The sequence below is a fragment of the Gramella sp. MT6 genome (genome assembly GCF_019357415.1).
Taxonomy (GTDB): domain Bacteria; phylum Bacteroidota; class Bacteroidia; order Flavobacteriales; family Flavobacteriaceae; genus Christiangramia.
In genome coordinates this window covers 1,702,672-1,933,357 of sequence record NZ_CP048410.1, presented here as the reverse complement: position 1 = coordinate 1,933,357, position 230,686 = coordinate 1,702,672, and the positions used below count along the sequence as shown (strand labels likewise).

Genomic DNA, 230,686 nt, shown 5'->3' with positions numbered 1-230,686 from the left:
TAACTATTGTCGCATTTTCACGAATAACAAGGAATATTTACTGGTTATAACTTTAAAAGAGATGGACAATAAACTTCCGGCAAAACACTTTTTAAGGATCCACAGGTCTTATATCATTAATATTTCCCAGATCAAAGAAATTGCTACAAGCCATATCGTGATCGGCAAAAAAGCTATTCCCATTATTAAACCTGTAAAAAAGGAATTGCTAAAGCGATTACATACCATTTGATCTCCCTGCTAAATAAAATTTCCTTTCCGGACAGTGCAGCAATGCTTTCGTCCCATATCATTTATTTTAATCATTGATTATCAGTTAATTAGATTCTTATTAACGGTTTTTATTATAACTAGATAATTTATGAAAACAATTAGATTAATTATTACGGCCTTCCTAGCCGTATTCAGCCTAAGCATACTTACCGCCCAGAATGGTGAGAGTGAAATATTAACCACTACAGAAATCACGGTGAAGCAGGGGCATCATGCCCAATTTATCGAAGGTGTAAAAAGCTGGAAATCATGTTACCTTGAAAACAATGGAAAGGACAAATGGAACATGTGGCACAGGCAGCAAGGCGTTGGAAACCTTTATGTTATGTCTGGAATGATACCGAACTGGGCAGAAATGGACAGAGAAGATGAGGCCAGTAATGAATGTTATGTAATACTTCTGAATCTAATTATGCCTCACATCGAAAAGGTGAATTCAAGAATTGCACGAAGTATGCCTGATATAAGCAGAACTTTCCCTGAAGAGGCAAAATACATTCGGGTAAACTATTACGAAGTACATAAAGAATACGCTTTTGAAGAGGTAATAAACGCTGTGAACGATGCTATCAAAAAGAAAGAAGGACAGCCCAGGGGTTTATGGTATAATATAGAATATGGAGGCCCCGATACTCCAGACTTTATGATTGCTGAACCCTTTACAAAATATGCCGATATGGATATTGAACGGGACAGCCCTGCAAAGATCTATACCGACCTTGTGGGGGAAGAAAAAGCGGCCGAATTATGGGAAGTTTGGTTTGACACATTACAAAATAGCTGGTCCTACACATTCAAACTAAATACTGAAATGAGTAATTAGCCATTCTAAATGGGTTGTCGGTATTGGCAACCCTTTTTTAAAGATCATTTATAATCATCTTGAGTATGCTTTACTAGTCATCACAAGAATTGCATAACCTCTCTTTTCATATTTAGAGATCTATTAGCAAAAAGAAAAGTTCATTTAGAGGGTCATTAAAACATCAATCAAAATTCTGAATAGTTATTAAAGCCAAAATGTATTTGAATTAAACTCAAGGCAAAAAAAATCATCAGCTGTATAATTAAATCTACTAATCTTAAAATCTGAAAATATGAGGGGGAAATTTAACAGCGCAAAAAATAGATTAGACAGAAATTTATCTGATAATGCCATCACAAGATATGCTACGTTTTCGGCATTATATGCAGCACAGGGAATTCCTGAGGGGATCACTTATATCGCTTTACCTGCCTGGCTGGCAATGAATGGTAAATCACCTATGGAAATCGCTGCTTTGGTTAGTGTTATGCTCATTCCCTGGAGTTTTAAAATCCTAATAGCACCCCTAATGGACCGTTTTACTCTTTTATCGATGGGAAGAAAACGTCCCTGGGTGATCTTTGGTCAGATAGGTTTGATACTTAGTTTTTTAAATCTCGGCCTGGTGCACGATCCCATGAATAATATCACCGGATTGATGATCGCGGGTTTTCTGGTTAATTTCTTTGGAGCATTTCAGGATGTTGCCACAGACGGAATGGCTGTAGAAGTAATACCAAGAAAGGAACAAGCCAGAGCGAACGGCCTTATGTGGGGATCAAAAACCATAGGTCTTTCTCTTTCTTTAATTACTGGGACCTGGCTAATAAATAATTTCGGCTTTTCATTTGCTGTCTCCTCACTTTCCCTGGTAGTAGCAGCAATTATGATCTTTCCGCTATTTTTTAGGGAACGTGCAGGCGAAAAATTACTTCCCTGGACTCCGGGAAAGGCTTCATTAATTTCTAAAAAAACACAATTGAAAAGCTGGATGCATATCTTTAAAAGTCTTTATAAAGTAGTGAAACTAAAATCCAGTTTGATCCTCTGTATCGGGATTTTTATTTTAGGAATAATGTACGGCCTGGTAGACACGCTGCTTCCCATCTTTAGTATACAGGAATTAGGTTGGACAAATTCATATTTTTCGAATGTACTCTCTACCACCAATGTGATTGGCGGCTTTTTAGGGATGTTCATAGGAGGTTATATGGTAGATTATTTTGGTAAAATAAAAATGCTCACCATATACCTTATTTTACTAACCATTCTAATAGGTGCTTTTGCTTTTATAACTAATCTCTGGAGCAGCTTTTTTATAATGATCGCCTTTATATTATCTTATTGCACGCTCTATACTTTTTTATGCATCGCTATCTTCGCATCTGCCATGCACCTATGCTGGAAAACTGTCGCAGCTACACAATTCACACTTTATATGGCATTATCTAATATGGGCCGGGCTACCGGTGCAAGCCTGCTTGGGATCTTAAAGACCAGTTTTACATGGGAAATTGTTTTTTTAACTATTGCTGTAATACCTTTTGTTTTGATAATTATAATTCAATTCATAAATCTTAAAAGGCACAGGATCATAGTGAACAGTTTTGATGTCTTACCGGTTGAAATAACCACCTCCCCCATAATAAAAAATAAGGAATATTCGTAACGATGAAATCTTAGACGGAATTCATTATTTCCTTTAGATCCTGTTTTTGTTGAATTGATTTTAATATGAGATTTAAAGAATTAGTCTTTATAATGATAATAGCATTCCAATCTTCGGGATGTGACAATACCAGTGCCCATTCAGAAATCATAATTCCGAAAATCTCAGAAATAATCGAGTTAGGGGATATGAAAAATCTTCAAGAATTCTCACCTATCACGGGATGCTATATTTCTAAAGATCTTCCTGCCGAAGAACAGATCACAATTTGTTTTAAAAAAAATTTCAGTGAAGATTTTCACTTAAAGGTTAGCTCCGGTAAAAGGAAACAGAGATTAACTTTTGAAATGAATCTTAACAAGAAAAGTGACAATCTTTATACTACCCTAATAAAAGGAAAGAAGATCCTGCTGGGCATCAATGATAAAATGTTATCTATCAAACCTGAAAAACCCGAAGATATTGAAGTTCTCACCTATTGCTGGTCTTGGGGAACCAGCCTTGCAGGTGATTATAAAAAGATCGAGGGTTCTTTAGGTGGTAGATAATTTTGGATTTGGTTGAATGAAAAAAAGTTTGGCCCAACCATGAGATCAGACCAAACTTTTTATTGATGAGATTAAATTCTGTATTTAACCCCAAATAAACCTTATTACTTTTTAACTCTTACCCCACCAATTGGTTGAAGTAATTCTTCCATTTCACCAATATTAAGACCTTCAGTTTTTTCAGAATCGGTTCCACCTACTTCTACACCTTCAGTACCTCTAGGCAGATCGTAACTTTCACCAACCCTTGCAGTACCATATCCAAGATCCTGCACAGAACCTGCGGTAATACGACTTAAAGGATTCTCGCCAAGATTAAGGAAACCAGTCATTAGTTCATTATCCAAAGCTGATTCTCTCCAGTGACTATTTCTGGTTCCTCCACCAAACATATCCTCTATTGGCAATTCATACAATCCACCTTCTGCATTCCAGAAAACATTTGCCTGCTCGCCTACATAATATGGATCAACACCTGTCCCCTCGCGCAGGGTTCTCGCTACTCCTAATGCTGGTATGTTAATATTCCAAAGCGTTCCAATACCTAAAACATGTCCCATTTCATGAATAATAACTTCTTCAAACAGGTCATACTCCTCCAATAAATCTAAATCCTGGACATCAAAAAACATAACACCACTGATGGTTGTTAATTCAGGAATTCTAACAAATCTTGGACCTGCCTGACCAAGTATATTTCCGGGTCCATCTATTTCATCGATCACAACTTCAATCACAAGATCATCAATAACTCCTTCTTCTGCAGTAATAATTGGCGGAACACCCAATGTCGCAAAAGCCGAAGGAATTACTTCTCCAGATATAGAATACAAATCTTTGATGATTATACGTTCCCATCGCTCCCTGGCCAAATCAAATACTTCTCTTTGTCTTTCGGTTGTAGATGTTAAATACCTGAAAGTAATATTGAAACGACCACGATCTGAGCCACCAGCTTCTGTAGCTTTATCTAAATTCCCACTTAGATCTGCTGATTTAGCATCAATGATTTGAAAATCATTCGATTGATCTAAAACAAAAGAATCTGTTTTTATGCCATCCTGCTCAGGAGTTTGCACATTTTCGGTATCTGAGGTACAGGCAGTAAAGAGCGTCACTCCAATTCCAAACATACATAAATTCCTGAAATTTCGACTGCTGAAAAAAGAGGATCCCGATCTATTTTTCCATGTCTTCGGAAAAAGATTGTTTAAGTTTTTCATAAAATTTTATTTGGTTTGTGATTAATTAACTTTTTGACTTTAAAGTCAATTTTCAAAGAACCGAATATAACTTAAAATCAAATATGTTTAACAATTTAGTTAACTGATTACCAATATTTTCTAACTTAAATACAAACTTTAACTATTGTTCAATATTTTAATTGAATTCACGAGTATTTGACAATCAAAATGCAATCAAATCCTTCGAAAGTATATTATTATAAATTTTCAATTCTATAAAATATTAGAAATAGAAAGCCAAGAATTGGACATGAAAAATCGGGTTACTTTTTAAAAACAGAGCTCCAGACTTTCTTACCGAGATTTATGATCAAAAGAACTATAAATCCTACGATCAATCCTATGCAAAATTCTAAAATAATGGAAGGGATATTTTCGAGGATACCATGAAGAAAATGAATATTATGTACAAAAATACCTCCTGAAACCAGCATCAAAGCTATGGTTCCTATCAGGCCAAGACTTTTTATCACCCATGGCAAAGCATTAACCAGGAAATTACCGACCTTGTCTGAAAAACTATCGGTTCTATCATTCAGATTAATCAGTTTAGCACCAAATTCGTCCATTCGAACGATAAGGGCCACAATCCCATACACCCCCACAGTAGCGACCAATGCTATTAATGAAACCACTATAATCTGTGTGGCGATAGGTTCTCCAGAAACCGTTCCCAATGCGATGATCACGATCTCAACCGAAAGGATAAAGTCTGTAATAATAGCCGATTTGATCTTCTCCTGTTCCCGGGCCAGGGCTTCCTCTTTAGTGACTTTTTCAAGTTTTGGCTTTTCAGAAGGATGTGCATGCGGAAAGATATATTCATAGATCTTCTCTGCTCCCTCATAGGCAAGGTACAATCCACCCAGAATTAATATGATCTTTATTGCCAGTGGTACAAATGCACTAAGTAAAAATGCTACTGGTAGAATAATAAGTTTATTTAAGAATGAACCCTTGGTGATAGCCCATAAAACCGGGATCTCTCTGGAAGAGATGAAACCCGAAGCTTTTTCGGCATTTACTGCCAGGTCATCTCCTAGGATTCCCGCTGTTTTTTTACCAGCTACCTTTCCCATTACCGCGACGTCGTCCATCAAAGCCGCTATATCATCTAACAGTGCAAAAAAGCCTGAAGCCATAAACTTGATCTTTTAATTTATTGTGGAGTAAGTTGCATCAATTTTCTCAGAAATTGAAAGATAAAATTATAACAGTTTTACAAATTTTAGATCTGGCTTGAAAATTTGGCTGTCTCTCCTCCATTTTATCCTTAATTGAAAATCAATATCAGAAATTAAAAAATATTGAATATTTATTTTCTTTAGATATTTACCTCTCAACTTTCAATGTTACCCCTTTATCCGTAAAACCAAAATCTACTTGAAAAGAACCACTTACAAAAATTCTATTTAACTGAATATTAACTATTTACGTAAAACCGCGCTCCTTAAATCTCCCGTAAGTATTCATATAACTAAAAACATTTAAATTATGAAGACTTTAAAAATTTATTACCTGGTAATGCTATCATCTATTATGATTCTTTCCGTAGGATGTTCCAAAGAGGAAACGGGAATGGAAGAAATCAATTCTGTAGATGCTCATTATGAAACTAAGGACATTCCTAACAATGGCGCCAAAGCCAAAATGTACACTGTGAATTTTGGAGAATTGAATAGCTCCGGGGTTGCAGGTACCGCAGAATTGACTCTTGATGGCGTTAACCTTACCGTAAAGATCTCTGCCAGCGGATTAGAGCCTGGGGCTCATGCCCAACATATTCATGGATTCACAGCGAATGAAGGCAATGCCAAATGCCCGCCTGCTTCTGCAGATGTGGATGGTGATGGACTGATCACTGTTGGTGAAGGAGCACCTTTTTATGGAGGTATTTTGCTTACTCTGCAACCATTTCCTGAAGCAGATGAAGATGGAAACTTAGAGTTCGAAATGACCTATGAAAATGTAACTAAAGATATTACACCTCTTCAAAATAAGGCGATCGTTCTACACGGAATGGATGGAATGCCATCGTTGCCGGTAGCATGTGGTCAAATTAAAGCAAGTCAGGGTTCTAAATAGATCTTTGATAAAAAAAATTAAGCACCCTAATCAGGGTGCTTTTTTATTTTAGTCAGTTTTAGAATAAATTTATTTCTGAAATCCATTCTGTAAAGCTATCCGAATTCCCTCAAGATTTTCCGAAAACTGCATCATCTGGGATAATACCTGGGCCATTTCATTTTTATCGCCAAATCCTTTCAGCTTGTTATTTTTCTGAAAAGTTTCACGAATATTTTCCCAACGTACTTTTTCTTCAGCACTTAATTGATTCACAAGTTCCTTGTACTTCAATAAATTCGCTTCCGCAGAAGAGGTGAGTGTTTGAGATTCGCTTTCATAATGAGAAAGCACGAGGGTTTTTAATTCCTGATCGTTCATCACCGGCACCACCTTCGCCACAAGTTTATTCATATCCCTGTAAGATCCCTGCAACTTAAATGACGGCTCGGTCCTGTATTCATCTTCCATGGCAGCACTTCTAATGTAGGCCGCGTTCACCTTCAATACTGTATCCCTGATCTTGATGATCTTTTCAAGCACCGATATATATTCCTGAATCTCCTGGTTCGTATAATTTCCGGTTAGCTGAATTTCCTGATTCCCATTTTCAATTCGATCCAGCAACCTGTAAACATCATCGAAATTCTTACTGCTTAACTGGTGCATCACCGGATTAGAGGTAAGGGAGTTTTCAATAAGACTCAATCTGAACAAATGCGCAGTATCCCCAATGATATCTCCCAGATTATAAATATCTGCACGGTTGGCAAGCATATCTGGAATCCTGAATTTTTCTCCGCTTTCGGTATATGGGTTTCCAGCCATGATAACACAGAATTTCTTTCCGCGCATATCATACGTCCTGGATTTACCATTATAGATCCCTTCAATTTTCCTGGTTCCGTCAGAAAGTGATATGAATTTCTGTAAAAACTCCGGATTGCAATGCTGGATATCGTCAAGGTATAACATGACGTTATTTCCCATCTCAAAGGCAAGATTCAGCTTTTTCAATTCTTCTCTGGCTGCCGAATTTTTTGCAGAAGATGGATCTACTGATGTAATATCATGGCCAATCGCGGGTCCGTTTATTTTCATAAAAACAAGACCAAGCCGGTTGGCGATATATTCCATAAGCGTGGTCTTCCCGTAACCCGGTGGAGAAATCAGCAATAAAAGTCCCATCCTGTCGGTTCTTTTTTGATCTCCTACAGTTCCAAGTTGTTTGGCCAGGTTATCTCCAAATAATGGAAAATATACCTGATCTATCAACTTATTTCGAACAAAAGAACTTAAAATACCTGGCTTGAATTCTTCCAGTTTCAAATCCTCTTTCAATTCTACAGTGACCTGATGTTTTGCTTTCCTGAATTGAAGAAATGCCGGAACCTTTATTTTGAAATATCCTTCATGGATTGCTACAAAGTCATGATAATTAAATTCGTAAGTCCCATTTTGGATCAAGTGATGTTCGCCTCTTAAGCCGCTGATCTTTTCTGATGGAGACGTGAATTTTGTATTCAGCACCGCTTCGTCTTCAAACAGGATAAGACATACAACTTCGTTGACGTATTTTAAATTAAGATTTAGATCTTCACCGGCCTGAGTATTCAAGAATGCCTTCACCCATTGGCGGATCAAGGAAACCTGGGCTTCTTTCGATTCCAGGTTATCCAGAGTTTTACGGAATTTAAGATCGGCCTTCTGCTCTTTCAGTTTGCTTAAAAATTCTTCTTTGATCTGAATTGCAATTCCGCTTTTCTGAAAATCGTTATCATTCTGAAGTTCTTCAAAAAGATATTTTGCTGCCTCTTCCGCAAATGCAGCTTCATAAATTCCAGACTGCTCCCCAAAATCAAATATCGCCGTACTCAGTTTTTTCAGGAGAAATTCATATTCCCGGGAATTGGGGAAATATTGCAATACATCACCCGATGCTTTTATAGTTTCATTCAGATATTTCTGATCTTTTGCATCGGTGAAATTCCAGAAATACTGGGCACAAGCTCTAATTTCGGGATGAAATCGCAGAAGATCCAGCGCCTTGTATTTCTGATTAAATACCGAAAGGATATTCGCCGCATCAAGATCGTGCACTCCTTTTACATAACCTTCAGAATAATCCTTACTGCTTTCTTCCTGCACTAGTTTTAGCAACTCCTCCTCCGTTTTACCGGTTATTGCATCCTGATATTTCTGAAAAATCTTATAGGCCAGGTAGGCTCCCCTGTAGATATATTTATTCTCAGAAATATAATCCTGATCCCAGAATTCCTCAGATTCCAGCAAAATTTCATTTTCTATTTTCTGATAGAAATCGGTTCCGGTAAGATGATATTTTAGACCGCCATCAGCATAAACAATGGTAAGATCCAGCTCCTGGTTGTTTACACCGAACTTGTGCTTTCCAAGTTTAATGATATTCTCACCATCCTCATAAAGCTCCTTCTTATCCTTCAGTTTTCTCAAGGAATCTTCACGGGCAGATTTCAGTAAAGACTGAATTTCTTCAGCTTTCCCGCTATCGTCCATTTCCTGAAGCTGTTTGGCGATATCACGGGCCTTGTTCACTAATATATCTGAAGCGAAATAGGCGTTGATATCTGAAATTTCAGAAAATGATTCCGCTTTTTTCCGAACTCCTTTTAAGATCCTTTCCGCAGAATTCTGTAAAGCGATCGCCTTTTTATTTCGTTTTTCAACCAGGCTGTTCTTACGAGCTTCAAAGGCATTATAAACCTCTTCTCTTTTTTCAATGATCAAGCTGATGAATTCCTCAAAATCGGCAAATTTCCCTTCCAGTTCTTCCAGCTGAATGGAAATCCTGGTTTGGAAATCATCACATTTTTCAGGAGTATCTGCGATATCGAGGTAATTGATAATGCTCTGGTCTATCAATTTTAACTGCGCGGCAAAATCGGCCTGCGCCTCTTCACTACCCAGAGATTTTCTTTTTTTCCGGATCTCTGCCTTTAACTGATTGATCGTCGCAAAGATCAGGGAGATATTATTGATAATGCTGGTGGAGTGAGAAGTATCCTCGATCTCAAGATTTGATACGATCTCGATTAAAAGTTCCAGATCCTGGGAAATTTTATTAACCTCTTCTTCCAGTTTTCTCGCATCGATCACTTTCCTGATCTTCCCTAATTCCCTCTCCTTTTCTGCAACTGCCGCTTCATAAGGTTTTAAAGCTTTATCATCAAGGAGAAAAGTGACACAACGCTCAGAAATTTTTGCGGTTTGTTCTGAAATTTGCTCTTCAAGACTATCAATATATTTCTCATCTACATATCGAATATCTTTCAGGCTTATCGCTTCTCCACGCAAGGAACGTAGCTGAGTTAGCGCATTAACAAAGTCATTGATACTTCTAAAACCAGTGCTTTTAATTTTACTGAAAAGCTGATCTGCTTTTTTCGCGATCTCATCGGTTTTCTGGCGCGCATTCTTTTTTAATTGCAACACCTTCTGAAATTCATCCATCGCCGCATTCGCCGCCTGGTTGATCTCTTTTAAAGGTTCATTTAATTGCTGCGTTTCAGCTTCTTTTATCCAGTAGTATGCATCCAGAATATCCTTAGACTGCTTGGCCAGATCTGCATACAAACCGTCATAATTATCTTCTTTATTCAAGAGATTTATAAGGCCGTTAACCTCAGCAATCGCCTTTACGATATCCTTATTCCCGATTTTATATAGCAAACTGTCCTCATGTTTAGAAGGCATAAAGTCACCTTTTAAATACGGTGTTTGCCATATCTGGATCACATGATGGCGAGTTTGTTCATTTTCATTTCTGAAATAGCATAATTCCCCATTTTCAAGAATAGTAAAACCATTACAAATTATGGGAGTTTGAATCTCCTGGGAGATCACATTGTAACTCATCAGGTTGTATAGCCCGGTATTTGGCGAGTAAAAAACATACAGATAATCCTCGCCGTTCGGAGAACTTACCTTTTCCTGGAATTTTACATTTGGGATGCTATTATCAAAAATGTAATATTCACCGGTCTGTAAATAATATCCGGTAGGAAAAATAATCCCGTGATCATCTGGCAACAAAACACAGGAATCCTTGATACTTTCAATCTTCTGAACTTCTTTCAGCTTATGATTATAAACAAAATATCTTGGTTCTTCCTGAAAGGGCTTAATTTCTAAAATGATGAGATTTCCCAGATTGGCAAATCTATACTGACCATCATCCAGGGTTTGATCCCTATGTTCAACCTCTTCAGAATAGATGCCTTTTCCATCATCTGTATTATCTTCGATCTTGATAGTAAGATCTCCACTAATGGTTTCCACAAAAACACGATCCAGAATTGAAACGTGGGCATAAACTCCCTGGCGATGCATGTCGCGGGAAACTTCCTGCCAGTTAAATTCATGTTGTTTTGGAAGCTTGTATTCATGGTCGCTACGATTATCTACATACTGAAGCGTCCCGTCTTTAATAAGCCATTTAAAAGTCTTTATATCGGTTACACTTTCACTTAACTGAAAGACCATATATAGGTAATTCCCGATCACGGCAAACTTCGAAAAGATCGTGTTTCGGTAATACTTGTAAAGATTCTTAAAATCGGTTTCAAAAACCTCATCTTTCAGAAGGTCTGTTGAAACAGCTTCAAAACTATTATCTCTGAATTCGTAGACACTCATCACATCGCTGAGCGTAATTTCAGTTCTTAATCCAAAATGTACATTATAACCAAAAAGACAAATATTTTCCAGAGATACGATATCCCTGGCTATACAGTTATTTTCAGTATTGATGCGGTCATTGGCGATGAGTTTAGTTTCCAGTGAACCAAAGACCTCCTTCCGGCCCTCGTTCAGTTTTTTTAGGCGTTGCTGGAGTTCTGTCTTTTGCTTCTGTAGCCGGTTTTGGATGACCTCATACGTTCCAACATCCAGTTTTTGCGCATTCTCTTCCTTTATAGGTTCCTTTGCCATTATATCCTATCCTGAATTTTAAAATTAATTTGATGAAAAGTGATTGATGAAGCTTAGAAGAGCCGGCGATAAACGCCGGCTTTTGTTTATTTAGTAAGCCTTGGAATAGTACTTTCTGAAATTCCCAATCCTTTGGCCAGGTTCAGAAGATTCCCTAACATGGTCTGTTCTTCCTGGTTATCTGATCTCATTTTAAGGTCTGTGATCAAACTTGCAATACTTATATTCTTAAGATCTTCAGTAGAAATTCCATACTTAGAAGCGAAATCCCTTACTTTTTCAAGAAGATTTCCTTTTACATCTTCACTTCCTAAAATGGCGCTTTTCACTTCCTGAATATTATTGGAGTTCTGCACCAGTCTGTCAAAGCCTTTACCTCTGGTGATCTGTCCTACGATCTGGTCGAAGAACATGGTTTCACCACCAACAATATCGATCTTCGCAGCTCTAAGAGCATCTCCAATCACCTGAGCCTGAGCATCGGCGATCTCCTTCTGAATATTGATATTAGCCAGATCTATCTGCAGGTCTTTATTAAGACGTAATTTGAATTCTTCGTGGTCTTTTCCAACACCATCCAGTTTCTTCATTGCTGCAGCTTTTTCTTCAATTCCTGAAGCATCTGCTATAGCTTTTTCCTTGATCACATCTGCTTCAGCAAGTCCTTCCTTGCGCTTGGCATCTGCTTTCGCTTCGATACCTGCTGCTTCGGCTTTCGCTTTCTTTTCAATGATATTAGCTTCCACTAATCCCTGACGCTCATTCGCATCAGCTTTAGCGTGCATCACCTGAGCTTCAGACATACCAACAGTTGCTTCTTCTTTAGCTTGTGCTTCTGCCAGTATTTTACGAGCTTCTGCCTGTTTCTGGCTGGCTTCTTTATGAGCAAGCGCTTCAATATTGATCTCCTCTGCTTTCTGTTTCGCAGCCTCTTTCTGCGCCTCAGCAGCTTTGATTGTTTTGATTAAATCTTCCTGAGCCAGTGCTTCTGCAGTAGTAATTTTAACCTGCTTATCCCTGTCGGCAGTCTTGAATGCCTGGATATCTTTCATGTTCTCCTGCTCTTCTACCACACCTTTTTCCAACATCACTCTATCGCGGATCACATCCTGGATATTCTTCTTCTCGACTTCAACAACTTTCTCTTTTTCAATTTGAGCAAGGGTTACTACTCTTTCTCTTTCGGTTGCTTCGAGCAATCTGTCTTTTTCAACTCTTTCAGATTCAACAGCATCTGTACGCTCTTTATTTTTAAGCGCGACGATGATCTGGCGTTGCATGTTTTCTTCAGCAACTTTCACTTTTTCCTCCGTAGCAATTCTTGCACTTTCAGATTTTAATCTTTCCTCTTCGTTCACTTTAAGAGTCTCAGCTTCCTCACGTGCCTTGATATTCGAAATTTCACGTTTTTGCTGCTCTTCTTTTTCAGCTAACTGTTTATCAAGTTCCAGGATCGCCTCCCTCGCTTCAACATCCTGCTTTCTGATCGTTTTTTCCTCATCTCTTTTGATAAGGTTGGCTTTCATATTCTGAACCGCCGTAAGCTCGGTGATCTTTTTGATACCTTCAGCATCAAGGATATTATCCGGCTTTAACTCTTTTACAGAAGTTTGCTCCAGAAAGTCGATCGCACAATCTTCAAGCGTATAGCCGTTAAGATCTGTCCCGATAATATTTACGATCTCATCACGAAATTCTCTCCTCGCTTCATAGAGCTCGATAAAATCGAATTTTTTTCCTACTGTTTTCAAAGCTTCCGAAAACTTTGCTTCAAAAAGATCTTCCAGGGTAGCAATTTTGGAGGCACGGTCTACTCCAATAGTTTGAGCAACTTTTTTGATATACTCAATGTCATTATTTACGCGAACAAAAAAGGCAACTTTAATATCGGCTCTCATATTATCCTTGCAAATAAGACCTTCATGAGCAAGCCTTTCTATCTGGATTTTCTTAACCGAAATATCCATGATTTCAGTCTTATGAAAAACGGGGACGGTATAAAGACCTTTGTCTGTAGCTACTTTTGTACCTCCGAAACCAGTCCTGATTAGGGCCTGTCCCTGTGGTATTTTTTTATAGAACATCGCGATGATCGCGAAGTAAACGATGATAAGGAACAGTAATATGCCTATTCCAATTCCGATGATTGGTAAAATTGATTCCATTTTAAAAATATTAGTTATTCGTTATAAGATTGTACTAGGTAATAATTTCGGTCTGCAGATCTTTTAATGATAAGTATGCTGCTGCCGTAGGTTAGAGGTTCGCCGGTAAGAGATTTCACATAGATGGACATAGAATCACCATCTACGCTTACTTCGGCATTTCCCATTCTGTCTTCAGAGATTGAGGATAGTAAAACTGCTTTTCGACCGAGATAATCAATTGGAGCATCCCCATCTTTATTCAAATTTTTAAAAAACCCTTTGAATGGCGTGGTTAGGATTTTAGTGACAAACAGGGATGGAAATATAGCCAGGATCATGATACCGAAACCTATAAAATTGTCATGGGTGTAGGTAATAGCCGTAGTAATCGCCGTGATGAACCACCAGATAAAGATCCAGAAGGTAAACGTAAACATGAAGGGAAGGCCAACAAAGTTGAAATATATAAGGAAGATCTGCCACCATTTTAATGGTTTTCGCCTCTTCCCTACCACATCCTCCTGGTTGATCTCGGTATTGGAAATATCTTCGAAATCCATATTTCCTCCTTCGATTCCCGAGTCCACATCTACGTCTGCATCAACATCGACATCTATATCGAAGTCTGGATCAAAATCCAGACCGCCAATCATGGTTATTATCCAGTAAAGAATAAGGATAATCAACAGGATGCTCAGGATCACGTTAACTTCTGAAAAAAGTATGTTGATTAGATCACTCAAGGTTATTCGTCTTTAGAATCCTTCATTCCTAATTGTTGCTTAAGCTTAGCGAGCTCATCATCAGCTTTGGCTTTAGAAGTATCTGCGGCTTTGTCTATTTCTTCATCAATAGATTTTGAAGCATTTGCAATATCGCCATAGGCCTCAGCCAGAGCTTCTTCCTGGGCTACTTTTTCCTTCATTCTCTCAAGCATGGAAACAGTACCGGTACTGTCCAGTTCTGCCATTTGCTTATTCAGGTTTTTGGTAGCATTGCTCACCTTTACGCGAGCTTTCAGAGTTTTTAATTCATTCTCCCAATTCCCGATGTTGGCTTTGATTGTCTGTATATTCTTTTGTAGCTGCGCCACATTATTATCAAATTTCGCAGATTCCTCCTTTGCCCTCAAAACCTGTTGTTCTGCAGATTCCTTTTGAACAAGAGCTTCTTTTGCCAGACGATCTGCTTCTGCAGCATCCATATCCTTGGAGTGTCCTTTTTTCAAAATAATAATAGCCTTATTCTGATACTCATCAACTTTATTCTGAAATTCTTCCTGATCATTTTTAGCTCTTATGGCTAAAGCCTTAACCTGAGCCAGTGCCTCCAGACTTTTATCAAGATCCTGTTTCATATCTCTAATTCCCTGTTCAGTCATTTTGATGGGATCCTCCATTTTATCAATGGCAGAATTTGTTTCTGCTTCTCCTATTTTAAATAATCTTTTAAAAATGTTCATAACGGTTAATTTTAATATTTAGAAAATTCTATGATATGATCTGAGTATTCACTCATTAAGAGACTTAAGGAGTTTAAACTTCCTTCCAGTTCATTTAGATCCATATTTTCTATTTGAAGAGTGTCCCTATAGATTACTTTCTCACCAGATTCGTCCAGTACAAAAGCTCCATGGACTATGTCCCGGTTCTTTTGCAAAAGACTTTTAAAAATTTTTTCTGACTGATTGTTAATCTTAAATATATATTGCTCCATTATAAGTATGGGCGGAGCTACGCCAACAATAAGATTTCTTATCCCGGAATTTTCTTTCTGAATTACAAGGAGACCATCTTCTGGATTCTCTTTGGTGATATTAAAATTTAATTCCAGCAAAAAATCTCTCGTAATATTGAAATGATTTTTCATAGGTGGTTGTTACGGTTAGTACTAAAATTTTAAAAGTTTAATAATACAAAAAAGTATTAAGACTTTGTTAAAGAATCTTGACAAGCTCTGTCAGGACATAAAAAGCAAGTGCGATCATTAATTCGTTTTTTGATTGATGAATGAATTCGATGTTTAAATAGCAAATCGTTCGAACAGATTTAAACTAAAAATATTAGCGATTGATGAATTTGTTTGCTAATATTGTTAGTCTAAGATACATTAAAATTTTAATTCTGCAAATTTTATTAGCAAATAAATGTCGTTATTCGGAAAAAACATTAAAAAGATCAGAAGTGTCAAGGCTCTTAGCCAACAGGCATTTGCTGAATTATTTGATCTTAAACGTGGTACCCTGGGGGCATATGAAGAAGGTCGTAGTGAACCGAAGATTGAAACAATTATTAAAATTGCTAACTATTTTAGCATACCGATTGGAGATATGCTTACCAAAGAGCTTACGGTAAATCAATTATTAAAATTTAAGGTGGACTTCGAATCTGGCGAGGTTGAAGAACATGAGGATCACCTTAGCAAAATACCTTGTATTACTCCGCATCTTCAGGATGATTACCTTAAATATTCTGATAATTCAAACTTTATTAACGATCTACCCTGCATTACCCTTCCTATAAATAATGGCGATGAATTAAGAGCTTACGTCGTGGATAATCTTGAAATGAGTACAGATAATGATGGCTTATATCCCCGGGATGTAATAATAGGCGAGAAATTACCTCGTAAAAAATTCTCTGAACTGCAGAATTCCTGTATTTATATTGTGGTGACAAAGGATAAAATTTTATTGAGGAGAGTTTACCAGGCCAATAATAAATTAATTCTAAAAGCAGATCATCGAGGGATCGACCAGGAAGAAATCAGTCAGGCAGAAATTAAGGAATTATGGGAAATGAAGTATGTTTTCTACCACAGAATTCCAGAAAAAAGGAACACTGATATCAAAGAAAAGCTTTCATTTTTAGAAGAAGAATTTCAAAAGTTAAGAAAGTCTTTTGACCAGTAATTAGCGATCGGCTATACAGTTGCTCAAATAAAAACTCCCCGCTAAATAGCGAGGAGTTTTTTTAATTAAACCTGATTTTTCAAAGGTTTTAAGCAGGAATCATTTTAGCCTTATCTTCTCTTTTCCAGTTTCTATGCATTCCAATTGCTTTTATAAAATCTGCCGGTTTTTTATTGATACATATCGCTTCGTCATCCTTGAAGTCTTTTCCGAAGGTTTCATTAAGTAAGTCTTCGCCTTCTGAATCTACCGCGATCGCCTTACAGTGTTTTAAACTTTCATTTATAAACTTTTTAGCCTTAGCACTGTCTTTTAAAGCTTTCACACTTTTAGATCCTCCCGGGATGTAGATCGCATCAAAAGCCACACTTTCTGTAGTCAATAATGCAGCATCTACCTTATGCATCTCACCTTCTGTACATTTAACTGAACCTCCATGAGTTGCTACAAGATTTACTACAGCATTCTTCTTTTCCAGCGCCGTTTTCATGGTACTAACATTGCCGGCATCAAAACCATCTCCTACCAAAAATGCAATTTTTCGTGTTGCAATGCTTTCTGCCTTAATATGGGTCTGACTTAATGCTTCAGATTTCTCTATATAATCCTTTCTTTTTTGCGGCTCATTTTTCTTCCCGTCATCATCGGCACCAATAGCCTGGTTCACCGGTTTTTCAATTTTGGAAGGCACCTTCATACCCAGGTTATCAGCAACCTTTTTGGCGAGGCTTTCATCAATCTTATATATAAGATAGAGCATTCTCTCCTTTATATGATCCTGATTACACTTCCCAAGTTCAAAGGAATAAGCTTCAGCTACGTGATTCTTTTCCCAGTCTTCTAAACTTCTGTAGAATATTCCGGGTTGAGAAAAGTGATCACTAAAACTTTCACTTCTTGCTCTTACCTTGTTTGCATCAATTCTTTCTTCATAACTGGTAAATCCACCCTCGGCCATTTTAGCCATATGTGGGCATCCACCGCTCATAGAATTTGGAAAATAGGCAGTGTTCCCTTTATTCACAGTCATTCTCATATGACCATCACGCTGATTATTATGCGTTGGATTTATTGGCCTATTAATTGGAATTTCATGAAAATTCGGACTTCCAAGTCTTGAAAGTTGAGTATCGGTATATGAAAATAGTCTTCCCTGAAGTAATGGATCATTACTGAAATCTATTCCCGGCACTATGTGTCCTGGATGAAAAGCAACCTGCTCGGTTTCAGCAAAGAAATTATCTGGATTTCTGTTCAGGGTCATTTTACCAATTCTCTGAACCGGAACCATTTCCTCCGGAATCAATTTAGTAGGATCCAGAAGATCAAACTCAAATTTATGTTCATCTTCTTCGGGCACCACTTGAATTCCTAATTCCCACTCAGGAAACTGACCTGAATCTATTGCATCCCAAAGATCACGGCGATGAAAATCACTATCTGCACCATGAAGTTTTACAGCTTCATCCCATGTTACTGATTTTACTCCTAATAACGGTTTCCAGTGAAATTTCACAAAATGTGATTTCCCTTCTTTATTGATCAGTCTAAAAGTATGGATTCCGAAACCTTCCATCATTCTTAAACTTCTAGGAATAGCCCGGTCACTCATAGCCCATATGTGATTATGCAGCGTTTCCGGAGTACGCGATACAAAGTCATAAAAAGTATCGTGTGCAGATGCCGCCTGAGGAATTTCGCGGTGCGGTTCAGGTTTCACGGCATGAATTAGATCCGGGAATTTCATGGCATCCTGAATAAAGAAAATCGGCATATTATTCCCAACCAGGTCAAAAACTCCCTCTTCCGTATAAAATTTTACGGCAAATCCGCGTACATCACGCGCCATATCGGCCGAACCTTTAGATCCCGCGACGGTAGAAAACCTTGTAAAAACTGGAGTTCTTCTATTGGTATCCGTAAAAATACCCGCCTTTGTATATTTTTCTTGGCTTTCATATAATTCAAAATAACCATGAGCTCCACTACCCCTTGCGTGTACAATACGCTCCGGAATTCTTTCATGATCAAAATGGGTAATCTTCTCTCTTAAAATGAAATCTTCCAGAAGTGTGGCTCCGCGTTCTCCGGCTTTAAGTGAATTATTAGTGTCATTTACCTTCACTCCCTGGTTTGTGGTCATTGTTTTTCCCTCTGGATCTGATGTGTTCTTTTCCAGATCCTTCTTCTTTGCATTTTCATTATCTTTCTTCATTGTTGATTTTTTGGTTCCCCTAAAGTTATCATTACGAACCTACAGTAATCACCAAAGCCTTGTTAAACATTCACCAATCTTTTCTTAAGATAACTTATGCAAATTGGTTTAAAGCCAAAATCGTTCTCTAATTCACGTAAAACCTGTTTAATAATCAGGGATTTGTGTTAGCCTGAATTCAACGTTATGTCGAAATTTGTATAAAATAAGTATGATGGCAGAAGATATCTTTAAAATTAGATCGATCAGCCAATTCCATGAATTGGTTGGCCTAGAAAAACCAAAGCATCCGTTGATCAGTATTATCGATGTATCCAAGGTGAAACTGGATAATAAATGGCTTGGCAAAAGATTTTCTTCAAGCCTCTACACTATCGCGCTGAAGGATGCTAGCTGTGCCTTTGAATATGGTAGAAATCACTATGATTTTAACGAAGGGGTCATGATCTTTACGGGGCCAGACCAGGTGATGAAATCGAACCAGGAACAACCGGTGACTCCAATAAACGGCTGGATGATCTATTTTCATCCAGATCTTATCAGGAATACTTCCCTTGGTGCTTATATCGAGAACTACTCCTTCTTTTCTTACGATGTGCACGAAGCGCTTCACCTTTCAGATGAAGAACAGACTCTGGTGACAGACATTATGAAAATGATCCGGCAGGAAGTTAAGGAAAGGATCGATAATCATAGTCAGCGGGTGATCGTTTCCAGCCTCGAACTTTTGCTGAATTTGTGTACTCGATTTTATGAAAGGCAGTTTAATACTCGAACCGCAAAGAATAAGGATATAGTTTCACAAATGGAAAGCCTTCTAAAGGACTATTATCAATCTGGAAAACTAGCCGAAATTGGCCAACCGTCTATACAATATTGTGCAGATGAGTTGCACCTTTCTCCTAATTACCTCAGCGATCTTCTAAAAAAAGAGACCGGTAGAAGTGCCAAAGACCACATCAATGATTTTGTGGTAGATAAGGCCAAAACCCTTCTTTTAGGTTCCACAGATTCCATTGGTGAGATAGCCTATAGCCTCGGTTACAATTACCCACATTATTTCAGCCGCTTCTTTAAATCGAAAACAGGTTTTACTCCTCAGGAATACAGGATTCAGAATTAACTTTTTTATTGAAAAGGATATTTTATTTCCTGTATTCTAATATTCAGTAATTTGTGTTTTCCTTTCAGTATTCTGTGTTCAAGTTAAGGCTGAATGATGCGCATCTTTGTATCAGAAATTTGATCAATGAGAAAAAAATTAAAAATGACAGCACAAATCATAATTGCCCTCTTAATTATTGGCGTTTTATACGGAATTGGATATCTGTATCTGAATCCGCAGTTCGGTGGAAAACTTTCCAAAGAAGAAAAACTTGCCTTTGCTGAATCTTCTCAGTGGAATGGTGAGAAATTCAGGAATCTTCAGAAAACTACTTTGGATATGGATTTGAAGAAGATGCCGGGATTAATTCGGGATAATTTTAAAGGCAAGGCTGAACGAGGTCCTGAAAAAGAGCTTCCGGTTAAGGAATTTGATCAGGAACTGTGGGATCAGGATGAAGGCAAAACAAAATTTATCTGGTATGGTCATTCTGTGGGATTATTCAAAATGAATAATTCCAATATTCTGATAGATCCAATGTTTGGACCTGATGCTTCACCTGTGGGGCCAATTCGCACCAGGAGATATTCAGATTCGACGCTTTATATCATTGATAAACTCCCGGAAATTGATGCGGTGCTTATCTCTCATGATCATTATGATCACCTTGATTATGAAAGTTTTCAAAGATTGGGATCTAAGGTGAAACATTTCTATGTTCCGCTTGGCGTTAAAAAACATTTGCTTAGATGGAAAATTGAGGAATCAAAGATCACAGAATTGGACTGGTGGGATTCAGTTGATGTGAATGATGTAAAGATCAATTTCGTGCCTTCGAGACATTTTTCGGGCAGAGGATTGTTTGATCGCGATGAAAGTCTCTGGGGTGGATACACTTTTACTACCGCAACCGAAAATATTTTCTGGAGCGGAGACGGTGGCTACGGAGATCATTTTAAAGAGATCGGCGAAAAACTTGGTCCCTTTGATATGGCCTTTGTAGAATGCGGACAGTACAACGAAAACTGGCACCAGATACATATGTTCCCTGAAGAATCTGTACAGGCAGCGATTGACGTAAAAGCTGAAAAGGCCGTGCCAATTCACTGGGGAGCATTTACCCTTGCTTTACACGATTGGGAAGATCCCATCGAGGGATTTATTAGAACTTCTCTGGAAAAAGGCGTAGATTATGTAATTCCTGAATTAGGAGAACAATTAATCATAAAATAAGAAGTGATGAACATGATAGATAAGACAAAACCGGTACTGGTTACGGGAGCAACAGGATATGTCGCCGGCTGGCTGGTAAAGAGATTGCTTGAAGACGGTTTAACCGTTCATGCGGCCGTTCGTGATCCAGAAAAAGAACATAAGGTGCATCACTTGAATGGAATTGCTGAAAATTCTCCGGGAACTATTAAATTCTTCAAATCAGATCTTATGGATGAAGGCTCCTACGCGGAAGCTATGGAAGGTTGCGAACTGGTATTCCATACTGCTTCTCCTTTTACTTCAGATTTTGATGATGCACAGAAAGAATTGATAGAACCGGCTGTAAAAGGAACCGATAACGTTTTAAGCCAGGCCAATAAAACTCCTGGCGTTAAAAGAGTTGTTTTAACCAGCAGCTGTGCGGCAATATATACCGATGCTAAAGACGTTCATGATGCGCCCAACAATGTTCTTACAGAAGATATCTGGAACACCACGGCTTCTCTGGATTACCAGCCTTACTCCTACTCTAAAACGCTGGCAGAGAAAAAAGCCTGGGAGATCAATAAAGATCAAAATGAATGGGATCTGGTAACCATTAATCCATCTTTAGTAATGGGGCCACCCTTAAATCCGAAGGCTACAACTTCCGAAAGTTTCAGCTTATTGAAACAGCTTGGAGATGGCACCTTTAAAATGGGCGCACCAAAGATTGGAATCGGGCTGGTAGATGTTCGCGATGTTGCAGAAGCACATTTTAAGGCCGGGTTCACCCCTTCGGCGAAAGGAAGATATATTACCTCAGCGCATAACACTAATTTTGTTGAATTGGGTGAAGCCCTGGAGCCAAAATATGGTGATAACTATCCTGTACCAACCAAAGCATTACCAAAATGGTTGTTGCTTTTAATTGGTCCTTATGTAAATAAAAGTCTGTCCAGAAAATTCATTCGGAATAATGTTAATATCGAATGGAAGGCAGATAATTCCAAGATCAAAAATGATCTGGACATAGAATTCAAACCTATGCAAAAGACGATGGAAGATTCTTTTCAGGTGCTTATAGATAATGATATTCTTTAATTTGCTTCTTCAACAGTTTAATTTCAGAAATGAAGCGGTTTAAATTCATCTTGATATTACTGGTCATTTTATCCTGTAGATATTCTTATTCTCAGGAATCTGAGCTCAGTATTTTATTTGTCGGAAACAGTTTGACCTATACCAACGCTCTTCCGAAACTGGTTGAAAAGGCTACCAAAAAACAAGGCTTGAACATTCAGACTGAAATGATCGCTAAGCCAGATTATGCCTTAATAGATCACTGGAATGATGGTATAGTTCAAAAGTTGATTTCCGGGGAAAATTTTGATCTTGTAATAATTCAACAAGGACCTTCCTCACAGGACTTTGGGAAGGAGATTCTCATAGAATATGGTAAAAAATTTAAAAAGCTATGTAAGGAGAATAGTGCTGAGCTGGCATATTTCATGGTCTGGCCATCGCGACAATACTACCATACATTTGATGGAGTGATTGAAAATCACAGGGAAGCAGCGAAAATTAATAATGCTCTTTTATTCCCTGTTGGGGAAGTCTGGAAAAAGCATTTTGAAGCAACTAATAATTTTGATTATTACGGGCCAGATCAATTTCATCCTTCGGAAAAAGGAAGCCAGGCTGCCGCGGAAATTATTGCACAAGAATTGAAAAAATGGAATCCTAATTAGTTAGTTTAATTTCCAGAGATAAAGACCTGAAATTCTACGCTATTCCTTTTTCGGCCTGAAATTTGAGTCTGAAATTACAATACTAACTTTCAGTCGCCCTACCTTCTGATCTCAATTAAACTATTATGAGATTATTTTACTTTTTAATTTTCGCAATTTGCCTCAATGTACAGGCAAAAACTATTACCGGTAAAGTTACCGATACCGACAATCTAGCCCTTCCCGGTGTAAATGTTATAATTAAGGGAACATCGACTGGAACAACTACAGATATGGATGGTAAATATTCCATAGAAGCCGAAGAAGGCGATATTCTTATTTTCAGCTTTATAGGTTTCAAAACAAAAAAAATAAAAGTAGAGAAGAAGACTGAGATAAATGTCGTTATGGAAGCAGATTCCAGCACTTTGGATGAAGTGATAATGGTAAATGAGAGTATCGCAGTCAGCGGTTATTCTCCCGGGCTTAGATTACGAGGAGTTGCGAGTCCTCAGAGCCCAATTACTGCAAATGAATCTTATAAAGAGATCGAAGAGAATACATTTAAACTGGTGAAAGCCTCTCCCCTTTCTACTTTTTCTATTGATGTTGACAAGGCTGGTTATAGCAATATTAGAAGAATGATCAACAATGGTATTGAAATCCCAAAGGATGCTGTCAAGATCGAAGAAATGATCAATTACTTTAATTACGATTATAAACAGCCAAAAGGAGAACATCCTTTTTCAATCCAGACAGAATACGCCCAAACGCCATGGAATAGTGATACAAAACTGGTAAAAATTGGCATTCAGGGAAAGAAGATCCCCATGGCAAATGTACCGGCTTCAAATCTTGTATTTCTGCTGGATGTTTCCGGATCTATGAATCAACAAAATAAATTACCGCTGTTGAAGTCTGCTTTTAAACTTCTTACTCAGCAATTGAGAGAACAGGATAAAGTTTCTATCGTTGTTTATGCAGGTGCTGCCGGTGTAGTGCTGGAACCAACATCGGGTGACCAGAAGATCAAGATCGAAGAGGCACTTGGCCAACTTTCTGCGGGAGGTTCTACTGCCGGTGGTGAGGGAATCGAACTGGCATATAAAATTGCTTCAGAAAATTTCATCAAAGGTGGAAATAACAGGGTGATTCTGGCCACCGATGGTGACTTCAATGTTGGGCTGAATAGCGATAACGCCATGAAAGATCTGATTGAAGAAAAAAGGGAATCTGGAGTGTTCTTAACTGCCCTTGGTTTCGGAATGGGAAATTATAAAGATTCCAAACTGGAAACTCTGGCCCAGGCCGGAAATGGAAATCACGCATATATCGATTCTATGCAGGAAGCACAGAGAATATTGGGAACCGAATTTGGCGGAACCCTATATACTATCGCGAAGGATGTGAAGATCCAGGTGGAATTCAATCCTGAAAATGTGGAAGCCTTTAGATTGATAGGATACGAAAACAGGCTTTTGAATGATGAAGATTTCAATGATGATAAAAAAGATGCTGGAGAATTAGGAAGCGGCCATAATGTAACTGCTGTATACGAAATAATTCCTGCCGGAGTAAAAAGCAAGTTTTTGAAAGATATTGATGATTACAAATATTCCAAACAGGTTCCTACAGCAAAGAATTCGGGAGAATTGCTAACGGTAAAATTCAGGTATAAAGATCCTGAAGGTGAAAAGAGTAAATTAATTGAAGAGGTTGTTACTACTTCTTCTGAAAAAGAACTTTCCGAAGATTTCAATTTCATTTCAGCCCTGGCCCTTTTCGGAATGAACCTAAGACAATCTGAATACTCAAATGGTAAAGAAATTCCTTTGGTACTCAAACTTGCTGAAAAAGGGAGAGGTAATGATAAGGAAGGTTACCGTGCAGAATTCATAAGACTGGTTAAAAGCTATGGTAGTATGGACCATATTACCGAAAAATAATATTACAGTTATTTTAAAAAGGGCTTGAATGCTCAAGCCCTTTTTAATCGCAAGTTTTCGGGAATTATAACGACCATCTAGATGTAATTAAATACTGAAATTGGATTTTTTCCTATCATTTGGATATTTTCCATTTATGCAGTAATTTTCCGCCATGAAAGATGTCAAGTTTGCTATTACTGATATTGAAACGACCGGCAACGGAATTAAAGGGAACAGGATCACCGAGATCTGTGTGATCGTAGTGCAGGACGGAAAAGTCATCGATGAATATTCGTCTTTGGTAAACCCCAGTCAGGCTATTCCACTTTATATAGAGAGCCTAACGGGAATTAATGACGAAATGGTGAGCAGTGCACCTCAATTTTCTGAGATCGCAGAGGAAATTGAAAAGATCACTAAAGACTGTGTCTTCGTGGCCCACAATGTGAATTTTGATTATAACATCGTTAAAGCAGAATTTGCGAATATTGGCAGGGATTTTAAGCGGAAAAGAATCTGCACGGTAAGACTTACCAAAAAACTGATCCCAGGCTTATTTTCCTATAGCCTCGGTAATATTTGCACTTCTATAAACATTCCGCACATAGACAGGCACCGGGCAAAGGGAGATTGCGATGCTACCGTAACGCTTTTTCAAAGATGCATGTCCCTGGATCCTGAATTTGAAACGATCAATCAGTTACTTAATCAAAAAACTGCTGCTTCATATTTACCGCCAAATTTCAAAAGTTCAGATTTTGAAAAACTCCCAACTACCACCGGGGTTTATTTTTTTAAAGATAAAGACGGCCGACCTCTCTACATTGGTAAAGCGAAGAATATCAAGAGCAGGATAAAATCTCATTTTCAGGAAAGGTCTAACCGAAAATATAAATTGATGCAGGAGACTTATAGCATCGATTATGAGCTAACCGGAAATGAATTGCTCGCATTGCTAAGGGAGTCTGAGCTCATCCTGAAATATTACCCAAAATACAATAAGGCTCAAAAAAAAGTAAGCAAACCTTATACACTTACTTCCTACCACAACCAGAAAGGGATCGAGCAATTTGCTTTGCATAAGAATAAGATCGCACCGGTAAGCTGGATAAAATTCTATACCCGCGAGGAAGCGATCAAATTTTTAGAATATCTGTGCGTAGAATTCGAACTTTGTCCCAAATACTGCGGATTACAGGCCGGAGTAAAGGTTTGTGATCATTACAAGATATCTACCTGCAGCGGAGTTTGTTCAAACGAAATCAGTATAGATGAATATAATAGTCGGGTTGAAAAGGCTGTAGAGTTCATTGGACGGTATGAAGATTCCTGTTTACTGGTGGAAAAAGGCCGAAACAAAAATGAAAAATCATTCGTTTACCTTAATAAAGGAAGGTATGCCGGCTTCGGGTATATAGATAGTTCTGAAGAATTGAGGCATCCGGAAGATTTCAGAAATTATTTAATTCCATCCAAAACTTCAAGTTATGCTGACCGAATCGTAAACCGATACCTGAATACAAAAAAGAATCTTACTAAAATTCCACTTAGTACGATGGAGGTCAGCGAAGAGATAGAAACCGAAACCTGGTTTGGATAAAAGCGATGAGGTTTTAAATTTTAAACAACTCATTATCAATTGTTTATTCATTTTAATGGGTTTTTATTCTTAAATTTAGAATATTAACTCAATCAAACATCATGTCTAAAGTCCGCATTTTATCTCTTGATGGCGGAGGGATACGTGGGATAATTCCTGCAACCATTCTATCATATATTGAAGATAAACTAAAAGAGAAAAGTGGAAATTCAAATGCTTCCATTGCGGAGTATTTTGATTTTATTGCCGGTACAAGCTCCGGTGGGATCCTATCCCTGCTGTATTTATGTCCCGATGACAATGGAAAGTCGAAATATTCGGCCAGGGAAGCTTTGGATCTATTTAAGGAGAGAGGTGATGAGATCTTTAAAGTATCAATTCTGGAAAAGATCAGAAACCTAAATGGAATTATTGATGAAAAATATCCCGAAAAACCTCTGGAGAAATTACTTAAAACCTATTTATCTGAAACTCTTTTAAACCAGAGTTTAAAACCCTGCCTTATTCCCAGTTATGATATTCGTAACCGGAAAGCTTTTTTCTTCACCAGTATTGAAGCTAAAGAGGAAGGAAGAAATTATTATATGAGAGAAGTCGCCAGGGCAACCTCTGCGGCACCAACCTACTTCGAACCTACGCAAATTAAATCTATGGACGGCAATTCACACGCCTTGATAGATGGCGGAATTTTCGCTAATAATCCAGCTCTTTGTGCCTATGCTGAAGCAAGGAAAATTGATTTTAAAAAAATGGCTGGGAAATCTTCAAAACCAAACAAACCAACTGCCAAAGACATGATCATTGTAAGCATAGGTTCTGGGGATGTTAAAGAACCTTATTATTACAAGGATTTCAAAGATGCAGGAGTCTTTCAATGGGTAAAGCCATTGATCGATATGATGATGAGTGGAAACTCGGAAACGGTGGACTATCAGCTTAGAAAAATATATGAAACATTAGAGAAGAAAGACCAGCCAGATTATCATCGCATCCAGCCGAACCTGGTTAATGCCGATAATTCTATAGATAATGCGACTTCCAGAAATATAAGTGGATTGCATAGAGACGGACTTTTAACCATTGCGGAAAATAAAAAAGTTCTATCGAGGATAATAGATAAACTGATCGAAAACAAGTAGTATTTTCAATCAAAGGGGAATTAAAAATTAATCGATAAAACCACTGACTATGAAATCACATTTTTTTGTAGACATACATTGTCATCCCTCGATAAAGCCATTTGCCAGGTCATTCAAGAAAAATCCCGGTATTCAATCCAGAAACCCGAGACATGCACATTCTATCTGGTTCCATGATTCTCCCAGTCTTTTTGATAAGATCAAGAACTACATTGCCACCCTTACCAATTTCGTGCAAAGTGATGGGACAAGTTTACGTCGCGGACGTGTTGCGGTGGTTTGTCTTTCATTCTATCCGCAGGAGAAAGGTTTTTTTGATAATAAATTAGGAACTGGACTTCCTTCTGACCTTCTTACCAAATTAGCGACCGAATTCGGTCAATCCAGAATTGATCATCTGCAAAGTTTAAAGAGTTACTGGGAAGATTTCAAACTGGAAGTGAAATTCCTGAAACAGGAAAGCGGAAATCCAATTACAGTAGATGGAAAGAAAACAACCTATTTTCTTACGAATTCTTATGCCGAAATCGAACTCCTGGACAGGCAGGAAAGATTGGCGACTGATGCTATCATTTTTATTCCGACTATTGAAGGAGCTCATATTTTCGATCAGGTGATGGACAGCAATGAGGCGGCAGATAAATTCCCAGATGGAGTTTCCAAACAGAACCTGGATAAAATGCTGAAGAGAATTACCGAGCTTAGGTTAGAGGAAAACAAATTGATTAGACCTGTATTTATTACCCTGGCTCATCATTTTTGGAACGGCCTATGTGGTCATGCACCCAGTCTCGGCGGATTGGTAAAATGTGTAGTAGATCAGGAGAATGGTTTGAATCTAGGAGTTACAAAAGCCGGAGAAAAAGCAATCGATGCGATGTTGAAAGATATGAATGATTCCGAAGGGAATTCAGTTAAACCAATCATTATCGACATCAAACATATGAGCCGAAAGTCAAGGCTCGATTATTTTAAATTACTCGAAAATTACCCGGATAAGAATATTCCAATTATTGCAAGCCATGGATGCGTCACCGGTCTATCTAAACCTGGCGGAACTCATGAGACCAAGATCTCTCAGGAGAACATTTTCAATACGGAGGATATCAATTTCTTTGATGATGAAATTATACGAATTGGAAATTCGAATGGTCTGTTTGGAATACAGTTGGATGAAAGAAGAATAGGTTCTAAATCCATTCTTAGAGACACCAAGGCTATTATGAGCAAACGAAATACTTTGTATTCGTGGTCTAAATTAGTCTGGAATCAGATCAGCCATATCGCCGAAGTTTTAGATTCCGATGGTCAGTTTGCCTGGGGAATTCAATCACTAGGAACCGATTTTGATGGAATTATTGATCCTATCGATGGCTACTGGACTGCAGAACAAATAGATTATCTGGATGATTATTTATTGATGCATGCCTACAATTATGTAAAAGAAATAAAACTGCCCTGTCCTTTGAAACAGGAAAGAAACCGAAAAATAGAACCTGAAAAAATTGTTGAAAGGATCATGACAGGAAATGCCCTGGAAGTTCTTTCCAGGATAATGTGATCTCTTTATACGAGTCTTATTCTGACTTTTTTCTTTTTTAATCGGGAATTATCAAGTGACTGAATAATGCTTTTTGCTTTTGAAGCAGCCACCGAAACAAAACTACAATCCTGTTTTAATTCAATAGTACCCAGTTCGTCCTTGTTGAGATTTCCCTGTTTAAAAAATAAACCGGCAATATCACCTTTAGATATCTTGTCCTTCCTACCTCCGGAAATGAATAGAGTTTTCCATTCGGTTTCTTTTTCAATAGAATTGGATTCCAGTTTTTGAATGGAAGACTCTTCGATGAATTCCGGTAAATCCTCTTTCTCCCATTTCAGAACGTAAGCCGTACCTTTGGCGTCCATTCTCGCTGTCCTTCCATTTCTATGGGTGAATTCAGCTTCCTTGAACGGGAGTTGATAATGAATTATAAAATTGAGTTCCGGAATATCAATGCCTCTTGCAGCCAGATCGGTCGCGATGATGATCCTGTGAGTTCCATTCCTGAATTTTATTAAAGCTCTTTCCCGGTCCTGTTGCTCCATCCCACCGTGAAAAGTTCCATGCGGAATATTATTATCAGCTAAGTATTCGCTTACCCTCTCTATACTGTCTTTATAATTACAAAATATGATGCCGGGCTGATTACCAATATGAGCCAGCAGGTCGATGAGACTTTCAAGTTTATCTCTATCGGGAGAGTTGACCGTTTTCACCTTTAAAAGCGGAGTTTCCTCAGACAGATAATTGATCTTTTTAGCATCTTTCATTCCCACAAAACGCGGAATTTCAACATTCTGGGTTGCGGAGGTTAGAATACGCTTTTCAATATTTGGAAGAAGATCAAAAATCTCTGACATTTCTTCCTTAAAACCAATTTCCAGTGATTTATCAAATTCATCCAGAACAATCGTTTTAATATCTTCCGAAGAAAAAGTTTCCCTTCTTAAATGATCGGCCAGCCTTCCCGGAGTTCCAATTAAAATTGCCGGAGCATGCTTTAATTCGATCTTATCTTTAGCCGAAGATCTACCTCCATAAACAGCATTTGCTTTAAAACCGGTTCCCATTTCCCTAAGAACCTGCTCTATTTGTATGGCTAATTCTCTGGAAGGCACCAGGATCATTGCCTGCACATTTGAAACATCAGCATCCAGTTCATCCAGAAGCGGCAGTAAAACTGCCAGCGTTTTCCCTGTTCCGGTAGGTGATAATAGAATGATATTGCTTGAAGAACTTATCGCTTCACCCGCTTCTTTTTGCATGGAATTCAAGCTGGTTATCTTCAGTTTTTTAAGAATTTCTTCCTCAGATTTAATGTTATTGGCCATGCCGCAAAAGTACAGCTAAATTGTAGAGTTTATTCAGTTTGAAATCTTTTACCTTTGAAGCCATTCTAATTTCAGAAAATGCACCCGAAGAATATTCATAAGGATTCTTACAATTTTGAGGATTTGGTCAGTTCTAATCCTGAACTTTCAAAGTATGTCTTTGTGAATAAATATGGAACTACTACGATCGATTTTGCAACTCCCGAAGCTGTCTTGCAATTGAACAGAGCCTTGCTGAAGCATCATTATCAGATCGAAAACTGGAGTATCCCAAAGAACTATTTATGTCCTCCGATTCCAGGCAGGGCAGATTATATTCATCACCTGGCAGATCTTTTTTCCAAAGGAAAAATTGATGGCCAGATCAAAGGCATTGATATTGGTGTTGGAGCCAATGCGATCTATCCAATTCTGGCAAACCGCATATATGGTTGGAAAATGATTGGAACTGATATTGAAAAAAATTCTGTAGACGCAGCCAAAGCTAATATTCAGGCAAATCCAAATCTTTCAGAAAATATTGAAATCCAACTTCAGGAAGATCGCGGAAGCATTTTTAAAGGAGTGATAGAGGATGGTGAATTTTATCATTTCAGCATGTGCAATCCGCCATTTCATTCTTCTGAAAAAGAAGCCAGTAAAGCTTCCGCCCGAAAATTAAAGAATCTTGGGATAAAAGATTCTTCAGAATTAAATTTTGGGGGACAGGCGAATGAACTTTGGTGCAACGGCGGAGAGGCTTTATTCCTAAAAAGAATGATCAGAGAAAGTGCGTTATTTAAAACGCAGGTAGGTTGGTTTACCAGTCTGGTCTCTAAAAAGGAAAACCTGCCAAACATCTACAAGCAATTGAAAAAATTAAAAGCTAATTTCAGGACCATTGAAATGGGCCAGGGAAATAAAAAAAGTCGTTTGATCGCCTGGAATTTCGATCGAGTATCAGTAAAATAAGCTTTAATCCTGTTTTTTAATAAGCTTTCCTAAACAATTTGCAAAGGAAAACGTTATATTTAATTACTAAATTTTTTCGTTAATTTACTGATAATCTGAAATCTAAAATCCACTTTTTTAGAAATTTCATGAAAAGTTAAAAGGTAAAATTGGACTGAATTGCATTAATTTTCGTAAATAGTATTAATTAAGGGTAGGTCATATTGTGAGACGAAGTGAACTTAACATGGAAAAAACTCAGATTTTTGATAGTCTTTTCACGCGGCTGGAGCAAGGTCTTCCCTATTATTTATATTATCATAGTGCTGATCATACTAAACGTGTAATAGATCGTGCGGTTTTCCTGGCAAAAGATGAAGGACTTTCAGACAAGGAGATTGAGTTGATAAAAGTTGCTGCCTTGTACCATGATGCCGGGTTTCTAATCGGGAGAAAAGATCACGAAACCAAAAGCTGCAATCTGGCCTCCAAAGAATTACCGGAATTCAATTTTTCAAAGGCTGAAATTAAAACTATTTGTGGAATGATCAATGCCACACGAATTCCACAAAAAACTTATAATATCTATGACAAAATAGTAGCAGATGCCGATCTGTTTTATCTGGGGACCGATGATTATGATATTTATTCTAATCAATTATACAAGGAACTACAACATATAAATCCTGATATAGATGAAAAACAATGGTTCAAGATTCAACTTGACTTTTTGTATTCACACAGCTTTCATACTCATTATGGAATTACTGTTCTTGAACCAGTGAAACAAAAAAATATCAAGAAATTGATCAATTCTCAGTTGCAAAAATGAAACACTACCCGTTCATTTAATCGAGATTTCTCTCAAATAATATAATTCAACCCTAGAAACCTTCCATTTTCAGCCTTTTTTCGACCAAATTTTGAAGTTATATAGGAATTTCAAAAAAAATGCTATAGCTTTAATTTTCAAAGTTTTGGTTATTGAGTAAGTAACGCATAGGTGATAAATTCAACCTTATTCATTAACTAACCAACCAGGAAAAGGGACAACAGGCATTGTCCCTTTTTTAATATATGCTGATATAAAAAATGCTCCGCTAACGGAGCACTTTATATTATTCTAAATTAAATTTCTACCTTAGAAATAACAGCCACCTTTTCTTCGTCCAGGATTAGCAGCACTGTCAAATATTTTAAAACTTATACTTAACAAGATTTGGTTCAATCTTGAATCATCAAAATCTGCAGTATTAATACCATAACCTCCTGGATTGTTTTCTTTAATATCCAATCTATAGGATTCAGCTGTTGCTAAACTACGATCGTAACGAAGATCTAATTCAAACCTACCAAAACCGGCTTTTATACCAACTTGTGCTGCTAAGGGACTATTTTGAACAATGACAGACGGATTGGGTTCATTACCTTCTAGAGTTGATTCAAGAATTTTCTGGTAAGCAGGACCTGCATAAATATCTATCGGTCCCCAGACGTTATATCCAAATAGTAAAGGAACACTAATTTTTTCAATCGCAAAAATCGATGGTTGAAGAGGAAAATCAAATTCAGTTTCCATTGCACTATAAATAAGTTCCGGTCTTAGCAAAAATTTATCAAATCTAACTTCAAAAAATGCACCACCGTGATATTTGAATTTGGAATCGGCCTCTACCGTACCACCAAAATCGGTACCGCCGCCTACTCTACCTGTGATCTGACCTCCCATTACATAACTGGGACCTCCTTTAATACCAAAGCTAAATTCCTGAGCGTTAGTCGCTGAAAAGCATAACAAACCAATAACAAGTAGACAAAGTGCTTTATTCATAATCATAGTATAATTCGCGGACTTATGGGGTTAAATATATCAATTTAATAGACTAATCAAATAGTTGAACCTATGTTTTTAACGTAAAAAATTCGGCTTGAGTATCTAACAAACAAAAAAGCACCAACTATTGGTGCTTTAGACTTTTATAATGTTTTAAATTAATCTGTAGTTTTTTCTCCTTCCCATTCAGAAAAACCTCCAAGTAAATTATAGGTCTCACTAAACCCCATTTGATCTAATAGAGTACAAGCCTGGGAACTTCTTTTACCCGAACGACAGTAAATATAATAATGCTTGGATTTGTCTAATTTCTCAACTTCATTAATAAATCCCTGCCCTTTATATATATCTATATTTTTTGAATTAGGTATATATCCTTCTTCTACCTCTTCTTCAGTTCTTACATCAAGAATGACAGCTTCATCATCATTCTTTAATTTATCCTGCCATTCTTCCTGACTTAATTCTTTCATAGTAGTAACATTAAATTTTATGGTATTGTAAATATAAGCCCATTTTTTTTTCTGAAGCAAACCTGGCAATATGAGTAAAAATTTTAACAGAATATTAAAGAACTCATATTTAAAACATAGTATATTTGTACATACAAATGTTGTTTATACAAATGAATATTGAAGAGTTACTAAAAACCAAAGATATTATGTCGCCTTCCAAAAAGCTGGCTTTAAATTTAATAGTTACCGCAAATCACATAAGTGATAAGATACAGGAAGCGATTAAACCTTTCGGAATTAGTTCTCAGCAATTTAATGTTCTTCGAATTTTAAGAGGTCAGAAGGGGAAACCAGCAAACCTCTCTACCATTCAGGAAAGAATGGTGAGTAAGATGAGTAATACAACAAGATTAGTAGACAAACTCGTGGATAAGAAATTATGCGAAAGAATTGTTTGCCCATCTAATCGTAGAAAAGTTGAAATAAGGATAACCGAAACCGGCATGAAACTCCTTGCTGATATTGATCCGGTTATCGATAAAGTTGAAAACGATTTTGCTAAGAATATAAATGAAAAGGAATTATTATCACTAAATACTAAATTAAATGAGCTTAGAAGTTAATACGAAAAGTACCTATAACGAAGATCTTAACTGGCGATATGCTACGAAGAAATTCAATTCAGAAAAAGAAATTAGTGAAACTGATCTAAATACTTTACTAGAAAGTATTCAGTTAACTGCATCTTCTTATGGATTGCAACCTTATGAAGTAATTGTTGTTAAAGATCAAAAAACCAGAGAGCAATTAAAAGCTGTAGCCTGGAATCAAAATCAAGTAACAGATGCTTCTTGCGTATTGGTTTTCGCTAATCTTAAATCTGTAAGCGAAGCATATGTAAACACTTATCTGGATAATATTGCTGAAACCAGAAATATGTCTAGAGACGACCTGAAAGGAATGGAAGATATGATCAAAAATACAACGCTTCAACTTCCAGCCGATAAACAAAATACGTGGGCGGCGAAACAAGCTTACATAGCGCTTGGAAATCTATTATCAGCAGCGGCAAATTTAAAAATTGACACCTGCCCTATGGAAGGTTTTGATGCCGAAAAGTTTGATGAGATCCTTGGACTGGCAGATAAAAATCTTACCACTGCTGTAATTGCTCCAATTGGATACAGAAGCGAAGAAGATCAATATCAACATTTATCGAAAGTAAGAAAATCAAAATCAGATTTAATAGAAGTAATTTAAAAACAAAAATTGAACAATTATGAAAAATAGAATTTTAAAAGGCGGAATTGCCACAGTAATCGTTTTAACAACCGTTGCTTTTACCAACACCAAGAAAGAAGTTAATGTAGAAGCTAGTACAGTAGAATGGACCGGAGAAAAGGTTACCGGATCTCACAATGGAACCATTAAGCTGGAAAGTGGGCATTTAATGCTGGAAGATGAGAAAATAGTTGGTGGTGAATTTGTAATGGATATGAGCACCATCACAGTTACAGATCTTACCGGCGAGAATAAAGGAAAACTTGAAGGACATTTAAAGTCTGAAGATTTCTTCGGAGTTGAAAAACATCCAACTGCGAAACTTATTATTACAAGTGCAGCTTCAAAAGGAAATGGAAAGTATGGTATTGTTGGAGATCTTACCATCAAGAACGAAACACATCCTATTACCTTTGACCTCGTGATGAACGGAGATTCTGCTACAACTAATCTTACCATTGACAGATCGAAATATAATGTAAGATATGGTTCTGGAAGTTTCTTTGATAACCTTGGAGATAAGACTATATATGACAATTTTGAACTTGATGTAAATCTTAAGTTCTAATTATGAGATCCCGGAACCCTACTTCCGGGATTTTTTTATGGAAAAAGGTTTGTTATGAAAAATTTGATCTCTATATTTGAAGTCATGTTTACAATGAAAAGAAATAACTGGTGGTGGAATAACTTACGTCAAACTTCGTGAGCTAAACTGCTATTTCCATAATAGAAATTACAAAGGCTTGTCTCACGACAAGCCTTTTTTTTATTGCTAAAAATCAACATTCAATGTTCGAATTAAATACAACTTATAAAAAGATACTTGCTGATACCATTACACCGGTAAGCATATATCTGAAGTTACGGGACAAATATCCAAACAGTTTATTGCTGGAAAGTAGCGATTATCATGCTAGCGACAACAGCTTTTCTTATATCTGTTGTAATCCTGTCGCTTCATTTAAACTGGAAAATGAGGTGATCACCTCTACGTTTCCAGATGGAGAAATAAAGACTTTAAATGTTGATTCCTCAGTATCTGTCCCACAGGAAATTCAAAAGTTCTCTCAACAGTTCAAAGCCGATTCTTCGGAATTTAAATTTATCAATAATGGCCTTTTTGGATATATAGCCTACGACTCGGTTAGATATTTTGAAAATGTCGAGGTGACCAGAAAAGAAAAAGACCTTAAGATCCCGGATATTTATTACGCGGTATATCAGAATATAATAGCGATCAATCATTTCAAGAATGAAGCATATATTTTTGATCACTCTTACAATTCAGAAAATAAGATCGATGAGATCGAGCAATTATTGAAAGTGAAGAATTTCGCTTCGTATAATTTTAGCAGACACGAAGATGCGGTTTCTAATTTAACCGATGAAGAATATAAATCGGTAGTCCTGGCTGCCAAAGAACATTGCCATAGAGGTGATGTTTTTCAGCTTGTACTTTCAAGAAGGTTCTCTCAGAAATTCAAAGGAGACGAATTCAATGTGTATCGCGCACTTAGAAATGTGAACCCATCCCCTTACCTGTTTTATTTCGACTATGGAAATTTTAAAATTTTTGGAAGTTCGCCAGAAGCTCAGCTGATAGTTGATAAAGGAAGAGCAGAAATTCATCCAATCGCCGGCACCTTCAGAAGAACCGGGAATGACGAAAAAGATGCTGAAATAGCGAAGGAGCTGGCAGCAGACGAAAAAGAAAATTCGGAACATGTTATGCTGGTAGATCTTGCCAGAAATGATCTTAGCCGAAATGGCAGCGATGTTAAAGTAGAGAATTACAAGGAAATACAATTCTTTTCCCATGTGATCCACCTGGTGAGCAAGGTAACTGGTAAGAAAGACCCCAATGTTGCAACTTCCCAAATAGTGGCAGACACATTCCCTGCAGGCACATTGAGTGGAGCACCTAAACCTATGGCGCTAAAACTGATCGAAAAATTCGAGAATGTGAACCGTAGTGCTTATGGTGGAGCAATTGGATTTATGGATTTTGAAGGCAACTTCAATCACGCCATTATCATCAGGTCCTTCGTAAGCAAGAATCACGAATTGCATTATCAGGCCGGCGCGGGAATAGTTTCAGAATCTAAACCTGAAAATGAATTAAAGGAAGTCTATAATAAACTTGGTGCTTTAACGAAAGCCCTTGAAATTGCTGAAGAAATCTAGAATGAAAGAGATGAAAAAAATATTAGTGATAGATAACTACGATTCTTTCGTTTACAACCTGGTACACTACCTGGAAGAACTGGATTGTAAAGTTGTGGTAAGACGAAATGACCAGCTACATATTGATGATGTTGAAGATTACGATAAGATCTTATTATCACCGGGACCTGGAATTCCTGATGAAGCAGGTTTGTTAAAGCCAATTATTGAAAAATATGCCGCTACAAAAAGCATACTCGGCGTTTGTCTGGGGATGCAGGCCATTGGTGAAGTGTTTGGCGGCACCTTGCTGAATCTGGACGATGTATACCATGGTGTAGCTACCAGAATAGATCTTTTTGTAGATGATGAATATATATTTAAAGGACTCAATAAAGAATTGCAAGTTGGACGTTATCATTCATGGGTGGTTGAAAAAAACCTCCCTCCTGTTTTACAGGCGACCAGTTATGATGAAAAAGGTGAGATAATGTCTTTAAGACATAAAGAATATGATGTTCGTGGAGTTCAGTTTCATCCCGAATCTGTTCTTACCCCGGAAGGTAAAAAAATGATCCAGAATTGGGTAGAATATGAACCTAACCGGGAAACAGAAAAATCGGAAGTAAAACCTGAGCACGAAATTTAAAGAATGAAAGAACTACTAAACAGGCTTATCAGCCACGAAACAATAAGCACAGAGGAGGCCAAGCAGGTAATCTTTAATATTTCTGAAGGCAAATACAACGATACCCAGATCGCTGCTTTTCTAACAGTTTATATGATGCGGAGCATTACCATTGAAGAATTGGAAGGTTTCAGGGACGCTTTGCTTGAACTATGTCTCAAAGTTGACCTTTCGGGTTATGATGCTGTAGATCTCTGCGGAACTGGTGGTGACGGAAAAGATACTTTCAATATTTCCACAACCTCATCATTTGTCACGGCCGGCTCTGGAGTAAAAGTTGCCAAGCACGGTAACTATGGTGTTTCCTCGGTTAGCGGAAGTTCTAACGTGATGGAGTCTCTTGGGATTAAATTCAGTAACGATGCCGGATTTCTAGAAAAGTGTATCGCCGAGGCCAATATTTGTATCCTTCACGCTCCTTTATTCCATCCCGCTATGAAAAATGTAGGTCCTGTTAGGAAAAGCCTGGCAGTGAAAACATTCTTCAATATGTTGGGACCTATGGTAAATCCTGCTTTTCCAAAGAATCAACTCGTGGGAGTTTTTAGTCTGGAATTAGCCAGAATGTATGCTTATCTTTATCAGAATACCGATAAGAACTATACAATTTTACATGCCTTAGATGGCTATGATGAGATCTCGCTTACCGGAGAAACTAAAAGCATCAGCAATAATTCTGAAAGAATTTTAAAACCTTCAGATTTCGGAGTTTCACAGTTAACACAATCGGAAATTGCGGGTGGTGGATCTATTGAAAGTTCTGGAGAAATTCTAATGAATATTCTAAAAGGAAAAGGCACCGAGGCTCAAAATAATGTAGTTTGCGCCAATGCCGGAATGGCGATTGCTACCTCCAGAAATCTGAGTCCGCAAGATGGTTTTGCGGCAGCTAAAGAATCATTGGAATCTGGGAAAGCACTGGAAAGTTTTAAAAAATTACAGGAATTAAGTCAAAATTGAATTAAATGAACATTCTCGATAAGATCATTGCAGATAAATTCAAGGAAGTTGAATTAAAAAAATCACTGATCCCGGTTTCACAACTGAAGAATTCAGTTCTATTCGACAGAAAATGTATTTCTCTGGCTGAAAATTTAAGAACCGGCTCGGGTATTATTGCAGAACATAAAAGAAGATCACCTTCAAAATCTGTGATCAACCAGAATCTGAATGTTCAGGATGTCGTTAAAGGCTATGAAGATGCTGATGTTTCAGGAATTTCAGTACTTACCGATGGCAAGTATTTTGGTGGCTCCCTGGAAGATCTTTTGTATGCCAGGGCTTCGGTTAATTTACCCGTTCTCCGGAAAGATTTTATGATAGATGAATATCAGATCCTTGAAGCAAAGGCTTATGGTGCGGATGTGATCCTTTTGATCGCCGCAGTTTTGACCGAAAAACAACTGATTCACCTTGCTAATTCAGCAAAATCCCTTGGTATGGATGTTTTACTGGAAGTTCATAATGAGGAAGAATTGAAGAAATCTTTAAAGGTAAATGCCGATATGATTGGGGTTAATAATAGAAATCTAAAGACCTTTGAAGTAAGTATTGATAATTCTAAAAATCTGGCTAAGTTAATTCCTGATGAATTCGTGAAGGTTTCTGAAAGTGGAATTAGTAATACTGAAGCCATAGCAGATCTTAAGAATTATGGTTATCAGGGCTTTTTGATCGGAGAAAATTTCATGAAAACTGATGATCCAGGTGCGTCAGCCAGAGAATTTATCAGAAACTTAAAATCTATCGGATAAATGAATGAAAATAGCATGAATGATAAAAGTCTTTTCGTATCAGCTTCCGGACAGAGCCTGGGATTGAGCTTCAAAGTTTGTGGTATGCAGCAGCCTGGAAACATGCTTCAGGTTGCGGAAATTCAGCCCGATTATATGGGTTTCATTTTCTATGATAAATCCCCACGTTATTTTGACGATAAGCTTCCTGAAATTTCTTCGGAAATAAAGAAAACTGGAGTTTTCGTGAATGCTACTATTGAAGAGATCACCACTAAAGTTTCGAAATATAATCTAAATGCCGTTCAGCTTCACGGGGAAGAATCTGCAGGTTTCTGTAAGGATCTCAAATCTGAACTGCAACGTTCAGAAAATACACCTGAAATGATCAAGGTATTTTCTGTTGGTGATGATTTCGATTTTCAGGAAATAAAGCCTTACGAAGGTATCGTAGACTATTTCCTGTTTGATACTAAAGGAGCTTTCAGGGGAGGAAACGGAACCGAATTTAACTGGCAGATCCTGAAAGAATATCCATCCAATACTCCATTTTTTCTTAGTGGAGGAATTGGACCGGAACATGGCAAGGCCATTGCAGAGTTAAAGAGTTATTTTTACCAAAAGGGCAAACCGGATCTACTTTACGCTGTAGATGTTAACAGCAAATTTGAGCTGAAACCCGGATTAAAAAAATTAAAGGAATTGAAAGATTTCAAAACACAGATAAATTCATAAGATGAGCTATCAGGTCGATGAAAAAGGATATTACGGAGAATTTGGCGGCGCCTATATTCCGGAAATGTTGTATCCAAATGTTCAGGAATTGCGTTCTCGCTACCTGGAAATTATGAAAGAAGAGTCTTTTCAGAAAGAATTCAAAGAGCTTTTGAGAGAATATGTGGGTCGCCCCACGCCACTCTATTATGCTAAGAGATTCAGTGAAAAATACGGCACAAAAGTGTATTTAAAACGTGAAGATCTTTGCCATACAGGCGCTCACAAGGTAAATAACACTATCGGGCAGATCCTGATGGCACAAAAACTGGGAAAAAAGCGGATCATTGCTGAAACCGGAGCAGGACAGCATGGTGTGGCTACAGCCACCGTTTGTGCGCTTATGGGGATGGAATGCATCGTTTATATGGGCGAGATCGATATAGACAGGCAGGCGCCAAATGTTGCTCGAATGAAAATGTTGGGTGCTAAAGTGATTCCTGCAAAATCTGGAAGCCGAACCTTAAAAGATGCTACGAATGAAGCTATTCGGGATTGGATCAATAACCCTGTGGATACTCATTACATTATAGGTTCAGTGGTTGGACCACATCCTTATCCCGATATGGTGGCGAGATTTCAGGCGGTGATATCTGAAGAAATCAAAGTTCAGCTTAAAGAAAAAGAAGGTAAGGAAGATCCTGATTATGTGGTCGCCTGCGTTGGAGGCGGATCTAATGCGGCCGGTGCATATTATCATTATCTGGATAATCCTGAAGTGGGAATTATCGCGGTGGAAGCTGCCGGAAAAGGAATTGATTCTGGAGAAAGCGCAGCAACCTCAGCACTAGGAAAAATGGGAATTATCCACGGAAGTAAAACCTTACTGATGCAAACAGGAGACGGCCAGATCACTGAGCCTTACTCCATTTCTGCCGGATTGGATTACCCTGGAGTTGGCCCCATGCATGCCAACCTTTTTACCAGCGGAAGAGGTGAATTTATTAGTATTACTGATAAAGCCGCTATGGAAGCTGGTCTCGAACTGGCAAAACTGGAAGGAATTATTCCTGCCATTGAAACCTCTCATGCCCTGGCGATATTCAAGGACCGTAAGTTCAAGGAAGATGATGTGGTGGTGGTAAACCTCTCTGGTCGTGGGGACAAGGACCTTAATACTTATATTGAATATTTTAATTTGTAATAAACGTCACGCTGAACTTGGTTCAGCGCCTCTAAAGATTCTGAAACAAGTTCAGAATGACGAATTTTTAAGTAAGCAGAGAAAATGAACAGAATAAATCAAAAACTGCAGGAAGATCATAAACTGCTATCTATATATTTTACAGCCGGATTTCCCAATATCGATGATACCGAAAAGGTCATCGTGGATCTTGAAAAAAGCGGAGTAGATTTTATTGAAATTGGGCTGCCTTTCAGTGATCCGCTGGCAGATGGACCAACCATTCAGGAAAGTTCAACTAAGGCTTTGAAAAATGGAATGACAACTTCAAAGCTATTTCAGCAATTAGATGGCATCAGGGAGAAAGTAGAAATTCCACTAATAATTATGGGATATTTCAATCCAATCCTACAATACGGAGTTGAAGATTTCTGTAAAAAATGCCAGTCGGTTGGAATTGACGGACTCATCATCCCGGATCTTCCGGTAGATGTATATCATGAAAAATATCAGGAATTGTTTGAGAAATACGGGCTAATCAATGTATTTCTTATCACCCCGCAAACTTCAAATGAGCGAATAAAATTTATCGATTCAATTTCCAATGGATTTATTTATATGGTGAGTAGTGCGAGCGTGACAGGTTCTACAAGCGGATTTAGCGAAGAAACCAGGGACTATTTCAAAAGAATAAATGATCTGCAGCTAAAGAATCCTCAAATCGTTGGTTTCGGGATTAAAGACCGGGAAACTTTTGATCAGGCGACAGAATATGCCAAAGGAGCGATCATTGGCAGTGCATTCATTAAATATGTCGAAAAAATTGGTGTTTCAAATATTCCTGGGTTTATTGAAAATGTTAAAGCTTTAACCTAATTGTAACAGGCTCTTAGCAGCTTTTAAGACTACTTCTGTTTATATTAGAGTAAATCTTAAAAACTATAATTATGGGAGGTCCAATTGAAGATAAACACAGAGGAAAAAAAGACAGAAGAAAAAGTGATAACGATCCACTAACTGGTGATCTAGGCGATAGAAAGAAGCAAACCAACGAAGTGGATTTTGACGAGAAAACCATTAAAGACCAAAAGAATAAAAAATAATTAATGGGAAAAGGTGATAAAAAAACCAAAAGAGGAAAAATTGCAATTGGTACCAGTGGTAAATTAAGGCCTAAACGTAAAAAGTTTAAGATAAAACCAACTACACTGGCAGACCAGGACAAAAAAGAATTGCAATAAATTAGAAAAATTCTTTATACTGAAGAACCCTGAAATCAATCGTATTGAATTCAGGGTTCTTCTTTTTTAATTCTTTATATAAAGGGGAACTTCCTACAGCAATATTTGCCGCTCCAGATGGTGCGATCAGGGAAACTGTTTTTATTAATCTGCCATCCAGCAAAAACTGATGTATTCTCGGAGCTTTATTCGAAATTACTTTCATCCTGATATCATACTCAGACTCCTTCAGATATTTCCTGAAGAAATATTCCGGACCATTCTTCGAATTTCCACCTGTAAAAAGCAGGGTATCGACTTTAGGGTGATTTCTTAAAATTGAAATCATATCCCGTAATTCTACTTTCTGCATTCCAATATCGGAAGCATCGATCTTTTCTCTCCTGCTACTTTCAACAACATCACAAATCCCGATACCTCTATCAATTAGAAAATCCTTTCGCTGCTGAACAGCGTCCTGAGTATTTTCAAATTTCAGATTCAGATCAAATATCCTGTCCAGAATGATCCATAATTGTCCATCGCGACTACCATAACAGAAATCAACATCATCTTCCTTGAACTCCCGCTTGGTAAATCGAGGAGGTGGCAGCGTGCCAACAATTAGTTTGGTCGCTGTTTCCGGAATAAATGGTGGATATGGATGTTTATGGTGGAATAGTTCCAAGAGTACAATTTTTTAAAGAAACGTCAAGCTGTCCCGAAGCCTCGGGAGTTTCAGCTTCTCAGAGATCCTGAAAAAAGTTCAGGATTACTGATCTATTACCTGATAAACGTTGGTTCATTTTCCTTTTCGGTATGTTCTTCACTATAGCGATAGCCGTCATAATCAAAGCCTTTTACATCCTCTAAAGTTTTACAATCTTTATCGATGATGTAGCGTACCATGGATCCACGTGCTTTTTTGGCGAAGAAACTGATAATCTTCAATTTTCCGTTCTTGAAATCCTTGAAGACAGGGGCAATCACCGGAACCTTCAGTTTTTTGGTATCTACTGCTTTGAAGTATTCGTTACTAGCCAGGTTCAGGAATAATTCATCATCTTCTAATTCATTATTCAGATATTCTGTCACCTTCTTTTTCCAGACTTCGTAAAGGTTATCCTTTCGTTCGATCCCAATAGATGTTCCCATCTCCAGGCGATAAGGCTGAATAAGATCTAAAGGCCTCAAAATACCATACATCCCGGAGAGGATCCTTAGGGTATCCTGTACTTTATCTATCTTATCTGTCGGAATGGTATAAGCATCCAGACCGGTGTATACATCTCCATTGAAAGCATACATGGCAGGACGGGAATTCTTTTTATCATGATCTTCCTCAAAATCCTGATAACGGGAATAATTAAGATCTGCCAGCTTATCGCTGATGCTCATTAATTCTGAAATTTCCTTCTTGCTTTGTCTCGCAAGTTTACGATTTAGCTTAGCAGCTGTTTCCAGAAATTCGGGTTGAGTTCCTCTTGTAGTTGGTAATTTTGATTCATAATCCAGCGTTTTCGCTGGCGAAACAACAATTTTCATTTCTTTTCGGTTAATTTTCTATCAAAGATAACCTATCAGTCGAAAAACCGAAAAATACCTGAAATTTGTTTCTTATGAATCTATAGAAGCCTTTTATGCTAAAGGTCTTCCAGCTGATTTTTAGCATATCCCCGCCATTTTTCAATACAATCTACCATATCCTGAGGCAGATCTGTATCAAAGCTCATCCACTCCCCTGTTTTTGGGTGCTCAAAGCCAAGTGTTTTTGCATGTAAGGCTTGCCTTGGAAGTATCTTAAAGCAATTGTCTACAAACTGTTTGTACTTGGTGAAAGTTGTGCCCTTCAAGATCTTATCACCACCATAACGCTCATCGTTAAAAAGGGTGTGCCCAATATGCTTCATATGAACACGAATCTGGTGAGTTCTACCTGTTTCCAGTTTACAGGAAACAAGGGTTACATAACCCAGACGTTCGATTACTTTATAATGCGTAACCGCCGGCTTTCCATTATCGGCATCGTCACCATAATAAACAATATTCTGAAGCCTGTTCTTAGGATTTCTACCAATATTACCTTCTATGGTTCCTTCATCTTCCGCAATATTTCCCCAGGCGATCGCTACATACTCACGCTCACTGGTCTTATCAAAAAATTGCTTGGAAAGATGCGCCATTGCCTCCTCTGTTTTAGCAACCACAAGAAGTCCACTGGTGTCCTTATCTATCCTATGTACAAGTCCGGGACGGTCACTGCTATTATTCGGAAGGTTATCAAAATGATGCACCAGAGCGTTGATTAGGGTACCGCTGTAGTTACCGTGACCGGGATGCACCACCATGCCGGCAGGTTTATTCACCACCAGCAAGGTATCATCCTCATAAACTATATCTAACGGAATATCTTCGGGAACCAGTAAATATTCATATGGAGGATGCTCGAACATCACCTGCACCGTATCACCTCCCTTTACTTTATAATTCTGCTTAACGATTTCTCCATTTACATAGATATTCCCGCTTTTGGCAGCTTTCTGAATTTTATTACGGGTAGCATTTTCGATAAAATTCATCAAATATTTATCGACCCTAAGGGGATTCTGCCCAACTTCAGCTACAAATTTATGGTGCTCGTAAAGACTTTCATCCTCATCCTGATCCTCTATCTCTTCTCTCTGGTCTTTATTAGAATTCATCTACTTCACTTTCGGGTTCGCTCTCTGTATCCAGAGAATCTGCATCACTATTTCTATATCTTCCACTTCCATCTCCAAGAACCAGGTCAATTTTTGAGGTTTTCATCAACTTCTCGCCGGGTTCAACTAATTTACCCTTATGCCTAAGTTCTAGCACAGCATCTTCAGCAATATCCGGCTTATAGGTGATCTCACCAATTTCAAATCCAAGAGACCTTAAAGTTGGTTCTACCTGTCTTCTCGTCTTTCTAATCAGATTATTAGGTACCTCAATTTTTCTATAACCTGAAGGGTTAAGGGTTAGGTATATTTTTCTGTCTTCCTTAACAAATTTGCCTGGAGCAGGTACCTGGTCAATCACAGAATACCTTGGAAAATCAGGATTAAAATTAGCTGAATCCAGGATCTCGTAAGCAAGGTCCAGTTCTTCCAACCTGTCTTCAACTACATCAAGATTCATTTTAGCCAGATCTGGAACTTCTATTCTTTGGTCCTGGTTGGTAGAATAATCCAGCCATTGCATGGTGAAAAAGCCTATAATTACCAATATGATTCCTGCCAATACCAATTGAATTAAAAAGGTCTTGCTAAATATAAATCGAAATAATCCCATAGTTTTTAGATAATGCGCAAAGATATAAAACCCTTTGGTTTTGGTGACTGCCCTTTTAAGTGATATTTTTGTTTAACGACTTCTAACCGGATATATTGAATATGAAGAAAAAAATTGCCATCGCCATGGGCGGATATTCCAGTGAATATCACATTTCTATCAACAGCGGAAATATTGTTTACAAACACCTTGACCGCGAAAAATATGAGCCGTATCGTGTACATATTCTTAAAGGCGAATGGTTTGTAGTGGCAGATGACGACACTCCTTACCCGATTAATAAAAGCAATTTTACGGTTAAGATCAATGACAAGGTAATTCAGTTCGATTGTGTTTTTAATACAATTCACGGGACTCCCGGTGAAAATGGCCTTTTGCAGGCATATTTAGAGTTGATAGGGATTCCACAAACCAGCTGTGATTATTACCAGTCTGCCCTTACTTTTAACAAGAGAGATCTTATTAGCGTTCTTAGACCTTACGGTATAAAGGCTGCCACAAATTATTTTCTGAATAAAGGCGAGGAAATCAATACTAAAGAGATCGTGGATAAGGTTGGACTGCCCTGCTTTATCAAAGCGAATCGAGCAGGAAGCAGTTTTGGGGTAACTAAGGTAAAGACCGAGGAGGAAATTATTCCTGCTGCGAAAACCGCATTTTCTGAAGATGATGAAGCGATCATTGAATCTTTCCTGGACGGGACTGAAGTCTCTGTTGGGGTAATTACCTATAAAGGAGAAGTTATGGCCCTTCCGGTTACCGAGATCATCCCTGACGGTGAATTTTTCGATTACGAAGCTAAATACCTTGGAAAATCCCAGGAGATCACCCCGGCCCGGATTTCTGACGAAGACACTAAAAAAGTTCAGGATATCGCGGTTATGATCTATCAAAAACTTAAAATGAAAGGATTATCCAGGTCTGAGTTTATTTTCCATGAAGGAGAACCTCATTTCATTGAAATGAATACAAATCCCGGAATTAGTGCTGCAAGTATCTTACCTCAGCAGGCAGAAAAAGCCGGAATTAGCCTGAAAGATCTATTTGGAAGTACCATAGAAGCCGCTCTGAAACGATAAATAATATTTTCTGATTATCTTTTACATACATAACCGATCAAAAACCGCCTGATGAAAAAAGCAGTTTTTCCCGGATCTTTCGATCCGCTTACTTTGGGACATACAGATATTATAGACCGTGCCCTTCCTTTATTTGACGAAATCATTCTTGCAATTGGCACTAATTCCAGCAAGAAATATATGTTCTCCCTGGAAGACCGGCTTCATTTTTTGAAAGAAACCTATAAGAATGAACCTAAAGTGAGAGTGGAGACCTATAAAGGACTTACGGTGGATTTTTGCAAATCCCAGGATGCAGGATTTATTCTTCGCGGGCTAAGAAACGGACAGGACCTTGAATTTGAAAAAGCCATTGGCCAAACCAATTATAAGATGTCTGGTATCGAGAGCGTGTTCCTGATCTCAAGTTCAGGAAAAGCACATATTTCTTCCACTGTGGTTAGAGATGTAATGCATCACGGCGGCAATTATGAGTTTATGGTGCCAGATGTGGTAAGAAAAAAGTAATAAATTGTCATTCTAAACACGGGAGAACCTTCAATAGATGCTGAAACAAGTTCAGCATGACGAATTTCAATAAGCGTCACCCCTGAATTTATTTCAGGGTCTCTTGAGATTACAAATTCAAATTAAGCCTTACTCCTCCAAAGAAATTTCTCGGATTTCCCGGATAATAATATCGTGGTGCAGAACCTCCAAACCCCACAGCGTTGGTAACGATACTCGACGCATACTTTTCATCCAAAATATTATTGATCCCAAAATTGAAATGTAGGTCCAGTTTACGACTTAAATTCCAGTAATAATCAAGCTTCAAATTTAAAAGTTGGTAAGGGTCTGTATATCCCGAATTCGCATCATTCAAAGCCATTTCACCGAAAGCCTGATAATTGATATTAGCACTAAGATTTTTATAGCTGACCTCGGTTCCAGGGGAGATCATATATTCAGGCACCCCGGGAATCGTATTTCCGGAATAATTTTCACCGAGATCTACAAACCTCTCGAACTCGAAAAAGTTGAAACTGGAATTCAGAAAAAATCTAAGTACGAGGTCACCTGATAAAACCGTTTCATATGCACTGGTAAATTCTATTCCGTTATGATCTGCTTTTCCTGCATTTACACCCACATATTGATCCTGTCTTACTCTCCTTGCCACCAATAAATTCCTAATTTGGATAGAATAAAGATTCAGTTCTGTATAAAGCCTATTATTCAGCCAGTTTCCTTTGAAACCGATTTCATAATTCCAGCCTGTTTCAGTTTTAAGATCGGTATTAATTAGTCCTTCCGGAGTTAACGTTTCAGCCACCGTTGGTGTGGAAAATCCATGACTGGCCGAAACATAGAAGTTCTTACCTTCAAAAGCCTCATAGCTTAATCCTACTCTTGGAGAAAGCACCGGCTCAAATCTATAATCTCCGGATTGGTTATTCTCTTCGGAATTGAATCTATCTTCCAGATCATATGCTGTTGTATTGAAATTAAGCCCTGCCTCTGCAGTTAGTTTTGAAGAAAGGTCAATATTTAATTGCGCGAAAAGATTGAGATAATTTCTATCCTGCTCATTTAAACTTAAACGATCGCCGGGCACACTTCTTCTCTCTTCAGCTTCTTCATAGAGATTTTCATAGGTTCCAGTTTCATAAAATTCGAACATGGTTTCAGCTCCAAAACTTATTTCTGATGATCTGTTGAAAATGGATGTTTGATAATTAAACTTCGTTCTGGCGCCAAAAGACCTTCTTTCATCATCCAGAATATCAAAAGGTCTCGGCTCATAACCATCCCTCGAATTATAAAAAATAGAGGTCTGATTTTTTAAGCTCGGTGAGAAATTGTGCTCATACGAAATACCCAGTATATTCTTTGTATAAGATTCATAACCCGCAGCTTGATACCAGGTAAATGCTGCTTTTTCAGGATCATTCAGAAAATCATCTTCATTTAACGAACTTGGGATATAGGCCTTCAAATTCGTATAAGAGAAAAAGAAAGACCAGGAGTTGCCTTTTTTATTCAGCAGATTTGCAGAACCCAGCATCGAGATTCTGTCATATTCTCCATTTTCCCGATACCCATCGCTTTTCACCTGATTGTAATTGAAGGAGAGATCAAGACTATCTTTCACGTAATTAATATTGGCCCTGGTCTTCCGCGTATTAAAGCTACCATAGCTAAAGTCTGCCACGACCGATCTTTGATCCCTGGTTTGATCTTTTGTGTAGAGGTTTATAGCGCCGCCCAGACCGGCACCAAAAGCGGAGGAAACGGGACCTTTAATGATCTCTATCCTGTCTAAATATTCAGGATCAAAATCATCCAGAGTAAGTTCTCCTTCAGCAGTAGTCAAAGGAATTCCGTCAATATACGCTTTAATACGATTTGTACTGTATTGTGCCCGGGAACCAATCCCACGAATATTGATCTTGTTGGTGTTCAATGCACCCTGGCTTACAAAAATGCCGGGTACATAATTGAAGTTTTGAACCAGGTTGAAATTATCTGTCCGTTGCAGTTCATTTTCTGAAATAAGACTCACCGAAGCCGGAATTTTCCTGATTTCCTGGGGAATATTTGAACTTCTTACAATGACTTCTGAAAGCTGGGAAATTTCTTTCTGAAGGAAAATCTTAACTGGACTCTCGTTTCCCTGAAAGGTCTGAACCGATCTTAGGTAACCTATTCTTTTAAACTCTAATTCAACTGGAAATTCAATTTCATCGAACTCAAACTCGCCGCGGTTATTTGTGAAGCTGGTTTTCCCGGAATTCAAATCTGTCACTTCAACATTTTCCAGGATTCTTCCCGACTTTGCATCTAAGACATTTCCTTTAAAATCCTGGGCATAGGAAAAGGTTCCAAGAATATTAATAATTAAAAGTAGAACTAATGATTTTTTCAAAACCTGAGCATTTATGCCGCAATTTTAACTAAAAATTAGTGGATTAAATTACAAATTCGGCATTATTAAATGGCTTTAGGCCGGTTTAACTATCGTTTACTGGAGAGATAAGCCAACTGATTTTGGTTGCTTTCAGACTTTTTAATTAAGTTTACGGCTAGATTTTTAGATAAATTTATGAAAAAACTGTGGTTGGTATTGGGGATCATGATCAGCCTTTCCTCTTGTGATTTCTCAAAATACAGGCTTATTAAGGATTACGATTTCGAAACCCGTTTTGAAAAATCTGGCGGCACCGAGACCGGAACCTATGCAGAAGTCATTAAATTTTATCAGGATCTGGCAGATGCCTATCCGAGTATCACTATTCAGGAATTCGGAAAAACAGATAGCGGTCTTCCTCTTCACCTGGTGATCCTGAATAAAAGTGGTGAACAGGACCTGGAAAAAATACGCAAATCACACAGTGTAATGCTAATTAATAATGGCATTCATCCTGGTGAAAGTGATGGAATAGATGCAACGATGATGCTGTTCAGGGACCTGGCCGGCGATTCGATTACCTCCCCAAAAAATACTATTATCGCTACCATTCCCATATATAATGTAGGCGGAGCTTTAAACAGGAACTCAACTACAAGGACCAATCAAAACGGGCCAAAGGAATATGGCTTCCGCGGAAATGCCCGAAACTATGATCTGAACCGTGATTTTATTAAAGCAGATACCAAGAACGCTCAGACCTTCTATGAAATATTTCATTACCTGGATCCTGATGTTTTTATAGACAATCATGTGAGTAACGGCGCAGATTATCAATATACTTTAACCCATTTATTTACTCAGCATGATAAATTAGGTGGTAACCTGGGAAGTTACCTTCAGAAGAAAATGATGCCAGCGCTGGAAGATTCTCTCAAAGCGAAAGATTGGGATATTACGCCTTATGTAAATGTTTTTAATGAAGTTCCAGAAAATGGTTTCGCTCAATTCATGGACACACCAAGATACTCCACGGGTTATACCACGCTTTGGAATACATTGGGAATGATGGTGGAAACACACATGCTAAAGCCTTATGATAAGCGTGTAATGGGAACCTATGAGCTTATGAAATCGATGATAAAAATTACAGATTCTGAGAGCTCGGTTATCAAAGATCTAAGAAACCAGGCCAGGCGAAAATATCTTACAGACAGAAGCTATAATCTGAATTTCGAGGTTGATGAAGAGAATCCGTCAAAAAGAGAATTTAAAGGCTATGAAGCTGAGAATATCAACAGCGAAGTTACTGGGCAGGAACGATTAAAATATGATCGCGATAAGCCTTTCACCAAAGAAGTAGAATATTACGATAATTATACAGTAACCCAGGAAATAGAAATCCCACGTGCATACATCATTCCGCAGGGCTGGTGGCAGGTTTTGGACCGTTTAAAAATGAACGACATCAAAATGGAACCTCTGGAAAGAGATACTCTTATCGATGTCGAGGTCTATAAAATTGAGGATTTTGAAACTTCAGAAACTGCATTTGAAGGACATTATTTGCACAAGAACACCCAGGTTTCCAAAACTTCTGAAAAAGTAAGGTTTAGAAAAGGAGATTATTTAATTACCACATTTCAGGATGGAGCAAGGTATTTAATAGAAACCCTGGAGCCTTCAGCGGTAGATTCGTTCTTTAACTGGAATTTCTTCGACACCGTTCTTCAACAAAAAGAGGGATTTTCTCCTTATGTTTTTGAAGATGAAGCAAAGGAAATGCTAGAAAACGATCCTGACCTTAAGCAGGAATTCGAGAAAAAGAAACGTGAAAATTCCGATTTCAGAAATAGCTCGTACGAGCAGTTAGACTGGCTACATAAAAGATCTGAAAACTACGAGGAAGCACATTTACGCTACCCTGTCTTCAGACTTCCCCGCTAAGTATTTTTCAGGAAATAACATTTTAATATTAGCATAAGATTTTTTGAGGGCTTTCTGGCTTTTCTCAAAATTCTTCCATTTGGCCTTTTTGATACCTTCACTTAATTCAGGTACAAGATCACCGTCATATTCGGTATACATTTCATACCAATAGGTTTCTTTAAGCTTTAATTTCCCTTTTCTTTTAAAAACGTGATAAGTTCTGGTTATAAATCGTTTGATCTCCAGATCCTGAACTCCAGTCTCCTCCTCTACCTCTCTAATAGCTGAATCCTCAATACTTTCATTCTTTTCGGTCTTTCCTTTTGGAAGGTCCCAGCGGTTATTTCTATAAATAAAAAGGATTTCTTTTTTATCATTAACAACCATTCCTCCAGCTGCAGTAACGACTTTCATCTTTTTAAGCAGGAGCTTTAAAAGTTTGGTCTCATCTGCGTGATAGAGATTCACATACATTAATTTTCCTTTAAGAATCTTCCTGATTACTTTTTTTAGACGAACCGTCTTTAATGGGAAGGATGTATAATTTTCCCCAATTTCTTTCTGCGTGGAAACGATTATGGGAATATCATTCACAAAAACTTTATACATTTGCAGCTATGATTTTGAATAAAGAAACAGCAAAAAAGACTGCTGAGCTTTTGTTGCAAATTAAAGCAATAAAATTAGAACCACAACAACCTTTTACTTGGGCAAGCGGTTGGAAGTCTCCGATATACTGTGATAACAGGATCATTTTGTCATATCCTGTGATCAGAAATTACGTAAGGGAGAATTTCGCCAAACAGATCGAAGAAAAATATGGGAAACCAGATGTGATCGCAGCAGTGGCAACAGGTGCCATAGGAATTGGTATGCTGGTAGCCGAATATTTAAGCCTCCCATTTGCCTATGTTAGGCCCGAGCCAAAAGGTCATGGCAGACAGAATCAAATTGAAGGTAATCTGGAGGAAGGACAAACCGTAGTGGTTATTGAAGACCTTATAAGCACTGGAAACAGCAGCCTAAATGCTGTGAAAGCTTTAAAAGAAGCTGGAGCCAATGTTAAAGGTATGTTCGCCATCTTCACTTATGGTTTTGACACCTCAGTAGAGAATTTTAAAGATCTCGAGATAGAACTTCATACGCTTAGCGACTATGAAAACCTTATTGAGACCGCCCAAAATACCAATTATATCAATACAGAAGAAGCAGGGATTCTCCGCAAATGGAGAGAAGATCCTGCCAACTGGAAACCATAAACATGAAATTAGAAAGCCCAAAGGTAACCGCCGAAAAGGACCAACAGGAATTATACACGTTTTTGACCAATGTTGAAAACTACGAAAAGATAATGCCCAGCAGTAAGGAAAAATTTGAAGTGATTTCTGAAGACTCCTTTCTATTTCAGCTTAAAGGAATGCCTGAAATTAGATTGAAAATTGTTGAAACAAAAGAACCGGAATTAGTGGTTCTAGGATCAACATCAGATAAATTCCCATTTAAACTGAGCACACATATTGCTGATGCCGGAGCTGGCAAAAGCGAAGTGGATATGGATTTTGAAGGAAACTTCAACCCGATGATGAGCATGATGATCAAAGGGCCATTGAAGAAATTCATCACTGCCCTTACCGAAAATATTGGTAAACTTTAATTTTTTACCATTCAAAAAAAAGCCGGAAATTTTCCGGCTTTTTTCATTTAATAAAGCAACTGTATCTCTTTGAGGTCATAAGTTTTAAAAACAGCATCCTCTATTTCCAGGTTCAATTTACCTTCAGTGGTAACACCTCGAATAATTCCATTGAATTTTTCCCCTTCATTAGACAGAAACGAAGAAACTATATTCAACCGGAACATTTTTTGGGCATATTCCTCTAATACTTCAGTACTACTTCTGGCCGGAAGCTCTTCAAGTTTTGTTTCGATTTTCAGGATCAGCTTTTCCAGAATTTCATCGATATCATAATCATCGCCAGTAATACTTTTTAGGGAGCCTGCCTGGGGTAATCCTTCGAAATCTGTTTGATTCACATTAATACCAATACCGATTACACTGGCTACTATACCTTCGGTTTTTACTATGTTTTCGATTAGAATGCCACCTATCTTCTTTTTTGCTGACAGAATGTCGTTAGGCCATTTCACCTTCAGGTCCGGTATTTTCAGGGTCTGTAAACCTTCCAGAACCGCCAGGGAAATGGTTGCGCTAAGCAAAAAATGTCTGGAAATATTCAATTTTTTTTGAGGATACAGTACGCTGAAAGTTAGGTTCTCCCCTGCTTTTGTGAGCCAATTGGATCCACGCTGTCCCCTTCCCGCCGTCTGGGTGATCGCTCTTACACAAACGGGTTCAAAATCCTTACTACCCTCGTAAAACTTACGAACAAAGGAATTAGTACTATCAATGGCATTAACTTTGATTATACGCATATAAAAGTATAAGAGATAAGGCGTTAAATCTTCTGCAAACAATCTCTTTAAAAGAGCAAAAAATGATAAATTTGCGTAAATAAATTAATTTAATGTCAAAAAAGGAAAAAAACAGCGATCAACTTATTGCACATATTATAAAAGGGATAGAGGAAGTTAAGGGGAATGATATTGATATCCTGGACCTTAGAGAAATAGAAAACACAGTTTGCGATTATTTTATAATCTGCAATGGTACTTCCAATACACAGGTTAATGCCATAGTCAATTCCATACAAAAAACAGTTAGTAAAAGCCTGAAAGACAAACCCTGGCATATCGAGGGTAGTGAAAATGCAGAATGGGTGCTAATGGACTACGTAAACGTTGTTGTTCACGTATTTCAGAAGCATATCAGGGAATTTTACGATATTGAAAGCCTATGGGGTGATGCAAAAATCACTTCCATAGAAACAAGTTATTAAATCCAAATCATTAGAAAGACAGAATGGCGAATCAAAAACCAAAGAAAAAATTAGATCCCAAAAAACCTAAATTTAGTGCCTACTGGATTTATGCTGCGATCATTATAATATTTTTAGGCCTGAATTTGTTTGGTGACGGAGGTTTTTCTGAACCTGCCAAAACAAATCCTGCCGAATTCAAGGAGTACCTGCGTAGTGGTGATGTAAAAAAGGTTGAGATCATCAATCGTAACCAGGCAAGGGTATATCTTACCGAAGAAGCCAAACAAAAGGATATTCATAAGAAAAATATAGATCAGGAATTTTTACCTACTGGTGAAACACCTACTTATAGCTTTCAGTTCGGTGATCTTCAAAATTTTGAGAACGATATAAACGAGATCAAGAATGAGAATAATCTAAACACCGTAGTAACCTACGATACTTCAAGTGATGTCCTGGGAGATCTTTTCTGGGCCTTACTTCCGTTTATTCTGATTATTGGTGTCTGGATATTCATAATGAGAAAAATGAGCTCTGGTGCCGGCGGTGGCGCAGGAGGTCAGATCTTTAATATTGGAAAGTCCAAAGCAAAATTATTCGACCAGAATACCGATGTAAAAACTTCTTTTAAAGACGTTGCCGGTTTGGAAGGTGCAAAAGAAGAAGTTCAGGAGATCGTAGACTTCCTGAAACAACCAGAAAAATATACCGCACTTGGTGGTAAGATCCCTAAAGGAGCCTTATTAGTAGGACCTCCGGGAACAGGTAAAACCTTATTAGCGAAAGCCGTTGCCGGGGAAGCGAAAGTTCCTTTCTTCTCATTGTCAGGTTCAGATTTCGTGGAAATGTTTGTAGGGGTAGGTGCTTCCAGAGTACGTGACCTTTTTAAACAGGCAAAAGAAAAATCACCATCTATTATTTTTATAGATGAGATCGATGCCATTGGTAGAGCCAGAGGAAAAAGTAATTTTTCAGGATCTAATGATGAACGTGAGAATACACTTAACCAGTTATTGACAGAAATGGATGGTTTTGGAACGAACACGAATGTAATCGTGATCGCCGCAACCAACCGTGCTGATGTTCTGGATAAAGCCTTAATGAGAGCTGGACGTTTTGACAGGCAGATTTATGTAGATCTTCCAGACCTGAACGAAAGAAAAGAGATATTTGAAGTTCATTTATCTCCTTTAAAAAAGGTGGCAGATGAATTAGATACTGAATTCCTTGCTAAACAAACGCCAGGATTCTCTGGAGCAGATATTGCGAATGTTTGTAATGAAGCTGCACTTATCGCTGCCAGGAAAGGGAATAAAGCTGTTGGAAAACAGGATTTCCTTGACGCCGTAGATAGAATTGTGGGCGGACTCGAGAAAAAGAACAAGATCATTACTCCTTCTGAAAAGAAAGCCATCGCATTTCACGAAGCTGGTCACGCAACCGTAAGCTGGATGCTGGAACATGCCGCACCTCTGGTAAAAGTTACCATTGTTCCTCGTGGACAGTCTCTTGGAGCTGCATGGTACCTACCAGAAGAAAGATTAATTGTTAGGCCAGAACAAATGCTGGACGAAATGTGTGCCGCCCTTGGTGGTCGTGCCGCAGAGAAAGTGATTTTCAATAAGATCTCTACAGGAGCTTTAAGCGACCTTGAGAAAGTTACCAAACAGGCAAGAGCCATGGTTACTATCTATGGTCTTAATGATGCTGTAGGAAACCTTACCTATTATGATTCTTCAGGACAGAGTGAATACAATTTCACCAAACCTTATAGTGAGAAAACTTCAGAATTGATCGATAAGGAGATTTCTAATCTTATTGAAGAGCAATACAAAAGAGCTTTAGATCTGCTGGAGCACAATAAGGATAAACTTACCCAATTGGCTGAAATTCTTCTGGACAAGGAAGTTATTTTCAAGGATGACCTTGAAAAGATCTTCGGAAAACGTCCTTTTGAAAAAGAAAAGGTAGAAGGCAAACCTTTTAAGGAAAAGAACAAACTTACCAAAGAGGATGAAAATGGCCAGGAAACCAAGCCTTCCGAAGGAAAAGATACTGATGAAGAAGGAAAATTAACCGAAAACGATTCGGTTAATAAGTAGTGTAGAAGTTGAAGTAAAAAATCTGAAATTAAACATTAGTTAATTTCAGATTTTTTAACTTTGATAAAATGACAGTTAGAATCACACCCAAAACCCTATGAATCTATTCAAAAGGTTTCTTAATCCCAAAGCGAAAGCAGACCAGGATCAGGATGTCCCTGAGAAAGCTGACCGAGGGAAATATATGCCGGAGGTTAAACTACCTACCGATGAGCGTTTTATGCTCAATTTTAAAAATAACGGCGGTAAATTCTTATACTGTGTAGATGAAGCAGAAATTCAGGAAGCTTTCGACAACATTTTGTTGGAAAATGACTGGTATGAGAAGCAATGTTGTTGTTTCGATGAAAAATTAAAAAGTAAATTTAAAGGTTTCAACCTGGAATTTAATAAATCGGCAGATGCTGAATTCTATTTATCTACCTGTGAATTCCTTGTAGCCAATGATGGCTCCATTTTAATTTCCTCAAACCAGATCAAAGAAAGAAAACTTCACGAACTTCCTTCAAATTTCATTATATTATCCTCCACGAGCCAGCTAATAGACAATATTGGTGAAGGTTTGCGAGGTATTAAATTCAAGAACAGACAGCAAATTCCTTCCAATATCACCACTATCAAAAATTTTGAAACTCAAAAAGAGGGTGATTTCATGAGTTATGGAAGTAGTACAAAAAACCTATATTTGCTTCTACTGGAAGATCTGTAATTTATGAGGGAAACCATTATTCGTGCTGTTTCAGGATTGTTGTATACATCCATATTGGTTGCTTCAATTCTGTCTTCCGAGGTTATTTTTATAGTACTTTTCTATCTTTTAAGCCTTGTTTGCCTTATAGAGATGCAAAAGCTCCTGAGGTTAAAAAGTTACGCGCTTTATATTTTACAGGCCCTGCTTTTTTATCTCTTTAGTTTTCTCAAGTTTAATCAGGACGCTACAATCTTACTTCTGTTCATAACGATATTTGTGAACCTGTTTCTGGTAAAAGACCTTATCGTGATCAAGAAGATCCCCGTTTTTGAGAAGAAAAAATACATTATTATCATATTTTACCTTATTTCTTCCACGATCTTTCTAACACTAATACCTACGATAGAAGGAGTATTTATTCCGAAACTGGTAATAGGAATCTTTTTTCTTATATGGACCAATGATACATTTGCGTATTTAATTGGGAAGAACTTTGGTAGAACGAAACTATATGAAAAAATATCACCAAATAAGACTATCGAAGGTTTTGTAGGTGGCCTAGTATTCAGCATTATAATGAGTTACGGAATCTGGTATTATACCCACTTTTTAACCATGTGGTCCTGGCTGGGAATGGCAATTATACTTAGCATTTTCGGCACATTAGGGGACCTTATTCAATCTAAGTTTAAACGACAGGCAGGAGTTAAGGACAGCGGAAAATTGATGCCGGGACATGGCGGATTGTTTGATAGATTAGATAGTATTATCTTTGCAAGCCCGTTCGTTTATGCCTATTTATATATATTAAATTATGTTTCATAAGGAAGGATACAAAATAATGACGATAACTGCGCTCATCTTGATCGCAATAAATATCGTAACCTACAGTTTAATAAATACATACTGGATCAAGTTTGCTATTTTTGCTGTATCTATCGTATTTTTTCTTCTGATCGTTCAGTTTTTCAGAAATCCAAAAAGAGATACGAACCATAATAACAAGCATATTATTGCTCCGGTTGACGGAAAAGTAGTTGCGATCGAAGAAGTTTACGAAAAGGAATATTTTAAAGATAAAAGACTGCAAATTTCAATTTTCATGTCGCCTATAAACGTACATGTAACGCGCCACCCTGTTGGTGGAAAGGTGACATTTAGTAAATACCATCCCGGGAAATTTCTGGTTGCCTGGCATCCAAAGTCAAGCGAAGAGAACGAAAGAACTACCGTTGTGGTAAAAAATGAAATTGCAGGTGAGATCATGTATCGCCAGATTGCTGGTGCCCTTGCCAAAAGAATCGTAAATTATGCTGAAGTAGGTGCTGAAGTTGTTCAGGGAAGCGACAGCGGATTCATCAAATTTGGTAGCCGTGTGGATGTGTTTGTTCCAGTTGGAACAAAAGTGAATGTTGAGATTAACCAAAAAGTAAAAGGAGGCGTTAGTGTGATCGCTGATGTCGCTTCATAATTATTATGATGGCACAAGAAAACTCAAAATTTCTAAAAGCCTACAATATGGCGAGCAGCACCCATAAGCAGTTCCCGCCAGATGTGCTTTTACACTTTTACGCTCTTTATAAGCGAGCTACCGAGAAGAATGGTTTTTATATCCCGCCAACAGACCAGGGAGATCTACGAAATGCTTTCAAGATCAATGCTCTGGTTCAGGTTAAAGACTTAAGTAAGAAAGAGGCTCAAAAACGCTACATAAACCTGGTAGAAGAACATATAGGCGAAATCAAGGATTAATAAAATACTTTAGAATAAAAAAAGAGGACGAAATGTCCTCTTTTTTTATTCGGTAAATCTGAGATTTTAACTCAGACTTTTAAGACTTGCCTTTAAAGCTTCGATCTTAGCTTCAGCATCGGCTTTTTTGGTTTTTTCTATCTCTACAACTTTTTCAGGAGCGTTATTTACAAACCTTTCATTCGAAAGTTTCTTATCTACAGATTTCAGGAAACCTTCAGTATAGCTTAGTTCCTCCTGAATCTTAGCTTTTTCAGCTTCTACATCTATAGCGCCAACAATAGGTATAAAATATTCATTCGATCTTACCCTGAACGCAAGAGCTCCATCAACCGAAGTTTCCACATATTCCATGTTACCTACATTACCCATTTTAGCAATCACAGAATCGAAAGTTTTGGAAGTATTCTCGTTATTAAGGACACTTAGATCTATTTCGTTCTTAAATGAAATGTTCTTATCCTTTCTAATCTTTCTAACCCCCGCAATCACCTCAGCGGCATGGGCAAACTCCCTAATGATCTTCTCATCGAAATCAGTCTCTTCGGGCCAGGACGCAATGATCAAAGCCTGTTCAGGAGTACGATCGGTTATTTCCTGCCAGATCTCTTCCGTCACGAACGGCATGAACGGATGTAAGATCTTCAGGTTATCTTCAAGGATAGCAATGATTTCCTTATAGGTCTTTGCATCCATAGGTTCACCATAAGCCGGCTTCACCATCTCCAGAAACCAGCTACAGTAATCATCCCAAACCAGTTTGTATGTAGACATCAATGCGTCACTTATCCTGTATTTTGAATAGTGATCTTCAATTTCTTTTAATGTTTTCTGGAATTTAGAATGATACCAGTCGATCGCCATTCTGGCGGTTTCCGGTTGTTCGATCTCTTCTGAAATTTCCCATCCTTTGACTAAACGGAAGGCATTCCAAATTTTATTGGTAAAGGCACTACCCTGCTTACAAAGATCCTCATCAAACATTAGGTCATTTCCTGCAGGTGAACTCAACAACATCCCTACTCTCACTCCATCTGCACCATATTGCTCTATCAATCCAAGTGGATCTGGCGAATTCCCAAGGGATTTAGACATTTTTCTTCTTTGCTTATCCCTTACAATTCCTGTTAGATAAACATTTTTAAAAGGTCTCTCGCCTCTATATTCATAACCTGCCATGATCATCCTCGCCACCCAGAAAAATAGGATCTCCGGTGCAGTTACAAGATCATTGGTAGGATAATAATATTGTATTTCTTTATTTTCAGGCTCAAGGATACCGTTAAATACACTCATTGGCCATAACCAGGAAGAAAACCAGGTATCAAGCGCATCTTTATCTTGAGTAAGGTCTGCAGCGCTCAGATCTTGATTAGCGGTAGCTTTTCTAGCCTTTTCCAATGCTTCTTCGGCAGTTTCAGCTACTACAAAGTCATTTTTGCCTGATCCATAATAATATGCTGGAATTTGGTGTCCCCACCATAACTGACGGGAAATATTCCAATCCCGAACATTTTCCATCCAGTGACGGTAGGTATTCAGGAATTTATCTGGCACAAGATTGATCTCATCTCCAACTACAGCATCCAATGCTGGCTGGGCCATTTCTTTCATCTTAAGGAACCACTGGTCACTTAGCTTTGGCTCTATAACCGCACCTGTACGCTCGCTGGTACCAACTTTATTTACATGGTCTTCAACTTTATCGAGGAAACCAGACAATTCCAGTTCTTCAACGATTTCAGCTCTAACCACAAAGCGATCTTTACCTTCATAATGCAAACCATATTCGTTCAAGGTCCCATCATCATTAAAGATATCAATCACATCAAGGTTATGTTTATCGCCCAGGTTTTTATCATTCTCATCATGAGCCGGGGTAACTTTTAAACATCCGGTCCCAAATTCCATATCTACATACTCATCTTCAATAATAGGGATCGTTCTGTTACAAATAGGAACAATTGCCTTCTTACCTTTTAGATGCTCAAATCTCTCGTCATTCGGATTTATACAAATAGCAGTGTCACCAAGTATGGTCTCGGGCCTTGTAGTCGCGATAGTAAGATACTCATCGCTGCCATCTATTTTATATTTTAAATAGTAGAGCTTACCGTTTCTTTCTTCATAATTAACCTCTTCGTCTGAAAGAGTGGTTTTTGCCTGGGGATCCCAGTTTACCATTCGATAACCACGATATACCAGACCTTTTTCATAAAGATCCACGAACACCTTGATCACAGATTCAGACATTTCCTTATCCATGGTGAACTTGGTACGTTCCCAATCACAGGAAGCTCCAAGTTTCTTTAATTGCTGCAGGATGATACCTCCATGTTTATGGGTCCAGTCCCACGCATGCTGTAGAAATTCGTCACGGCTGAGATCATTTTTTTCGATCCCTTCAGCCTTTAGTTTAGCAACTACTTTTGCCTCTGTAGCAATAGAAGCATGGTCTGTTCCAGGCACCCAACAGGCATTGTATCCTTTTAAACGCGCACGCCTTACCAATACATCCTGAATGGTGTTATTGAGCATATGTCCCATGTGCAAAACCCCTGTCACATTAGGTGGAGGGATCACAATGGTATAAGGCTCTCTCTCATCAACTTCAGAATGAAAATAGTTGTTTTTCATCCAGTAGTCATACCACTTATCCTCTACTTTTTTCGCATTGTATTGTGAAGCAATTGCCATTTCTTGGTCTGATTTTTGAAATAATGGCAAAAGTAATTATTAATGAAGGATTATGAAAGCTGCTGAAATGATATAAATTTTGAGAATTGAATTATTTCAGCTTATCTTTACTATTCCGCTAAATTTTAAATTATGAAAAAATTAATCGCAATAGCCATTCTTGTTTTAGCAGGTGTAACTGCAGCTCAGGCTCAGAAAGTCGCTAAAATGGAATTTAAATCAGAAACTATTGATTATGGCGAGATCAAAAAAGGTAGTGACGGCCTTAGAGTCTTTGAAGTTAAAAACATTGGGGACGCCCCATTGGTCATCGAAGATGTAAAGTCCAGCTGCGGTTGTACGGTACCTAAAAAACCAGACGCTCCAATTATGCCGGGCGAAACTGGTGAGATCCAAGTTAAGTACGACACTAAAAGAGTTGGGCCTATTAGAAAGACCGTAACGGTATATTCTAATTCAGACGAACCGGTTAAAGCTTTAAAAATTAAAGGAGCTGTCATAGATACTGACAGTGACAAAACTGATAGTTAATTTTAAATGACCTTAAATATCAAGGCCTTCCATATTGGAAGGCTTTTTTTATGTTTATTATCAAACAGTAATAATATGAATTAATTAAGCTAACCTGCTTAAAAACAAAAAATACCGGATAATTACTACCTATAATTATAGATTCATAGTTTAATTTTGCAATTTTGCAATCCACAAATAAATAGCTATGCCTAAAATCTCAAATAAAGGGCTGGAAATGCCCGAATCTCCTATAAGAAAACTAGTTCCTTTTGCCGAAGCTGCTACTAAAAAAGGACGAAAAATATATCAACTCAATATTGGTCAGCCAGACATTAAAACTCCGGAAGGAGCTTTAGATGCGGTTAGAAATCACGATATTGAAGTACTCTCTTACAGCCATTCGGCAGGGTTTGAGGGTTACAGAGAGAAACTAGCGCAATATTATCAAAAGTCCTCTCTTCCGGTAGAAAAAGACGATATCATTATTACTACCGGTGGTTCTGAAGCTTTGTTATTCGCGATGGGAAGTATTACAGATCCGGGTGACGAGGTAATTATCCCCGAGCCTTTTTATGCTAATTATAATGGATTCGCAACCGCTTCAGGAGTTAAAATCAAGCCTATTCAATCAAGTATTGAGAATAACTTTGCATTGCCTCCAATTTCTGAATTTGAAAAATTAATTTCTGAAAAGACAAAAGCGATCATCCTTTGTAATCCAGGTAATCCAACCGGATACCTTTATACTAAGGAAGAAGTAAAACAACTTGCCGATCTTGCCCTGAAACATGACCTTTTCATAGTTTCAGACGAGGTGTACAGAGAATTTGCTTATGAAGGCGCGGTACACCATTCTATTATGAGCATTCCAGAATTGTCTGAAAATGCTATTATGGTAGATTCAGTATCTAAGCGATACAGCATGTGTGGAGCACGTATTGGTTGCCTGGTATCAAAAAACAAAGAGGTAATGGCCACGGCTATGAAATTTGCACAGGCAAGACTAAGCCCTCCTACCTTCGCGCAAATAGCCAGTGAAGCAGCATTAGATACTCCGCAGTCCTATTTTGATGATGTTATTGAACAATACACTTATAGAAGAAATCTGCTGGTTGATGGTCTTGAGAAAATTGAAGGTGTAAAAGTTGCTAAACCTAAAGGTGCTTTTTATTGTATCGCCGAATTGCCGGTAGAAGATGCTGACGATTTCGCGAAATGGCTATTGGAAAGCTTTGAGGACGATAACGAAACTATCATGGTTGCACCTGCCGCTGGATTCTATTCTACGCCTAATACGGGTATGAACCAGGTAAGGATTGCATATGTATTGAAGAAGGAAGACCTGGAAAGAGCTATTGTAATTTTAGAAAAAGCATTAAAGCAATATAATCAGCAAAATTAATGCAGGTTCTGCGAAATTTTTCTTTGAAGGATTATAATAGTTTCGGCATAGATGTGAATGCCGAAAAGTTTGTTTCCATTGAAAATCTTGAAGATCTAAGAACGGTTCTTCGAAAAAATTACGCATCAGAACTTTTTGTTCTTGGCGGGGGGAGTAATATGCTTTTAACAAAGGATATTAAAAAGACTGTGATCCATATTGCTATTAAAGGCAAAGAAATTATTGCCGAAGAAGAGAACGAAGTGATCGTGCAGGCTGCGGCGGGCGAGAACTGGCATAAGTTTGTTTTATGGACCCTGGAGCAAGATTTTGGAGGCCTTGAAAATCTTTCACTTATTCCTGGAAATGTAGGCACTGCCCCTATTCAGAATATTGGCGCTTACGGTGTGGAGCTTAAAGACAGTTTTTTAAGTTGCAAGGCCATGAATGTGCAAACCCTGGAAGAAAAGGAATTTGATCTAAAAGAGTGTGATTTCGACTATAGAAATTCCGTTTTTAAGAATCGATTAAAAGGTCAGTATATTATAACCTCGGTGAAATTCAGATTAACCAAAAAGGATCATAAGCTACATACTGAATATGGCGCCATAAAATCTGAACTTGAAAAACAGGAAATTTCTTCTCCAACGATACAGGATATATCTAATGCGGTTATTGCGATTAGGAACTCTAAACTACCAGATCCTAAAAAGATAGGGAATAGCGGAAGTTTTTTTAAAAATCCTATTATTGACAAAGAGAAGTTTGAAAAGTTAGAATCAGATTATTCAGGAGTACCCTCCTACCACGTTTCTGACAATGAGATCAAGGTACCTGCAGGCTGGCTAATAGACCAGGCGGGTTTCAAAGGTTATAGAAGTGGTGATGCGGGAGTACATAAGGACCAGGCGCTGGTACTGGTAAATTACGGCGCAGCGACGGGCCAGGAGATTCTGTCACTTTCACAAGAAATCCAGCAATCAATCAAGGCTAAATTTGATATTGACCTTGAAGCTGAAGTAAATATCATATAAAAGAAAAGGGAAATACAATGATTGTATTTCCCTGTTTTCTTTTAGGTGAAAAATTTCTTAAGCTTTTTTCATCACTACAGCATCAATCACATGCACTACTCCGTTAGAAGCGTCTACATCTGCTGTTACTACAGTAGCTTTATTTCCATTTTCATCGGTTAGGATCACATTTTCTCCATCTAATGAAGCTACCAGTGTTCCTCCGCCTACGGTAGAAATTTCATATTTACCATCATTTTCATTGATTGCCTGCACTAATTGCTGGGAAGTAACTTCCCCAGAAACTACATGGTATTTCAATACATCAGCAAGTTTCTCCTTATTTTCAGGTTGCATTAAAGATTCTAAAGTTGCCTTATCTACATTATTAAAAGCACCATTATGTGGGGCGAATACAGTAAACGGACCTTCTTCAGTTTTAAACATTTCAGCTAATTCTGCTGCCGTCAATGCACTTACCAAAGTACTCAAAGTATCGGTCTCCATTGCTTTTGCAGCAATACTATTGGATTCCATTTCCATTTTTTCCTTTTCGGCCTGCATTTCAGCTTCTCTTTCAGCTTCCATTTGTTCCATTCGTTCTTTTTCCGCCTGCTCCTTTTTCTTATTGTCCTCACATGAAGTGAATACGACTGCAGAAAGTGCAAGAACCGTAAATAACATTTTAATTTTCATAATTGTAGTTTTTTTGAGTGTTAACGATGCAAGATATTGTGCAAAAGGCTCTTAGGACTCATTTTTCGATTAAAGTTTAGTTAAATAATGTAAAGATTATATTAATGAAGCCTCCAATTTTCAGTTGCTTTTTTTTATTGTTATTTTTGCATCAGAATCTTAAGGACATGAAACTATTAATAATAAGCATCATTTTATTAGGCTTGGCATTTGCCGGTATAGCCATCAAGATCTGGGGTAAAAAAGAAGGTAAATTTGCCGGAACCTGCGCCAGCCAGAATCCTTACCTGAATAAATCTGGAGAACCTTGCAGCTTTTGTGGTAAGATGCCAGATGAGATAGAAAACTGTTCCGATAAACCTCAGACCACCTAGACTGAATGGGAGCAATTTTACTGGGGTTATTCATTGTTGTTAGCTTAGTTAATCTACTCTACTTTTTCTCATTTTTTTCATTTGCCACCTCTGGCATAAAAAATAAAATACATCCTGAAGTACCGGTTTCGGTGATAATATGTGCAAAAAATGAGGAAGAGAATCTGAAGAATTTTCTACCCGCGATCCTTGAGCAGGATTATCCCCATTTTGAAGTAATCGTAATAAATGATGCCTCTACAGATGCTACCCAGGAGGTCATTGAAGATTTTCAAAAAATCGACCCAAGAATTAAAATTGTGAATGTCCAGAATAATGAGGCTTTCTGGGCGAATAAAAAATATGCCTTAACGCTAGGTATCAAAAAAGCGAAACACACACACCTATTATTTACCGACGCAGATTGCGCTCCTCAGACCAGAAGCTGGATCAGGGAAATGTCGGCTAATTTTCAACCGGGGAACTCTATTGTACTTGGTTATGGGGGTTATTTTCAGAATTCGGGCTCTTTACTGAACAAATTAATACGTTTTGAAACTTTGCTTACGGCGATACAGTATTTTTCTTACGCCAAATTAGGATCTCCTTATATGGGAGTTGGAAGAAATCTCGCCTATACTTCTACGAAGTTTTATGAAATGAAAGGCTTTGCCAATCATCTACATTTAAGGTCTGGCGATGATGATCTTTTCGTGAACGAAGCTTCAACTGCAGAAAATACTGCGATTTGCTTTCATCCTGATGCAATTACGAGAAGTGTACCTAAAAAGACTTTTTCAGACTGGTTTCATCAAAAAAGAAGACATGTTTCCGTTGCCGGACATTATAAGACCAAACATAAATTACTACTAGGAACCTTTTTTACCTTCAGGGTTTTCTTCTGGGTAATGCTAGCTATACTTTTAATTTTACAGATCTATCCGCAGGTAGCGCTTAGCATTTTAGGCTTAAAACTTATTACCGAGGCATTTGTTTACTTCAAGGCAGGAAAGAAATTAAATGAAAGTGACGTGGTCTGGTTGTTTCCGTTTTTCGACCTATTTTTAATTTTCATGCAATTAGCTATCTTTATAGCTAACCTCATCTCAAAACCTAAGCATTGGAAATAAATCCTGACCATCTTCTTGAAAAGATCAGGGAAGCAAAAGACGGAAGTCAGTCGGCTTTCAATTATCTTCTGGACAAATACTGGAACGATGTGTATGGTTTTCAGCTTAAGAAAACCAGGAATGAATACGAATCTGAAGATATTACCATCCAGACATTTTCCAAAGCTTTCAATAAAATAGAGAGTTTTGATGAGAATTACTCCTTCACTACCTGGCTTATCGCTATTTCCAAAAACATCCATATAGATCAGGTAAGAAAGAGAAATGCATCTATCAGGTCACGTACTTCCATGCAAGATGAGGAAAGGGTTTACGAGATCGCCGATGAAACCCCGGGAATCGAAGATAAATTGATCAAGGAACAGAATCTTGAGCAACTTCTTGCAGATATCAAGCAATTAAAACCGCATTATCAACAGGTGATCAATCTCAGGTTTTTTCAGGAGAAGTCTTATAAAGAAATTGCCGCTACTCTCGATGAGCCTATGAATAATATCAAGGTTAAACTGCTAAGAGCCAAGAAGCTTCTGGCAGAAATTATCGAACTTAGAAAGAGCTAAGTAAGGATTTAAATCCTACCGAGTCTAATTTATGCAGTTCATCATATTATTGTATCTTTGAACCTCAGATTTTTGCTATGAATACAGACGTTGCGCCCGTAAAATCCAAAACAGAAAGAAAGCCAAAACCAAAATGGCTTAGAGTTAAACTTCCTACCGGTAAGAAATATACCGAATTAAGGAGCCTGGTAGATAAGTATGATCTTCATACTATCTGCACCTCTGGTAGTTGCCCTAATATGGGTGAGTGCTGGAGTGAAGGTACGGCTACCTTTATGATTCTTGGAAATGTTTGTACCAGGTCATGCGGTTTTTGCGGTGTTAAGACCGGAAGGCCGGAGACTGTAGACTGGGATGAACCGGAAAAAGTTGCAAGATCCATTAAGCTAATGCAGATCAAGCATGCCGTAGTAACCAGTGTAGACCGTGATGATCTTAAAGATATGGGATCTATTATCTGGGCTGAAACTGTAAAGGCAATTAGAAGAATGAACCCGGAAACTACACTGGAAACACTTATTCCAGATTTCCAGGGGAATGAAAGAAATATAGACAGGATCATTGAAGTAAAGCCAGAGGTGGTTTCTCACAATATGGAAACCGTAAAAAGACTAACCAGAGAAGTAAGGATCCAGGCGAAATATGACAGAAGCCTTGCAGTTTTAAAATATCTAAAGGATAATGGTATAAGAAGAACGAAATCTGGGATCATGCTTGGACTTGGAGAAAAGCAAGAAGAAGTTATCCAAACCCTTAAAGATCTAAGGGAAGCCGGGGTAGATGTAGTTACTATTGGCCAGTACTTACAGCCTAGTAAAAAACACTTGCCGGTTAAGCAATTTATCACTCCAGACCAATTCAAAAAATATGAAGAAATAGGGCTGGATCTTGGATTCAGACATGTTGAAAGTAGCGCCCTGGTAAGATCTTCATACAAAGCACAGAAACATATTAACTAGTCACTGAATAATGGCTAAAACAATTAATATTGCCATTAATGGTTTTGGCAGAATAGGACGAAATCTTTTCAGGATCCTAATGGATCACCCAATGATTAATGTTGTTGCCATTAACGACATTCATGATGCTAAAAGCCTGGCGCATCTTTTAAAATACGATAGTATACACAGAACCTTGAAGGCTGAGGTATCTTCTACCGATTCTGAAATCCTTGTAAATGGAAGAAAAATCCCATTACTCAATTATAAAGATCCGGCTGAGATTCCCTGGAATAATTTTAAGGTAGATTATGTTGTAGAATCCTCCGGAAAATTTAAATCGGAAGATGTCCTTAAAGGACATTTAAAGGAAGGAGTTAAAAAAGTTATATTATCGGTTCCTCCCCAGGATGATAACATTAAAATGGTGGTTTTGGGTGTAAATGAAGATATTCTTGATGGTTCAGAAAAGATCATCTCTAATGCCTCCTGCACTACCAACAATGCTGCCCCGATGCTTAAAGTGATCAATGATCACCTGGAAGTAACTCAGGCATATATTACTACCGTTCATTCCTACACATCAGACCAAAGCCTCCACGATAAACCTCACAAAGACCTAAGAAGAAGCCGCGCTGCTGCTCAATCTATTATTCCAACAACCACAGGAGCCGCGAAAGCTTTAACAAGTATTTTCCCAAAGCTTAGCGAAGTTATTGGTGGCTGCGGAATTAGGGTTCCTGTACCAAATGGATCCCTAACCGATATGACCCTGAATGTAAAAAAAGACACTAGTATAGAAGAGGTCAACGCACTATTCAAGAAGGCTGCAGACAGCTATATGAAGGGAATTATTCAGTATACGGAAGATCCAATAGTTTCAGTAGATATTCTGGATAATAGCTATAGTTGCATTTTTGATGCCCAGATGACCTCAGTGATAGGTGGGAAACTTGTGAAACTTATTGGTTGGTATGACAATGAAATTGGCTACTCAAATCGTCTCGTCGATTTAATTTCACTCATTAACGATAAATAGCTATATTTAACGACATTAACAGCTTCTAGCTATTTTCCCGAATGAAGAACTTAAAGCTTATCCTTTTACTAGCATGTTGTTTTGTCCTTTTTGGATTTCAGGATTCACAGATTAGTGAGACCCAACCGGAACCGGAACAAATAAAACAATTACTTAGCCAGGCCGAGAAATCCATTGATATGATGCTTTTTGATAAAGCACAGAATCAGCTCAATAAATCCCTGGAATTAGCTAAACGTATAGATCACAAGCGGTATATCGCCCTTACCAGTAGTATTCTGGCTAGAATGTATAGCGTGCGTCACGAATATGATAAAGGTATCACCCAACTTGAAAGAGCAATTTCCATACAAAGAGAAATCAATGACAAGGCAGGGCTGAATTATTCCTATATCATGTATGGAAAATTACTGAATTCTAAAGACGAAAATGATCGAGCCTTAAAATACCTGGACCTTGCCATGGAATATTATAAGGAGCAGGAGAATTCAGAACAAATGGGAGTTATCGCCCTAAATAGGGCAATTATCTTTCTCTACGGTAAAGACGATCGCGCCAGAGCAATGTCTGAATTGAATAATGCAGAAATCTACCTTCAGGGAAGCACCAATAATTATGAAATTACCCGCTTACATTATTTTCTAGCCAGAGCCTATAGCATGGAAGGTAATTATGAGAAGGCTGAACAGGCTGCCAAAGGAGCCCTGAAAATTGCTGAAAAAGGGAATTTTACCGGGATGACAATGTATACTTATGGAATCCTGAGCGAGATAGAAGAAGAACGCAATAACCCTGCTGCTGCCCTTGCCTACCTTCAAAAAATGAACAAGGAAAGGGATGAGGTATTCAATGCTAATAAAGAGGCCTTAGCAAAAGAAGCTGATGCAAGATACGGGGTCGATGCTTTAAAAAATACTCTGGATGAATTAACAATTCAAAATGCAGAGCAGGAAAGAACTTTGAAAGTAAATAAACTAACCACGATCTTAAGTGTTGCCTTAATCACTATTCTTTCTCTCTTAACTCTTTCTCTTTATAAGAACAACAACCTTAGAGCCAGAGCAAATGAACTTCTACAGAAGAAAAATTCTGAATTAGTACTTGCCAAGGAAAATGCCGAAAAAGCCTCTCTGGCAAAAGCTCAGTTCCTTACCACTATAACTCATGAGCTTAGAACTCCTTTATATGCCGTAACCGGGCTAACCCATCTTTTGTTGGAAGAAAGCCCTACCGAAAGTCAGAAAGAGCATCTTAACTCGTTGAAATTTTCGGGAGAATATTTATTGTCGCTAATAAATAATATCCTTGACCTTAACAAGCTTGAGGCGAATAAGGTTGAGATCGTTAATTCTAATTTCGACCTTAAAAAGAGAATGTCTGATGTTCTTATTGCCTTAAAAAATTCCGCAGACGAAAGGAACACGAAGATCCACTTTGATTTTGATGAATCTATCCCGGAAAGGTTAAGTGGTGATCCCCTTAAGATCTCTCAGATCCTTATCAATCTTATAGGAAATTCTATAAAATTTACTGAGGACGGTGACATCTGGATCGAGGTTAAGAAAACTAAGCAGGTGGATAAAAACATTACCTTATTATTTGAGATTAAGGATAATGGTGAAGGGATCGGGAAAGAAAAACAGAAAGCTATTTTCGACAATTTCACCCAGGGCTCTACACAGATCAACAGAAAATTTGGAGGTACAGGCCTGGGACTATCTATTGTAAAGAATTTACTAAGCCTGCTGGGAAGTGAGATAGATTTAGAAAGCGATCTTGGTAAGGGATCAAAATTCACTTTTGAGCTTGATTTTGAAATTCCTGAAGCTGAACTTAGAAAGGCAGCTGCCACTACTCCTGCGATAGACGAAACTAAACTTACAAACGAGATCATGGAAGATAAGCGTATCCTTGTGGTAGAGGATAACAAGATCAACCAGATGATCACCCGTAAGATCCTTGAGAAAAACAAAGTTATTTGCGATGTTGCAGACAATGGAACCGTCGCGATAGAAAAGGTACAGAACAATGATTTTGACCTTATCCTAATGGATATACATATGCCTGGAATTAGCGGAATTGAAGCTACGATTGAAATAAGGAAATTTGACGAATCTATTCCGATCATTGCCCTTACGGCAGTAACTCTGGATGACAATCTGGATGAATTCTACCTGAATGGATTTAACGATATTATCCCTAAACCATATAAGACTGAAGAGTTCTTCCACAAGATCAATAAATATCTGGCTGCCAGAGAAACTACGGTTTAGACTTTTGGCACATGGTTTGCAAAGATTAGGGCAAATTGAATTATATAGAAAAGACTTTTATATAGTTTGAATTAGCCAAAAGAAAAAGAGGTGTTTTTTACACCTCTTTTTTATTGATGAAATTTTCGATCTCCTTATCGAAATCAGCCTTACTTCCACCTATAAATGCCACTTCTATTGGCAGATAATAAAGTTTGTCTAAAGGGAGCTTATCCTTCAACCTCATATAATCTTTTTCAGTAGTTAGGATCCTGGATTCATTACGCAATTGGTCAATTTCCTTATCTGTAAAATTATGATGATCTGGAAACTGATAATGTTTCAGGTCAATATTTCTGGATCCTAAGTAATCCAGTAATGGTTTAGGATTAGCGATTCCAGTTACCAGGACAAATTCTGAAGATTGTATATTTTCCAAAGGAAGTTTTTCTACTGAAGAAATTATCTGTTCAGAATATTCGATCGCAGTAAAATAAACAGATTGACCCGATTTTGGCTTCAGCTTATTTCTGATCTTCTCCATTTCTGCAGAAGTTAGGTCCTCAGGGCATTTGGTTACCACAATAATATTAGCCCTTATGGCTCCTGCAGCCGATTCTCTTAAATTTCCGGCAGGCAAGATCAAGTCATCTACATAGAGATCGTGGTAAGCAGTAAGAAGTATGTAGAAACCTGCTTCTACCTTTCGATGCTGAAAGGCGTCATCCAGCAGGATTACTTCAGGTGAAAATTGCAAGAGCTCTGAAATTCCTTCCCTCCTGTTTGCATCTACGGCGACTACAGCTTCAGGATATTTGTTTTTGAACTGTAATGGCTCATCACCTGCTTTATCAACTGTATCTTCAGCCTGCACCAGCTGAAAACCTTTACTCTCCCGTTTATATCCACGGCTTAAAGTAGCTACCTTATTTTTTTCGCTCAGGATCTTCAATAAATATTCGATCATTGGAGATTTACCTGTGCCACCCATGTTGAGATTTCCCACAGCGATAACAGGTAAATCAAATGATTCAGAACTAAAAACACCTGCATCATAAAGCTTATTCCGAACCGCCGTTACACCATGATAAATCAGGGAAAAGGGAAAAAGTAATTTTCTTGGATTCGGCATGAAAGGCTTTGTATAATATTTATATTTGAATAGCTGTTGAGAATCACTAAGAAAATGGACATAAATTCCACAATTCTCAGCTCCTACAGGCTCTAAATTGATAGCTAAAATATTAAATTATGATCATACAGGAAGTAATTGACCTGATAGAAGATTTTGCTCCTCTAAATTATGCGGAAGACTTTGATAACGTTGGCCTTTTGGTAGGTGATTCTAAGACTGAAGTTTCGGGAGCTCTTATCACTTTGGATACTCTTGAAGCTACCGTCGACGAAGCAATTGCTAAAGATTGCAACCTAATTATCAGTTTTCATCCTATTATATTTTCCGGTCTAAAGAAATTAACGGGAAAAGATTATGTTCAAAGAACAGTTCTAAAAGCGATAAAACATGATATTGCGATCTACGCCATACATACTGCTCTAGACAATCAGCATAAGGGAGTAAACGACATGATCTCTGAAAAATTAGGACTTATCAACCGGCAGATCCTTATTCCTAGAAAGGATTCCATTAAGAAACTCACCACATTTGTTCCGGTAAAAGATGCCGATAAAGTTAGGGAAGCCCTTTTTTCTGGAGGAGCAGGAAGCATTGGAAATTATGATAATTGCAGCTTTAATATCGCCGGTAAGGGAAGTTTTAAAGGGAATGAGGAATCAAATCCGGTAATTGGTGAAAAAGGCTCGGTTCATTTTGAAGAAGAATCTCAAATTGGTGTGACCTACCCCGCGCATCTGGAATCCCAGATCCTGAAAAATCTTTTTAGTTCACATCCTTATGAAGAGGTTGCCTACGAGATCCACAAGCTGGATAATAAAAATCAGCATCTTGGGATGGGCATGATAGGCGAACTTAAAACTGAAATAAATGAAGAGGAATTCCTTAACCAGGTAAAATCTACATTTAACAGCGGTTGTATAAGACATTCGAAACTATTAAATAAACCAGTTAAAAAGGTTGCTGTGCTTGGCGGAAGTGGCGCTTTTGCGATCAATAATGCGAAAGCAGCTGGGGCTGATATATTTATTACAGCAGATCTGAAATACCATGACTTCTATAAAGCCGAGGAAAAGCTGGTATTGGCTGATATTGGACACTATGAAAGTGAACAGTTTACAAAAAATTTACTATATTCTTTTCTTAGCAAAAAAATTAGTAGTTTTGCACTTATTTTAGCAGATACAAATACCAATCCAATACATTATTTATAATATGGCGAAAAAAAACGATGTTACTGTAGAAGAGAAGTTAAGATCACTGTACGATCTTCAGTTGGTGGATTCGCGAATTGATGAAATTAGAAACGTACGTGGTGAATTACCTCTGGAAGTTGAAGATCTGGAAGATGAAGTAGCAGGTTTAAACAGACGCCTGGAGAAACTGGATGCGGACATAGAAGTCATTGAAAATGACATCAAGAACAAGAAGAACCAGATCGAGGAGTCTAAAACGACGATCAAGAAATATTCTGAGCAACAAAAGAATGTTCGTAACAACAGAGAATTCAACGCTCTAAGTAAAGAAGTTGAGTTCCAGGAGCTTGAAATCGAACTTTCTGAGAAGCATATCAAGGAATATAAAGCGAAGATCGAGCAGAAGAAAGAGATCATTGCTCAAACCAAAGAAAAACTTTCTGAGCGTCAGGCCCATCTTAAGCACAAAAAAGGTGAACTTGATGAGATCCTTAAAGAAACTGAGAAAGAAGAGCAGGCTCTTATTGACAAGTCTAAAGAATATGAAAAGAATATTGAAGAAAGACTTGTTAATGCCTATAAAAGAATCAGAAGCAACGTTAAAAATGGACTTGCAGTAGTACCAGTAGAACGTGGGGCTTCAGGAGGTTCATTCTTTACTATTCCACCACAGGTGATCATGGAAATCGCTGGTCGTAAAAAGATCATCACAGATGAGCACAGTGGAAGGATATTGGTAGATGAGGAACTTGCTAAAGAAGAACAAGAAAAAATGGAAGGTATGTTCAAAAGGTTCTAGACCTTAAGACAACTCTCTAATATTTAAACTGCCTGGAAAATAACAGTAAGATCTCAGGATCTGAAGCAAAAGTTTTTCAGGCAGTTTTTTTATGCCCCAACTTTACCCCAATTATTGGATTAACAAGTATTTCACATTTATCGATCAATTATGGTTTATCTTTAAAAACCCAATTTCGATTAATATGAGAACTTTAATTATCTTATTATGCTTCACCGCATGCCTGGTTTCCTGCAATAATTCCAACAAAGAGAAAGATGATCTTTCTGCTGAAAATGATTCTTTAGAATATAAAAATGACCTCGGCACTTCTGCCCAGGACCAACCCATAAATGTAGAGGAAGAAACTCCGAAAGAAAATGAAAAAACTGAAGTAGACCGAAGCGAGAATTCTAATCCTGTCACAGCAATTTCCGGTACTTATTTAAACACAGAACATCAGGAAGATACTTCCTGCAAATGTTATTGTCTTGAGGTTGCCACCAGCGGATCTACCGAATTATGTCTTAAAGAGAATGAAATGTATATCAATGCCCGTTTTCAGCAAGATGGAAATAACATCAATATTTTCTATACCGGTAAGTCTACAAGAACGACTGCTGAAAATATTCCCTGGGACAGATTTCAAACTGGTACACCAATTGCAATATTAAGCCCAGAGCCTAATGGCGATCTAAAACTCGATTGGAAAGGATTCAGAATTGACGGGGAGATCGCTATAGATTATGCCTTACTCGGAAAAAAAACCCTTGAGGGAACTTATAAAAAGAAATAACTATGAAATTTTTGATTTTAAACTTTATTAGTCTGCTATTGCTAGCCTGTGGTAATCAGGCTGAAAAAAGCAATGCTACCAAACAAGAGATCGCCAATGCTGAACCTGTAGAAGCATCAGTCCAGAATGGAATGAAGAAAGCTTATTTTGCCAGTGGTTGTTTCTGGTGCGTGGAAGCAGTATATGAAAGCGTTGAGGGCGTTCAGGAAAGCATTTCAGGATATTCTGGTGGTCATACTAAAAATCCAACATACGAGCAAAGCAACACTGGGAAAACTGGTCATGCCGAAGCTGTTGAAGTGATCTATGACCCGGAAGTGGTAAGTTTTAAGACCCTGGTCGAAGTATATTTTGGTTCTCAGGACCCGACCCAGGTCAATGGTCAGGGACCAGACCGAGGTTCTCAATACAGGTCTATCATATTTTACCAGAATGAAGAGCAGAAAAATATTATCGAAGAAGTAAAGGCAGAGGTAGCAAAAAATTATGATGAACCTATTGCCGCTGAAATTCTACCATTTCAGAAATTCTGGAAAGCCGAGGATTATCATCAGAATTATGAAAAGAACAATCCCAACAATCCCTATATCAGGAACGTTTCTATTCCAAGACTTAACAGGTTCAAGGAAAAATTTCCTGAGCTATTAAAAGAGAATCAACATTCAAATTCAAGCGAAGAATAAATATTGATTAATTAAAAAATATATTGATCTTCAGAAGGAATAAAAGTATAAGCCTGCTCTTGAGCGGGCTTTATTTTTTGATGAGTTTTATAATCTCCTGCTCCACCTCTTTAGTATCCCATTTTTCTTCTATCTGCGGAATTTCCATTACCTGATCCATGATCCCCCGCTGATAATCCCCAATTTTTAAAGCATCGGCATAGGCTTTATCAGAAAAAGTTACCCGGGAATATAAAGGGATCCATAATTCGGGATGTTCCTGGGCGAATTTCTTTTCGATCTTCTTTCTTAAAAGAAACATAGGATCTGCAGTCTTGCTGCTCATTTCAATAAAATTGCGATAACTCAATTCAGCGATCGCATCGGCATTTGGCTTCCTTTCGGTTTGATATTCTTCAAAGATCTGTTCCCAGTCATCCCCATATTTATTCATCTTTTCATTCAATACTGAAATATCCTCAAAACCTGCGTTCATGCCCTGCCCGTAAAAAGGCACGATCGCATGCGCAGAATCGCCCACTAAGGTAATTTTATCAAAATATGACCAGGGAAAACATTTAATGGTAACCATGGCACTGGTTGGGTTTTTAAAGAAATCTTTTTTAAGATTAGATATCTCGTCCTTTATATCTGGAAAATAGTTCTCGAAAAAAGCATCTGCATCCTGCTCTGTCTTTATACTTTCAAATGAAACCTCCCCCTCAAAAGGCATGAAGAGTGTACAGGTGAAGGTACCGTTAAGATTAGGCATGGCAATAAGCATGAAATTCCCTCTTGGCCAAATATGGAAAGAAGAATTATCCAGTTTATGACTGCCATCTTCATTAGCTAAAATTGTAAGCTCCTTATAGCCAACATCAATAAAGTGCTGGGAGTAATTGAACCTGCTTTGGCGTTGCATCTTATGCCGAACCCTGGAAAATGCTCCATCGGCTCCAAAAATAAGATCGAACTTATATTCTTTCCAGACGCTTTTTTCAGATTCTCCGGTATAAAGCCTGGCTTCCTGCATATCAACATCCCAGATCTTCTCTTCAAATCTAAATGTTGCCCCGGCAGATTCGGCCAAATCTATCATCTTTCGGTTTAAAACACCCCGGGAAATAGAATAGATAGCCTCTCCTTCTTCTCCATATTTTTGGAAATAAACCGGCTGTCCTTCTACATGCATGGCTCTTTTATCCAATGGCAAAGCAAGTCCCCTAATTTCTTCTTCTATTCCGGCTTCACGTAAAGCCTTCCATCCACGATTAGACATGGCCAGGTTAATAGACCTACCCGAAAATTGAACTTTACGCACATCTGGTCTACGATCGAATACAGTTACCTTATGTCCTTGTTTCCGAAGGAAAATAGCTAGCAGTGATCCTACAAGTCCTGATCCTACTATCGCTACATCTTTTTCTTTATGCATGTATAGGTTTGAAAAAAATCCCCGGCAGAGGTTTGAAAATTGCCTAAAGATTGCAGTTATTTCTATTTGCGAAATTACTTAATAATTATGAAACTGACTTCCCTGAGTGAATAAACACAACCCGTTCCCTTAAAAATTCATTTATAATTTAATTAACAGCCAAGCTTGATCTTAACCGGTAATTTTAAAGAAAAATAAGATATGAGTACAGAAAAACAGCCCCTATTAGAACCCTACAAGCTTGGGAATATAACTCTTAAGAACAGGGTGATCATGGCTCCTATGACCAGAAGCAGAGCCGATAACAATGAAAATAAACCTACAGATATGCATGTGGAATACTATACACAGCGTGCAGGAGCAGGTTTAATAATCACTGAAGGTTCCCAGGTTTCAGAAAGAGCCGTTGGTTACGTGAACACCCCTGGAATTCATACTTCTGAACAGGTTGAAGGATGGAAAAAAGTGACCGAAGCTGTCCACGAAAAGGATGGTAAAATCTTCATGCAGTTATGGCATGTGGGACGTATCTCCCACCCTAAATTTCATGACGGTAAAAAACCTCTCGCTCCAAGTGCGGTAAACCCTAATTCCAAAGTTTATACGCCAGAAGGTTTCGAGGAAACAACCGAGCCAAAAGAAATGAGCATGCAGGAGATCCATGAGACCGTACAGGAGTTTAAAAATGCCGCCCAGATGGCCAAAGATGCCGGATTTGACGGCGTGGAAATACATTCTTCCAATGGATATCTTTTCCATCAATTTTTCAATAAAAATGCAAATCACAGAACAGATGATTACGGCGGAAGCATCCAGAACCGAGCCCGTTTTTTCTTTGATGTACTGGAAGCGGTAACCGAAGTTTGGCCGGAAAACCAGATAGGATGTAGATTCAATCCTTCACTACATAAATCATTCGGCATCGTCGCTACTCAAGAAACCATTGAAACCTTCGATTATATTATCGAGAAACTGAACGCTTACGATCTGGCTTATGTTCATCTTTCGGAGCCTTTTACAGACGTGAGCGATGTTCCATATCTGGAAACAGAAATTGCAAAACGTTATCGTAAGATCTATAAAGGCACTTTAATGATCAATAATGGTTTTGACCGCGAATCTGGAAATAAAGTGATCGAAGAAGGAGATGCAGATCTGGTTGCCTACGGTAAACTCTTTATTTCTAATCCCGATCTTCCTGAAAGATTCAAGAATAAATGGCCGTTGGCTGAATTTGACGAGGATACTTTCTATACCACCGGAAAAGAAGGATATACCGACTACCCGGCTTATGAGAAAGAAAAAGTTTCATAATTTTTTTATAAAGCTGTTCTAAAAGCTGTTAAGAGTTTTTGGCCCATCTGAATGTTAAAGTAAATTAGTAGGAACTAAAACATATAAATTATGGATCAGGAGAAACTTGACCACATGAGGTCTACGTTAAACAAACTGGAAGATATCAAGAATACTCAAAGCAGTATTATCGATAAAATCAATCATGTGATCACCGACTTATTTCAACATCCCGATAAAAATCTGGAAAAGGTCATGGAAGATGCCCACCAGAAAGCTTCAGATAATATTGATGCAATTAGGGAGGCAATGGAAGAGTATGAAATGGCCATTAATAAAATGGAAAATCAGTCTTAATTTAAAAATACATTAACAGCTTTTAAAAAAGCATTCTATAAATTGAGGTCAGTCTAAAAACTGGCCTTTTTTTATGAAACATATTGAAGCAAGTGAGATCGAGAAGATGGAAAAGATCTTCCGGTTAAATTTAATAAACAGCTGTACCGGTTATAAATCTGCTAATCTTATAGCGACAAAATCAAAAAGCGGGAATCCCAATGTAGCTGTTTTTAGTTCTATAACCCATATGGGAAGCGATCCGGCCATGCTGGGATTTGTAACCAGGCCATTAAATGTTTCCAGGAATACTTATCAAAACATTAGAGACACCTCATATTTTACTGTGAATCATATTCATGAGAAAATGATAGAACAGGCCCATCATACGGCTGCTAAATATGATGAAGAGATCTCAGAATTTCATAAAACAGGACTTAACGAGGAATACCTTGATGATTTTCATGCTCCGTATGTTAAACAGTCTGAAGTCAAATTAGGCTGCAAATACCTGAATGAATATCACATCAAAGAGAATGACACCCTGCTTGTAGTTGCGGCAATCGAGCATATATATTTTGATGAGGGAATCCAGATGCCAGACGGATGGTTACGCCTTGACGATGCTGGTACTGTGGCGATAAACGGTTTGGACGGATATTCACTTCCCAGCCTATTAGACAGGTTCCATTATGCGAGACCAAACCAGGAAGTGAGATCATTTTTTAGCAAGGAAAAAAATTAATGAAAAAGGAAAATCTTCCCGAAAAGATCTGCCCTGTTTGTGGGAGACCTTTTAAGTGGAGAAAAAAATGGCAAAAGGATTGGGATAATGTAAAATATTGTAGTGAAAAATGCCGAAAAAATAAATAATGAGCACCGGTCTAATTTGGTTTAGAAATGACCTGAGAATTTCAGATCACGAAGCTCTTAAAACAGCTTGCGAAGATCATGAAAAAGTAATTGGCATTTATTGTTTCGATCCCAGACAATATGAAAAAGATCGATATGGATTTATAAAAACCGGGAAATTCAGAGCGAAGTTCCTCATCCAGACTATTACTGAACTTCAGAAGAACCTTGACTCATTAAATATTCCTCTTTTTATCTATCAGAAAAAACCAGAAGAGATCATCCCTCAAATGATTTCAGAATATGATATTGAAACCATCTATTTTCAAAAAGAATGGATGCAAGAAGAGAAAGCTGTTGAAAATGCGGTGAAGAAGGCTTCAGAAAAAGTTGATTTTAATTCCTATTACCAGCAGTTCTTATATCATCCTGAGGATATTCCCTTTGAATCTTTTCAGGATATTCCAAAGGCCTATACAGCATTTAGAAAGGCCTGTGAAAAGAAAGCTGAGATCAGAGAACTTATCGAAATTCCGAGAGCAATAGCTAAAGCAGATATTTCTAATGAAACTAAAATCCCAAATTTGAAGGACCTGGGATTAGAAGATTTCGAAGCCGACTCAAGATCTGCTTTCCCTTTTAAAGGGGGTGAAGATCAGGCGAAAAACAGAATTAAAGAATACTTCTGGGAAACCGAAAATCTCGCTAAATATAAAGAGACCAGAAACGGACTCATTGGTACACAATATAGTTCTAAACTTTCTGCGTGGCTTGCCAATGGCAGTATTTCCCCAAAACAAATCTACTACGAAGTGAAAAGATTTGAAAAGCAAGTTAGGAGCAACCAAAGTACCTACTGGCTCATTTTCGAATTGATATGGCGGGATTTTTTTAAATACGTATCCCTAAAACACGGTAATAAGATCTTTAAACTTGGAGGAATCCTTGACCGGGATTTAGAATGGAAAAAAGATAAAAATAAGCTCCAGCAATGGATTAATGGTAAAACCCAGTATGATTTTGTAAATGCTAACATGAAAGAGATCGCCACTACGGGATTTATGAGTAATCGTGGAAGGCAGAATGTAAATAGTTTCTGGGCGAAAGAAATAAAACAGGACTGGCGTATTGGCGCGGCCTATTTCGAAAGTCTTCTTATAGATTACGATGTTCACAGTAATTGGGGAAACTGGATGTATAACAGCGGAGTGGGAAATGACCCAAGAGATAGAAAATTTAATATCGAAAGTCAGGCAGATCGCTATGACCCAGATCAGGAATATCAGAATTTATGGCTGAAGAATTAAAAACCCTACGCCTCATCCTTGGCGACCAGTTAAATCATAAACATAGCTGGTATAATGGAAATCAGGACAACATTACGTATGTGATGATGGAGATGAGGCAGGAGACAGATTACGTGCAACATCATATCCAGAAGGTCATAGGTTTTTTCAGTTCAATGAGGAATTTCTCAGAGTACCTTGAAGAAAGAGACCATAAGGTAATATACCTCAGCATTAATGATGAAAATAATTTACAAGCCCTGGACAAGAACATTCAAAAACTGGTCTCGGAAAATGGTTTTAAAAAGTTTGAATATCAGCTTCCAGATGAATACCGCTTAGACGAACAGCTGAAAGATTTATGTAATGACCTGGAAATTCCGACTGAAAGTTTCGACTCTGAACATTTCCTCACCAAAAGAAGCGAACTGGAAGAATTCTACCAGGGCAAAAAGCAGCTAACCATGGAGTACTTTTATCGCTACATGCGAAAAAAGCATGGGATACTGATGGCGACAGAGAAGGATCCTGAAGGAGGAAAATGGAATTTTGACAAATCCAATCGTAAAAAATGGAAAGGTGAACCAGAAATTCCGCACGAACGAGGATTTAGAAAAGACGTTTCAGCGATCCATGAAGAAATAGAAAAGGCTGGTATTAAAACTATTGGAAAAGTTGATAATACTAATTTTAACTGGCCTACATCAAGAGAAGATTCACTTTCTGTCTTAAATTATTTCTGCAAAAACCTGTTGGTTCATTTTGGGGATTATCAGGATGCACTGCATACCGAACAGGAATATCTGTTTCATTCTCGTTTATCTTTCAGCATGAATACTAAAATGCTGCATCCCCGGGAAGTTATAGACAGTGTGATAGATCATTACTATGAGAACAAGGATACCATAGACATTTCACAGGTGGAAGGATTTGTGAGGCAGATCCTTGGCTGGAGAGAATATATGCGGGGAATCTACTGGAAAGAAATGCCTGGTTACCGCAGATCCAATAAACTAGGAAACCAGAATCAATTACCAGCATTTTACTGGGATGCAGATACAAAAATGAATTGCCTACACCACTCTATTAAAAATAGCCTTGAAAATGCCTATGCGCATCATATCCAGAGACTCATGATCACTGGAAATTACGCATTGCTAACCCAAACTCATCCAGACGAAGTAGACCAATGGTACCTTGGGATATATATTGACGCCATAGAGTGGGTAGAGATCACTAATACAAGAGGGATGAGCCAGTTTGCAGATGGAGGCATAGTTGCTACCAAACCTTATGTTTCGAGCGGGAGTTATATTAACAAAATGAGCAATTATTGTAAGGATTGCCATTATAAAGTGAGTAAAAAAACTGAAGAGGATGCTTGTCCATTTAACAGTCTTTACTGGAATTTTTTGGACTCAAAAAGGGAAGAATTTAAAGACAATCAACGCATGAATATGATGATGAGCCTTCTGGATAAAAAGGATCCCGAAGAAATGGATAAAATCAGGAAACGCGCAAACAGCATCATCAACAAGCCTTCAGATTTTTAATACGCAAAGTTAAATCAAGGTTAAATGAACAGAGACACCTCCTTCTATTATCTAAATTAGTATCAGAATAAATCAACATTTTAACTAACTAATTTTAATATTAACCATAGGCAAGTACTTTTAGTCTGCCTTAAAATTAACCTGACATGAGAGATTTAATTTGGCTTATTATCGTTTTACTGGTAATTGGATGGCTAGTGGGATATTTTGCATTCCCAGACCTTGGAAGCATAATTCACATTCTAATAGTATTAGCCGTTATACTTATTCTTTATAAGTTACTTACCGGAAGGCGACTTTAGAAACTCGGAAATTTTCAAACCCTTTGAGCGATCAGAGGGTTTTTTATTTATATAATTAAAAGGAAACCATTTATGTGGAAACTTGACAACAAAAAGGCTTTGATCACCGGCGGAACAAAAGGCATTGGTCGTGCCTGCGTGATCGAATTCTTAAAATTGGGGGCTGAAGTTTTTTTTACCTCAAGAAGTGAGGACGATATCAAGGCCTTTGAAAAAGAATTAAAAAATAAAGGCTATAAGGTACATGGCATCAAAGCCGATTCTGCAAAAAAAGAAGATCGCGAAAGTATCGTGAAATGGATAGATAAAAATTGGGGCAAACTGGATGTGCTAGTTAATAATGCCGGCATTAATATTCGTAAAAGAGCGAATGATTATTCTGAAGAGGAATTTAGAAAAGTACTTGAAATCAACCTTATCGCTCCTTTCGAAATTAGCAGATTGCTATTTTCAAACCTTAAAAATTCCGGAAACGCCTCGATCATCAACGTTGCCTCCTCTGCAGCTATACAGGATGTAGGAACCGGGACTCCGTATGCCATGTCCAAATCTGGTCTTTTACAACAATCTAGAAGTCTGGCTGTAGAATGGGCAGGTGAAGGCATCAGGGTTAACTCGGTATCCCCATGGTTTACCAAAACGCCATTAACCGAAGGATTTCTTCATAATGAAGAAAAAATGAATTCAATTCTAAACCGAACCCCGCTAAACCGGGTTGCAGAAGCTGAAGAAATATCTTCGATCATCTCCTTTTTAGCAATGGATAAATCATCCTTTATTACCGGGCAGAATATTATTGCCGATGGCGGTATGAGCATTAATGCACTGTAAACAGAGATATTTAGTATCTTTAGAAAAACTAACTAAATGAAAAAATTACTATTCCTTTTAATGCTTGGGTGTTTCGTAATATCCTGCAACGAAAAAAAGAAAGAACAGGATGCTCCTTCAGAAGATCCTAATCTTGAGATCCATGAAAAAATCGCCATGGCGAATGGCTTTAAAGAATTCGATAGCATAAGTGAGCTGAAATTTACTTTCAATGTCAAGGTCAACGATACCCTACGATCTGAAAGACAATGGGTTTGGAATCTAAAAAGTGATAAAATAAGCCTTACTGAAAAGGATTCTACCATGAGCTATACGAAAAAGGATAGCCTGGCGAAGGAAAAAGAATATATAGATCAAAGATTCGTGAACGATTCTTACTGGTTATTATTCCCTTACCAGTTAGAATGGTCTGACGCAGAAATAAGTGAAGCTAAAACTGCAAAGGCACCCATAAGTGGTGAAGAAATGCAAATGCTTACGGTAAGCTATCCTTCTGAAGGCGGTTATACGCCGGGTGACAGTTATGATATTTATTTTGATGACGATTACATGATCCAAGAATGGGTATATAAGGCTTCCGGTGGTGGTAGAGAAATGGCAACAACCTGGGAAGATTATGAAGATTTTAATGGAGTGAAGATCTCCAAAATGCATAAATCTGGAGATGGTTCTTTTGAATTGTTTTTCACCAATATTTCAGTAGAAGAATAGAACATTTTATTTAAGAAAAAAGGAGGCGAATGCCTCCTTTTTTTGTTTTATCCATCTCTGAAACCAACAGAATGAAGATTACTCCCTATGTAAATTTTAATCTTGCTTGCTCAAAATACCTTTTTTCAGGATCTGCCCGAATTCAAACATATCTTCATACGAACAGTAAAATGGTGCTGGAGCCAGCCTTATCACATTAGGTTCACGCCAATCTGTGATCACACCTTCGTCCATTAAATAACGGAATAACTCTTTCCCTTCTCCGTGTAAAAATACAGATAATTGGGTTCCTCTATTTTCCTGTTCTGCTGGCGTAATGATCTCAAAAGTACTATCTACTTCCTTATCAATTTCATGTAGCACAAATTCTAAATAGGCTACGATTTTATTTCGTTTCTCAATCAAGGCAGGCATTCCCACCTCATCAAACATTTCCAGAGACGCTAAGTATGGTGCCATTGCCAGAATTGGCGCATTGCTAATTTGCCAGGCATCTGCCGTTGGTTCAGGTTGAAATTCGGGTTCCATTAAGAAGCGTCTTTCTTTATTATGACCCCACCAGCCTTCAAATCTTGGAATATCTTTTTTGTTATGATATTTTTCATTAATGAAACATCCGGAAGCATTTCCAGGACCTGAATTCATATATTTATAGCTGCACCAGGCCGCAAAATCTACATTCCATTCGCTTAATTTCAGCTCGATATTTCCTGCAGCATGCGCAAGGTCCCAGCCTACGAAAGCTCCCACCTCATGGCCCACTTTGGTAATGGTTTCCATATCAAAAACCTGTCCGGTATAATAATTAACTCCTCCAATAAGCACTAGAGCACACTCCTCGCCTACTTCCCTTATCTTATCCAACACATCTTCAGTCCTGAAATTATTCTCTCCATCACGCTTTTTGATTTCCACTATTGCATCTTTAGGATCATACCCATGAAACCTTACTTGGCTGGAGATCATATATTGATCGCTAGGAAAAGCCTTTTCTTCACAAATGATCTTATAGCGTTTTCCAGATGGCCTGTAAAATGAAACCATTAATAAGTGAAGATTCACAGTGAGCGTATTCATCACAGTAACTTCAGTAGATTTTGCTCCTACTACCTTGGCGAGTTTTTCTGAAAATCTTTCATGATAGTCCCACCAGGATTTTTCAGCATAAAAATGACCTTCCACCGCAAGTTCTGCCCAGTCTTTCATCACCTCATCAACATACTTCTGAGCGCTTTTAGGTTGCAGTCCCAAAGAATTACCTACAAAATAGATCACGTCTTTTCCATTCACTTTAGGAAAGATGAATTCTTCCCTGTACTTCGAAAGTTTATCGTCCTTATCTAGTTGTCTGGCAAATTCCCTGGTATTCTCGAACTGCATATTTTCAATTTTTGGTAAAAATACAATTTCGTTTTAAAAGACGTAGAGCCGAAACACCGCATAAAATCTTTAATTTTGCCTCAAAATTGATGATATGCATTTTTTACCCGAAGACATAGACGATTACATTGTAGCCCATTCCCAGTCCGAACCAAAGCTCCTTGCCGACCTCAACCGGGAAACCAATCAAAAAGTGATGCAGCCAAGGATGCTAAGTGGTCACTACCAGGGCCGGGTGCTAAGTTTGCTTTCTAAAATGAAAACACCTAGAAGCATATTGGAGATCGGCACCTACACCGGGTATTCTGCGCTTTGCCTGGCTGAAGGCCTTGCTAAGGACGGAATGTTGCATACTATAGATGTGAATGAAGAATTATTTGATTTTCAGAAAAAGTATTTTGAAAGGTCTGATTATAAAAACCAGATAAAACAATATCTGGGAGATGCGACCGAGATAATCCCTGAAATTGATGCAAAATTTGATCTGGTCTTTATTGATGCAGACAAGCCTAACTATCCTACATATTTCGAAATCATAATCGATAAAATGAACCCCGGCGGAATTATCTTATCAGATAATGTTTTATGGTCTGGGAAGGTCGTTCAAAAGGTAAAAAAAGATGATGAATCTACACTGGCTCTTTTAGAATACAATAAAATGCTGAATGAAGATAAACGTGTAGAAACCGTTATACTGCCTATACGAGACGGCCTTACCTTAACCAGGGTGATCTAGAAATATAATCGCCTGCCCGATTTATCATAAAGCTTATAGAATATTATGGCCATGACAATGCCCACGATCATCCCTACTATAATATCTCCCGGGTAATGAACTCCAACGTAGATTCGGCTCATTACAAAAATAATCGGCCAGATATAGGCCAGATATATCCATTTCGTTTTTTGCGATATTACCAGAACAATAAAGGTCGTGGCAGCAAAGGAAGTTGAGGAGTGTCCTGAAAAAAAACTATAATTTGTTGGTTCCTGAAGAATTCTAATTACTTCCTCGAGTTCAGGCGTATTATTCGGCCTTAATCGTAAAGCTATTCCCTTGACCAAATTGGTAAGTCCCCAGGTAGTAAAAACGGTAGCTAAAAGAAATAAAGAAGAAAAAGAAGCCTTTCTCCAATGAAAAGCCAGAAAGAAAAAAAGAAAGAATAAAAGGTAAAGCGGGATCCAGTGTCTTGGATTGGTCACAAAGATCCAAAAGGCGTCGTATCTTTCGATACCCAGATTATTGAGATAAATAAACAAGTCTCTGTCCCATTGCTCAATCTGTTCCCACATGATTTAAACAATTACAATTAGTGCTTTCGTCTTACAGAGCCCGAAATCTCTTCAATATCTTCTTTAACCTTATCTATTTCTCCTCTTACGTCTTTGGTGAAATCTGTATCTATACCTTGCTTTTCAGCACTTTTCTGGATCTCACTCTTGATATCGTTCGAGGCATTTCTAATGGCTTTCATGCCTTTTCCCAATCCTCTGGCAATATCCGGAATCTTATCGGCTCCAAATACCATCACCAAAATGAACATGATAAAGGCTATTTCAGCTCCACTAATAAATAAAGGTAACATATGCATAGCAGGACAAATATAAATACAAATCTAAGCATAAAAAAAGCCGACTCGTTAAAGTCGGCTTAAATATTATTTCTTAAAATTCCTATTCCTGAGAAGCATCTTTGAACTCTTCGAATTCATTTTTGGTCTCAGCTTTAGGCCAACTATTGTTGTTCACATCAACATCTGCTGTTTCAAGATCTGGATCCAGAGTAATCTTAGTGATCTCCTTATTTGTTGGGATCACTTTGCTCACTACCTCATCGTTTTTTCTCCAGATTTGTACTGGATAAGTAACTTTTTCTGAAGTACCATCAGCATAGGTAAGCTCGGCAATAATTGGCATTACCAATCCACCCGGCTTTTCAAAAACCACCTGGTAGAAATATTTAGGAGCTTTAAGATTCTTTCTCTCTTCCTCGCTAAAGTTATCCATCAAATAAGCCTGAAGAGTTTCAGAATTCTCTAAAAGAGACTTATTCTTCATATCCTCATTGAATTCTTCATCATCTTCGGTCACCACGTAAAGAGCTTTAGTTTCTTCTGGAGTGGTTCCATATCTCTGCAACATTTCCTTTCCAGCCTTGGTAGGAGTATCTGTAACATAATATTTATTCACTTCTTTGATCCCTATATCAACATTATCTGTAGTATAGAACCATCCTCTCCAGAACCAGTCAAGGTCTACACTTGAAGCATCTTCCATAGTTCTGAAGAAATCTTCTGGAGTTGGGTGTTTGAACATCCACCTGTGAGAATAAGTTTTGAAAGCATAATCAAAAAGCTCACGTCCCATAATGGTCTCACGAAGAATATTCAGGGCAGTTGCCGGTTTTCCATAAGCATTATTACCTAATTGGTGAACCTGCTCTGGGTTAGACATGATTGGGGAAATATAGTTCTGATTTCCTTTCATGTAGCTAACTATCTTACTTGGCTCTCCCCTTCTTGAAGGATATTTATCTAATGGCGCGATAGCTTCAGGATATTCTTCTGCGAATTCCTGCTCTGCCACATACTGAACAAAAGTATTGATCCCTTCGTCCATCCATCCCCACTGGCGCTCATCTGAGTTCACGATCATTGGGAAGAAATTATGCCCTACTTCGTGGATAATAACACTTATCATCCCGAATTTTGTACGGTCACTATAGTTTCCATCCTCGTCTGGACGTCCATAATTCCAGCAGATCATAGGATATTCCATTCCCTGATTCTTAGCATGTACAGAAACTGCTTTGTGATACGGATACTGAAAAGTATGATCTGAATAGCTTTTTAAGGTACTAGCAACAGCTCTTGTAGACCATTGTTCCCAAAGAGGATTTCCTTCTTTTGGATAAACAGAAACAGCCATTACATCTTTCCCCATCACATCTACAGCCATCATATCCAAAATGAATTTTCTGGAAGTAGAGAATGCGAAATCACGAACCATATCTGCTTTATAGGTCCAGGTTTTGGTTTTATCTGAAAAACCTTTTTCAGCCTTTTCAGCTTCCTCCTGGGTAACGATCAATACAGGCTTATCATAGCTCTTTTTAGCCTGCTCGTATCGCTTCATCATGTCTTTAGAGTAAACCTCTTTTCTATTCTGAAGTTCTCCTGTAGCTTCCATAACGTGATCTGCAGGAACAGTGATATTCACTTCGTAATCTCCAAATGGAAGAGCGAACTCACCATTTCCCCAGAACTGATAGTTCTGCCATCCTTCAACGTCATTATAAACCGCCATTCTTGGGAAGAATTGAGCGATCACATAAGCTTTATTACCATCTTCTTCGAAGTATTCATAACCAGAACGCGCACGGTTAGTTACGTGATTATTTACATTGTATGACCATTTAATTTCGAAAGTATAGCTTTCTCCCGCTTTGAGAGCCTGAGGCATATCTATACGCATCATAGTTTGGTGAATGGTATATTTTAATGGAGTACCATCTTTAGAAACCTCTTTTATATTGAATCCACCATCAAAAGCTTCTTCCATATATGTACTGGTAAATCTACCTGGAGTGGCTACCGGGGCCATTCCCTCCCCATCCTTTTGAGGAGCATCCTTTTTACGGATATTTTGATCTAGCTGAACCCAAAGATATTCAAGGTTCTGTGGAGAATTATTGTGATAGGTGATAGTTTCTTCACCTGTAATTACTGAATTCTTATCATCAAGAACGATATCCATTTTATAATCGGCTTCGTTCTGGTAATAAGCAGGTCCCGGTGCACCGGAAGCTGTTCTATATTGGTTAGGAGTGGCCATCTCCTGGTACATTTGCCTGAATTTGTTTTGGTTTGTGTGGCCTTCCTGCCGCGCTTCTTTCTGTTCCGTTTCCTGCGCAGATACACCTGCAAAAACGAACATCAAAAACACGGAGCATAGCATGTTTAATTTCTTCATTTACTTTGTTTTAATTTAAGGTTGCTAAAAATAATTATTTAAAATTCCTTCCAAGAGAACTTTTTAAAAATTTATTGTTTTACTGCCGTTGCTTTTAACCAGCAACATACTTTCAATTTCTTCACCTTTTTTTACGTGAACTATATTTTTCTGAGAATCAAATAGATCTGTGAGAATAAGATTTTCCACGGTGATCTTATCAAATTTTTGAATATTAGTGCCTTCGATGAACATCACGATTTGATCTGCATCGAATTTGCTTCCCAGTAATTTGAGTGGTTGTTTATTCCCGTTGATTGTGATATGGAGTTTTTTATCTATATATTTCTCCATTACAGCCTTATTCTTTTCAAGGTCTTCTTTATAAGAAAGACTAATCTCTTTCTGGTACCTTTTAGAAAGTACATCCTCAAGATCATCTATAAAGACTCTGGATATTATTTGAAGGCTCTGCTTATCTTCCTTGTACTCTATTTCGGTAACACTTAGATAAGTTTCGTGATCCCTTTTAGCAAAAGAACTAGCTAAAACAAGGATAAGCAAAAGAGTAAAAGTCTTCTTCATATTTATTTTTGGTACTAAAGGAGCAAATATTGAACCAAAACCGATAATTTTTGGTTGCAGTGGTTAGACCTATATAAAACTAAAAGGTTTAAAATCAGTAAGAAATTATCCTGGAATTTGTGAAGATGAATTTAAACTACTTCCTCTTCGTTCTCTAAAATCCTCGATCCTGGTCTGGAAATATTCAATGAGGACAAAGGCGTTATTATTTATAACAAGTCTTTTAAAATGAACGTCCTCCGCACAATAGTAAACAAAATTACATATTTCGTTTTCATTGAGTTCCAGGTCTTCCCTAAAGAATTCATGACCTACGATGGCGATACTCTTATTTGCCAGTTCTCGCGGAGTATAATTTTTAGGCTTTTCTTTTTCCCCTGCCAATCTATCAATAACGGCACCTGCGATCTTGCCAATCCTGATTCCTCCATTAGCCACAGGCTTCTCATAGGGATTCATCTCCCGGTCTTTCCTGATGAAATCATTAAGATTATTCTGAAGCTCATATTTTTTCTCTACATCGGTGATCGATATCTTGGAAAGATCATTAGCAAGATGACCAGATAATTTAATATCGTCAATAACCACCTCAGCCAGTTCATTCATCTTATCGTTAAGCTCAATAACGAGGCTTTCATCCTCTATCATTTTCCTGGAAACCACAATAGTAGTATTCTGAAATTGTATCGATGAAACGTACAAACTATCATTTTCATGAGCGTAGATCTTAAATTCTCCTTCTTTGTTTGTAACAGCTCCTTTTTCCAGGTTAAGGTTTATAATGTGGATTTTCTCAATATCAGGATTCCCGGCTTCTACTCTACCACTTAATAAAACCGACTCCTGGGCCTTTGCCGAAAAACCAATCAGGCAAAAGAAAAAGATCAAACTAAGTATGCCTTTTTTACTATAGAATTTATATTTCAAATTATAAATATTGTTATTGATTATAGTCATGATTTTACAAAAAAAAGGAATTTAATCTATTTCACGTAAGGCTTTGAAAGAATCTATTTTAAGTTTGAATAATTCAATTAACTGCAGCACCTTATTTTCATCAACCAGCCTTGTATATTCCGGGTCATCGACACAATAGAATAAAAAATTAATAATTTCAGATTCCTTAAGATCTAACTGCAAGACAAAGAAAAATTTTCCTACAAGATCTAGACCTTTATTAACCATTATAGATCTTTCATTATTTTCTTCGGCTTTTTCCAGCTGTTTTATTTTTCCGTTCAGGGTATTTATCACGGTTAATAAAGGTCCTCCATTCTTGGCAGATTGTACTGCCAGTTGCAGACTCGTTCTTCTTGGTTTGGGAAAAGGAATACCCAGTTTCTCGTGCTCAGATTTAGGAATCTTATCCAAGTCTTTCATTAGGACTCCAGAAAGTTTAATATCATCTATCTGTACTTCATCCAGTTCATTATACTTTTCTCTCATTATAATGGTCAGGAAGTTTTCAAAGAAAGATCTTCTAACTACAACTCTTTTATGCTCAAACTGAAGGGAGGAAAAGTAAAGTGTATCTCCCTCTATAGCAGGGATCTTAAATATCCCCTCCTCATTGGTGGTAGTTCCCGTTTCACCTGTTAAATTCACCACGTGTATTCCAGATAAATTCTGACTGCTGTCCACCACTACTTTACCTACAAGGATCTCCCGCTGTTGTGCTTTTAATTGTTCTACCTGTAGAAGGAAGAGAAAGAATAGCAATAGATATTGGATGTAGTTATTTTTCAATTATTCAGTTATTTGTCTAAGCTCCAGAAATTCCTGTTTCCTGGATTTATAATATTCAATGATCTCCAACCTGTTTGCTGTAGAAACAAGTTTTTCAAATTCTTCTGATTCTGCACAATAAAAAAGGAAATTTTCCACTTCGCTTTCGGGCAGACCAAGTTCATTTATAAAGAATTCCTCTCCCATTACATCTATTTCATTCTGTACCCTCTGCTGTAATTTATCCTGTTTATCTAAAGCTTTAAGGTATTTCGTTCTGCCATTAATGTCATTCATTATAACATCTAAAGGGACACCACCCAGTAGAACTCCAATATATTGCCATCGGCTTGTAATATTTGCATTCGCGGTATACAATCTTCTTTCGGTTTGACTGAGTTTTTTTTCAGGATATGGAATGCCATATTGCTGCCGATCCAAATATTTGACCTTCGGCAGATCTGAATCCAGGTACCCGCTAAGTTTCAGGTCAGAGATCCTTACCTCATCCAATTCATTTCTTGAAGGGAAAAGTTTTACTCTAACGCCGCCGGCGTCAATATCGGTCTGGGCAATAACTATCTTTCTTTTTTCAAATTGAACGGAAGAAAACAGCAAGGTATCACCTGACCTTGAATAGATCCTGAATTCCCCTGAATCATCGCTGGTAGTGCCCTGCTCCAGGCTCAGATTTACAATATGAATATTTGCTGTCGATAGACTGTCAGATACAATTTGTCCCTCCAGCAAGGTTGTTTGCTGAGAGTACATATTATATTCCGCAGAAAAAAGCAGCAGAAAAAAAGGCCAGAGGCCTAAAGCGTTTTTTAAGATCAAGACGAATTGGTTAGTATTCGATTGATTTATAACGTTGGAAATTTCGATTTCGCCTTTAGAAGGCTGTAAACTTTTGTTAATGCCTGTGATTCTCTAAATTTACAGTAAAAAACATGATCAACGCGATACTTGCCAGCACCTCAACTTTACATAACCAGGAATACCTGGAATATCTAATTCCGCACTTACCTGAATTATATAATAATATAGATGAGATCTTATTTATTCCTTACGCAAGGCCGGGCGGAATTTCCCATGAAGAATACACGGCAAAAGCAGCGGAAGCATTTTCTAAAGCAGGCATAAAAGTGAAAGGCATTAATGAATTCAAGGATCCGGTAGAGGCAGTAAAAGAGGCTAAGGGGATTTTTACAGGTGGAGGAAATACATTCCTGCTTGTATCAGAATTATACAGAAACAAGGTGATGAACGTTATTAAAGAGGTGGTTAAAAATGGTACTCCATATATGGGAACCAGTGCCGGGACCAACATTGCAGGTCTAAGTATGCAAACCACCAACGATATGCCTATTGTTTACCCACCATCATTCCAGACCCTTGGATTAGTTCCATTTAATATCAATCCTCATTATTTAGATCCAGATCCAAATTCTGAACATAAAGGAGAGACAAGAGAAACCAGGATCAAAGAGTTTCATGGAATTAATTCTCAACCGGTGATTGGTTTAAGAGAAGGAAGCTGGCTGGAATTAAAGGATAATAAAGTTACGTTAAAAGGAAAGCTGCAGGCCAGACTTTTCAAAAAGGATAAATTACCTTTCGAAATAGATACTGAAACAGATTTAACCGATTTAAACTAATATGGATTACCAACGAATCCTCGATACTATTCACGATGAAATGAGTTACCGGGATGTTACCGGAAAAGTAGCCTCCTACATTCCGGAACTCGCAAAAGTAGACCGAAGAAAATTCGGAATGCACGTTTATTGTGGGGATCAAAAACATTTTTCGTTTGGTGACAGCGAGGAGAATTTTTCCATCCAAAGTATCTCGAAGGTTTTTACACTGGCAATGGCGATGCGATTAATGGGTGAAGATCTCTGGGACCGTTTAAATGTGGAACCATCAGGAGACCCATTCAATAGTTTAACTCAGCTGGAGTATGAAAGTGGTATTCCCAGGAATCCTTTTATAAACGCAGGAGCTTTGGTACTTTCTGATATTCTTGTAGATCAACTGGAAAATCCTAAACAGGAATTGCTGGATTTCGTGAGAAAGATCACTGGTGATCCAGATATTCAATATGATGAAAAAGTAGCAGCATCAGAAAAAGCAACGGGATATAGAAATATTGCTCTGGTAAATTACATCAAAGCACTCGGGAATATCAAATGTGACGTTGAACCTATTGTAGATTTCTATTTCTACCAATGTTCATTATCCATGTCGTGTAAAGATCTATCGAAGGCTTTTATGATCTTTGCCAATAAAGGGAAAATGTTAGAAACCAATGAAAAGATTTTAAAACCGAAAACTGTAAAAAGGATCAATGCTTTAATGCAAACCTGTGGTTTCTATGATGAGGCCGGCGAATTTAGTTTCCAGGTAGGTCTGCCTGGAAAAAGTGGGGTTGGTGGTGGAATTGTCGCCATACACCCCGATAATTATTCAGTAGCGGTATGGAGTCCTATTCTAAATGAAAAAGGGAATTCAGAATTGGGTATGAAAGCTTTGGAAAGGTTCACTACCCTCACCGGTGTTTCTGTATTCTAATTTTCGGGCACAAAAAAATGCCTTCCGAAGATCGGAAAGCATTCCTTTATAAATTGAACACTGCTAAAATTAAAGTGCTGCGACGTGCTTAGTCAAATTTGACTTTAGGTTAGCAGCTTTATTATCGTGAATGATATTTTTCTTAGCCAATTTATCCACCATAGAAATTACTGCAGGCAACATAGCCTCAGCCTCTTTCTTATCGGCTTCACGCAATTTCTTGATCGCGTTTCTTGTAGTTTTATGCTGGTAGCGATTTCTAAGACGCTTAGTCTCATTGCTACGAATCCTCTTCAACGCTGACTTATGATTTGCCATTACAATTATTATTTAAATGTTTTTTAAAAGTAGTCCGTAGGGGAATCGAACCCCTGTTACCAGGATGAAAACCTGGCGTCCTAACCCCTAGACGAACGGACCAAAAATTATTTCAAAGTGCAACTCAGTTTGTTGCTAAAAACAAACACAATTCTTTCAGTGTTTCTTTTCGTAGTCCGTAGGGGAATCGAACCCCTGTTACCAGGATGAAAACCTGGCGTCCTAACCCCTAGACGAACGGACCATTTTGTTTCAAATGCGGATGCAAAAATACAACTTTTTTGGAATGCCGCAAATGTTCTACAAAATTTTTTAAATTTTTTAATAGGCCTTCGCAAAAAGCACTCTTCCCTCGGACGGTTTTCCGGTAAGAACGCACTCTCCCGCCTCTTCTTTTCTATTGAAAGGAATACACCTTATCGTAGCTTTAGTAAGTTCCTTGATCTTATTCTCTGTCTCTGGAGTACCATCCCAATGGGCAGAAATAAATCCAGCTTTCTCTTTCAGAACTTTTTTAAAATCGTCAAAATCATCAACTTCAGTAATATGAGAATCCCGATAATTTTTTGCCTTCGTATAAAGACTCTCCTGGATCTCAGTCATTAGGGCCTTGATCTTACCTACTACTTCATCATTTTTTACGAATTCTTTAGTAAGTGTATCTCTTCTTGCAAGCTCAACCGTTCCTTTTTCGAGATCTTTTGGTCCTATAGCCAATCTTACCGGTACACCTTGCAATTCATATTGCGCGAACTTCCATCCCGGCTTTTGATTATCATTGTCGTCAAACTTAACCGAAACTCCTACCTCCCTTAGTTCTTTAACCAGCTTATTCGCTGCTTCAGAGATCTGTTCCAATTGCTCTTCACTTCTATAGATAGGTACGATCACAACTTGTATAGGCGCAAGATTTGGAGGCAATACCAATCCATTATCATCACTATGTGTCATAATAAGCGCTCCCATAAGCCTGGTAGAAACTCCCCATGAAGTTGCCCATACATATTCCAGCCCGCCTTCTTTAGTGGCAAATTTCACATCAAAAGCTTTTGCGAAATTCTGCCCCAGGAAATGCGAGGTTCCGGCCTGTAAGGCTTTTCCATCCTGCATAAGAGCTTCGATACAATAGGTTTCCAAAGCTCCTGCAAAACGTTCATTCTCGGTTTTTGCTCCTTTAACTACAGGGATTGCCATGAAATTCTCGGCAAACTCAGCATAAATATCATTCATCAATTCAGTTTCCTGAAGAGCCTCTACTTTAGTAGCATGAGCAGTATGACCTTCCTGCCAAAGAAATTCAGCAGTCCTTAGAAATAATCTTGTTCTCATCTCCCAGCGCACCACATTAGCCCACTGATTCACTTTTATTGGAAGGTCTCTATAAGACTGTATCCAGTTTTTATAGGTATTCCAGATGATCGCTTCAGAAGTTGGTCTAACCACAAGTTCTTCTTCCAACTTGGCTTCCGGATCTACCATTAGTTTACCAGGTCTATCTGGATCATTTTTTAGCCTGTAATGGGTTACCACCGCACATTCTTTCGCAAAACCCTCGGCATTCTTCTCTTCAGCCTCGAATAAATGCTTCGGAACAAAAAGTGGAAAATAGGCGTTTTGATGACCTGTCTCTTTGAACATCCTATCCAATTCAGCCTGCATCTTTTCCCATATTGCATAGCCGTAGGGTTTGATAACCATACAGCCTCTAACCGCTGAATTTTCAGCTAAATCGGCCTTTACAACCAATTCATTATACCATTTTGAATAGTCTTCGCTTCGCTTCGTTAAATTCTTACCCATTTCTTGTTATTTGGCATAAAACTTGTAACTTTTACCATTAGTGTATACTAACCGTTCGGGCAAAACTAACCATTTTTAGGATGCCCAACAATAAAAACAATTACCAATGAAACTTTACTACACCTTACGAAATAAACTGAACCTCTTGTTCGTGCCGGTGGTTCTTTTCGCATTGGCATCCTGTGGTTCTTACCAATATTCGGGATATGAAGCCGATGGTATTTATGGAGAATCTAGACCGGGTATATGGGAACAAGCAGATCCTGAAGCGAATGAAGTAAAGCCAAACAATAATAGCACCTATTATAAGAACCTATTTGCTCAACAATCTCAAATGGTTGGAGAGGTACTGGATAATGAAGTTTTTACAGACGTAGACAGTTATAGTTCTAATGATGGATATGAAAATTATTCTGAAGTTGGCGGTGATGTCGCTTATGTAGGCGGAAACGCTCCCTGGGGAGAAGATCCGGATACCTACTCAATTAATATAATTAATACTGGCTTCGGCGGATTCTATTCTCCATGGGGATGGGGATATGGCTACGGCTGGGGACCAGGCTGGGGCGGATTCTATGATCCGTTCTGGGATCCTTTCTACCCTGGATGGGGTCCAGGTTGGGGTCCAGGATGGGCTGCCGGTTGGGGCTACGGAGGTTTTGGATTTGGCATAGGCTATGGATACCCTTACGGATACGGATGGGGTTATGGAGGATTCTACTCCCCTTGGCGCTACAACCATTACCACTATTATAATGATAACGTAGCTTATAACAGAGGAAGAAGAAGTTCTCAAGGCAGCTATAGAGATAGAGACGTTAATAATAGAAGAAGTTCATATTCAAGAAGCATAAGAGATATTAGAACATCTGGTTCTCCAGAACGAACTTCCAGAGTTCAACGAGGAGTTACAGATAATTCCAGAATTTATACCAGAAGCACCAGAAGAACTGAATCTTCAAGAAGTTATGATTCTGGCAGAAGCAGAAGCAGCTCTCCTGTATACCAAAGATCAACGCAAAGCAGTAATAGATCATACCGGTCTTCCCCTACTACTAGGAGTAGCAGTTCAACCAGATCAAGTACCACTAGAAGCTCAAGTAGTTCTAGCAGCAGAGGATCTGGCGCTACAAGGAGTTCAGGTGGATCATCCAGAGGTGGTGGTCGCGGCGGAAGCCGATAATTGAAAATAATCTAAAAATCAAACCTTGCGGGAACCTATCCTGCGAGGTTTTTTTATAACGCAAAGTATTTAAAACATGAAAAGAATTTTATTCTTATTTTTTTTAGCCTCTATCACTTCTTCAATTCAAGCTCAGGATCTAAGAGATGCCTACCGCTATTCAAATAATGAATTATCAGGTACCGCGAGATTTATGGGAATGAGCGGAGCTTTTGGTGCCCTTGGAGGTGATATTTCTGCCATGTCCCTAAACCCTGCTTCTTCAGCTGTCTTTTTATCAAGCAGTGCCTCGATAACCTTCGGCTATAGAAGCCTGGAAAACAATATTCAATTCAATGATGGAAGAAGCAGCAGCGAGGAAGATAATTTTGACCTGACCAATGCAGGGGGAGTTTTTGTTTTTAGAGATAACGAAGAAAGCGACTGGCGAAAATTTTCGATAGGACTAAATTACACTACAGAATCAAATTATGATGAAAACTATTCGGTCCGCGGAAATTCCTCTAACTCTCTAGATCAGTATTTTTTGGATTATGCAGACGGAATTCCCTTAGAACTATTGCAGCTTCAGGACGACGAAAGCATTTCCAGCCTTTATTCCTTCCTTGGAGAGAATTATGGTTTTGCAGCTCAGCAAGCATTCCTTGGCTACCAGGGTTATGTAATTGAAGCAGAAGTTGATGATCCTGATAATACAGAATATTATTCACTAATTGGGCCAGGGAATTTTGACCAGCGATATCGATATGCTGCAACCGGCATTAACGGGAAGCTTACGTTTAATGCTGCTACTCAGTACAAAGATTTCCTATATTTAGGCCTGAACCTTAATTCTCACTTTATTAATTATGAGAATTCAACTGAATTCACTGAATTCAACAACAATACCGGAAGCGAAACTACCGAGGTGTATTTTGGAAACAGCCTTTTTACCAATGGAGACGGTTTTTCCTTCCAATTAGGAGGTATCGCAAAACTTAGCGATAACATAAGACTAGGACTAACATACGACTCCCCTACCTGGTATACCTTCAGAGAAGAAACGAGACAATACCTGGATTCTAACAATTCATTTGATGAATTCGTGAGCGTATCTCCACAGGTCTTAAATGTTTATCCTGAATATCAACTTAAACTACCTTCTAAATTCAATGGTAGTTTTGCTTATTTATTCGGAAAATCTGGGCTGATAAGTTTTGATTACAGCTGGAAAGATTATTCTAACATGAAATATAGTTCAGATTACGATATCTCTTATGTAGACCTGAATAATAGCATCAATGATGATATGCAGGCAGCATCTACTTACAGAATTGGTGGGGAATACCGTATTTCAAATTTTAGCCTTAGAGCCGGTTACAGGTTTGAAGAAAGCCCATTTAAAGATGAGAATAATGTTGGAGATCTAACTGGATATACCGGTGGTTTAGGATACAGCTTTGGAAACCTGAATATTGACCTTGCTTATAGTTATGCTAATTTTAAAGACAGCAGCACAAGTTTTATTAACACAAGTACTATAGATCGTGACCTATCAAAATTTGTCGTTTCCTTAACCTTCGGACTGTAATTTAATATTTGAATATAAATGAAAAAGCGCCTGAAACAGGCGCTTTTTTTTATCTCATCAAGGTGAAGTTAGACATATATTCCTGGTATTCTCCTGTCTTTTCATCTACGAATTCAACCCTGAACCAGTAATCATCTGCAGGGAGATCATCGCCATTATAGGTTCCGTCCCAACCTTTATTTGTTGGATTTAAACGGGTGATCAATTTACCATACCTATCAAAAACGTATAGTTTTTTAATGCTGATATTACGATCTGTAATTAAATTCCAATGGTCATTATATCCATCTGAATTTGGTGTGAAAAACCGCGGATAACCAACAAGGAAAAAACTTTCGCTGGTTGCCGCTCCGCAACCGTTAAGATCTCTAACACTTACCGTATGGCTACCAGGAGTAACTCCATTAAATACATTACTATCCTGCCAGGAGCCATTATCAAGCCTATACACCAAAATTGCAAATTCCTTGCCTGTAAAATCATCTGTACTTGCTTCCACATTATAACCATCTCCAAAATCTGATCCAGATATATCCACCTGAACGGTCTCAGGCCCAGTGACAGCAGCAACATTAGTGACAAATTCTAATTCACAACCCGATTCGGGATTGGAAATAGTTACACTGACCTGAGGATTCGAAGGTAACTCGTTAAGTTCTATAATTGCATTTGTGCTAATTATCTCCACTCCATCTCTCCATTCATAAAAATAACCATCACCCAGATCTTCCCCCAGGCTAACCGGGTTTTGAACATTCATATTACCATCCACACAAAATATAGTGTTTTCAGAAAGTTCAAATTCAGGAAAATCAAAGGTCTTTAGCTCAAAGTTCACTGCTTCAGATCTACAACCACTTTCTGTGTCTATTACTTCAGCATAAATTATTTTCCCCTCTTCAAATGGAAAAGCTGAAGCATCAGGAATTCTACTTCCGGCATCGACATCTTCCTGTGAAGCATAAAAGAAAACTTCATAATTCATTTCGCTGTTATCGTTGGGAGCTAGCAGGTCGGTTGAAATTTCATTAAGATCAACAAATTCAGCATCTTCTGTACAAACAGGAAAATTAGAAACCTCACCAATTGCAGGACTATCATAAAAAGTAACCGTTACATCATCTTCTTCGGTCTTATTTTCAATTTCGTCGGTAACTATAAGTTTATAATTTCCGGAAGTATTAACCGTAAGAGTTGAGCCATCCTCACCCGGAATTAGATCATACTGGGATGTTGTTTCATTAAAAACAAACCACTCATATTTACTGGCTTCCTCAGTAGTACCATCGATAGTATACTCGTTATCATCACAAACGGAAACCTGGTCGCCCAGATCCAGATCTAGAATAGAGCAATCTGTGGAACCCTGACTACTGGTTTGCTCGAGACTGATATAACCCGGTAAGGTTCGGAAATTTGTAATTACAACGACATAGATCTCATTGGTCTGAGCATTGGGAATACTCATATTCTCGGTCGCATCGTCCAGGTAACTACAATCAACAATTTTATCCGCATTTAGAGAGTTGCCGTCACAATAATCATCCCCACGCTCAAAGGGACCCCATACAACAAAGTCTACATCCAGAGGCGCTCCGGAACCATCTCGGTTTTCAGATTGAGAAATTCTGAAATTTAGGTTCCCAGGATCTTCAATTTGCAGAAAGAACCAGGCAGGATAAGGTTGTTTTAGCAGGCAGCCGTAATCTGGCCCCAACTCTCCATTTATCTGAGTACTATTGGTCTCATTAGAGTTAGGAAAAGTCAATCGTTGATCACCGGCACAAAAAGGCTCGATATCTGAACACAGAGAACCTTGAGCACTCACCGAATAACTGGTTAAAAGCCCGAATAACAGAATCAATATAATCTTAAAAGTGGTTCTCATTCCCGTCATCACCATAACCAACGCAAAATATAAAATATAAAGCAGACAATGTCTTCAGGCTTATTGATTTTTGAATACTGCTAAAAGCTTATAAATATGTATCTTTGCAAGCCAATACGGTTTTAACCGACTATTATTGCAAAAAAGCATGAAAATAGACAAAATATTGAACGAAATTGAAGAGATGGGCGATGCCCATGCGAGCAGTAGTGCAAATACTCCTCTAAGAGAGGATGCTTTTGAAAAAACTGATCAGGAGAAGGTTGATCTTATAAAAGAGGATGTGAAAAACATTCTAGACACCCTGGGTCTTGATCTTACTGATGACAGTTTAAAAGGAACTCCCTTAAGAGTTGCCAAGATGTTCGTGAATGAGATCTTCGCAGGACTTCATCCTAAAAGAAAGCCGAAAGCTTCTACTTTTGAGAACAAATATAAATATGGCGAAATGCTGGTAGAAAAGAACATCACTGTATATTCTACCTGCGAGCACCACTTATTGCCTATCGTGGGAAGAGCTCATGTCGCCTATATTTCAAATGGGACGGTAGTAGGTCTTTCAAAAATGAACCGTATCGTGGATTACTTCGCAAAAAGACCACAGGTTCAGGAAAGAATGACCATGCAAATTGTTCATGAACTTCAAAACGTTCTGGGAACTCTCGATGTTGCCTGTGTCATTGACGCAAAACACCTTTGCGTTAACAGTAGAGGAATTCGCGATATCGAAAGCAGCACCGTTACCAGTGAATTTGGCGGAGCTTTCAAAAAGAAAGAAGTTAGAAGAGAATTTCTGGATTATATTAAATTAGACACATCGTTCTAATAAATCATAAACAACTTATTACATGGCGCTTTACCAGGAACAAAGCCTGATACTTTATAATTCCATGAGCGGTGAAAAAGAAGTTTTCACCCCGATCAACGAAGGAAATGTAGGGATGTACGTTTGCGGACCTACCGTATACAGCAATGTACATTTAGGTAATTGCCGAACTTTTATATCATTTGATCTGGTATTTAGATACCTTAAGCATCTTGGATATAAAGTGCGTTATGTTAGAAATATAACCGATGCCGGGCACCTGGAAAATGATGCCGACAGCGGAGAGGACAGAATTTCTAAAAAAGCCAGGATCGAACAGATCGAGCCCATGGAAGTTGTTCAAAAATATACGGTTGATTTCCATAATATTTTACAGAAATTCAACAATCTACCTCCAAGCATCGAACCTACTGCTACCGGGCATATAGTTGAACAGATAGAGATCATCAAGACCATCCTTGAAAATGGTTTTGCTTATGAAGCGAATGGATCAGTCTATTTTGATGTTTTAAAGTTCAATAAAGAGCATTCTTACGGTAGATTAAGTGGTAGAGCGATCGAAGATATGATCGCGAACACGAGAGAACTGCAGGCACAAAGCGATAAGAAAAATCCACAGGATTTTGCACTCTGGAAAAAAGCAGAGCCGCAGCATATCATGAGATGGCCTTCTCCATGGAGCGACGGATTCCCCGGCTGGCATCTTGAATGTACCGTAATGAGCACAAAATACCTGGGAGAAGAATTTGATATTCATGGCGGCGGAATGGACCTTAAGTTCCCACACCATGAATGTGAAATAGCTCAGGGAGAAGCGGCTACCGGAAAGTCTCCTGTTAATTACTGGCTGCACGCCAATATGCTTACTTTAAACGGTAAGAAAATGGCAAAAAGTACAGGTAATTTCATTCTTCCTGAACAGATATTCACCGGAAATAATGATGTGCTAACCAAAGCATTTTCGCCAAACGTTGTGAGATTCTTTATCCTGCAAGCACATTACCGAAGCATACTAGATTTTTCAAGCGAAGCCTTACTTGGAAGCGAAAAAGGCTTTAACCGACTTATGGAGGCTTATTATTCGGTTGAAGATCTTCCTGTTTCAGATAACACCAGTTTTGATCTCGCAGGATGGAAACAGTCATGCTACGACGCCATGAATGATGACTTTAATAGTCCTATTGTCATAGCTAAACTTTTTGATGCCGTTAAAACCATCAATAGTATTAAAGATGGTTCTGTTACAATTACCGAAGCAGACAGGGGTGAATTAAAATCTACTATGAGCAATTTCATGTTTGATATCCTTGGATTATTGGACGGTGTATCAGAAAATGAAAATGGACAGGAAAAGCTAACAGGAACTATTGAATTATTGATCAAGTTAAGAGCTGAAGCCAGAAGCAATAAGAATTTTGCTTTAAGCGACCAGATTAGGGATCAATTAGAGGAGATAGGTATACAACTAAAGGACGGGAAAGAAGGCACATCCTTCTCTGTAAAATAGATTTTATTATGCTGAACCGATGGTTAAGTAAAATATTGACCGCAATTGTTCAGTTCTACAAGAAATTTATTTCTCCGCTTACTCCTGCTTCCTGTAGATACCAACCCACTTGCTCCAGTTACATGCTGGAAGCCATAGAATTACACGGACCAATTAAAGGCTTCTGGCTGGGACTAAAACGCATAGGCAGATGCCACCCCTGGGGAGGATCCGGCTACGATCCCGTTCCCGGAAAATCCAGGAGCAAAACGAGCTAAAGAAAAGGCAAATATGTATATTTACGCCTAATCAAAAATATTAGTATGCTGCTTAATGCCATTCGCTGGAATCCCTCTGAAGGATTAGATCTAGGATTTTTCACTCTTCACTATTACAGCTTAATGTTTTTAATCGCCTTCACCCTGGGCTGGTATATCATGAAGGCTATTTATACAAGGGAAAATATTTCTGTCGAAAAATTAGATTCCTTATTTATATATACGGTACTCGCTACTTTGATTGGAGCCAGGCTTGGACATGTTATTTTTTACGATTGGGAGTATTTTCAAAATCACCTTTTAGAAATTTTCCTTCCGGTACGCTTTGAACCAGAATTTGAATTCACCGGCTTTAGAGGTCTTGCTAGTCATGGTGCCGCCATAGGTATTATTATTGCCATGTACCTTTACTCAAAAAGGATCATTGAAAAACCGGTGCTTTGGATCTTGGACAGGATCGTGATCCCGGTAGCGAGTGGAGCTATATTCGTTAGAATTGGAAATTTCATCAATTCAGAGATCATTGGTAAACCTACAAATTCAGATTACGGTATTATATTCGAAAAATTAGGCGAGGACTTCGCAAGACACCCTGCTCAATTATACGAATCGGCCTGTTACCTGGTCATATTTATCATTTTATGGTATCTGTACTGGAAAACGGAAAAACGGTTTAAAACAGGTTACTTATTTGGCCTGTTCCTTGTATTACTTTGGACAGTTAGATTCTTTATTGAATTTATTAAAGAACCACAGGTAGGTGAACGTGCTAACTGGCTGCTAAATACTGGCCAATGGCTAAGTATTCCTTTTGTTATCGCCGGTCTATACTTCATGTACCGTCCTGTTAAAAGAAAAACAGTATGAAAAAACGAATTTTAAGTCTGGCAGGCCTTAGTCTGTTCATAAGCCTTTCTTTCACTTCTTGCGAAGAGGATAAAAAGGAAGAGGTTATAGAAACCGAACCTATCACTTTCACCAAGGAAGGTGAATTATACATGATCAAAGCTTCGGGAGATACGCTCAAAAAACTGGATATAGAACTGGCTGAATCTGATTACGAACATCAGACAGGCCTTATGTATCGAGAGAATATGGAAGATGACCAAGGCATGCTTTTTATTTACGATTCTGAGAGAGTTAGAAGCTTTTATATGAAGAACACCTACATACCTTTAGATATTATTTATTACGCTGCAGACAGCACTTTGGTGAGTATTCAGAAGAATGCTACACCAAGAGATGAAACTTCCTTACCTTCAGAAGGACCTGCACAATTTGTCCTTGAGATCAATGGAGGACTTTCAGATCAATGGGGTGTTGAGCAAGGCGATAAAATAAGCTTCAAAAGAGATTAAAAATTCATCTTTTAATTCCTGAATAAGCGTAAAACAAAAAAAAGGCTTTCCAGTTTGGAAAGCCTTTTTTTTGTTTTATATATCTACAGCTTACGCCGTAGCAGCCTCTTCTGTCTTAGGCTTTTCTTTCTTTTGGATAGAAGACTTCTTCTTCACGCTATCGAACATTATCGGAGTTGCAATGAACAATGAAGAGTAAGTACCTACGATCACACCCACTATAAGAGCGAACATAAATCCTCTGATACTTTCACCTCCAAATATGAAGATAGCAAGTAATACTACTAAAGTAGTAAGCGAGGTGTTCAAGGTTCTACTGATCGTACTATTAAGAGCTGAGTTTACTGTCTTATTAAGAGCCCAGCTAGAATGCTCGTTTACGTATTCTCTAATCCTGTCAAATACAACCACGGTATCATTCAGCGAGTAACCAATTACAGTAAGGATCGCCGCGATGAAAGCCTGGTCTATTTCCATATTGAATGGCATCACTTTGTATAGTAATGAGAAAATACCCAATACCACCAAAACATCATGGAATACAGCAGTTACCGCTCCTAAACTAAATTGCCATTTACGGAAACGTAGAAGGATATAAAGGAATACTACGATAAGTGAACCTAATACAGCCCAGAAAGAAGCATTCTTAATATCATCTGCGATGGTAGCTCCAACTTTCATTGATTTCATTACACCAACCTGTTTATCGTCTGCTCCGTCCGTAAATTCTTCGTAAGTTAAATCTGCCGGAAGGTAAGCACCTAGAGCTTCAAAAAGTGATCTTTGAATTTCTTCATCCACTTCAGCACCTTCTTGGTCCACCTTATATTTTGTGGTGATTTTTAACTGGTTGTTTGGACCAAAAGTTTTTGCTTCAGCACTACCAAAAGTAGCGACTAGGTCATTCTGAACTTCAGTAGGGCTTACATCATCGGCAAATCTTACCGTATATGTTCTACCTCCTACAAAATCTACACCTTCGTTCAGACCCTGTGTAATTAACGATCCAATACTAATTACAATAAATAATCCTGAAATTATATATGCAACTTTTCTCTTCTTAAGGAAGTCTATGTTCATGTTAGTGAACAGGTTCTTGGTAAGAGAAGTAGAGAAATCAAGGGATTTTCCTTTTTTACCATATCCGTCAATGAACAGTCTTGTTATGAAAATAGCTGTAAATAAAGAAGTAGCAATACCAATTAATAAGGTAGTTGCGAATCCTTTAATAGGACCTGTTCCAAGAAGGAATAAGATAAGACCTGTAAGACCAGTTGTGATATTCGCATCAAGAATAGACGACAATGCATTATTAAAACCATCTTTAATGGCGTCGCGCTGTAGTTTTCCTTTAGCAAGCTCTTCTTTGATCCTTTCAAAAATAAGTACGTTAGCATCTACAGACATACCAATAGTTAAAACGATACCGGCAATACCAGGAAGCGTTAATACAGCTCCAAGTCCCGCAAGAATACCAAAGATGAATAGGATATTTACTACAAGAGCAACATCTGCAAAAAGACCTGCCTTACCATAATAAAGGATCATCCAAACCAATACAAGGATAAGAGCAATTCCAAATGAATTAATACCGCTGTCTATAGCTTCCTGTCCAAGCGATGGTCCTACAACCTCACTCTGAATAATATCTGCAGAAGCTGGTAATTTACCTGCACGTAGAACGTTCGCTAAATCCTGACCTTCTGTAATTGTAAAGTCTCCTGAGATCTCACTTCTACCTCCAGAAATTGGTCCTGTAGAAACACCTGGTGCAGAATAAACAATATTATCAAGAACGATGGCGATCTGGCTCTGCTCGTTAGAAGCTTTACCAGTCATATCTTCCCAGATCTTAGCTCCGGTTCCATCCATCTGCATGCTTACTGCAATACGACCTAATTGATCGTAAGTTTGCTGAGCATCGGTAATAACACTACCACTCAATGGAGGCTCCATGTTACGATTCCCTTTTAAAGCATAAAGACCTGTTGTTTGAGTATCCTCATCTGCAACTCCCCATACAAATTTTGCATAACGCATATCGCTAGGAAGTAAAGATCTAATTTGAGGATTTTGAAGATAGTCCATCACTTTCGCCGTATCCTGTACTTTGAAAGTTGCGATCACTGGTCCTCCCTGGAATCCTGGAGAAACGATAAGATCAAATAGTGGATTGTTTCCTGTTTCAACTTCAGTACTGTCTGATGAATCTGCTAATAGCTCATCGATCTCATCATCACCTGAAGTAGCAGTAGTATCTGTTTCTTCAGAAACATCTTCCTGAGTTCTCTTCATTTCAGCAAGCCTGTTGTTTGCCTGAACAAGGAAATTTCCTATTTCGTTGTTCTTGTAAACATGCCAGAACTCTAACTGAGCAGTACTCTGCAAAAGGTTTTTAACCCTGCTGATGTCTTTTGCTCCTGGTAATTCAACAAGAATTCTTCCTGAATTTCCAAGACGCTGAATGTTTGGCTGGGTTACTCCAAACTTATCGATACGTTTTCTCAATACTTCGAAAGCTGAAGTAATTGATTCGTCGATCTTTTTTCTGATGATCGGCTCAACTTCTTCATTGCTCATGTTGAAGTTGATCTCGTCACTTAATGTTTTATTTGCAAAAATATCTGGAGATGCAAGTTTTGCATTCGGGATATTGTTGAAAGCTTCGAAGAATAGATCTACATAGTTCTCCTGACTATCAGTCTGTGCTTCATCTGCTTCTGCGATCGCTTTTCTAAAAGCAGGATCTTTTGAATCATTCGCCAATCCGCTTAAGATATCTCTCACGGAAATTTGAAGGATCACATTGATACCTCCTTTAAGGTCAAGCCCTTTGTTAAGCTCTTTGTCTTTTGCGGCATTGTAGCTAATTCCCGCAAATACCTCATCATTACCGATAGAATCCAGGTACCTGGCCTCAGCCTGGTCACGTAGTTCTGAGTAATTCTCTACATCTTCACCAACTTCCTGAACGGCAAACTCCTCAGCATTAGTCTCAACATTATTTGTTATAAACGTAAATGAAAGCTGATAAAGACATACCAGCCCAAACAAAATTGCAAAAACTTTAATCAGTCCTTTATTCTGCATTATTCCTCAAATTATTGATTATTAGGTCTATTTTAAAAACGGACAAATATAGGACTTCAATTATCAAATCCCAATATTTTTTTTTGGATAATTTTAACTTTTAAATCCAACAAAAAAGCCACAAATACTGTGGCTTTCCATGTTATTTTGAATGAATTCTGCTAAAAAATTAAACGTCGAGTAATCCGTTGGTTTTTTTAACACCCTCAGCACTCTCCTTCATTTTTGCTTTTTCAGCATCATCCAATTGTAGTTCCACAATTTTCTCCAAACCATCTTTCCCAAGAATGGCTGGCACACCAATACAAAGGTCTTTAAGACCGTACTCTCCGTCCAGTAAAGCTGAACAAGGAAACATTTTCTTCTGATCACATGCAATCGCCTGTACCAGACCAGACACTGCAGCTCCCGGAGCATACCATGCACTGGTTCCTAAAAGCTTGGTAAGCGTAGCTCCACCAACTTTGGTATCTTCAGAAACCTGATCTAATCTATCTTTAGAAAGAAATGCAGTAACAGGAACAGAATTTCTAGTAGCAAGCCTTGTTAATGGCACCATTCCGGTATCACTATGACCGCCAATCACCATTCCGTCTACGTCTGAAGGAGGACATTCTAGAGCCTCACTAAGTCTGTACTTGAAACGGGCGCTGTCTAAAGCTCCACCCATACCAATGATCTTGTTCTTAGGAAGACCAGTGGTCTTATGAACTAAATAGGTCATGGTATCCATTGGATTACTAACAACGATTAGGGTCACATTTGGAGAATGTTTAATAAGATTTGAAGAAACCTCTTTTACGATCCCCGCGTTGATCCCTATCAATTCTTCTCTGGTCATCCCTGGTTTACGTGGAATCCCACTGGTGATCACCGCGATATCACTATCAGCAGTTTTAGAATAATCGTTAGTACTTCCGGTTATTTTTGTATCGAAGCCATTAAGAGTTGCGGTTTGCATAAGGTCCATTGCTTTACCTTCAGCATAACCTTCTTTTATATCCAGCAACACTACTTCTGAAGCAAAATTTTTGATGGCGACATATTCGGCACAGCTGGCACCAACGGCACCTGCTCCTACTATAGTAACTTTCATGTTAAAATATTATTTGATTTCTATTAATATTGACTGCGAAATTACGAATAATGAGGCAGTAATAATAATAAGGAATGGTTAAATCAAAGAGTCCTTATAATATAAAGTGAAGTCCAAGATTCAAATTCACGAATTTCCCGGCAGTAGCCATTGTTGAAATTTTAAATCTTTCGAAGTATAGATTGAAACCAATATCCCCCTTAAATTGAGCCTCTTTATCATTCAGCCTGGCCAATTCAGAATTTATTTGCGGAAGAGCCACTCCATTTCCTCCGAATTCGTATTCAAAATCTGATTGAGCCACCCCTAACGCGCCGAAAATCTCAAAATTCTCATATCTTTTAGAGGCAAGCACTTCTGCCATCCAAACATTTGCAAAAACGTCAATTAGATCTAGCTGAACAACTTGTTCTACAGAAATTGGGTCGAACTCATATTTTACATCGAAGATATTATAGGCAAGGATTGCAGCTACCTGAAGATTTTCTTCATCATCAAACCTGAAATATTGATTGAAATTGTGCTTAATCCCCACACCATAAGTACTGAACTCTGAACCATCAATTTCCATAGAAGGCAGAGCTCTAACTCCAATTTCCGTACCATATGGTAATCCTACCGAAACCTGCGCGAAAGGATAAATCAAAGCTCCTTTATCGATACCATCTATAGCATCAAAACCGCTTATTGGAATAGTCTGTCCATTAAATTCTACTTCCCCTTCGAACTGAACATCTGTCTCTTTACCAAAGGCAGTAGGCAATATTGCACGATCATCTCCTGTAATAGAAAGGATATTGAAATCATTATTATTAACGGTAAATTCCTTTTTGCTCGTTGGAACGAAAATAGCGTTTCCATGTAAAGACACATCTACCTTCCATTTTTCTAGAGCTCTTGCCGAGGTGAACCAACCAGCTGTTGCCTGGTAAGCAGCACTTTCGGAGGCAGGACTAGCAAAACCATCAGCTAGAAAAAGCATGTCATTTACAAAAAGATCAAGATCTGAATCCCCTTCCTGTGCTGATACAGAAATGGTCATAAAAGGAATTACTAGAAATAAAATATAGGTGAGATTTTTCACGGTGATTTAGGTTTAGGTGGAATAAAAATAGTAAAATTTAGTTTTCGAAATTATCTATATGTAAAAAACCCACACTTAAGAGTTTAGGTGTGGGTCTTTTAATAAATATTTAGTTAAGCTTAAGCATCAATATTAGCATACTTGGCATTCTTTTCGATGAACTCCCGTCGTGGTGGAACCTCATCTCCCATTAACATTGAGAAGATCCTGTCGGCTTCCCCTCCATTGTCAATGTTCACTTTTCTTAGTATTCTGAATTCAGGATCCATAGTAGTATCCCAAAGCTGCTCTGCGTTCATCTCTCCAAGACCTTTATATCTCTGGATCTGAACTCCACCGCTATATTCAGCAGCGATCTCATCACGCTCTTTTTCATTCCACGCATAACGCTTCTTCTGTCCCTTTTTAACAAGGTAAAGTGGCGGTGTTGCGATATAAATGTGACCGTTCTCAATCAACTCCCTCATATATCTAAAGAAGAAAGTCAGGATCAAAGTTTCAATGTGACTACCATCAACGTCGGCATCACACATGATCACAATCTTATGATATCTAAGCTTAGAAAGGTTTAGCGCCTTACTATCCTCTTCGGTACCTATAGTTACCCCAAGGGCAGTATAGATGTTCTTGATCTCTTCGTTATCAAAAACCCTGTGAGACATAGCCTTTTCAACATTTAGGATCTTACCTCTAAGCGGAAGAATCGCCTGGAACTTACGATCTCTACCCTGCTTGGCCGTACCACCCGCCGAGTCTCCCTCGACAAGAAATACTTCACATTGTGCAGGGTCCTGCTCAGAGCAGTCAGATAATTTCCCAGGTAAACCACCAACACTCATGGCAGTTTTTCGCTGAACCATTTCACGGGCTTTTTTCGCGGCATTTCTAGCCTGCGCAGCAAGCATTACTTTTTGAACAATGGTCTTGGCATCATTCGGATTTTCTTCTAAATAATTCTCAAGCATTTCTGAAACAGCCTGAGATACCGCTGAAGTCACCTCACGGTTACCCAGCTTGGTCTTTGTCTGCCCCTCGAACTGAGGCTCAGCAACCTTAACCGAAATTATGGCGGTAAGTCCCTCACGGAAGTCATCACCGGTAATTTCAAATTTTACCTTATCCAGTAATCCGGATGCATCGGCATATTTCTTAAGCGTAGTAGTAAGACCTCTTCTAAACCCGGAAAGGTGAGTTCCACCCTCGTGAGTATTAATGTTATTCACATAAGAATGAAGGTTCTCACTAAAAGAAGTGTTGTAAACCATGGCTACCTCAACAGGAATATCATTCTTCTCACCTTCCATAGAGATCACATCTCCAATGATTGGCTCACGGTTACCGTCTAAAAATTTTATAAATTCCTTCAGACCTTCTTCAGAATGGAAGTCATCATGAACATATTCACCATTATCTTCCTTGTTCCTTTTATCGGTCAGGCTAATTCTTATCCCTTTATTAAGGTAAGCAAGCTCACGCATACGGCTTGCAAGGGTGTCGTAGTTATATTCCAGTGTTTGCTGAAAGATACTTGGATCTGGCTTGAAGGTCACAATGGTACCGCTCAACTCAGTTTCTCCAGTTGGCTTTACAGGATAAAGAGGTTTTCCCAGTTCATATTCCTGTTGCCATATTTTCCCATCTCTATAAACGGTTGCAGTAAGATGCTCAGAAAGTGCATTCACACAACTCACACCAACTCCGTGAAGACCACCGGAAACTTTATAGGAATCTTTATCAAATTTACCACCTGCACCAATTTTAGTCATTACCACCTGTAATGCAGATACGCCTTCTTTTTTATGAAGATCTATAGGAATCCCCCTACCGTTATCTTCAGTAGTAATGGAATTGTCCTCATTGATCGTAACTTTAATATTATCACAGTGTCCCGCAAGCGCCTCATCGATCGAGTTATCAACAACTTCGTATACCAAATGATGCAGTCCTCTAACGCCTGTATCTCCAATATACATTGAAGGTCGCATACGAACATGCTCCATGCCTTCCAGTGCCTGAATACTGTCGGCTGAATAATTATGTTTCTTAGCTTCTTCGCTCATATATATGCTAATTAATTTCGTCTATTTTGGATAACGAACAAATATAACAATTCGCATATTTTTAACAGGTTGAAGCAGCCTTATAACACCTTAAGTTATCAACAAATTATGTGGAAAAACCCGAAGTATTCCGGATCACCGGAACACTTCGGGTTTAATATTTAAATTCCTACAAGGATTAGGCCTTTTGCATCTCTTTTTTTAAGCCGGGAGCAACGTGAGTTTCATTTGCTCTTCCACTAGGATCAAGATCTTTTTGCCATTTCGGGATCCATCTTTTTACAGTTTTCGCTGCAGATTCCTGCGGGAAATGTTTACTAAACAATTCTCTGTAAAAATAAGCCTCTTTGGTTGCCGGAGTGTTCACCGGATATTTCAAGGCCGCTGTCTCCATTTGCACATCACTTACTTGCTTTGAAGCATAGTCAATAAGCTGATCTATCCAGTTGTAACCTACCCCATCGCTAAATTGCTCTTTTTGACGCCACAATACTTCCTCTGGTAAAAATGGTTTCTCTGGCGTGTCAAATGCTTTTCTAAGAACATATTTCTCAACTCCATCATAAGTTACCGGCATTTTTGACTCAGGCACCATTTCCATAGCAGTCTTCAAGAATGCTTTATCAAGGAAAGGCACTCTTGCCTCCAAACCGTGAGCCATCGTAGATTTATCAGCTCTTAAACAATCGGCAGTGGCCAATCTTTGAACTCTTCTAATGGTTTCCTTTTGAAATTCTTCAGCAGAAGGCGCGTTCTTGAAATATAGATACCCTCCAAAGATCTCATCAGATCCTTCTCCGGAAAGCACCACCTTGATCCCTTTATCAGCAATGGCCTTAGAAAGGAAATACATTGGAGTACTGGCCCTTATTGAAGTAACATCATAAGTTTCAAGATGCCATACTAATTTGCTCAATATCTCTATTCCCTCTTCAACCGTAAAATGGATCTCATGATGCTCTGTTCCCAGAAACTCTGCTACTTTCCTGGCTGCAATAAGATCTGGCGCTTCAGAATCCAATCCTATAGAGAAAGAATGTAATTTTTGACCTGAATCTGCCATTAAACGAGCAGCAATCGAAGACGTTAAAGAAGAATCCAAACCTCCGCTTAAAAGAACTCCTAAGGGAACATCTGCCATTAATCTTTTTCTTGTTGCCTCGATAAGGCTTTCTCTTAACTTGGCAAGATCTGCCGGTTGAACCGCTTTTTCTGATTCAAACCAATCTGGCTTATAATATCTCACAAAACCTGTTTGAGGTGTATAATAATGCCCCGGAGGAAATGCTGAAAATTCAACGCAAGTATCAATAAGAGCTTTCATTTCGCTAGCAAACCACATCGCACCGGTTTCATCTGTACCAAAGTAAAGAGGCTTAACTCCAATTGGATCTCTCCCTACGATAAAATCATCTCCATCTACGATTACAAATGAAAAGACTCCATCAAGCATATCTACAAAATCATAACCGTATTTCTCATAAAGGTGCACTATGACTTCTGAATCTCCCGTTGTCCTGAAAGAATGATCCTTAAGTTCATTATTTCTAAGAGCCATGTGGTTATAGATCTCCCCGTTATGGATCATCCATGCCGAACCAGTTCCCTGGATAGGCTGAATTCCCGTAGTAAGATCTACGATTGAAAGACGCTCGTGCGAAAGCACGTGTCCTTTTTCAGTAATTTTTAATCCGCTTTCATCGGGACCTCTGTGAGACATTCTTTTAGAAAGGCTGCTAATTTTTGCCGCTTCAATGTCTTTTCCGATAACTGCTAAAATTCCACACATGACTTATTTTGTTTTTAATTACAATACAAATATGTGCTTATACTTATCTTTATAAAACATAAAAAGTCACTTCGCTTATTTTTATAAACACTTTTAATGATATTCAATACAAAATAAAATGAAATGCAGAAATTATCTATGAAATTCTTTCATTCGTAAATCTCTGAAAATTTTAACAGCAACTTTATTCTTTTTTAACAAATGCTACACATGTCAACCGTTATCTTTAATGCGAATTAAAACTAATTACGAAAATCATGAAAAAGCTTATAATAGGAGGATTTGGAATCCTTTGTTCGTTTATTTCTAACCCTGTGAATGCACAGGACGAGGATAAGATCAATTTTTCAAAGGAAGAATTGAAATTTTCAAAAATGGATGCGAGTCCAATGGATCTAGCGATGTATAAAGATGAGAACGACCAGGCCGTAGCGAGAGTAATCTACAGCCGACCTCAAAAACGCAACCGCGAGATTTTTGGTAAACTTATTCCTTACGGAGAAGTATGGAGAACCGGTGCGAACGAGGCTACCGAGATCACCTTTTACCAGGATATGAAAATCGCTGACGCTGAAGTTAAGGCTGGAACCTATACTTTATACACTATCCCAGGTGAGAAAGAATGGACAGTAATTTTAAACAATAAGACCAATACCTGGGGAGCATACGAATATTCATCTAAAGAAGATAAAGTAAGGATCAATGTTCCTGTGAGACAAGCACCAAATACTATTGAATCTCTTTCAATGGCATTTCAGGAATCCAGTAACGGAGCAGATCTTTTGATAGGATGGGACGACAGTTACGTTAAAGTTCCTTTTGAATCTGTCAAATAATATTGAACCAACATAAATTGAAAAACGCCCTATATGGGCGTTTTTTTATGGAATATTGAGATATTTATGTGTTTGTAATGAAACCTTCCATTTAGGATTCTTCATTACATAATCTACAATTAACGGGATCATCTTTTCCCGGTTGCTCCACTCAGGCTGAAGGTATAAAATACAGTTGTCGCTTACCAAAGCGGCTTGTTCTTCAGCAAACTTAAGGTCATGTTTATTAAAAACGATCACTTTAAGTTCGTGAGCCAGCGGATAAATTTCAGGTTTAGGTAATTTGATCTTTTTAGGAGAAAGACAGATCCAGTCCCAGGTTCCGGTAAGATCGTAAGCACCAGAAGTTTCAATATGAATATCACAGCCTTTCTTTTTCAGGTTTCCGGTCAACTCGGTCATATCCCACGTAAGAGGTTCCCCTCCCGTTATCACTATCGTTTTACTAAACTTAGTAGCATTTTCAACAATCTGACCTATATGAGTAGGCGGATGCACCTCAGCATCCCAGCTTTCCTTTACATCGCACCAATGACAACCCACATCGCAACCACCAATCCTGATGAAGTATGCGGCGGTTCCCTTGTGATATCCTTCACCCTGTATGGTATAGAATTCTTCCATCAACGGAAGCATAATTCCTTTGTCTACCAACTCTTTTGTCTCTTCTGAAATCATAGCGTGCAAAGATAAGCAAACTATATCATCTGGAATACTTAAGCCAATCTGAATAAATTTTACCAGCTATTTGTAGATAAGCGTATTCTTGATCTCGCTTTCTGCTTTTTTGGGATCTACCAGAAATCCATTAATAACAGCATATTCCACTTCGCCATTTTCATAAAGAAAAAAATTAGCATCCTTTCCTGGCTGTAAATTTTTATTAACTTCAAAATCTTCAGACACAAGGTTTAAAGGAGAGTCAGAAAATTTCTTATCTAAAAGGGAAGTATCCACTCGCACATATGCATACCCTTCCTCCAGTATTTTACCGGCATCAATTTCCTGAAGCTCTTTTTCTGAATTGATCTTGTTAGGAAAAACTTTCCCCAACTCCAGATGCATCCCGCTGGCATCTATTTGTTTATATCCGTAACTGGTTGAAAGATCTCCCTGGTCTACAATTCTGCCAGAATAATAAAATTCTGAATTATCTTCAAGGTCATTTTCAGACAGATTAACTCCCAGATCCAATACGTAAGATTGCCCGTTTAAATCATAGCTTAGACCTAACAATTTAAGATCGAATAACATCCTGTCGTTATTAGGAATATTCTCGTAATCTGAGATTTCTTCAGTCTTATAATCTTCTGTAGCAATAGCCTTTAATGCAGACAAGATGCTTACAAAATTGAGTTTTCTGATCTCCTGTTTTTCCGGATCCCCGGGATAACCTCCAGATTCAATAAGAATTGTACTCGTTCCCCATTTCTGGATATTATCCCCAAAAGCCCGGGGTTCAAAATCGTCATTATAGCGTCCCACCTGCCCTGGGGCAAACTGCTGTAAAACCTCATTCATCCTTACGATCACCTTCATGGCATTTCCCCTAACCTCGTTTATTTCCTTTTCATAATTATAGGCCGGAGCAAGGAATGAGATCGTTGCAGGTTTTTCAGTTCTTTCGGCATTGTAATATTTGCTTTGATCGTGAAGATTAAAACCAAAATCAGCATCAAGGCTATCCCTTATTCTTTTTAAAGTTTTAGCTTCAGGAGACTGCAATCTTAAGGCGTCCCGATTCACATCTATACCCAGAGCATTACGGCGGGTAAATTCTTCAGCTCCATCTGGATTAAGCATTGGTAGAAAATGTATGCGTGAATTCTGCAACATCTCCTCCTTTTCTGCTTTATAATCATCTGAATTGAAAAAATTAAGGATATCGAAGATGGCCATGGTCGCTGTGGATTCATCTCCATGCATTTGGGACCACAGGAAAACATCGGTATCCCCTTCTCCTAAACTAACAAGGTGAAGACTTCGGCCTTCAATAGACTCTCCCACCTTCTGTATCTGGATATTCTTTTCTGATTTCAGGTCTTCAAGCAGCGACAGAATATTATCATGCTTTATCCTTCTTTTGGTAATGGCCTCTTCCTTGAATGTAGAATAGTTTGCAAATAACTTTTCGGCAAAATCATCCTTTTGTGCACTTGCGATACCTGTCACCATTAAGATCACCGCGACGAGCAATAATTTTTTCTTCATAATTTTATTTTGATGGAACTTCCTTAAAATCCCTGTTCTTTGTTCCCTCTCTAACCTTTTTCATAAATTCTTTTCCCGGATCGGTCTTTTCAGTCCGATAGCCGGCATCCTTTTCTAACCATAATTCATGGTCTTCAAAATTTGTATATTCATAATGACCTATCACGTATTCGATATCATATTTATCACTTAAATAATTTACCAGCCAGATATTAGCCTGGAGCTGAGCATCGGTCAAAGGAGTTTCTTTGGTCCCTCCAACATTTTCAACTCCAATTGCAACATGGTTCAATCCGATCACATGCCTTGCCATGATGGTTTCTGGCATTAATCGATAAATCGTGCCGTCCCTGTCTACCAGGAAATGGGAAGAAACATTCAGTTGACTGGCACCAGAAATTGCCTCCCTGGATTGTGGTAATATAGATCTTTTAAATGCGTTGAACGAACTTTCAAGCGTGGGAATCGCCGTCCAGTGAAGAACGACCATCTTAGGATCTATTGCAGGAGTTTCTTTATTCAATCCATAGCGCTCATTCATATATTCTAAAGAGAGATCGATACGGTCCTGTTCAAAATCTATAGGCCTGTCGATAATCTTAGAACTTTTACAGGAAGATAGACTTAATCCCAGACAAATGAGAATAATTAAAAGCTGTTGATTTTTCATATCTGGATTTTTAAAACAAAAAAAGCCCCGTCATAGCGGGGCCTTAAATTTAATTATTTACTATTCATCCCAAAAGATAGCATCAAGTAAAGTCACATCTGGAACGTTATTCCCATTTCTGCTGACCTCGGAATCCGGGTAAGCCAGCCTTCTAATGAACATACCATTAAGGTCAGGGTTTACATTCGCAGGCAGGTCAAAATCTTCGTAGTTATAATCATAACGACGAGCATCCACCCACGCTTCAGGATTAAGGAACATAGCCACCCACTTCTCTTTGAAGATATCATCTATCGAAAAACTTTCTACTCCCATACTAACTTCAGGAGAGTTGATATAAGCCTCAATTTCAGAAGATTCAACTCCTATTTTTGTCATATGAGCTCTGATACCAGCTAAATATGCCTGGTAAGACCTGTCTTTATCCACACCAAAAGCAGCTTCGGCTTCAATAAATTTCTGTTCAGCATAAGTCCCAAGTAAAACAGGACCCTGGCGCGTGGTATAGAAATCACCTTCTTCCAGAACAGATCTTGCCCCCTGCTCTGGCGCATTTCCTCTACCCGCACCATTTTCGGTACCAATATATTCACCATCATCTGTAGCTCCTACCATTAAAGGCAATCTTGGATCTTCTAGCCCAAAAGTAGTTCCATCTAAAGCCTGGATAAATTGTTCAGAGATCCATCCTCCAAGGAAAAGATTCGCATTATCAATGGCCACATCTGCCCACGGGTTAAACTGCTCGGCAAAGTATTCCATTTGAGCATCATCTTCGTTGCTATCAAACCCATTGTCCACAGCAGCAAGTACCGCTGATGGATCGTAACTTCCTGTCTCGCTATAGTGATTAAGGTATCTTGCCTTCAGCATATAAGCGAATTTCACCCATTTTTCAGCATCCCCATTATAGATAAAGTCATCTTCACCTATAGACGTGCTTGTCTCTGCGGAAAGATTTGCAATACCAAGGTCCAGAAGCCCTAAAATTTCTTCATATAGCTGCGCATCATCATCATATGAAGGTGTTACCGTTACAAAATTGAAGGCTTCGCTATAAGGAACCTGCCCCCAGGCATCTACCGTTAATCCAAGATTGTAAGCCATTAGGATCTGGCCTACTCCTTCATAATGATTAGCCTCTTCAGCCTGGGCCTTCAGGATCATATCATTAATATCTGTCATTACATTATAAAGAGCTCCCCATGTTCCACTATAACTAACGGGCTCCATAATATCTGATGAACTCGCAGCATTAGGAGACGCCAAATACTGAACATAATTAGTGGCAATATCACCCATCCTGAAAGTGTTCTGCGAAGATTCGTATGTTGAATTCACCATTAACCCAGCAAGCGGCGCTTCGGTTGGGTTATTGGGGTTATCATTAATATCGAGATAATCATCACAGGAAGCAAAGCTAAAGGCAACTGCGAGGATCGCGTATTTGTATTTTTTGATCTTAAATTTCATATCCAAAATTTTTAAATTTTAAAGTCCAAGGTTTAGGGTAAAGAAATAGCTTCGAACACCCGGGTAACCAAGTCCTGTTAAACCAGTTGCATTTCCTCCTGCACCTGAGCTGAATGATTCCGGATCAAATCCATCCCAGGGAGTATAAAGAATAATGTTATTTGCAGCTACAGAAATTCTTGCCGATTCAAATGGCAATACTTTCAATACATTTTCCTGGAAATTATATCCAAGGGTAAGGTTTCTTAGTTTAATGAAAGCCGCATCCTGCACAAAGTTCTCACTTACCGTACGGTAGGTATTTCTATAGAAACCAGCACCGTAATCTCTACCATCTGGTCCTACTCCCTGACCTAGCCATACAGACTGGGTGTTTGGAGATCCGTCTGCAAGTACACCATCAAACACAATAGTCTCATTTCTATTTAAAGTGTATTCTGCAATACCGAATGCAGAGAAGAAGTTATCATATTGGTTATATTGATCTACTCCTGCTCTAAAATCGATAAGGAAAGAGAAATCAAAACCTTTAAAGGTAAAGTCGTTCTTTAAACCTCCAATCCATTTTGGAGTGGTATTTCCCAGAACCAGTTGAGAGCTGTTTCGGGAAGGGAACCCATTTTCTCCAACAATAATAGGAAGACCTTCATTTAAATAGATACTGTTCTCATCTGCACCAAACCTGGAATAGCTCGTTCCAAAAATGTTCCCGTACGGCTCACCTTCAAGCAATTTAATGGTTACTGAAGAACCTCCATAACCAAACTGGCTACCAACTACGATCTCTTCAATCCCTTCTCTAATACTCTTAACTTCGTTCCTGTTATAGGAAGCATTGAAAGAAACATCCCATCTAAAATCTTCGCTTTGCACAGGGGTCCCTCTTAAAATAAATTCCCATCCGCGGTTCTCAATTTCTCCCGCATTAGTAACGAAAGTTGAGAATCCTGCGCTCTCACTTACAGGAACCGGAATGATCTGATCTTTACTATTAGATTTATACCAGGTTACATCTATACCTAACCTGTTCTCAAAAAATCTAAGATCTGTACCAAATTCTATCGCTGTGGTTTTTTCAGGTTTTAATTCAAGATCCCCAAACTGGCTGAATCTTGTAAATCCTACCTGCCCTCCTAACGGATAAATAGATGGTGATGAATAAGTCTGCCCAATTAGATACGGATCTGTATCCTTACCTACCTGCGCCCAGGAACCTCTTAATTTACCAAAAGTAAACCAATCTGGCTGCTCAAAACTTTCAGTAAATACATAACCAAGATTCACCGATGGGTAGAAAAAGGAATTGTTCCCGATTGGAAGAGTAGATGTCCAGTCATTTCTCGCCGTAACGTTAAGGAAGATCATCTCGTCGTAGTTAAGCATTAGATCTCCATACAATCCTACAAGTCTTCTCTTTCTTTTATCCTGAGAAGTAGAGATCTGGCTGGCATAACTAAGATCATAAAATTCTGGAATCACAAAATTCTCTCCTGTGGCATCCAGTCTTTCATAATCTCTTTCGAAGATATCATTACCTACACGCAGGGTTGTATTAAATTTTTCGGTCCAGTCATTTTTGAAGGTCACGAAAAAGTTAGAGTTGATATCTCGACTATTAATCCTGGTTTCTCTAATGAACCCTGTGCTACTTAAAGGAACTTCTCCATCTATTCCTAGAGGACCCGGAGTGATCTCGGTTCTTCTATCACTATAAAAATCCGTTCCTATTAAATAGGTAAGGTCTAACCACTCTACCGGACTATAGGTAAATCTTAAATTCCCGACTGTTCTATTTACCTCATCTTCAAAAGTACTGAAGCGGGCATCATAGATAGGGTTGGTATTCTGATAGGTCTTCATGGTCCCATCAGGATTTATATAATCTTCAACATCATGATTCGGCGCCCAGTATACCAGACGTTCCATGAAACGATCGTGAGGAACACGATTACCACCTGAAACACTGTAGTTGATATTTCCTGAAAACTTGAACTTTTCACTAAATTTCACTTCACCACTTAATTTTGCTGAAGTCCTTCCCCAGTCACTAAAAGGAATAACCCCTTCCTGATCAAGTTTCCCTATGGAACCGTAAAAAGTCGCATTTTCACTACCTCCAGAAATGCTTACGTTATTATCATACTGCATACCTTTTCTCATGGCATCAGACCAGATATCATAAAATCTTACGTTTGGATCTATTTGATTAATCTCTTCCATGGAAGGTCCCCAGTTAGGCCAGAATGAATTAGGATCGTATACCCCTGAAAACCCCTGACCATAAGTTTCCTGAAAATCCGGATATTGATTGATCTCATCAAAACCTACTGAGCTATTCAAATTAATACGAACTCTCCCTGCTTTACCTTTTTTAGTGGTAATGATTACCGCTCCATTTGCTGCTCTTACACCATATAGTGCAGTTGCGGCGGCACCTTTTAGAATGTTTAGAGATTCAATATCATTTGGATTGATATCTGCAGCCCTGTTGGAAAGACCACGTGGTGTCCCAGCAGATTCCACCGTAGAGTTATCGATTGGCACCCCGTCTATTACAAATAACGGCTGGTTATCTGCATTTGGATCTAATGAGTTCACCCCACGAATAATGATCCTGGCACTCATACCGGGCGCTCCCCCAGAATTCGTAACCTGAACCCCTGCAGCCTGTCCTTGTAAGGCACTTACCAGGTTTTGCTGTTTCGTTTTAGTGATCTCTTCCGAGCCTATTTCCTGTACCGCATAACCCAGGGACTTCTTTTCCTGTTCAATACCAAAGGAAGTCACAACAACCTCATCCAGACTTTCCAGGTCTTCTACCAAAGTTACATCAAGGGTTGATTGCCCTGTATAGGAAATTTCCTTTGTTTCAAATCCTACAGATGAGAAAACCAGGACTTCTCCCGGTGCTACATCTATTTGATAAGTACCGTCTGAATTGGTGATTGTACCCCGATTCGTACCTTTAATCAGCACATTTACTCCAAATAATGGTTCACCAGAATCAGATTCGGTTACTAAACCACTAACAGAACTTTGCTGTGCTAACAAGGATGCAAATTGAAAAACAGCCAGAATGGCTATTAACGTAGTTTTTAATTTCATACCTTATTTGTTAATTAATTGTGAATGAAGTTTAAATATAAGATATCTAATTTTATAAAAGTTCACTATCTTATTAAAATATTTAACTATTATCAACTATCTTTCAACAATAGTAATTAAAACCTACGTTTTTAACATGTTCCATGAATATTCCAAAAACCCTATAAAGCTGAAAATTAGATCAACAAATGTTAATCTAGCTTTAATTTTAGCCCTGGCTACGCTATTAATAACCTCTTGTTCGGCAATAAAAAAAACGAATAAAAAAATTGAAAAAGATTTCTACGAGGCTCCAGAATTTAAAAAAGGCTTTGCAGGATTTGCTCTTTATGATCCTGTTTCAGATAAAATGCTATATGCCCACAATGCAGATAAATACTTTACACCTGCGTCGAACACCAAGCTGTTTTCCTTATATACGGGCTTAAAAATTCTTGATGATTCTATTCCAGGGCTTAAGTACACTATAAAAGGAGATAGTTTGATCTTTAAAGGAACTGGAGATCCTTCATTTCTGAACCCTGATCTTCCGGAATCAAACGTTTTAAACTTTTTAAAGGATAGTGGAAAGAAGTTATTTTATGCCCCGCCTATTCACAAAGAGAAGAGATTGGGTCCCGGGTGGGCCTGGGATGATTATGATTCTTATTATTCCGCGGAAAAAATTGATCTCCCCATTTATGGCAATCTGATCGAAGTGAAATTTGAAGAAGGCAGTTCAAGCCCCTCTTCAGTAAAACCTCAAAGTTTTAAAGATTCCATTAGTCCCGTAAAACCAACAGACCCAACTAATAAGTATACCCAACGGGATATTGCTTCTAATAAAATGGAATTTCAGGAGTTTAAAAGAACAGGAGATTTCACTCAACATATTCCCTTTCATTTTTCGAATAAACTTATCACCGAAATAATTTCAGATACTATCCAGGATACCGTGAAGGTCTATACCGGCGACATTAAAGAACTCAATTTTGATCAAACCATTTATAGTGTCCCTGCAGATAGTATATACAAACAAATGATGCAGGTTAGTGATAATTTTATCGCGGAACAGATCCTTCTTATGGCTGCTGATAAAGTTTCAGATTCCCTAAAAACCAGCATCGCTATAGATCATATGAAAGAAACTTATCTGAAAGACCTGCCTGATGAACCTATGTGGTATGACGGGTCTGGACTTTCCAGATACAATCTCTTTACTCCGCGGTCTATGGTAAAACTGATACAAAAGATCGAAAAAGAAATGCCGGTTGAAAAACTATTCAAAATATTGGCTGTTGGAGGAGAATCAGGAACCTTAAAGAATTACTATAAAGCTGAGACTCCATATATTTATGCGAAGACGGGAACTCTAAGAAATAATCATAGCCTGAGCGGATTCCTGGTCACCAAAAGCGGTAGAATTCTTATTTTTAGCTTCATGAACAGCAATTATACTGTTCCTACTTCAGAATTAAAGCAAGGCATGACCAGAATTATGGAAAGGATCAGAGATAATTATTAAATCAGACCCACAATAATGCAAAGAAGAAAATTTATAAGAAATATAGGTATCGGCGGACTTTTACTCCCACTAGATCCAACCTCTATTGGCTCTCCTGGGAATTCTATAACCACTACAGACAAGATTATTCCTGAAGCGCTCCAGGAAGGAGACACCATAGGTATCGTTAGCCCGGCCAGTGCCATTTTTGAATCTGAGCCTTACGAGATCGCGAAGGAGTCTTTCGAAGCCATGGGCCTAAAGGTCAAATTTGGCCAAAATACAAGAAACCGGTACGGACATCTCGCGGGTACCGATGAAGAAAGAGCCGAGGAATTCAACGATATGTTTCGGGATGATTCTATCAAGGCAGTGATCGCCTTAAGAGGAGGTTCAGGTGCTGCCAGGATTTTGGATAAACTGGACTATGAGGCCATTAAGAAGAATCCGAAAATTTTTATTGGATATAGTGACATCACTGCCCTACATATGGCTATTTACGCAAAGACAGGACTGGTTACCTTTCATGGCCCGGTGGCTGTTTCAACCTGGAATTCCTTTAGCGCAGATTATCTAAAACGTTTGCTTTTCGATAAAGAAGCCATCAAATATGAAAATCCAGTAAATAAAGGAGATGAATTGGTACAAACCAAAAACAGGATCAGGACCATACATGAAGGCACAACTAAAGGACAGCTTTTAGGAGGTAACCTATCTGTTCTCACGGGAATCATGGGTTCTGAATATTTCCCTACAGACTGGAAAGGTAAGATCCTGTACCTTGAAGATGTGGGTGAAAAGATCTATGCAGTAGATAGAATGATGACTCAGTTATATCTCGCCGGAGTGTTTAATGAGATCAGCGGATTTGTATTCGGTAAATGCACAGATTGCGACCCCGGTGGTAGTGGTTATGGTTCATTGACCATGGAAGAAGTAATAGATCATTTTATTAAGCCTTTGAACATTCCTGCATATTCCGGAGCAATGATAGGTCATATTGATGATAATGTGACCATTCCAAACGGGATAGAAGCGGAAATGGATGCTAACGCCGGAACAATTCAGTTATTAAATCCGGCAGTGAAATAATGAATAATTCAGGGTTCAGAGTCTATTATTTATTACCAGGTCCTGAATCCTGAATTATACTTTGACTCCCCTGATTTTATTTTTTCCTTTCTAATTCAGACTTATATATTTCTCGTCCCAGTTCTGCCAGAAATGGTATACCTATTTCGTCATATTCATAATCGTTATCATTGAAAATTCCGTTTTCATTTACCAGAAGAGTAGCTGAAATAAGGAATTCAATGTCATTTTCAATATCTTTTATATAGGCAGTTTCGGTAAGGGTTCCATAGGCATAGCCAACTTTATTATATATCTTCACATTAGAAGGAATTTTCTCTTTTGAATCGCCATACATAAAGAATTTACCATAGCTGTCATAATATTCGGTTTCATCATAATCCAGTTCCCTGGGTAATCTTGACATGGCATCTTTCAGGAAATCTTCATCCTGATTAGTAAGCTGAAAAGTTTTACTCTCCTCAAAAGTTTCCGGAAAAAACAGCCTTTTCATTAGGTTATGCTGAGTTTCGATTGGGAAATAATTCTTGAGCTCAAAACTAAACGGCTCATTTATCTTTTCTCCATCTTTGATATACCCTTTCCCTTTAATTACGTTATATATCCTTAAGGAATCTGCCGGTTGATTATTGGTAATTGGTAATTTGTATTCTCCTTTTTCAGTATCAAAGACCAATTGCCTTGTTTGCGTAGCTGCTGAACCCTCACCCGAAAACCGGTGTGAGATCCTGATTGGAGCAAGACCTTTAGCTCGCAGCCTGGAATTAATATAATCCTGACCCAGGAATTCGAAAAGACGATTATAGGCATTATTATCGCTCACTGCAAAAATCGCATCAATATCTTCAGCGATCGTATGTTCAATAGAATCATTTACCAAATGATATGGGGTATGTTTATCTATTTTGATGCCTTTTTTATTTAGTTCATTTATCTTTTCCAGACTTAATACCGCAACCGGAAGTTTCACCGTACTGGCAGGATAGAAATAAGCTTCAGGCTCCACGCGATACTTATAATCTTTAAATGTGGTTTCTCCCTCCTTTTGGATAATTCTGGAATAAATGATCTGAACCTCATATTTTTCAGGATTCTTAAAAACTTCTGATAGCGCGGTATCATTAGATTTTGAAACCTGTTTAAGGACATTATTCTGAAGGCTACAGCTTTGAATCAAAAAAATGATAACAGGGAAAAATAGTATTTTACGCATATAGGGATCGTTGGTTAGTGCAAAAGTTTAAATGGATATTTATAAAAGTAAGCCTATATTTAAATTTAAACAATTTTAAGATTTCAGGAGACAGAGCCTAATTTCTTCTTTTGGATTATCAATTTTATAATAACTTAGCATTAATGGACAAAGCGGCGCAATTTGTTGAAGAGATTCAGAAGGGATACACCACCAAAGGTGATTATATTTATCTGGGTGCCGGAATGCTTAATGGGAATGTACATTCCCAGGCTTCTGTAAAAATCCCCTTAAAAACAATGAATCGCCATGGCCTGATCGCCGGGGCTACCGGAACCGGAAAATCTAAAACCCTTCAGATAATAGCTGAAAATCTATCTGAAAAAGGAGTTCCTGTTCTTTTAATGGATGTAAAAGGGGATCTTAGCGGGATAGCTAAGGCATCCGAAGGTGCAGCTTTCATAAATGAAAGGCATGCAAAACTCGATTTTCCTTTCAGTCCAAAAAACTCCCCGGCAGAGATACTTACGCTTTCAGATCAAAGAGGAATAAGACTTCGGGCTACTGTGAGCGAATTTGGACCTGTACTTCTTTCAAGAATTTTGGACCTTACTTCAACTCAAACAGGGATCCTGGCGATCATCTTCAAGTATTGCGACGACAATCATCTTCCGCTATTAGACCTGAAAGACCTTAAAAAGATCATACAATATTCTACCGAAGAGGGCGAGGAAGAATTCGAAGAAAATTACGGAAGGATCTCCAAAGCTTCTACAGGAGCTATTCTAAGAAAGATCGTGGCCCTGGAACAACAAGGCGCAGACCTGTTCTTTGGAGAAAGGTCTTTCGATGTAAAAGACCTGCTTCGTAAAACTGAAGAAGGAAAAGGCTTTGTAAACATTCTAAGGTTAACCGATATCCAGGACCGACCGAAACTTTTTTCGACATTTATGCTCAGCCTGCTGGCAGAGATCTATACTACCTTTCCGGAAAAAGGAGATATGGACAAACCAGAACTGGTAATGTTCATAGATGAGGCACATCTAATTTTTGAAGAAGCATCAGATGCCTTGCTCGATCAAATAGAAAGCATTGTAAAATTAATCCGGTCTAAAGGAGTGGGAATTTATTTTGTAACCCAAAATCCGGCAGACGTTCCCGAGGAAGTTCTGGGACAATTAGGATTAAAGATACAGCATGCACTAAGAGCTTTTACTGCGAAAGACAGAAAGGCCATAAAACTTGCCGCTGAAAATTATCCTGTTTCTGAATTTTACGATACCAAAAATATGCTTACAGCGTTAGGTATAGGTGAAGCTTTAGTATCGGCTCTGGATGAAAAAGGAAGACCATCACCCTTGGTTGCCACAATGCTAAGAGCCCCCATGAGTCGTATGGATGTACTTACCGAGACCGAACTGGACAGGCTTATAAATGAGTCCCAGTTAGTTTCAAAATACAATGGACAAATAGACCGGGAAAGTGCTTACGAAATACTGAATAAAAAAATTGAAATCGCCGAAAGGACTGAAGCTCAGGAAAAGGCGAAAAAGGAAAGAAAAGAAGTAACAAAAACAAGCTCCCGGCGTCGAACTAGCAGCACCGAAGGTGCGGTAATAAAAGTGCTTACCAGCGCAACCTTTATTCGTGGAGTATTAGGCATTCTGAATAAATTTTTAAAATAAAAACTACTCAATCTAATATGTACAAAAAAGCTTTATTAATTCTAGGTCTATGTGTAAGTATCTCATCCTGTACAAGCGATGAAGAAAATCCATTTCTTATTTCATCCACCCAGGTAGGTCCTTTAAAAAAGGAAATCCGGATCAATCAATTAGATTCTATTTTTAAAAATGACAGCATTGTTCGTCAAACCAGCGGACCCCAGGAATTCAGATCTACAGATGAAATTAAAATTTACAGCCAGGATGGAGAAGCATTGTTAAGCCTGGAGCCTTTACAGGAATTCGATTCTACAAGCACCATAGGCTATATAAGAATCCTTGATCCCAGGTATGAAACCAAAAACGGTCTTACCGTAAAGAGCACTTTTAAAGATATCGTTGAGAATTATAATATCTCAAGAATAGAGAATACCATAAATTCTGCGGTTGTATTTATTGATGAGATCAACGCCTATATTACTATCGATAAAAATCAATTACCCACCAATCTAAGATACGATACAGACAGTAAGATCATGGCGTCCCAGATCCCTGATGATGCCAAGATTAAATATTTTATGATCTACTGGAATTAATTTATCTCAGATTCGGAAAAATCAAGTTAAACTCCCTAAAAGGAATTTTAAAATTTGTTAATATTAATCATGGTCTCAATTGTTTAGCTACTTTTATTCCATAACCAATAATTTAAGTTATGATTAAAATCTTAGCAATGATTATGCTTATTGGAGGTGCGATCGCACTTGTAATGGGAGTATTAGGAATTTTTGGTAGTGTTGCATTAATGCTCAGCCCCTGGGCTCTCACTATCCTTGGCTTCGTATTCTTCGTAGCAGGAATTTCCATGTTGAAGTACAGAAGAGATACAGATGAAGTTCAGGCTCAAAGCCAGAACTAATTATATCTCGATTTAACCAATAAAAAAAGGGACGCGATTTGCGTCCCTTTTTTATTGGCTAGGTTGAAAATTAATCTACATTATCATGTAGAAAAGAGTTGTTCTTCCTGAAGTGAAGATCATTATTCTCGTCCTGATCTATACTGGTACGGGATAATTTACCCTCTCCAGGTTTTGAATTATCAAGCTCTATTCCTGCTCTTTTATAAGCTGGCTGTTTCTCTATCTCGTCTATTTGAGCAGATCCAGTTCTGAACTTATAATTGAATTCCTTCATTTTGGCCTTTCTCTCTGCAGTTCTTTGTCTTACAACCTCAGAAGAAATAGGATTATCAAAAGGATCGTGATCATCTCCAGTATTCTCTTTTTCAGGAGAAGGAGCCACAGTTTTCTTTTCAAAAGCTATAGTCTCGTCTTTAGGCTCTTCTTTCTTTGGAGCCTTTGACTTTTCAAGCCTTTCTTCCATTTCCATATAATCATCAAGACTGTATCTCTTAATTCCTTGGGCTGAACTTTCAGTTACAGGAACGATCTCGATAGCCTCGTTAACTTTAATATTCCTCGTATCTTCCTCTTCTTCCTCAAGACTATGCCTGGTTACTTCTTCAGATTTGGAAGTTGGTTTTTTCTCCTCTTCCTGGTTCATAGGCATATCAAAAGTGAACATGAACTGTTCTTTGGTTTCTGGCTGAACTTCTTCAGGCTCATTCACCTCCATACCTTTTACCTCTTCGCTGGTATCATTGATAATGAAATCTTCAGGATCCACTTCCTCATAGATCACATCAAGTTTTCTAGCGAAATCTGGAGTCTTAAGGACATCATCTACTTTTTTTTGAATGTTTCCTATTTCGTCAACTTCCTCTATGTTCTCATCTAAAGTATGAATGATCTTTTCTTCCTTTGCCGGCTCTTCAAATTGCAAAAGATTTTCTGAAGGTTTATTTACCGGTGAATTGGTCACCTGGGAAATAGGACCGGTCTTTTTAGTAGTAAGATCCTGTTCAGCTTTTTGCTCATCTTCCAGAGTATGGATGATCTTCTTAGTTTCAGTATTCGTGATCTCATTTTGCTGCTCTACATCGAAACCAGTAGCGATGATAGTTACAGCGATAGAATCTTCCAGGGCCTCGTCTTCACCCACACCCATAATGATGTTTGCACTGTGACCGGCTTCTGCCTGAATATGATCGTTAATTTCTCCAATTTCGTCTATAGTGATCTCTTCGTTTCCAGATACAATTAGCAGTAAAACATTTTTGGCACCGGTGATCTTATTATCATTTAATAACGGAGAGTCAAGAGCTTTCATAATGGCATCTGTTGCCCTGCTGGCTCCTGAGGCCTGAGCGGACCCCATGATCGCAGTACCAGAATTGCTCAATACGGTTTTCGCATCCCGCAAGTCAATATTCTGTGTATAGTGATGCGTAATTACTTCAGCAATACCTCTGGAAGCAGTAGCCAGAACTTCATCTGCTTTAGAGAAACCAGCTTTAAAACCTAGATTTCCATAAACTTCACGAAGTTTATTGTTGTTGATCACAATTAGTGAGTCTACATGGCTTCTAAGCCTTTCCACTCCTAATTGTGCCTGATCATTCCTGTTTCTTCCCTCAAACTGGAAAGGAATGGTCACGATACCAACGGTTAGAATTCCAAGTTCCTTGGCCTGCTTGGCAATAATTGGCGCAGCTCCAGTACCTGTACCACCACCCATACCGGCAGTAATAAATACCATCTTGGTATTGGTATCCAGCATTTGTTTGATTTCCTCAAAACTCTCTACTGCTGCTTTTTCTCCAACTTCTGGATTAGCTCCTGCTCCAAGTCCTTCGGTAAGGGTCACACCTAACTGAATCTTATTAGGAACCGGACTGTTCTCAAGTGCCTGGGAATCTGTGTTACAAACAACGAAATCAACCCCTTTAATTCCCAACTGGAACATGTGGTTGATGGCATTGCTTCCTCCACCGCCTACTCCTATCACTTTGATGACGTTCGATTGATTCTTAGGTAAATCGAATGAGATGTCTCCAAATTCTGTACTGCTCATAAACTCTGTTTTACTGGTTGTATCTTTATTACTCTGCGTTATCTAAAAAATCTTTGAATTTTTCTGCCCACTTATCAAAAATGCTTTTGCGGGCAACTTTTTTCGAGGTTTGTTCCTCTTGATCTGCTTCATCCTGAAACTGATCTCGTTCTTCATTTTCTTCGGAATCCTCTACCGGACTATTGTCTGAAAGAACAGCTTCTTCCTGAAAACGGCTATTCCCTTTCTCAAGACTGTTCATTACCAAACCAACAGCGGTTGCATAAACCGGGCTGGTAGTTTCCGAATCGTTCGTGCCGGCTAAATGCTCATTAGGATATCCAATCCTGGTATCCATCCCAGTGATATATTCCGCCAGTTGCTTAATATGCTTTAATTGCGCACCACCACCGGTTAATACTAGACCGGCGATCAATTTTTTCTTTTGCTCATCATGACCGTAGTTCTTGATCTCCAGGTAAACCTGCTCGATGATCTCTACCACTCTTGCATGAATGATCTTTGAAAGATTCTTCAGGGTAATTTCCTTCGGCTCTCTTCCTCTTAATCCCGGAATAGACACGATCTCATTATCCTTATTTTCCCCAGGCCATGCTGAACCGAATTTAATTTTCAGCAACTCAGCCTGCTTTTCAATGATCGAGCAACCTTCCTTGATGTCTTCAGTAATCACATTACCTCCGAAAGGAATCACCGCCGTATGACGAATAATTCCATCTTTGAAAATTGCAAGGTCGGTTGTACCACCACCTATATCAATAAGCGCCACTCCGGCCTCCTTCTCCTCCTGACTTAAAACTGCGTTTGCTGAAGCTAACGGCTCCAGGGTAACGGCTGAAAGTTCAAGTCCGGCACTTTTCACACATCTTCCAATATTCCTGATAGAAGAAACCTGTCCTACTACCACATGGAAATTAGCTTCCAGTCTCCCACCGTACATCCCGATAGGCTCTTTAATTTCGGCCTGACCGTCTACTTTGAATTCCTGAGGAAGAACGTGTATGATCTCTTCTCCCGGCAACATCACCAATTTGTGAACCTGATTGCAAAGCGTATGAATATCATCTGCATCTATCACTTCATCAGGATTCTGACGGGTTATATAATCACTATGCTGAAGGCTTCTAATATGCTGCCCAGCAATTCCAACCACAACTTCACTAATCTTTAAACCACTATCGGCTTCTGCTTCCTGTATTGCCTGCTGGATAGATTGGATGGTTTGAGTGATATTATTCACTACTCCCCTATGTACACCAAGAGACTTGGATTTTCCAATCCCAATGATCTCTACCTTGCCGTACTCATTCTTGCGGCCTATCATAGCCACAATCTTGGTTGTTCCAATATCTAATCCTACTGCAATATCGTTTTGTTCCATAAACTATTTTTTCGTGCACACAACCTGATCACCAAATTGTAAGTTCACTTTTTTGTAGGTATCTAATTTATTTTCTTTCTGTGCTTTCTTATAAAAGGCCTTGAAATTGTTGAATTTTAAAGCCACGTTACTCGAGTCTCCAAAATAAAGTTCAAAATCCAGTTCTCTTAACTCAAGTGTAAATTTATCTCCTTTTAGCCGGTTGATGCCGGTAATATGTCTTGTTAAGAATTCGTCGTTCTTAATATGATTTACAATAGGGTACGCCTTTGTAACATTAGCCCCATCAAAACCAAACATAAGCGGTACTCTCGCTGTATAAAATTGGCTAAGCGGCATTAATTCCCCATTGCGGTCCAGGTAGAAAGAAGAATTCCCAACTACTCTTCCTATAGGCTTTCTCTGACTTACTTGTGCTTTCAGTTTTCCATCCAGTGTGAGGTAAACTTCCGCATTTTCAATCATTTGATGTTTATTTAAAAGGGCTTCGACCCTATTCAAATCTAAAGTTTCTTTATCTATACTCGAGACAGAGGGTTTATTTTGTATTAACAATTTATTAACCACTTCCTCAGTCACATAGAGATTTTCAGTATCTGTAAATTTTACATCTACTTCATTGATTGATCGAGACTTATGTCTTTTTTCGGCAAATCCGTATAAAAGGCCAACGATTGCCACTAAAACGAAAGCTTTTATGTAACCTAAACTACGCTTCATGTAACAATGTTTTTTTTACTTTTTCAACTTCTTCTCCAATGTCTCCGGCACCAATCATAACTATGACCTCGGCATTTTCAGCCTTGATCTTTTCCTGTAATTCAGATTTAGTAACGAGAGTTTTTTCCGGATTCAAAATTTTATCCAGCAACCAGGCTGAAGATATACCTTCAATTGGTAATTCCCGGGCAGGATAAATATCCAGCAGAAACACCTTATCGAATTCTGAAAGGCTTGAGGCAAAATCTTCAGCGAAGTCACGGGTACGGCTGAACAGGTGGGGCTGAAAAACCGCTAAAACTTTTTTGTTGGGGTACATTTCACGAACGGCCTGGTGTACTGCAGAGATCTCTGTAGGATGATGCGCATAGTCATCTATCAAAACCAGGTTGTCCGTTTTTATTTTATAACTGAATCTACGCTTTACACCTCTGAAGGTATATAAAGCCCTGGCCAGATCGTCGGTTGGGGAGCCGTACTCGATCGCCATCGCCAGGGCTGTTATAGCATTCAGCAAATTATGATTGCCGGGTAGATTAAATTTTAAATCTTTTATAATTTCTGAAGGGGTTTTCAGGTCGAAAACATAACTCCCATCTTCAATTCTAATATCCTGTGCAGTAAAATCACTCTCATCATTTATGCCAATCTCGAATCCATCCAGAGGCAATCCACTTTTGATGAATAATTTTCCATCTTGCGGTACTTTCGCCGCAAATTCTCTGAAGGATTTTTCCAGTTCCGACTTATCTCCATAGATATCCAGATGATCGGCATCCATAGAGGTAATCGCCGCAAGGTTCGGAGATAAATTAAGGAAGGAGCGGTCAAATTCATCGGCCTCGACTACAACGACATCATCTCCCTGCATGATCAAATTAGACTGAATATCTTCACTTATGCCGCCAAGGAAAGCAGTGACCTTTGCCCCGGTTTCTTTAAGCAAATGCCCAAGAATTGCCGTGGTTGTCGTTTTACCGTGGGTACCAGCAACGGCAAGGCAATATTTTTCACGAGTTACCATTCCCAGCAGCTGTGCTCTTTTCACGATCTCAAAATTTTCTTTGAGATGCAGAAACTGCTTCAGCTCTTTTGGAACTGCAGGAGTATATACTACAAGTGTATTTTCTTTATTCTGAAGGATCGTTTCCGGGATCATTCCCAAGTCGTCCTGATAATTGACTTCTATACCTTCTTTTTCCAGGGTTCTGGTCAATTCGGTTGAAGTGCGATCATATCCAGCCACAAAGTTGCCCTTCGCCTTGAAATACCTGGCAAGCGCACTCATCCCAATTCCACCGATACCGATGAAATAAAAATGTTTTATGTGGTTAAGATCCTTCACTTCTAATTTATTTTTTTATCAGCTTTTCAACTTCATCTACAATGTCTGAAGTTGCATTTGGCAAAGCCAGTTTTTTAATATTCTGAGCAAAACGGTTCAGTCTTCTTTCGTCGTGTAGCAAACTGAAAAAACAAGGCTCGAACCTTTCATTCAATTCATCTTCAGTGATCATCAAGCCGGCATCATGATCTGTTACCGCCATGGCATTTTTGGCTTGATGGTTTTCAGCCACATTAGGTGATGGAATGAATAATACCGGTTTCCCAACAATGCAAAGTTCTGAAACACTTCCAGCTCCAGCTCTTGAAATGATCACATCTGCAGCGGCATAAGCATAATCCATTCTATTAATGAATTCTTTCGCTCTCACATTGACCGAATCATATTTTTTATAATCATCGTAGTATAGCTTACCTATCTGCCATATGAGCTGAACGTCTTCATCTTTAAACTTCTTGAGATCGTTCTCTATAAGTTTATTGATCCTTCGGGCACCAAGACTTCCTCCAAGCACCAGAACAGTTTTCTTTTCTTTAGACAGGTTAAAATGACTCAAGGCTTCTTCCCTCAATTTATTTACTTCTAGAAGATCCTGCCTAACCGGATTACCGGTGATGATAGTTTTATCAGCAGGGAAAACTTCCTTTACTTTTTCATAAGCAGCGCAGATCGTATCTGCATGCTTAGCTAAAATACGATTAGTGATTCCCGGTAATGAATTCTGTTCCTGGATCAGAGTTGGAATTCCTTTCGAAATAGCCACTCTAAGCAAAGGTCCACTGGCAAATCCACCGGTCCCAATCACGATATCTGGCTTAAACCTTTTGATGATCTTTCTTGATCTGGAAAGACTGCTCATTAATTTAAAAGGGAATATGAAATTCTTAAGACTGAAAGATCTATCTACGCCGCTAATCCAAAGACCTTCGATCTCATAACCAGCTTGCGGCACCTTCTCCATCTCCATACGATCTTTTGCACCAACAAAGCGAATTTCCGCATCTGGATGCCTTCTCTTTATTTCATCGGCAATAGCAATGGCAGGATAGATATGCCCTCCTGTTCCTCCACCGGATAATATGACGCGTAAACCTTCTTTCATATTGCTTCACTTAAGATGTCCAGAGGATTTTCTTCCTCGCCTTCCAATTCTTTATTTTCAGATTCCTTTAATTCTTCTCTCTTCGCACTTACGCTCAAAATAATTCCAAGTGCAATACAGGTCATCCAGATAGACGTTCCTCCACTACTCACAAGAGGCAGTGTTTGTCCGGTTACAGGGAACAATTCCACAGCAACCCCCATATTGATAAGCGCCTGGAAAACCACTGGCAGGCCTACGCCCATTACAACGAGTTTTCCAAAGACAGTATTGGCTTTAGTAGCAACAATTACTATTCTAAAAAGCAACAGTAAATATGCAAGCATCACTCCAAAAGCACCTATTAATCCCATTTCTTCAACAATTATCGCGTAGATAAAATCTGAAGATGATTGAGGTAAAAAATTTCTTTGAACACTTTTTCCAATTCCGGTTCCGGTGATGCCTCCCTGGGCGATAGCAATTTTAGCTTTTTCAACCTGATATTGCTCCGCTCCCTCTTCATCATCAAAAAATGTTTCAATCCTGCTGGTCCAGGTATCCACTCGGTTTGGCATAAGACCAGGAAATGCCTTGGCGGTAAGGACAAAAATGCTCAGCATTATGATCCCTACGCCTACAATTGCACCAAGATATTTAATGGGATATCCACCTAAGAACATCAACACCAGCGTCATACAGAAAATGATCGCCGTTGTGGAGAAATTGGCCGGCAAAATTAATACTAATACCGCGAAAACAGGCAGCCAAAGTGGAAGAATTGTCTCTTTAAATGTAACTGTTCTTTCGGTGATCTTGGACAGATATCTGGCTACGTAAACCATCAGTACAACGGATGCCAGAGTCGAAGACTGAAACGACACATTAACCACCGGGATCTGAATCCATCTACTGGCATAAGCACCATCGATAGTAGTTCCCTGAGCGATGGTTATTAAAAGCAATAATATAACCACCGGCAATAACAATATCGAAATACCACGAAAATAATGGTAGGGTATTTTATGAACTGCGAACAACACGCAAAACCCAAGCAGCAAATGGAAGAAGTGCACTACCAGATATCCGGAAGTACTTCCATCACCATGAAGATAAGCAAGGTTACTACTGGCACTGTAAACCGGCAAAAATGAAAATATCGCCAACAGTCCGGCTACTGCCCAGATTACCTTGTCTCCTTTAAGATTTGCAAAAACGTTGCTCATTTGCGTCTTTTCTATCTATTTTATTTCGTCAAGCTGACCTTATTTCAGCTTCTAATCAATTTATTTTTATAAATCCTGTAACTCCCGAATCATCGGGACAGGATGACGTCCTCTAAATCTTATAAATTTCTAACTGCATCTTTAAATTGTCTTCCCCTGTCCTCGTAATTTTCGAACAGATCGAAACTTGCGCATGCCGGAGAAAGCAACACGTTATCTCCTTTTTCTGCAAGTCTATAAGCCATTTGCACCGCCTCACTCATTGAGGTAGTTTCTACCATAGTTTCCACGATATTCCCAAATGAAGCTTTGATCTTTTGATTATCAACACCAAGGCAGATAATGGCTTTCACCTTTTCATTCACCAATGGGAGAAGGTCATCATACACATTCCCCTTATCCACTCCTCCAACGATCCAGACCGTTTCAGATTCCATACTCTCCAGCGCATAAAAAGTTGCGTTCACATTGGTAGCTTTGGAATCATTGATGTAGAGCACATTGTTAATCTTCAGCACTTTTTCAAGGCGGTGTTCCACTCCCTGGAAATTTGACATACTCTCTCTAATCGTTTGCTTTCTAATTCGGAGCAGTTGGGACACTGTGGCCGCAGCCATAGCATTTTTAGCATTATGTTTGCCTTGAAGGGCAAGTTCTGATGTTGGCATAGTAAACTTGGTGTTATTAATTGTTACAACAATATTTTCATTTTCTATATAAGCGCCATTCTCAATTTTCTTCTCTATTGAAAAAGGCAGTTTTTGAGATCTTACCGGATTTTTTTCAAGCCAGTCTGTAATATTCTTATCATCTGCATCGTAGATGAAATAATCATCTTCAGTTTGATTTTCTGCAATTCTGAATTTCGAGGCGATATAGTTCTCCAGTTTATACTCATACCTATCCAAATGATCTGGAGTGATATTCGTAAGTATGGCTATATGCGGCCTGAAATCTACAATCCCATCCAGCTGAAAACTACTTAGCTCCAGCACGTACCAATCGTGGTTTTCTTCGGCTACCAACTTGGCGTAGCTATTACCGATATTTCCTCCCATTCCGGAATCAATTCCGCCTTCCTTCAGTAAATGCTGCACCAGATTGGTTACCGTAGTTTTACCGTTACTTCCTGTAATTCCTATGATAGGAACTTCAGAAAACCAGGATGCGAACTCGATCTCTGAAATAACCGGAATCCCTTTCTCCTTCAATTTTACGATCATTGGAGATGTATCTGGAATACCCGGACTCTTCATCACCACATCTGCATCGAAGATCTTCGACTCAGTATGCTTTTCATCTTCCCACTCGATCTCAATATGTTTAAGAACTTCTTTGTATTTATCCTTGATCTTTCCTTTATCTGAAAGAAAGATCTCATACCCATTTTTCTTCGCCAGAATTGCAGTTCCAATTCCGCTTTCTCCACCGCCCAGTATCGCTATCTTCTTACTCACAATTTCCAGCTTATCGAACCTTCAACGTAACTATGGTTAGAATGGCCAGAAAAATCCCGACGATCCAGAACCTCACTACGATCTTGCTCTCATGTTTACCTTTCTTCTGATAGTGGTGATGCAAGGGAGACATTAGAAAAATCCGCCGGCCCTCGCCGTATTTTTTCCTAGTGTATTTAAACCAGCCCACTTGCATTACTACTGAAAGGTTTTCAATTAAAAAGATTCCGCATAAAAGCGGGATCAACAATTCTTTTCTTGTGGCGATCGCCAGAACGGCAATAATTCCTCCAATGGTCAAACTTCCTGTATCACCCATAAATACCTGCGCAGGAAATGTGTTATACCATAAGAAACCGACCAAAGCTCCAGCAAAAGCAGTGATGAAAATGGTCATTTCTCCCGATCGTGGGATATACATTATATTCAGGTAATCTGAAAAGATGATGTTACCCGAAACCCAGGCAAAAAGACCCAGGGTTAATACGATTATTGCCGAGGAACCTGCTGCCAGGCCGTCGATACCATCAGTTAGATTGGCACCGTTAGAAACAGCGGTAACGATAAAAATTACGATCGGTATGAAAATAAGCCAGGCGTAATTCACTAATGACGGATCTATCCAGCTGATCAGACTCGAATATTCAAATTCATTATTTTTCACAAAAGGAATAGTAGTACTGGTATCCTTAACTTCAGGCCCCATATCCACTACTTCTGCCCGGGCGATAACATCCTCGGTAGGGCTGGTTTCTGTTACCACTTCTTTTGTTGTGATCTGCGGATGAAAATACATGGTGCATCCTACGATCAGTCCAAGACCAATCTGACCGATGACCTTGAATTTACCCTTCAAGCCTTCTTTATCCTTTTTAAAGGTCTTGATATAATCATCCAGAAATCCGATCACCCCCATCCAGATCGTAGTAACGATCAAAAGGATGACATAAATATTTTCCAGTTTAGCGAAAAGTAATACAGGAATAAGTGTGGCTACAATAATGATAATCCCACCCATGGTTGGAGTTCCAGCCTTTTCAGACTGACCTTTTAACCCAAGGTCACGTACGCTTTCACCAATTTGTTTCGCTCTTAGATAATTGATAATCCTTTTCCCGTAGATCGTAGAAATACCAAGCGATAAAATGATCGCCATGGCCGACCTGAACGACAGGAATTCAAACAACTGCGCTCCTGGCAACTGATACTGCTCTTCCAGAAATTTAAATAAGTAATACAGCATTATTTATCCAGTTGTTTTAAAAATTCATTCACGATCTTGAGATCATCAAAATCAAACTTTTCTCCGTTAACCTCCTGGTAAGTCTCATGACCTTTACCGGCGATTAAAATAATATCATTAGGTCCCGCCATTTGACAGGCTGTTTTGATAGCCTGTTTCCTATTGGTAACACTCATTGTTTTTTTAAAATTCTGTGGCTCCACTCCTGCTTCCACATCAGCAATGATCTTTTCAGGATCTTCAGTTCGTGGATTATCGCTGGTAAAAATCACTTTAGTACTTAACGAGGAAGCAATATTCCCCATTACTGGCCTTTTGGTAGTATCTCTATCACCACCGCATCCCACAACTGTTATAAGCTCTTCATTTTTGGTTCTGATACTATTAATAGTTTCCAGCACATTCTTTAAAGCATCTGGTGTGTGAGCATAGTCAACGATAGCCGTGATCTTATCATTATCAGAGATCACATATTGAAACCTTCCGCTTACAGAATTCAGTTCACTAATAATGCGCAGGATCTCCATGGTTTTCAAACCTAGAAGATCTGCCGTGGCATAGATCGCTAAAACATTATAGGCATTGAAACTACCAATCAATTTTGTCCACAACTCCTGACCTTTTATTTTCAGAAGTAAACCTGTAAAATTATTTTCCAGTATCTGCGCCTGATAATCTGCGTAAGATTTAAGAGCGTAGGTGTATTTTTTCGCTTTTGTATTCTGAAGCATCACCGGCCCATTCTTATCATCTGCATTGGTAAGTGCAAAGGCGGAAGAAGGCAGCTCATCAAAAAAGCGCTTTTTCACATCGCGATATTCCGCGAAATCCTTGTGATAATCTAAATGATCATGAGAAAGGTTGGTGAATATTCCGCCTTCGAATTTGAGAGCGGTAGTTCTATGCTGATCTATCCCGTGAGAGCTAACTTCCATAAAACAGAATTCTACTCCCACGTCATTCATATCTTTTAAATAAGAATTGATGGTTATAGAATCTGGAGTAGTTCTTATAGCCGAATGCTCTTCAGTCCCAACCATTACTTTCACTGTAGAAAGAAGACCGCATTTAAATCCAGCCTTAGAGAACAGGTCGTAAAGCAAAGTCGCAATGGTCGTTTTACCATTGGTTCCCGTAACTCCAACAAGCTTCAGTTTTGAAGAAGGTTCATCGAAGTAGTTTGCAGATATATAGGCCAGAGCCTTTTTAGTATCTTCAACTTCTATATAAGTAACACCGTTTATTTTATTTTCAGGGATCTCTTCGCAAACAACCGCAAGCGCCCCCTGATTTTCGGCATTTTTAATAAAGTCATGTCCATCAGATAATGTTCCCCTAATGGCCACAAAGACATCATTAAGCTTCACCTTCCTGGAATCGAAATGTATATCGTTAATGGTCACACCGGTATCCCCGGCAACCGCCTTCATGTTCACTCTGTAAAGTATGTCCTTTAATACTTTCATTAACTCAACTCCAGTTTTACGGTTTGCTTATTCTTCAATTTTTGTCCTGCAGATACAGATTGCCTTTTAACGATTCCCTTACCGTTCAATCTCACCTCCAGACCAAGATTTTCAAGGATCGAAATTGCATCCATAGCCGGCATTCCTGTCACATCTGGCATGAGCAATTTCTCGTTCTGTATCTTGGTATAATATTTTTCGAAATCTGTATTTACTTCCTCATCATTCACCTCCAGAGACTCTAGCTCATCCATTACCGGAGTATCTGTATATATCTTTCTGGCGATATCTTTAAAAACCGGTGCTGCTACAATATTCCCGTAATATCCTTTTCTTCGGTTTGGTTTGTGAATAACCACTATACAGGAATATTTAGGATTTTCAGCTGGGAAATAACCCGCAAAAGATGCGATATATCTTCCTGGTTCTATCCAGTATTCGGTTTGACAGGTTCCTGTTTTACCCGCCATTGAAAAGTTTTCGGTATAAATATTAGCAGCGGTTCCTCTTTCCACAGTTTTTTTCATCATAGCCCGAACCTTCTTTGCCGTCTCTACTGAACAGATCGCAGGATTCATCACCTGCTTTTCCATGGTAATAATAGGCTTATCACGATCTTTTACTTCCTTGATAAACCTAGGTTTTATCATCTCACCATCATTAGCGATAGCATTATAAAAAGTAAGGGTTTGCAAAGGCGTTATTGCCACACCATAACCAAAGGCCATCCAGGGAAGGCTTAAACCATTCCAGCTTTTGTCTTGTGGGTGAGGAATTCGGGGGGATCCCTCACCCTTGATTTCAAGACCAATTTTCTGGTTAAGTCCCATTGAATAAAGTCGATCAACAAATTTTGAAGGCTCATTCTTATATCCTTCTGTGATCATTTTTGTAAATGCTGTATTTGAAGAAACTTCAAAAGCCTTGGCTGCAGAGATCTTACCATAGCCACCGTGATGAGAATCTCTCACCGGCCTTCCGTAAAATCTAACCACTCCTTTTTCTGTATCTATAACCTGGCTGGTATCTACCACCTTGTCTTCCAAAGCAGCGACCATCGCCATTAATTTAAAAGTTGAACCAGGCTCATGAGCCTCATAAACCGCATAATTTCTTTTTTCGAAATAAGTACCTTCTTTAGTTCTACCAAGATTAGACATGGCTTTGATCTCCCCGGTAGCCGTTTCCATCACTACCACTGTGCCATGATCTGCTTCGAAATATTCCAGTTGTCTTAATAATGAATGATGGGCAATATCCTGGATGTTCACATCTATAGTTGAAACTACATCATAACCATCTCTTGGCTCCATTTCATTATTATCACTAATAGGTTTCCACTGACCTTTCGCGATCTTTTGTTTTAACCGGCGGCCATCTGTACCTCTCAAATAATTACTGAAGGCACCTTCAAGACCTACTCTTGTAAAATACCCATTTTCATCTCTTCTCTCATAACCTACGGTTCTCTCACCCATCTTCCCAAGTGGATGCTCACGAACGGTACTTTGCTCGGTGATCATCCCACCTTTATAAGCTCCCAAATTGAACATTGGAAACTCTCTCATTTTCATATAATCTGAATACCCTAGGTTTCTAGCAATTAGCACGTAACGCTGTTTGTTTGCCCTGGCCGCTCTTAATTTCTGAGAATAATATGAGGCCGGTTGCCCCAGCATCCTGGAAAGGTTTTCTGATAACGGACCAATATTTTCTTCGAAGTTCTTATCTGAAACCGTAACCGCATCGAACCTTACATCATATTTAGGTACAGATGTAGCCAGAAGATTTCCGTTGACGTCGTATAAATTACCACGGTTTGCTGGTATCTTGAAGTTTTTTAGAGTGCGCTCCTCAGCTAGTTCTTTATAATGTTCACCGTGAACAAACTGGATATTGAGCAATTTAACCCCTACCGCTATCGCAAATATAAAGAGACAGCCAGCCACGAAATACATACGATTCAGGATGCTTTTTTCGGTTGTAGCCATTTTTGGGTTAATCTTTTATTATCACTCTTATTTTATTGGGTGGGGTCTCCGAAGGCCCTATCCCCTTTTCCACCATTTTTTCAGTTATGGTAGACTCCATCTTTACTCTCATCAATTTTGATCGCCTCTCTAAAAACTCGCTTCTCAACTCCAGTACCTCTTTATTCAGTTTTGCGATCTGATGTACTTTTTTCTCGGCATTGTGTGAACTCGCGATCATCACAATGGCCAGTATGGTACAGAAAACTATAAACCTCCAGTTCTTTACAGCATCTTCACTGATAAGAAAATTCGCTTTCAGTATGTTATAAAAACCTCTTTTCATGGACATTTATAACTTTCTCGCTACCCTGAGCTTTGCGCTTCGCGCGCGGTTATTCTGCTTTATCTCCTCTTTTGAAGGAACTATCAATCCATTTACTTTTTTGAACGGAACAGATATATTTCCATACATATCCTTTTCCGGTTCTCCTTCAAATAAACCACTCCTTATATACCTTTTCACCAACCTGTCTTCCAGGGAGTGATAGGATATCAAACTCAACCTTCCGTCTGGCTTGATAATTTCTTCGGTTTGCAGCAAAAATTCTTTAAGAACTTCGATCTCCTGGTTCACTTCTATCCTTATTGCCTGATAGATCTGCGCCAGGATCTTATTTTCTTTACCTTTAAATAATAAAGGCTTCAATAATTCATTTAATTGCTCACTGGTTTCGATCGGGTTGTTCTTTCTTTCTGAAACAATCGTTCTAGCCAGTTTTGGAGCGTTCTTTAGATCGGCATACTCGTAGAACAATCTTTTCAGTTGCTCTTCATCATATTCATTGATCACTTCGTAGGCACTCAATTTATCACCCTGATTCATTCTCATATCCAGTTTCGCGTCGAACCTGGTTGAAAATCCTCTTTCAGCTTCATTGAACTGGTGCGAGGAAACCCCAAAATCACCAAGAATACCGTCAACTTTTTTAACCCCGTAAAATCTCAAAAATCGTTTCAGAAATCTGAAATTTTCATTGATAAGGGTAAAACGCTCATCATCGATCTTATTCTCCAGAGCATCCTTATCCTGATCGAAAGCGTAAAGTCTTCCTTTAGACCCAAGTCTTTTTAAGATCTCACGAGAATGCCCTCCTCCACCGAAGGTTACATCCACATAGACGCCATCAGGTTTTATATCTAAACCATCAACCGACTCTTTTAGCAGAACAGGATTATGATACTCCATCAAAATCATCGTTACCCATCACTTCTTCCGCCAGATCTCCAAAGTCATCTGAAGAAGCTTCGATGGTATTTTCATATTTATCTTTATCCCAGATCTCCACAATATTGATTGCCGAAGAAAGAACGATCTCTTTCTCTATTCCGGCAAAAGCAATAAGATCCTTTGGAATAAGCAACCTGCCGTTGGTATCAACCTCAACAGTTTTAACCCCGGCAGTGAACCTTCTAATAAAATCGACATTCTTTTTTTTGAACCTGTTCAGCTTATTCATTCTGTTCATTAGAACATTCCACTCCTCCATCGGATAAAGCTCAAGGCAGCTTTGGAAAACTGCGCGCTTAATTACAAAACCGTCCTGCATCATGGGAGCTAATTGCTTTTTCAACGCTGAAGGCACCATTAAACGGCCTTTCGCATCGACTTTGCATTCGTATGTCCCAATTAAATTTATCACGGTTAGGTATTATAGAGCCAAATATATTGAAAATATTACCACAATTTACCACTTTTTACCACAATGTTGATAAGTTTTACCACTGTATGTAATTGAAAACCTTTTAAATAGCGCTATTAGCTTAGGATTCAGGAATTTGAAAATCGGTGGGGAATTGTGGATATTCCTGGCTGAAAAACATCGTGTTTATAAATTTCCCACTTCGCATAAAAGCCATTGCAGTTACTCAAAAATGATTATACTTGTATCGAAATCGCTATATTTGCGATTGCTAACCGCAAAGGCTATCAATGAAAGATCACTTAAGGCAAGAGGGAAAATTCACATATCTTGAGAAAGGCGAAGGAACACCAATTGTTATTCTTCACGGACTTATGGGAGGCCTCAGTAATTTTGATGGTGTAATCAATTACTTTCCGGAAAAAGAATACAAGGTTCTAATCCCGGAACTGCCATTATATTCAATGTCTCTTTTGAAGACAAGTGTAGGAACGTTCGCTAAATATCTTAAAGAATTTATCGATTACAAAGGCTACGAAAAAGTGATCCTGTTGGGAAATTCACTGGGCGGACATATTGCTCTTCTGGCAACAAAAATGTTTCCGGAAATTGTAGAAGCGCTGGTGATTACAGGTAGTTCTGGTCTATACGAGAATGCCATGGGAGAAAGCTACCCAAGAAGAGGAGATTACGATTTTATCAAGAAAAAAGCTCAGGCTGTTTTTTATGACCCTGAAGTTGCTACCAAGGAAATTGTTGATGAAGTTTACCATACGGTAAGCGACAGGAATAAACTGGTTAAGACCCTAGCTATTGCAAAAAGTGCAATTCGGCATAATATGGCTAAGGATCTTCCAAAGATGAAGACCCCAACCTGCATTATCTGGGGAAAGAACGACACCGTTACTCCACCCGAAGTTGCAGAAGATTTTCAGCGCCTGTTACCAGATTCAGATCTTTACTGGATAGACAAGTGCGGGCATGCTGCAATGATGGAACACCCTGAAGAATTCAACCAGTTACTACACGGATGGTTGAAAGAACGAAAGATCTAAAACAGCTCTTATGAAAATCAAGACGGCAGAATTTGTGGTGAGCAACTCCAAAGTTGATCAATGCCCAAACAGCAGCCTTCCCGAATATGCTTTTATAGGCCGAAGTAACGTTGGAAAATCATCCCTTATCAACATGATAACGGGTAGAAAATCTCTTGCAAAAACTTCTGCTAAACCGGGAAAAACCCAGTTGATCAATCATTTCCTGATCAATAATAACTGGCATCTGGTGGATCTGCCTGGTTATGGATATGCCCAGGTTTCTAAATCTACCAAAAGAGTATTTCAGAAATTCATAACAGCCTATTTCGAAAAAAGAAAGCAGATGATCTGTGCTTTTGTGCTTATAGACTCCAGGCACAAACCTCAACCTATAGACATGGAATTTATGCAATGGCTTGGCGAGAACGCAGTTCCATTTTGCATTATTTTCACCAAGGCAGATAAGCTAAAACCGAAAGTTTTAGAAGAGAACATCGAGAATTACAAAAACGAAATGCTGGAAACCTGGGAAGAAATGCCTCAGTATTTTATTACTTCAGCTACTACAAAACTAGGTCAGGATGATGTTCTGGATTATATAGAAGAAGTAAACGAACAGCTGCGTAAATCTTAATAAAGCTGCATTCTTTCTTTTATCGTCTCCATTAAAACTTTAAGGTCGTCGATCTCTGAAAATTCATTCTTGGAAATAAATACCTCCAAACCTTTATCGGTCTGAGCGAGGATTACCGGAAATTCAAATTTATGCCCGAATTTTGAGGCATATGCTTTCAGGAATTCGTCTTTATGAAGAAAATCGGTTTCAACATCCAGGCTTTGCCTGAAATTTCTCCATTCCTTCTTTTCCTCCATCAAGCCATGAGTTAGCTCACAAAGTATACAGGAATAAGATGATGGATTCACTACTTTTTGCAATGAATCCATCAACGCATTGAATTTGCCGGAATCGGCATTATATACAAAGATCAATTTTTGCACTAGCTCTTCTTTATTTCGGTCTTTTCAGCAAAATAATCGCAGAAATCCTTCATTGTATCGCGCATTTTATCATCCTGCGTAGCTCTAAAATAAGTGTCGCTCATAGAAACCAGCGTTTGATGGAAGAACTTCTTCATCTCATCTACCGGCATCTCTTTGGTCCAAAGATCGATCCTCAAAGTTTCCTGGTCTTTTGAATCCCAAACTGAAAGCATCAAAGCTTTTGCATCTTCTTTGTACACATTACCATCTTCTGCACTCCAGGTAATATTTTCCGGCACGTGATTTTCATCGGTAACCACCTCTATATTTATTTCAGATTTCTTGAATTGAGACATTATTTCTTCGGTTTATAGTTCGCTTTATTAAAAATTTCTTCTGCTGAAGTGTTCAACATTGTATTAATGGATACATCATTCTTCTCCATATAGGCTCTCACAATATTCCAACCAATATATTGACCTACCCTAGCCGGCGATTCTGAATCCAGTTGCAAATAGAATTTAGAAAATGGTGCCGGGTAAAGGAATCTTGTATATAACTTAGAATCTGTATCGAAAATAAGTTCATTCTCTATAAAATATCGCCAGATCTGGTCTTCATTAGATTTCACCCATTCCAGTTCATCTTCACTGTAGCCAATTTTTTCTGCATCAGATTTAAAAGGAATGAACCTGTCTTTCAAATACAATAATTTGCCATAGTAGATCATATGAGACAAAAATGTTCTTGACCCTGCCTTGGGAACATAATTTTCAGCAATTTCTGCGGCAGCATCAGAGACGATCTGTTCCTTTCTGAAATTCTTTTTTAAAAATTCCTGAATGCCTATATAGAATTTATGATCTTCACCTAGATAAGTATCAAGCGCCACGAAGAGATAATCACCTGTGTAAATGGTCTTGTTCTTATAATCTACTTCTGAAGTTACCGTGATCACATCTGGCACCTGGAAATCTGGGAAATAATATTTCACGTGCTGAAAAAGACTATGCAGCTCATCATACTCCTTAGTAAATTCCGGAAACTTTTTATTGACCTCAGATTCGACCTCCTGCTGAATAGTATCATTCAGTTTATTTATCCATAAACTATCCGGATATTGTTCAGGAAAAAGAAATGGGTATTCAGCTTTTAATTGAGGTAAGGTCTCTTCGCTGGTTTCAGCAAATTTCTGGTCAAACCTAACCAGGTCAAAATTGGCATCCACCTTTTCGATCTTGGCTTCGGTTTCAGATTTTTTGTCGCAGGAAAATAGACTAATAAGTAGTATAAAAAACCCTAATTTCTTCAGCATAGCTTTCTATTATGAAGGCTTTAACGCCTGTGCCTTTCAAAAATTGGCTTTAAGTATTAGATTTGTGTGGCAAAGGTATTACTTACAAACTAAATCACCCAATATTATGCGGATCGAAAAAGTAGCTGACCACATTATTAACTGGCTTAAGGATTATGCAACCAAAGCCAATATGAATGGATTTGTAATTGGAGTTAGCGGCGGGATCGATTCGGCAGTTACCTCTACACTATGCGCTAAAACAGGAATGCCTACTTTATGTCTGGAAATGCCAATACACCAGGATAAAAATCAAATAAGCAGAGCCAGAAAACATATCGAGGAACTCCAACATAATTTTGCAAATGTTAGCAGTCTTGAAATAAATCTTACCCCGGTATTTGAAGAGTTCAGAAAAGGCATGCCTCAACATCGGGAAACCACAACTCTTGATCTTAGCCTGGCAAATTCCCGTGCAAGATTAAGGATGACCACTTTGTATTATTTCGCCGGCCTGCATAAATACCTTGTAGCAGGAACAGGAAATAAAGTAGAAGATTTTGGTGTAGGTTTTTATACAAAATATGGTGATGGCGGAGTGGACCTTAGCCCAATAGCAGATCTTGTTAAAAGCGAAGTATATGAACTTGGCGAATATTTAAATATTATTGAAGAAATTATGCAAGCCCCTCCTACAGATGGTCTTTTTGGCGACAGCCGAAGTGATGAAGATCAACTTGGAGCTTCTTACGACGAATTAGAGTGGGCAATGAAGAGTCAGGAAGAGGGAAAAACCATTGCAGATTTTGAAGGAAGAAAAAGAGAAGTCTTCTCTATCTATACAAGATTGAATAAAGCGAATCAACATAAAATGGATCCAATACCGGTTTGCGAAATCCCCATTCACCTGAAAAAATAGACATCTTATCGAATTTATCTGACAGTTTTCCATTATAAAAAGCCAAAGCATTATTTTAGGTTAACAGAACCAAACTCAACGAGTTACCCCCGGACTTGTTTTAATTTAAAATCATGTATCGAGTATTAATTGCAGATCATCACCCGATCATTTTAGAGGGTGTAAAATGTGTGCTTCAAAACAATCCGGCGCTTCAGGTTACAGGAAGAGTTGGTAGCGGGACTCAGCTTTTTAGTCAGTTAGACAAGGAAGCTCCAGATGTTTTGATATTAGAATTAGACCTACCCCAGATAAACGGGATCAACGCTATTAGGCGTATAAAGCAGGAATACCCTGATGTAAAAACACTTATTTTCAGTTCTCACCCGGAAGAAATGTATGCTCTTAGCGCTATTAAAGCTGGAGCGGCAGGTTATATTTCGAAACATACTGATAATGAAACTCTGGAAAAAGCAATCTACCAGGTTGCTCGCGGTGGAATCTATTTAAATCGAAAGATTACAGAAAAGCTAAACTCCGGAATTTCAAGAGGTAAGAGTTTGATTACAAAATTTAAAAAACTCTCTACCAGAGAAACCGAAGTACTTAATTTACTTTCATCTGGTAAGCGAAATAAAGATATTGCAGAGGCATTGGATATCAACGAGAAAACGGTAAGCACCTATAAGACCAGATTACTTAAAAAGTTAAAGGTAGATAACGTAGCAGACCTTATCACTCAGTCCAGGCTCCTCCAGTTGAATACTACATAACTCTGCCCAGCCGATCTGAAAGTATCGTGCTTAGACTCGTATAGCTCATGATCTCCTGGATCATTTCGGTTCTGTTTTCTTCATCAGAATCGGCATCCTTCATGGCTTCAACCAGCTCATTGATCTTTCTGCCAACGAGATATCTTCTTAGGGATAGAATGGTTTGAGTAACGTATTGTGAAATTCCCTGTTCTTTTTTCTTTACAGGAATATCATGTCTTTCCCAATCGTGCAATTCGTATTGCTCTTCTTCCATTAAAATATCTGTAAGCTTAACAGCCTGGGATTCTTTTAATTCATTGATGATCATCTCTACTCCAAACTCATCTTCAGAATTCAGTTTTTCTATCAGCAAAAAGAAAAGTTCTTTAAAATCTTCATTCGTAAACTCGATCTCATCTTCCTGCAAGTCAAGGAATATTTTCTCGAAAACTTTGGCTTCCTGAACTTCGGATTCATAAACCATTTCACCCTGCTCATTTTGCTTCAACAGAATATCGTGAAATTCTCCATCCTGTTTCCCATATAGCACTAATAGACTAATTATCTTTCTTTCAAGTTCATAAAGCTGGTCTACCTTCGTCTTCTGAGTTTCCTTCTCCTTGACCACCTCCATGCTTCGCTTTTTAGGCTGAGCTGATGATTTAGGATCTTTATTTTCGATCTGGGCAAGGGAAGCATACAGAACATCTTCATTGATATCCATGATCCTTGAACATTCCTGCAAGTAAACTTCTCGCTGAATATTGTCTGGGATCTTGGAGATACTATTTACCATATCTCTTATCAACCCAGCCTTCTTCACGGGATCGTTCTTGGCTTCATCCATTAAAAGAGAAGCCTTATAAGTAATAAAATCGTATGAATTCTCTTCTAGAAATTCCCTCAGCTCATCTTCAGAATTTGACCGGGCAAAACTATCTGGGTCCTCTCCCTCCGGAAATGGACAAACCTTTACATTCATTCCCTGCTCGAGAATAAGGTCTATCCCGCGCAATGAAGCCCTGGTCCCGGCCGCATCACCATCAAAAAGCACAGTAATATTTTTGGTAAGCCGGTTGATCAATCTTATCTGCTCTGGAGTAAGAGCGGTACCTGAAGAAGATACCGTATTTTCAATTCCGCTTTGATGGAACTGGATCACATCTGTATAACCTTCTACCAGGTAACAATTATCCTCTTTGGCGATCGCCTGTTTAGCATAATAAATACCATAAAGCACCTTACTTTTATGGTAAATATCACTTTCAGGTGAATTAAGATATTTAGCAGCCTTTTTGGTATTTGATAGTATTCTCCCTCCAAATCCAAGCACCCGACCAGACATAGAATGGATAGGAAACATCACTCTACCCTTGAACCTGTCGAAACGCTTATCTTCTTTTACAATGGTAAGGCCTGTCTTTTCAAGATATTCCAGCTTATAGCCATCATCGAGCGCGGCTTTCGTAAAAACTTCCCAATCATCTGGTGAGTATCCAAGATCGAATTTCTTTATAGTTTCAGGAGTAAAACCTCTTTCCTTGAAATAACTTAAACCTATAGCCTTTCCTTCATCTGTCTCGTGCATTCGCTTCTGAAAGAACTCATTGGCATATTCAGAAACCAGGTACATACTTTCCCGCTCATTGGCTTGCTCCTTTTGCTCATCACTTTGCTGAGTCTCTTCAATCTCGATATTGTACTTTTTTGCGAGGTATTTTATAGCTTCAGGATAGGTGAAATGTTCATGTTCCATCAAAAAAGCCACTACATTTCCTCCCTTACCGCTACTAAAATCTTTCCAGATCTGCTTCACAGGAGAAACCATAAAACTAGGAGAGCGCTCATCTGTAAAAGGACTTAGACCTTTCATGTTACTCCCCGATTTTTTCAGCTGTACAAAATCACCAATAACCTCCTCTACACGGGCGGTTTCAAAAACATTATCAATAGTGGTTTTCGAGATCAATTGAAATAGATTTCTTTAAGTTTTCCTGAAATTAGTAAAAAAGACAAGGCTTTAAAAATATGAATTTCATATTTCTAAAGCCCTGCAAAATTACAAATTTATACCGGCTAATTAATCTACATCAAAACGAAGTCCAAGGGAAACATTATGAAGTTCTACGTTAGGGTCGTCAAAAATTGGATTAAGGTCATATTTGGCATAAACCGTAGCCCAGCCCCAACCTAAATATCCGCTTAAACCGTAGACAAAATCATTAGTATTATAACCTCCCTTAAGTTTATCTTTCTGCTTATCTCCATCCACCTTGTATTTCAGTTTCTGGCGCTCTCCAATATTGAATCCGGCGTAACCACCAAGTCCAATTTTGAATTTTCCTTTAGTAGAATACCTCAGGTAATTCTCAGATTCAGTTTTAGAAGATGGTCCAAATTCAAAATGAATTGGCGCTACAAGTTTATCCATCCTAAATTTTGATTTATCCAGATCATATTCAAAATCTGTCAAAAATGTTTCATCTCCATCCTGAACGAAATACCGGTTATCTGTTGGCTTCAACCCATCAAACTGAAACGAGAAACCATACTTTAAACGCAACCAGTTTGAATTTTTGAAAACCCTGGTTTTCCACGCCCAACCAAGTTCAAAGAAACGGCTTCCTCCAATTTTAAAATCGGAATCATTCAATGATTGTCCTTCTTCAAGGGCATTATTGAAACCAGCTGCTATCACCAGGTCACTGGAAGTTCTCTTATCATACTTTTTATTACGGACATTATTCACCCGAACAGTGACCACTTTCCCATCATCTCCAAAGGCGATGTAACCGGTTTCGTTTTCATTACGCTCATCGAATTCATATTCATTTTCCATGATGGCGATGCGGTTTTCAATATTTTTAGCATGAAGTTCTGCAGCCTCCTTTTTCAAAGCCTCAGCCTGCCCCGGAGTTACCTCTCCTTCTTCCAGAAGTTTATTTAACTTTTCAACTTTAATCCTTAGTTTTTCCTTTTCTTCTTTGATGATCTCTTCTCTTTTAGACTCCAGGATCTCTTCCTTACTTTTTTTCGGTTCTTCCTGGCAATAGGCGTAATTACTCGAAAAAGTGAATAAGGCCAGAGTAAAATAAATAATGATAGATTTCATAGTTCGATTGTTTTTCGTTTTCTTCAGATTAAGACAAAAGTCTTCCTCATCAGATTTTGATTGATGAATGACCCTTTCGGGATAATTGATATTTAAATGATTATTTGATTACTCGTTTCTGGTGGCCACAGCCGTCTTAGCCTTTAAAAATTCCTCTTTCAAGAAATCGAAAACCTCTTTTCTAAATGACTGGTCTACCTCGTATTCCACATCAGCAAGTAAAGCATCTGCACTCACAGCATTTTCAGAATAAAGATTTCTTTGATTGCTAATCTCTATCGCTGCCTCTGCAAGGAGTGCGTCAACCTCAGCATTCGTTAGGTCTCCCGATTGTTCCTGCTCATTTTTGATCTTCTGCAGAACCTCCTGCACCTTGGCAGACAATTCAGTTGAAGAATTTTCAACGATCACCGCAGGCTCTATAGAAATTGGTTCTACTAGCTGTCGCTCAGAAGAAGATTTCGATATATCCTCTTCTAATTTTTCAGCTTTCTTTAGAGTTGTACTTTCAGCCACTTTTTGCTCTTTTTCAACAGGTCCTGGATCCATAATTTCAGACCTTTTATCTTCCTGCACTCTCTTTTCAGCTTTTTCTTCTGAAGCTACCTGAACCGGTTCATTAACAGAAATCTTATTCTTGTTTACATCATTCGCTTCTTCGGCTGGATTACTCACCACCGGAAATGTGTTTTGCTGCTGCTGATCTATAAAAAGGGTACTCGCGATCAGCAAAACCACTACCGCAGCAATTGCTGAGATCCATAGTTTTCTCCCTGAGCTTTTTTCAGATTCATCAAGCCTGGAACTCAATTTATCCCAGCTACCTGCCGACGGCTGAATTTCTCTTTCATCCAGCTTCTCCTTTACATGCTCTTCAAATTTAATTGGCGCCATAAACTGATGAATTAATTGTTTTTAATTTTTCCTGAAGCATTTTTCGTGCTTTAAATAATTGGGATTTTGAAGTCCCTTCAGTAATATCAAGCATTTTAGCAATTTCTGAATGCTTGTAACCTTCTACCGCATACATCACAAAGACCATTTTATAACCTTCAGGCAAAGCATCTATGATAGTTTGTATATCGGCCACATCCATTTTAGAATTTATGTTATTGAAGACCTCTTCATTTTCAAATCCCAGGTCTTCCTGGAATTCCAGTTTCTTATGCTGTCTTAAAAAGGAAATTGATTCCCTAACCATGATCTTTCTAATCCAGCCTTCAAAACTGCCATCATCTTTAAAATCCTTCAAATGCTTAAAAACCTTGAAGAACCCGTTAAGCATTACTTCTTCTGCATGATGTATATCTTTTACATACTGCCTGCAAACGCTCAACATCTTAGGTGAATGCTTTTCATAGATCCTTTGCTGAGCATCACGGTTGCCCACCGATGCTCTTTTTATCAAAGAGGATTCATTTTTAAAAAGCTGTATAACTTTCACCATTTTCACAAGGCCTTCTATTTATATAGACGTAGGAAAGTTACAAAAGGTTGCCTGAGGTTTTAAATTTTTTAAATTTTTTCGGTTTCGCCTCTCAATTTCTTATCTCGTATCTTTGCAGCAGAATAATTTTTATGGCAGAAGAAGTTCGAATAAACAAGTATTTAAGTCAGTTAGGATATTGCTCCAGAAGAGAAGCAGATAAACTGATAGACCAGGGTAGAATTACTATTAACGACAAGGTTCCGGAAATGGGAACAAAGGTTATACCGGGAGACCTGGTAAAAGTTGATGGCAAACCTGTTTCAAAAGAAGAACTTAAAGAACCAAACGTTTATATCGCCTTTAATAAACCCGTAGGTATTGTTTGCACCACAGATACCAGGGTAGAAAAGGACAATATTATCGATTACATCAACTATCCAAAGAGGATATTTCCTATCGGCCGACTTGACAAACCTAGCGAGGGATTAATTTTTCTTACTAATGATGGCGATATTGTGAATAAAATTCTTCGTGCCCGCAACAACCACGAAAAGGAATACGTGGTATCGGTTAATAAGCCTATTACTTCAGAATTTATCAGGAAAATGTCATCAGGTGTCCCTATTCTGGATACGGTGACCCGGGAATGTGAAGTCGAAAAACTTGGTCATCATACGCTCAGAATTATTTTAACCCAGGGACTCAACCGGCAGATACGCCGAATGTGTGAATTTTTAGGCTATGAAGTTACCTCCTTGAAAAGGATAAGGATCATGAACGTATCCCTGGATATTCCGGTAGGAGAATGGCGTGATTTAACTTCAGAAGAATTAAAAACCATAAATGATCTTACTGACGAATCTACCAAAACCGAAGAAGGTTCCAGATTAGAGACTGCACAGAAACTGAATCCAAGACGGGGGAAACGGCCCAGAAAACCTAAATCTTAACAGAGAATTAGCTTAGGTAGCTAGATGGTTGTAATTGGTTCTTATTAATTTAGGTCGCCTGTAATCCGGGCAAATATTTTATCTTTAAACTTATAAGATTAACCAATTAAGTATGAAAGTACAACCATTTCACCTTGCGATACCTGTTTCAGATCTTGAAAAATGCAGAAAATTCTATAAAGAAACCCTGGGTTGCGGCGAAGGTCGCAGTAGTGACCATTGGGTAGACTTCAATTTTTTCGGTCATCAACTGGTAATCCATTACCAGGATCCAGAAGAAACTAAAACATCTACCTCCAATCCTGTTGACGGAAAAGAAGTTCCCGTACCTCATTTTGGTGTGGTTTTGCAATGGGATGTTTTTCACGAATTTGCGAAACTGCTTGAGTCCAAGGACATCAAATTCATTATTGAACCATATATAAGATTTGAAGGCAAACCTGGGGAACAGGCAACCATGTTCTTTAAAGACCCAAGCGGGAACGCTCTTGAATTCAAGGCATTTAAAGACATGAGTCAACTTTTTGCTACCTAAAAGTATTTTTTAAACCAGCCAACCAACCAAAATGGATAGACTTAAACCGTCTTTAGTACGCCAGATATTTGTTCTGTTGCTAATATTGTTTTTAGTAATATTAATTATTACCGAGGTTCTCCCTTACCTCTCGGGAATTCTGGGCGCAGTTACTTTATATGTTATCCTTAAAGGCTGGATGAAGAAATTATTAGATCGGGGTTGGAAACCTCCATTGGCTGCATCAGTATTAATGGCTGGATCTTTTGTGGGAATTCTTATTCCTGTCACCCTTATAGCGATTATGCTAACTTCAAAAATTGGAAAAGCCGTGGCAAATTCTGAGCGTGTACTCAGTGCTTTGAAGAAACAATTGAATAATATCGAAAATACAATAGGTTACAATGTAAGTTCAAGCATCGACACTTCCTCTGTGACCAACTGGATCTCTTCGAATCTGCAGAATCTTGCTGGTGGCACATTTAATGCCTTTATCGCTATTGGGATCATGTACTTTATGCTTTATTACATGCTAACCAACAGGCAATCTTTACGGGAATCCATGCTCACATATATTCCATTGGGGAAAGACAACTTAAGGATCATTGGAGATGAAAGCAACCAGCTTGTAAAGTCAAACGCACTTGGAATTCCCCTTGTGGCATTTGTTCAGGGAATTATCGCCCTGATAGGATTTTTAATTTTTGGAGTACCAGATCCATTTTTCTGGTTCGTGATCACCGCTATAGGATCTATGATCCCCTTTATTGGAACAGCGATAGGGATTATTCCCGCGTCTATTCTTCTATTCGCTCAAGGAAGCGATTTCCAGGGTATTGCCCTGCTAATTTATGGGTTTGTAGTTGTTGGTTCAACAGACAATATTATCAGATTATACGTCCTGGAAAGACTCGCCAGCGTGCATCCATTGATCACCCTTTTCGGAGTGATTGTAGGAGTTCCGCTTTTTGGTTTTATAGGACTCATATTCGGGCCATTACTAATTTCTCTTTTCATCCTGATATTGAGGATTTATAAGAAAGAATACGGTAACGCCCATCACAGATTATAGACAATTAAATCTAGAACACATGTTTGGAAAAAAGAAAAGTACGATCGATGAAGATTTTGTAAAGACCGAAGTAACAAAGATCGATGAAGATGATGTGACCATTGCTATGGACAGCAGAGAAGAAATCGACGAAAAAATAAACAATTCGGGATTACTCCAAAAGTATAGTGAGCTTGGTAAAGTTATGTTTGGAATGCTGAAAGATTACAGAAAAGGAGTTTATACAAAAGTTCCTTGGTTTACGATCGCCACTATCGCTTTTGCCTTTTTATACATTTTAAATCCCTTGGATATTATTCCAGATTTTATTCCTGGGCTAGGATATATCGACGACCTTGGAGTACTCACCTTCGGACTCAGATTTATTGAATCTGATCTCCACAATTATCTGGACTGGAAATTGGAACAACAGGATTCATAAAAAAAGAGGGAACTTAGATTCCCTCTTTTTTTTATCTCTTTTTTGCGTCCAACGCTCTTTTATTATGCCTTTCCCTGGCAAGTAAGGTGTTTTTCAACAACATCGATACCGTCATAGGGCCAACTCCCCCAGGCACTGGAGTAATATAGGAAGCTCGTTTACTTACGTTCTCGAAATCCACATCTCCCTTGATCACATATCCTCTTTCAGCATGGTCATCTGGAACTCTGGTTATTCCTACATCAATAATCACAGCATCATCCTTGATCATTTCAGCTTTTAAAAAGTCTGGTATCCCAACGGCAATGATTATAATATCTGCCTGTGAAGTTACCTGAGTGATATTCCTGGTGAACTCATGTGTAAGTGTTACGGTTGAATTCCCTGGAAACCCGCTTCTTCCCATTAGAATACTCATAGGCCTTCCCACGATATAACTTCTTCCAATAACCACGGTATGTTTTCCTTTGGTAGGAATGTCGTATCGCTCTAATAATTCCAGAATACCGAATGGAGTAGCTGGGATAAAACTGGTCATATCCAAAGCCATTTTCCCAAAATTTGTTGGATGGAATCCATCCACATCCTTATCTGGGTCTACAGCATTCAGTACTTTTTGGGTATCGATTTGTGGAGGCAAAGGAAGCTGAACGATAAAACCATCAATTTCGTCATTTTGATTAAGCTCTTCGATCTTATCCAGCAATTCCAGTTCACTAACCGTATTAGGAAGTCTGTATAGTGAAGATTCAAAACCTACCCTTTCGCAAGCCTTTACTTTACTGTTTACGTAAGTCATACTCGCCCCGTCCTTACCTACAATAATTGCAGCAAGATGCGGAACTTTTTCTCCACGCTTTTTGATTTTGGTAACCTCAGCAGCAATTTCATCCTTGATGTCATTACTGATCTTCTTACCGTCAAGTATCGTCATTAATTTGTTGTGTGTTAGTTGTTGTTGTGTGTATTGAATTTGAGGGCTTATTGCATTCCCTTCATCATTTGCATCATTTTACGGCCACCGCCACCTTGCATCATCTTCATCATTTTGCCCATCTGGTTGAATTGCTTCAATAACTGGTTCACTTCCTGAACGGTAGTTCCAGAACCTTTTGCAATTCTTTTCTTTCTGCTGGCGTTTATAACTTTAGGCTCGCTTCTTTCTAAAGGGGTCATCGAGTGAATAATAGCTTCAATTCCTTTAAAGGCATCATCGTCGATATCTACATCTTTCAGCATCTTACCTGCTCCCGGGATCATTCCAAGAAGATCCTTCATGGACCCCATTTTCTTGATCTGCTGAAGCTGATTTAAGAAGTCATCAAATCCGAATTTATTCTTCGCGATCTTTTTCTGAAGTTTCCTCGCTTCCTCTTCATCATATTGTTCCTGTGCTCTTTCAACAAGAGAAACAACATCTCCCATCCCCAGGATCCTGTCGGCCATACGGGAAGGGTAAAAAATATCTATAGCATCCATCTTTTCACCGGTACCGATGAACTTGATAGGTTTATTAACTACAGATTTAATAGAAATCGCAGCACCACCTCTGGTATCACCATCTAACTTGGTAAGTATAACCCCATCGAAATTAAGTCTTTCGTTGAAGGTCTTTGCAGTATTCACTGCATCCTGACCGGTCATGGAATCCACCACGAATAAAGTTTCGTGTGGTTGTATTGCTTCATGAATATTTGAGATCTCGGTCATCATCGCCTCGTCTACAGCAAGACGACCCGCGGTATCTATTATAACTACATTATGCCCATTTTCTTTCGCATATGCAATAGCATCTTTAGAGATCGCAACCGGATCCTGATTTCCTTCATCTGAATAAACCTCAACACCAACCTGCTCACCTACTACGTGTAACTGATTGATCGCCGCCGGACGGTAAACGTCACAGGCTACTAAAAGAGGTTTTTTGGTTTTCTTGTTCTTTAGAAAATTCGCCAGTTTACCAGAGAAAGTAGTTTTACCACTACCCTGCAAACCAGACATCAAGATTATTGAAGGATTTCCGGAAAGATTAATACCTTCAGCTTCACCTCCCATTAATTCTGTAAGCTCATCCTTCACGAGCTTCACCATTAATTGTCCCGGCTTCAAAGTATTTAATACGTTCTGCCCAAGTGCCTTTTCTTTTACCGTATTGGTAAATTCCTTGGCAATCTTGTAATTCACATCGGCATCAACCAGCGCTCTTCTTACCTCTTTAAGGCTTTCAGCAACGTTTATTTCAGTAATTTGCCCATGTCCTTTCAGGACGTGAAAGGCACTATCTAACTTATCGCTTAAATTATCAAACATAATCTTTCCTGTAGTTTTATTCTATTGCTGCTAGGCAGCGAATTGCAAATTTAATGATTTGAAGCTGAAGTATAAAGTTCATCTTCCAAAATTCATTTCTTTTCAATTTAGATGCTGAAACAAGTTCAGCATGACGAAATTCACACTTCGTTATTCTGAATTCATTTATCCTGTTACATCCTTTCCGGAACCTCAATTCCTAGTAGCTTAAATGCCGACTTGATAACATTCGCCACTAAATTGGATAACTGTACTCTGAAAACTTTTTCTGCTTCATTTTCAATTCCCAGAATTTGAACATTCTGATAAAAAGAGTTGAATGATTTCACGAGTTCATAGGTATAATTGGCTATTAAAGCTGGTGAATGATTTTCAGCCGCGAGAGCAACGGTCTTCGGAAATAACTGAACTTGCTTTATTAATTCCTTCTCTTTCTCATGGAAACTGAAGTCATTAGCAAGATCTGCTGAAGTATCAAATTCTGCTTTCCTTAAAATGGACTGAATCCTGGCATAAGTATACTGGATAAATGGCCCGGTATTCCCCTGGAAATCTACAGATTCTTCAGGATTGAAAAGAATACGTTTTCTTGGATCCACTTTCAGAATATAATATTTCAATGCACCAAGCCCAATAATTCGATAAAGTTCTTCTTTTTCAGTTTCTGAATATCCGTCAAGCTTGCCAAGTTCCTCTGAAATATTCTTAGCGGTTTCAGCCATTTCTTTAATAAGATCGTCGGCATCTACAACTGTTCCCTCGCGGCTTTTCATTTTTCCGCTAGGCAGATCCACCATTCCGTAGCTTAAATGATAAAGAGCATCTGCCCAGTCATAACCCAGCTTTTTCAGAATTAAGAACAATACTTTAAAATGATATTCCTGCTCGTTACCAACCGTGTAGACCATCTGGTTGATATCAAAATCTGCAAATCTCTGGATTGCCGTACCAATATCCTGGGTCATATAAACCGCAGTCCCATCACTTCTAAGAACGATCTTCTCATCAAGGCCTTCATCACTAAGATCTATCCATACACTGCCATCTTCTTTCTTGAAGAATACTCCTTCTTCAAGGCCCTTCTGAACATTATCCTTACCTAATAGATAGGTTTCGCTTTCGTAATAATTCTTATCAAAATCAACTCCAAGAGCATCGTATGTTTTTTCAAATCCGTCATAAACCCACTGGTTCATGGTAGACCATAATTTCACTACTTCAGGATTGTTCGCCTCCCATTTTCTCAGCATCTCCTGAGCCTCTACAAAAATTGGAGCTCCAGCTTTTGCTTCATCTTCAGACTTTCCTTCCTCCTGTAACTGAGCTATTTCCTTTTTATATTCCTGGTCAAATTTCACATAGTAATTCCCAACCAGCTTATCACCTTTCAATCCTGTAGATTCAGGAGTTTCACCATTACCAAATTTCTGCCAGGCCACCATGGATTTACAGATATGAATTCCACGATCATTGATCACCTGCACTTTGTAAACTTCATTTCCGGCAGCTTTTAAAATTTCAGAAACCGAATATCCCAATAGGTTATTTCTAATATGCCCCAGGTGAAGTGGTTTATTGGTATTCGGAGAAGAATATTCTACCATGATCCCGCTTGCATCGCTTTGCGGAAGAAGAATCCCAAAATCCTCTCTATCTTTTACCTCATTAAAAAAGTTGATATAATACTTATCACTGATCACAATATTCAGGAATCCCTGGATAACATTATAAGTGGCAACCTCATCTACTTCCTTTTCAAGATATTTCCCAATATTTTCAGCTAATTGCGCCGGATTGGTCTTTATCTGCTTTAGCATAGGGAAAACCACTAAAGTGATATCACCTTCAAAATCCTTGCGGGTAGGCTGAAATTCGATGTTTTCAGGTTCTACTTCATAATGTTTCTTGACGGCTTCGTTTACTTTTGAGGCAAGAATTTGTTCGATATTCATTTTCCTATGCTTTTTGGCGTATTTCCACTAATTAAGTGCGCAAAGATAAAAAGAATTGGAGTTTCAAGAGCCAGGCTTTATGCTCAAATCCTTATATTTAGAAAAAAAGAAATGCTAATTAATATTTCCTACAATCGCCCGGCGATCTCAGACAAAATAAACAAAGAGGTGGGAAAGCCGTTTACACTGTTCGAAAGAGTAAAACTTAGAGGAACAGGATCTCCAAAATTACAGATCACTTCTACCAGCATCGACATCTACAACCTGCTAATTTTAGACAATAATGCTAATGTTTGTAATGTTGAAATGCGCAATAATGGAATTATAGTCATGTTCAGGTCTATCCTGGAAACCTATGCTCTGGTGATCCCCTATTACAAACTTAATCTTTACAAAGGCAAATCTGAAGAATACAGCATTTACAAAGATCATCATTTTATCAAGGTAAAGGCAGATAAACCGGGAATCCACAAATTCTTCAAAAAGATTATAGATTATAAATCAGATAACGCACCAACACAGGTGGGAGACCTGTAATAATCTTTTATTTACATACTAAGGTATTTGATGCGTTTTGTTTAACGCAAAGATGATTTCATTTTAATTTTTCACAGGAAAAGCTGACGCAATTTTGCTGAAAAAATCAATGGAATTATTTATTTATGTTTTCGCTGCTTTATTTTCTGTTATTAACCCACTTGGAACCGTCCCCATATTTGTAGGTCTCACCAAAGAAGATACAAAAGCAGAGAGATCGAAAACTTCAATTCTAACTGCGGTTAATATTTTTGTAATCCTGCTTATTAGTTTTTTTACGGGAAGATATATTTTGAATTTCTTCGGAATAAGCCTTGATTCTCTTAGAATAGCCGGCGGACTTATTATCACGACTTCCGGCTTTGCTCTACTTACTGGCTCCTTCTCAAAACATAAAGGGATGGATAAACCGAAGGTGAAGGAAGATGCCTATCAGAGGGACGGGGTTTCCCTTACCCCTCTGGCCATACCAATGCTCGCAGGGCCTGGATCGATCTCATTTTTAATTGGGCTTTACCAGGAATACCAATCGTGGAACGATAAACTAATCGCAGTTGCAGCCATATTTGGAGTTTGCCTGGCCACCTTGCTTGTCCTTAGAAGTTCTCATTATATAGTGGCGATACTGGGCGCATCAGGTATTAATGCGATCTCAAGGATCATAGGATTTATAGTGATCGCGATTGGAGTAGAATATATTAGTTCATCTTTGATGAATATTCTTAACAATGTATTTAACTAATTACCTTTTATTAAAGGCCAATCCACCAACCAGCGAAAGCAGACCAAAAACGATCATGGCATAAGATTGGGTATTATCACCATGAGCTTCGAATTGTAACGGACCCGCATCTATAGAAAACTCTGGTGTTATCAGGTTATAAACTCCATATCCAACAAGTCCAACTCCAATGATGAGGAGGACAAATTTCAACACGTTATTCATTTAATAAAGTTTTACTAATCTGGGGTGAAAGTAAGAATTAAATCTCTAATTTGATTTCAAATTCTTCAAATGCGCATATTAGTTACGGGTGCCAATGGTTATATAGGAATGAGGCTTCTGCCGCAATTACTCGAGCAGGGCCATGAAGTTATTTGCGCGGTTCGTAACAAAAACCGATTTACTTCCAATGAAGAACTCAAAGAAAAAGTTGAGATCGTTGAATTGGACTTCCTGAAGGATCATAAAGCTCCCGAAAAGATAAAGGATATTGATGTAGCCTATTATCTTATACATTCCATGACCGCTTCTACTAAAGATTTCGACAAGCAGGAAGCCGAAGCAGCCAAAAACTTTAATAAGATGATGGCCGAAACCTCGGTGAATCAGGTAATTTACCTTAGCGGAATCATTAATGAAGAAAAACTTTCCAAGCATTTAAAGTCGAGAAAAGCTGTTGAAGAGATCCTTTATAAGGGCAAATTTCACCTCACGGTATTAAGAGCTGCCATTATTGTAGGCTCAGGAAGTTCCTCCTTTGAGATCATCAGAGACCTTTGCGAGAAGCTCCCTGTAATGGTCACGCCAAAATGGGTGAAAACCAAATCACAGCCTATTGCTATAAGGAACATCATACAATTTCTCACCGGAGTGATTGGCAACGAAAAGTGTTATGATAAATCCTTCGATGTTGGTGGACCGGATGTACTTACCTACCAGGAGATGATGGAACAATATGCCGAAGTACGCGGATTGAAGATCTGGATAATAGGGGTTCCCTTCATGTCTCCTAAACTTAGTTCTTACTGGTTATATTTTGTCACCTCAACCTCTTACAAACTAGCCCAGAATCTTGTGGACAGCATGTCTGTAGAAGTTATCACTAGCGATACCCGTCTTCAGGAATTATTGAATATTGACCTTATTCCCTATAAAGAGGCAATTAAACTTGCTTTTTATAAGATCGAGCAAAACGAGGTGATCTCCAGCTGGAAAGATTCTTTAAGCAGCGGAAGGTTTAGAAAAGAACTTAATAAATATGTTCAGATCCCAAAATATGGCTGCCTTCAGGATAAAAAATCTGTGAAGGTTGATGATCCTGAGGAAACTTTAGAGCGCGTTTGGGCCATTGGCGGTCTCAACGGGTGGTATTATGGAAATTGGCTTTGGAAAGTGAGAGGTTACCTGGATAAACTGGCCGGCGGAGTGGGACTAAGAAGAGGAAGAACCAATCCGAATAAGATAAATGCAGGAGATTCCCTGGATTTCTGGAGAGTCTTACTTGCCGATAAAGAAGAAAAAAGATTATTGCTTTTCGCAGAAATGAAGGTACCGGGGGAAGCCTGGCTGGAATTTAAGATAGACGATAAGAATGTTCTACACCAAAATGCTACTTTTAGACCAAAAGGCTTATTAGGCAGAGCATACTGGTACGCAATGTATCCTTTTCACTTCTTCATATTTGAAGGGATGATCAATAGAATTGCCAAGGGAGGGAAAAAAACTTAAATTCATGATCTAAGAACTACCCAATTTGAAATTAGCTTTAAATACTTTACTAAAAAATAAAGTTTTCTCGATCCCAGCGATCCTTCTTCTTCTAAGCTCAATTTTAATTATTCTTTTTACCGATGAATTCTACAATAGCATCGAAATAATCTCATTATGGGTTAGGGAATATTTTGGAGCTTTTTACCTATGGCTGGGATTGGGTTGCGTTTTTTTCTTACTCATTGTCGCTTTTTCTAAATTCGGAAAGATAAGATTGGGGAAATCTCCACCGGAATTTGATAAGCTTTCCTGGATCGCCATGTTATATTCGGCTGGAATGGGCGCTGGTATATTATTAAGAGCTGTTCAGGAGCCAGTGTTCATGTACCTTAATCCACCTATCGCAACTGGAGAAAGCCCGGAAATTATTTCTTTAGAGTATACCTTCTATCAGTGGGGCTTTACCGCCTGGGCATTTTACGGCCTCTTTGCTTTGGTTATTGGTTATTCCATTTTCGTGGAAAAGTCTGATGTAAGGTTAAGCTCAGGGTTTTCTGCTTTTAAACAAAACAGCTTTTTACCCTCATTCATAGATATACTAACTATTCTTACCACTGTAATAGGACTTGTCGCGGCCATTGGCCTGGGCACTACTCAAATTGAAGGAGGTTTAAGTCATATAGAGTCCAGACAGCCAGGTTCATTGTGGCAAAATATGGGTTTAGTATTCCTCACTTGTTCTTTAGCCTTCTTTTCGGCCTGGGCTGGAGTTAGTAAGGGAATCAAAAGAATATCAAACTGGAATATTTATATTGCCCTCATTCTTATGCTCTTTGTCTTTTTAACTGGCAATATCAGTGAGATCCTTCTCAATTTTTTCAGGTCATTTTACCATTATATCCTCGAATTTATTCCGCTTAGCCTGGCATCAGGAAATTATAACCCTGGAAAAGAATTTCTAACCGACTGGACTTACTACTATTGGGCATTCTGGTTAGCGTGGGCGCCTTTTACAGGGATTTTTATCGCGAGAATTTCCAAAGGGCGCACGCTAAGAGAGATGATATTAGGTGTTCTATTGATCCCTTCAATTGGTAGTTTCTTTTGGTTTAGTGTATTTGGAACTTCGGCATTTGAGTTAATTGAGAGCTGGAATTCTTATAACGATGAATTTGGAAATGTTTTCACTTCTATGTTCGTTTTTTTTGAATCTTACCCTTTTCCATTCGTCACCAGTTTTATTGTAATGATACTTCTTATTAGTTTCCTGGTAACATCGGTGGATTCGGCAATATTCGTATTAAGCATGTTTACCGATAATGGAAAACAGGAACCCAGGAAAAGATATCGTTTAGCCTGGGCAATCTTAATTTTGATCTTTTGTGAAGCCATCATTATTTTAGGACAGGTAAAACCAAATTCAAATGTTCTTACCGCGATGCAAAAACTGCTTATTATAACCTCACTCCCTTTCGCAATTTTTAGTCTCCTACTCGTAATACTTTTTACCCGAAAAATTTTCAGAAAAAGGAATTCCTATAAAAAATAATCTAATTTTTTCTTAATAAAAACTACCAAACTTCTGAAACCACTTTATTTACAGTCGTTTCCAGAGGTTTTAACTGTAAAACCCTCTTAACCAATTTTTTAATACATGCATTTCATCGATTTTTTTTGCATTTAACCTGATTTATGACGTAATTGCGAAGGAAAATTTAAATTAAAAATTAAGGATTGTTCAAGTCCCGAAGGAATAATTCTTAAAACCATATAACCTACATGACCCCTACTAGCTATAATTCAATATCCCATTGGATCAGGATTTTTATTAATACTACCTGTTTATTCCTGACTTTGGTGATCTTTTCAGCATGTTCCTCAGATCCAGATGATCTGATCCAGGACGAAGAGCAGATAGTTAATGAAAATGACCTTACACAGGAGGGAGACCGCAAGATTTCTACCTATAAGGGTATTTTTGCCACTTCGAGATCTGAGTATCGAGGAACTTTTATATTAAAAGCACCTCGAAACCTTGATCAAATTTCATCAATGGATCAGGACACCTATGGTATAATAACCCTGGCCGGTGGTGAGAAATTTAAAGCTGAAGTGGTAGAAGTAAAACAATCAGAAGGTCCTATTAAAAGCTCAGATGTACTTGCAAAATTCGATTCTGAAGATTTCAGTTTTAATTTTACAGTAAATGAAAATAATGAACCGATAATCTCCGATGTAGTTTTTAAAAAGCAGGAAGGTACCATTATCGTAGCGGAAGAAACGACCAATACCAGTGTTACCCCTATTACTGGAACCTATAAATGCACTAATTGCCAGGACCAGGATTCTCCCCTTAATGGAATTGTCCTTAACAATGATGAAAGAACCTTCAATATGCTGCTTACGACAGCTGACGGTACTACGAATATCAATATTCAGGCTTTGGTAGTTTCTCTTGAAGAAACCAAGGTTGTTACGCAACAAACATGTACTACAAATTCAGATTATACCTTCTGTGTTTACAGGAGCGGTGAAAATGGAACTAATCAAAATCTGGAGTGGTCTGGCGTACACAGGTATACTTCGAATCAAACCAGTGGGGAAAGATGCTCAACACTTGCGGGAAATTTTGATCTCAACTATGAAAACTTTGGAAGCATAGAGGGAGAATTCAAAAGCGATAGTACATGCCCTAATAAAACCTATTTCATAAGTAAAAGCGGGAATGACGGTAATACTGGGTTATCTCCTGATGATGCTTGGCAAAGCATCGAAAAGCTTAACAATTTAAAAATCAATCCTGGAGATAAAGTACTATTTAAAGGAGGAGAAGAATTTTCTGGAAACATTTACCTGGACTCTGGAGATGCGAATAATAGTGCAAATCCTATATTAATCTCCTCTTACGGTACCGGACGAGCAAAGATCAATGCCGGTAATGAATACGGTATTTATGCTTATAACACTTCGGGAATAAGGGTTGATAATCTTATCATAGAAGGAAGCGGAATGAATACCAACACCAATTCAGGGATATACTTCTATAATGACCTTCCCGGAGATGTTAAATTAGACCTGATTGAAGTTACTAACACCGAGGTATATGGTTTCCGTGAATTCGGGATCGTTATTGGAGCATATAACGGTAATTCAGGATTTACCAATGTTTTAATTGAGAATAATAAAGTTCACGACTGCTTAGATGTAGGAATCTCTTCTTTTGGATATTTCTCATCTTCAAAAACCGGATATGCTCATTCCAATATTACCGTACGAAATTGCGAGGTCTTCAATATTAAGGGATATAATAAAAATAAGCATTCCGGGAACGGAATTCTCCTTTCTGATGTTCAAAAATCGGTAATAGAACATTCTACCGTTTATGATTGTGGAAGTGGTAATACGAACTGTGGAGGCCCGGTAGGAATATGGTACTGGGATTCAGACCAGGTGACTATTCAATTTTCTGAAGCCTACAATATTAGTTCGGGAACTGGATGTGACGGTGGTGGATTTGATATGGATGGCGGAGTTACAAACGGTATCATGCAATACAACTACTCTCATGATAATGATGGTGCAGGATTTATGGTAGGTCAGTTTACAGGCGCCAGGCCAATGAAAAATATCACAATTAGATATAATGTAAGTGAGAATGATGCAGCCACTAATGGAGGAAGTGTTTATCTATTTAACGGAAACAACGGTACCATGAGTGATATCCATGTTTACAACAACACATTATATCTTAGCGAACAAAGCACCAATACAACTTCAGCTAATATTAAATATATTTACTGGAAGCCGGTAAAGGATAATATTAATTTCTATAATAATATCCTCTATGCCGCAAATGGAGCAGACCTGGTAAGTATCCCTTCAGGTTATGACGGTTATTTTGCCGGTAACCTATACTATTCTTCGTCTTCGTTCAACATTGCATATAAAGGACAGAATTATACTTCTCTGGAAGATTTTAGAAGCAGCGGGAATGAAGTTTACAATGGAACAAATTCAGGAATACAGGCAGACCCACTTCTGAATGATGCTGGAAATGGAGGTATCATTGGTTTTGGAAACAGCATTTCTAATCTAAATGCTTACTTACTACAATCAACCTCTTCAGCAATTAACGGAGGTGTAGGACTAAACAATACAGGTAGCAGAGATTACTTTGGAAACCTTGTAGGAAATACAAATGATGATATTGGAGCGCATCAAGTTGATTCTACAGTCAAATCTTCTGAAGTAGCAACGAAATAAGACCAAATAAAAAAGGTGACCCGAATGAGTCACCTTTTTTATTATTTGTCTGAAGGAATTAAGCCTTTGGCAGGAAAACTTCTGCCATCATACATCTTGCACTTCCTCCACCACAGGTTTCTATTGTTTGAATTTCAGAACTTAGAATTTCGCAGTGCTTTTCTATTCTTTCCACCTGTTCTTCGGTTAAACTTCTATGCGCCCTAGCACTCATCACTAAATATTTTTTCCCCTCAGCTCCCTGGACCTGTAGCATATTTCCAGCAAACTCGTGCATTTGCTCTTCGGTAATAGAAATAATTTCCTTACCATCCATCTTCAAATGCTTTACTACATTCTTACGCTCTTTTTTATCATCTATAGTATCCAGGCAAATAACAGCAAATTCATCTGCGATGCACATCATCACATTCGTATGGTAAATAGGCAACCTCTTATCACCAACAGTTTGGTAGGAATTGAATATTACCGGAGTAAATTCAAAGTCTTCACAAAATTCGATTAGAAGTTCCTCGTCTGCCCTTGGTGAAATTGCACAATAAGCCTTTTGATTTACACGATCCAGAATTAGACTTCCAGTCCCTTCCAGAAATACATCATCTTCTTCGGCAATGGTATAATCTACAATATCTGTGATCTTAAATCCGGCTTCCTCCAATTGAGCAAAATATTCCAGACGACGTTCTTTCCTCCTATTCTCTGCGAACATTGGAAATAAAGCGACTTGCCCGTTTTCATGAAATGAAACCCAGTTATTTGGGAAAATAGAGTCTGGAGTGTCATCTTCCGGAACATCATCCACCACAACCACATTCACTCCAACAGACCTTAATTTTTCAACAAAAATATCGAACTCCTGAGTGGCAATTTCGTTAATATCATCTCCTTCCAGTTTGGTCTGAAAATAATTATTTACGGCAGTTTGTTCATTCATTCTGAATCCTACCGGTCTTACCATTAAAATTGTATCTGTAATCTGTCTCATCATTATTTATTTATTCCCTAATTAGAGGTAGCGTAGAACACCGTAATAATCCTTCCTGCTTTGAAATTTCGGCATATGGAACTTCCTCGACTGTAATTCCCTGCTCCCTCAACCATGAATTAAGCCTGGTAAAACCTTTTTCAGAAATCACTACATCTTCAGAGATCGAAAATATATTAGAATTCATATTATACATTTCATCCCTTGTGATCTCATAAATATTAGCATTTCCGAAGAAATCAACCAGCCACTGGTATTCTTCTTCAATAAGGAAACCATCTTTATAAATGATCGCTTTATCCTTTCCTACTGGTTGAAAACAACAGTCCAGATGAAGGGCATTGTCTATTGCTATTGTATTAGATTTTTTAAGACTGAAGGATACGATCTTTTTTTCTGGAAAGATCTGCTGTAAAGCCTCCACTGCCTTGAGATTCGTTCTTGCAGTTATAAAATTCTTATAATCTTTACCTTTATAGGTTCCCACAAAAATGTGATCGCCCATTGGCATTACATCTCCCCCTTCAATATGAGCATCCTCTGGCAAAGTAATTATTTTAGAAGGATCTATCTGTTTCAGAACGTGATCTATTGCCTCGATCTCCTGTCCGCGATCTGGTAAAATATTGGACTTAATAAATTTATCATCGATCACAAATGCGATATCCCGAGTAAAGATCTGATTATAATCTTGGATTATTTTAGGTCTGTAAACCTCAACATTATATTTTTTCAGAACAGAGGCCACGGCCTCCATTTCCTTGACCATATCTTCCTCTTTAGGGTAAGTTCCAGCTTTTATATGCTCCTTAGATTTAGGATCATACGCCTCTTCCAGAGTAGGAATAGGACCATTACTCTCTGCGGTACCCAGAACTACCGTTTTAAGTTTTGAAGTTTCATTGGTTACATGCAAGTTCATATCGCAAATTTTAGCAAATATAATAAAAGCCTTTAGCTAAAAATGCTAATCCCAATAAGAATAAAAACACGTAATTTGAGTAATTTGATTCTACTTTTCTTACTGGTTTTCAGTGCTTCAATTTTTACAAAATTGGTTATACTTTGATATATTAGCCAAATATCTAAGAAGTTAGTTTGCTTAAAATCTATTTTCTAAAAGAGCTTAGTTTAAAAATTCTTACAGGGGCGCTATTATTCTTCACATTTGCATGTGATGAGGAGCAGTGTGCCAATCATTCTGCTACCGTACATTTTGAAAAAACAGACGAAGGTTACACGCTTATTCGCAATGGTGAACAATTTTATATAAAAGGTGCAGGAGCAGAACCGGAATATTTAGAGCAATTAAAAGAAGCCGGAGCAAATACCGCACGGATTTATGATACTCTTTACCTTAAAAGGACTTTGGATAAAGCCTATTCCCTGGGTTTAGCTGTTGCGGTAGATATTCCGTTACCAAAATTTGACAGATCTTCAGAATATTGGGAACAAGAAGAATTGTTTAATCAATTAAAATTAAAAGTAAATCAATTAGTACAAAAGCATAAGGACCACCCAGCATTACTTTACTGGAATCTGGGTAATGAACTTTTCTATCCATACCTCTATAAAAACACTGTCTTTTATGAAAATTACAATCAATTAATAGATTTAATTCATCAATTAGATACTAACCATCCGGTTAGCACAACAACAATAGGAGCGAACAAATCAAGAGTACTTTCTATAATTACTAAAAGTCCACAACTCGATTTCATTTCATTTAATTCATTCGGAGTATTGAGTCAGTTTTCTAAAAAATTGGCCCCAATTTCTCCTGTTTGGGATGGGCCACATGTTATATCTGAATGGGGAGTAAATGGACCTTGGGAGGCGTCCTTTACAGAATGGAATGTACCTATTGAAGAAACCAGTACAAAAAAAGCAGAACAAATTAGAGAAAGGTATTTCCAATTTATAGAACCAATGAAAGGTAAAGGCTCCTTAGGAAGTTTTGTATTCTACTGGGGTACTAAAAATGAATTCACACCAACGTGGTATAGCCTATATGGAAAAAACAACTTAAAAACTCAGGCAGTTTTTGAACTCTCTAAAATTTGGAAAAATAATAATGCAAATTATTCTGGCCCTGAATTAGATTATATACTCCTAAATAATAAAGGGGCAAATCGGAGTATTGTTCTCCCTTCTCAAACAAGAGCTAATGCTGAGGTAAAATTACCAGATTCAAAAGAACAAAAATTGAATTTCCACTGGGAAATAAGACAGGAATCCTGGTTTACAGTAAAGGAAAGTGAAGTTATTTCCAATTCCGAGTTCAAAATAGACGGTCAAAAAGTAAGCTTTAAAACTCCAGAAAAAGAAGGTCCGTACCGTCTTTTTTTATATCTAACCGATGACACTGAATACTACGCTACTGCAAATATTCCTTTTTATGTATTAAAACCTGGTAATGAGGAATAGTATAAAAGCACCAACGAAAAATGAGGACAGGATCATTAAATTTTTGATCCTGCTGGGGATCGTAAGCATCCTTAACTTCATTTTCTTTTTTTTCAATGAAGAATATCGGGGTAATTTATTTCTTTTCATCCTTCTACTGATCAGTCTATTTTACGGAATGCTGAAAAAGCTCTATTTATGGTATAACTATTCCAACATATCGATCCCAAAAGTTCCGGAAACGAAAAAAGAGTTTACAGTAGATGTTTTGACTACTTATTTTCCAGGTGAACCAAGACAAATGATCATTACTACCCTGGAGGCCATATTGAATATTAAATATCCTCATGAAACCTTCCTATGTGATGAGGCTAATGATCCTTTTCTTAAGAAATTCTGTAAAGAACACGGAATTCATCATGTAACCAGGGACAACCGAATAGATGCCAAGGCAGGAAATATCAATAACGCGTTAAAAAAAGCTGCCAGAGGAGAAATTGCGGTGATACTAGATCCGGATCATATTCCTGATGCAGATTTTCTTGATGAAACAATACCATATTTCTCAAATCCAAAAATTGGATTTGTACAAACCGTACAAGGATATTACAATACAAAGGAAACCTTAGTAGCACGTGGAGCTGCAGAACAAACATTCCAGTTCTATGGTCCCATGATGATGACTCTCAATTCATATGAAAGTGTGAATGCCATAGGAGCTAATTGCATTTTCAGAAGATCCGCTTTAGATAGTATAGGAGGCCACGCCCCGGGACTTTGTGAAGATATGCATACAGCGATGAAGCTTTATGCCAAGGGCTGGAAAGCCATATATGTTCCAAAAGTTTTGGCTCAGGGGCTCGCTCCATCTAATTTGACTAGCTATTTCAAACAACAACTTAAATGGGCAAGAGGAACTTTCGATCTTCTATTCAAGGTTTATCCAAAACTCTTTCAAAAGTTCACGGTACGCCAAAAAATCCATTTTGGAATACTTCCACTTCATTACTTAAGCGGGGTTATATATTTAATAAATTTTCTAATTCCCATAATCTCACTTTTATTTTCAATTACCCCATGGGCTGGAAATGTAATTGATTTCGGACTGGTTCTTTTGCCAGTTGTAGCAAGCTCCATTCTAATTAGAACCTTTATTCAGAAATGGGTTATCGATAAAAAAGAAAGGGGATTTCATTTAATAGGCGGTCTTCTGGAAATCAACACCTGGTGGATTTACCTCTTAGGTCTTTTCTATACTCTTATAAATAAAAATATTCCCTATTTACCTACCCCGAAAGAAAATGAATTTGCAACTAATCTTAAAATAATCATACCTAACACGGTTGTGGCATTATTATCTATTTCTGCAGTTATTATTGGACTTTTCAGAGATTTTACTCCTTTCAGTCTAGTGATGTCTGGCTTTGCGATTTTTAATGCCATAATAATGATATTAGGTATTTATCTCACTATAAAAATTACGAACGAAAATAATATATTAAAGAATAATTTAAACAAGGAGATCCTAACAGACCTCGACTCTTTAAGATCTAAATTATTTCGAACTGGAAATTCATTATTTACGATCACCAGGTTCACGGCATTACCCTTACTCCTATTTCTTTTGATTGGTTCTTTAGGATTAAAACAAAAGCACGATAAAGCCAGATGGGATCATATTTCACCTCAATATTCTGAAATAAAAAATGAATTCTATTTAGGAATATACCATCCAGACAGAGATACTGGAACTGTAAATCTTAACCAGATAGGTCATATTGAAAAAAAGCAAAATATCGATTTCGATATTATTTCTCTATATCTGGCCTGGGATAAAAACAACACGAAAAATTTCCCCAAAAAAAAACTGGATTCTATTGCACAAATGGGAGCAGTCCCCATGATCACCTGGGAGCCCTGGCTTGCTACATCAGTGGATTCAATTTCTAATGAACAAAAAAGCATACTACAGCGGATTTCAAGCGGAGAATTTGATATATATATTTCCAATTTCGGAAAAGATCTTGCGAATTACGACAAACCAGTTTTTCTAAGATTTGCCCATGAATTTGATAATCCCCAATATCCCTGGAGCCAAACAAGAGGAAATTTACCGGAAGAACTTAAATCTGCCTGGAAACATGTTTATAAGATCTTAAAAGATCAGGGAGCTTATAAGACCATTTTTGTCTGGAACCCATGGAAGGCAAAAGGTATGAAACATTTCTATCCCGGAGACGAATACGTAGACTGGATAGGCATTACCCTTTTAAATTATGGCTCACTCAATAGGTCTGGAAAAACCTTTTCCTTCGAGAAATTATATCAAAGTTTTCATGATAAATTATACTGGTTCACAAAAAAACCAGTAATGCTTGCTGAATTTGGATCTGTTAAACATCCCAATGATCAAGACTACCAATCCAAATGGCTTCAAAACGCCGCTAATTCCATAAATAGCAATTTTCAGGAAATTGCTGCGGTAGTAATGTTCAATAGCGCTTACGACAATAATATACCGGTTGGAAAACCCTACCCTGAAAAATACCTGGATTGGACCACAGATTCTATTAATATTTTTGAGAAAGACCAAAAAACAGAAATGTCCAATTTCAATCCCAAAAGTGAGATAATCGTAAATTTTGATGAGCAATTGAAAATAAAGGGAAATCCAATTGGAGTTCGGTACAAAAAAGGATTAAACTGGAAAGACAATTATTATGTCCTAAGTCGCAAAACTTTGTTAGAAGATTTTAGGCTGATGAAGAAAAATAACCTTAATACTATTCATTATCCTGGCGGTAATATCTACGATTATAATACTCTGAAATATGCTGAGGCAGAGAATATTAATATCTTTTACAGTTTTCAATCTATAATCCCTCAGGACTTCCTAACAGATCAAACTGAACTTAAAGAACTGGAAAGTGAAATTCTGGACAAAATTGAGGAAATTAAAAGATATCAAAACCTAATCGCTTTTTCTTTTATTCTGCAATCTGATTTGGATTTCAATAAACCTTTTCTTTTTCATGAAAGAGACGCCAGGGTGCACTGGTACAGTAAGGTTTTTTCAAGAATAAAGGCGAGAAATATAAGAATTCCTATAATCCTGGAGATTGAGTTAAATGCCGATACCAAGGCTCTGATGAAGGAACTTAGAAATAATCTACCGGTAGATTATTTTGGTCTAAAGGTGAAGGACACCAGCTATTTAAAGGAAACCATAAGTTTTGCCATAACCAATGATATCCCGGTAATCATAAGCTCTATCCCATCCGATTTATCAGATAATATGAAATTATACCAAGCACCAATAATCCTGGAAAACTGGCAGGATGAGAGACTGAGTAATAGATTAAGTTTTGACGGACTTTTGGATTTTGAAGGAAGAAAAAAAGAAAATTTTAAAAATCTAAGCAATTACTGGAATAAAGAATTAACGAATAATGAAAACGAGATCAAGATAAAAATCTTAAAACCTGCAGTTCCCTTGATTCCGTCAGAAAAAGTTACTTACCAGGCAATGTTGTTTGCAAAAGACCAGTGGTTTTATGGGAGTAAAATTGAAAAGGATTATCTATATGAATGGACTCTTATTAAAACTGATACTTTCAATAATCCTCTAGCCCTAAAAAAATTAGGCACTAGTCCTGAGCTATCATTAAAGGTTCCTAATAATTACGAGTTTTACCGATTGCTACTAACTGTAAAATCCCCCTCTGAGGATTATGTTATGCGAACCATTACAAAACTCAACACACCATTGATATACGCCGAAAAATAAAAAAGCTCCATGAGTACCATGGAGCTTTTTATATAAATCTGATTCAATAATTTCTCTTATCTGCTTCCAAGAGGTTTAAAATCTCTATGATTTTCACCTATGTAAATCTGACGTGGACGACCAATTGGTTCTTTCTTCAATCTCATTTCTCTCCATTGAGCGATCCATCCTGGAAGTCTACCTAAAGCAAACATTACGGTAAACATATCTACAGGAATTCCAAGTGCACGATAAATGATTCCTGAGTAGAAATCTACGTTTGGATATAATTTTCTTTTTACGAAGTAATCATCTTCTAAAGCTTCTTTCTCGAGTCCTTTTGCGATATCAAGAACAGGATCTTCAACGCCTAACTGACCAAGAACCTCATCTGCAGATTTCTTAATGATCTTAGCTCTAGGATCAAAATTCTTATAAACTCGGTGACCAAAGCCCATTAAACGGAAAGGATCTTCCTTGTCCTTAGCCTTTTGCATGAATTTGTGAGTATCTCCACCGTCTTCCTTGATCTTTTCTAGCATTTCTATCACTGCCTGATTTGCTCCACCGTGAAGTGGTCCCCAAAGAGCAGAAATACCTGCAGAAAGTGATGCAAACAGGCCTGCATGAGAAGAACCAACCATTCTCACGGTAGAAGTAGAACAGTTTTGCTCATGATCTGCGTGTAATATCAATAGTTTATCTAATGCATCAATAACAGCCTTATCTACGTTATATGTCTTGTTAGGCTTCTCGAACATCATTTTATGAAGGTTCTCTACATAACCAAGATCCTCATCTCCATAATTTAGCGGAAGACTATTTTTCTTTCTTAATGTCCATGCAGCAAGTACCGGGAATTTACCTAAGATCTTTACTATAGCCTTATACATATCTTCTTCAGAAGAGACATCTACAGAAGATGGATTGAAAGCTATTAGAGCACTTGTTAAAGAAGAAAGAACTCCCATTGGGTGAGCAGACTTCGGAAATCCATCAAGGATCTTCTTCATTTCTTCATCTACATGAGATTGCTCTTTAATATCTTTCGTGAACTTTTCTAGTTGTTGTTTGTTTGGTAATTCTCCGAAGATCAACAAATACGCTACTTCAAGAAAATCTGCTTTTTCCGCAAGATCTTCAATCGCATAACCGCGGTATCTTAAAATACCCTTTTCACCGTCCAAAAATGTGATAGCACTCTCGCAGCTTCCAGTGTTCTTAAATCCAGGATCTAAAGTAATAAGACCTGCTTCCGCACGTAGCTTTTTAATATCTATCCCTATTTCATCTTCGGTTCCCACGGTAACGGGAAACTCATATTTCTTTCCGTCAAATTCGAGTGTCGCTGTTTTAGACATATTATATATAGTTCTTTTAGATTAATTTTTAAGGATTGCTAAATTACGAAATTTAGTGTTAAAATAATTTTAAGCACAGTAATGAAATTTCATAAATAGCCCGATTTTATTCAGTTTTCATGAATTTTAACTATAGCCTACCAAAAACTTAGGGTAGTTTTAATAAGAAAGAACGGAATATGGAAAAAATTCTGTTTATCATATTAAGTCTCTATCAGGTAATAAATAAGTTCTTTTACTATCACAGGGTAATTAAAAGCCCGGTATTCTTAATAAATCTTATATAATTCTTTATAATATTTATCTACAGATTTTTCCCAGGTAAACCTTTGCTTTTTAGCATTAGCACAGATTTCCTCCCATTGCTTCTTATCATTAAAAAACATATCTACGGTTTCAGAAAAAACTGAAACAAAATTCTTTGTTTTTTCTTCAATGGTTTCTCCCTCAAAACTGAAACCAGTTTTGTTGTGCACCACTGTATCTTTTAATCCGCCCGTGTGGTGAACAAGGCAAGGCTGGCCGTTTCTCATAGCAAGCATCTGGCTAATTCCACATGGTTCAAACTGACTCGGCATGAGGTAAAGATTAGAATCCTGATATAACATATCTATTATACTATCTGACTGGGCGTTGATAAATATGAAATTCTTGAACTTATAACTGGCTTCCCTAAAAATCGATTCATACTCTGGCGCACCCGTTCCCAGTAAAATATAAACCCCGTTCACTTCGGAAAGCTTTTCCATCAATCGCGGTAATAATTCTTGATCCTCCTTGAAAAAGTAGAATTTCTGTTCTGTTAGCCTGGCTACACTACTACAAATGAAATCGGGTTTATTTTCCTGCCAGCGAGTTATTTTTTCACCCGTATGGGCCAGATAATGGGCCTTATAATCCTTCTTCTCTTCCTGTAGCCATCGGAATAACCTTCTAACGCATTGCCTTAAAAGTATTCCTTTCTCAACCTGGGTAATATTTGTATAATTTGCACCATTCAGTATTCCGAATAAACGTCCTTCATTTCGTGCTTTTTTTAAATCCTCCTCCAGGCCCTCGCCACCAATAAAATGCGGTGGATCACTTGGCCTTTGAATATCTTCCATATAAGAAGGTGAAACTGTATGTACAGCATCGGCAAGACGAATCCCAACTGCCATAAGATTTATACAATCAGGGTATCGGCGGTCATATAATTTATCACGGTCATAATTCACATCTGGAAAAAATGCCTGCACAGATGAGAAATTATTATCAAAAGGCCTTATTCCCTGTATTGCCAGATTATGTATCGAATAAACTATTCTGATATCCTTTAAGATCTTAAACCTTGGATTAAATTCTCTCAGAAATAGCAACATACTAGTATGCCAGTCGTGGAGATGAATAATATCGATCTTCCCAAAAACACCTTCCCTTATCGCAGCAGCTATTCCGGTACAGAAAAGAGAAAATACATTGGCATCTGTATAAAAAGGTTGTTCAGGATCATTAAAATAAATATGGGCAATATCTCCCGCCTTAATATCTGGATGATGAAATACATAATGTTTAACTCCATCTATCTGTTTCTTACCAGGGACTTCATATATCTCACCATTATGAGGTACGCCGCGATAAACAAATTCTACCTCGGCAATTTTTTCAGCTTCCTGAGTATGTAATCTGGAATAAGATGGAGTTATGACGTTTGCCTGGTCTCCCCTGGCCGCGATTTGCCTGGGAACATCTCTCACAACATCGCCCATTCCACCAGCCTTACAGCGTGGAATGCCATCATTCTCTGCGGCAACAAATAAAAAATTGGTATTCAATGGTTATGGTTGGTTAATTATCTGAATTTAAGGATTAAGATACAGCATTCACAGCAAATTTGATTAAATGATTGTTAATATACAGGCAATCCGGATTTTAAGCCATAAAAAAAGCCCCTTCGAAGAAGAGGCTTTGGAAACATTATTTTTTGCAATCTATTTTATTTTGAAAGCTTTATCCTGTGGATAATATGCAACATTACCTAGTTCCTCTTCAATTCTAATCAATTGATTGTACTTGGCCATACGATCACTACGTGACGCAGAACCTGTTTTAATCTGGCCAGTATTAAGAGCAACTGCAAGATCTGCAATAGTATTATCCTCTGTTTCTCCTGACCGGTGAGACATCACCGAAGTATAGCCGGCATTATGAGCCATGTTCACTGCAGCAATAGTTTCAGTTAAAGTACCTATCTGGTTTACTTTGATCAAAATTGAATTGGCGATATTCTCTTTAATTCCTCTACCCAGACGCTCAACATTGGTAACAAAAAGATCATCACCTACTAACTGAACTTTATCACCAATCTTATCTGTAACAGCTTTCCAGCCTTCCCAATCATTCTCATCCATTCCATCTTCAATAGAAATAATTGGATATTTGGAAGCCAGTTCTGCAAGATAATCTGCCTGTTCCTGGCTTGATCTTACTTTACCTTTGTCACCTTCAAACTTAGTATAATCATATTTTCCATCTACAAAGAATTCTGCAGCAGCACAATCAAGAGCAATCATTACATCTTTTCCTGGTTTGTAACCTGCTTTTTCAATTGCTTTCAGGATCGTATCCAGGGCATCTTCAGTTCCATCAAGTGTTGGAGCAAAACCACCTTCATCTCCTACAGCAGTACTCAAACCACGATCGTGAAGTACTTTCTTTAGGTTATGGAAGATCTCAGTTCCCATTTTTAAAGCATGAGAAAAACTCTCTGCCATCACTGGCATGATCATAAATTCCTGGAATGCGATTGGAGCATCACTATGAGAACCTCCATTTATAATATTCATCATTGGCACTGGAAGAGTATTTGCACTCACCCCGCCAACATATCTGTAAAGAGGCATATTTAATTCATTCGCGGCCGCTTTAGCTACGGCAAGAGAAACACCAAGAATAGCGTTCGCCCCTAATTTTGATTTATTCGGAGTCCCGTCCAGGTCGATCATCATTTGATCGATCAGGTTTTGCTCGAATACAGAGTAACCTAAAAGTTTTTCAGCGATCTCACCATTTACGTTATCGATAGCCTTCTGTACACCTTTACCCATGTAATCCTTACCACCGTCACGAAGTTCCACAGCTTCATGTTCTCCTGTTGAAGCTCCTGAAGGAACCGCAGCACGGCCCATAATTCCATTTTCGGTATAAACATCTACTTCTACGGTAGGATTTCCTCTTGAATCAAAAATCTGACGTGCGTGAATATCTAGTATAGCGCTCATATTATATTAAATGTTTTAGTTAGTTGAACAAACTGCAAGATACAAATACAAGGATTAAAAATCGACTGAGTCCTTTAGTTTTAAAGCATTTATAACATTAAATAGCACTAAAACGTTTTCGGTTTAGAAACTTTTTATCATAAAGCGGAAAAGAGATCATAATAAACACGTAAACCGATTCCAATTCCGTCTGAACTACCTCCGTTCACATTAAAATCAGTACCTGCAAAGTCTATTCTTTCCATGATACCTTCTGAATTGAGCATAGTATATTTTAGATATACCGCAAACCAAAGATGGTCCACATCGAAAATCTGGCCTTCTACTCCCGCTGCAAAACTCCAGAAAGATTGATTAGCTGACAGTTTTTGGCGTTCCTCCAGCGCATAAAGGTTCCCGTTGTACACAAGATAATCTCCCCTGGCATGTATTTTCCTGATATTGTATTGTGGTAAAATCACCAAAGCCGCCTCTTCATTCCCAAACTTTAATTTAGGAGAAATTGAAAAGAAATAGGATGAGAATTGTGTTTTCAGTTTAGCTTCGGGGATTGAATTTGGTTCACCTATATAATTAAATTCAACTTCTGCAGGAGAACCTAGGTAAGCGTCAAAGCCAACTTCAGGAGCCAGAAATTTCCATTGAAATAATTGTGACCCAAACTGCAGAGCGACATAAGAATTAGATTCAAAGCCTTTATCACGATAATATTCTGCTCCAGCGTAGAGCACCGGATGCTTCTGCGCAATCGAAACCGCACTGCAAAAAATAGCTAATATGAAAATTATTGTGCGACCAGCCATCCTAATTGTATTCCGAATAAAGGGGTTAAATAGGTAGACCCAGAATCAGTGAAGCCAAGGCCGATACCTAAATTTAGATTTAATTTGAATCCTTTTTTGTATACTCTTTGTAAACCCCAGGCGGGTCCTATAAATCCTCCAAGATCCTCTGAATACTCCAGATCCCCTATAATTGGATTAACATCTGTAAGGGAGACAATCCCCGTGATATAGTTGGCACTGTTTTCTGAAATATTCTTTCCCTTATCCAGTCTTTTTTCGAAATTATAATAATATCGATATTGTACTTCAACCCCAGGATAGAAACCATAAGCTTCACCACTATAGGAAGATCTATGATATGCAAATCCAACTCCCAGATTCATATCTATTGTTGATCTATCTGAAATAGACAATTCATATTCTGCAGAAGGCGCTAATAGATTCAGTGAGAACTGGCTATTCGTGGTAGATTGGGAATAACCCAAAAAACTGAAGAAAAAAATGAAAATTATTAGAAACGTTTTCAAATAGGACTTTTAAGCAAACTAAGATAATATTTCTGGAAACCTGATCAATACCATTTTTCTAATCAATAATAGTCCTACTTTTCTTTTCCTAATTTAAATCCAAGCTGTATCCCTATAATTCCTGAAAAGTAGGTATCCCCCGAATCATTGAAACCTAATCCAGCGCCCAGATTTAGGTTTAATTTAAAATTACTACGATAAATACGTTGTAGCCCCCAGGAAGGACCAACAAATCCCCAGTAGTCATTTGCATACTCCAGATCGCCAAAAATTGGATCTCCACTAGACAGTGAAGCCACTCCGGCGATATAATTTCCACTATTCTCAGAGGTCTTTTTCCCTTTATCTGCCCGTTTGGCCAAATTATAATAATAACGATATTGTGTTTCGAAACCTGGGAAAATCCCGAAGTGCTCGCCATTGAAATCAGATTTGGTATAGGCGAATCCAACACCCAGATTAAAATCAATGGTAGATTTCTCTGAAACAGAAACTTCATATTCTGCAGAAGGTACCAGGAAATTTAAAGAGAACTGGTTTTGGGTGGTCTGTGAATTAACAGAAAAGCCTGCTATTAGCAGGACAGTGAAAAGAAATTTTTTCATGTTAGATTGGGGGTTATTTTAAAACAAACCCGAAACTAAACATTTAGCATGGATGCGGCAAATTTATTTTACAGATAACCGTTAAAACACAAAGACCGGAGTATTTCCGGTCTTTGTGTTTTAATATATATTATTATCTCCTAAGCTTTCACAGTTTTGATCCTGTCTATAAACTCATCAAAAAGATAGCTTGCATCGTGAGGTCCGGGACTAGCTTCCGGGTGATATTGCACAGAAAAAGTATTCTTGCTTTTCATTGCCAATCCACCGACAGTTCCGTCATTCAAACAAATATGAGTTACTTCTACATCGGGATGGGCTTCCGTTTGTTCTTTATCAACAGAGAAACCATGGTTCTGTGAAGTGATCTCACCTTTACCGGTAATCATATTCTTTACCGGGTGGTTAATACCTCGGTGCCCGTGGTGCATTTTATATGTTTTGATCCCATTAGCGATAGCTATGATCTGGTGACCCAAACAAATTCCGAATAAAGGATGATCCTTTTCTATAATGGTCTTTGTCACATTGATCGCACTTTCCAGAGGCTGTGGATCTCCAGGGCCGTTAGAAAGGAAATATCCATCTGGATTCCATTCCTTCATTTCCTCATAAGTAGCATCGTATGGGAAAACTTTGATATAAGCATCTCTTTCAGCCAGATTTCTTAGAATGTTCGTTTTTATTCCAACATCCAGAGCGGCGATCTTATAGGTTGCATCTTCATTTCCATAGAAATAAGGCTCCTTAGTAGAAACTTTTGAAGCTAATTCCAGGCCGTTCATATCTGGCACTTTTGCCAGCTCCTTTTTAAGTCCTTCTATATTTTCAACATCTGAAGAAATGATCGCGTTCATTGCTCCATTTTCTCTAATATAGGTAACCAGAGCACGGGTATCTACATCTGATATCGCAAAAATATTACTCTCATCAAGGAACTCTTCAAGACTTTTATCTGCAGCAGGTCTTGAATGGAAATAACTAAAATTCTTACAAATGAGTCCGGCGATCTTTGCCTTATCAGATTCATTTTCTCCTTCATTGGTCCCATAATTTCCTATATGGGCATTGGTAGTAACCATCAACTGTCCGAAATAGGAAGGATCTGTGAAGATCTCTTGATATCCCGTCATTCCGGTGTTGAAACAAACCTCTCCAACGGCACTTCCTTCTTTATTTCCAACTGCTTTTCCATAAAAAATAGTTCCGTCTTCAAGTAAAATGATCGCTTTACGTTTAGCCTGATATTTCATAGTTGTGTTATAGTTGCTGTTGCGGCAAATTTAATCAATTAATTACTGGGTATAAAAAAAGGATAAACTATTAAAGCTTATCCTTTTAAAATTTAGGCGGTAATTAGAATCATTACTATTCTTCTTTTTTATCGTCCTTTTTTTCTTCAGCCTTAGACTCCTCAGCCTTTGGCTCTTCTTTTTTAGTTTCCTTTTTAGAAGCTTCTTTAGGCTGCGCAGTTGAAGCTGTATCTTCAGTCTTCTTCTTACCAGCACGACGAGTAGATTTCTTCTTCTTAGGCTTCTCTCCTACATTGTAGGTTTCATTGAAGTCTACAAGCTCTACAAGGGCCATTTCTGCAGCATCTCCAAGACGGCTACCAAGTTTAATAACTCTGGTATAACCTCCTGGACGATCTCCTACTTTAGGAGCTACTTCACGAAACAGTTCACTTACTGCTTCCTTGCTTCTTAACTTACTAAATACGATACGTCGGTTATGCGTAGTATCTTCTTTAGATTTTGTTACTAGAGGCTCTACAAATACTTTAAGAGCTTTAGCTTTAGCGACAGTAGTATTGATTCGCTTGTGCTCAATTAGGGAACATGCCATATTCGCAAGCATTGCCTTACGATGTGCAGTTTGTCTACCTAAATGATTCGTCTTCTTTCCGTGTCTCATGACATTTTATATTTCATCATCTTGCTGCGACTCACTTTGAGGAGCAAATTATGACGGTTATTTATTTTTAAATTTCAGCCGAAATTAATTTCCAGCTTAGTCTTTATCTAGTTTATATTTTGAAAGGTCCATACCAAAGTTTAAACCTTTGTTGCTTACAAGCTCTTCAAGTTCGGTAAGTGATTTTTTACCGAAGTTTCTAAACTTCATCAAATCGTTCTTGTTGTAAGAAACAAGGTCTCCTAAAGTATCAACTTCCGCTGCTTTAAGACAGTTTAGAGCTCTTACTGAAAGATCAAGATCTACCAACTTCGTCTTAAGAAGTTGTCTCATGTGAAGAGATTCTTCATCATAAGTTTCAGTTTGTGCGATCTCATCTGCTTCAAGAGTGATTCTCTCATCAGAGAATAGCATGAAGTGGTGGATAAGCGTCTTAGCTGCTTCGGTCAATGCATCTTTTGGATGAATAGAACCATCACTGATAATTTCGAATACCAGTTTTTCATAGTCAGTCTTCTGCTCAACACGATAGTTCTCGATACTATACTTTACATTCTTTATAGGAGTGTAAATAGAATCTGTGAATATTGTGCCTAAAGGAGCATTGGCTTTCTTGTTTTCTTCAGCCGGAACATAACCTCTACCTTTCTCGATAGTAACTTCCATGTTCAGGCTTACTTTCTTATCCATGTGACAGATTACCTGATCTGGGTTAAGAACTTGAAATCCTGAAATGAATTTCTGGAAGTGACCGGCAGTTAACTGCTCTTCTCCTGAAACTGAAATAGTAACCGATTCGTTATCGATCTCATCGATCTGCCTTTTAAATCTGATCTGTTTCAGGTTAAGGATTATCTCGGTTACGTCTTCCACTACACCTGCGATGGTTGAGAATTCGTGATCTACACCTTCAATTCTTACTGAAGTGATCGCGAAACCTTCCAAAGAAGATAAAAGCACTCGTCTTAAAGCATTACCAACGGTTAATCCATATCCTGGTTCCAAAGGGCGAAATTCAAATTTCCCTTCGAAATCGGTTGAATCAATCATTATTACTTTATCGGGCTTCTGAAAATTTAGTATTGCCATATTTCGACTTCTGTGTGAATTATTATTTCGAATATAATTCGACTATAAATTGTTCATTAATGTTTTCAGGAATCTGGACTCTTCCAGGTACTGAAACGAAAGTTCCTTCTTTCTTTTCTGAATTCCAGGTAATCCATTCGTAAACACTGCTGTTATTTGATAATGATTCCTGAATCACAGCAAGTGATTTAGATTTTTCTCTAACACCAACTACATCACCAGCCTTTAGGTGGTAAGATGGGATGTTAACTAATTCTCCGTTTACAGTGATGTGACGGTGACCAACTAACTGACGGGCAGCTCTTCTTGATGGAGCCACACCCATACGGTACACTACGTTATCTAAACGGGATTCGCAAAGTTGAAGAAGAACCTCACCAGTAATTCCCTGGGCACGGGTTGCTTTTTCGAACATGTTGCGGAATTGACGCTCAAGAATACCATAAGTATACTTGGCTTTTTGCTTCTCCATTAACTGGATTGCATATTCTGATTTTTTTCCACGACGACGGTTGTTACCGTGCTGTCCTGGAGGATAATTTCTTTTTTCGAAAGATTTGTCGTCTCCAAAAATAGCTTCACCGAATTTACGGGCTATTTTAGTTTTTGGACCAGTATATCTTGCCATTACTATTGTTGTTTTAGAAAGGGATTATGAATTAAGGCATTAGTCCTTCGATAATCTAAATCCTCTCCTATTAATAAAATTAATTAAACTCTACGTCTCTTTGGTGGACGACAACCATTGTGTGGAAGCGGAGTTACATCGATAATCTCAGTCACTTCTATACCATTGTTATGGATAGATCTGATTGCAGATTCTCTTCCGTTTCCAGGACCTTTAACGTATACTTTAACTTTACGCAATCCAGCTTCGTGAGCTACTTTAGAAGCATCTTCAGCAGCTAGCTGTGCAGCGTAAGGAGTATTTTTCTTAGATCCTCTAAAACCCATCTTCCCTGCAGATGACCATGCTACAACATCTCCCTTTTTGTTGGTAAGAGAAATAATGATGTTGTTGAAAGAAGCCGTAACGTGAGCTTCCCCGTTTGCTTCAACGGTCACTTTACGTTTCTTCTGAGTTTTACCGGCCTTTTGATTTGCTTTCTTTGCCATACTACTTACTATTTAGTCGCCTTTTTCTTGTTAGCAACTGTTTTTCTTCTTCCTTTTCTGGTTCTGGAGTTGTTCTTGGTTCTCTGACCTCTTAAAGGTAATCCAGCTCTGTGACGGATACCTCTGTAACATCCAATGTCCATAAGACGTTTGATGCTCATCTGAACTTCAGTACGCAACTCACCTTCGATTGTAAACTGACCAACGGCTTCACGGATCTTTCCGATCTCCTCATCGTCCCATTCTGAAACTTTCTTGCTTTCGTCTACTTTAGCCTGTGCAAGTATCTCTTGAGCCCTGCTTCTGCCAATTCCGAAGATATAGGTCAACGCTATAACTCCTCGCTTTTGTTTGGGAATATCTACCCCTGCAATTCTTGCCATAATTAGCCTTGTCTTTGTTTAAATCTAGGATTCTTTTTGTTAATTACGTAAAGGCGCCCTTTTCTGCGTACAATCTTGCAGTCGGCACTTCTCTTTTTTATTGATGCTCTAACTTTCATCTTATCTCTTTTTTATTCACAGGCAGAGCATTAACTCTTTCTGTGAAATTTTTAGCCGTCATAAATTTTTCAGAGTGCAAAAGTATAAAAAATTTATAAAAGGCTGAAAATTACTTTTTAGTATCTGTAAGTTATTCGAGCCTTAGTTAAATCGTAAGGACTCATTTCCAGTTTTACCTTATCCCCTGGAAGCAATTTAATGTAATGCATACGCATCTTCCCGGAGATATGGGCAGTCACTACGTGACCATTCTCCAATTCCACACGAAACATCGCATTAGACAATGCTTCAATGATAGTTCCGTCTTGTTCAATTGGTGGTTGTTTTGCCATAATTAAGCTACTGCTTTTCTGTTTTTACCTGTTTTCATTAATCCGTCATAGTGTCTATTCAACAAGTATGAATTCACCTGCTGCATAGTATCTATTGCAACTCCAACCATAATTAAAAGCGAGGTACCTCCAAAGAATAACGCCCAACCTTGCTGTACACCCAGCAAAGAGAATACTATCGCAGGGAACACTGCAATAAGTGCCAGGAATATAGATCCTGGAAGGGTTATCTGAGACATGATACGATCTAGGTATTCAGCAGTTTCAGTCCCCGGACGAATCCCAGGAATAAATCCACCACTTCTCTTAAGATCATCAGCCATTTTATTTGTTGGAACAGTGATCGCTGTATAGAAATAAGTAAATATTATTATCAATATAGCGAACACAAGATTATACCAAAATCCGAATATATTCTGAAATGCGGCAGTTACTCCCTGAGCAGTATCTGAATCTGAAAGACCAGCTACAGCTACAGGTATGAACATAATTGCCTGAGCAAAGATGATAGGCATAACTCCTGAAGCATTCAGTTTTAACGGAATGTATTGTCTTGATCCGAAAACATTCTTTTCATATCCACCAGAGGCAGATCTTCTGGCATACTGCACCGGAATTTGACGCACCGCCATAACCAGCATAACTGATGCCATAATAATGGCAAACCAGATAACTAATTCTATCAGTATCATTACCAGACCACCATTCGATTCAAATACTCTTGAAGCGAATTCCTGAATAAAGGCTTGAGGCAGGGTGGCAATAATACCAACCATAATCAATAATGAAATACCGTTACCAATACCCTTATCTGTGATCTTCTCACCCAGCCACATCGCGAAAATGGTTCCTGTTGTTAGGATAATTACCGATGAAACAACAAAGGTGATGTTATCTCCTAATAGGAACGCTTCTCCTGGTAGCGTTGCGAACAGGTTATAAATATAACCAGGTCCCTGCACCAGGGTAATTGCGATTGTTAACCAACGTGTGATCTGATTAATCTTCTTACGCCCGCTTTCTCCTTCTTTCTGAAGCTTCTGAAGATAAGGAATTGCAATCCCCATCAATTGAACCACAATAGAAGCAGAGATGTAAGGCATAATACCTAATGCAAATACGGAGGCGTTAGAAAACGCACCTCCGGTAAAAGCGTTAAGAAGGCCTAGAAGACCACTGTCTGTTTGGTTCGCCAGATTTGAAAGCTGAGCTGCATCAATTCCGGGAAGCACAACCTGTGCACCGAAACGATATACCAAAAGCAAACCGAGGGTAACTAAAATTCTATTTTTTAGCTCCTCGATTTTCCAAATATTTTTAATCGTATTGATGAATTTCATTTGATTATCTATTATAAAGTAACAACTTCACCTCCGGCAGCTTCAATAGCTTCTTTCGCTGAGGCCGTAAATTTATGAACAGATATTTTCAACTTTGCCTTTAATTCACCTCTACCTAATATCTTAACAAGCTCGTTTCTTGCAGCAAGTCCGTTTTCAGCTAAAACGTCCATATCCACAGTATCCTTAATTCTACCTTCATCTACAAGAGCTTGAAGAGTATCAAGGTTAATACCCTGGTATACTTTACGATTTCTGTTCGTGAATCCAAATTTTGGAACACGTCTTTGAAGTGGCATCTGTCCACCTTCAAAACCAATCTTTTTAGAATAACCTGAACGTGACTTGGCACCTTTGTGACCTCTGGTAGCGGTTCCACCTTTACCAGATCCTTCACCACGACCAATACGCTTGCTATTTTTTCTAACTGAACCTTCTGCAGGTTTTAAGTTACTTAAATCCATGAGAGATTATTATTTTGTTTCTTCAACAGAAACTAAGTGTTTAACTTTATTTACCATACCAAGGATGTTTGGCGTATCGTCATGCTCAACCGTCTGCCCGATTCTTTTAAGTCCTAATGACTCAAGAACAAGCTTTTGATTCTTCGTGCGGTTGATCGCACTTTTTACTTTTGTGACTTTTATCTTTCCCATCTTATTCCTTGATTTATCCTTTAAAAACCTTTTCCAATGAAACACCTCTTTGTTTTGCAACAGTTTCAGCGCTTCTTAATTGTAGTAAGGCATCAAAAGTAGCTTTTACAACGTTGTGAGGGTTTGAAGATCCCTGGTTCTTAGAAAGTACATCATGTACTCCTACAGATTCCAATACCGCACGAATCGCACCACCAGCAATAATACCGGTACCGGCAGCAGCTGGAAGCAACATTACTCTTGCTCCACCATACTTACCTTTTTGTTCGTGAGGTAAAGTTCCTTTATGCAAAGGAATGCGTACCAGATTTTTCTTAGCATCTTCTACCGCTTTAGAGATAGCGTCTGCAACCTCCTTGGATTTTCCAAGTCCCTGTCCAACTACGCCATTCTCATCTCCAACTACAACAATAGCAGAGAAACCAAATGCTCTACCACCTTTTGTAACCTTAGTAACACGTTGTACTCCAACCAAACGATCTTTTAATTCAAGACCTCCTGGTTTTACATGTTCTACGTTTTTATAATCTTGATACATAATTTTCTAGAATTTTAGTCCTCCTTCGCGAGCACCTTCTGCTAATGATTTAACTCTACCGTGATATAAATATCCACCTCTATCAAAAGAGATTGTATCTATTCCGGCTTTCTTCGCTTTCTCTGCAATGGCTTTACCAACCATTTGAGCCTGCTCTTTTCTATCTGCAGAAGCAGTAGCGATTTCTTTATCTCTTGAAGAAGCTGAAGCTAAGGTCTTACCTTCTACGTCGTCGATGATCTGAGCATAAATTTCTCTATTACTTCTAAAAACAGATAATCTAGGACGGCTTGTTGTTCCAACGATATCCTTACGGATACGTTTTCTGATTTTATTTCTTCTATCTTGTTTTGACACTGCCATAACTAAACTTTATTAAGCTGATTTACCTGCTTTTCTTCTCAATTGTTCTCCTACAAACTTGATACCTTTCCCTTTGTAAGGTTCAGGTTTTCTGAATGAACGGATCTTCGCCGCAACTTGTCCTACAAGTTGTTTATCATAAGAAGTAAGCTTTACGATAGGGTTCTTACCTTTCTCTGATATTGTCTCCACCTTAATTTCCGGAGCCAAATCTAGTACAATATTATGGGAATAACCAACCGCAAGGTCTAACTTATTACCCTGGTTGCTCGCACGGTAACCTACACCTACTAATTCAAGAGATTTAGTATATCCGTTTGTAACTCCCTCAATCATATTGTTAACTAACGCACGATATAAACCATGTTTAGCTTTCTGATCACTTTTCTCTGAAGAACGCTCGAAAGTAATAACATTATCTTCGATTTTTACATCGATGTCACTTACTTGCTGCTTAAGTTCTCCTAATTTTCCTTTTACCATTACAAGACCATCTTTGTGCTCTACTGTCACACCTTCTGGAATCGCAATTGGGCTTTTACCTATTCTTGACATTTCTTTAGTCTTTTAAGTATTAGTAAACGTAGCACAATACCTCACCACCAACTTTTTCAGCTTTTGCCTGCTTTCCAGTCATCACTCCGTGAGACGTAGAAACGATAGCAATTCCAAGACCGTTAAGGATTCTTGGGATCTCAGTTGATCCGGCGTATTTACGTAAACCAGGTTTACTTATTCTTTGAATTTTCTTAATTACCGGCTCTTTAGTTAGTTTATCATACTTAAGAGCGATCTTGATAGTTCCCTGAGCGGTAGTATCTTCGAACTTGTAACTAAGAATATATCCCTGATCGAATAATATCTTGGTGATCTCTTTCTTAACATTGGAAGCAGGAATTTCCACTACTCTGTGGTTTGCTGCATTAGCATTCCTGATTCTTGTTAAATAATCTGCAATAGGATCTGTATTCATTTATCTTAATTTGCGAATGTGGTTTTCAACTTTTTTATGAACCTTCATTCAATTTATAATTCTACCAGCTTGCTTTCTTAACCCCTGGAATAAGACCCTGGTTAGCCATTTCTCTGAACATTACACGAGAAAGACCAAATTGTCTCATATACCCTTTAGGTCTACCGGTTAGTTTACATCTGTTGTGTAAACGAACTGGAGAAGAGTTCTTTGGTAATTTTTGTAGGCCTTCCCAATCACCAGCTTCTTTAAGCGCAGCTCTTTTTTCAGCGTACTTTTTTACCAATTTCTGTCTTTTTACCTCACGGGCTTTCATTGATTCTTTAGCCATAATTAGTTCTTTTTAAAAGGTAATCCTAGTTCGGTTAACAATGCTTTTGCTTCCTTATCGGTTTCAGCAGTTGTAACAAAAGTGATATCCATACCAGCAATTCTATTTACTGCATCAATATCGATCTCAGGGAAAATGATCTGCTCAGTGATCCCTAAGTTATAATTACCTCTACCATCAAATCCATTAGATTTGATTCCGTTAAAATCACGTACACGCGGTAATGCGGTAGTAATAAGTCTATCTAAGAATTCATACATTCTATATCCACGTAAAGTAACTTTAGCACCAATTGGCATTCCTTTACGCAGCTTAAACGATGCAACATCCTTTTTCGAAATAGTTGAAACAGCTTTTTGACCACTGATCGCAGTAAGTTCGTCTACAGCGTGATCGATAAGTTTCTTATCTGCCACTGCTCCACCAACTCCACGGCTAATTACTATTTTCGTAAGTTTTGGCACCTCCATAATATTGGAGTAGCTGAATTCTTCCTTAAGAGCATTTTTCACTCTCTCGTTATATTCCTGTCTAAGTCTTGGTACGTATGCCATAACTATATTACTTCATTAGATTTTTTGGAAAATCTCACCTTCTTCCCATCCTCTTCCTTGTAACCAACTCTGGTAGTTTCACCATTCTTGTCGATTAGTGCAAGGTTAGAAATATGGATAGGAGCTTCTTTCTCCTTAATTCCACCTTGTGGATTAGAAGCGCTAGGCTTCTCATGTTTAGAGATCATATTAACCCCTTCCACAATGGCTTTATTCTTTTCAATAAGTACCTTCTGCACTTTACCTTCCTGACCTTTATGGTCTCCGGCAATTACACGAACGGTATCTCCTGATTTTATCTTAAGCTTCGTCATTTTCTTAATGTATTAAAGCACTTCTGGTGCCAATGATACAATTTTCATGAATTGCTTATCACGAAGTTCACGAGCTACAGGACCAAATACACGGGTACCGCGCATTTCTCCCTGAGGACCTAATAACACACATGCGTTGTCATCGAAACGGATATAAGATCCATCTGGTCTGCGAACTTCTTTCCTGGTACGAACAACAACTGCTGTTGAAACTGCACCCTTCTTGATGTTCCCGTTAGGTGTAGCTTCTTTTACACTGACAACGATCTTGTCTCCAACAGATGCGTATCTTTTCTTTGTACCTCCTAATACACGGATAGCTAAAACTTCTTTAGCTCCGGTATTATCTGCTACTTTTAGTCTGGACTCTTGTTGCACCATGATTATTTAGCTCTTTCAATTATTTCTACTAGTCTCCAAGTCTTGGATTTACTTAAAGGTCGTGTTTCCATGATCTTTACAGTATCACCTTCGTTGCAGTCGTTATTTTCGTCGTGTGCTACGTACTTTTTCGTTTTCAAAACGAATTTTCCATACATAGGATGTTTTACTTTTTTCACTTCAGAAACCACGATAGATTTCTGCATTTTGTTACTTGTAACAACTCCTACACGCTCTTTTCTTAAATTTCTTTTTTCCATCTTTCAGCAGAATAACAATTATTGTTGTTCTCTTTTAGTTAACTCTGTAGCTAGTCTCGCCACGTCTCTTCTTACAGTTCTTAACTGTATCGGATTTTCCAAAGGCGAAACAGCGTGAGCCATTTTTAAATCTGAATAAGCTTTACGAGACTTACCAAGCTCTTCTTGCAATTCTGCAACAGACAATTCTTTTACTTCTGATTGTTTCATAATTCCAATATTATTCTTGATAATCTCTAGCTACAACAAATTTAGTTCTCACAGGAAGCTTCTGCGCTGCAAGACGTAATGCCTCTTTAGCAGTTGCCATTGGTACACCACCAATTTCAAACATGATTCTTCCTGGCTTAACTACAGCTGCCCAATATTCAACGGCACCTTTACCTTTACCCATACGAACCTCAAGAGGTTTCTTAGTGATAGGCTTATCTGGGAAAATCTTGATCCAGATAGAACCTTCTCTTTTCATATAACGGGTAGCGGCGATACGCGCTGCTTCTATTTGACGAGCAGTAACGAAGCTGGAATCCATAGATTTGATTCCAAAAGTTCCGTTAGAAAGTCTGTGTCCTCTTTGAGACAAGCCCTTCATACGGCCTTTTTGTTGCTTACGGTATTTTGTTCTTTTAGGTTGTAACATTTTTTCTTTCCTTTAAAAAATTACTTTCTACGACGTGATTTGTTTCCACCTCGTCCGGCACCGGATTTCTTACCTTGGTTTTTCGCAAGGCCAACTAGAGGCGAAAGCTCTCTTTTTCCGTATACCTCACCTTTCATGATCCATACTTTAACACCCAGTCTACCATAAGTAGTGTGTGCTTCAACTAAAGCATAGTCAATATCAGCCCTAAAAGTAGACAAAGGTATTCTTCCATCTTTGTATGATTCTGAACGTGCCATCTCAGCACCATTTAAACGTCCGGAGATCTCAATCTTGATCCCTTCAGCATTCATTCTCATTGCAGCCGCGATAGCCATCTTAATTGCACGACGGTAAGAGATACGATTCTCTATCTGTCTGGCAACACTTGCTCCCACTAAGTGAGCGTCAAGTTCTGGCCTCTTAATCTCAAAGATGTTAATTTGAACCTCTTTGTCGGTAATCTTTTTAAGCTCTTCCTTAAGCTTGTCTACCTCTTGACCACCTTTACCGATAATGATACCAGGTCTGGCAGTAGTGATAGTAACGGTTACAAGCTTAAGCGTGCGCTCGATGATTACACGCGATACACTCGCTTTAGAAAGACGAGCATGGATATACTTTCTAATCTTATCGTCTTCGGCTAGTTTGTCGCCGTAGTCATTACCTCCGTACCAGTTGGATTCCCAACCTCTAATGATACCAAGGCGATTCCCGATTGGATTTGTTTTTTGTCCCATACTATCTCTTAGCTTTGTGTATTATTGTTTGCTCCAAGCACTAATGTAACGTGGTTGGATCTTTTTCTAATTCGGTGTGCACGACCCTGTGGAGCTGGACGAAGTCTTTTCAACATACTTCCTCCGTCTACACGAATCTCTTTCACAAATAATTCAGCTTCTTCAAGATTTGCATCTTCGTTTTTCGCTTGCCAGTTGGCAATCGCAGAAACTAAAAGTTTCTCTAAACGATTTGATGCTTCTTTCTTGCTGAATTTCAAAATATGAAGCGCTTTTTCTACTTTTTCACCTCTTACCAGATCCGCCATAAGACGCATCTTTCTAGGCGAAGTAGGGCAGTTATTTAACTTTGCAAAAGCTACCTGTTTCTTGGCTTCTTTTATTTGCTCTGCTCTTTCTCTTTTACGAACTCCCATAGCTTCAATTATTTTCTACCTTTATTTTTTGCACCTGCGTGTCCTCTGAAAGAACGTGTTGGTGAAAATTCTCCTAGTTTATGACCTACCATGTTTTCAGTTACATAAACAGGAACAAATTGTTTTCCGTTATGCACTGCAATAGTTTGTCCTACGAAATCTGGAGTAATCATAGAAGCTCTAGACCAGGTTTTGATCACGGCTTTCTTTCCTGACTCAACATTCTGAGCCACTTTTTGTTCCAGTTTGTAATGAACGAAAGGTCCTTTTTTTAATGAACGTGCCATATCTTATTATTTCTTTCTAGTCTTTCTACGTTCTACAATATATTTATTACTCGCCTTCGTTCTTGAACGGGTCTTGAATCCTTTTGCAGGAAGACCTTTTCTTGAACGTGGGTGACCACCTGAAGCTCTACCTTCACCACCACCCATTGGGTGATCTACAGGGTTCATCGCTACTGGTCTTGTTCTTGGTCTGATTCCTAACCAACGGCTTCTACCGGCTTTACCACCGATCATTAGCTGATGGTCACTGTTAGAAACAGCTCCTATAGTTGCCATACATAATGCAAGAACTCTACGGATCTCACCAGAAGGCAATTTAATAGTAGCATACTTCCCTTCTCTTGCCAATAATTGAGCAAAAGCACCAGCACTACGTGCCATAACAGCACCTTGTCCAGGTCTTAGCTCGATACAAGAGATCACAGTACCAAGAGGAATGTTTGCCAATGGCATCGCATTCCCGATTTCAGGAGTAGCAGCTTCATTTGCTGAAACTACATTTTGACCTACCTGAAGCCCGTTTTGAGCAATAATATACCTTTTCTCGCCATCCTGATAATTCAATAATGCGATAAAGGCCGTTCTGTTTGGATCGTATTCTATACTAGCGACAGTTGCAGGGATTCCCTGCTTGTCACGTTTAAAATCGATAATTCGGTAACGTTTTTTGTGACCACCACCTTTGTAGCGCATGGTCATCTTACCTTGACTGTTTCTACCACCTGATTTTTTTATCGGCGCCAATAGGCTTTTCTCCGGCTTATCAGTAGTAATGGCGTCATACCCATTCACTACTCTAAAACGCTGACCAGGTGTAATTGGTTTTAATTTTCTAACTGACATTCTTTAATCTTAAAGATTACTGTATAAATCAATAGTTTCACCTTCCGCCACCTGTACTATTGCTTTTTTGAAAGCATTAGTTTTACCAGTGATCATTCCAGATTTTGTATATCTGGTTTTACGATCTGGACGGACATTCATAGTTCGAACTTTAGTAACAGACACGCCATAAGCAGATTCGATCGCGTCTTTGATCTGAATCTTATTTGCCTTGTTACTTACCACGAAAGTGAAGCGATTATTCATCTCACTATCTGCGGTAGCTTTTTCTGTAATAACAGGTTTAATCAAGATGCTCATAACGGTTTATTAACTTAATTTCGACTCAATTCCTTCTAAAGACCCTTCTAAAAAGACAATACTTTTCGCATTAAGTATCTTGTAAGTACTTAATTCTGAGCTACTTATCACTTCAGACGTCTTTAAATTGCGCGACGACAAATATACATTTTTATTTGAGTCACCCAATACTATTAGTGATTTTTTACTTTCAATCCCCAGAGCCTTAAGAACTTCCATGAAGTTTTTGGTCTTTGGTGTATCGAAAGAAAAATCTTCAATTACCATAATTGCCTTATCATTTGCTTTGATAGAAAGCGCAGATTTTCTTGCAAGACGCTTAAGGTTTTTATTTAATTTAAAACCGTAATTTCTTGGTCTTGGTCCAAAAACACGTCCACCACCTTTGAAGATAGGAGACTTGATACTACCTGCTCTTGCAGTACCAGTACCTTTTTGTTTCTTGATCTTACGAGTAGAACCCGAGATCTCTGCTCTTTCTTTAGCTTTATGAGTACCCTGACGTTGGTTAGCCAGGTATTGTTTAACATCTAGATAAACAGCGTGCTCATTAGGCTCTATAGCGAAAACAGAATCAGAAAGCTTTGCTTTTCTGCCTGTTTCTTTTCCTTTTATATCTAAAACTGCTACTTCCATTACTTACTAATGATTACGTATGAGTTTTTATGTCCTGGCACACATCCTTTTACTACTAAAAGGTTCTTATCTGCCACAACCTTCAAAACTTTAAGGTTTTCAACTTTTACTCTCTCACCGCCCATTCTTCCGGCCATCTTCATTCCTTTGAATACTCTCGCAGGATACGATGCCGCTCCAATAGAACCGGGAGCTCTTAATCTGTTGTGCTGACCGTGAGTGGCCTGCCCAACACCTCCAAAACCGTGTCTCTTAACAACACCCTGGAAACCTTTACCTTTAGATGTACCTGCGATATCCACAAATTCACCTTCTTTGAAATGCTCCACGGTAACAGAGTCACCTAATTTGTAATCTTCATTATAACCCTGGAATTCAACGACTTTACGTTTTGCAACGGTTCCTGCTTTTTTAGCGTGCCCTTCAGCAGCTTTATTTACAGTCTTTTTGTCATCGAAACCAAGTTGAAGTGCTTCATACCCGTCAACCTCTTTGGTTCTGACTTGGGTAACCACGCATGGTCCAGCTTCGATCACGGTACATGGGACATTTTTCCCATTCTCGTCGAAGATGCTGGTCATACCGATCTTTTTTCCTATTAACCCAGACATATTTAATTAATTATTAATTGTTTACTTATTTAAAAAACTAAGGGCTGAAAAACACATTCAGCCCTGAATTGTATTTTTCACCGTTTTTCCTTTGCGAAACGCGCCGGACATGTTAACCGCGCACCGTAGTGCGCGGAACTGTTTTATCACACTTTGATCTCTACTTCTACACCACTTGGCAATTCAAGCTTCATCAACGCATCGATCGTTTTTGAAGAAGAGCTATAGATATCAAGTAATCTCTTGTAAGAGCTTAATTGAAACTGCTCTCTGGATTTCTTGTTCACGTGAGGTGAACGAAGAACAGTAAAGATTTTTTTGTTTGTTGGTAACGGAATTGGTCCGGTAACAACAGCTCCCGTAGTCTTTACGGTTTTTACAATCTTCTCTGCAGACTTGTCTACCAGGTTATGATCGTAAGATTTTAGTTTTATTCTGATTTTTTGACTCATTTCCTTAAGATTATTCGTTTGCTGCTCCTTTAGCTGCTTTGATCACTTCTTCAGAAATATTAGAAGGAGTTTCAGCATAGTGAGAGAATTCCATAGTTGAAGTTGCTCTACCTGATGAAAGTGTTCTTAATGTAGTTACATAACCGAACATTTCAGAAAGTGGCACTTCAGCTTTGATTACTTTCGCTCCAGATCTGTCTGACATGTTGTTTACCTGACCTCTTCTTCTGTTAAGGTCACCAACGATATCACCCATGTTTTCTTCTGGAGTTACAACTTCTACCTTCATGATTGGCTCAAGGATAACCGCTCCTGCTTTCTTAGCAGATTCTTTATATCCCATCTTAGCAGCCAATTCGAAAGAAAGTTGATCTGAATCCACAGGGTGGAAAGATCCATCCTTAAGAACAACTTTAAGGCTGTCCATTGTAAATCCTGCAAGAGGACCATTCTTCATAGCCTCTTCAAATCCTTTCTGTACTGAAGGAACAAATTCTTTAGGAATACGTCCACCCTTGATTTCATCAACAAACTGTAATCCAGTTCCTTCGAAATCTTCATCTACAGGCCCTAATTCGAATACGATATCTGCGAACTTACCACGACCACCAGATTGCTTTTTGTAAACCTCTCTGTGATCTGCAGGTCTTCTTACCGCTTCTTTGTACTCTACCTGAGGCTCACCAACGTTCACTTCAACTTTGAATTCACGCTTCATACGATCGATAATGATCTCTAAGTGAAGCTCACCCATACCAGAGATAATAGTCTGACCTGAGTTCTCATCAGTTTTTACTGTAAAAGTTGGATCCTCTTCAGCCAATTTACCAAGAGCCATTCCCATTTTCTCAACGTCTGCCTTAGTTTTAGGCTCTACTGCGATACCGATTACCGGTGCAGGGAAAGACATAGATTCAAGGATAATTGGGTGTTTAAGATCTGTAAGAGTATCACCGGTCTTAATATCTTTAAAACCTACCGCAGCTCCAATATCTCCAGCCTCGATACTATCGATAGGCTCTTGCTTATTAGAGTGCATTTGATATATTCTTGAGATACGCTCTTTCTTACCAGAACGTACGTTTAATACGTAAGAACCAGCATCAAGAGTACCTGAATAAGCACGGAAGAATGCTAAACGACCTACAAAAGGATCGGTAGCAATTTTAAATGCAAGCGCAGAAAATGGAGAATCCACATTTGGCTTACGGCTTTCTTCTTCACCTGTATCAGGGTTAGTACCAACGATAGCTTCAACATCTACTGGAGATGGAAGGTAACGCATAACAGCGTCAAGCATCGCCTGAACACCTTTATTCTTAAATGCAGAACCACACATCATTGGGATGATACTCATATCTATAGTAGCAGCTCTTAATGCAGCGATGATCTCATCTTCAGTAATTGAAGATTCATCTTCGAAGAATTTCTCCATCAAAGCTTCATCATATTCTGCAACCGCCTCTACTAATTCTGCACGGTATTTATTTACATCTGCTTCTAATTCAGCAGGAATATCGATAGTTTCATAGGTCATCCCATGATCTTCGTCATTCCAGATAATAGCTTTCTTAGAAATAAGATCTACCACACCTTTGAAGTCGATTTCATCACCGATTGGAACCTGAAGAGGCACCGGGTTACCACCAAGCATTTCTTTTACCTGACGACATACATTGAAGAAATCTGCTCCCTGACGGTCCATTTTATTAACGAAACCTAGACGTGGAACTCTATATTTATCTGCCTGTCTCCATACAGTTTCAGACTGAGGCTCAACCCCGTCTACTGCAGAGAACAATGCAACAACACCATCAAGTACACGTAAAGAACGCTCTACTTCTACCGTAAAGTCAACGTGACCTGGGGTATCGATAATGTTAACTGTATATTCCTGATCTCTATAAGGCCACTTACAGTGTGTAGCTGCAGAGGTAATGGTAATACCACGCTCCTGCTCTTGCTCCATCCAGTCCATAGTAGCAGCACCATCATGAACTTCACCAATTTTGTGACTTATACCTGTATAATAAAGGATACGCTCTGTAGTCGTAGTTTTACCCGCGTCAATATGAGCTGCAATTCCAATATTTCTAGTAAATTTTAAATCTCTTTGTGCCATGTTGTTTTAGAATCTAAAGTGAGAGAATGCTTTGTTAGCTTCAGCCATCTTATGAGTATCTACTCTTTTCTTAACAGCAGCTCCTTCTTCTTTCGCAGCAGCAAGAACTTCAGCAGCTAATTTAGCAGCCATAGATTTCTCGTTTCTCTTACGTGCGAAGCTAATTAACCACTTCATAGCAGTAGATACCTTACGGTCTGGTCTTATCTGCATTGGGATTTGAAAAGTTGCACCTCCAACACGTCTACTTCTCACTTCTACGTGAGGCATAACGTTAGAAAGAGCGTCTTTCCAGATCTCTAATCCAGATTTCTCTTCGTCTTGTTTCTTTTCTTCCACGATCGCGATAGCGTCATAGAAAATTTTAAAGGCAACCGATTTCTTACCATCCCACATCATCATGTTCACAAAACGTGTCACAAGCTGATCGTTAAATTTTGGATCCGGTAAAAGAGGTCGTTTTTTCGCCTGTCTTTTTCTCATTTCTTTACATTAAAAGTTTTTAATTACTTCTTAGGGCGTTTAGCTCCGTACTTAGATCTACGCTGAGTTCTACCTTCTACACCGGCAGTATCTAGCGCACCACGAACAATGTGATATCTAACACCAGGCAAATCTTTTACCCTTCCACCTCTAACCAATACTATCGAGTGCTCTTGTAGATTGTGTCCTTCTCCCGGAATGTAGGCATTCACCTCTTTTCCGTTAGTCAACCTTACCCTTGCTACTTTTCTCATAGCAGAGTTTGGTTTCTTAGGAGTTGTTGTGTACACACGTGTACAAACACCTCTCCTTTGAGGGCACGAATCCAAAGCAGCCGATTTACTCTTCTTGGTTATTTTGGCTCTTCCTTTTCGTACTAATTGTGAAATTGTTGGCATAATTTCCTATACACTAATTATTAATAAAATTTACTCCCCTGTTTTTTTAGGGTCTGCAAAGGTAGAAATAAATAATTATTATTCAAACCTTAGTTTATTAATTTTCAAGTTTTTCGGAAATTAAGTTTAATAAAGGATAAGAATGACTCAAAATCTTGTTTGACTTTCTACCTGGCTCCTAAATATTCATTCTCCTCCAAAATGCCAAAAGCTCAGTAGAAATTTAGCTATTCAATAAAATCTGCAGAGAAGAAAAGGCGCTTTTACTGATTAAGCAATTATCGAAAGCCCCTTTTAGCAAGTTTTCAATTTACTTGCAATTTTCAGGATTATTAACGAGACTTTAATAATAAGACTAATTTTTAATTCCAAAAGCTTGTTTAATTAACCATTTATTAGCACATTTGGCGCTGGCTAATTCAAACAAATTTAAAAATGAAAACAAAGTTTAGTAGTATTTTAACGCTATTACTGGCGTTTGTGGTGCAAATGACCTTTGCACAAGAACGAACGATTACCGGTACAGTGACAGACTCTGACGGTCTTCCGCTACCCGGTGTTAACATCGTTGTAAAAGGCACCTCTAATGGTGCACAAACCGATTTTGATGGAAATTATTCCATCACTGCGCAACAAGGAGACGTATTAGTTTTCTCTTTCGTGGGTCTAAAAACTGCTGAGTATGCAGTAAGTAACAATGACAACATTGATGTTGTAATGGAAGCTGATTCAGCTCAATTAGAAGAAGTTGTTGTTACCGCCCTAGGTATTAAGAGAGAAAAGAAGTCACTTGGTTATGCAACCCAAGAAGTTGCAGGGGAAGCTGTTTCAGATAACCCTTCTCAAAACTTCGTAAACGCTCTATCTGGTAAGGTAGCCGGTCTTAACATTAAGCAATCCGGTACTATGGGTGGATCTACTAACGTAGTAATTCGTGGTAACTCTTCTTTAACTGGTAACAACCAGGCACTTTTCGTAATTGATGGTACTCCAGTAAGTAACCTTAACACTAACGACTCTGATCAGTTAACTGGTCGTGGTGGTTATGACTACGGTAACGCTGCTTCGGATATCAACCCGAACGACATTGCCTCTATCAACGTACTTAAAGGTGCTGCCGCAACTGCATTATATGGTGCAAGAGCTGCTAACGGTGCGATCATCATCGAAACTAAAAAAGGTTCTAAGAGTAAAGGAATTGGAGTATCTGTACAGTCTTCTATCACTGTAAGTAATCCAGACATGAAAACTCTTCCTGAATACCAGAAACAATATGGTGCTGGTTATGGTGCTTATTACGAGTCTGAAGATGGTTACTTCAACCTTTATGATATCGACGGAGATGGTAACTTAGATGAAGCTACTCCATTTACTGAAGATGCATCTTTCGGTGCTGCCTTCGATCCTAACAGAATGATCTATCAGTGGAACTCTATTTATCCACAATTAGATACATACCAACAAGCTACGCCTTGGACTGCAGGAGAAAATGACCCTAACACAATCTGGGAAACTGGTTATACTTCTATCAACTCGGTAGCTTTAGACGGTGGAACAGACAAGAGTACTTTCAGAATAAGTGGAACTCACCTGAACCAACAAGGTAACTTACCTAACTCATTGATAAAGAGAAACACTCTTAAATTCAGTGGTTCTCACGAATTCACTGACAAATTCAGTGCTCAAGCAAACATCACTTATACTAAGACTGATGGTAAAGGACGTTACGGAACTGGATATAGTTCATTGAACGTAATGCAACAGTTCAGACAATGGTTCCAAACCAACGTTGACTTCCAGGAGCAAAGAAGAGCTTATTTCGCAACAGGAGAGAACATCACCTGGAACCCGAACAGTCCTTCTGATCTTTCTCCTATCTATTCTGATAACCCGTACTTTACTTTTTACGAAAACTTTCAGACAGATACTCGTAACAGATATTTCGGTAACGTAAACCTTAATTACGAATTTAACGATGTATTCAGCCTTCTAGGTAGATTTACATTTGATACTTTTGATGAATTACAGGAAGAAAGAATTAACGTAGGTAGTTCTGATGTAGCAAAATATAGCCGTTTCAATAACAGAGCTGCAGAATACAACTACGATCTTATCCTTAACTTCAACAAAGACGTTACTGAAGATCTTAACGTAGATGGTAACCTTGGTTTCAACTTAAGAAGAAACGAACAAAACAGCATTTACGCTCAAACAAACGGTGGATTAAACGCTCCTGGTTTCTATGCATTAAGCAACAGTGCCAGCCCGATCAATCCTCCAACAGAATACGAAATGGTAAGAATGCTTGATGGTATCTATGCCAGAGCAGGTGTAGGGTATTTAAATACTTATTACCTGGAAGGAACTATCCGTAGAGACCGTTCTTCTACTCTTCCTATCGAAGACAACAATAACGTATTCTATTATCCTTCTATCTCTTCAAGTGTTATCCTATCGAACATTATCGATGGAGACTGGTTATCTTTTGCTAAATTAAGAGCTAACTATGCTGAAGTAGGTAACGATACAGATCCTTACAATGTATTTAATACATATACAATTTTCGCACCATTTGGTGGAGCAGGTGTAGCTAGTAACAACAGTAGCTTAAACAACCCAGCATTGAAGCCAGAGCGTATGAAGTCTTACGAATTTGGTTTAGAGGCTAACTTCTTCGACAGAAGAGTAGGTTTTGATGTATCTTACTACAACTCTCAAACTGAAGATCAGATTACTCCAGTACCAGTTTCTACTGCTACAGGATTTACATCTAAACTCCTTAACGCAGGTACTATCGAAAACAAGGGTATTGAAGTTTCTTTAAACCTTAACCCAATTAGAACTGAAGATTTCAACTGGAACATTAACGTGAACTGGGCGAAAAACGAGAACACAGTTCTTGAATTAACAGATGGTATTGACAACCTACAGTTGGCGAGTGTACAAGGTGGTATCTCTATCAACGCTGCACCAGGACAACCTTATGGAGCGATTAGAGGTACAGATTACGTATATGATGACCAGGGTAACAGATTAATTACTTCTGCTGGTTACTACCAAAGAACTCCTAACGCTAACTATATCATTGGTAACATTCAGCCAGATTGGACTGGTGGTGTTCAGAACACTTTCGCATACAAGAATCTATCTTTAGGATTCCTTATCGATGTTCAGAAAGGTGGAGATCTTTTCTCTCTTGACCAGTGGTACGGTACCGCAACAGGTATTTACCAAAGCAGTGTAGGAACTAACGAACTTGGTAACCCAATTAGAAACACTATCGAAAATGGTGGTGGTGTGATCCTTGACGGTGTACAGGGTGATGTTACTTTCAATCCTGACGGAACTTATGAAGTAACTAACACTTCTCCTAACACTACAAGAGCTAGAACAGATTACTTCGGTAACCCTTACGGTTATGCAAGAAATGCAAACAAAGGTCATGTATATGACGCTGGTTATGTTAAATTGAGAGAAGCTAACATTACCTATAACTTTGGAGATAAATTCATTGACGCTACTCCATTTACAAGAGCTTCTATCTCTTTAATTGGACGTAACCTATGGATCATCGACAAGAACATTCCTTACTCTGATCCAGAAGCAGGTCTAAGTTCTGGTAACATCCAGGGATATCAGTCTGGTGCTTACCCAACTATGAGAGAAATAGGTGCTAGTCTTAAATTTAACTTTTAATAAAATTAACTATGAAAAAATATATTGTTGCTATAACAGCACTCGTGGTACTTTGGTCTTGCCAAAGCGACGAGAAGTATGAGGACCTTAATAGGGATCCGAAAAACCCTACTGAAGTAGCTTCTGACTTTTTGTTCACAGCAGCTACGGTAAGTATAGGAGATTATACAGCCAGTCCTAACGTGAACAGAACGTTGTACAGGTTCTTAGCCCAGTATTTCACAGCTACGACTTATCTTGATGAGCCTAACTATGATTTCACTGCAAGACAGAACCCAGATGCAGTATGGTCTGAATTTTACAGAGATGTGATCTTTGACCTTCAGAATGCTAAGGAGATTGTAATGGAGGACACTGAATTAGACCAGTCTGAAAAAGACGCTAGATTAGGTCAAATAGAAGTGGTAGAAGTATATGCTTGGCACGTATTGGTAGACTCTTTCGGGGATATACCTTACACTCAGGCAGTACAGGCAGAAGAGTTTCCTCTTCCAGAATATGATGACGATAGCGCTATTTACGCTGATCTAATTTCAAGACTAGATGCTGTAACTGCTATGCTAAATGCAGGACAGGGTTACACAACTGCTGACGTTATTTACGGAGGTGATATGGATGCTTGGGTAAAATTTGCAAACTCTCTTAAACTTAGAATGGGTCTAAGATTACAGGATGTAAATGCAAGTCTTGCACAAAGTGCTGTTGAATCAGCTATCGCTGGAGGAGTTTTCACTTCAAACGATGATATCGCTGCAATTCAATACCAGAGCACTACTCCTAACACTAACCCACTATGGGAAGATCTAGTACAGAGTGGTCGTTCAGATTTCTTGGCTGCAAACACATTGGTTGATTATATGAACCAGTTTGAGGATCCAAGAAGAATGGCTTATTTTGATGATAACGTTGAAGGATATATTGGTGGTATCTATGGTGCTAGTAACAACTACGGTTCTTACTCTCACATTGGTGATCAATTTTTAGATCCAACAAGAGAAGGTCTTTTAATTGATTATGCTGAAGTTGAATTCAACCTGGCTAACGCTGCAGAACTAGGTTATGCCGGTGCTGGAGATGCTGAGACTCATTACAATGATGCAATTACTGCTTCTATTACGTACTGGGGACTTTCAGCTGACGAAGCTGCTGCTTACCTTTCTCAGCCAGAGGTTGCATATGATGGTTCAACAGAACAACTTGCAACTCAGTACTGGATCGCCATGTATGACAACCCATTCCAGGGATGGTCTGTTTGGAGATTATATGATGAGCCAGCACTTAGAATTCCACAGGAATACTGTAATCTAGTACCTTACAGATATACATATCCTGTAGATGAGCAAAACCTTAACAACGCCAATTACATCGATGCATCGACTGCAATTGGAGGTGATAATACTCAAAACCCAATTTTCTGGGATACTACTACTCCAGATCAGTCAACTTACGTTGGTTGCTTGGACGAAGAAGAATAAATTGATCTTTGATTAATTTGATTAAACCACCCTTAACCGGGTGGTTTTTTTATTTATAAAAAGCCGAAGAGAGAAATATTATTAATGTTAACTTTGCCGCTATGAAAGAAACTACTCGAATTTTTGGAATTAGAACAGTAATCGAAGCCATCGAAAGCGGTAAGGCAATAGAAAAGATCTTTATTCAGAAAGGCCTTTCCGGCTCGTTATTCCAGGAATTAAACCGTTACCTAAACAAGGGTAATTTCACCGTTTCATATGTTCCTGTTGAAAAACTAAACAAACTTATTAAGGGTAATCATCAGGGGGTCGTTGCAAATATCTCCCCGGTGAGTTTTGTAAGTTTGGAGAAACTTGTTGAAGATTCTCATAATTTAACCACTACTCCACTCTTTCTATTACTAGATGGCCTAACAGATGTAAGAAATTTCGGAGCTATTATAAGGACTGCAGAATGCTGCGGAGTAACTGGAATTATCATTCCAGAAAAAGGTTCTGCGCCAATCAACGCAGATGCGGTTAAAACATCTGCTGGTGCCGTTTTCAAAATTCCGATCTGCAAGGTAAATCATATAAAGGATGCTATTTTCCATTTACAGACCTACGATATCAAAACTGTTGCGGCCACAGAGAAAACCGATGATGTTATTTACGATCTATATCTAAAACAACCTATTGCCATCATCATGGGTAATGAGGAAAAAGGTGTTTCTAACTCAATACTGAAATCAGCAGATTTTAGAGCCAAATTACCAATGCTTGGCAGCATAGCATCACTTAATGTATCTGTCGCTTGTGGTGCATTTTTATACGAAGTGGTAAGGCAAAGATTATAACACTGTTCAAGTGACAGAGATTTTATAGATACTGACTAAATTAGGTTAACAATTGTTTAGGCATCGTGACTAATAAAGTTTGATTTACGAGCTGAAAATAATCCATTTCCTACAAATATCTGATAATCCATTTTTGAACTAGGATTTTCAAGACTCTTTCGATTCATCATATTTTATTAGCTATTCACCTCACTATTAAATACATACAGATCATTTCTGCGCTATTTTAACACAATTCCGGTAAATCATTAACATTTTTTAGACAATTTTATGTGTTAAACATAAATTAATCAAAAATGGAAAAAAAATTACCACGCATTACCATGGTATTGTTTTTTATCCTCTTTAGCCTTAGTTCTTACGGCCAGGAAAAAACAATTAGTGGTACTGTTACCGGTGAAGACGGCTTACCTCTTCCAGGCGTGAATGTCATCATCAAGGATTCATACACCGGTACGCAAACAGATTTCGACGGTAAGTATTCGATCAACGCAAATGAGGGAGATATATTGGTTTTCTCATTTGTTGGAAAAGAGACTCAGGAGGTCCCCGTAGGCAATCAGACTACAATTGATGTTAACCTGGGACCAGATTCAGCCGAATTAGAAGAAGTAGTGATAACCGCTCAGGGAATTAGAGCAAAACCTCGTTCATTGAGTTATGCACTGGAATCTGTCGAGGCAGATGATGTTCAGAAATCACGTGAAACCAACCTTGTTTCGGCATTAAGCTCAAAAGCGTCTGGTGTTCAAGTAACATCATCTTCTGGATCAGTAGGAGCTTCGGCCAATATCAGGGTTCGTGGGAATACTTCTATAACCAGGTCTAATTCCCCTCTTTTTGTAGTGGATGGAGTTCCAATAGACAACTCTTCATTTTCAGAAGATCCAACACAAACAAACAACAACTCCAGTCTGGGAGGTAGTGATTTCTCGAACAGAGCGATAGATATTAACTCGAATGATATCGCCTCTATTTCTATCCTTAAGGGTATAGCAGCTCAAACGTTATATGGTTTACGCGCGGCAAATGGAGTTGTTTTAATTACTACTAAAAAAGGAAAAGCCGGTAAGACCAGGGTTTCTCTTAACACCACTACTTCATTTGCTGAATACAATAAAGTTCCCGAAACTCAGGAACTATATGCTCAGGGTAGGCATTTTGAAGGTGAATTGCAGTACCAGGGACCTGAGACTTTGGAAGGAGATTCCTGGGGTCCGCTTATCTCTGACCTTGAATTTGATGGTGCAACAGACTACCCATTTGACAGAAATGGACGCCTGGTACCTGAAGGTACTGGTAATGGCATGCCAGCCAGGGCCTATGACCGATATGGATTTTTCAGGACAGGAATTACAACTGACATTAGCTTAGGAATAAGCGGGGGAACGGAGAAAGTGAATTACCGGGCCTCTATAGGTAAATTGAATCAGCAGGGGATTTCTCCAAATGAATTATTTGAACGAAAAACTTTCAGGGTAGACCTCAGGGCAGATCTTACAGATAACCTAACCCTGGATGGTTCTGCCCAGTACACCAACTCCGGCGGTAACAGGGTGCAAAGAGGTTCTAACATTTCAGGAGTAATGTTAGGTCTTCTTCGTAATACACCCACCTTCGATATGGGTAATGGCAAAGAAGGACAGGCTGCTGCCGATGATCCCGACTCATATTTCTACAATATTCCTGGTTCTGAATTACCCGGACATAGAAGTTACAGGGACGGTATTTATAACAGCCCCTACTTTGCGGTGGCTAGAAATATTAACCTGGATGATGTTAACAGGACCATCGGTAAATTAGGTTTGACCTATGATATTACAGATTGGTTAAGCTTTAAGGGATCGGGTTCTATAGACAGATATACAGATACCCGAAAGATAGGCTTCGATATTCTTGATGCTTCTTTCGGTAACGGACGGGTTATAAACGATGTAATTGCAAACCAGGACGTGAACTGGAGTGGTATTTTTAATGCTCTTTATAACTTCAATGATAAACTTGGAGTAGATGCCAACATAGGTTATGATGGATACTACAACAAAACCAACCGTCAAACCGTAATTGGTGACGGGATGACCATACCTGGATTCTTCAACCTTTCTAACGTAAGCACTACCCAGGCGCAGGAACTTTCTACAAGGAGGGAGCTTATTGGTGTTTTCGCAACTGCAACTTTGAGTTATGATAATATGATCTTCATAACACCTTCCTTTAGAAACGACTGGTCTTCTACCCTACCTGTAGGCGACAACACTTTCCAATCCTATTCTATTGGAGGTAGTTTTGTATTTACAGAGCTTATGGATAGTGATGTTCTTAATTATGGTAAGATACGTGGTGCATGGGGTAGCGCCGGTAACGATGCTCCGGTTTATGCGACTATCACAAATTTTGGAGGAACCTCGGTTAGTGGGGATGGCTTTATACAAAGTGTTACTTTTCCTGCCTATGACGCAACCTCATTTGAGAGATCATCAAGAGCAGGTAATCCTACATTAACACCTGAAAAAACCACAGAATTTGAAGTTGGTATTGAACTCTCGATGTTCGAAAGCAGACTGAAGTTTGATTTTGCTTACTACGATAAGGAAACCGAAGACCAGATCATCTTTGTTGATGCTGCGCCTTCTTCCGGTTTTGTGGACAGGTATGCGAACGTAGGTTTGGTAACAAACACCGGTTATGAAGTAAGCTTAAGTGGAACACCTATAAGAACAGAAGATTTTGAATGGAACATAAGTGCAAACTGGACTACTTATGAAAATGTCGTTGAAGAATTGGTCGAAGGCGTTGAATCTGTAACATTAAACGGATTCTCAGGCACTAGCTCTCGAGCCGTAGTAGGTGAATCCTATGGGGCTCTTTTTGGAGGACGATATGCCAGGAATGATGCAGGAGATATCTTAATTGACGACGACGGTTATCCACTACTGGCCGATACAGCCGGAGTGATAGGAGATCCTATCCCAGACTGGCTTGCTGGAATTAGCAACCAGTTTACATATAAAAATATTGCGTTATCATTCCTGATAGACATTCGTCAGGGAGGTGATATCTGGTGTGGAACGTGTGGTATTCTGGACTATTTCGGGATTTCAGACGAAACATTGCTAAGAGATCAAACCACAGTTTTTGAAGGTGTCGTGCAGTCTACAGGGCAGCCTAACACCCAGGTGGTACCATATTCAGATGTATCTATCAGCGAAAACAATAACTATTGGAGAAGATATGGTTTTGGGGATGTTGATGAAGGAAATGTTTATGATGGTTCCTGGGTGAGACTCAGAGAAGTAACATTAACCTATTCCCTTCCAGAGAAATTATTTGAAAATTCTTTCATTGAAGGAATTTCATTTTCAGCATTTGGCAGAAACCTCTGGTTAGAAACAGATTATCCCGGTGTAGACCCCGAAACAAACCTTACTGGAGATAGTAACGGTCTGGGACTGGACTATTTTAACCAGCCCAATACAAAAAGTTACGGTTTAAACGTTCAATTAAATTTTTAGAAAAACATGAAAACTATAAAAATATTACTCTGGATAGCATTGATCGGTTTTTCTACTTCTTGTGAAATTACCGATGCGAATATAGACCCAGATAATCCGTCATCAGAATTGGTAAATGCAGGCGCCATTTATCCGGGTATGATTGCTCAAACGCATAGAAACTCTGTCGCTTTGGGCGGCCGTATCGCTGGTATTCTTGTTCAACATTTTGATGGGTTAGATGCTCAGCAGATAGCATATGATCAATATAATATTGGTGAAGATGATGTTGATGATCTATGGGATTTTGGACTTTATGGAGCAGGCTCTATGAAAGATGCCTTTGTTATTATTCGAAATAATGAAGGAGAAATTAGCGCTTTAGCTAAGTTATATATGGCAGCAAATTTAGGTGTCGCCACTAGTTCATGGGGCGATATTCCCTATACTGATGCTTTTGTAGGAGATGAAGGAAATTTAAATCCAACCTATGATACTCAGGAGTCGATCTATGCAGAGATCCAGTCACTATTAACTCAAGCTATAGATGAAGGTGTAGCTGCCGGAATTGGCGAATTTGCCGGTGCTGGAAGTACTGATAATATCGACTGGGAAGGAGTTGCTCACGCGCTGAAGGCCCGATATTATCTTCATTTAACCTCTGTAAACGGGGTTTCTGCAGCTCAAAATGCGCTTACTGAAGTTCAGCAAGCATTTTCAAGCACTGCGGAACAACCTGATTTTATTTACAGTACTCCGGCTCAAAATGCAAACCCGTTTTACCTGTTTAACAATGACAGGCCCAGTACTTTAGGAATTTCAGAAGTTTTAGTGAACGAAATGACAAGTCAGGATGATCCAAGATTACCTAAATATACTTCAGATGGTGTCGATTTTGCCGGTGTGGAAGGATTATTCTGGGGACAGGCAGATTCACCAACACCATTAATTTCATATTGGGAAGTAAAATTCATTGAAGCAGAAGCTATAGTAAGAACTGGAGGATCTGATGCAGATGCGGAAGCTGCACTTAAAGAAGCCGTAACTGCAAATATGGAATATGTAGGCGTAGAAGGAAGCGAAATCAGTGCATATGTTAACGGTCTCTCATTATCTGGCTCAGAAGAAGAAAAGATCCGGACGATTATTAATGAAAAGTGGGTTGCTCTATATGGAAATGCACCATTAGAGTCCTGGGTTGACCACAGGAGAACTGGTTATCCGGAATTAACACCTAATCCAGACGCAGTTCCCAATGTTAATCCATCGGGCATCATCCCTAGAAGATTCCTTTATCCAATTTCTGAACGCCAGGCTAATTTGGAAAATTACAATGCAGCCATTCAGGCCCAGGGCGGGCATTTACTGGATGATGATATTTGGGCATTCCCAACAAACTAGACTCTGATCAAATAAAGAAAACCACCTTCGGGTGGTTTTTAATTATCTTTTTTCTTTTCTCTGTAAATATAATTATACTCTACATCATCAGCGTTTGATTCCTCTTCGGGTAAATTCTCTATGAAATTACCATTTTCATCAAAATGCTTCATAAAAGGATCGTCCTCTTCAGAATATTCAGGGTTCTCCCAATGATATTTTGGTGGTTCAACTATATTCTGTTTAAAAATCAAAGACAAACTGAAGCCGCTGATCAAACCTGCCAGATGTCCCTCCCATGAAATGGTTGGATCTATTGGCGTAACATACCATACCAATCCTCCGTAAATAAAAACCACAATAAGGGATAAGGCTACCAACCTGTAATATTTTGAAAATATTCCCTTGAAAAATAAAAAAGAGGCAAGTAAATAAATAATTCCACTGGCACCAATGTGGTTTGCCGGCCTGCCAATAAGCCATGTAAGTATTCCCGAAGCGACGAGACCAATGAGCAGAACCTTCCAGCTAATAGGTCTGTAAAAATAGAACAGGGCCAATGACAAAATAAAAAGCGGGATAGTATTATTGAAGAGATGTTCTATATCTGAATGTATAAAAGGAGAGAACAAAATCCCGCGTAGACCTACCAGTTCACCGGGCCTAACTCCATAACTGTTGAAACTAACACCAAACCTTACCTCAACCCAGAAAACAATCCAGATCAAAAGAACAAATAAAAGAGGATATCCTATGGTTCCACTAGTAAAAACAAAAGGGCCGGATGCTTTCAAACTTTCTTCAATTTTAATTAATATTACAAAAAAGCATCCAAACTTTAATGGATGAAAAACTGTCACATAACTAATTGCTATGAATCAACCTCTTGCTGAGAGACTCCGACCAAAAACCTTAGATGATTACCTAAGTCAATCGCACTTAATAGGCGAAAATGGAGCTTTAAGACAGCAGATCCAACAGGGGATGATCCCTTCTATGATCTTTTGGGGCCCTCCTGGCGTAGGGAAGACTACCCTTGCCAATATTATTGCTACAGAATCTGGAAGACCATTCTTTACACTTAGCGCCATTAGCAGTGGTGTAAAGGATGTTAGGGAAGTCATCGAGAAAGCTAAAAAGAGTGAAGGCCTTTTTACCACAAAGAGCCCAATTCTTTTTATCGATGAAATTCATAGATTTAGTAAATCACAGCAGGATTCTTTATTGGGAGCGGTCGAGAAAGGATGGGTGACCCTTATTGGCGCAACAACCGAAAACCCAAGTTTTGAGGTGATCTCCGCACTTCTTTCAAGGTGCCAGGTGTATATTCTTAAACCTTTTTCTAAGGATGACCTCGTAGCTTTGTTGGAAAGAGCTATGAAAGAGGACAAGATCATTGCCGCTAAAAATGTAAAATTAAAGGAAACCGAAGCTCTGCTTAGATTGAGCGCCGGAGATGCAAGAAAACTTTTAAATATTTTTGAGCTATTAGTTACCTCAGCAGATAAAAATGTAGAAATCACTAATGACCTCGTACTTTCCAAAGTTCAGCAAAATACTGTGCTTTACGACAAAACAGGTGAACAGCATTATGATATTATCTCTGCCTTTATTAAATCTATTAGGGGAAGTGATCCAAACGCAGCAGTATACTGGCTTGCCCGGATGATCGAAGGCGGTGAAGACGTGAAATTCATTGCCAGAAGGCTACTTATCCTGGCTAGTGAAGACATTGGAAATGCCAACCCAACGGCCCTTGTGATTGCCAACAACTCGTTCCAGGCTGTAAATACGATTGGATATCCTGAAGCGAGAATAATTCTAAGCCAATGCGTAACCTATCTGGCTACATCTCCAAAAAGCAATGCAGCATATATGGCGATAAATGAAGCCCAGCGTCTGGTTAAAAAAACTGGCAACCTGTCTGTTCCTCTTTCAATCAGGAATGCTCCAACTAAACTTATGAAGGACATTGGTTATGGAAAAGACTATAAATATGCCCATACTCATGAAGGCAATTTCGTCGCTGCGGAATTTTTGCCAGATGAAATTAAGAATACCACGCTCTATAATCCTGGCAATAACCAACGGGAAAATGCCCAAAGAGAATTTTTAAGAAAACGCTGGCAGAAGAAATATGGATATTAATCCATTACTTCATATTTCAGGGTAACCTTATTATTTTTTTCACGATCAAAATATTCAACCATCAGGTTGTTCTCCGCGTCAAAATAACCAATCCCTTGTTTTGTTAAGGAGTTATATATGAAGCTTTTTCCACCTTCAGATTCTAATAGAATTGCGATTGGTTCGGTAGATCCTTCCTGAAACAAATTATAACCCTGAGAAGTTTTCTTCAGAAAAAAAGTTTTCCCGGCATTTAGATATTTCATTTCAGAACCAGTCTTTGGTGCTGGCGTGGTTGTTTCGATATTTTCTTCCGCAACTGTATCTGTATTAACCGGGTTTGCGGCAACTTCAGCACCTAAAGTAACTTTCACCGTCTCTTTTGCTGAATTCATTTCATTAGAATTATTGACCACAGAAGTTTCCCCCGGAACATATTCGTAATCCAATTCTTCTACTGAGGTAAAAGCATCTTTTAAGGCTTCATGGTAAGCTAACTTGAAATCTTTCTCTCTACTCCTACCCTCCTTGCTTTTAAAAACTACCTTTCCCTGGCAATCTTCTAATTCTATTACCAATTTGGTCACAAACAATCCAGAATTATTTTTAAGATTGGCCTTTAAACCTAGACAGGAATTTACAGCCAGGTCTTGTGGCTTATCTGCAGACTTCATAACCGTATTAAAACCTTCCTGCTCAAATAAGAATTTGAACAGGGAATTCAATTGATATTGGTTCACCTCACCAGTGAATTCAAAGGTTTCAGGAATTAGAATATATTTATATTCATTAATATTTTGTGCTGATGAAGTGAAAACTCCACCAAAAATGAATAATGCTATTAGTAACTTTTTCATAAATCTTTAAAAATAAATTGCATCCCGAATTGCAGGGAAGCGCTGTTAGCTTTCGCTAAATTAGTATATCCAATTATATCGTTAGCCGCAAGATAAATATTAAAATTTTTAAATCTTGAAGATACCATAAATCCCAACTTGGTCAAACTGTATTCATCTACAGCATAAGCGAGACGAAATCTTAAATTATCAGTAACTTTTCTATCCCAGTAGGCGGTGACTCCATAAGTAGGCCCTTTAGGCCGGTTAACCCCTGAAATAAGCATTCCGAACAAATTCATAAATCTTGGCTTCTTACTGATCAAATAATCACAGGGAAGTATGGATTTGCCGGTACCGAATTGAAATGAGGCATTATACTTTAACGGCCTCCAGGTTGTATATCCGTTATTAGTTGTCTCATCCTGTAAACTAATATCAACTCTCTCTTCAAAAATTTCCCAGTACGGGATCGTAGGTTCATTACCGTCCAATTCAGGAAATAATGGCTCCAATCCATTAGTTTGAAAAGATCCAAAATAATTATAGTTCTCAACATCTTTCTGATGAAACATCAAGCCAAGGTCCTGTACCGATGCGTTTACAGAAAATTGATCTGTCACTCTGTAATTAAAACCAAGATCAAATCCTACTCCGGCGTTCTGCCCGAACATTGATCTACTTAGTAATTCTGCTACCGCCTTATCCACTGTCATATCCTCTTCATCCTTCAAGGAGGCATAACCAGAAGTGTTCACCCTTACATTGAGGCCACTTACCTCATGGCGATAAAAATTGGGGCCTCCAGGTGTCTCTATGGTCCTGAAAACACCTTCGTTATCGATACTTTCAGCATTAAAGATTCCTGAGTATAATTTCAACCTTCCTCCAACTGTTAGTTTTGCATCTACTTTATAGTTGAAACCAGCGTGGTAAACCGTTAAAATTTCTCCCGTAAAATTAGCATCAGAAAAATCAAAATCCTGCCCAATATAATCGGCATTACCTTCAAATGCCAATATAGCCGGATCTTTAGGAAAATAGGCAAAAACATCTAACTCCTGGTAAATCCCAGTGGAGAAGTAACCTCTATCGCCAACTTTCCAGCCTAAAGAAAGAATTTCAATTTGCTGGTTGACAGAAAAATAATCCCCAGCGGTAATATCCTGCATAATATTCCTAACGCGATCGTTTACATCTGAACCATCATCAGCAAAGACATCATAAGCGGTAACACCTGTTGAGCCCGCAGATAAATGGATCTGAGAAAAAAATGGTATTCCTACATGCCTGGTAAAATCTATTCGAGCGCCGGGATTTTGAAGCAAAGACTGAGGCAGATCATCTACATTATATAGGAGTGGCCTATTTTGCCCACTACAAATAATGGTACAAAATATCATAATGACCAGTAAAATTCTCTGCATATTAAAATTCAAACCTGAACAGTCCTTTTGACATAAAATCTAATTCGCCTTCCAGGCTTTCATTGGCCCCTTTCACTTCTAATTCAATCACCATTTTAATAGAACGGCGTATATCAACTATATCATTTCCCTGCAGTACATGAGTAGTATCTACTACTGAGGATGAAGTTTCAGATCCTGCCGGAATTATATAGGCCACATTGAACTGGTTTCTATTATTCTCCCTTAAAAATCTTATGTTGCTTTTAATCTCATACGGAAACCTATTTTCATGCCTGAATCTTAGCGCCGCATACATCAAGCCATCCTGGATATAGTCATCATCTAGAAATTCAAGCCTTACAGTATCACGTATAACTGGAGTAAATTGACCGGTTTCTGAATCAAGAAAATCTGTCTCGTTCAATTGATAGAATAAAAGATCGACCTCAAGATCTGGCTCCAGAGCAATATTCTCTGCCTGCCCAAAATCGACATCTTTAAAACATGAAGTTAGGAGGAATCCAAAAATGATTCCTGGTATAATTTTTTTTATAAATCTTAAATGCGACACCTAACTTTTTTATTTGCGCACGAAAATACCTAATCCCTGTTACTATAAATAATTTAGAAGTTCATTTAACTTTTGAACCTGAGGGTACTGACTCTGAATACTTTGGTCATGAGAATTTAGATGAATAACCTGTAATCCAAAGTTGTGAGCTCCTATAATATCTGCCTCCAAATTATCACCTATCATCACAGATTTCGAGACTTCTGCCCCACTCTTGTTTACAGCGATTTGAAATATCTGTGGATGTGGTTTTTTTACTCCAGCCTCTTCAGAAGTAGTAATAGTCTCAAAAAATTCATGAATACCCGAGCCTCTCATTTTTCTTTCCTGAACCTCTTCAAATCCATTAGTGATAATATGCAATCTATACCTGTCCTTTAAATTATTTAAAAGCTCGAGGCTTCCATCCAATAAGTGATTATTTTTTGGGAGGTATTCAATATAATCATCGGCTATAAGATTAATAGTAGTATCCTGGGTTTGAAATTTTAAGGAATCGAAGCTTTCCTTTAACCTTCCAAAGCGAAGATCCACCTTACTCACCGAATTATTCCTGTAAAGCTCCCAATATTTGAAATTAATAGGTTTATAAACCTCCAGGAATTCTTCAATATTTATAGTGATCTTTTGCTTTTCAAAAATTTCCCTGAAAGCCAGTTCAGAATTCTTGTCAAAATCCCATAGAGTATGGTCCAGATCAAAAAAAACGTGTTCTATATTATCCAATTTCATGAATCTGCTTTAAAAGTGAATAGTAATACTCTTTATTCGAGTAATTTGAAAAATCCTGGTTTCTAAATACTCCGCGAAACATTCCTTTTACCTCTTTAACCTCTAACAACATTCGTGCTAGATCCTCCTTAAGTTTAGTCTTTGTCATATCTTCTGCAACCGCAGAATTAAAAGCATATGGATGAACTTTGAGCGGGGTAGTTACTTCCATATTGATATCATAGAACAAGTATGGGGTACACGTACCGGCTCTAAAACCGGGCACATCGGGATATCCCATAGAATGATCATTATTTATTTCCAGTTCGGTTAAATTATTATATTGATCTGGTAACCGCAGATTATATTTAGAGTTCATCACGTTTTCAACAGGAATATGAATGATCTCCTCCATCCTTAACTTTTCCTTACGCAAGCTTTTAATATTCTCCATTGCATAATACCCCATAAGCAGACCAACTTTTGCGTAATCTGCCACAGATTTTATAACCGCACGATGAGGAATTCTATTATGACTTATATTACGGTCGTAAAGGGAGAAGTCACTTAGCTGAAACATGAACAACATATATATTTTATGCTGTTTGATCAAATCTATAAGATCCTCGAAAATATCGTGAGGATCATCCTTGATCCTTATCCAAACCTGCAGCCTGTCTATAACTTTACCCAGCTGAAACTGAAAAAGGTCTGAAAACATCCCCACAAAACTTCTTAAGAAGCCCTTATTCTTAAAAATGAAAGTATTTTCTGAAGCTACAATAGTTCCTACTTTATATTTTCTATCAGAATATTCGAGCTTAGGAAAACGATTTAAAAGAATTTCCCGGAACTTTATAGCCCAGATATCTACCACGGGTTTGTGTAAAAAACTTTCCTGGGAGGCCAGACTTTCTGAAGCTGGGAACCTTCCTTCTTCATCTTTAACATGTGGAAGATATTCCTCGTACCTGCTCAATAAATAAAAAGAGGCTGCGAAAATATCAAAGGGAAGATCACTGGCTTCCGGTAACGGAAAAAAGCAAATAGTATCATCCCAGGGCTGTACTTTTATTTCAAGTTCAGAAAAACCCTGCTCTATCAAAAGGTCTACATTCTGAATAAAAAATTCATTTCCCAAAGCCTGTCTGCCATACGATAGTTTAGCACCATCGTGAGCGATAAATTCCTCAATTTTAGAAGTGAATTTAATTGGAATCCCCAGGATATGAGTACAAATATGCTTGAACACATATATAATCCTTGGGGTGATTTTCTGGGTATAGATCAATAACATTAAAAGGGTCTTAAAGCATACCTTCGTCGGCAAAGCTAAGGTATGATTTTTCGGTTACAATAATATGGTCAAGTACTTTGATATCGAGACTTTCGGCAGCAGTTTTCAATTTATTGGTCAGCTGTTTATCTGCTTCACTGGCCTTTAGATTTCCCGAGGGGTGATTATGCACCAGAATAAGAGAAACCGCACCAACCTCAAGTGCCTTTTTCAAGGTAATACGAACATCTACTAAAGTTCCGGTTATTCCACCCTTGCTTATTTGAAACTGCTCTATTACTTTATTACTATTATTAAGGTAAATGATCCAGAATTCTTCATGACCTAATTCACCAATCATAGGCTGCATAATTTCAAAAACTGAATTACTGGAAGTAATTTTTTTGAGTTCCAGCGCTTCCTCCAGCCTTCTTCTCCTTCCCAATTCTAAAGCCGCAGCAATAGAAACTGCTTTTGCAGGCCCAATCCCTTTAAACTTGCATAATTGCGCAATGGAGAGTTTCCCCAGAGCACTCAGATTATTTTGCGTGGAGGACAGAATCTTTTTTGAAAGTTCTACCGCACTTTCATTTTTACTTCCTGAACCTATAAGGATCGCAATTAATTCGGAATCGCTTAAACTAAGTTTCCCCTTTTGAAGTAGCTTTTCACGGGGCCGATCATCCTCGGCCCACTTTTTTATACTAAGGTTATTTTTTTCATTATTCATCCTGAGTTAAAGATAAACAATGAATTGAAACTTTCTTAAAAATTACTGATAACCAATTGGTTAAATCATCGCTTTTACTTCCTCCATATCAAGCCCACCATAATTACCACTACTCATCATCAACAATACTGCATTTTCAAGCCTTATACTTAGCAACTCCTTTTTAAATTCTTCAGCTGTTACAAACACCTTTAAGCCCTGCTTCCCAAACGCTTCCCGTATCTGATCTTCAGAAATAGCATCTAGCTTCTTGGCCGTGATAGCTTCTGGGGAATAAAAAACCAGGGCTTCATCAGCTTTATCAAGACTATTTTTATATTCTTTCAGAAATTCAGAATTCAGACTACTAAAAGTATGGAGTTCTAAACAAGCTATAAGTTTCTTTTCTGAAAATTGCTCTTTCACGGCGGCGGTTGTTGCACCAACCTTTGAAGGGCTATGGGCAAAATCCTTAAAAATGATCGATGAATTTTTTTCGGCTAACTTTTCCAGTCGCTTTGAAGCACCCTTAAAAGTAGCTATTGCCTCATAAAAATCATCTTCATCTACGCCCATATGCTGGCAGATCCACTTGGCTCCCGCCAGATTATTAAGGTTGTGTTTTCCGAAAATTTCTAGCGGCATTTCCCCTTCAGGAACATCCAGAATCGTATGATTTCCTTCAGTATGGTATTCTGGAGTTTGATAAGGATGTTTTCTAATAGGGTTTTCGGTTTCTTCAGCAAGCCTTTTTACCTCAGGATCTTCTTCATTATATACCAATATCCCACCGTTCACGATGGAGTCTATAAAGATCCTGAATTGTTCCACATAATTCTCATAAGTAGGAAATACATTAATATGATCCCAGGCAATTCCACTCAGTAATGCAATATTGGGTTGATATAAATGGAATTTCGGCCTTCTATCTATTGGTGAGGAAAGATACTCATCTCCTTCAATAACTATAAAGTCATTCTCCTGAGTCAGATGAACCGGGTTATCTATTCCTTTTAGAGCTGCTCCTACCATGTAATCAATTTCCTTATCATGATATTGCATCACATGAAGAATCATAGAAGTGATACTGGTTTTTCCATGCGAGCCACCTATAACCACCCTGGTCTTATCCTTTGCCTGCTCAAACAGGAATTCAGGATAGGAATATATTTTAATACCAAGTTCTTTCGACTTAAGCAATTCGGGATTATCTGCCTTAGCATGCATGCCTAAGATTACCGCATCAAGATCTGAGGTAATATTCTCTTCGAACCAACCCATTCTTTCCGGTAAGACTCCAAATTCCTCTAATCTGGATTTGGAAGGTTCAAAAATGGCATCATCACTACCTGTGATCGCATAACCTTTCTGGATGAGAGCGATTGCTAAACTATGCATTGCGCTTCCTCCAATGGCAATAAAATGAATTCTCATAGAAAATTTTTGTGCAAATATAATAGTTTGAAGACGGGAATGGATGGATTAGAGCCTCTTGATCTTTTGTTTTTCGATCAAAGCTTTATCAAAATCTGGATCTATGGAAAGAGATTTTTCAATATGAGCTAAAGCGGCCTGACGATTTTCCCGAATCCTTTCTATTTGTGCAAGTCGGTAATAAGCCCAAGCCGGAGACTTTAGATCTTTATAGCCGTAATCTTTTATATAGTCTTCTAAAAACTTTTCACCGGCATCTAATTGTATTTCATAAATAGCTGAAGCTTCACCTAATTCATAATTAAGATAGTTACGAGATACTAATGCAGGTTTCCTTTCTGCAACTCTTATTGCCTGTTCATATTTATTTTTTGCAAGATCACGGTACTCCTGAATTTTGTATATGTAAGCGTCAGCTAAAAGGGCATCGACTTCATTTAATCTATCAAGATCTGAGGCATAGCTTTCAGCCAGCGTTTTACTACCTCCAATAAAGCCAGGAATCTGCATATATAATTCTACAAGTGCTCGACGTGTCTCTTTATGAGATGGATCAAGATCAGCCGCCTTCCTTAAATATTTTTTCACATCACCAAGTAATATAGCTGCCTGGAATTTAGACCCATAGTAAGCCTTCATTCCCATAGCACCTCCCAGTTTAAAATTATACATGGCATTCTCAGGATGTTTTTTTACCAAAGTCTCGTAATAAGAAATAGCCTCATCCCAGTCTTTATTAAAACTAGCAATATCGCCTAAACGCTCTGTAGCAAGAGGTTTATTATCGTGCTTCAGGAAAATATTTTTCGCATCCACAATTTCCCCACTATTGAGGAGTTTTTCAGCATCATTTAAGGTTTGCTGTGCCATAGAATTGACTGTGAAAAGCAAAAAAATACCGATGACACACCTGAAATTTATTAACATATATATTTTTTTTATACATTTAGACCGCCCAAGGAGTTGTTACTCAGCAAACTTAAGGCCTTTGGATTTAATTGTTAAGATGTTTCTTAATTTAACTCCGCATATTAAAAATTATTTTAATATTTGTGCAACTTTTAATGAGTTTTAACCGAATACTAATTTTGAATTTAACACCTAGCCTATGCAAAATTTTACTTTTGGGAGGAAGGGACTTAATTGGTTCCTTTTTGCCTTTATTTTATTTGTGGGTAATTTGTCCGCATCCTATGCGCAAAACTGCCCAACCCTAACTTCGACTTCAGATAACTTTTGTTATTTAAGTCGAGTTTCAGCCCTAGATGCCTATGCCAATGATGGTGGTGATGGAGTAGAATGGTATAGAAATGCCACTCCACAACCTTCAGAAACTGCTATTCCAGATGATGAGATCTTGGAAACGGGCATATATTATGCCGGAAATAACTCCGGAGATTGTGCAACCCGTCCAGCTTTTGAAGTTACGGTAGACGATCTTGGACCGCCAGAATCAACTTTCGGAAACTTCTACGAACCTTGTGAATATAGTTCTTCAGATGTAACTACAGTAGCAGAGCTTAAAGCTCTTATCAATACCACAGGAACAGCAGACGACATAAATGTATATGATCAGTCTCAGGAATATGGCACTGTAGAATTAAATGATACGGACGTATTGGTTGAAGGAAGAAGTTATTTTGTTGGTCAGGATGATTCAAGCACATCTTGCCAATATTCTTCCAGATTAGCAATTAGATACGACCCTATACTAGCTACGGCACCAACAGCAGAACCAGCACAAACTTTTTGCGAAACTGCAACCGTTGCTGATCTTGAAGCTTCTGGAATCAACAGATGGTATAGCACTGATAGTTCAAACCCAGCTTTAGACCCTTCTACTCCTTTAGTAGATGGACAAACATATTATGCTAGTCAGATAGTAAACAGAACAAATTCTTCTTTACCTCCATGTGAGAGTCAGGACAGAACTGCGGTTACTGTAGTTTTAACTGAAGGACCTGATGCCGGTGAAGATAATATTGGAACAGTATGCTTTCCTGATGTAGATGAAACTTTTTCTGACGATGGAGAAATTAGGATTTATCTTTTAAACCTTTTAGGTGAGGACGTTCCAACTGATGGAACATTCAGCCCAACTATCGAGCAATTAATAAATCAATATGCTGCGGATGACGATGGTTTAGGGGATTTTACTACAACATACACAATCGGAAGTGGAGATTGTCAGGATTCGGTAGACCTAACCATAAGAATAATTGAGGAAACTCCAGCTAATTCAGGAAATTTCGATGATATACCAAATGTATGTCCTGAAGAAGAACCTATTGATTTAACTGATCTAACTAATAATGACCCTGAAGCCACCATGGGTGGAACTTTTACTGGTACAGGTGTAATCGACAATCAATTTGACCCTGCAGTTGGCGTTGGAGAATATGAAATTACTTATACAGTAGATGAGACTTCAGCTCCTTGTATTACTGGAACCGATTCAACAACCTTTACAGTTACGGTTGAGGAAGCAACGGTTGATCCTAATGTTAGCAGAAACTTATGTGTTACGGAAGCTGAAACACTTATTAGCGATTTTACTGCACTGGAAGCCTTTTTAATCGATATTTTAACAGAAGCTGGAGTGGACAGTCCTGATTCTGATGGATTTGATGCGGCCGACTTAGCAGAAGGTCAGAGATTACTTAATTTCATAGACTCGCCATCAGGATCAGAAACATTTAATTTTAGCTATAGTGATGATTTTGATTCCGATCTATGCTCTAGTGGAACTGTAAATATTGCCATAACAGTAAACGACCTTTCAGACGCCGAAGCTGGCACAATTGCAGATCAAAATGTTTGTGTATCTGACGGAATGGTTGATTTATCTGCGTTTTTAAGCGGCGATGCTACTACAGGCGGAAGTTTTAGTGGAGATAATGTTGCAGATGGAATGTTCGATGCCACTGTTGGTCCAAATTCAGATGGTTATGAAATAACTTATTCGGTTGATGATTCTGCAGACTGTGTAAACCCTGGAACTTCAGATTCCACTACTTTTACAATTTTCGTAGGAGAAGCGAATGCCGGAGAAGATGGAGTTGCCGAACTTAGTCCTTCAGATGCTCCTGTAAATCTTTTTGATTACCTGGGCGGATCACCTGAAACCGGTGGAACTTGGTCTCCTGGCGACGGAACTTTTGATCCTGCAACAGACAGCCCTGGAGAATTTGAATATACCGTCACCAACGGAGATTGTTCAGATTCTGCAATTGTTACCGTTAATTTCCCTTCATGTAATGCAGGTGATGACAATGTAGGAGTTGTTTGTCTTTCTAATTTAGATTCTGAACTATCTAATGATAGAGAAGTTCGAGAATACTATTTAGACCTATTGGATGAAGGTGTAGACAGAAATGGAACTTTCAACCCAACCATTGAAGGAATCATTGACATTTATGCCGATGATGAAGATGGTCTTGGAGATTTTACAGTTACTTACACCATAGAATCTGGAGAATGCTCAGATTCTGTAGATCTTACCATCAGAGTAATAGAAGAAGGACCTGCAAATGCAGGAACCTTTGATAATATCGAAAATGTATGCTCTAACGATGAAATGATCTCACTTACAGGTCTTATGAACAATGATCCTGACTACTCGAGGGGAGGAACTTTCTCCGGAGAAGGCGTATCAGATAATATGTTTGACCCATCGGTTGGTGCAGGTACATTTACCATAACTTATTTTGTTGATGAAACTGCTCCTTGTGTAATAGGAGAGGATTCAACTACTTTTACAATTACAGTTGTTGATGGACCTGTTAGCGCAAATCTAGATCGCACCCTTTGCATTACCGAAGCAGAAACTCTTTTAAACGATGAAACTGCTTTGCAAATTTTCTTCAACGATTTACTTACGGAAGCCGGAGTAGAAACTTTCAATCCTGACGGATTTGGTGCAGAAGACCTTCTAGAAAGCCAAAGACTTTTAGCCTTTATATCAGACCCTTCAGATTCTGAGACTTTTAATTTTAGCTATGTCGATGAATCTGAAATTGATGAGTGTTCAAATGGAACGGTAAATATCGCTATCACTATTAATGATCTAAGAGATGCTGAAGCAGGTACCATTGCAAATCAAAATGTTTGCGAAACCGACGGAATGGTCGACCTAAGTATATTCTTAGGAGAAGACTCTATTACAGGTGGAACTTTCAGCGGAGATAATGTAGCTGACGGAATGTTTGATGCTAGCGTTGGTCCAAATGAAGAAGGATATGACGTAACTTATACTGTAGACGATTCAGCTGACTGTGTGACACCAGGAACGGTTGACTCTGTAACATTCACAGTTTTTGTAAATCAAGGTGTTGATGCTGGAGAACCAAATAGTGGAGATGTTTGTCGTGCTAATGTTGACGAAATATTTCCTAATAACACTACGGTTAGAAACTACTATTTAAATCTTTTAAGTGATGGGACACCAACGGATGGGACATTCAGCCCTTCTATTAATGATCTAACTGTACAATACAGAGAAAATCCAGAGCAGGAAGAATTCACTACCATCTATACCATTACAAATGGTGTATGTTCGGATAGTGTTGAACTTACTATTAACGTTTACGATTCAATACCAGCCGAAATCGGTGATATCGAAGACCAGACTTATTGCAGAAATGCAGAAGACGTAACTTTAGTTGATCTTCTTCCTGCCGATGCTAATCCTAATGGAACATTCGAAGGATATGAGGATGGAATCTTCAGCCCGGGAATGGAAGGTGTAGGTACTTTTGATATTACTTATACTCTTACAGACGACTCTCCATGTACTGAAGGTGAAGCTTCTGCTACATTTACGATCACCGTTACAGAATCTGCTTTCGCAGGTATGGACATGGATCTAAGCGTTTGTACAGATGCAGGTACTCAGAATTTGTTCGACTTCCTTTCTACAGATGCTGACACAACAGGAGAATTTACTCTTGATGGAGATGTGATTGCAGACGGAATGATGGATCCAGCCAATTTTGCAGCTGGAACTTATGAAGTTGTTTATACCGTACCAGAAATCAATGAGTGTGGAGATGACACAGCGATTTTCAACATTACTGTTGAAGAGGCGCCAGGAGCTCCAACTGTTGAAGGGAATCCTTTTACTTTCTGTGCTATTGATGGTGCAACTGTAGCAGATCTTTCTGCAACTGGAACTAATTTAACTTACTATTCAGATGCCGAACTAAGCACAATGGTTTCTGCAGAGGATGAATTGGAAACTGGATCTTACTATGTTACTCAAAGAAATGATGAAGGTGCCTGCGAATCTGCAGCAGCTGAAATCACTGTAACAGTTAACGATGCAGCAACTCCAACAATCTCTAATACAACTCAGGAATTCTGTGAGTTTGACGATGCAACTATCGCAGATCTTACAGCAGAGGTTAACGAAACAGGTGATATCACCTGGTACGACTCTGCAGATGGCGATAATGCCCTTCCAGAAGGAACACCACTACAAGATGGTACAGTTTATTATGCTACCCTATTTGATGTAGATTCTGGATGTGAAAGCTCTTTAAGATTAGCTGTGACTGTTTCTATAAACGATGACTGTCCAATCACGATCCCTGAAGCTTTCTCGCCAAACGGAGACGGATTCAATGACACATTTGAAATAAGAAACATCAGAGACAAATATCCTAATTTCACCCTTAAGATCCGTAATAGATTCGGAGACATGGTTTACCAAGGAAATGCTAATACTCCAGACTGGGATGGCTTTAGCTCAGAAAGTTCTTTCGGAAGCGGAGTTCTACCAGTAGGGGCTTATTTCTACTATCTAGATTACAATGATGGTAGCACAGAGCCTGTAAGAGGAACAGTATACTTAAGTAGATAATTAGGATAAACAAGAGAACGAAATGAAAAAAATAATCACAAAATATTTATTATTCGCAGGCATTATCCTTTTCTCTATTAAAGGTATGGCCCAACAAGATCCATTATTCACTCAGTACATGTATAATATGAGTGTAATGAATCCTGCTTATGCGACAGACGATCCCGGAATGTTGAATTTCGGAGGTATTTACAGAATGCAATGGACAGATGTTGACGGTGCACCTCGCACCCTCAACTTCTTTGCCCACACCCCAATCAGTGAAAGAGTTGAACTTGGTCTTACTGTAGTTCATGATGAAATTGGAAATGTTGAAAAAACAAACAACATTACTGCCGATTTCGCCTATGTTATTCCTACAGGTGAGAATACTAACCTTTCCTTTGGAGCAAAAGCTGGTTTAACCACTTTTGATGCGAACCTTTCTGGATTAGTAGTTAACGATCCTAACGATCCAGCAATGGGAAATATCAGTGAGATATTTCCAGTTTTCGGAGTTGGAGCGTTTTGGTTTGGAGATAATCACTATTTAGGTGTATCTGCTCCTAACCTTTTAACTGCAGATCATTTAGATGATAGCCAATTGCTTCGTGACCGTGGAACCGAAGAGATCCACTACTACCTTAATGGTGGTTATGTATTCGACATTAGTGAGAACTTTAAATTAAAGCCTTCTACCATGGTAAGAGGTGTAAAAGGAGCTCCACTATCTGTTGACGTAAATGCTAACGTATTATTATATGATAGACTTGAAGCAGGTTTAGGTTACAGATTTGATGAAACCATAACCGGTTTGGTAAACTTTAGAGTGACTCCAGGCCTTAGAATTGGATATGCTTATGATTATCCAACCTACGATTTAAGTAACGATGGGTCACATGAGATCATGCTTTTATTTGATCTTGATCTATTCGGACTTAAGAAAGGATATGACAAATCACCTAGATTCTTCTAAAACCAGACTAACATGAAAAATATATATAGTACACTTTTAATAATCTTTGTAAGCATCACTGCTTTCGGACAAAAGTCTGACATCAGGGATGGAAATAAGTTCTTTGCCCAGGCAGCATATATAGATGCGGCCGATGCTTACGAAAGCGTTAACAATAAAACTCAGGAGGTTCTTCAAAACTTAGGAGATTCATACTACTTCACAAATCAAATGCAAAATGCTGTTGAAGTATATGAATTGCTTTTCTTAAGACATGAAGGAGCAGTAGAACCTGAATATCAGTTTAGATATGCCCATGCTTTAATGGCAGCGGGTAACTATGTAAAAGCTGATGAACTTATGAATGAATTGACTGGTGAAAACTGGAATCACGAAGAATTTGCAAGCGAACTTGATACTATGGTTCCTCACAAATTCAACTATGACCAGATAATGAATAACCAGTCTTCTTCAGACTTCGGAATTGGATTCTACGGTGACCGTGTAGCTTTTGCTTCTACAAGAAACCAGGAACGTCCAATCTACCCATGGAACAAGCTTCCTACTTTAGATCTTTATAGTGCACAGATGGATGACGAAGGAGAAATGACCGATATCGTTCTTTTCTCTTATGAGATCAATACAGATGAGCACGAAAGCTCTGCGACTTTCAGCCAGGATGGTACAGTTATGTTCTTCGACAGAACTAATGAAGACCGCGTAAAGAACGAGAACGATGTTCGTGTTGCGAACATTAGCCTTTACCGTGCTGAAAATGTAGATGGAGAGTGGACAAATGTTACTAAACTTCCATTTAGCAGTGAAGACTATTCTGTAGAACACCCAAGCTTAAGCGCAGACGGAAGTAAATTATACTTCGCTAGCGACATGCCAGGTGGCAGTGGTTCTTTCGATATTTACGTTGTAGACGTGAATGAAGACGGAACTTACGGAACTCCACAGAACTTAGGTCCAACAGTAAACACTGCTCACAGAGAGCAATTCCCATTCATCAGTGATGAAGATGTTCTTTATTTCACTTCAGATGGTCACCAGGGATTTGGAAATCTTGATATTTTCAGAACTGAAGGTGATTTCTCAGAAGTTGAAAACCTTGGAGCTTCTATCAACAGTGGAAATGATGACTTTGCTTTTGTAATTAAAGAAAGTGAAGAAATGGGTTATTTCGCTTCTAACAGAAGAGGAACAGATAACCTTTACCAATTTACTCGTGAGGAGAATGAGATCATTGAAGCACCAACTGTAACTGATGAAACTAGTGGGCAGGATATTATTCCTATCGATGGTAGTAAGATCTATTTCGATTTTGATAAAGCTACGATCAAGCCTGAATCTGAACCAGTACTTGATTCTGTTGTGACATACATGAACGATTACCCTAACATTAAGGTGAAAGTTGAGTCTCATGCAGATGCCAGAGGATCTGATAAATACAACATGGACCTTTCTAAGAGAAGAGCGGCTTCTACTGTAGATTACCTTGTTTCTAAAGGAATCGACAAAGCTAGACTTACTTCTGAAGGTTATGGTGAAAACAGACCAGTTAATGACTGTACAGAGCCTAACATGTGTACTGAAGAGCAATATGCTAAAAACCGTAGAAGTGCATTCGTAGTATCTAACCGTGATGGTTCTATGAATGAAGACACAAATATGGAAGATTCAGAAATGGATGATCAGGAAGAAAACTAAGTTTTCTAACCCATACTAACTAACCAATCAAAAAGTGAAAAGCCCGATGCAAATGCGTCGGGCTTTTTCAATTTAAATAGGTTGCAATTTATTTCTTTGGAGGATAACCCTCCAGTGCCTTCGCTACAATTTTATCGAAACGTTCTTTTCTTTGTTGAGGATTTGCATCAAAATTAAACGGACTTTCCACTATGGCCTGCCAAACCAACATGTCCTTTTCAACATCTATAAAATCAAAGGTTAGCTTAAGGTAAGTATCCATCTGCCCAATAGGAATGCCTCCAGAGACCCCTACTCCAACATTACCACCTCCACCACCTAACCCTACACCAACACGACTTCTATTGTCCTGTTCGTATTGCTGTGTGTAAACATTCACATAGATGCCAGGATCTTCAGACATAGAAAACCCTTTATCCTGCATTGCCGTTTTTAAACTTTCGGTAAGTCGGGATTCCTCCAACTGGCTTAAGCCAGGCCGATAATCGGGAAAAAGAGCGTAAGTGGAATATTGATTGAAATTGACCTTCTGGTCATAATCATAAACTGCCTGAGGTGAATTACAGGCAGCTATGAATAATAATAAAAAAGAATATTTTACAAGTCGCATAATCGATTTTTACTAAAAATAAGAAAAATCGATTCGGGAGTTTAT

At 38.4% G+C, this 230,686-nt stretch carries 220 protein-coding genes and 2 tRNA genes (1 of these 222 cut by a window edge); 101 read left to right on the top strand and 121 right to left on the bottom strand.

Annotation, left to right across the window (positions count from 1 at the left end):
- The 4 genes from G3I01_RS08685 to G3I01_RS08670 all read left to right on the top strand — a co-directional run.
- Positions 1-232: the 3' portion of a response regulator gene (locus G3I01_RS08685; protein WP_219547000.1), read on the top strand. The gene continues 512 nt to the left of window position 1, outside the view; the window shows 232 of its 744 coding nt (coding positions 513-744); the start codon falls outside the window, past its left edge; the stop codon is at positions 230-232.
- Between the two features lie 129 nt (positions 233-361).
- Positions 362-1,096, top strand: coding sequence for a hypothetical protein (locus G3I01_RS08680; RefSeq protein WP_219546998.1), 735 nt, complete (start codon positions 362-364; stop codon positions 1,094-1,096).
- 274 nt (positions 1,097-1,370) lie between these two features.
- Positions 1,371-2,747: an MFS transporter gene (locus G3I01_RS08675; RefSeq protein WP_219546996.1), complete on the top strand. Its 1,377-nt coding sequence runs from the start codon at positions 1,371-1,373 to the stop codon at positions 2,745-2,747.
- 188 nt (positions 2,748-2,935) lie between these two features.
- A complete protein-coding gene (locus tag G3I01_RS08670; protein WP_219546994.1) occupies positions 2,936-3,295 on the top strand; it encodes a hypothetical protein in 360 nt (119 codons plus the stop codon).
- 104 nt (positions 3,296-3,399) lie between these two features.
- Here the strand turns inward: G3I01_RS08670 and G3I01_RS08665 are convergent, their stop codons facing one another.
- Positions 3,400-4,518, bottom strand: coding sequence for a leishmanolysin-related zinc metalloendopeptidase (locus G3I01_RS08665; protein WP_219546992.1), 1,119 nt, complete (start codon positions 4,516-4,518; stop codon positions 3,400-3,402).
- A gap of 284 nt (positions 4,519-4,802) precedes the next feature.
- Positions 4,803-5,681 (bottom strand): DUF808 domain-containing protein, encoded by an 879-nt coding sequence (locus G3I01_RS08660; RefSeq protein ID WP_219546990.1) that lies wholly within the window; start codon positions 5,679-5,681, stop codon positions 4,803-4,805.
- A 352-nt stretch (positions 5,682-6,033) separates the two neighbouring features.
- On the opposite strand from G3I01_RS08660, the gene G3I01_RS08655 reads away from it, so the two are divergent.
- The gene (locus tag G3I01_RS08655; RefSeq protein WP_219546988.1) at positions 6,034-6,624 is read left to right on the top strand and encodes a hypothetical protein; all 591 of its coding nucleotides are present in this window, start codon (positions 6,034-6,036) and stop codon (positions 6,622-6,624) included.
- 69 nt (positions 6,625-6,693) lie between these two features.
- Here G3I01_RS08655 and G3I01_RS08650 read toward each other — a convergent pair whose 3' ends face one another.
- From G3I01_RS08650 to G3I01_RS08630, 5 genes are all read right to left on the bottom strand, one after another.
- The gene (locus G3I01_RS08650; protein ID WP_219546987.1) at positions 6,694-11,571 is read right to left on the bottom strand and encodes a DNA repair ATPase; all 4,878 of its coding nucleotides are present in this window, start codon (positions 11,569-11,571) and stop codon (positions 6,694-6,696) included.
- 86 nt (positions 11,572-11,657) lie between these two features.
- The gene (locus G3I01_RS08645) at positions 11,658-13,736 is read right to left on the bottom strand and encodes an SPFH domain-containing protein (RefSeq protein WP_219546986.1); all 2,079 of its coding nucleotides are present in this window, start codon (positions 13,734-13,736) and stop codon (positions 11,658-11,660) included.
- 14 nt (positions 13,737-13,750) lie between these two features.
- Complete coding sequence (locus G3I01_RS08640; RefSeq protein ID WP_219546985.1) at positions 13,751-14,461, bottom strand: hypothetical protein; 711 nt, start codon at positions 14,459-14,461, stop codon at positions 13,751-13,753.
- 2 nt (positions 14,462-14,463) lie between these two features.
- A complete protein-coding gene (locus G3I01_RS08635; RefSeq protein ID WP_219546984.1) occupies positions 14,464-15,180 on the bottom strand; it encodes a PspA/IM30 family protein in 717 nt (238 codons plus the stop codon).
- Between the two features lie 11 nt (positions 15,181-15,191).
- Positions 15,192-15,587, bottom strand: a complete 396-nt coding sequence (locus G3I01_RS08630) for a YbjN domain-containing protein (RefSeq protein ID WP_219546983.1) — start codon at positions 15,585-15,587, stop codon at positions 15,192-15,194.
- Positions 15,588-15,864: 277 nt separating this feature from the next.
- Between G3I01_RS08630 and G3I01_RS08625 the strand changes: the two genes are divergently transcribed.
- On the top strand, positions 15,865-16,629 hold the full coding sequence (locus tag G3I01_RS08625; protein ID WP_219546980.1) for a helix-turn-helix transcriptional regulator: 765 nt from the start codon (positions 15,865-15,867) through the stop codon (positions 16,627-16,629).
- 88 nt (positions 16,630-16,717) lie between these two features.
- On the opposite strand, the gene G3I01_RS08620 is transcribed toward G3I01_RS08625, so the two are convergent.
- Positions 16,718-18,844, bottom strand: coding sequence for a catalase (locus G3I01_RS08620; RefSeq protein WP_219546978.1), 2,127 nt, complete (start codon positions 18,842-18,844; stop codon positions 16,718-16,720).
- 211 nt (positions 18,845-19,055) lie between these two features.
- Here G3I01_RS08620 and G3I01_RS08615 point away from each other — a divergent pair, with 211 nt between their 5' ends.
- The 8 genes from G3I01_RS08615 to G3I01_RS08580 all read left to right on the top strand — a co-directional run bounded on the left by G3I01_RS08615 (position 19,056) and on the right by G3I01_RS08580 (position 29,101).
- Positions 19,056-19,967, top strand: a complete 912-nt coding sequence (locus tag G3I01_RS08615) for a response regulator transcription factor (protein WP_257710555.1) — start codon at positions 19,056-19,058, stop codon at positions 19,965-19,967.
- A gap of 144 nt (positions 19,968-20,111) precedes the next feature.
- The gene (locus G3I01_RS08610; RefSeq protein ID WP_219546976.1) at positions 20,112-21,182 is read left to right on the top strand and encodes an MBL fold metallo-hydrolase; all 1,071 of its coding nucleotides are present in this window, start codon (positions 20,112-20,114) and stop codon (positions 21,180-21,182) included.
- A 6-nt stretch (positions 21,183-21,188) separates the two neighbouring features.
- Complete coding sequence (locus tag G3I01_RS08605; protein WP_257710554.1) at positions 21,189-22,247, top strand: NAD-dependent epimerase/dehydratase family protein; 1,059 nt, start codon at positions 21,189-21,191, stop codon at positions 22,245-22,247.
- 29 nt (positions 22,248-22,276) lie between these two features.
- Positions 22,277-22,894, top strand: coding sequence for an SGNH/GDSL hydrolase family protein (locus G3I01_RS08600; protein ID WP_219546974.1), 618 nt, complete (start codon positions 22,277-22,279; stop codon positions 22,892-22,894).
- 125 nt (positions 22,895-23,019) lie between these two features.
- Positions 23,020-24,819: a VWA domain-containing protein gene (locus tag G3I01_RS08595; RefSeq protein ID WP_219546972.1), complete on the top strand. Its 1,800-nt coding sequence runs from the start codon at positions 23,020-23,022 to the stop codon at positions 24,817-24,819.
- Positions 24,820-24,973: 154 nt separating this feature from the next.
- Entirely contained in the window at positions 24,974-26,401 is a 1,428-nt protein-coding gene (locus G3I01_RS08590; RefSeq protein WP_219546970.1) for an exonuclease domain-containing protein, read from the top strand.
- Between the two features lie 101 nt (positions 26,402-26,502).
- Positions 26,503-27,540 carry a patatin-like phospholipase family protein gene (locus G3I01_RS08585; RefSeq protein ID WP_219546969.1) on the top strand — a complete coding sequence of 346 codons (1,038 nt, stop codon included), beginning with the start codon at positions 26,503-26,505 and terminating at the stop codon, positions 27,538-27,540.
- A 49-nt stretch (positions 27,541-27,589) separates the two neighbouring features.
- Complete coding sequence (locus tag G3I01_RS08580) at positions 27,590-29,101, top strand: dipeptidase (RefSeq protein ID WP_219546967.1); 1,512 nt, start codon at positions 27,590-27,592, stop codon at positions 29,099-29,101.
- 5 nt (positions 29,102-29,106) lie between these two features.
- Here the strand turns inward: G3I01_RS08580 and G3I01_RS08575 are convergent, their stop codons facing one another.
- Positions 29,107-30,417, bottom strand: coding sequence for a DEAD/DEAH box helicase (locus tag G3I01_RS08575; RefSeq protein WP_219546965.1), 1,311 nt, complete (start codon positions 30,415-30,417; stop codon positions 29,107-29,109).
- Positions 30,418-30,495: 78 nt separating this feature from the next.
- On the opposite strand from G3I01_RS08575, the gene rlmF reads away from it, so the two are divergent.
- Together rlmF and G3I01_RS08565 are read left to right on the top strand one after the other, a co-directional pair.
- Complete coding sequence (gene rlmF, locus G3I01_RS08570) at positions 30,496-31,368, top strand: 23S rRNA (adenine(1618)-N(6))-methyltransferase RlmF (protein WP_219546963.1); 873 nt, start codon at positions 30,496-30,498, stop codon at positions 31,366-31,368.
- Positions 31,369-31,594: 226 nt separating this feature from the next.
- Positions 31,595-32,179: an HD domain-containing protein gene (locus G3I01_RS08565; protein WP_219546961.1), complete on the top strand. Its 585-nt coding sequence runs from the start codon at positions 31,595-31,597 to the stop codon at positions 32,177-32,179.
- 309 nt (positions 32,180-32,488) lie between these two features.
- Here G3I01_RS08565 and G3I01_RS08560 read toward each other — a convergent pair whose 3' ends face one another.
- Positions 32,489-33,178, bottom strand: a complete 690-nt coding sequence (locus G3I01_RS08560) for an outer membrane beta-barrel protein (RefSeq protein ID WP_219546959.1) — start codon at positions 33,176-33,178, stop codon at positions 32,489-32,491.
- Between the two features lie 161 nt (positions 33,179-33,339).
- The gene (locus tag G3I01_RS08555; RefSeq protein ID WP_219546957.1) at positions 33,340-33,654 is read right to left on the bottom strand and encodes a rhodanese-like domain-containing protein; all 315 of its coding nucleotides are present in this window, start codon (positions 33,652-33,654) and stop codon (positions 33,340-33,342) included.
- Positions 33,655-33,842: 188 nt separating this feature from the next.
- On the opposite strand from G3I01_RS08555, the gene G3I01_RS08550 reads away from it, so the two are divergent.
- The 12 genes from G3I01_RS08550 (at position 33,843) to G3I01_RS08495 (ending at position 42,642) form a co-directional block, all read left to right on the top strand.
- The gene (locus G3I01_RS08550; RefSeq protein WP_347708977.1) at positions 33,843-34,259 is read left to right on the top strand and encodes a MarR family transcriptional regulator; all 417 of its coding nucleotides are present in this window, start codon (positions 33,843-33,845) and stop codon (positions 34,257-34,259) included.
- Positions 34,243-34,896, top strand: a complete 654-nt coding sequence (locus G3I01_RS08545; RefSeq protein WP_219546953.1) for an NAD(P)H-dependent oxidoreductase — start codon at positions 34,243-34,245, stop codon at positions 34,894-34,896. Before G3I01_RS08550 ends, G3I01_RS08545 begins: the two co-directional genes overlap by 17 nt.
- 19 nt (positions 34,897-34,915) lie before the next feature.
- Complete coding sequence (locus tag G3I01_RS08540; protein ID WP_219546951.1) at positions 34,916-35,485, top strand: YceI family protein; 570 nt, start codon at positions 34,916-34,918, stop codon at positions 35,483-35,485.
- Positions 35,486-35,709: 224 nt separating this feature from the next.
- Positions 35,710-37,104, top strand: a complete 1,395-nt coding sequence (locus tag G3I01_RS08535; protein ID WP_219546948.1) for an anthranilate synthase component I family protein — start codon at positions 35,710-35,712, stop codon at positions 37,102-37,104.
- Positions 37,105-37,114: 10 nt separating this feature from the next.
- The gene (locus G3I01_RS08530; RefSeq protein WP_219546941.1) at positions 37,115-37,732 is read left to right on the top strand and encodes an aminodeoxychorismate/anthranilate synthase component II; all 618 of its coding nucleotides are present in this window, start codon (positions 37,115-37,117) and stop codon (positions 37,730-37,732) included.
- 3 nt (positions 37,733-37,735) lie between these two features.
- A complete protein-coding gene (gene trpD / locus G3I01_RS08525) occupies positions 37,736-38,731 on the top strand; it encodes an anthranilate phosphoribosyltransferase (protein ID WP_219546939.1) in 996 nt (331 codons plus the stop codon).
- Between the two features lie 5 nt (positions 38,732-38,736).
- Positions 38,737-39,525 carry an indole-3-glycerol phosphate synthase TrpC gene (gene trpC / locus G3I01_RS08520; protein WP_219546937.1) on the top strand — a complete coding sequence of 263 codons (789 nt, stop codon included), beginning with the start codon at positions 38,737-38,739 and terminating at the stop codon, positions 39,523-39,525.
- A complete protein-coding gene (locus G3I01_RS08515; RefSeq protein ID WP_219546935.1) occupies positions 39,526-40,239 on the top strand; it encodes a phosphoribosylanthranilate isomerase in 714 nt (237 codons plus the stop codon).
- Position 40,240: 1 nt separating this feature from the next.
- On the top strand, positions 40,241-41,422 hold the full coding sequence (gene trpB, locus G3I01_RS08510) for a tryptophan synthase subunit beta (RefSeq protein ID WP_219546933.1): 1,182 nt from the start codon (positions 40,241-40,243) through the stop codon (positions 41,420-41,422).
- Positions 41,423-41,506: 84 nt separating this feature from the next.
- On the top strand, positions 41,507-42,277 hold the full coding sequence (gene trpA / locus G3I01_RS08505; protein ID WP_219546931.1) for a tryptophan synthase subunit alpha: 771 nt from the start codon (positions 41,507-41,509) through the stop codon (positions 42,275-42,277).
- Positions 42,278-42,348: 71 nt separating this feature from the next.
- Complete coding sequence (locus G3I01_RS08500; protein ID WP_219546925.1) at positions 42,349-42,504, top strand: hypothetical protein; 156 nt, start codon at positions 42,349-42,351, stop codon at positions 42,502-42,504.
- A gap of 3 nt (positions 42,505-42,507) precedes the next feature.
- Positions 42,508-42,642, top strand: coding sequence for a 30S ribosomal protein THX (locus tag G3I01_RS08495; protein ID WP_089666642.1), 135 nt, complete (start codon positions 42,508-42,510; stop codon positions 42,640-42,642).
- A 1-nt stretch (position 42,643) separates the two neighbouring features.
- Here the strand turns inward: G3I01_RS08495 and G3I01_RS08490 are convergent, their stop codons facing one another.
- The 4 genes from G3I01_RS08490 to G3I01_RS08475 form a co-directional block, all read right to left on the bottom strand.
- Positions 42,644-43,309, bottom strand: a complete 666-nt coding sequence (locus G3I01_RS08490; RefSeq protein WP_219546924.1) for a uracil-DNA glycosylase family protein — start codon at positions 43,307-43,309, stop codon at positions 42,644-42,646.
- A 95-nt stretch (positions 43,310-43,404) separates the two neighbouring features.
- Positions 43,405-44,166, bottom strand: a complete 762-nt coding sequence (gene yaaA, locus G3I01_RS08485) for a peroxide stress protein YaaA (RefSeq protein ID WP_219546923.1) — start codon at positions 44,164-44,166, stop codon at positions 43,405-43,407.
- 98 nt (positions 44,167-44,264) lie between these two features.
- On the bottom strand, positions 44,265-45,323 hold the full coding sequence (locus G3I01_RS08480) for an RluA family pseudouridine synthase (protein ID WP_219546922.1): 1,059 nt from the start codon (positions 45,321-45,323) through the stop codon (positions 44,265-44,267).
- The gene (locus G3I01_RS08475; protein ID WP_219546915.1) at positions 45,313-45,936 is read right to left on the bottom strand and encodes a PASTA domain-containing protein; all 624 of its coding nucleotides are present in this window, start codon (positions 45,934-45,936) and stop codon (positions 45,313-45,315) included. The genes G3I01_RS08480 and G3I01_RS08475 overlap by 11 nt, the downstream gene beginning before the upstream one ends.
- 101 nt (positions 45,937-46,037) lie before the next feature.
- Between G3I01_RS08475 and G3I01_RS08470 the strand changes: the two genes are divergently transcribed.
- The gene (locus G3I01_RS08470; RefSeq protein ID WP_219546913.1) at positions 46,038-47,015 is read left to right on the top strand and encodes a D-alanine--D-alanine ligase; all 978 of its coding nucleotides are present in this window, start codon (positions 46,038-46,040) and stop codon (positions 47,013-47,015) included.
- 51 nt (positions 47,016-47,066) lie between these two features.
- Positions 47,067-47,522, top strand: a complete 456-nt coding sequence (gene coaD / locus G3I01_RS08465) for a pantetheine-phosphate adenylyltransferase (RefSeq protein WP_219546911.1) — start codon at positions 47,067-47,069, stop codon at positions 47,520-47,522.
- 109 nt (positions 47,523-47,631) lie between these two features.
- Here coaD and G3I01_RS08460 read toward each other — a convergent pair whose 3' ends face one another.
- Positions 47,632-49,923, bottom strand: coding sequence for a TonB-dependent receptor (locus G3I01_RS08460; protein ID WP_257710845.1), 2,292 nt, complete (start codon positions 49,921-49,923; stop codon positions 47,632-47,634).
- A 177-nt stretch (positions 49,924-50,100) separates the two neighbouring features.
- On the opposite strand from G3I01_RS08460, the gene G3I01_RS08455 reads away from it, so the two are divergent.
- Complete coding sequence (locus G3I01_RS08455; RefSeq protein WP_219552728.1) at positions 50,101-51,852, top strand: M14 family metallopeptidase; 1,752 nt, start codon at positions 50,101-50,103, stop codon at positions 51,850-51,852.
- Here G3I01_RS08455 and G3I01_RS08450 read toward each other — a convergent pair.
- Positions 51,820-52,443 carry an NUDIX domain-containing protein gene (locus G3I01_RS08450; RefSeq protein WP_219552727.1) on the bottom strand — a complete coding sequence of 208 codons (624 nt, stop codon included), beginning with the start codon at positions 52,441-52,443 and terminating at the stop codon, positions 51,820-51,822. The genes G3I01_RS08455 and G3I01_RS08450 overlap by 33 nt on opposite strands.
- 8 nt (positions 52,444-52,451) lie before the next feature.
- On the opposite strand from G3I01_RS08450, the gene pyrE reads away from it, so the two are divergent.
- Positions 52,452-53,093 (top strand): orotate phosphoribosyltransferase, encoded by a 642-nt coding sequence (pyrE, locus tag G3I01_RS08445; protein ID WP_219552726.1) that lies wholly within the window; start codon positions 52,452-52,454, stop codon positions 53,091-53,093.
- A gap of 2 nt (positions 53,094-53,095) precedes the next feature.
- Positions 53,096-53,488 (top strand): SRPBCC family protein, encoded by a 393-nt coding sequence (locus tag G3I01_RS08440; protein ID WP_219552725.1) that lies wholly within the window; start codon positions 53,096-53,098, stop codon positions 53,486-53,488.
- Between the two features lie 47 nt (positions 53,489-53,535).
- Here the strand turns inward: G3I01_RS08440 and G3I01_RS08435 are convergent, their stop codons facing one another.
- A complete protein-coding gene (locus G3I01_RS08435) occupies positions 53,536-54,267 on the bottom strand; it encodes a biotin--[acetyl-CoA-carboxylase] ligase (RefSeq protein WP_219552724.1) in 732 nt (243 codons plus the stop codon).
- A gap of 92 nt (positions 54,268-54,359) precedes the next feature.
- Here G3I01_RS08435 and rsfS point away from each other — a divergent pair, with 92 nt between their 5' ends.
- From rsfS to G3I01_RS08405, 6 genes are all read left to right on the top strand, one after another.
- Positions 54,360-54,731: a ribosome silencing factor gene (gene rsfS / locus G3I01_RS08430; RefSeq protein WP_219552723.1), complete on the top strand. Its 372-nt coding sequence runs from the start codon at positions 54,360-54,362 to the stop codon at positions 54,729-54,731.
- 23 nt (positions 54,732-54,754) lie between these two features.
- Positions 54,755-56,815 carry an ATP-dependent zinc metalloprotease FtsH gene (gene ftsH, locus G3I01_RS08425; protein ID WP_219552722.1) on the top strand — a complete coding sequence of 687 codons (2,061 nt, stop codon included), beginning with the start codon at positions 54,755-54,757 and terminating at the stop codon, positions 56,813-56,815.
- Positions 56,816-56,912: 97 nt separating this feature from the next.
- Positions 56,913-57,524, top strand: coding sequence for an LUD domain-containing protein (locus G3I01_RS08420; protein WP_219552721.1), 612 nt, complete (start codon positions 56,913-56,915; stop codon positions 57,522-57,524).
- Between the two features lie 3 nt (positions 57,525-57,527).
- Positions 57,528-58,331: a phosphatidate cytidylyltransferase gene (locus G3I01_RS08415; RefSeq protein WP_219552720.1), complete on the top strand. Its 804-nt coding sequence runs from the start codon at positions 57,528-57,530 to the stop codon at positions 58,329-58,331.
- Positions 58,321-58,977, top strand: coding sequence for a phosphatidylserine decarboxylase family protein (locus G3I01_RS08410; protein WP_219552719.1), 657 nt, complete (start codon positions 58,321-58,323; stop codon positions 58,975-58,977). Before G3I01_RS08415 ends, G3I01_RS08410 begins: the two co-directional genes overlap by 11 nt.
- Before the next feature lie 5 nt (positions 58,978-58,982).
- Positions 58,983-59,258: an acyl-CoA-binding protein gene (locus tag G3I01_RS08405; RefSeq protein ID WP_219552718.1), complete on the top strand. Its 276-nt coding sequence runs from the start codon at positions 58,983-58,985 to the stop codon at positions 59,256-59,258.
- 66 nt (positions 59,259-59,324) lie between these two features.
- On the opposite strand, the gene G3I01_RS08400 is transcribed toward G3I01_RS08405, so the two are convergent.
- Positions 59,325-61,955: a valine--tRNA ligase gene (locus tag G3I01_RS08400; protein ID WP_219552717.1), complete on the bottom strand. Its 2,631-nt coding sequence runs from the start codon at positions 61,953-61,955 to the stop codon at positions 59,325-59,327.
- Between the two features lie 132 nt (positions 61,956-62,087).
- Between G3I01_RS08400 and G3I01_RS08395 the strand changes: the two genes are divergently transcribed.
- The 3 genes from G3I01_RS08395 (at position 62,088) to murB (ending at position 64,883) form a co-directional block, all read left to right on the top strand.
- Positions 62,088-62,486 carry a DUF1573 domain-containing protein gene (locus G3I01_RS08395; protein WP_219552716.1) on the top strand — a complete coding sequence of 133 codons (399 nt, stop codon included), beginning with the start codon at positions 62,088-62,090 and terminating at the stop codon, positions 62,484-62,486.
- A gap of 187 nt (positions 62,487-62,673) precedes the next feature.
- Positions 62,674-63,870, top strand: a complete 1,197-nt coding sequence (locus G3I01_RS08390; RefSeq protein ID WP_219552715.1) for a pyridoxal phosphate-dependent aminotransferase — start codon at positions 62,674-62,676, stop codon at positions 63,868-63,870.
- Entirely contained in the window at positions 63,870-64,883 is a 1,014-nt protein-coding gene (gene murB / locus G3I01_RS08385; RefSeq protein ID WP_219552714.1) for a UDP-N-acetylmuramate dehydrogenase, read from the top strand. The genes G3I01_RS08390 and murB overlap by 1 nt, the downstream gene beginning before the upstream one ends.
- A 57-nt stretch (positions 64,884-64,940) precedes the next feature.
- Here the strand turns inward: murB and G3I01_RS08380 are convergent, their stop codons facing one another.
- On the bottom strand, positions 64,941-65,558 hold the full coding sequence (locus G3I01_RS08380) for a fasciclin domain-containing protein (RefSeq protein ID WP_219552713.1): 618 nt from the start codon (positions 65,556-65,558) through the stop codon (positions 64,941-64,943).
- 167 nt (positions 65,559-65,725) lie between these two features.
- On the opposite strand from G3I01_RS08380, the gene G3I01_RS08375 reads away from it, so the two are divergent.
- The 6 genes from G3I01_RS08375 to G3I01_RS08350 all read left to right on the top strand — a co-directional run bounded on the left by G3I01_RS08375 (position 65,726) and on the right by G3I01_RS08350 (position 71,851).
- Positions 65,726-65,932 carry a membrane or secreted protein gene (locus G3I01_RS08375; protein ID WP_219552712.1) on the top strand — a complete coding sequence of 69 codons (207 nt, stop codon included), beginning with the start codon at positions 65,726-65,728 and terminating at the stop codon, positions 65,930-65,932.
- A gap of 5 nt (positions 65,933-65,937) precedes the next feature.
- Complete coding sequence (locus G3I01_RS08370) at positions 65,938-67,041, top strand: glycosyltransferase (RefSeq protein ID WP_219552711.1); 1,104 nt, start codon at positions 65,938-65,940, stop codon at positions 67,039-67,041.
- Complete coding sequence (locus tag G3I01_RS08365) at positions 67,032-67,601, top strand: sigma-70 family RNA polymerase sigma factor (RefSeq protein ID WP_219552710.1); 570 nt, start codon at positions 67,032-67,034, stop codon at positions 67,599-67,601. Before G3I01_RS08370 ends, G3I01_RS08365 begins: the two co-directional genes overlap by 10 nt.
- Before the next feature lie 77 nt (positions 67,602-67,678).
- The gene (gene lipA / locus G3I01_RS08360) at positions 67,679-68,560 is read left to right on the top strand and encodes a lipoyl synthase (protein ID WP_219552709.1); all 882 of its coding nucleotides are present in this window, start codon (positions 67,679-67,681) and stop codon (positions 68,558-68,560) included.
- 10 nt (positions 68,561-68,570) lie between these two features.
- Positions 68,571-69,578, top strand: coding sequence for a type I glyceraldehyde-3-phosphate dehydrogenase (gap, locus tag G3I01_RS08355; RefSeq protein WP_219552708.1), 1,008 nt, complete (start codon positions 68,571-68,573; stop codon positions 69,576-69,578).
- A gap of 41 nt (positions 69,579-69,619) precedes the next feature.
- On the top strand, positions 69,620-71,851 hold the full coding sequence (locus G3I01_RS08350; RefSeq protein ID WP_219552707.1) for an ATP-binding protein: 2,232 nt from the start codon (positions 69,620-69,622) through the stop codon (positions 71,849-71,851).
- Between the two features lie 97 nt (positions 71,852-71,948).
- Here the strand turns inward: G3I01_RS08350 and lpxK are convergent, their stop codons facing one another.
- Complete coding sequence (lpxK, locus tag G3I01_RS08345) at positions 71,949-72,962, bottom strand: tetraacyldisaccharide 4'-kinase (RefSeq protein WP_219552706.1); 1,014 nt, start codon at positions 72,960-72,962, stop codon at positions 71,949-71,951.
- A gap of 119 nt (positions 72,963-73,081) precedes the next feature.
- Between lpxK and G3I01_RS08340 the strand changes: the two genes are divergently transcribed.
- From G3I01_RS08340 to msrA, 4 genes are all read left to right on the top strand, one after another.
- Entirely contained in the window at positions 73,082-74,176 is a 1,095-nt protein-coding gene (locus tag G3I01_RS08340; protein WP_219552705.1) for a Nif3-like dinuclear metal center hexameric protein, read from the top strand.
- 1 nt (position 74,177) lies between these two features.
- Positions 74,178-74,957, top strand: coding sequence for a C4-type zinc ribbon domain-containing protein (locus G3I01_RS08335; protein ID WP_219552704.1), 780 nt, complete (start codon positions 74,178-74,180; stop codon positions 74,955-74,957).
- A gap of 184 nt (positions 74,958-75,141) precedes the next feature.
- Positions 75,142-75,732, top strand: coding sequence for a hypothetical protein (locus G3I01_RS08330; RefSeq protein WP_219552703.1), 591 nt, complete (start codon positions 75,142-75,144; stop codon positions 75,730-75,732).
- A 2-nt stretch (positions 75,733-75,734) separates the two neighbouring features.
- Positions 75,735-76,415, top strand: coding sequence for a peptide-methionine (S)-S-oxide reductase MsrA (gene msrA / locus G3I01_RS08325; RefSeq protein WP_219552702.1), 681 nt, complete (start codon positions 75,735-75,737; stop codon positions 76,413-76,415).
- A 70-nt stretch (positions 76,416-76,485) separates the two neighbouring features.
- Here the strand turns inward: msrA and G3I01_RS08320 are convergent, their stop codons facing one another.
- Positions 76,486-77,829, bottom strand: a complete 1,344-nt coding sequence (locus tag G3I01_RS08320) for an NAD(P)/FAD-dependent oxidoreductase (RefSeq protein ID WP_219552701.1) — start codon at positions 77,827-77,829, stop codon at positions 76,486-76,488.
- 201 nt (positions 77,830-78,030) lie between these two features.
- On the opposite strand from G3I01_RS08320, the gene G3I01_RS08315 reads away from it, so the two are divergent.
- From G3I01_RS08315 to G3I01_RS08275, 9 genes are all read left to right on the top strand, one after another.
- On the top strand, positions 78,031-79,143 hold the full coding sequence (locus G3I01_RS08315; protein WP_219552700.1) for an alkene reductase: 1,113 nt from the start codon (positions 78,031-78,033) through the stop codon (positions 79,141-79,143).
- Between the two features lie 90 nt (positions 79,144-79,233).
- Complete coding sequence (locus tag G3I01_RS08310; protein ID WP_219552699.1) at positions 79,234-79,479, top strand: hypothetical protein; 246 nt, start codon at positions 79,234-79,236, stop codon at positions 79,477-79,479.
- A 73-nt stretch (positions 79,480-79,552) separates the two neighbouring features.
- Positions 79,553-80,203: a flavin reductase gene (locus tag G3I01_RS08305; protein ID WP_219552698.1), complete on the top strand. Its 651-nt coding sequence runs from the start codon at positions 79,553-79,555 to the stop codon at positions 80,201-80,203.
- Positions 80,203-80,331 (top strand): DUF2256 domain-containing protein, encoded by a 129-nt coding sequence (locus tag G3I01_RS08300; protein WP_219552697.1) that lies wholly within the window; start codon positions 80,203-80,205, stop codon positions 80,329-80,331. Before G3I01_RS08305 ends, G3I01_RS08300 begins: the two co-directional genes overlap by 1 nt.
- Positions 80,331-81,617: a DASH family cryptochrome gene (locus G3I01_RS08295; protein ID WP_219552695.1), complete on the top strand. Its 1,287-nt coding sequence runs from the start codon at positions 80,331-80,333 to the stop codon at positions 81,615-81,617. The genes G3I01_RS08300 and G3I01_RS08295 overlap by 1 nt, the downstream gene beginning before the upstream one ends.
- Entirely contained in the window at positions 81,602-83,149 is a 1,548-nt protein-coding gene (locus G3I01_RS08290) for a cryptochrome/photolyase family protein (protein WP_219552693.1), read from the top strand. Before G3I01_RS08295 ends, G3I01_RS08290 begins: the two co-directional genes overlap by 16 nt.
- Positions 83,150-83,295: 146 nt before the next feature.
- The gene (locus tag G3I01_RS08285) at positions 83,296-83,451 is read left to right on the top strand and encodes a lmo0937 family membrane protein (protein WP_011710576.1); all 156 of its coding nucleotides are present in this window, start codon (positions 83,296-83,298) and stop codon (positions 83,449-83,451) included.
- 72 nt (positions 83,452-83,523) lie between these two features.
- Positions 83,524-84,282, top strand: a complete 759-nt coding sequence (locus G3I01_RS08280; RefSeq protein ID WP_219552691.1) for an SDR family oxidoreductase — start codon at positions 83,524-83,526, stop codon at positions 84,280-84,282.
- 36 nt (positions 84,283-84,318) lie between these two features.
- On the top strand, positions 84,319-84,993 hold the full coding sequence (locus tag G3I01_RS08275; protein WP_219552689.1) for a hypothetical protein: 675 nt from the start codon (positions 84,319-84,321) through the stop codon (positions 84,991-84,993).
- A 96-nt stretch (positions 84,994-85,089) separates the two neighbouring features.
- On the opposite strand, the gene kynU is transcribed toward G3I01_RS08275, so the two are convergent.
- Positions 85,090-86,373: a kynureninase gene (gene kynU / locus G3I01_RS08270; RefSeq protein ID WP_219552686.1), complete on the bottom strand. Its 1,284-nt coding sequence runs from the start codon at positions 86,371-86,373 to the stop codon at positions 85,090-85,092.
- A gap of 94 nt (positions 86,374-86,467) precedes the next feature.
- On the opposite strand from kynU, the gene G3I01_RS08265 reads away from it, so the two are divergent.
- Positions 86,468-87,109, top strand: a complete 642-nt coding sequence (locus tag G3I01_RS08265; RefSeq protein WP_219552684.1) for an O-methyltransferase — start codon at positions 86,468-86,470, stop codon at positions 87,107-87,109.
- Here the strand turns inward: G3I01_RS08265 and G3I01_RS08260 are convergent.
- The 7 genes from G3I01_RS08260 to G3I01_RS08230 form a co-directional block, all read right to left on the bottom strand.
- On the bottom strand, positions 87,106-87,666 hold the full coding sequence (locus G3I01_RS08260) for a phosphatase PAP2 family protein (RefSeq protein WP_219552682.1): 561 nt from the start codon (positions 87,664-87,666) through the stop codon (positions 87,106-87,108). The two genes, G3I01_RS08265 and G3I01_RS08260, sit on opposite strands and share 4 nt — an antisense overlap.
- Before the next feature lie 17 nt (positions 87,667-87,683).
- On the bottom strand, positions 87,684-87,965 hold the full coding sequence (locus tag G3I01_RS08255) for a twin-arginine translocase TatA/TatE family subunit (RefSeq protein WP_219552680.1): 282 nt from the start codon (positions 87,963-87,965) through the stop codon (positions 87,684-87,686).
- Positions 87,966-88,047: 82 nt separating this feature from the next.
- Complete coding sequence (locus tag G3I01_RS08250) at positions 88,048-90,345, bottom strand: M1 family metallopeptidase (RefSeq protein ID WP_219552678.1); 2,298 nt, start codon at positions 90,343-90,345, stop codon at positions 88,048-88,050.
- A 63-nt stretch (positions 90,346-90,408) separates the two neighbouring features.
- Positions 90,409-90,909: a DUF6702 family protein gene (locus tag G3I01_RS08245; protein ID WP_257710844.1), complete on the bottom strand. Its 501-nt coding sequence runs from the start codon at positions 90,907-90,909 to the stop codon at positions 90,409-90,411.
- Between the two features lie 105 nt (positions 90,910-91,014).
- Positions 91,015-91,866 carry a carboxypeptidase-like regulatory domain-containing protein gene (locus tag G3I01_RS08240; protein ID WP_219552676.1) on the bottom strand — a complete coding sequence of 284 codons (852 nt, stop codon included), beginning with the start codon at positions 91,864-91,866 and terminating at the stop codon, positions 91,015-91,017.
- A gap of 21 nt (positions 91,867-91,887) precedes the next feature.
- Positions 91,888-92,655 (bottom strand): carboxypeptidase-like regulatory domain-containing protein, encoded by a 768-nt coding sequence (locus G3I01_RS08235; protein ID WP_219552674.1) that lies wholly within the window; start codon positions 92,653-92,655, stop codon positions 91,888-91,890.
- Positions 92,656-93,405: a carboxypeptidase-like regulatory domain-containing protein gene (locus G3I01_RS08230; protein ID WP_219552672.1), complete on the bottom strand. Its 750-nt coding sequence runs from the start codon at positions 93,403-93,405 to the stop codon at positions 92,656-92,658.
- A 179-nt stretch (positions 93,406-93,584) separates the two neighbouring features.
- Here G3I01_RS08230 and pepE point away from each other — a divergent pair, with 179 nt between their 5' ends.
- Together pepE and G3I01_RS08220 are read left to right on the top strand one after the other, a co-directional pair.
- Positions 93,585-94,292 carry a dipeptidase PepE gene (pepE, locus tag G3I01_RS08225; protein ID WP_219552670.1) on the top strand — a complete coding sequence of 236 codons (708 nt, stop codon included), beginning with the start codon at positions 93,585-93,587 and terminating at the stop codon, positions 94,290-94,292.
- A gap of 1 nt (position 94,293) precedes the next feature.
- A complete protein-coding gene (locus G3I01_RS08220; RefSeq protein ID WP_219552668.1) occupies positions 94,294-95,208 on the top strand; it encodes a glutaminase in 915 nt (304 codons plus the stop codon).
- 69 nt (positions 95,209-95,277) lie between these two features.
- Here the strand turns inward: G3I01_RS08220 and rpsT are convergent, their stop codons facing one another.
- The 4 genes from rpsT to proS all read right to left on the bottom strand — a co-directional run bounded on the left by rpsT (position 95,278) and on the right by proS (position 97,326).
- The gene (gene rpsT, locus G3I01_RS08215; RefSeq protein ID WP_108172388.1) at positions 95,278-95,526 is read right to left on the bottom strand and encodes a 30S ribosomal protein S20; all 249 of its coding nucleotides are present in this window, start codon (positions 95,524-95,526) and stop codon (positions 95,278-95,280) included.
- Between the two features lie 30 nt (positions 95,527-95,556).
- Positions 95,557-95,628 (bottom strand) — tRNA-Glu (locus tag G3I01_RS08210).
- 70 nt (positions 95,629-95,698) lie between these two features.
- Positions 95,699-95,770: transfer RNA gene (locus G3I01_RS08205), tRNA-Glu, on the bottom strand.
- A 77-nt stretch (positions 95,771-95,847) separates the two neighbouring features.
- Entirely contained in the window at positions 95,848-97,326 is a 1,479-nt protein-coding gene (gene proS, locus G3I01_RS08200; RefSeq protein ID WP_219552666.1) for a proline--tRNA ligase, read from the bottom strand.
- A gap of 106 nt (positions 97,327-97,432) precedes the next feature.
- On the opposite strand from proS, the gene G3I01_RS17110 reads away from it, so the two are divergent.
- Complete coding sequence (locus G3I01_RS17110) at positions 97,433-98,509, top strand: hypothetical protein (RefSeq protein ID WP_257710843.1); 1,077 nt, start codon at positions 97,433-97,435, stop codon at positions 98,507-98,509.
- 76 nt (positions 98,510-98,585) lie between these two features.
- Positions 98,586-100,079: an outer membrane protein transport protein gene (locus G3I01_RS08190; RefSeq protein ID WP_219552664.1), complete on the top strand. Its 1,494-nt coding sequence runs from the start codon at positions 98,586-98,588 to the stop codon at positions 100,077-100,079.
- 49 nt (positions 100,080-100,128) lie between these two features.
- Here the strand turns inward: G3I01_RS08190 and G3I01_RS08185 are convergent, their stop codons facing one another.
- Complete coding sequence (locus tag G3I01_RS08185) at positions 100,129-101,907, bottom strand: T9SS type B sorting domain-containing protein (RefSeq protein WP_219552662.1); 1,779 nt, start codon at positions 101,905-101,907, stop codon at positions 100,129-100,131.
- 208 nt (positions 101,908-102,115) lie between these two features.
- Between G3I01_RS08185 and folE the strand changes: the two genes are divergently transcribed.
- Genes folE through G3I01_RS08160 form a run of 5 tightly spaced genes read left to right on the top strand, consistent with a single transcriptional unit; the run spans position 102,116 to position 105,915 of the window.
- The gene (folE, locus tag G3I01_RS08180) at positions 102,116-102,793 is read left to right on the top strand and encodes a GTP cyclohydrolase I FolE (RefSeq protein ID WP_219552660.1); all 678 of its coding nucleotides are present in this window, start codon (positions 102,116-102,118) and stop codon (positions 102,791-102,793) included.
- A 22-nt stretch (positions 102,794-102,815) separates the two neighbouring features.
- A complete protein-coding gene (gene cysS / locus G3I01_RS08175; RefSeq protein ID WP_219552658.1) occupies positions 102,816-104,300 on the top strand; it encodes a cysteine--tRNA ligase in 1,485 nt (494 codons plus the stop codon).
- Between the two features lie 8 nt (positions 104,301-104,308).
- The gene (yidD, locus tag G3I01_RS08170; protein WP_219552656.1) at positions 104,309-104,557 is read left to right on the top strand and encodes a membrane protein insertion efficiency factor YidD; all 249 of its coding nucleotides are present in this window, start codon (positions 104,309-104,311) and stop codon (positions 104,555-104,557) included.
- Between the two features lie 45 nt (positions 104,558-104,602).
- Positions 104,603-105,424: a prolipoprotein diacylglyceryl transferase gene (gene lgt / locus G3I01_RS08165; protein ID WP_219552654.1), complete on the top strand. Its 822-nt coding sequence runs from the start codon at positions 104,603-104,605 to the stop codon at positions 105,422-105,424.
- Positions 105,421-105,915: a DUF192 domain-containing protein gene (locus G3I01_RS08160; RefSeq protein WP_219552652.1), complete on the top strand. Its 495-nt coding sequence runs from the start codon at positions 105,421-105,423 to the stop codon at positions 105,913-105,915. Before lgt ends, G3I01_RS08160 begins: the two co-directional genes overlap by 4 nt.
- Positions 105,916-106,005: 90 nt before the next feature.
- On the opposite strand, the gene secDF is transcribed toward G3I01_RS08160, so the two are convergent.
- The 5 genes from secDF to asnB form a co-directional block, all read right to left on the bottom strand.
- A complete protein-coding gene (gene secDF / locus G3I01_RS08155; protein ID WP_219552650.1) occupies positions 106,006-109,005 on the bottom strand; it encodes a protein translocase subunit SecDF in 3,000 nt (999 codons plus the stop codon).
- Positions 109,006-109,174: 169 nt separating this feature from the next.
- Positions 109,175-110,101 carry a malate dehydrogenase gene (gene mdh / locus G3I01_RS08150; RefSeq protein WP_219552648.1) on the bottom strand — a complete coding sequence of 309 codons (927 nt, stop codon included), beginning with the start codon at positions 110,099-110,101 and terminating at the stop codon, positions 109,175-109,177.
- Between the two features lie 94 nt (positions 110,102-110,195).
- On the bottom strand, positions 110,196-111,185 hold the full coding sequence (locus G3I01_RS08145) for a DUF6588 family protein (RefSeq protein ID WP_219552646.1): 990 nt from the start codon (positions 111,183-111,185) through the stop codon (positions 110,196-110,198).
- A gap of 119 nt (positions 111,186-111,304) precedes the next feature.
- Complete coding sequence (gene gyrB / locus G3I01_RS08140) at positions 111,305-113,245, bottom strand: DNA topoisomerase (ATP-hydrolyzing) subunit B (protein WP_219552644.1); 1,941 nt, start codon at positions 113,243-113,245, stop codon at positions 111,305-111,307.
- A 178-nt stretch (positions 113,246-113,423) separates the two neighbouring features.
- Positions 113,424-115,034, bottom strand: coding sequence for an asparagine synthase B (gene asnB, locus G3I01_RS08135; protein WP_219552642.1), 1,611 nt, complete (start codon positions 115,032-115,034; stop codon positions 113,424-113,426).
- A gap of 257 nt (positions 115,035-115,291) precedes the next feature.
- Here asnB and G3I01_RS08130 point away from each other — a divergent pair, with 257 nt between their 5' ends.
- Entirely contained in the window at positions 115,292-115,870 is a 579-nt protein-coding gene (locus G3I01_RS08130; RefSeq protein WP_219552640.1) for a DUF2911 domain-containing protein, read from the top strand.
- A 45-nt stretch (positions 115,871-115,915) separates the two neighbouring features.
- On the opposite strand, the gene G3I01_RS08125 is transcribed toward G3I01_RS08130, so the two are convergent.
- The 5 genes from G3I01_RS08125 to G3I01_RS08105 all read right to left on the bottom strand — a co-directional run bounded on the left by G3I01_RS08125 (position 115,916) and on the right by G3I01_RS08105 (position 123,329).
- Positions 115,916-116,548: a 7-carboxy-7-deazaguanine synthase QueE gene (locus G3I01_RS08125; protein ID WP_219552638.1), complete on the bottom strand. Its 633-nt coding sequence runs from the start codon at positions 116,546-116,548 to the stop codon at positions 115,916-115,918.
- Positions 116,549-116,614: 66 nt separating this feature from the next.
- On the bottom strand, positions 116,615-118,081 hold the full coding sequence (locus G3I01_RS08120) for a M14 metallopeptidase family protein (protein WP_219552636.1): 1,467 nt from the start codon (positions 118,079-118,081) through the stop codon (positions 116,615-116,617).
- Between the two features lie 4 nt (positions 118,082-118,085).
- Positions 118,086-118,751, bottom strand: a complete 666-nt coding sequence (locus G3I01_RS08115) for a peptidoglycan recognition family protein (RefSeq protein WP_219552634.1) — start codon at positions 118,749-118,751, stop codon at positions 118,086-118,088.
- 60 nt (positions 118,752-118,811) lie between these two features.
- Positions 118,812-120,224 (bottom strand): SusD/RagB family nutrient-binding outer membrane lipoprotein, encoded by a 1,413-nt coding sequence (locus G3I01_RS08110; protein ID WP_219552632.1) that lies wholly within the window; start codon positions 120,222-120,224, stop codon positions 118,812-118,814.
- Between the two features lie 18 nt (positions 120,225-120,242).
- Positions 120,243-123,329, bottom strand: coding sequence for a SusC/RagA family TonB-linked outer membrane protein (locus tag G3I01_RS08105; protein ID WP_219552630.1), 3,087 nt, complete (start codon positions 123,327-123,329; stop codon positions 120,243-120,245).
- Between the two features lie 136 nt (positions 123,330-123,465).
- Between G3I01_RS08105 and G3I01_RS08100 the strand changes: the two genes are divergently transcribed.
- Together G3I01_RS08100 and G3I01_RS08095 are read left to right on the top strand one after the other, a co-directional pair.
- On the top strand, positions 123,466-124,833 hold the full coding sequence (locus tag G3I01_RS08100; RefSeq protein WP_219552628.1) for a D-alanyl-D-alanine carboxypeptidase: 1,368 nt from the start codon (positions 123,466-123,468) through the stop codon (positions 124,831-124,833).
- Between the two features lie 15 nt (positions 124,834-124,848).
- Positions 124,849-125,904 carry an LD-carboxypeptidase gene (locus G3I01_RS08095; RefSeq protein WP_219552626.1) on the top strand — a complete coding sequence of 352 codons (1,056 nt, stop codon included), beginning with the start codon at positions 124,849-124,851 and terminating at the stop codon, positions 125,902-125,904.
- A gap of 76 nt (positions 125,905-125,980) precedes the next feature.
- Here the strand turns inward: G3I01_RS08095 and G3I01_RS08090 are convergent, their stop codons facing one another.
- Positions 125,981-127,117 (bottom strand): serine hydrolase, encoded by a 1,137-nt coding sequence (locus tag G3I01_RS08090; RefSeq protein ID WP_219552624.1) that lies wholly within the window; start codon positions 127,115-127,117, stop codon positions 125,981-125,983.
- A 143-nt stretch (positions 127,118-127,260) separates the two neighbouring features.
- Between G3I01_RS08090 and G3I01_RS08085 the strand changes: the two genes are divergently transcribed.
- The 3 genes from G3I01_RS08085 to G3I01_RS08075 all read left to right on the top strand — a co-directional run bounded on the left by G3I01_RS08085 (position 127,261) and on the right by G3I01_RS08075 (position 129,679).
- A complete protein-coding gene (locus G3I01_RS08085; protein WP_219552622.1) occupies positions 127,261-128,781 on the top strand; it encodes a helicase HerA-like domain-containing protein in 1,521 nt (506 codons plus the stop codon).
- A 17-nt stretch (positions 128,782-128,798) separates the two neighbouring features.
- On the top strand, positions 128,799-129,356 hold the full coding sequence (locus G3I01_RS08080) for a hypothetical protein (protein WP_219552620.1): 558 nt from the start codon (positions 128,799-128,801) through the stop codon (positions 129,354-129,356).
- Between the two features lie 119 nt (positions 129,357-129,475).
- Complete coding sequence (locus G3I01_RS08075) at positions 129,476-129,679, top strand: hypothetical protein (RefSeq protein WP_219552618.1); 204 nt, start codon at positions 129,476-129,478, stop codon at positions 129,677-129,679.
- A 70-nt stretch (positions 129,680-129,749) separates the two neighbouring features.
- Here the strand turns inward: G3I01_RS08075 and ftsZ are convergent, their stop codons facing one another.
- The 13 genes from ftsZ to mraZ all read right to left on the bottom strand — a co-directional run bounded on the left by ftsZ (position 129,750) and on the right by mraZ (position 145,327).
- Complete coding sequence (gene ftsZ / locus G3I01_RS08070; protein WP_219552616.1) at positions 129,750-131,735, bottom strand: cell division protein FtsZ; 1,986 nt, start codon at positions 131,733-131,735, stop codon at positions 129,750-129,752.
- A gap of 28 nt (positions 131,736-131,763) precedes the next feature.
- Positions 131,764-133,116: a cell division protein FtsA gene (gene ftsA / locus G3I01_RS08065; protein ID WP_219552614.1), complete on the bottom strand. Its 1,353-nt coding sequence runs from the start codon at positions 133,114-133,116 to the stop codon at positions 131,764-131,766.
- A gap of 3 nt (positions 133,117-133,119) precedes the next feature.
- Positions 133,120-133,836: a hypothetical protein gene (locus G3I01_RS08060; protein ID WP_219552612.1), complete on the bottom strand. Its 717-nt coding sequence runs from the start codon at positions 133,834-133,836 to the stop codon at positions 133,120-133,122.
- A complete protein-coding gene (gene murC / locus G3I01_RS08055; protein WP_219552610.1) occupies positions 133,826-135,181 on the bottom strand; it encodes a UDP-N-acetylmuramate--L-alanine ligase in 1,356 nt (451 codons plus the stop codon). The genes G3I01_RS08060 and murC overlap by 11 nt, the downstream gene beginning before the upstream one ends.
- Before the next feature lie 7 nt (positions 135,182-135,188).
- Entirely contained in the window at positions 135,189-136,283 is a 1,095-nt protein-coding gene (gene murG, locus G3I01_RS08050; protein ID WP_219552608.1) for an undecaprenyldiphospho-muramoylpentapeptide beta-N-acetylglucosaminyltransferase, read from the bottom strand.
- Positions 136,280-137,488, bottom strand: a complete 1,209-nt coding sequence (locus G3I01_RS08045; RefSeq protein WP_219552606.1) for an FtsW/RodA/SpoVE family cell cycle protein — start codon at positions 137,486-137,488, stop codon at positions 136,280-136,282. The genes murG and G3I01_RS08045 overlap by 4 nt, the downstream gene beginning before the upstream one ends.
- 119 nt (positions 137,489-137,607) lie before the next feature.
- Positions 137,608-138,945 carry a UDP-N-acetylmuramoyl-L-alanine--D-glutamate ligase gene (gene murD / locus G3I01_RS08040; RefSeq protein ID WP_219552604.1) on the bottom strand — a complete coding sequence of 446 codons (1,338 nt, stop codon included), beginning with the start codon at positions 138,943-138,945 and terminating at the stop codon, positions 137,608-137,610.
- Between the two features lie 10 nt (positions 138,946-138,955).
- Positions 138,956-140,188 carry a phospho-N-acetylmuramoyl-pentapeptide-transferase gene (gene mraY / locus G3I01_RS08035; RefSeq protein ID WP_219552602.1) on the bottom strand — a complete coding sequence of 411 codons (1,233 nt, stop codon included), beginning with the start codon at positions 140,186-140,188 and terminating at the stop codon, positions 138,956-138,958.
- A complete protein-coding gene (locus tag G3I01_RS08030; RefSeq protein WP_219552600.1) occupies positions 140,188-141,654 on the bottom strand; it encodes a UDP-N-acetylmuramoyl-L-alanyl-D-glutamate--2,6-diaminopimelate ligase in 1,467 nt (488 codons plus the stop codon). Before G3I01_RS08030 ends, mraY begins: the two co-directional genes overlap by 1 nt.
- On the bottom strand, positions 141,654-143,645 hold the full coding sequence (locus G3I01_RS08025) for a penicillin-binding protein (protein ID WP_219552598.1): 1,992 nt from the start codon (positions 143,643-143,645) through the stop codon (positions 141,654-141,656). The genes G3I01_RS08030 and G3I01_RS08025 overlap by 1 nt, the downstream gene beginning before the upstream one ends.
- Before the next feature lie 7 nt (positions 143,646-143,652).
- Positions 143,653-143,970: an FtsL-like putative cell division protein gene (locus G3I01_RS08020; protein ID WP_108172953.1), complete on the bottom strand. Its 318-nt coding sequence runs from the start codon at positions 143,968-143,970 to the stop codon at positions 143,653-143,655.
- Between the two features lie 6 nt (positions 143,971-143,976).
- The gene (gene rsmH / locus G3I01_RS08015) at positions 143,977-144,873 is read right to left on the bottom strand and encodes a 16S rRNA (cytosine(1402)-N(4))-methyltransferase RsmH (RefSeq protein WP_219552596.1); all 897 of its coding nucleotides are present in this window, start codon (positions 144,871-144,873) and stop codon (positions 143,977-143,979) included.
- Positions 144,860-145,327 carry a division/cell wall cluster transcriptional repressor MraZ gene (mraZ, locus tag G3I01_RS08010; protein WP_219552594.1) on the bottom strand — a complete coding sequence of 156 codons (468 nt, stop codon included), beginning with the start codon at positions 145,325-145,327 and terminating at the stop codon, positions 144,860-144,862. The genes rsmH and mraZ overlap by 14 nt, the downstream gene beginning before the upstream one ends.
- Positions 145,328-145,617: 290 nt before the next feature.
- Here mraZ and G3I01_RS08005 point away from each other — a divergent pair, with 290 nt between their 5' ends.
- Complete coding sequence (locus G3I01_RS08005) at positions 145,618-146,382, top strand: alpha/beta hydrolase (RefSeq protein WP_219552592.1); 765 nt, start codon at positions 145,618-145,620, stop codon at positions 146,380-146,382.
- 10 nt (positions 146,383-146,392) lie between these two features.
- Entirely contained in the window at positions 146,393-146,998 is a 606-nt protein-coding gene (yihA, locus tag G3I01_RS08000) for a ribosome biogenesis GTP-binding protein YihA/YsxC (protein ID WP_219552590.1), read from the top strand.
- Here yihA and G3I01_RS07995 read toward each other — a convergent pair.
- From G3I01_RS07995 to gldB, 3 genes are read right to left on the bottom strand one after another with little or no spacing between them, the layout of a single operon-like run.
- A complete protein-coding gene (locus G3I01_RS07995; RefSeq protein ID WP_219552588.1) occupies positions 146,995-147,363 on the bottom strand; it encodes a GTPase in 369 nt (122 codons plus the stop codon). The genes yihA and G3I01_RS07995 overlap by 4 nt on opposite strands.
- Positions 147,363-147,701 (bottom strand): gliding motility protein GldC, encoded by a 339-nt coding sequence (gene gldC, locus G3I01_RS07990; RefSeq protein WP_108172346.1) that lies wholly within the window; start codon positions 147,699-147,701, stop codon positions 147,363-147,365. The genes G3I01_RS07995 and gldC overlap by 1 nt, the downstream gene beginning before the upstream one ends.
- Entirely contained in the window at positions 147,701-148,660 is a 960-nt protein-coding gene (gldB, locus tag G3I01_RS07985) for a gliding motility lipoprotein GldB (RefSeq protein ID WP_219552586.1), read from the bottom strand. The genes gldC and gldB overlap by 1 nt, the downstream gene beginning before the upstream one ends.
- A gap of 106 nt (positions 148,661-148,766) precedes the next feature.
- Between gldB and nadE the strand changes: the two genes are divergently transcribed.
- Together nadE and G3I01_RS07975 are read left to right on the top strand one after the other, a co-directional pair.
- Positions 148,767-149,558, top strand: a complete 792-nt coding sequence (gene nadE / locus G3I01_RS07980; RefSeq protein WP_219552584.1) for an NAD(+) synthase — start codon at positions 148,767-148,769, stop codon at positions 149,556-149,558.
- Positions 149,559-149,671: 113 nt separating this feature from the next.
- On the top strand, positions 149,672-150,310 hold the full coding sequence (locus G3I01_RS07975; protein WP_219552582.1) for a response regulator transcription factor: 639 nt from the start codon (positions 149,672-149,674) through the stop codon (positions 150,308-150,310).
- Here the strand turns inward: G3I01_RS07975 and dnaG are convergent.
- The 4 genes from dnaG to G3I01_RS07955 form a co-directional block, all read right to left on the bottom strand.
- Entirely contained in the window at positions 150,303-152,261 is a 1,959-nt protein-coding gene (dnaG, locus tag G3I01_RS07970) for a DNA primase (protein WP_219552580.1), read from the bottom strand. The two genes, G3I01_RS07975 and dnaG, sit on opposite strands and share 8 nt — an antisense overlap.
- A 111-nt stretch (positions 152,262-152,372) precedes the next feature.
- Positions 152,373-153,404 (bottom strand): PorT family protein, encoded by a 1,032-nt coding sequence (locus tag G3I01_RS07965; protein WP_219552578.1) that lies wholly within the window; start codon positions 153,402-153,404, stop codon positions 152,373-152,375.
- Between the two features lie 108 nt (positions 153,405-153,512).
- Entirely contained in the window at positions 153,513-154,298 is a 786-nt protein-coding gene (locus G3I01_RS07960) for a hypothetical protein (protein ID WP_219552576.1), read from the bottom strand.
- Positions 154,285-154,848 (bottom strand): sigma-70 family RNA polymerase sigma factor, encoded by a 564-nt coding sequence (locus tag G3I01_RS07955; RefSeq protein ID WP_219552792.1) that lies wholly within the window; start codon positions 154,846-154,848, stop codon positions 154,285-154,287. The genes G3I01_RS07960 and G3I01_RS07955 overlap by 14 nt, the downstream gene beginning before the upstream one ends.
- Before the next feature lie 134 nt (positions 154,849-154,982).
- Here G3I01_RS07955 and rluF point away from each other — a divergent pair, with 134 nt between their 5' ends.
- From rluF to G3I01_RS07935, 4 genes are all read left to right on the top strand, one after another.
- On the top strand, positions 154,983-155,783 hold the full coding sequence (gene rluF, locus G3I01_RS07950; RefSeq protein WP_219552574.1) for a 23S rRNA pseudouridine(2604) synthase RluF: 801 nt from the start codon (positions 154,983-154,985) through the stop codon (positions 155,781-155,783).
- 112 nt (positions 155,784-155,895) lie between these two features.
- Positions 155,896-156,318 carry a VOC family protein gene (locus G3I01_RS07945; protein ID WP_219552572.1) on the top strand — a complete coding sequence of 141 codons (423 nt, stop codon included), beginning with the start codon at positions 155,896-155,898 and terminating at the stop codon, positions 156,316-156,318.
- Positions 156,319-156,349: 31 nt separating this feature from the next.
- Positions 156,350-157,369 (top strand): AI-2E family transporter, encoded by a 1,020-nt coding sequence (locus G3I01_RS07940; RefSeq protein WP_219552570.1) that lies wholly within the window; start codon positions 156,350-156,352, stop codon positions 157,367-157,369.
- A gap of 19 nt (positions 157,370-157,388) precedes the next feature.
- Positions 157,389-157,790: a YkvA family protein gene (locus tag G3I01_RS07935; protein WP_219552568.1), complete on the top strand. Its 402-nt coding sequence runs from the start codon at positions 157,389-157,391 to the stop codon at positions 157,788-157,790.
- A gap of 31 nt (positions 157,791-157,821) precedes the next feature.
- Here the strand turns inward: G3I01_RS07935 and G3I01_RS07930 are convergent, their stop codons facing one another.
- From G3I01_RS07930 to argS, 3 genes are all read right to left on the bottom strand, one after another.
- Complete coding sequence (locus tag G3I01_RS07930) at positions 157,822-158,724, bottom strand: bifunctional 5,10-methylenetetrahydrofolate dehydrogenase/5,10-methenyltetrahydrofolate cyclohydrolase (RefSeq protein ID WP_219552566.1); 903 nt, start codon at positions 158,722-158,724, stop codon at positions 157,822-157,824.
- 47 nt (positions 158,725-158,771) lie between these two features.
- Positions 158,772-160,100: a signal recognition particle protein gene (gene ffh, locus G3I01_RS07925; protein WP_219552564.1), complete on the bottom strand. Its 1,329-nt coding sequence runs from the start codon at positions 160,098-160,100 to the stop codon at positions 158,772-158,774.
- A gap of 173 nt (positions 160,101-160,273) precedes the next feature.
- Positions 160,274-162,052, bottom strand: a complete 1,779-nt coding sequence (gene argS, locus G3I01_RS07920) for an arginine--tRNA ligase (RefSeq protein WP_219552562.1) — start codon at positions 162,050-162,052, stop codon at positions 160,274-160,276.
- 111 nt (positions 162,053-162,163) lie between these two features.
- On the opposite strand from argS, the gene G3I01_RS07915 reads away from it, so the two are divergent.
- On the top strand, positions 162,164-162,589 hold the full coding sequence (locus G3I01_RS07915; protein WP_219552560.1) for a hypothetical protein: 426 nt from the start codon (positions 162,164-162,166) through the stop codon (positions 162,587-162,589).
- Positions 162,590-162,698: 109 nt separating this feature from the next.
- On the top strand, positions 162,699-163,331 hold the full coding sequence (locus G3I01_RS07910) for a MarC family protein (RefSeq protein ID WP_219552558.1): 633 nt from the start codon (positions 162,699-162,701) through the stop codon (positions 163,329-163,331).
- On the opposite strand, the gene G3I01_RS07905 is transcribed toward G3I01_RS07910, so the two are convergent.
- Entirely contained in the window at positions 163,332-163,535 is a 204-nt protein-coding gene (locus tag G3I01_RS07905) for a hypothetical protein (protein WP_219552556.1), read from the bottom strand.
- A 69-nt stretch (positions 163,536-163,604) separates the two neighbouring features.
- Between G3I01_RS07905 and G3I01_RS07900 the strand changes: the two genes are divergently transcribed.
- The 3 genes from G3I01_RS07900 to G3I01_RS07890 all read left to right on the top strand — a co-directional run bounded on the left by G3I01_RS07900 (position 163,605) and on the right by G3I01_RS07890 (position 169,286).
- Positions 163,605-165,041 (top strand): SDR family oxidoreductase, encoded by a 1,437-nt coding sequence (locus tag G3I01_RS07900; RefSeq protein ID WP_219552554.1) that lies wholly within the window; start codon positions 163,605-163,607, stop codon positions 165,039-165,041.
- Positions 165,042-165,066: 25 nt separating this feature from the next.
- Entirely contained in the window at positions 165,067-166,572 is a 1,506-nt protein-coding gene (locus G3I01_RS07895) for a BCCT family transporter (RefSeq protein WP_219552552.1), read from the top strand.
- Positions 166,573-166,802: 230 nt separating this feature from the next.
- Complete coding sequence (locus G3I01_RS07890; protein ID WP_219552550.1) at positions 166,803-169,286, top strand: right-handed parallel beta-helix repeat-containing protein; 2,484 nt, start codon at positions 166,803-166,805, stop codon at positions 169,284-169,286.
- Between the two features lie 58 nt (positions 169,287-169,344).
- Here the strand turns inward: G3I01_RS07890 and G3I01_RS07885 are convergent, their stop codons facing one another.
- Both G3I01_RS07885 and G3I01_RS07880 read right to left on the bottom strand, forming a co-directional pair.
- Positions 169,345-170,271 carry an arginine deiminase-related protein gene (locus tag G3I01_RS07885; protein WP_219552791.1) on the bottom strand — a complete coding sequence of 309 codons (927 nt, stop codon included), beginning with the start codon at positions 170,269-170,271 and terminating at the stop codon, positions 169,345-169,347.
- Positions 170,272-170,281: 10 nt separating this feature from the next.
- Positions 170,282-171,193 (bottom strand): arginine deiminase family protein, encoded by a 912-nt coding sequence (locus tag G3I01_RS07880; protein WP_219552548.1) that lies wholly within the window; start codon positions 171,191-171,193, stop codon positions 170,282-170,284.
- Between the two features lie 176 nt (positions 171,194-171,369).
- Here G3I01_RS07880 and G3I01_RS07875 point away from each other — a divergent pair, with 176 nt between their 5' ends.
- On the top strand, positions 171,370-172,698 hold the full coding sequence (locus G3I01_RS07875) for a glycoside hydrolase family 2 TIM barrel-domain containing protein (RefSeq protein WP_219552546.1): 1,329 nt from the start codon (positions 171,370-171,372) through the stop codon (positions 172,696-172,698).
- Positions 172,688-176,464, top strand: a complete 3,777-nt coding sequence (locus G3I01_RS07870) for a glycosyltransferase family 2 protein (RefSeq protein WP_219552544.1) — start codon at positions 172,688-172,690, stop codon at positions 176,462-176,464. Before G3I01_RS07875 ends, G3I01_RS07870 begins: the two co-directional genes overlap by 11 nt.
- A gap of 56 nt (positions 176,465-176,520) precedes the next feature.
- Here G3I01_RS07870 and G3I01_RS07865 read toward each other — a convergent pair whose 3' ends face one another.
- From G3I01_RS07865 to rpsL, 39 genes are all read right to left on the bottom strand, one after another.
- Positions 176,521-177,804: a citrate synthase gene (locus tag G3I01_RS07865; RefSeq protein ID WP_219552542.1), complete on the bottom strand. Its 1,284-nt coding sequence runs from the start codon at positions 177,802-177,804 to the stop codon at positions 176,521-176,523.
- Between the two features lie 269 nt (positions 177,805-178,073).
- On the bottom strand, positions 178,074-179,618 hold the full coding sequence (locus G3I01_RS07860) for a glycogen/starch synthase (RefSeq protein ID WP_219552540.1): 1,545 nt from the start codon (positions 179,616-179,618) through the stop codon (positions 178,074-178,076).
- A gap of 156 nt (positions 179,619-179,774) precedes the next feature.
- Positions 179,775-181,064, bottom strand: coding sequence for a phosphopyruvate hydratase (gene eno, locus G3I01_RS07855; RefSeq protein WP_219552538.1), 1,290 nt, complete (start codon positions 181,062-181,064; stop codon positions 179,775-179,777).
- A gap of 137 nt (positions 181,065-181,201) precedes the next feature.
- Positions 181,202-181,867, bottom strand: a complete 666-nt coding sequence (locus tag G3I01_RS07850) for a hypothetical protein (protein ID WP_219552536.1) — start codon at positions 181,865-181,867, stop codon at positions 181,202-181,204.
- Positions 181,849-182,376 carry a hypothetical protein gene (locus tag G3I01_RS07845; RefSeq protein ID WP_219552534.1) on the bottom strand — a complete coding sequence of 176 codons (528 nt, stop codon included), beginning with the start codon at positions 182,374-182,376 and terminating at the stop codon, positions 181,849-181,851. The genes G3I01_RS07850 and G3I01_RS07845 overlap by 19 nt, the downstream gene beginning before the upstream one ends.
- Positions 182,377-182,450: 74 nt before the next feature.
- A complete protein-coding gene (locus G3I01_RS07840; protein ID WP_219552532.1) occupies positions 182,451-182,981 on the bottom strand; it encodes a hypothetical protein in 531 nt (176 codons plus the stop codon).
- A gap of 140 nt (positions 182,982-183,121) precedes the next feature.
- A complete protein-coding gene (gene carA / locus G3I01_RS07835; RefSeq protein WP_219552530.1) occupies positions 183,122-184,234 on the bottom strand; it encodes a glutamine-hydrolyzing carbamoyl-phosphate synthase small subunit in 1,113 nt (370 codons plus the stop codon).
- Between the two features lie 115 nt (positions 184,235-184,349).
- Positions 184,350-184,895, bottom strand: coding sequence for a 50S ribosomal protein L17 (rplQ, locus tag G3I01_RS07830; RefSeq protein WP_219552518.1), 546 nt, complete (start codon positions 184,893-184,895; stop codon positions 184,350-184,352).
- Positions 184,896-184,991: 96 nt separating this feature from the next.
- Positions 184,992-185,984, bottom strand: a complete 993-nt coding sequence (locus G3I01_RS07825; protein WP_219552516.1) for a DNA-directed RNA polymerase subunit alpha — start codon at positions 185,982-185,984, stop codon at positions 184,992-184,994.
- A 22-nt stretch (positions 185,985-186,006) separates the two neighbouring features.
- A complete protein-coding gene (gene rpsD, locus G3I01_RS07820; protein WP_108172313.1) occupies positions 186,007-186,612 on the bottom strand; it encodes a 30S ribosomal protein S4 in 606 nt (201 codons plus the stop codon).
- Between the two features lie 83 nt (positions 186,613-186,695).
- The gene (gene rpsK / locus G3I01_RS07815) at positions 186,696-187,100 is read right to left on the bottom strand and encodes a 30S ribosomal protein S11 (RefSeq protein ID WP_108172312.1); all 405 of its coding nucleotides are present in this window, start codon (positions 187,098-187,100) and stop codon (positions 186,696-186,698) included.
- Between the two features lie 8 nt (positions 187,101-187,108).
- Positions 187,109-187,483: a 30S ribosomal protein S13 gene (gene rpsM / locus G3I01_RS07810; protein ID WP_026933560.1), complete on the bottom strand. Its 375-nt coding sequence runs from the start codon at positions 187,481-187,483 to the stop codon at positions 187,109-187,111.
- 2 nt (positions 187,484-187,485) lie between these two features.
- On the bottom strand, positions 187,486-187,602 hold the full coding sequence (ykgO, locus tag G3I01_RS07805; RefSeq protein WP_010519235.1) for a type B 50S ribosomal protein L36: 117 nt from the start codon (positions 187,600-187,602) through the stop codon (positions 187,486-187,488).
- 117 nt (positions 187,603-187,719) lie between these two features.
- On the bottom strand, positions 187,720-187,935 hold the full coding sequence (gene infA / locus G3I01_RS07800; RefSeq protein WP_072553873.1) for a translation initiation factor IF-1: 216 nt from the start codon (positions 187,933-187,935) through the stop codon (positions 187,720-187,722).
- Between the two features lie 2 nt (positions 187,936-187,937).
- Positions 187,938-189,275, bottom strand: a complete 1,338-nt coding sequence (secY, locus tag G3I01_RS07795) for a preprotein translocase subunit SecY (RefSeq protein WP_108172311.1) — start codon at positions 189,273-189,275, stop codon at positions 187,938-187,940.
- Positions 189,276-189,286: 11 nt separating this feature from the next.
- Positions 189,287-189,739, bottom strand: a complete 453-nt coding sequence (rplO, locus tag G3I01_RS07790; protein ID WP_219552514.1) for a 50S ribosomal protein L15 — start codon at positions 189,737-189,739, stop codon at positions 189,287-189,289.
- A 9-nt stretch (positions 189,740-189,748) separates the two neighbouring features.
- A complete protein-coding gene (rpmD, locus tag G3I01_RS07785; RefSeq protein ID WP_208012724.1) occupies positions 189,749-189,931 on the bottom strand; it encodes a 50S ribosomal protein L30 in 183 nt (60 codons plus the stop codon).
- Between the two features lie 13 nt (positions 189,932-189,944).
- On the bottom strand, positions 189,945-190,469 hold the full coding sequence (gene rpsE, locus G3I01_RS07780; protein ID WP_011710679.1) for a 30S ribosomal protein S5: 525 nt from the start codon (positions 190,467-190,469) through the stop codon (positions 189,945-189,947).
- A gap of 6 nt (positions 190,470-190,475) precedes the next feature.
- Positions 190,476-190,832: a 50S ribosomal protein L18 gene (rplR, locus tag G3I01_RS07775; RefSeq protein WP_108172308.1), complete on the bottom strand. Its 357-nt coding sequence runs from the start codon at positions 190,830-190,832 to the stop codon at positions 190,476-190,478.
- Between the two features lie 12 nt (positions 190,833-190,844).
- A complete protein-coding gene (gene rplF, locus G3I01_RS07770; RefSeq protein WP_219552512.1) occupies positions 190,845-191,387 on the bottom strand; it encodes a 50S ribosomal protein L6 in 543 nt (180 codons plus the stop codon).
- Between the two features lie 19 nt (positions 191,388-191,406).
- Positions 191,407-191,805: a 30S ribosomal protein S8 gene (gene rpsH / locus G3I01_RS07765; RefSeq protein WP_108172306.1), complete on the bottom strand. Its 399-nt coding sequence runs from the start codon at positions 191,803-191,805 to the stop codon at positions 191,407-191,409.
- A gap of 61 nt (positions 191,806-191,866) precedes the next feature.
- Complete coding sequence (gene rpsN, locus G3I01_RS07760) at positions 191,867-192,136, bottom strand: 30S ribosomal protein S14 (RefSeq protein ID WP_026933553.1); 270 nt, start codon at positions 192,134-192,136, stop codon at positions 191,867-191,869.
- 2 nt (positions 192,137-192,138) lie between these two features.
- Positions 192,139-192,690, bottom strand: a complete 552-nt coding sequence (gene rplE, locus G3I01_RS07755) for a 50S ribosomal protein L5 (protein WP_108172305.1) — start codon at positions 192,688-192,690, stop codon at positions 192,139-192,141.
- Between the two features lie 2 nt (positions 192,691-192,692).
- A complete protein-coding gene (gene rplX / locus G3I01_RS07750) occupies positions 192,693-193,004 on the bottom strand; it encodes a 50S ribosomal protein L24 (protein WP_108172304.1) in 312 nt (103 codons plus the stop codon).
- 12 nt (positions 193,005-193,016) lie between these two features.
- Positions 193,017-193,385 (bottom strand): 50S ribosomal protein L14, encoded by a 369-nt coding sequence (rplN, locus tag G3I01_RS07745; RefSeq protein ID WP_026933550.1) that lies wholly within the window; start codon positions 193,383-193,385, stop codon positions 193,017-193,019.
- A gap of 2 nt (positions 193,386-193,387) precedes the next feature.
- Positions 193,388-193,645 (bottom strand): 30S ribosomal protein S17, encoded by a 258-nt coding sequence (gene rpsQ, locus G3I01_RS07740; RefSeq protein WP_011710687.1) that lies wholly within the window; start codon positions 193,643-193,645, stop codon positions 193,388-193,390.
- Positions 193,646-193,663: 18 nt separating this feature from the next.
- On the bottom strand, positions 193,664-193,855 hold the full coding sequence (gene rpmC, locus G3I01_RS07735; protein WP_011710688.1) for a 50S ribosomal protein L29: 192 nt from the start codon (positions 193,853-193,855) through the stop codon (positions 193,664-193,666).
- A 10-nt stretch (positions 193,856-193,865) separates the two neighbouring features.
- Complete coding sequence (gene rplP / locus G3I01_RS07730; protein WP_108172303.1) at positions 193,866-194,285, bottom strand: 50S ribosomal protein L16; 420 nt, start codon at positions 194,283-194,285, stop codon at positions 193,866-193,868.
- Positions 194,286-194,305: 20 nt separating this feature from the next.
- Positions 194,306-195,025: a 30S ribosomal protein S3 gene (gene rpsC / locus G3I01_RS07725; protein ID WP_011710690.1), complete on the bottom strand. Its 720-nt coding sequence runs from the start codon at positions 195,023-195,025 to the stop codon at positions 194,306-194,308.
- 8 nt (positions 195,026-195,033) lie between these two features.
- Positions 195,034-195,441: a 50S ribosomal protein L22 gene (rplV, locus tag G3I01_RS07720; RefSeq protein WP_011710691.1), complete on the bottom strand. Its 408-nt coding sequence runs from the start codon at positions 195,439-195,441 to the stop codon at positions 195,034-195,036.
- A gap of 8 nt (positions 195,442-195,449) precedes the next feature.
- Positions 195,450-195,728, bottom strand: a complete 279-nt coding sequence (rpsS, locus tag G3I01_RS07715) for a 30S ribosomal protein S19 (RefSeq protein WP_011710692.1) — start codon at positions 195,726-195,728, stop codon at positions 195,450-195,452.
- Between the two features lie 6 nt (positions 195,729-195,734).
- The gene (gene rplB / locus G3I01_RS07710; RefSeq protein WP_108172302.1) at positions 195,735-196,571 is read right to left on the bottom strand and encodes a 50S ribosomal protein L2; all 837 of its coding nucleotides are present in this window, start codon (positions 196,569-196,571) and stop codon (positions 195,735-195,737) included.
- A 9-nt stretch (positions 196,572-196,580) separates the two neighbouring features.
- A complete protein-coding gene (gene rplW / locus G3I01_RS07705) occupies positions 196,581-196,871 on the bottom strand; it encodes a 50S ribosomal protein L23 (RefSeq protein WP_108172301.1) in 291 nt (96 codons plus the stop codon).
- A 9-nt stretch (positions 196,872-196,880) separates the two neighbouring features.
- Complete coding sequence (gene rplD, locus G3I01_RS07700; protein ID WP_219552510.1) at positions 196,881-197,507, bottom strand: 50S ribosomal protein L4; 627 nt, start codon at positions 197,505-197,507, stop codon at positions 196,881-196,883.
- Entirely contained in the window at positions 197,507-198,118 is a 612-nt protein-coding gene (gene rplC, locus G3I01_RS07695) for a 50S ribosomal protein L3 (RefSeq protein ID WP_108172299.1), read from the bottom strand. Before rplC ends, rplD begins: the two co-directional genes overlap by 1 nt.
- A 146-nt stretch (positions 198,119-198,264) precedes the next feature.
- Positions 198,265-198,570 (bottom strand): 30S ribosomal protein S10, encoded by a 306-nt coding sequence (gene rpsJ, locus G3I01_RS07690; protein WP_026915146.1) that lies wholly within the window; start codon positions 198,568-198,570, stop codon positions 198,265-198,267.
- 10 nt (positions 198,571-198,580) lie between these two features.
- The gene (gene fusA, locus G3I01_RS07685; protein ID WP_219552508.1) at positions 198,581-200,692 is read right to left on the bottom strand and encodes an elongation factor G; all 2,112 of its coding nucleotides are present in this window, start codon (positions 200,690-200,692) and stop codon (positions 198,581-198,583) included.
- 6 nt (positions 200,693-200,698) lie between these two features.
- Positions 200,699-201,175 carry a 30S ribosomal protein S7 gene (gene rpsG, locus G3I01_RS07680; RefSeq protein WP_108172297.1) on the bottom strand — a complete coding sequence of 159 codons (477 nt, stop codon included), beginning with the start codon at positions 201,173-201,175 and terminating at the stop codon, positions 200,699-200,701.
- Between the two features lie 23 nt (positions 201,176-201,198).
- Positions 201,199-201,573 carry a 30S ribosomal protein S12 gene (rpsL, locus tag G3I01_RS07675; protein WP_010230128.1) on the bottom strand — a complete coding sequence of 125 codons (375 nt, stop codon included), beginning with the start codon at positions 201,571-201,573 and terminating at the stop codon, positions 201,199-201,201.
- A gap of 435 nt (positions 201,574-202,008) precedes the next feature.
- Between rpsL and G3I01_RS07670 the strand changes: the two genes are divergently transcribed.
- From G3I01_RS07670 to G3I01_RS07650, 5 genes are all read left to right on the top strand, one after another.
- Positions 202,009-205,269 carry a SusC/RagA family TonB-linked outer membrane protein gene (locus G3I01_RS07670; RefSeq protein WP_219552506.1) on the top strand — a complete coding sequence of 1,087 codons (3,261 nt, stop codon included), beginning with the start codon at positions 202,009-202,011 and terminating at the stop codon, positions 205,267-205,269.
- An 11-nt stretch (positions 205,270-205,280) separates the two neighbouring features.
- Positions 205,281-206,744, top strand: coding sequence for a SusD/RagB family nutrient-binding outer membrane lipoprotein (locus tag G3I01_RS07665; RefSeq protein WP_219552504.1), 1,464 nt, complete (start codon positions 205,281-205,283; stop codon positions 206,742-206,744).
- A 101-nt stretch (positions 206,745-206,845) separates the two neighbouring features.
- Entirely contained in the window at positions 206,846-207,580 is a 735-nt protein-coding gene (gene rlmB / locus G3I01_RS07660) for a 23S rRNA (guanosine(2251)-2'-O)-methyltransferase RlmB (RefSeq protein ID WP_219552502.1), read from the top strand.
- Between the two features lie 296 nt (positions 207,581-207,876).
- Complete coding sequence (locus tag G3I01_RS07655; RefSeq protein WP_219552500.1) at positions 207,877-211,092, top strand: SusC/RagA family TonB-linked outer membrane protein; 3,216 nt, start codon at positions 207,877-207,879, stop codon at positions 211,090-211,092.
- A 6-nt stretch (positions 211,093-211,098) separates the two neighbouring features.
- Positions 211,099-212,472 (top strand): SusD/RagB family nutrient-binding outer membrane lipoprotein, encoded by a 1,374-nt coding sequence (locus G3I01_RS07650; RefSeq protein WP_219552498.1) that lies wholly within the window; start codon positions 211,099-211,101, stop codon positions 212,470-212,472.
- 38 nt (positions 212,473-212,510) lie between these two features.
- On the opposite strand, the gene G3I01_RS07645 is transcribed toward G3I01_RS07650, so the two are convergent.
- Positions 212,511-213,245, bottom strand: a complete 735-nt coding sequence (locus G3I01_RS07645) for a rhomboid family intramembrane serine protease (RefSeq protein WP_219552496.1) — start codon at positions 213,243-213,245, stop codon at positions 212,511-212,513.
- A gap of 79 nt (positions 213,246-213,324) precedes the next feature.
- On the opposite strand from G3I01_RS07645, the gene G3I01_RS07640 reads away from it, so the two are divergent.
- Positions 213,325-214,599: a replication-associated recombination protein A gene (locus G3I01_RS07640; RefSeq protein WP_219552494.1), complete on the top strand. Its 1,275-nt coding sequence runs from the start codon at positions 213,325-213,327 to the stop codon at positions 214,597-214,599.
- Here the strand turns inward: G3I01_RS07640 and G3I01_RS07635 are convergent.
- Genes G3I01_RS07635 through G3I01_RS07600 form a run of 8 tightly spaced genes read right to left on the bottom strand, consistent with a single transcriptional unit; the run spans position 214,596 to position 222,394 of the window.
- The gene (locus G3I01_RS07635; RefSeq protein ID WP_219552492.1) at positions 214,596-215,435 is read right to left on the bottom strand and encodes a hypothetical protein; all 840 of its coding nucleotides are present in this window, start codon (positions 215,433-215,435) and stop codon (positions 214,596-214,598) included. The genes G3I01_RS07640 and G3I01_RS07635 overlap by 4 nt on opposite strands.
- Positions 215,432-216,841 (bottom strand): DUF5723 family protein, encoded by a 1,410-nt coding sequence (locus G3I01_RS07630; protein WP_219552490.1) that lies wholly within the window; start codon positions 216,839-216,841, stop codon positions 215,432-215,434. The genes G3I01_RS07635 and G3I01_RS07630 overlap by 4 nt, the downstream gene beginning before the upstream one ends.
- A 1-nt stretch (position 216,842) precedes the next feature.
- Positions 216,843-217,394, bottom strand: coding sequence for a hypothetical protein (locus tag G3I01_RS07625; RefSeq protein WP_219552488.1), 552 nt, complete (start codon positions 217,392-217,394; stop codon positions 216,843-216,845).
- Positions 217,395-217,436: 42 nt separating this feature from the next.
- Positions 217,437-218,126: a YjjG family noncanonical pyrimidine nucleotidase gene (locus G3I01_RS07620; protein WP_219552486.1), complete on the bottom strand. Its 690-nt coding sequence runs from the start codon at positions 218,124-218,126 to the stop codon at positions 217,437-217,439.
- Complete coding sequence (locus G3I01_RS07615; protein WP_257710840.1) at positions 218,113-219,435, bottom strand: polysaccharide deacetylase family protein; 1,323 nt, start codon at positions 219,433-219,435, stop codon at positions 218,113-218,115. Before G3I01_RS07615 ends, G3I01_RS07620 begins: the two co-directional genes overlap by 14 nt.
- Positions 219,413-220,111, bottom strand: coding sequence for a DNA repair protein RadC (gene radC / locus G3I01_RS07610; protein WP_219552484.1), 699 nt, complete (start codon positions 220,109-220,111; stop codon positions 219,413-219,415). The genes G3I01_RS07615 and radC overlap by 23 nt, the downstream gene beginning before the upstream one ends.
- A gap of 60 nt (positions 220,112-220,171) precedes the next feature.
- The gene (locus tag G3I01_RS07605) at positions 220,172-221,524 is read right to left on the bottom strand and encodes a Mur ligase family protein (RefSeq protein WP_219552482.1); all 1,353 of its coding nucleotides are present in this window, start codon (positions 221,522-221,524) and stop codon (positions 220,172-220,174) included.
- A gap of 48 nt (positions 221,525-221,572) precedes the next feature.
- Positions 221,573-222,394: a hypothetical protein gene (locus G3I01_RS07600; RefSeq protein WP_219552480.1), complete on the bottom strand. Its 822-nt coding sequence runs from the start codon at positions 222,392-222,394 to the stop codon at positions 221,573-221,575.
- Positions 222,395-222,632: 238 nt separating this feature from the next.
- Here G3I01_RS07600 and G3I01_RS07595 point away from each other — a divergent pair, with 238 nt between their 5' ends.
- From G3I01_RS07595 to G3I01_RS07585, 3 genes are read left to right on the top strand one after another with little or no spacing between them, the layout of a single operon-like run.
- Positions 222,633-227,384 carry a gliding motility-associated C-terminal domain-containing protein gene (locus tag G3I01_RS07595; protein WP_219552478.1) on the top strand — a complete coding sequence of 1,584 codons (4,752 nt, stop codon included), beginning with the start codon at positions 222,633-222,635 and terminating at the stop codon, positions 227,382-227,384.
- Positions 227,385-227,406: 22 nt separating this feature from the next.
- Positions 227,407-228,339: a type IX secretion system membrane protein PorP/SprF gene (locus G3I01_RS07590; protein ID WP_219552476.1), complete on the top strand. Its 933-nt coding sequence runs from the start codon at positions 227,407-227,409 to the stop codon at positions 228,337-228,339.
- Positions 228,340-228,351: 12 nt separating this feature from the next.
- Positions 228,352-230,031, top strand: coding sequence for an OmpA family protein (locus G3I01_RS07585; protein ID WP_257710838.1), 1,680 nt, complete (start codon positions 228,352-228,354; stop codon positions 230,029-230,031).
- 88 nt (positions 230,032-230,119) lie between these two features.
- Here G3I01_RS07585 and G3I01_RS07580 read toward each other — a convergent pair whose 3' ends face one another.
- Complete coding sequence (locus G3I01_RS07580) at positions 230,120-230,641, bottom strand: DUF4136 domain-containing protein (protein WP_219552474.1); 522 nt, start codon at positions 230,639-230,641, stop codon at positions 230,120-230,122.
- Between the last annotated feature and the right edge of the window lie 45 nt (positions 230,642-230,686).

Bases quoted from the DNA above. Each gene is read 5' to 3' on its own strand.
- ftsA (WP_219552614.1), bottom strand. From the start codon at position 133,116: ATGGAACAAAACGATATTGCAGTAGGATTAGATATTGGAACAACCAAG.
- G3I01_RS08335 (WP_219552704.1), top strand. From the start codon at position 74,178: ATGGCGAAAAAAAACGATGTTACTGTAGAAGAGAAGTTAAGATCACTG.
- G3I01_RS07910 (WP_219552558.1), top strand. From the start codon at position 162,699: ATGGAATTATTTATTTATGTTTTCGCTGCTTTATTTTCTGTTATTAAC.
- ftsH (WP_219552722.1), top strand. From the start codon at position 54,755: ATGGCGAATCAAAAACCAAAGAAAAAATTAGATCCCAAAAAACCTAAA.
- G3I01_RS08670 (WP_219546994.1), top strand. From the start codon at position 2,936: ATGAAAAATCTTCAAGAATTCTCACCTATCACGGGATGCTATATTTCT.
- rpmC (WP_011710688.1), bottom strand. From the start codon at position 193,855: ATGAAACAATCAGAAGTAAAAGAATTGTCTGTTGCAGAATTGCAAGAA.
- G3I01_RS08060 (WP_219552612.1), bottom strand. From the start codon at position 133,836: ATGAAGCGTAGTTTAGGTTACATAAAAGCTTTCGTTTTAGTGGCAATC.
- G3I01_RS08540 (WP_219546951.1), top strand. From the start codon at position 34,916: ATGAAAAATAGAATTTTAAAAGGCGGAATTGCCACAGTAATCGTTTTA.
- G3I01_RS07915 (WP_219552560.1), top strand. From the start codon at position 162,164: ATGCTAATTAATATTTCCTACAATCGCCCGGCGATCTCAGACAAAATA.
- G3I01_RS08545 (WP_219546953.1), top strand. From the start codon at position 34,243: ATGAGCTTAGAAGTTAATACGAAAAGTACCTATAACGAAGATCTTAAC.
- rplN (WP_026933550.1), bottom strand. From the start codon at position 193,385: ATGGTGCAACAAGAGTCCAGACTAAAAGTAGCAGATAATACCGGAGCT.
- G3I01_RS08245 (WP_257710844.1), bottom strand. From the start codon at position 90,909: ATGAAGAAGACTTTTACTCTTTTGCTTATCCTTGTTTTAGCTAGTTCT.
- pyrE (WP_219552726.1), top strand. From the start codon at position 52,452: ATGATTTTGAATAAAGAAACAGCAAAAAAGACTGCTGAGCTTTTGTTG.
- G3I01_RS08080 (WP_219552620.1), top strand. From the start codon at position 128,799: ATGTACAAAAAAGCTTTATTAATTCTAGGTCTATGTGTAAGTATCTCA.
- G3I01_RS08330 (WP_219552703.1), top strand. From the start codon at position 75,142: ATGAGAACTTTAATTATCTTATTATGCTTCACCGCATGCCTGGTTTCC.
- G3I01_RS08240 (WP_219552676.1), bottom strand. From the start codon at position 91,866: ATGACTATAATCAATAACAATATTTATAATTTGAAATATAAATTCTAT.
- G3I01_RS08020 (WP_108172953.1), bottom strand. From the start codon at position 143,970: ATGAAAAGAGGTTTTTATAACATACTGAAAGCGAATTTTCTTATCAGT.
- yaaA (WP_219546923.1), bottom strand. From the start codon at position 44,166: ATGAAAATTGTTGTTTCGCCAGCGAAAACGCTGGATTATGAATCAAAA.
- rplQ (WP_219552518.1), bottom strand. From the start codon at position 184,895: ATGAGACACGGAAAGAAGACGAATCATTTAGGTAGACAAACTGCACAT.
- G3I01_RS07635 (WP_219552492.1), bottom strand. From the start codon at position 215,435: ATGAAAAAGTTACTAATAGCATTATTCATTTTTGGTGGAGTTTTCACT.
- rpsH (WP_108172306.1), bottom strand. From the start codon at position 191,805: ATGAATACAGATCCTATTGCAGATTATTTAACAAGAATCAGGAATGCT.
- G3I01_RS07585 (WP_257710838.1), top strand. From the start codon at position 228,352: ATGAAAAATATATATAGTACACTTTTAATAATCTTTGTAAGCATCACT.
- G3I01_RS08435 (WP_219552724.1), bottom strand. From the start codon at position 54,267: ATGCGTATAATCAAAGTTAATGCCATTGATAGTACTAATTCCTTTGTT.
- folE (WP_219552660.1), top strand. From the start codon at position 102,116: ATGAAAATAGACAAAATATTGAACGAAATTGAAGAGATGGGCGATGCC.
- G3I01_RS08500 (WP_219546925.1), top strand. From the start codon at position 42,349: ATGGGAGGTCCAATTGAAGATAAACACAGAGGAAAAAAAGACAGAAGA.
- G3I01_RS07960 (WP_219552576.1), bottom strand. From the start codon at position 154,298: ATGGCGCCAATTAAATTTGAAGAGCATGTAAAGGAGAAGCTGGATGAA.
- rplX (WP_108172304.1), bottom strand. From the start codon at position 193,004: ATGACGAAGCTTAAGATAAAATCAGGAGATACCGTTCGTGTAATTGCC.
- G3I01_RS07620 (WP_219552486.1), bottom strand. From the start codon at position 218,126: ATGAAATTGGATAATATAGAACACGTTTTTTTTGATCTGGACCATACT.
- G3I01_RS07965 (WP_219552578.1), bottom strand. From the start codon at position 153,404: ATGAAATCTATCATTATTTATTTTACTCTGGCCTTATTCACTTTTTCG.
- mdh (WP_219552648.1), bottom strand. From the start codon at position 110,101: ATGAAAGTTACTATAGTAGGAGCAGGTGCCGTTGGTGCCAGCTGTGCC.
- G3I01_RS08530 (WP_219546941.1), top strand. From the start codon at position 37,115: ATGAAAAAAATATTAGTGATAGATAACTACGATTCTTTCGTTTACAAC.
- rluF (WP_219552574.1), top strand. From the start codon at position 154,983: ATGGCAGAAGAAGTTCGAATAAACAAGTATTTAAGTCAGTTAGGATAT.
- msrA (WP_219552702.1), top strand. From the start codon at position 75,735: ATGAAATTTTTGATTTTAAACTTTATTAGTCTGCTATTGCTAGCCTGT.
- G3I01_RS08160 (WP_219552652.1), top strand. From the start codon at position 105,421: ATGAAAAAACGAATTTTAAGTCTGGCAGGCCTTAGTCTGTTCATAAGC.
- G3I01_RS08390 (WP_219552715.1), top strand. From the start codon at position 62,674: ATGCCTAAAATCTCAAATAAAGGGCTGGAAATGCCCGAATCTCCTATA.
- G3I01_RS08405 (WP_219552718.1), top strand. From the start codon at position 58,983: ATGATGGCACAAGAAAACTCAAAATTTCTAAAAGCCTACAATATGGCG.
- radC (WP_219552484.1), bottom strand. From the start codon at position 220,111: ATGAATAATGAAAAAAATAACCTTAGTATAAAAAAGTGGGCCGAGGAT.
- rpsG (WP_108172297.1), bottom strand. From the start codon at position 201,175: ATGAGAAAAAGACAGGCGAAAAAACGACCTCTTTTACCGGATCCAAAA.
- asnB (WP_219552642.1), bottom strand. From the start codon at position 115,034: ATGTGTGGAATTTTAGCAGTTATCGGAAAAGACATTGAAGCGGCAAAA.
- G3I01_RS07605 (WP_219552482.1), bottom strand. From the start codon at position 221,524: ATGAGAATTCATTTTATTGCCATTGGAGGAAGCGCAATGCATAGTTTA.
- G3I01_RS08315 (WP_219552700.1), top strand. From the start codon at position 78,031: ATGAGTACAGAAAAACAGCCCCTATTAGAACCCTACAAGCTTGGGAAT.
- G3I01_RS08320 (WP_219552701.1), bottom strand. From the start codon at position 77,829: ATGCATAAAGAAAAAGATGTAGCGATAGTAGGATCAGGACTTGTAGGA.
- G3I01_RS17110 (WP_257710843.1), top strand. From the start codon at position 97,433: ATGAAACTTTACTACACCTTACGAAATAAACTGAACCTCTTGTTCGTG.
- G3I01_RS08075 (WP_219552618.1), top strand. From the start codon at position 129,476: ATGATTAAAATCTTAGCAATGATTATGCTTATTGGAGGTGCGATCGCA.
- G3I01_RS08630 (WP_219546983.1), bottom strand. From the start codon at position 15,587: ATGAAAAATCATTTCAATATTACGAGAGATTTTTTGCTGGAATTAAAT.
- G3I01_RS08100 (WP_219552628.1), top strand. From the start codon at position 123,466: ATGTTCCATGAATATTCCAAAAACCCTATAAAGCTGAAAATTAGATCA.
- G3I01_RS07865 (WP_219552542.1), bottom strand. From the start codon at position 177,804: ATGTCTAAAACAGCGACACTCGAATTTGACGGAAAGAAATATGAGTTT.
- G3I01_RS07655 (WP_219552500.1), top strand. From the start codon at position 207,877: ATGGAAAAAAAATTACCACGCATTACCATGGTATTGTTTTTTATCCTC.
- rplR (WP_108172308.1), bottom strand. From the start codon at position 190,832: ATGGCAGTGTCAAAACAAGATAGAAGAAATAAAATCAGAAAACGTATC.
- rpsS (WP_011710692.1), bottom strand. From the start codon at position 195,728: ATGGCACGTTCATTAAAAAAAGGACCTTTCGTTCATTACAAACTGGAA.
- G3I01_RS08615 (WP_257710555.1), top strand. From the start codon at position 19,056: ATGATGGCAGAAGATATCTTTAAAATTAGATCGATCAGCCAATTCCAT.
- rlmF (WP_219546963.1), top strand. From the start codon at position 30,496: ATGCACCCGAAGAATATTCATAAGGATTCTTACAATTTTGAGGATTTG.
- G3I01_RS07900 (WP_219552554.1), top strand. From the start codon at position 163,605: ATGCGCATATTAGTTACGGGTGCCAATGGTTATATAGGAATGAGGCTT.
- G3I01_RS08265 (WP_219552684.1), top strand. From the start codon at position 86,468: ATGCATTTTTTACCCGAAGACATAGACGATTACATTGTAGCCCATTCC.
- G3I01_RS08310 (WP_219552699.1), top strand. From the start codon at position 79,234: ATGGATCAGGAGAAACTTGACCACATGAGGTCTACGTTAAACAAACTG.
- G3I01_RS07670 (WP_219552506.1), top strand. From the start codon at position 202,009: ATGAAAACAAAGTTTAGTAGTATTTTAACGCTATTACTGGCGTTTGTG.
- G3I01_RS08110 (WP_219552632.1), bottom strand. From the start codon at position 120,224: ATGAAATTTAAGATCAAAAAATACAAATACGCGATCCTCGCAGTTGCC.
- G3I01_RS08455 (WP_219552728.1), top strand. From the start codon at position 50,101: ATGAAAAAACTGTGGTTGGTATTGGGGATCATGATCAGCCTTTCCTCT.
- trpC (WP_219546937.1), top strand. From the start codon at position 38,737: ATGAACATTCTCGATAAGATCATTGCAGATAAATTCAAGGAAGTTGAA.
- G3I01_RS08600 (WP_219546974.1), top strand. From the start codon at position 22,277: ATGAAGCGGTTTAAATTCATCTTGATATTACTGGTCATTTTATCCTGT.
- G3I01_RS08275 (WP_219552689.1), top strand. From the start codon at position 84,319: ATGAAAAAATTACTATTCCTTTTAATGCTTGGGTGTTTCGTAATATCC.
- G3I01_RS07880 (WP_219552548.1), bottom strand. From the start codon at position 171,193: ATGAACTTGCATGTAACCAATGAAACTTCAAAACTTAAAACGGTAGTT.
- yihA (WP_219552590.1), top strand. From the start codon at position 146,393: ATGAAAATCAAGACGGCAGAATTTGTGGTGAGCAACTCCAAAGTTGAT.
- G3I01_RS08415 (WP_219552720.1), top strand. From the start codon at position 57,528: ATGAGGGAAACCATTATTCGTGCTGTTTCAGGATTGTTGTATACATCC.
- G3I01_RS08480 (WP_219546922.1), bottom strand. From the start codon at position 45,323: ATGAATTCTAATAAAGACCAGAGAGAAGAGATAGAGGATCAGGATGAG.
- pepE (WP_219552670.1), top strand. From the start codon at position 93,585: ATGATCAACGCGATACTTGCCAGCACCTCAACTTTACATAACCAGGAA.
- trpB (WP_219546933.1), top strand. From the start codon at position 40,241: ATGAGCTATCAGGTCGATGAAAAAGGATATTACGGAGAATTTGGCGGC.
- G3I01_RS08450 (WP_219552727.1), bottom strand. From the start codon at position 52,443: ATGTATAAAGTTTTTGTGAATGATATTCCCATAATCGTTTCCACGCAG.
- G3I01_RS08095 (WP_219552626.1), top strand. From the start codon at position 124,849: ATGCAAAGAAGAAAATTTATAAGAAATATAGGTATCGGCGGACTTTTA.
- G3I01_RS08680 (WP_219546998.1), top strand. From the start codon at position 362: ATGAAAACAATTAGATTAATTATTACGGCCTTCCTAGCCGTATTCAGC.
- G3I01_RS08595 (WP_219546972.1), top strand. From the start codon at position 23,020: ATGAGATTATTTTACTTTTTAATTTTCGCAATTTGCCTCAATGTACAG.
- rpmD (WP_208012724.1), bottom strand. From the start codon at position 189,931: ATGGGAAAGATAAAAGTCACAAAAGTAAAAAGTGCGATCAACCGCACG.
- G3I01_RS08565 (WP_219546961.1), top strand. From the start codon at position 31,595: ATGGAAAAAACTCAGATTTTTGATAGTCTTTTCACGCGGCTGGAGCAA.
- murG (WP_219552608.1), bottom strand. From the start codon at position 136,283: ATGAAAGAAGGTTTACGCGTCATATTATCCGGTGGAGGAACAGGAGGG.
- G3I01_RS08590 (WP_219546970.1), top strand. From the start codon at position 24,974: ATGAAAGATGTCAAGTTTGCTATTACTGATATTGAAACGACCGGCAAC.
- G3I01_RS08585 (WP_219546969.1), top strand. From the start codon at position 26,503: ATGTCTAAAGTCCGCATTTTATCTCTTGATGGCGGAGGGATACGTGGG.
- rpsJ (WP_026915146.1), bottom strand. From the start codon at position 198,570: ATGAGTCAAAAAATCAGAATAAAACTAAAATCTTACGATCATAACCTG.
- G3I01_RS08125 (WP_219552638.1), bottom strand. From the start codon at position 116,548: ATGATTTCAGAAGAGACAAAAGAGTTGGTAGACAAAGGAATTATGCTT.
- murB (WP_219552714.1), top strand. From the start codon at position 63,870: ATGCAGGTTCTGCGAAATTTTTCTTTGAAGGATTATAATAGTTTCGGC.
- rplD (WP_219552510.1), bottom strand. From the start codon at position 197,507: ATGGAAGTAGCAGTTTTAGATATAAAAGGAAAAGAAACAGGCAGAAAA.
- G3I01_RS08395 (WP_219552716.1), top strand. From the start codon at position 62,088: ATGAAAAAATTAATCGCAATAGCCATTCTTGTTTTAGCAGGTGTAACT.
- G3I01_RS07890 (WP_219552550.1), top strand. From the start codon at position 166,803: ATGACCCCTACTAGCTATAATTCAATATCCCATTGGATCAGGATTTTT.
- G3I01_RS08665 (WP_219546992.1), bottom strand. From the start codon at position 4,518: ATGAAAAACTTAAACAATCTTTTTCCGAAGACATGGAAAAATAGATCG.
- G3I01_RS07665 (WP_219552504.1), top strand. From the start codon at position 205,281: ATGAAAAAATATATTGTTGCTATAACAGCACTCGTGGTACTTTGGTCT.
- G3I01_RS08440 (WP_219552725.1), top strand. From the start codon at position 53,096: ATGAAATTAGAAAGCCCAAAGGTAACCGCCGAAAAGGACCAACAGGAA.
- ftsZ (WP_219552616.1), bottom strand. From the start codon at position 131,735: ATGAGCAGTACAGAATTTGGAGACATCTCATTCGATTTACCTAAGAAT.
- G3I01_RS08220 (WP_219552668.1), top strand. From the start codon at position 94,294: ATGGATTACCAACGAATCCTCGATACTATTCACGATGAAATGAGTTAC.
- G3I01_RS08115 (WP_219552634.1), bottom strand. From the start codon at position 118,751: ATGAAAAATCAACAGCTTTTAATTATTCTCATTTGTCTGGGATTAAGT.
- G3I01_RS07885 (WP_219552791.1), bottom strand. From the start codon at position 170,271: ATGAGACAGATTACAGATACAATTTTAATGGTAAGACCGGTAGGATTC.
- trpD (WP_219546939.1), top strand. From the start codon at position 37,736: ATGAAAGAACTACTAAACAGGCTTATCAGCCACGAAACAATAAGCACA.
- rplB (WP_108172302.1), bottom strand. From the start codon at position 196,571: ATGTCAGTTAGAAAATTAAAACCAATTACACCTGGTCAGCGTTTTAGA.
- G3I01_RS08380 (WP_219552713.1), bottom strand. From the start codon at position 65,558: ATGAAAATTAAAATGTTATTTACGGTTCTTGCACTTTCTGCAGTCGTA.
- G3I01_RS08285 (WP_011710576.1), top strand. From the start codon at position 83,296: ATGAGAGATTTAATTTGGCTTATTATCGTTTTACTGGTAATTGGATGG.
- rpsT (WP_108172388.1), bottom strand. From the start codon at position 95,526: ATGGCAAATCATAAGTCAGCGTTGAAGAGGATTCGTAGCAATGAGACT.
- rplE (WP_108172305.1), bottom strand. From the start codon at position 192,690: ATGGCATACGTACCAAGACTTAGACAGGAATATAACGAGAGAGTGAAA.
- rplO (WP_219552514.1), bottom strand. From the start codon at position 189,739: ATGGATTTAAGTAACTTAAAACCTGCAGAAGGTTCAGTTAGAAAAAAT.
- G3I01_RS08535 (WP_219546948.1), top strand. From the start codon at position 35,710: ATGTTCGAATTAAATACAACTTATAAAAAGATACTTGCTGATACCATT.
- argS (WP_219552562.1), bottom strand. From the start codon at position 162,052: ATGAATATCGAACAAATTCTTGCCTCAAAAGTAAACGAAGCCGTCAAG.
- kynU (WP_219552686.1), bottom strand. From the start codon at position 86,373: ATGCAGTTCGAGAATACCAGGGAATTTGCCAGACAACTAGATAAGGAC.
- G3I01_RS08295 (WP_219552695.1), top strand. From the start codon at position 80,331: ATGAGCACCGGTCTAATTTGGTTTAGAAATGACCTGAGAATTTCAGAT.
- G3I01_RS07975 (WP_219552582.1), top strand. From the start codon at position 149,672: ATGTATCGAGTATTAATTGCAGATCATCACCCGATCATTTTAGAGGGT.
- G3I01_RS08085 (WP_219552622.1), top strand. From the start codon at position 127,261: ATGGACAAAGCGGCGCAATTTGTTGAAGAGATTCAGAAGGGATACACC.
- eno (WP_219552538.1), bottom strand. From the start codon at position 181,064: ATGAGCGCTATACTAGATATTCACGCACGTCAGATTTTTGATTCAAGA.
- G3I01_RS08410 (WP_219552719.1), top strand. From the start codon at position 58,321: ATGTTTCATAAGGAAGGATACAAAATAATGACGATAACTGCGCTCATC.
- rpsL (WP_010230128.1), bottom strand. From the start codon at position 201,573: ATGCCAACAATTTCACAATTAGTACGAAAAGGAAGAGCCAAAATAACC.
- G3I01_RS08340 (WP_219552705.1), top strand. From the start codon at position 73,082: ATGATCATACAGGAAGTAATTGACCTGATAGAAGATTTTGCTCCTCTA.
- rsfS (WP_219552723.1), top strand. From the start codon at position 54,360: ATGTCAAAAAAGGAAAAAAACAGCGATCAACTTATTGCACATATTATA.
- ykgO (WP_010519235.1), bottom strand. From the start codon at position 187,602: ATGAAAGTTAGAGCATCAATAAAAAAGAGAAGTGCCGACTGCAAGATT.
- rpsD (WP_108172313.1), bottom strand. From the start codon at position 186,612: ATGGCAAGATATACTGGTCCAAAAACTAAAATAGCCCGTAAATTCGGT.
- G3I01_RS08260 (WP_219552682.1), bottom strand. From the start codon at position 87,666: ATGTGGGAACAGATTGAGCAATGGGACAGAGACTTGTTTATTTATCTC.
- G3I01_RS08675 (WP_219546996.1), top strand. From the start codon at position 1,371: ATGAGGGGGAAATTTAACAGCGCAAAAAATAGATTAGACAGAAATTTA.
- secY (WP_108172311.1), bottom strand. From the start codon at position 189,275: ATGAAATTCATCAATACGATTAAAAATATTTGGAAAATCGAGGAGCTA.
- G3I01_RS08045 (WP_219552606.1), bottom strand. From the start codon at position 137,488: ATGAGCAACGTTTTTGCAAATCTTAAAGGAGACAAGGTAATCTGGGCA.
- rlmB (WP_219552502.1), top strand. From the start codon at position 206,846: ATGAAAGAAACTACTCGAATTTTTGGAATTAGAACAGTAATCGAAGCC.
- G3I01_RS07905 (WP_219552556.1), bottom strand. From the start codon at position 163,535: ATGAATAACGTGTTGAAATTTGTCCTCCTCATCATTGGAGTTGGACTT.
- G3I01_RS07595 (WP_219552478.1), top strand. From the start codon at position 222,633: ATGCAAAATTTTACTTTTGGGAGGAAGGGACTTAATTGGTTCCTTTTT.
- G3I01_RS07870 (WP_219552544.1), top strand. From the start codon at position 172,688: ATGAGGAATAGTATAAAAGCACCAACGAAAAATGAGGACAGGATCATT.
- G3I01_RS08255 (WP_219552680.1), bottom strand. From the start codon at position 87,965: ATGCATATGTTACCTTTATTTATTAGTGGAGCTGAAATAGCCTTTATC.
- G3I01_RS08515 (WP_219546935.1), top strand. From the start codon at position 39,526: ATGAATGAAAATAGCATGAATGATAAAAGTCTTTTCGTATCAGCTTCC.
- G3I01_RS08550 (WP_347708977.1), top strand. From the start codon at position 33,843: ATGTCGCCTTCCAAAAAGCTGGCTTTAAATTTAATAGTTACCGCAAAT.
- G3I01_RS08650 (WP_219546987.1), bottom strand. From the start codon at position 11,571: ATGGCAAAGGAACCTATAAAGGAAGAGAATGCGCAAAAACTGGATGTT.
- G3I01_RS07650 (WP_219552498.1), top strand. From the start codon at position 211,099: ATGAAAACTATAAAAATATTACTCTGGATAGCATTGATCGGTTTTTCT.
- G3I01_RS08375 (WP_219552712.1), top strand. From the start codon at position 65,726: ATGAAACTATTAATAATAAGCATCATTTTATTAGGCTTGGCATTTGCC.
- mraY (WP_219552602.1), bottom strand. From the start codon at position 140,188: ATGCTGTATTACTTATTTAAATTTCTGGAAGAGCAGTATCAGTTGCCA.
- rplV (WP_011710691.1), bottom strand. From the start codon at position 195,441: ATGGGAGTTCGTAAAAGAGAAAGAGCAGAGCAAATAAAAGAAGCCAAG.
- G3I01_RS08580 (WP_219546967.1), top strand. From the start codon at position 27,590: ATGAAATCACATTTTTTTGTAGACATACATTGTCATCCCTCGATAAAG.
- G3I01_RS08475 (WP_219546915.1), bottom strand. From the start codon at position 45,936: ATGGGATTATTTCGATTTATATTTAGCAAGACCTTTTTAATTCAATTG.
- G3I01_RS08120 (WP_219552636.1), bottom strand. From the start codon at position 118,081: ATGAAGAAAAAATTATTGCTCGTCGCGGTGATCTTAATGGTGACAGGT.
- G3I01_RS07580 (WP_219552474.1), bottom strand. From the start codon at position 230,641: ATGCGACTTGTAAAATATTCTTTTTTATTATTATTCATAGCTGCCTGT.
- G3I01_RS07630 (WP_219552490.1), bottom strand. From the start codon at position 216,841: ATGCAGAGAATTTTACTGGTCATTATGATATTTTGTACCATTATTTGT.
- G3I01_RS08400 (WP_219552717.1), bottom strand. From the start codon at position 61,955: ATGGCAATTGCTTCACAATACAATGCGAAAAAAGTAGAGGATAAGTGG.
- ffh (WP_219552564.1), bottom strand. From the start codon at position 160,100: ATGTTTGATAATTTAAGCGATAAGTTAGATAGTGCCTTTCACGTCCTG.
- G3I01_RS08300 (WP_219552697.1), top strand. From the start codon at position 80,203: ATGAAAAAGGAAAATCTTCCCGAAAAGATCTGCCCTGTTTGTGGGAGA.
- G3I01_RS07930 (WP_219552566.1), bottom strand. From the start codon at position 158,724: ATGACGATACTTGACGGTAAGAAGATCAGTAATGACATCAAGGATGAA.
- rplW (WP_108172301.1), bottom strand. From the start codon at position 196,871: ATGAGCATCTTGATTAAACCTGTTATTACAGAAAAAGCTACCGCAGAT.
- lipA (WP_219552709.1), top strand. From the start codon at position 67,679: ATGAATACAGACGTTGCGCCCGTAAAATCCAAAACAGAAAGAAAGCCA.
- rpsE (WP_011710679.1), bottom strand. From the start codon at position 190,469: ATGTATCAAGATTATAAAAACGTAGAACATGTAAAACCAGGAGGTCTT.
- rpsK (WP_108172312.1), bottom strand. From the start codon at position 187,100: ATGGCAAAGAAAGCAAATCAAAAGGCCGGTAAAACTCAGAAGAAACGT.
- lpxK (WP_219552706.1), bottom strand. From the start codon at position 72,962: ATGCCGAATCCAAGAAAATTACTTTTTCCCTTTTCCCTGATTTATCAT.
- G3I01_RS08190 (WP_219552664.1), top strand. From the start codon at position 98,586: ATGAAAAGAATTTTATTCTTATTTTTTTTAGCCTCTATCACTTCTTCA.
- G3I01_RS08030 (WP_219552600.1), bottom strand. From the start codon at position 141,654: ATGAAAGTATTAAAGGACATACTTTACAGAGTGAACATGAAGGCGGTT.
- G3I01_RS08280 (WP_219552691.1), top strand. From the start codon at position 83,524: ATGTGGAAACTTGACAACAAAAAGGCTTTGATCACCGGCGGAACAAAA.
- G3I01_RS08025 (WP_219552598.1), bottom strand. From the start codon at position 143,645: ATGGCTACAACCGAAAAAAGCATCCTGAATCGTATGTATTTCGTGGCT.
- G3I01_RS07940 (WP_219552570.1), top strand. From the start codon at position 156,350: ATGGATAGACTTAAACCGTCTTTAGTACGCCAGATATTTGTTCTGTTG.
- secDF (WP_219552650.1), bottom strand. From the start codon at position 109,005: ATGCAGAATAAAGGACTGATTAAAGTTTTTGCAATTTTGTTTGGGCTG.
- rpsC (WP_011710690.1), bottom strand. From the start codon at position 195,025: ATGGGACAAAAAACAAATCCAATCGGGAATCGCCTTGGTATCATTAGA.
- G3I01_RS08350 (WP_219552707.1), top strand. From the start codon at position 69,620: ATGAAGAACTTAAAGCTTATCCTTTTACTAGCATGTTGTTTTGTCCTT.
- G3I01_RS08250 (WP_219552678.1), bottom strand. From the start codon at position 90,345: ATGAAGAAATTAAACATGCTATGCTCCGTGTTTTTGATGTTCGTTTTT.
- G3I01_RS07945 (WP_219552572.1), top strand. From the start codon at position 155,896: ATGAAAGTACAACCATTTCACCTTGCGATACCTGTTTCAGATCTTGAA.
- rpsN (WP_026933553.1), bottom strand. From the start codon at position 192,136: ATGGCTAAAGAATCAATGAAAGCCCGTGAGGTAAAAAGACAGAAATTG.
- rpsM (WP_026933560.1), bottom strand. From the start codon at position 187,483: ATGGCAAGAATTGCAGGGGTAGATATTCCCAAACAAAAGCGAGGAGTT.
- G3I01_RS08230 (WP_219552672.1), bottom strand. From the start codon at position 93,405: ATGTACTCTCAGCAAACAACCTTGCTGGAGGGACAAATTGTATCTGAC.
- G3I01_RS08560 (WP_219546959.1), bottom strand. From the start codon at position 33,178: ATGAATAAAGCACTTTGTCTACTTGTTATTGGTTTGTTATGCTTTTCA.
- G3I01_RS08495 (WP_089666642.1), top strand. From the start codon at position 42,508: ATGGGAAAAGGTGATAAAAAAACCAAAAGAGGAAAAATTGCAATTGGT.
- G3I01_RS08105 (WP_219552630.1), bottom strand. From the start codon at position 123,329: ATGAAATTAAAAACTACGTTAATAGCCATTCTGGCTGTTTTTCAATTT.
- G3I01_RS08005 (WP_219552592.1), top strand. From the start codon at position 145,618: ATGAAAGATCACTTAAGGCAAGAGGGAAAATTCACATATCTTGAGAAA.
- gldB (WP_219552586.1), bottom strand. From the start codon at position 148,660: ATGCTGAAGAAATTAGGGTTTTTTATACTACTTATTAGTCTATTTTCC.
- G3I01_RS08130 (WP_219552640.1), top strand. From the start codon at position 115,292: ATGAAAAAGCTTATAATAGGAGGATTTGGAATCCTTTGTTCGTTTATT.
- gyrB (WP_219552644.1), bottom strand. From the start codon at position 113,245: ATGAGCGAAGAAGCTAAGAAACATAATTATTCAGCCGACAGTATTCAG.
- G3I01_RS07840 (WP_219552532.1), bottom strand. From the start codon at position 182,981: ATGAAAAAATTTCTTTTCACTGTCCTGCTAATAGCAGGCTTTTCTGTT.
- G3I01_RS08305 (WP_219552698.1), top strand. From the start codon at position 79,553: ATGAAACATATTGAAGCAAGTGAGATCGAGAAGATGGAAAAGATCTTC.
- G3I01_RS08605 (WP_257710554.1), top strand. From the start codon at position 21,189: ATGAACATGATAGATAAGACAAAACCGGTACTGGTTACGGGAGCAACA.
- nadE (WP_219552584.1), top strand. From the start codon at position 148,767: ATGCGGATCGAAAAAGTAGCTGACCACATTATTAACTGGCTTAAGGAT.
- rpsQ (WP_011710687.1), bottom strand. From the start codon at position 193,645: ATGGAAAAAAGAAATTTAAGAAAAGAGCGTGTAGGAGTTGTTACAAGT.
- trpA (WP_219546931.1), top strand. From the start codon at position 41,507: ATGAACAGAATAAATCAAAAACTGCAGGAAGATCATAAACTGCTATCT.
- G3I01_RS07825 (WP_219552516.1), bottom strand. From the start codon at position 185,984: ATGGCAATACTAAATTTTCAGAAGCCCGATAAAGTAATAATGATTGAT.
- G3I01_RS07935 (WP_219552568.1), top strand. From the start codon at position 157,389: ATGTTTGGAAAAAAGAAAAGTACGATCGATGAAGATTTTGTAAAGACC.
- G3I01_RS07600 (WP_219552480.1), bottom strand. From the start codon at position 222,394: ATGGCACAGCAAACCTTAAATGATGCTGAAAAACTCCTCAATAGTGGG.
- G3I01_RS08655 (WP_219546988.1), top strand. From the start codon at position 6,034: ATGAAGACTTTAAAAATTTATTACCTGGTAATGCTATCATCTATTATG.
- G3I01_RS08610 (WP_219546976.1), top strand. From the start codon at position 20,112: ATGACAGCACAAATCATAATTGCCCTCTTAATTATTGGCGTTTTATAC.
- rplF (WP_219552512.1), bottom strand. From the start codon at position 191,387: ATGTCAAGAATAGGTAAAAGCCCAATTGCGATTCCAGAAGGTGTGACA.
- G3I01_RS08620 (WP_219546978.1), bottom strand. From the start codon at position 18,844: ATGAAGAAAGATAATGAAAATGCAAAGAAGAAGGATCTGGAAAAGAAC.
- G3I01_RS08420 (WP_219552721.1), top strand. From the start codon at position 56,913: ATGAATCTATTCAAAAGGTTTCTTAATCCCAAAGCGAAAGCAGACCAG.
- gldC (WP_108172346.1), bottom strand. From the start codon at position 147,701: ATGTCTCAATTCAAGAAATCTGAAATAAATATAGAGGTGGTTACCGAT.
- infA (WP_072553873.1), bottom strand. From the start codon at position 187,935: ATGGCAAAACAACCACCAATTGAACAAGACGGAACTATCATTGAAGCA.
- G3I01_RS07640 (WP_219552494.1), top strand. From the start codon at position 213,325: ATGAATCAACCTCTTGCTGAGAGACTCCGACCAAAAACCTTAGATGAT.
- G3I01_RS08470 (WP_219546913.1), top strand. From the start codon at position 46,038: ATGAAGAAAAAAATTGCCATCGCCATGGGCGGATATTCCAGTGAATAT.
- rplP (WP_108172303.1), bottom strand. From the start codon at position 194,285: ATGTTACAACCTAAAAGAACAAAATACCGTAAGCAACAAAAAGGCCGT.
- G3I01_RS08555 (WP_219546957.1), bottom strand. From the start codon at position 33,654: ATGAAAGAATTAAGTCAGGAAGAATGGCAGGATAAATTAAAGAATGAT.
- G3I01_RS07590 (WP_219552476.1), top strand. From the start codon at position 227,407: ATGAAAAAAATAATCACAAAATATTTATTATTCGCAGGCATTATCCTT.
- carA (WP_219552530.1), bottom strand. From the start codon at position 184,234: ATGAAATATCAGGCTAAACGTAAAGCGATCATTTTACTTGAAGACGGA.
- rsmH (WP_219552596.1), bottom strand. From the start codon at position 144,873: ATGGAGTATCATAATCCTGTTCTGCTAAAAGAGTCGGTTGATGGTTTA.
- G3I01_RS08370 (WP_219552711.1), top strand. From the start codon at position 65,938: ATGGGAGCAATTTTACTGGGGTTATTCATTGTTGTTAGCTTAGTTAAT.
- G3I01_RS08645 (WP_219546986.1), bottom strand. From the start codon at position 13,736: ATGGAATCAATTTTACCAATCATCGGAATTGGAATAGGCATATTACTG.
- gap (WP_219552708.1), top strand. From the start codon at position 68,571: ATGGCTAAAACAATTAATATTGCCATTAATGGTTTTGGCAGAATAGGA.
- coaD (WP_219546911.1), top strand. From the start codon at position 47,067: ATGAAAAAAGCAGTTTTTCCCGGATCTTTCGATCCGCTTACTTTGGGA.
- fusA (WP_219552508.1), bottom strand. From the start codon at position 200,692: ATGGCACAAAGAGATTTAAAATTTACTAGAAATATTGGAATTGCAGCT.
- rplC (WP_108172299.1), bottom strand. From the start codon at position 198,118: ATGTCTGGGTTAATAGGAAAAAAGATCGGTATGACCAGCATCTTCGAC.
- G3I01_RS07850 (WP_219552536.1), bottom strand. From the start codon at position 181,867: ATGGCTGGTCGCACAATAATTTTCATATTAGCTATTTTTTGCAGTGCG.
- proS (WP_219552666.1), bottom strand. From the start codon at position 97,326: ATGGGTAAGAATTTAACGAAGCGAAGCGAAGACTATTCAAAATGGTAT.
- G3I01_RS08625 (WP_219546980.1), top strand. From the start codon at position 15,865: ATGTCGTTATTCGGAAAAAACATTAAAAAGATCAGAAGTGTCAAGGCT.
- G3I01_RS08660 (WP_219546990.1), bottom strand. From the start codon at position 5,681: ATGGCTTCAGGCTTTTTTGCACTGTTAGATGATATAGCGGCTTTGATG.
- G3I01_RS08290 (WP_219552693.1), top strand. From the start codon at position 81,602: ATGGCTGAAGAATTAAAAACCCTACGCCTCATCCTTGGCGACCAGTTA.
- G3I01_RS08090 (WP_219552624.1), bottom strand. From the start codon at position 127,117: ATGCGTAAAATACTATTTTTCCCTGTTATCATTTTTTTGATTCAAAGC.
- lgt (WP_219552654.1), top strand. From the start codon at position 104,603: ATGCTGCTTAATGCCATTCGCTGGAATCCCTCTGAAGGATTAGATCTA.
- G3I01_RS08635 (WP_219546984.1), bottom strand. From the start codon at position 15,180: ATGAACATTTTTAAAAGATTATTTAAAATAGGAGAAGCAGAAACAAAT.
- cysS (WP_219552658.1), top strand. From the start codon at position 102,816: ATGGCGCTTTACCAGGAACAAAGCCTGATACTTTATAATTCCATGAGC.
- G3I01_RS08575 (WP_219546965.1), bottom strand. From the start codon at position 30,417: ATGGCCAATAACATTAAATCTGAGGAAGAAATTCTTAAAAAACTGAAG.
- yidD (WP_219552656.1), top strand. From the start codon at position 104,309: ATGCTGAACCGATGGTTAAGTAAAATATTGACCGCAATTGTTCAGTTC.